General features: G+C 62.4%; 196 protein-coding genes, 6 tRNA genes, 2 pseudogenes and 1 riboswitch (1 of these 205 only partly in view). Of the genes and pseudogenes, 142 read left to right on the forward strand and 62 right to left on the reverse strand.

What is annotated here, in order from left to right; translation table 11 throughout:
• Positions 1-75: 75 nt before the first annotated feature.
• From atpB to AC6I21_RS05535, 9 genes are all read left to right on the forward strand, one after another.
• On the forward strand, positions 76-888 hold the full coding sequence (atpB, locus tag AC6I21_RS05495; protein WP_054821306.1) for a F0F1 ATP synthase subunit A: 813 nt from the start codon (positions 76-78) through the stop codon (positions 886-888).
• A gap of 100 nt (positions 889-988) precedes the next feature.
• Positions 989-1,198, forward strand: a complete 210-nt coding sequence (locus AC6I21_RS05500) for an ATP synthase subunit C-like protein (RefSeq protein WP_054821307.1) — start codon at positions 989-991, stop codon at positions 1,196-1,198.
• An 81-nt stretch (positions 1,199-1,279) separates the two neighbouring features.
• Entirely contained in the window at positions 1,280-1,834 is a 555-nt protein-coding gene (locus AC6I21_RS05505) for a F0F1 ATP synthase subunit B (RefSeq protein ID WP_138173018.1), read from the forward strand.
• The gene (locus AC6I21_RS05510) at positions 1,834-2,646 is read left to right on the forward strand and encodes a F0F1 ATP synthase subunit delta (protein ID WP_138173020.1); all 813 of its coding nucleotides are present in this window, start codon (positions 1,834-1,836) and stop codon (positions 2,644-2,646) included. Before AC6I21_RS05505 ends, AC6I21_RS05510 begins: the two co-directional genes overlap by 1 nt.
• Positions 2,647-2,755: 109 nt before the next feature.
• Positions 2,756-4,393 carry a F0F1 ATP synthase subunit alpha gene (gene atpA / locus AC6I21_RS05515; protein ID WP_138925959.1) on the forward strand — a complete coding sequence of 546 codons (1,638 nt, stop codon included), beginning with the start codon at positions 2,756-2,758 and terminating at the stop codon, positions 4,391-4,393.
• A 73-nt stretch (positions 4,394-4,466) separates the two neighbouring features.
• Positions 4,467-5,360, forward strand: a complete 894-nt coding sequence (locus AC6I21_RS05520) for a F0F1 ATP synthase subunit gamma (RefSeq protein WP_054821356.1) — start codon at positions 4,467-4,469, stop codon at positions 5,358-5,360.
• 36 nt (positions 5,361-5,396) lie between these two features.
• Positions 5,397-6,845, forward strand: a complete 1,449-nt coding sequence (atpD, locus tag AC6I21_RS05525) for a F0F1 ATP synthase subunit beta (protein ID WP_138925960.1) — start codon at positions 5,397-5,399, stop codon at positions 6,843-6,845.
• Position 6,846: 1 nt separating this feature from the next.
• The gene (locus tag AC6I21_RS05530; protein ID WP_054821357.1) at positions 6,847-7,113 is read left to right on the forward strand and encodes a F0F1 ATP synthase subunit epsilon; all 267 of its coding nucleotides are present in this window, start codon (positions 6,847-6,849) and stop codon (positions 7,111-7,113) included.
• A gap of 6 nt (positions 7,114-7,119) precedes the next feature.
• Positions 7,120-7,548, forward strand: a complete 429-nt coding sequence (locus AC6I21_RS05535) for a DUF2550 domain-containing protein (RefSeq protein WP_346921724.1) — start codon at positions 7,120-7,122, stop codon at positions 7,546-7,548.
• Positions 7,549-7,660: 112 nt separating this feature from the next.
• Here AC6I21_RS05535 and AC6I21_RS05540 read toward each other — a convergent pair whose 3' ends face one another.
• Positions 7,661-8,881: an N-acetylglucosamine-6-phosphate deacetylase gene (locus AC6I21_RS05540; RefSeq protein ID WP_497763159.1), complete on the reverse strand. Its 1,221-nt coding sequence runs from the start codon at positions 8,879-8,881 to the stop codon at positions 7,661-7,663.
• A gap of 201 nt (positions 8,882-9,082) precedes the next feature.
• On the opposite strand from AC6I21_RS05540, the gene AC6I21_RS05545 reads away from it, so the two are divergent.
• Positions 9,083-9,484, forward strand: coding sequence for a hypothetical protein (locus AC6I21_RS05545; RefSeq protein WP_497763160.1), 402 nt, complete (start codon positions 9,083-9,085; stop codon positions 9,482-9,484).
• 18 nt (positions 9,485-9,502) lie between these two features.
• On the opposite strand, the gene nucS is transcribed toward AC6I21_RS05545, so the two are convergent.
• Entirely contained in the window at positions 9,503-10,198 is a 696-nt protein-coding gene (nucS, locus tag AC6I21_RS05550) for an endonuclease NucS (protein ID WP_138173032.1), read from the reverse strand.
• Positions 10,199-10,324: 126 nt separating this feature from the next.
• Between nucS and AC6I21_RS05555 the strand changes: the two genes are divergently transcribed.
• The 3 genes from AC6I21_RS05555 (at position 10,325) to crcB (ending at position 11,803) form a co-directional block, all read left to right on the forward strand.
• Entirely contained in the window at positions 10,325-10,666 is a 342-nt protein-coding gene (locus AC6I21_RS05555) for an Rv1322 family protein (RefSeq protein WP_138173034.1), read from the forward strand.
• Between the two features lie 257 nt (positions 10,667-10,923).
• The gene (locus tag AC6I21_RS05560; protein WP_138173036.1) at positions 10,924-11,424 is read left to right on the forward strand and encodes a fluoride efflux transporter FluC; all 501 of its coding nucleotides are present in this window, start codon (positions 10,924-10,926) and stop codon (positions 11,422-11,424) included.
• A 1-nt stretch (position 11,425) separates the two neighbouring features.
• Positions 11,426-11,803, forward strand: coding sequence for a fluoride efflux transporter CrcB (crcB, locus tag AC6I21_RS05565; RefSeq protein WP_138173038.1), 378 nt, complete (start codon positions 11,426-11,428; stop codon positions 11,801-11,803).
• Between the two features lie 4 nt (positions 11,804-11,807).
• Here the strand turns inward: crcB and AC6I21_RS05570 are convergent, their stop codons facing one another.
• Positions 11,808-13,049, reverse strand: a complete 1,242-nt coding sequence (locus AC6I21_RS05570) for an AI-2E family transporter (RefSeq protein WP_138173040.1) — start codon at positions 13,047-13,049, stop codon at positions 11,808-11,810.
• A 164-nt stretch (positions 13,050-13,213) separates the two neighbouring features.
• Here AC6I21_RS05570 and AC6I21_RS05575 point away from each other — a divergent pair, with 164 nt between their 5' ends.
• Both AC6I21_RS05575 and AC6I21_RS05580 read left to right on the forward strand, forming a co-directional pair.
• Positions 13,214-14,920 carry a DUF8094 domain-containing protein gene (locus tag AC6I21_RS05575; protein ID WP_497763161.1) on the forward strand — a complete coding sequence of 569 codons (1,707 nt, stop codon included), beginning with the start codon at positions 13,214-13,216 and terminating at the stop codon, positions 14,918-14,920.
• Complete coding sequence (locus AC6I21_RS05580; RefSeq protein WP_138173044.1) at positions 14,920-15,828, forward strand: tetratricopeptide repeat protein; 909 nt, start codon at positions 14,920-14,922, stop codon at positions 15,826-15,828. Before AC6I21_RS05575 ends, AC6I21_RS05580 begins: the two co-directional genes overlap by 1 nt.
• Positions 15,829-16,006: 178 nt before the next feature.
• Here the strand turns inward: AC6I21_RS05580 and AC6I21_RS05585 are convergent, their stop codons facing one another.
• The 3 genes from AC6I21_RS05585 to AC6I21_RS05595 are packed head-to-tail and all read right to left on the reverse strand — an operon-like array spanning position 16,007 to position 20,179.
• Positions 16,007-16,957 carry a CobW family GTP-binding protein gene (locus tag AC6I21_RS05585; protein WP_138173046.1) on the reverse strand — a complete coding sequence of 317 codons (951 nt, stop codon included), beginning with the start codon at positions 16,955-16,957 and terminating at the stop codon, positions 16,007-16,009.
• Positions 16,954-18,633 carry an amidohydrolase gene (locus tag AC6I21_RS05590; RefSeq protein WP_138173048.1) on the reverse strand — a complete coding sequence of 560 codons (1,680 nt, stop codon included), beginning with the start codon at positions 18,631-18,633 and terminating at the stop codon, positions 16,954-16,956. The genes AC6I21_RS05585 and AC6I21_RS05590 overlap by 4 nt, the downstream gene beginning before the upstream one ends.
• Positions 18,634-18,685: 52 nt before the next feature.
• Positions 18,686-20,179, reverse strand: coding sequence for a sodium:solute symporter family protein (locus AC6I21_RS05595; RefSeq protein WP_212743846.1), 1,494 nt, complete (start codon positions 20,177-20,179; stop codon positions 18,686-18,688).
• Between the two features lie 466 nt (positions 20,180-20,645).
• Between AC6I21_RS05595 and AC6I21_RS05600 the strand changes: the two genes are divergently transcribed.
• The 4 genes from AC6I21_RS05600 to AC6I21_RS05615 all read left to right on the forward strand — a co-directional run bounded on the left by AC6I21_RS05600 (position 20,646) and on the right by AC6I21_RS05615 (position 25,304).
• The gene (locus tag AC6I21_RS05600) at positions 20,646-21,410 is read left to right on the forward strand and encodes an ABC transporter ATP-binding protein (RefSeq protein WP_138173052.1); all 765 of its coding nucleotides are present in this window, start codon (positions 20,646-20,648) and stop codon (positions 21,408-21,410) included.
• Positions 21,386-22,948 carry a transporter gene (locus AC6I21_RS05605; RefSeq protein WP_497763162.1) on the forward strand — a complete coding sequence of 521 codons (1,563 nt, stop codon included), beginning with the start codon at positions 21,386-21,388 and terminating at the stop codon, positions 22,946-22,948. The genes AC6I21_RS05600 and AC6I21_RS05605 overlap by 25 nt, the downstream gene beginning before the upstream one ends.
• Before the next feature lie 260 nt (positions 22,949-23,208).
• Entirely contained in the window at positions 23,209-23,463 is a 255-nt protein-coding gene (locus AC6I21_RS05610) for a DUF3039 domain-containing protein (protein ID WP_054821750.1), read from the forward strand.
• Positions 23,464-23,537: 74 nt separating this feature from the next.
• A complete protein-coding gene (locus AC6I21_RS05615) occupies positions 23,538-25,304 on the forward strand; it encodes a DEAD/DEAH box helicase (RefSeq protein WP_497763163.1) in 1,767 nt (588 codons plus the stop codon).
• Between the two features lie 113 nt (positions 25,305-25,417).
• On the opposite strand, the gene AC6I21_RS05620 is transcribed toward AC6I21_RS05615, so the two are convergent.
• Both AC6I21_RS05620 and AC6I21_RS05625 read right to left on the reverse strand, forming a co-directional pair.
• Positions 25,418-26,011: an isochorismatase family protein gene (locus AC6I21_RS05620; protein WP_497763164.1), complete on the reverse strand. Its 594-nt coding sequence runs from the start codon at positions 26,009-26,011 to the stop codon at positions 25,418-25,420.
• Between the two features lie 8 nt (positions 26,012-26,019).
• On the reverse strand, positions 26,020-27,318 hold the full coding sequence (locus AC6I21_RS05625; protein WP_497763165.1) for a nicotinate phosphoribosyltransferase: 1,299 nt from the start codon (positions 27,316-27,318) through the stop codon (positions 26,020-26,022).
• A gap of 431 nt (positions 27,319-27,749) precedes the next feature.
• Between AC6I21_RS05625 and AC6I21_RS05630 the strand changes: the two genes are divergently transcribed.
• The 9 genes from AC6I21_RS05630 (at position 27,750) to rdgB (ending at position 33,955) form a co-directional block, all read left to right on the forward strand.
• A complete protein-coding gene (locus AC6I21_RS05630; protein WP_497763166.1) occupies positions 27,750-28,778 on the forward strand; it encodes a sensor domain-containing diguanylate cyclase in 1,029 nt (342 codons plus the stop codon).
• Positions 28,779-28,889: 111 nt separating this feature from the next.
• Positions 28,890-29,165, forward strand: a complete 276-nt coding sequence (clpS, locus tag AC6I21_RS05635) for an ATP-dependent Clp protease adapter ClpS (protein WP_425459798.1) — start codon at positions 28,890-28,892, stop codon at positions 29,163-29,165.
• A gap of 4 nt (positions 29,166-29,169) precedes the next feature.
• Positions 29,170-29,754 (forward strand): DUF2017 domain-containing protein, encoded by a 585-nt coding sequence (locus AC6I21_RS05640; protein WP_138173062.1) that lies wholly within the window; start codon positions 29,170-29,172, stop codon positions 29,752-29,754.
• A 5-nt stretch (positions 29,755-29,759) separates the two neighbouring features.
• A complete protein-coding gene (murI, locus tag AC6I21_RS05645; protein WP_138925975.1) occupies positions 29,760-30,677 on the forward strand; it encodes a glutamate racemase in 918 nt (305 codons plus the stop codon).
• 3 nt (positions 30,678-30,680) lie between these two features.
• On the forward strand, positions 30,681-31,589 hold the full coding sequence (locus tag AC6I21_RS05650; RefSeq protein WP_343833758.1) for an MBL fold metallo-hydrolase: 909 nt from the start codon (positions 30,681-30,683) through the stop codon (positions 31,587-31,589).
• A 46-nt stretch (positions 31,590-31,635) separates the two neighbouring features.
• Positions 31,636-32,073 (forward strand): carboxymuconolactone decarboxylase family protein, encoded by a 438-nt coding sequence (locus AC6I21_RS05655; protein WP_497763167.1) that lies wholly within the window; start codon positions 31,636-31,638, stop codon positions 32,071-32,073.
• A gap of 25 nt (positions 32,074-32,098) precedes the next feature.
• Positions 32,099-32,431 carry an MGMT family protein gene (locus AC6I21_RS05660; RefSeq protein WP_497763168.1) on the forward strand — a complete coding sequence of 111 codons (333 nt, stop codon included), beginning with the start codon at positions 32,099-32,101 and terminating at the stop codon, positions 32,429-32,431.
• A 157-nt stretch (positions 32,432-32,588) separates the two neighbouring features.
• On the forward strand, positions 32,589-33,323 hold the full coding sequence (rph, locus tag AC6I21_RS05665) for a ribonuclease PH (protein ID WP_497763169.1): 735 nt from the start codon (positions 32,589-32,591) through the stop codon (positions 33,321-33,323).
• Entirely contained in the window at positions 33,320-33,955 is a 636-nt protein-coding gene (gene rdgB, locus AC6I21_RS05670) for an RdgB/HAM1 family non-canonical purine NTP pyrophosphatase (protein WP_343833752.1), read from the forward strand. The genes rph and rdgB overlap by 4 nt, the downstream gene beginning before the upstream one ends.
• A gap of 193 nt (positions 33,956-34,148) precedes the next feature.
• On the opposite strand, the gene AC6I21_RS05675 is transcribed toward rdgB, so the two are convergent.
• Entirely contained in the window at positions 34,149-34,427 is a 279-nt protein-coding gene (locus AC6I21_RS05675) for a hypothetical protein (RefSeq protein WP_138925981.1), read from the reverse strand.
• Between the two features lie 430 nt (positions 34,428-34,857).
• Between AC6I21_RS05675 and AC6I21_RS05680 the strand changes: the two genes are divergently transcribed.
• The 8 genes from AC6I21_RS05680 (at position 34,858) to AC6I21_RS05715 (ending at position 42,503) form a co-directional block, all read left to right on the forward strand.
• Positions 34,858-35,235, forward strand: a complete 378-nt coding sequence (locus AC6I21_RS05680) for a GntR family transcriptional regulator (RefSeq protein ID WP_138178203.1) — start codon at positions 34,858-34,860, stop codon at positions 35,233-35,235.
• Between the two features lie 3 nt (positions 35,236-35,238).
• Positions 35,239-36,156, forward strand: a complete 918-nt coding sequence (locus AC6I21_RS05685) for an ABC transporter ATP-binding protein (protein ID WP_138178201.1) — start codon at positions 35,239-35,241, stop codon at positions 36,154-36,156.
• Entirely contained in the window at positions 36,153-36,851 is a 699-nt protein-coding gene (locus AC6I21_RS05690) for a hypothetical protein (protein ID WP_497763170.1), read from the forward strand. Before AC6I21_RS05685 ends, AC6I21_RS05690 begins: the two co-directional genes overlap by 4 nt.
• Positions 36,852-37,156: 305 nt before the next feature.
• Positions 37,157-38,155: a 3'-5' exonuclease gene (locus AC6I21_RS05695; protein ID WP_346921736.1), complete on the forward strand. Its 999-nt coding sequence runs from the start codon at positions 37,157-37,159 to the stop codon at positions 38,153-38,155.
• Positions 38,156-38,229: 74 nt separating this feature from the next.
• Complete coding sequence (locus tag AC6I21_RS05700) at positions 38,230-39,603, forward strand: plasmid pRiA4b ORF-3 family protein (RefSeq protein ID WP_497763171.1); 1,374 nt, start codon at positions 38,230-38,232, stop codon at positions 39,601-39,603.
• Positions 39,604-39,877: 274 nt separating this feature from the next.
• Positions 39,878-39,967: riboswitch (SAM riboswitch) on the forward strand.
• 74 nt (positions 39,968-40,041) lie between these two features.
• Complete coding sequence (locus tag AC6I21_RS05705) at positions 40,042-40,851, forward strand: methionine ABC transporter ATP-binding protein (protein ID WP_497763172.1); 810 nt, start codon at positions 40,042-40,044, stop codon at positions 40,849-40,851.
• 8 nt (positions 40,852-40,859) lie between these two features.
• On the forward strand, positions 40,860-41,585 hold the full coding sequence (locus AC6I21_RS05710; RefSeq protein ID WP_360027936.1) for a methionine ABC transporter permease: 726 nt from the start codon (positions 40,860-40,862) through the stop codon (positions 41,583-41,585).
• A gap of 42 nt (positions 41,586-41,627) precedes the next feature.
• Positions 41,628-42,503, forward strand: a complete 876-nt coding sequence (locus AC6I21_RS05715; protein ID WP_497763173.1) for a MetQ/NlpA family ABC transporter substrate-binding protein — start codon at positions 41,628-41,630, stop codon at positions 42,501-42,503.
• A 170-nt stretch (positions 42,504-42,673) separates the two neighbouring features.
• Here AC6I21_RS05715 and AC6I21_RS05720 read toward each other — a convergent pair whose 3' ends face one another.
• Together AC6I21_RS05720 and AC6I21_RS05725 are read right to left on the reverse strand one after the other, a co-directional pair.
• Entirely contained in the window at positions 42,674-43,582 is a 909-nt protein-coding gene (locus tag AC6I21_RS05720) for an ADP-ribosylglycohydrolase family protein (RefSeq protein WP_497763174.1), read from the reverse strand.
• A gap of 61 nt (positions 43,583-43,643) precedes the next feature.
• Positions 43,644-44,567, reverse strand: coding sequence for a LysR family transcriptional regulator (locus AC6I21_RS05725; RefSeq protein WP_497763175.1), 924 nt, complete (start codon positions 44,565-44,567; stop codon positions 43,644-43,646).
• Positions 44,568-44,638: 71 nt separating this feature from the next.
• Here AC6I21_RS05725 and AC6I21_RS05730 point away from each other — a divergent pair, with 71 nt between their 5' ends.
• The 4 genes from AC6I21_RS05730 to AC6I21_RS05745 all read left to right on the forward strand — a co-directional run bounded on the left by AC6I21_RS05730 (position 44,639) and on the right by AC6I21_RS05745 (position 51,436).
• Positions 44,639-45,688: a YeiH family protein gene (locus AC6I21_RS05730; protein WP_497763176.1), complete on the forward strand. Its 1,050-nt coding sequence runs from the start codon at positions 44,639-44,641 to the stop codon at positions 45,686-45,688.
• 165 nt (positions 45,689-45,853) lie between these two features.
• A complete protein-coding gene (locus AC6I21_RS05735; RefSeq protein ID WP_138178184.1) occupies positions 45,854-47,020 on the forward strand; it encodes an exonuclease SbcCD subunit D in 1,167 nt (388 codons plus the stop codon).
• Positions 47,017-50,058: an AAA family ATPase gene (locus AC6I21_RS05740; RefSeq protein ID WP_497763177.1), complete on the forward strand. Its 3,042-nt coding sequence runs from the start codon at positions 47,017-47,019 to the stop codon at positions 50,056-50,058. The genes AC6I21_RS05735 and AC6I21_RS05740 overlap by 4 nt, the downstream gene beginning before the upstream one ends.
• A gap of 187 nt (positions 50,059-50,245) precedes the next feature.
• Entirely contained in the window at positions 50,246-51,436 is a 1,191-nt protein-coding gene (locus AC6I21_RS05745) for an MFS transporter (RefSeq protein ID WP_497763178.1), read from the forward strand.
• Positions 51,437-51,538: 102 nt separating this feature from the next.
• Here the strand turns inward: AC6I21_RS05745 and AC6I21_RS05750 are convergent, their stop codons facing one another.
• Positions 51,539-52,252 carry a VIT1/CCC1 transporter family protein gene (locus AC6I21_RS05750; protein WP_138178207.1) on the reverse strand — a complete coding sequence of 238 codons (714 nt, stop codon included), beginning with the start codon at positions 52,250-52,252 and terminating at the stop codon, positions 51,539-51,541.
• Between the two features lie 213 nt (positions 52,253-52,465).
• Positions 52,466-53,158 (reverse strand): IclR family transcriptional regulator, encoded by a 693-nt coding sequence (locus AC6I21_RS05755; protein WP_138925994.1) that lies wholly within the window; start codon positions 53,156-53,158, stop codon positions 52,466-52,468.
• 317 nt (positions 53,159-53,475) lie between these two features.
• On the opposite strand from AC6I21_RS05755, the gene AC6I21_RS05760 reads away from it, so the two are divergent.
• From AC6I21_RS05760 to AC6I21_RS05780, 5 genes are all read left to right on the forward strand, one after another.
• Positions 53,476-53,976: an SRPBCC family protein gene (locus AC6I21_RS05760; protein ID WP_138925995.1), complete on the forward strand. Its 501-nt coding sequence runs from the start codon at positions 53,476-53,478 to the stop codon at positions 53,974-53,976.
• 155 nt (positions 53,977-54,131) lie between these two features.
• A complete protein-coding gene (locus AC6I21_RS05765; protein ID WP_138925996.1) occupies positions 54,132-55,478 on the forward strand; it encodes an MFS transporter in 1,347 nt (448 codons plus the stop codon).
• 185 nt (positions 55,479-55,663) lie between these two features.
• The gene (locus AC6I21_RS05770) at positions 55,664-56,653 is read left to right on the forward strand and encodes an HAAS signaling domain-containing protein (protein WP_497763179.1); all 990 of its coding nucleotides are present in this window, start codon (positions 55,664-55,666) and stop codon (positions 56,651-56,653) included.
• A 313-nt stretch (positions 56,654-56,966) separates the two neighbouring features.
• Positions 56,967-58,100, forward strand: a complete 1,134-nt coding sequence (locus AC6I21_RS05775; protein WP_346922860.1) for a ferrochelatase — start codon at positions 56,967-56,969, stop codon at positions 58,098-58,100.
• Positions 58,101-58,412: 312 nt separating this feature from the next.
• Entirely contained in the window at positions 58,413-59,915 is a 1,503-nt protein-coding gene (locus AC6I21_RS05780; RefSeq protein ID WP_497763180.1) for an MFS transporter, read from the forward strand.
• A 54-nt stretch (positions 59,916-59,969) separates the two neighbouring features.
• On the opposite strand, the gene AC6I21_RS05785 is transcribed toward AC6I21_RS05780, so the two are convergent.
• Positions 59,970-60,632 carry a phosphoribosyltransferase gene (locus AC6I21_RS05785; RefSeq protein ID WP_497763181.1) on the reverse strand — a complete coding sequence of 221 codons (663 nt, stop codon included), beginning with the start codon at positions 60,630-60,632 and terminating at the stop codon, positions 59,970-59,972.
• Between the two features lie 207 nt (positions 60,633-60,839).
• Complete coding sequence (locus tag AC6I21_RS05790) at positions 60,840-61,946, reverse strand: fatty acid desaturase family protein (RefSeq protein ID WP_246049793.1); 1,107 nt, start codon at positions 61,944-61,946, stop codon at positions 60,840-60,842.
• Between the two features lie 264 nt (positions 61,947-62,210).
• On the opposite strand from AC6I21_RS05790, the gene AC6I21_RS05795 reads away from it, so the two are divergent.
• Entirely contained in the window at positions 62,211-62,522 is a 312-nt protein-coding gene (locus AC6I21_RS05795; protein WP_497763182.1) for a hypothetical protein, read from the forward strand.
• Between the two features lie 425 nt (positions 62,523-62,947).
• A complete protein-coding gene (locus AC6I21_RS05800; RefSeq protein WP_138178168.1) occupies positions 62,948-63,151 on the forward strand; it encodes a cold-shock protein in 204 nt (67 codons plus the stop codon).
• A 293-nt stretch (positions 63,152-63,444) separates the two neighbouring features.
• On the opposite strand, the gene AC6I21_RS05805 is transcribed toward AC6I21_RS05800, so the two are convergent.
• Entirely contained in the window at positions 63,445-64,881 is a 1,437-nt protein-coding gene (locus AC6I21_RS05805) for an IS1380 family transposase (RefSeq protein ID WP_497762876.1), read from the reverse strand.
• A 396-nt stretch (positions 64,882-65,277) separates the two neighbouring features.
• Between AC6I21_RS05805 and AC6I21_RS05810 the strand changes: the two genes are divergently transcribed.
• On the forward strand, positions 65,278-65,607 hold the full coding sequence (locus AC6I21_RS05810; protein ID WP_497763183.1) for an META domain-containing protein: 330 nt from the start codon (positions 65,278-65,280) through the stop codon (positions 65,605-65,607).
• A gap of 1 nt (position 65,608) precedes the next feature.
• On the opposite strand, the gene AC6I21_RS05815 is transcribed toward AC6I21_RS05810, so the two are convergent.
• Together AC6I21_RS05815 and AC6I21_RS05820 are read right to left on the reverse strand one after the other, a co-directional pair.
• Positions 65,609-66,622, reverse strand: a complete 1,014-nt coding sequence (locus AC6I21_RS05815; protein ID WP_138178165.1) for a LacI family DNA-binding transcriptional regulator — start codon at positions 66,620-66,622, stop codon at positions 65,609-65,611.
• A gap of 112 nt (positions 66,623-66,734) precedes the next feature.
• Positions 66,735-68,414: a glycoside hydrolase family 13 protein gene (locus tag AC6I21_RS05820; RefSeq protein ID WP_446753513.1), complete on the reverse strand. Its 1,680-nt coding sequence runs from the start codon at positions 68,412-68,414 to the stop codon at positions 66,735-66,737.
• Between the two features lie 266 nt (positions 68,415-68,680).
• On the opposite strand from AC6I21_RS05820, the gene AC6I21_RS05825 reads away from it, so the two are divergent.
• The 3 genes from AC6I21_RS05825 (at position 68,681) to AC6I21_RS05835 (ending at position 72,567) form a co-directional block, all read left to right on the forward strand.
• Positions 68,681-69,943: a sugar ABC transporter substrate-binding protein gene (locus AC6I21_RS05825; protein ID WP_497763184.1), complete on the forward strand. Its 1,263-nt coding sequence runs from the start codon at positions 68,681-68,683 to the stop codon at positions 69,941-69,943.
• Between the two features lie 138 nt (positions 69,944-70,081).
• Positions 70,082-71,677, forward strand: a complete 1,596-nt coding sequence (locus AC6I21_RS05830) for an ABC transporter permease subunit (protein ID WP_138926005.1) — start codon at positions 70,082-70,084, stop codon at positions 71,675-71,677.
• Positions 71,677-72,567 carry a sugar ABC transporter permease gene (locus AC6I21_RS05835; protein WP_497763185.1) on the forward strand — a complete coding sequence of 297 codons (891 nt, stop codon included), beginning with the start codon at positions 71,677-71,679 and terminating at the stop codon, positions 72,565-72,567. Before AC6I21_RS05830 ends, AC6I21_RS05835 begins: the two co-directional genes overlap by 1 nt.
• Before the next feature lie 192 nt (positions 72,568-72,759).
• On the opposite strand, the gene hpaD is transcribed toward AC6I21_RS05835, so the two are convergent.
• The 5 genes from hpaD to AC6I21_RS05860 all read right to left on the reverse strand — a co-directional run bounded on the left by hpaD (position 72,760) and on the right by AC6I21_RS05860 (position 78,799).
• Entirely contained in the window at positions 72,760-73,857 is a 1,098-nt protein-coding gene (hpaD, locus tag AC6I21_RS05840) for a 3,4-dihydroxyphenylacetate 2,3-dioxygenase (protein ID WP_138926006.1), read from the reverse strand.
• A 33-nt stretch (positions 73,858-73,890) separates the two neighbouring features.
• On the reverse strand, positions 73,891-75,420 hold the full coding sequence (hpaE, locus tag AC6I21_RS05845; RefSeq protein ID WP_138926007.1) for a 5-carboxymethyl-2-hydroxymuconate semialdehyde dehydrogenase: 1,530 nt from the start codon (positions 75,418-75,420) through the stop codon (positions 73,891-73,893).
• 77 nt (positions 75,421-75,497) lie between these two features.
• A complete protein-coding gene (locus tag AC6I21_RS05850; RefSeq protein ID WP_138926008.1) occupies positions 75,498-76,157 on the reverse strand; it encodes a GntR family transcriptional regulator in 660 nt (219 codons plus the stop codon).
• 2 nt (positions 76,158-76,159) lie between these two features.
• Entirely contained in the window at positions 76,160-77,662 is a 1,503-nt protein-coding gene (locus tag AC6I21_RS05855) for a fumarylacetoacetate hydrolase family protein (RefSeq protein ID WP_497763186.1), read from the reverse strand.
• Positions 77,663-77,797: 135 nt separating this feature from the next.
• Positions 77,798-78,799, reverse strand: coding sequence for an Lrp/AsnC family transcriptional regulator (locus tag AC6I21_RS05860; RefSeq protein WP_138178148.1), 1,002 nt, complete (start codon positions 78,797-78,799; stop codon positions 77,798-77,800).
• Between the two features lie 124 nt (positions 78,800-78,923).
• Here AC6I21_RS05860 and AC6I21_RS05865 point away from each other — a divergent pair, with 124 nt between their 5' ends.
• Together AC6I21_RS05865 and AC6I21_RS05870 are read left to right on the forward strand one after the other, a co-directional pair.
• A complete protein-coding gene (locus AC6I21_RS05865; protein WP_497763187.1) occupies positions 78,924-80,258 on the forward strand; it encodes an MFS transporter in 1,335 nt (444 codons plus the stop codon).
• On the forward strand, positions 80,255-81,763 hold the full coding sequence (locus AC6I21_RS05870) for a M81 family metallopeptidase (protein WP_138178144.1): 1,509 nt from the start codon (positions 80,255-80,257) through the stop codon (positions 81,761-81,763). The genes AC6I21_RS05865 and AC6I21_RS05870 overlap by 4 nt, the downstream gene beginning before the upstream one ends.
• 629 nt (positions 81,764-82,392) lie before the next feature.
• On the opposite strand, the gene AC6I21_RS05875 is transcribed toward AC6I21_RS05870, so the two are convergent.
• Entirely contained in the window at positions 82,393-83,139 is a 747-nt protein-coding gene (locus tag AC6I21_RS05875) for an alpha/beta fold hydrolase (RefSeq protein WP_138178142.1), read from the reverse strand.
• Between the two features lie 140 nt (positions 83,140-83,279).
• Here AC6I21_RS05875 and AC6I21_RS05880 point away from each other — a divergent pair, with 140 nt between their 5' ends.
• The 5 genes from AC6I21_RS05880 to AC6I21_RS05900 are packed head-to-tail and all read left to right on the forward strand — an operon-like array spanning position 83,280 to position 88,851.
• On the forward strand, positions 83,280-84,002 hold the full coding sequence (locus AC6I21_RS05880; protein WP_138926010.1) for an NUDIX hydrolase: 723 nt from the start codon (positions 83,280-83,282) through the stop codon (positions 84,000-84,002).
• Positions 83,995-85,257: a quinolinate synthase NadA gene (gene nadA, locus AC6I21_RS05885; protein ID WP_138926011.1), complete on the forward strand. Its 1,263-nt coding sequence runs from the start codon at positions 83,995-83,997 to the stop codon at positions 85,255-85,257. The genes AC6I21_RS05880 and nadA overlap by 8 nt, the downstream gene beginning before the upstream one ends.
• Positions 85,254-86,843 carry an L-aspartate oxidase gene (locus tag AC6I21_RS05890; RefSeq protein WP_138926012.1) on the forward strand — a complete coding sequence of 530 codons (1,590 nt, stop codon included), beginning with the start codon at positions 85,254-85,256 and terminating at the stop codon, positions 86,841-86,843. The genes nadA and AC6I21_RS05890 overlap by 4 nt, the downstream gene beginning before the upstream one ends.
• Entirely contained in the window at positions 86,843-87,706 is an 864-nt protein-coding gene (gene nadC, locus AC6I21_RS05895; RefSeq protein WP_497763188.1) for a carboxylating nicotinate-nucleotide diphosphorylase, read from the forward strand. Before AC6I21_RS05890 ends, nadC begins: the two co-directional genes overlap by 1 nt.
• Positions 87,703-88,851, forward strand: coding sequence for a cysteine desulfurase family protein (locus AC6I21_RS05900; protein ID WP_497763189.1), 1,149 nt, complete (start codon positions 87,703-87,705; stop codon positions 88,849-88,851). The genes nadC and AC6I21_RS05900 overlap by 4 nt, the downstream gene beginning before the upstream one ends.
• A gap of 138 nt (positions 88,852-88,989) precedes the next feature.
• On the opposite strand, the gene AC6I21_RS05905 is transcribed toward AC6I21_RS05900, so the two are convergent.
• Positions 88,990-90,198 (reverse strand): D-alanyl-D-alanine carboxypeptidase family protein, encoded by a 1,209-nt coding sequence (locus tag AC6I21_RS05905; protein ID WP_497763190.1) that lies wholly within the window; start codon positions 90,196-90,198, stop codon positions 88,990-88,992.
• A 280-nt stretch (positions 90,199-90,478) separates the two neighbouring features.
• Between AC6I21_RS05905 and AC6I21_RS05910 the strand changes: the two genes are divergently transcribed.
• The 6 genes from AC6I21_RS05910 (at position 90,479) to AC6I21_RS05935 (ending at position 95,756) form a co-directional block, all read left to right on the forward strand.
• Positions 90,479-90,991 (forward strand): GNAT family N-acetyltransferase, encoded by a 513-nt coding sequence (locus tag AC6I21_RS05910; RefSeq protein WP_343833689.1) that lies wholly within the window; start codon positions 90,479-90,481, stop codon positions 90,989-90,991.
• Between the two features lie 76 nt (positions 90,992-91,067).
• Positions 91,068-91,871 carry an alpha/beta fold hydrolase gene (locus AC6I21_RS05915; RefSeq protein WP_497763191.1) on the forward strand — a complete coding sequence of 268 codons (804 nt, stop codon included), beginning with the start codon at positions 91,068-91,070 and terminating at the stop codon, positions 91,869-91,871.
• A 116-nt stretch (positions 91,872-91,987) separates the two neighbouring features.
• Complete coding sequence (locus AC6I21_RS05920) at positions 91,988-92,464, forward strand: SRPBCC family protein (RefSeq protein WP_497763192.1); 477 nt, start codon at positions 91,988-91,990, stop codon at positions 92,462-92,464.
• A 111-nt stretch (positions 92,465-92,575) separates the two neighbouring features.
• Positions 92,576-93,583, forward strand: coding sequence for an SDR family NAD(P)-dependent oxidoreductase (locus AC6I21_RS05925; protein WP_497763193.1), 1,008 nt, complete (start codon positions 92,576-92,578; stop codon positions 93,581-93,583).
• 343 nt (positions 93,584-93,926) lie between these two features.
• On the forward strand, positions 93,927-94,904 hold the full coding sequence (locus tag AC6I21_RS05930) for a PRC and DUF2382 domain-containing protein (protein ID WP_497763194.1): 978 nt from the start codon (positions 93,927-93,929) through the stop codon (positions 94,902-94,904).
• Positions 94,905-94,961: 57 nt separating this feature from the next.
• Positions 94,962-95,756 carry a YrzE family protein gene (locus tag AC6I21_RS05935; protein WP_497763195.1) on the forward strand — a complete coding sequence of 265 codons (795 nt, stop codon included), beginning with the start codon at positions 94,962-94,964 and terminating at the stop codon, positions 95,754-95,756.
• A gap of 125 nt (positions 95,757-95,881) precedes the next feature.
• Here AC6I21_RS05935 and AC6I21_RS05940 read toward each other — a convergent pair whose 3' ends face one another.
• Entirely contained in the window at positions 95,882-96,364 is a 483-nt protein-coding gene (locus AC6I21_RS05940) for a MarR family winged helix-turn-helix transcriptional regulator (RefSeq protein WP_343833406.1), read from the reverse strand.
• 59 nt (positions 96,365-96,423) lie between these two features.
• Positions 96,424-97,545 carry an LLM class flavin-dependent oxidoreductase gene (locus AC6I21_RS05945; protein ID WP_054821117.1) on the reverse strand — a complete coding sequence of 374 codons (1,122 nt, stop codon included), beginning with the start codon at positions 97,543-97,545 and terminating at the stop codon, positions 96,424-96,426.
• Between the two features lie 187 nt (positions 97,546-97,732).
• Between AC6I21_RS05945 and AC6I21_RS05950 the strand changes: the two genes are divergently transcribed.
• Positions 97,733-98,476, forward strand: a complete 744-nt coding sequence (locus AC6I21_RS05950; RefSeq protein WP_497763196.1) for an ABC transporter permease — start codon at positions 97,733-97,735, stop codon at positions 98,474-98,476.
• Positions 98,477-98,674: 198 nt separating this feature from the next.
• Here AC6I21_RS05950 and AC6I21_RS05955 read toward each other — a convergent pair whose 3' ends face one another.
• The 5 genes from AC6I21_RS05955 to AC6I21_RS05975 form a co-directional block, all read right to left on the reverse strand.
• The gene (locus AC6I21_RS05955) at positions 98,675-101,065 is read right to left on the reverse strand and encodes a M28 family peptidase (RefSeq protein WP_497763197.1); all 2,391 of its coding nucleotides are present in this window, start codon (positions 101,063-101,065) and stop codon (positions 98,675-98,677) included.
• 405 nt (positions 101,066-101,470) lie between these two features.
• Positions 101,471-104,791 (reverse strand): efflux RND transporter permease subunit, encoded by a 3,321-nt coding sequence (locus AC6I21_RS05960; RefSeq protein ID WP_497763198.1) that lies wholly within the window; start codon positions 104,789-104,791, stop codon positions 101,471-101,473.
• Between the two features lie 358 nt (positions 104,792-105,149).
• A complete protein-coding gene (locus AC6I21_RS05965; protein ID WP_497763199.1) occupies positions 105,150-106,643 on the reverse strand; it encodes a malate:quinone oxidoreductase in 1,494 nt (497 codons plus the stop codon).
• Between the two features lie 60 nt (positions 106,644-106,703).
• Positions 106,704-108,524, reverse strand: coding sequence for an ABC transporter substrate-binding protein (locus tag AC6I21_RS05970; RefSeq protein WP_497763200.1), 1,821 nt, complete (start codon positions 108,522-108,524; stop codon positions 106,704-106,706).
• Positions 108,525-108,733: 209 nt separating this feature from the next.
• A complete protein-coding gene (locus AC6I21_RS05975) occupies positions 108,734-109,675 on the reverse strand; it encodes a 2-hydroxyacid dehydrogenase (RefSeq protein ID WP_497763201.1) in 942 nt (313 codons plus the stop codon).
• A 170-nt stretch (positions 109,676-109,845) separates the two neighbouring features.
• On the opposite strand from AC6I21_RS05975, the gene AC6I21_RS05980 reads away from it, so the two are divergent.
• Positions 109,846-109,917: transfer RNA gene (locus AC6I21_RS05980), tRNA-Lys, on the forward strand.
• An 81-nt stretch (positions 109,918-109,998) separates the two neighbouring features.
• On the opposite strand, the gene AC6I21_RS05985 is transcribed toward AC6I21_RS05980, so the two are convergent.
• Positions 109,999-110,811, reverse strand: a complete 813-nt coding sequence (locus tag AC6I21_RS05985) for an alpha/beta fold hydrolase (protein ID WP_497763202.1) — start codon at positions 110,809-110,811, stop codon at positions 109,999-110,001.
• 328 nt (positions 110,812-111,139) lie between these two features.
• On the opposite strand from AC6I21_RS05985, the gene AC6I21_RS05990 reads away from it, so the two are divergent.
• The 5 genes from AC6I21_RS05990 to AC6I21_RS06010 all read left to right on the forward strand — a co-directional run bounded on the left by AC6I21_RS05990 (position 111,140) and on the right by AC6I21_RS06010 (position 114,116).
• Positions 111,140-111,211 (forward strand) — tRNA-Lys (locus AC6I21_RS05990).
• A 68-nt stretch (positions 111,212-111,279) separates the two neighbouring features.
• Positions 111,280-111,771 (forward strand): thioredoxin-dependent thiol peroxidase, encoded by a 492-nt coding sequence (gene bcp, locus AC6I21_RS05995; RefSeq protein WP_346921169.1) that lies wholly within the window; start codon positions 111,280-111,282, stop codon positions 111,769-111,771.
• 87 nt (positions 111,772-111,858) lie between these two features.
• Positions 111,859-111,943, forward strand: a tRNA-Leu gene (locus tag AC6I21_RS06000).
• A gap of 133 nt (positions 111,944-112,076) precedes the next feature.
• Positions 112,077-112,649 (forward strand): MarR family winged helix-turn-helix transcriptional regulator, encoded by a 573-nt coding sequence (locus AC6I21_RS06005; RefSeq protein WP_497763203.1) that lies wholly within the window; start codon positions 112,077-112,079, stop codon positions 112,647-112,649.
• A gap of 48 nt (positions 112,650-112,697) precedes the next feature.
• Complete coding sequence (locus AC6I21_RS06010; RefSeq protein WP_497763204.1) at positions 112,698-114,116, forward strand: cryptochrome/photolyase family protein; 1,419 nt, start codon at positions 112,698-112,700, stop codon at positions 114,114-114,116.
• Between the two features lie 35 nt (positions 114,117-114,151).
• Here AC6I21_RS06010 and AC6I21_RS06015 read toward each other — a convergent pair whose 3' ends face one another.
• Both AC6I21_RS06015 and AC6I21_RS06020 read right to left on the reverse strand, forming a co-directional pair.
• Entirely contained in the window at positions 114,152-115,663 is a 1,512-nt protein-coding gene (locus AC6I21_RS06015) for an SDR family oxidoreductase (protein ID WP_497763205.1), read from the reverse strand.
• Complete coding sequence (locus AC6I21_RS06020) at positions 115,660-116,490, reverse strand: TspO-related membrane protein (protein ID WP_497763206.1); 831 nt, start codon at positions 116,488-116,490, stop codon at positions 115,660-115,662. The genes AC6I21_RS06015 and AC6I21_RS06020 overlap by 4 nt, the downstream gene beginning before the upstream one ends.
• Before the next feature lie 115 nt (positions 116,491-116,605).
• Between AC6I21_RS06020 and AC6I21_RS06025 the strand changes: the two genes are divergently transcribed.
• The 9 genes from AC6I21_RS06025 (at position 116,606) to pelF (ending at position 125,208) form a co-directional block, all read left to right on the forward strand.
• Positions 116,606-117,091, forward strand: a complete 486-nt coding sequence (locus AC6I21_RS06025) for a MarR family winged helix-turn-helix transcriptional regulator (protein WP_497763207.1) — start codon at positions 116,606-116,608, stop codon at positions 117,089-117,091.
• Entirely contained in the window at positions 117,088-118,179 is a 1,092-nt protein-coding gene (locus AC6I21_RS06030; RefSeq protein WP_497763208.1) for a polyprenyl synthetase family protein, read from the forward strand. The genes AC6I21_RS06025 and AC6I21_RS06030 overlap by 4 nt, the downstream gene beginning before the upstream one ends.
• Positions 118,179-119,081: a phytoene/squalene synthase family protein gene (locus AC6I21_RS06035; RefSeq protein ID WP_497763209.1), complete on the forward strand. Its 903-nt coding sequence runs from the start codon at positions 118,179-118,181 to the stop codon at positions 119,079-119,081. The genes AC6I21_RS06030 and AC6I21_RS06035 overlap by 1 nt, the downstream gene beginning before the upstream one ends.
• Positions 119,078-120,670 carry a phytoene desaturase family protein gene (gene crtI / locus AC6I21_RS06040; RefSeq protein ID WP_497763210.1) on the forward strand — a complete coding sequence of 531 codons (1,593 nt, stop codon included), beginning with the start codon at positions 119,078-119,080 and terminating at the stop codon, positions 120,668-120,670. Before AC6I21_RS06035 ends, crtI begins: the two co-directional genes overlap by 4 nt.
• The gene (locus AC6I21_RS06045; RefSeq protein WP_054821332.1) at positions 120,670-121,023 is read left to right on the forward strand and encodes a lycopene cyclase domain-containing protein; all 354 of its coding nucleotides are present in this window, start codon (positions 120,670-120,672) and stop codon (positions 121,021-121,023) included. The genes crtI and AC6I21_RS06045 overlap by 1 nt, the downstream gene beginning before the upstream one ends.
• Positions 121,020-121,370, forward strand: coding sequence for a lycopene cyclase domain-containing protein (locus AC6I21_RS06050; RefSeq protein ID WP_497763211.1), 351 nt, complete (start codon positions 121,020-121,022; stop codon positions 121,368-121,370). The genes AC6I21_RS06045 and AC6I21_RS06050 overlap by 4 nt, the downstream gene beginning before the upstream one ends.
• Entirely contained in the window at positions 121,367-122,344 is a 978-nt protein-coding gene (locus AC6I21_RS06055; protein WP_497763212.1) for a prenyltransferase, read from the forward strand. Before AC6I21_RS06050 ends, AC6I21_RS06055 begins: the two co-directional genes overlap by 4 nt.
• A 109-nt stretch (positions 122,345-122,453) precedes the next feature.
• Positions 122,454-122,981: an isopentenyl-diphosphate Delta-isomerase gene (gene idi / locus AC6I21_RS06060; RefSeq protein WP_360027807.1), complete on the forward strand. Its 528-nt coding sequence runs from the start codon at positions 122,454-122,456 to the stop codon at positions 122,979-122,981.
• Between the two features lie 691 nt (positions 122,982-123,672).
• A complete protein-coding gene (pelF, locus tag AC6I21_RS06065) occupies positions 123,673-125,208 on the forward strand; it encodes a GT4 family glycosyltransferase PelF (RefSeq protein ID WP_497763213.1) in 1,536 nt (511 codons plus the stop codon).
• Positions 125,209-125,342: 134 nt separating this feature from the next.
• Here the strand turns inward: pelF and AC6I21_RS06070 are convergent, their stop codons facing one another.
• Entirely contained in the window at positions 125,343-127,667 is a 2,325-nt protein-coding gene (locus AC6I21_RS06070; RefSeq protein WP_497763214.1) for a glycosyltransferase family 2 protein, read from the reverse strand.
• A 262-nt stretch (positions 127,668-127,929) separates the two neighbouring features.
• Here AC6I21_RS06070 and AC6I21_RS06075 point away from each other — a divergent pair, with 262 nt between their 5' ends.
• Both AC6I21_RS06075 and AC6I21_RS06080 read left to right on the forward strand, forming a co-directional pair.
• Entirely contained in the window at positions 127,930-128,424 is a 495-nt protein-coding gene (locus AC6I21_RS06075) for a hypothetical protein (protein ID WP_497763215.1), read from the forward strand.
• A 934-nt stretch (positions 128,425-129,358) separates the two neighbouring features.
• Positions 129,359-129,517, forward strand: a complete 159-nt coding sequence (locus AC6I21_RS06080) for a hypothetical protein (RefSeq protein WP_497763402.1) — start codon at positions 129,359-129,361, stop codon at positions 129,515-129,517.
• An 85-nt stretch (positions 129,518-129,602) separates the two neighbouring features.
• Here the strand turns inward: AC6I21_RS06080 and AC6I21_RS06085 are convergent, their stop codons facing one another.
• From AC6I21_RS06085 to AC6I21_RS06095, 3 genes are all read right to left on the reverse strand, one after another.
• Positions 129,603-129,986 carry a hypothetical protein gene (locus tag AC6I21_RS06085; RefSeq protein WP_138178393.1) on the reverse strand — a complete coding sequence of 128 codons (384 nt, stop codon included), beginning with the start codon at positions 129,984-129,986 and terminating at the stop codon, positions 129,603-129,605.
• Between the two features lie 141 nt (positions 129,987-130,127).
• A complete protein-coding gene (locus AC6I21_RS06090; protein WP_497763216.1) occupies positions 130,128-131,624 on the reverse strand; it encodes a putative bifunctional diguanylate cyclase/phosphodiesterase in 1,497 nt (498 codons plus the stop codon).
• Positions 131,621-132,598 (reverse strand): hypothetical protein, encoded by a 978-nt coding sequence (locus AC6I21_RS06095; RefSeq protein ID WP_497763217.1) that lies wholly within the window; start codon positions 132,596-132,598, stop codon positions 131,621-131,623. The genes AC6I21_RS06090 and AC6I21_RS06095 overlap by 4 nt, the downstream gene beginning before the upstream one ends.
• Positions 132,599-132,738: 140 nt before the next feature.
• On the opposite strand from AC6I21_RS06095, the gene AC6I21_RS06100 reads away from it, so the two are divergent.
• Entirely contained in the window at positions 132,739-132,900 is a 162-nt protein-coding gene (locus AC6I21_RS06100; RefSeq protein ID WP_171021268.1) for a hypothetical protein, read from the forward strand.
• Positions 132,901-133,256: 356 nt separating this feature from the next.
• On the opposite strand, the gene AC6I21_RS06105 is transcribed toward AC6I21_RS06100, so the two are convergent.
• Positions 133,257-133,718, reverse strand: coding sequence for a hypothetical protein (locus tag AC6I21_RS06105; protein ID WP_054821021.1), 462 nt, complete (start codon positions 133,716-133,718; stop codon positions 133,257-133,259).
• Between the two features lie 117 nt (positions 133,719-133,835).
• On the opposite strand from AC6I21_RS06105, the gene ilvD reads away from it, so the two are divergent.
• From ilvD to ilvC, 4 genes are all read left to right on the forward strand, one after another.
• Positions 133,836-135,539 (forward strand): dihydroxy-acid dehydratase, encoded by a 1,704-nt coding sequence (gene ilvD / locus AC6I21_RS06110; protein WP_343833442.1) that lies wholly within the window; start codon positions 133,836-133,838, stop codon positions 135,537-135,539.
• A gap of 290 nt (positions 135,540-135,829) precedes the next feature.
• Positions 135,830-137,710 carry an acetolactate synthase large subunit gene (locus AC6I21_RS06115; RefSeq protein WP_138178219.1) on the forward strand — a complete coding sequence of 627 codons (1,881 nt, stop codon included), beginning with the start codon at positions 135,830-135,832 and terminating at the stop codon, positions 137,708-137,710.
• Positions 137,711-137,715: 5 nt separating this feature from the next.
• Complete coding sequence (gene ilvN, locus AC6I21_RS06120; protein ID WP_497763218.1) at positions 137,716-138,234, forward strand: acetolactate synthase small subunit; 519 nt, start codon at positions 137,716-137,718, stop codon at positions 138,232-138,234.
• 127 nt (positions 138,235-138,361) lie between these two features.
• Complete coding sequence (ilvC, locus tag AC6I21_RS06125) at positions 138,362-139,387, forward strand: ketol-acid reductoisomerase (protein WP_138926048.1); 1,026 nt, start codon at positions 138,362-138,364, stop codon at positions 139,385-139,387.
• Between the two features lie 96 nt (positions 139,388-139,483).
• Here the strand turns inward: ilvC and AC6I21_RS06130 are convergent, their stop codons facing one another.
• On the reverse strand, positions 139,484-140,053 hold the full coding sequence (locus AC6I21_RS06130) for a LysR substrate-binding domain-containing protein (RefSeq protein WP_497763403.1): 570 nt from the start codon (positions 140,051-140,053) through the stop codon (positions 139,484-139,486).
• 3 nt (positions 140,054-140,056) lie between these two features.
• The gene (locus AC6I21_RS06135; RefSeq protein ID WP_497763219.1) at positions 140,057-140,380 is read right to left on the reverse strand and encodes a LysR family transcriptional regulator; all 324 of its coding nucleotides are present in this window, start codon (positions 140,378-140,380) and stop codon (positions 140,057-140,059) included.
• 70 nt (positions 140,381-140,450) lie between these two features.
• Here AC6I21_RS06135 and AC6I21_RS06140 point away from each other — a divergent pair, with 70 nt between their 5' ends.
• Positions 140,451-141,359 (forward strand): YeiH family protein, encoded by a 909-nt coding sequence (locus AC6I21_RS06140; RefSeq protein WP_497763220.1) that lies wholly within the window; start codon positions 140,451-140,453, stop codon positions 141,357-141,359.
• A 30-nt stretch (positions 141,360-141,389) separates the two neighbouring features.
• Here AC6I21_RS06140 and AC6I21_RS06145 read toward each other — a convergent pair.
• A protein-coding gene (locus AC6I21_RS06145) for an IS3 family transposase (protein WP_497763221.1) occupies positions 141,390-142,600 on the reverse strand; the annotation gives its coding sequence in 2 pieces (ribosomal slippage) (positions 141,390-142,348 and positions 142,348-142,600; 1,212 coding nt in all).
• A 39-nt stretch (positions 142,601-142,639) separates the two neighbouring features.
• On the opposite strand from AC6I21_RS06145, the gene AC6I21_RS06150 reads away from it, so the two are divergent.
• Both AC6I21_RS06150 and AC6I21_RS06155 read left to right on the forward strand, forming a co-directional pair.
• Positions 142,640-142,786: a hypothetical protein gene (locus tag AC6I21_RS06150; RefSeq protein WP_497763222.1), complete on the forward strand. Its 147-nt coding sequence runs from the start codon at positions 142,640-142,642 to the stop codon at positions 142,784-142,786.
• A 124-nt stretch (positions 142,787-142,910) separates the two neighbouring features.
• Positions 142,911-143,618 (forward strand): DsbA family protein, encoded by a 708-nt coding sequence (locus AC6I21_RS06155; protein ID WP_497763223.1) that lies wholly within the window; start codon positions 142,911-142,913, stop codon positions 143,616-143,618.
• Positions 143,619-143,737: 119 nt separating this feature from the next.
• Here the strand turns inward: AC6I21_RS06155 and AC6I21_RS06160 are convergent, their stop codons facing one another.
• Positions 143,738-144,346 (reverse strand): sunset domain-containing protein, encoded by a 609-nt coding sequence (locus AC6I21_RS06160; RefSeq protein WP_497763224.1) that lies wholly within the window; start codon positions 144,344-144,346, stop codon positions 143,738-143,740.
• A 112-nt stretch (positions 144,347-144,458) separates the two neighbouring features.
• Positions 144,459-145,598 carry an acyltransferase family protein gene (locus AC6I21_RS06165; protein WP_497763225.1) on the reverse strand — a complete coding sequence of 380 codons (1,140 nt, stop codon included), beginning with the start codon at positions 145,596-145,598 and terminating at the stop codon, positions 144,459-144,461.
• 268 nt (positions 145,599-145,866) lie between these two features.
• On the opposite strand from AC6I21_RS06165, the gene AC6I21_RS06170 reads away from it, so the two are divergent.
• From AC6I21_RS06170 to AC6I21_RS06180, 3 genes are all read left to right on the forward strand, one after another.
• Positions 145,867-148,371 (forward strand): helix-turn-helix transcriptional regulator, encoded by a 2,505-nt coding sequence (locus AC6I21_RS06170; protein ID WP_497763226.1) that lies wholly within the window; start codon positions 145,867-145,869, stop codon positions 148,369-148,371.
• Between the two features lie 2 nt (positions 148,372-148,373).
• Positions 148,374-150,920: a helix-turn-helix transcriptional regulator gene (locus tag AC6I21_RS06175; RefSeq protein ID WP_497763227.1), complete on the forward strand. Its 2,547-nt coding sequence runs from the start codon at positions 148,374-148,376 to the stop codon at positions 150,918-150,920.
• Between the two features lie 374 nt (positions 150,921-151,294).
• On the forward strand, positions 151,295-152,977 hold the full coding sequence (locus AC6I21_RS06180; protein ID WP_497763228.1) for a sugar transferase: 1,683 nt from the start codon (positions 151,295-151,297) through the stop codon (positions 152,975-152,977).
• A gap of 712 nt (positions 152,978-153,689) precedes the next feature.
• On the opposite strand, the gene AC6I21_RS06185 is transcribed toward AC6I21_RS06180, so the two are convergent.
• Entirely contained in the window at positions 153,690-154,748 is a 1,059-nt protein-coding gene (locus tag AC6I21_RS06185; protein WP_497763229.1) for a sulfotransferase, read from the reverse strand.
• Between the two features lie 224 nt (positions 154,749-154,972).
• Here AC6I21_RS06185 and AC6I21_RS06190 point away from each other — a divergent pair, with 224 nt between their 5' ends.
• From AC6I21_RS06190 to AC6I21_RS06220, 7 genes are all read left to right on the forward strand, one after another.
• A complete protein-coding gene (locus AC6I21_RS06190) occupies positions 154,973-156,538 on the forward strand; it encodes a P-loop NTPase family protein (RefSeq protein ID WP_497763230.1) in 1,566 nt (521 codons plus the stop codon).
• Entirely contained in the window at positions 156,525-158,057 is a 1,533-nt protein-coding gene (locus tag AC6I21_RS06195) for an oligosaccharide flippase family protein (RefSeq protein ID WP_497763231.1), read from the forward strand. Before AC6I21_RS06190 ends, AC6I21_RS06195 begins: the two co-directional genes overlap by 14 nt.
• Before the next feature lie 203 nt (positions 158,058-158,260).
• The gene (locus AC6I21_RS06200; protein WP_497763232.1) at positions 158,261-159,850 is read left to right on the forward strand and encodes a CBM96 family carbohydrate-binding protein; all 1,590 of its coding nucleotides are present in this window, start codon (positions 158,261-158,263) and stop codon (positions 159,848-159,850) included.
• Positions 159,851-160,084: 234 nt separating this feature from the next.
• On the forward strand, positions 160,085-160,735 hold the full coding sequence (locus AC6I21_RS06205; protein ID WP_421015330.1) for a hypothetical protein: 651 nt from the start codon (positions 160,085-160,087) through the stop codon (positions 160,733-160,735).
• A 109-nt stretch (positions 160,736-160,844) separates the two neighbouring features.
• Positions 160,845-161,294 (forward strand): PssD/Cps14F family polysaccharide biosynthesis glycosyltransferase, encoded by a 450-nt coding sequence (gene pssD / locus AC6I21_RS06210; RefSeq protein ID WP_138178249.1) that lies wholly within the window; start codon positions 160,845-160,847, stop codon positions 161,292-161,294.
• Positions 161,291-161,866: a glycosyltransferase gene (locus tag AC6I21_RS06215; protein ID WP_497763233.1), complete on the forward strand. Its 576-nt coding sequence runs from the start codon at positions 161,291-161,293 to the stop codon at positions 161,864-161,866. Before pssD ends, AC6I21_RS06215 begins: the two co-directional genes overlap by 4 nt.
• Positions 161,867-162,067: 201 nt before the next feature.
• Positions 162,068-163,111 (forward strand): acyltransferase family protein, encoded by a 1,044-nt coding sequence (locus AC6I21_RS06220; protein WP_497763234.1) that lies wholly within the window; start codon positions 162,068-162,070, stop codon positions 163,109-163,111.
• Between the two features lie 126 nt (positions 163,112-163,237).
• On the opposite strand, the gene AC6I21_RS06225 is transcribed toward AC6I21_RS06220, so the two are convergent.
• From AC6I21_RS06225 to AC6I21_RS06245, 5 genes are read right to left on the reverse strand one after another with little or no spacing between them, the layout of a single operon-like run.
• Complete coding sequence (locus AC6I21_RS06225) at positions 163,238-164,176, reverse strand: glycosyltransferase family 2 protein (RefSeq protein ID WP_497763235.1); 939 nt, start codon at positions 164,174-164,176, stop codon at positions 163,238-163,240.
• A complete protein-coding gene (locus tag AC6I21_RS06230) occupies positions 164,169-165,026 on the reverse strand; it encodes a hypothetical protein (protein WP_497763236.1) in 858 nt (285 codons plus the stop codon). The genes AC6I21_RS06225 and AC6I21_RS06230 overlap by 8 nt, the downstream gene beginning before the upstream one ends.
• Positions 165,023-165,892 (reverse strand): sulfotransferase family protein, encoded by an 870-nt coding sequence (locus tag AC6I21_RS06235; protein ID WP_138926062.1) that lies wholly within the window; start codon positions 165,890-165,892, stop codon positions 165,023-165,025. The genes AC6I21_RS06230 and AC6I21_RS06235 overlap by 4 nt, the downstream gene beginning before the upstream one ends.
• Positions 165,893-165,895: 3 nt before the next feature.
• A complete protein-coding gene (locus tag AC6I21_RS06240; protein ID WP_497763237.1) occupies positions 165,896-167,116 on the reverse strand; it encodes a phosphotransferase in 1,221 nt (406 codons plus the stop codon).
• A complete protein-coding gene (locus AC6I21_RS06245) occupies positions 167,097-168,515 on the reverse strand; it encodes an O-antigen ligase family protein (protein ID WP_497763238.1) in 1,419 nt (472 codons plus the stop codon). The genes AC6I21_RS06240 and AC6I21_RS06245 overlap by 20 nt, the downstream gene beginning before the upstream one ends.
• A 438-nt stretch (positions 168,516-168,953) precedes the next feature.
• Between AC6I21_RS06245 and AC6I21_RS06250 the strand changes: the two genes are divergently transcribed.
• Entirely contained in the window at positions 168,954-173,915 is a 4,962-nt protein-coding gene (locus AC6I21_RS06250; RefSeq protein WP_497763239.1) for a PKD domain-containing protein, read from the forward strand.
• A 316-nt stretch (positions 173,916-174,231) separates the two neighbouring features.
• Positions 174,232-175,995: an SLC13 family permease gene (locus tag AC6I21_RS06255; protein ID WP_497763240.1), complete on the forward strand. Its 1,764-nt coding sequence runs from the start codon at positions 174,232-174,234 to the stop codon at positions 175,993-175,995.
• A gap of 72 nt (positions 175,996-176,067) precedes the next feature.
• Here AC6I21_RS06255 and cysC read toward each other — a convergent pair whose 3' ends face one another.
• Complete coding sequence (gene cysC, locus AC6I21_RS06260) at positions 176,068-177,258, reverse strand: adenylyl-sulfate kinase (protein ID WP_497763241.1); 1,191 nt, start codon at positions 177,256-177,258, stop codon at positions 176,068-176,070.
• Positions 177,259-177,401: 143 nt separating this feature from the next.
• Between cysC and AC6I21_RS06265 the strand changes: the two genes are divergently transcribed.
• From AC6I21_RS06265 to serA, 4 genes are all read left to right on the forward strand, one after another.
• Positions 177,402-178,196 carry a 3'(2'),5'-bisphosphate nucleotidase CysQ gene (locus tag AC6I21_RS06265; protein ID WP_497763242.1) on the forward strand — a complete coding sequence of 265 codons (795 nt, stop codon included), beginning with the start codon at positions 177,402-177,404 and terminating at the stop codon, positions 178,194-178,196.
• A 45-nt stretch (positions 178,197-178,241) separates the two neighbouring features.
• Positions 178,242-179,165, forward strand: coding sequence for a sulfate adenylyltransferase subunit CysD (gene cysD, locus AC6I21_RS06270; protein WP_497763243.1), 924 nt, complete (start codon positions 178,242-178,244; stop codon positions 179,163-179,165).
• Between the two features lie 2 nt (positions 179,166-179,167).
• Positions 179,168-180,418 carry a sulfate adenylyltransferase subunit CysN gene (gene cysN, locus AC6I21_RS06275; protein ID WP_343833486.1) on the forward strand — a complete coding sequence of 417 codons (1,251 nt, stop codon included), beginning with the start codon at positions 179,168-179,170 and terminating at the stop codon, positions 180,416-180,418.
• A gap of 290 nt (positions 180,419-180,708) precedes the next feature.
• Complete coding sequence (gene serA, locus AC6I21_RS06280) at positions 180,709-182,307, forward strand: phosphoglycerate dehydrogenase (protein WP_497763244.1); 1,599 nt, start codon at positions 180,709-180,711, stop codon at positions 182,305-182,307.
• 526 nt (positions 182,308-182,833) lie between these two features.
• Here serA and AC6I21_RS06285 read toward each other — a convergent pair.
• Positions 182,834-184,141 carry an ISL3 family transposase gene (locus tag AC6I21_RS06285; RefSeq protein WP_497762827.1) on the reverse strand — a complete coding sequence of 436 codons (1,308 nt, stop codon included), beginning with the start codon at positions 184,139-184,141 and terminating at the stop codon, positions 182,834-182,836.
• 43 nt (positions 184,142-184,184) lie between these two features.
• On the opposite strand from AC6I21_RS06285, the gene AC6I21_RS06290 reads away from it, so the two are divergent.
• From AC6I21_RS06290 to metG, 4 genes are all read left to right on the forward strand, one after another.
• Positions 184,185-185,621: a glycosyltransferase gene (locus AC6I21_RS06290; protein ID WP_497763245.1), complete on the forward strand. Its 1,437-nt coding sequence runs from the start codon at positions 184,185-184,187 to the stop codon at positions 185,619-185,621.
• A 50-nt stretch (positions 185,622-185,671) separates the two neighbouring features.
• The gene (locus AC6I21_RS06295; protein ID WP_497763246.1) at positions 185,672-188,515 is read left to right on the forward strand and encodes a bifunctional glycosyltransferase/CDP-glycerol:glycerophosphate glycerophosphotransferase; all 2,844 of its coding nucleotides are present in this window, start codon (positions 185,672-185,674) and stop codon (positions 188,513-188,515) included.
• An 89-nt stretch (positions 188,516-188,604) separates the two neighbouring features.
• On the forward strand, positions 188,605-189,618 hold the full coding sequence (locus AC6I21_RS06300) for an NYN domain-containing protein (RefSeq protein ID WP_497763247.1): 1,014 nt from the start codon (positions 188,605-188,607) through the stop codon (positions 189,616-189,618).
• A 57-nt stretch (positions 189,619-189,675) separates the two neighbouring features.
• Positions 189,676-191,226 (forward strand): methionine--tRNA ligase, encoded by a 1,551-nt coding sequence (gene metG, locus AC6I21_RS06305; protein WP_497763248.1) that lies wholly within the window; start codon positions 189,676-189,678, stop codon positions 191,224-191,226.
• A gap of 88 nt (positions 191,227-191,314) precedes the next feature.
• Here the strand turns inward: metG and AC6I21_RS06310 are convergent, their stop codons facing one another.
• Positions 191,315-192,004, reverse strand: coding sequence for a response regulator (locus AC6I21_RS06310; protein ID WP_497763249.1), 690 nt, complete (start codon positions 192,002-192,004; stop codon positions 191,315-191,317).
• Positions 192,005-192,010: 6 nt separating this feature from the next.
• Positions 192,011-193,210 (reverse strand): sensor histidine kinase, encoded by a 1,200-nt coding sequence (locus AC6I21_RS06315; protein WP_497763250.1) that lies wholly within the window; start codon positions 193,208-193,210, stop codon positions 192,011-192,013.
• Between the two features lie 162 nt (positions 193,211-193,372).
• On the opposite strand from AC6I21_RS06315, the gene AC6I21_RS06320 reads away from it, so the two are divergent.
• The 5 genes from AC6I21_RS06320 (at position 193,373) to gltX (ending at position 199,261) form a co-directional block, all read left to right on the forward strand.
• Entirely contained in the window at positions 193,373-194,431 is a 1,059-nt protein-coding gene (locus tag AC6I21_RS06320; protein WP_497763251.1) for a 3-isopropylmalate dehydrogenase, read from the forward strand.
• A 124-nt stretch (positions 194,432-194,555) separates the two neighbouring features.
• Positions 194,556-195,650 (forward strand): branched-chain amino acid aminotransferase, encoded by a 1,095-nt coding sequence (locus tag AC6I21_RS06325; protein ID WP_138178307.1) that lies wholly within the window; start codon positions 194,556-194,558, stop codon positions 195,648-195,650.
• Between the two features lie 79 nt (positions 195,651-195,729).
• Positions 195,730-196,836 carry a UDP-glucose 4-epimerase GalE gene (galE, locus tag AC6I21_RS06330; RefSeq protein WP_138178309.1) on the forward strand — a complete coding sequence of 369 codons (1,107 nt, stop codon included), beginning with the start codon at positions 195,730-195,732 and terminating at the stop codon, positions 196,834-196,836.
• An 8-nt stretch (positions 196,837-196,844) separates the two neighbouring features.
• Positions 196,845-197,609 carry a fumarylacetoacetate hydrolase family protein gene (locus AC6I21_RS06335; protein WP_396278371.1) on the forward strand — a complete coding sequence of 255 codons (765 nt, stop codon included), beginning with the start codon at positions 196,845-196,847 and terminating at the stop codon, positions 197,607-197,609.
• Between the two features lie 146 nt (positions 197,610-197,755).
• Positions 197,756-199,261, forward strand: coding sequence for a glutamate--tRNA ligase (gene gltX / locus AC6I21_RS06340; protein ID WP_497763252.1), 1,506 nt, complete (start codon positions 197,756-197,758; stop codon positions 199,259-199,261).
• Here the strand turns inward: gltX and AC6I21_RS06345 are convergent.
• Positions 199,258-199,410, reverse strand: coding sequence for a hypothetical protein (locus AC6I21_RS06345; protein WP_396278373.1), 153 nt, complete (start codon positions 199,408-199,410; stop codon positions 199,258-199,260). The two genes, gltX and AC6I21_RS06345, sit on opposite strands and share 4 nt — an antisense overlap.
• Positions 199,411-199,621: 211 nt before the next feature.
• Between AC6I21_RS06345 and AC6I21_RS06350 the strand changes: the two are divergent.
• From AC6I21_RS06350 to thiL, 7 genes and pseudogenes are all read left to right on the forward strand, one after another.
• A pseudogene (locus tag AC6I21_RS06350) lies at positions 199,622-200,089 on the forward strand (HAD family hydrolase); the annotation flags it as partial.
• A 69-nt stretch (positions 200,090-200,158) separates the two neighbouring features.
• Positions 200,159-200,230, forward strand: a tRNA-Gln gene (locus AC6I21_RS06355).
• Between the two features lie 48 nt (positions 200,231-200,278).
• Positions 200,279-200,351: transfer RNA gene (locus tag AC6I21_RS06360), tRNA-Glu, on the forward strand.
• A gap of 44 nt (positions 200,352-200,395) precedes the next feature.
• Positions 200,396-200,468 (forward strand) — tRNA-Glu (locus AC6I21_RS06365).
• A gap of 3 nt (positions 200,469-200,471) precedes the next feature.
• The gene (locus tag AC6I21_RS06370; RefSeq protein WP_396278374.1) at positions 200,472-202,331 is read left to right on the forward strand and encodes a dynamin family protein; all 1,860 of its coding nucleotides are present in this window, start codon (positions 200,472-200,474) and stop codon (positions 202,329-202,331) included.
• On the forward strand, positions 202,328-203,971 hold the full coding sequence (locus AC6I21_RS06375) for a GTPase (RefSeq protein ID WP_396278375.1): 1,644 nt from the start codon (positions 202,328-202,330) through the stop codon (positions 203,969-203,971). Before AC6I21_RS06370 ends, AC6I21_RS06375 begins: the two co-directional genes overlap by 4 nt.
• A gap of 7 nt (positions 203,972-203,978) precedes the next feature.
• A complete protein-coding gene (gene thiL / locus AC6I21_RS06380) occupies positions 203,979-204,995 on the forward strand; it encodes a thiamine-phosphate kinase (RefSeq protein ID WP_396278376.1) in 1,017 nt (338 codons plus the stop codon).
• A 58-nt stretch (positions 204,996-205,053) separates the two neighbouring features.
• Here the strand turns inward: thiL and AC6I21_RS06385 are convergent, their stop codons facing one another.
• Positions 205,054-205,785, reverse strand: a complete 732-nt coding sequence (locus AC6I21_RS06385) for an IclR family transcriptional regulator (protein WP_138178322.1) — start codon at positions 205,783-205,785, stop codon at positions 205,054-205,056.
• Between the two features lie 114 nt (positions 205,786-205,899).
• Here AC6I21_RS06385 and leuC point away from each other — a divergent pair, with 114 nt between their 5' ends.
• The 6 genes from leuC to AC6I21_RS06415 all read left to right on the forward strand — a co-directional run bounded on the left by leuC (position 205,900) and on the right by AC6I21_RS06415 (position 212,524).
• Positions 205,900-207,348 (forward strand): 3-isopropylmalate dehydratase large subunit, encoded by a 1,449-nt coding sequence (leuC, locus tag AC6I21_RS06390; protein ID WP_396278377.1) that lies wholly within the window; start codon positions 205,900-205,902, stop codon positions 207,346-207,348.
• Between the two features lie 14 nt (positions 207,349-207,362).
• A complete protein-coding gene (leuD, locus tag AC6I21_RS06395) occupies positions 207,363-207,968 on the forward strand; it encodes a 3-isopropylmalate dehydratase small subunit (RefSeq protein ID WP_343833526.1) in 606 nt (201 codons plus the stop codon).
• Between the two features lie 266 nt (positions 207,969-208,234).
• Positions 208,235-209,575 carry a UDP-N-acetylglucosamine 1-carboxyvinyltransferase gene (murA, locus tag AC6I21_RS06400; RefSeq protein WP_497763253.1) on the forward strand — a complete coding sequence of 447 codons (1,341 nt, stop codon included), beginning with the start codon at positions 208,235-208,237 and terminating at the stop codon, positions 209,573-209,575.
• A 73-nt stretch (positions 209,576-209,648) separates the two neighbouring features.
• Positions 209,649-210,365 (forward strand): lysophospholipid acyltransferase family protein, encoded by a 717-nt coding sequence (locus tag AC6I21_RS06405; RefSeq protein WP_497763254.1) that lies wholly within the window; start codon positions 209,649-209,651, stop codon positions 210,363-210,365.
• Between the two features lie 3 nt (positions 210,366-210,368).
• The gene (locus AC6I21_RS06410) at positions 210,369-211,406 is read left to right on the forward strand and encodes an NAD(P)H-dependent glycerol-3-phosphate dehydrogenase (protein WP_279402109.1); all 1,038 of its coding nucleotides are present in this window, start codon (positions 210,369-210,371) and stop codon (positions 211,404-211,406) included.
• Complete coding sequence (locus tag AC6I21_RS06415; RefSeq protein WP_497763255.1) at positions 211,403-212,524, forward strand: D-alanine--D-alanine ligase family protein; 1,122 nt, start codon at positions 211,403-211,405, stop codon at positions 212,522-212,524. The genes AC6I21_RS06410 and AC6I21_RS06415 overlap by 4 nt, the downstream gene beginning before the upstream one ends.
• 63 nt (positions 212,525-212,587) lie before the next feature.
• On the opposite strand, the gene AC6I21_RS06420 is transcribed toward AC6I21_RS06415, so the two are convergent.
• Entirely contained in the window at positions 212,588-213,178 is a 591-nt protein-coding gene (locus AC6I21_RS06420) for a DUF3515 domain-containing protein (protein ID WP_342773593.1), read from the reverse strand.
• Here AC6I21_RS06420 and AC6I21_RS06425 point away from each other — a divergent pair, their 5' ends adjacent.
• The 4 genes from AC6I21_RS06425 to rsmD are packed head-to-tail and all read left to right on the forward strand — an operon-like array spanning position 213,179 to position 218,017.
• Positions 213,179-214,234 (forward strand): LCP family protein, encoded by a 1,056-nt coding sequence (locus AC6I21_RS06425; RefSeq protein ID WP_497763256.1) that lies wholly within the window; start codon positions 213,179-213,181, stop codon positions 214,232-214,234.
• Between the two features lie 20 nt (positions 214,235-214,254).
• Positions 214,255-215,217 (forward strand): DAK2 domain-containing protein, encoded by a 963-nt coding sequence (locus AC6I21_RS06430; protein WP_171021276.1) that lies wholly within the window; start codon positions 214,255-214,257, stop codon positions 215,215-215,217.
• Entirely contained in the window at positions 215,210-217,396 is a 2,187-nt protein-coding gene (locus AC6I21_RS06435) for an ATP-dependent DNA helicase RecG (RefSeq protein WP_497763257.1), read from the forward strand. The genes AC6I21_RS06430 and AC6I21_RS06435 overlap by 8 nt, the downstream gene beginning before the upstream one ends.
• Before the next feature lie 36 nt (positions 217,397-217,432).
• Entirely contained in the window at positions 217,433-218,017 is a 585-nt protein-coding gene (gene rsmD / locus AC6I21_RS06440) for a 16S rRNA (guanine(966)-N(2))-methyltransferase RsmD (protein ID WP_054820467.1), read from the forward strand.
• Here rsmD and AC6I21_RS06445 read toward each other — a convergent pair.
• The gene (locus tag AC6I21_RS06445; RefSeq protein ID WP_497763258.1) at positions 217,994-218,776 is read right to left on the reverse strand and encodes a spermidine synthase; all 783 of its coding nucleotides are present in this window, start codon (positions 218,774-218,776) and stop codon (positions 217,994-217,996) included. The genes rsmD and AC6I21_RS06445 overlap by 24 nt on opposite strands.
• Positions 218,777-218,779: 3 nt before the next feature.
• Positions 218,780-219,985, reverse strand: a complete 1,206-nt coding sequence (locus tag AC6I21_RS06450) for an aminotransferase class I/II-fold pyridoxal phosphate-dependent enzyme (protein WP_497763259.1) — start codon at positions 219,983-219,985, stop codon at positions 218,780-218,782.
• Between the two features lie 115 nt (positions 219,986-220,100).
• Here AC6I21_RS06450 and coaD point away from each other — a divergent pair, with 115 nt between their 5' ends.
• From coaD to AC6I21_RS06500, 10 genes are all read left to right on the forward strand, one after another.
• Positions 220,101-220,571 carry a pantetheine-phosphate adenylyltransferase gene (coaD, locus tag AC6I21_RS06455; protein ID WP_497763260.1) on the forward strand — a complete coding sequence of 157 codons (471 nt, stop codon included), beginning with the start codon at positions 220,101-220,103 and terminating at the stop codon, positions 220,569-220,571.
• Between the two features lie 84 nt (positions 220,572-220,655).
• A complete protein-coding gene (galU, locus tag AC6I21_RS06460) occupies positions 220,656-221,558 on the forward strand; it encodes a UTP--glucose-1-phosphate uridylyltransferase GalU (protein WP_054820471.1) in 903 nt (300 codons plus the stop codon).
• Between the two features lie 125 nt (positions 221,559-221,683).
• A complete protein-coding gene (locus AC6I21_RS06465; RefSeq protein WP_497763261.1) occupies positions 221,684-222,754 on the forward strand; it encodes an LCP family protein in 1,071 nt (356 codons plus the stop codon).
• Positions 222,755-222,896: 142 nt separating this feature from the next.
• Positions 222,897-223,745 (forward strand): ABC transporter permease, encoded by an 849-nt coding sequence (locus tag AC6I21_RS06470; RefSeq protein ID WP_054820473.1) that lies wholly within the window; start codon positions 222,897-222,899, stop codon positions 223,743-223,745.
• Complete coding sequence (locus AC6I21_RS06475) at positions 223,735-224,613, forward strand: ABC transporter ATP-binding protein (RefSeq protein ID WP_246049812.1); 879 nt, start codon at positions 223,735-223,737, stop codon at positions 224,611-224,613. Before AC6I21_RS06470 ends, AC6I21_RS06475 begins: the two co-directional genes overlap by 11 nt.
• Before the next feature lie 3 nt (positions 224,614-224,616).
• A complete protein-coding gene (locus AC6I21_RS06480) occupies positions 224,617-225,663 on the forward strand; it encodes a glycosyltransferase family 2 protein (protein ID WP_497763262.1) in 1,047 nt (348 codons plus the stop codon).
• Entirely contained in the window at positions 225,653-226,471 is an 819-nt protein-coding gene (locus AC6I21_RS06485; protein ID WP_497763263.1) for a CDP-alcohol phosphatidyltransferase family protein, read from the forward strand. The genes AC6I21_RS06480 and AC6I21_RS06485 overlap by 11 nt, the downstream gene beginning before the upstream one ends.
• 38 nt (positions 226,472-226,509) lie before the next feature.
• The gene (locus tag AC6I21_RS06490) at positions 226,510-227,394 is read left to right on the forward strand and encodes a glycosyltransferase family 2 protein (protein ID WP_497763264.1); all 885 of its coding nucleotides are present in this window, start codon (positions 226,510-226,512) and stop codon (positions 227,392-227,394) included.
• A 69-nt stretch (positions 227,395-227,463) separates the two neighbouring features.
• Positions 227,464-227,922 carry an FAD synthase family protein gene (locus AC6I21_RS06495; protein WP_421015374.1) on the forward strand — a complete coding sequence of 153 codons (459 nt, stop codon included), beginning with the start codon at positions 227,464-227,466 and terminating at the stop codon, positions 227,920-227,922.
• 77 nt (positions 227,923-227,999) lie between these two features.
• Positions 228,000-229,361, forward strand: coding sequence for a stealth conserved region 3 domain-containing protein (locus AC6I21_RS06500; protein WP_497763404.1), 1,362 nt, complete (start codon positions 228,000-228,002; stop codon positions 229,359-229,361).
• 677 nt (positions 229,362-230,038) lie between these two features.
• Here the strand turns inward: AC6I21_RS06500 and AC6I21_RS06505 are convergent.
• A pseudogene (locus AC6I21_RS06505) lies at positions 230,039-230,525 on the reverse strand (ATP-binding protein).
• A 100-nt stretch (positions 230,526-230,625) separates the two neighbouring features.
• Positions 230,626-230,686, reverse strand: partial view of a hypothetical protein gene (locus tag AC6I21_RS06510; RefSeq protein WP_497763265.1) — the 3' end only. It continues 266 nt past the right edge of the window; 61 of the gene's 327 nt are visible here — the last part of the coding sequence; its start codon lies off the right edge, out of view — the gene reads right to left on this strand; the stop codon is at positions 230,626-230,628.

Consider the following 230,686-nt stretch of genomic DNA (forward strand, 5'->3'; position numbering starts at 1 on the left):
TTTTCTACACGGTGAGAGGCAGTTACGCCAGTCACCGCCTTTGCCCGTGACCGCTACTGCAGAGAGGACAGCGCGTTGATCGCGTTTGCGCTCCCAATGGCCTCAAATGAGGGCGGATTCGTCCCGCCAACCGTGTCCGATACCCACCTGCCAGATATTTTCCCCTGGTTTGCTGAGTACGGCACCGGTGTCGGCAAGCAGATGATCATGATCGTGCTGTCGATCATCCTCATCACCTGGTTCTTCACCGCAGCCATCAGGAATCCGAAGCTGGTTCCCGGCAAGATGCAGTACCTGGCCGAGAGCGGCTACGCTTTCGTGCGCAACGGCATCAGCCGCGACATCATCGGCGAGAAGAACTTCCGTCCCTGGACCCCGTTGCTCTTTGCAACGTTCTTCTTCATCTTGCTGAACAACCTCTTCGGCGCGATCCCGTTCCTGCAGCTCCCGTCGTTCTCACACGCCGGTTCTGCATACGCGATGGCCATCATCATCTACGGCACCTGGATCGGGGTGGGCCTGAAGAACCACGGCCTGCGCTACTTCAAGCTGGCCGTAACCCCGGCGGGGGTCCCCGGTTGGATCCTGCCGCTGATGATTCCGCTGGAGATCATTTCGAACTTCATCGTCCGTCCGCTGACGCACTCGCTGCGTCTGATGGCGACGATGTTGGCAGGACACATCATTGTGATGCTGGCTGCTTCCGGTGCCCGTTACCTGATCACCGTCCAGGAAGGCCTGGCCTACAGCGGCCTGGGCGTTGCGGTGATCCTGGGTTCGGTTGCGATGTACTTCCTTGAACTGCTGATCATGGCCCTGCAGGCATTCGTGTTCGCCCTGCTGACCGCGATCTACGTCCAGGGCGCCATCGAAGCTGACGCGCACTAGGTCATTACTTCTAGAATCAAAAACAGATTTTCCCTCGCTCCCAAGGGAATACCTCACAACCTACCGATGACCAACTCGGTATCTTGAAAGGAATAAACAAATGCACGGCTCCTTGAATATGATCGGCTACGGCCTGGCTGCTATCGGTTCGGCAATCGGCGTGGGTCTGATCTTCGCCGCCTACATCAACGGTGTGGCCCGCCAGCCGGAAGCCCAGCGCATCCTGCAGCCGATCGCCCTGCTCGGCTTCGCGCTGACTGAAGCACTGGCCATCCTGGGCCTGGTTTTCGCTTTCGTAATCGGCGCCTAGTCTTTCCGCGATTTGTAGTGGCCCTGCCACTATCGCGGGGCCCATACACAAGCGGAAACTAGTAGATAAGGAAAAGTGAGAATGAACAGCACAGACTTCATCCTCGCTGCGGGCGAAGGTGCAAACCCGCTGCTGCCCAACCCGTGGGAGATTCTCGTCACGGGTGTCGGCTTCGCGGTTCTGCTCTTCATCGTCATCAAGGTCATTGCCCCGAAGTTTGAGCAGGCCTATGAAGACCGCGTGACCGCGATCGAAGGCGGACTGGAAAAGGCCGAGGCGGCCCAGAAGGAAGCAGAGGAGACCCTGGCCCAGTACCAGGCCCAGCTTCTGGAGGCTCGCACCGAAGCCAACCGCATTCGTGAGGAAGCACGTAGCGAAGGTGCCCAGATCCTTGCCGATCTGAAGGCCAAGGCCACCGATGAGGCCACCCGCATCACCGAGCAGGCTCAGCGTCAGATCGAGGCGGAGCGCAACTCCGCCCTGACCTCGCTGCGCAGCGACGTGGGAACGCTGGCCACCGAGCTGGCAAGCAAGATTGTTGACGAAGCGCTGCAGGACGATGCCCGTTCCCAGCGCGTGGTTGACCAGTTCCTGGCCGACTTGGAAAATCAGCAGAACGCAGGTGCATCGAACTAATGGCAAGTGTATCGAGCGAGTCATTGGCAAAGGCCTTGGAGGCCTTGGAGCCCAAGCTGGCCCTGGCGACCGTTGAGCTTCCCAAGGAACTGTTTGCGGTTCTTCAGGTGCTGGATACGAATTCCGGCCTTCGCCGCGCATTGACTGATCCGGCCCGTGAAGCCGCCGACAAGGCGGGGCTGCTGGCCTCGCTGCTGCGCGGGAAGGTCTCGGCCGACGCCGAGGACACCGTCAAGCAGCTGGCTTCCACCCGCTGGAGCTCGGAACGCGACATTAGCGATGCGTTGGAAACCCTGGCGGTCACCGCGGTGGCTGCCGTGGCAGAACAGCAGGCGAACGCTGCGGGATTGGACAAGCTGCAAAAGGACCTGTTCGACTTCACCGAAGTCGTGTCGGGCAACCACCAGCTGCAGGCCGCGCTGGACGACGCCCAGGCTCCGGCCGAGGCGAAGGCCAATCTGGCCCTGAAGCTGGTTCCGGGTGCCTGCTCGGCCGCGCAGCTGCTGCTGCGCCAGGCCGTGACCGCCCCGCGCGGGATGAAGCCGGTCCGCCTGGTGGAGCGTTTCATGGAGCTGGTGGCCAAGCGCCAGCAGCGCTGGATCGCCCACATCGTCAGCTCGCGGGCCCTGACCGACGTGCAGGTCCAGCGACTGGAAGCCAGCCTGAACAAGCTGTACGGCCGTGCGCTGAAGATCAACGTCTCGGTCGATCCGACTTTGGTCGGCGGCCTGGTGATCAAGGTGGGCGACGACATCGTCGACGCCTCCGTGGCATCGCGCGTGGCCGAACTGCGCCGCGCCCTGGCAGGGTAGGACTTCACCACCAGGTGGAGTCCTGCCGGCCAGGACCACTTCAGACTTCAAACACATTCGATCCGTTGCCCAGCCTTCGGATCACAAATTAGGAGAGCAGGGACTGCAGATGGCCGATTTGACCATCAACGCTGATGACGTCCGCAATGCCCTAAACGAGTTCGCAGCGTCCTACGAACCGGGCAAGGCAGAGCGTACCGAAGTCGGACGCGTCATTACAGCAAGCGACGGCATTGCCAAGGTGGAGGGTCTTCCCTCCGTCATGGCCAACGAGCTGCTTCGTTTCGAAGACGGCACCCTGGGCCTGGCCCAGAACCTCGACACCCGTGAAATCGGCGTGGTCGTGCTCGGTGACTTCACCGGGATCGAAGAAGGCCAGAAGGTCGAGCGCACCGGGGAGATCCTCTCGGTTCCGGTGGGCGACGCCTTCCTGGGCCGCGTGGTGGACCCGCTGGGCGAGCCGCTGGACAACCTGGGCCTGATCGCGGCCGAGGGCCGCCGCGCCCTGGAGCTGCAGGCCCCGGGCGTGACCCAGCGCAAGAGCGTTGACGAGCCGCTGCAGACCGGCATGAAGGCCATCGACGCGATGATCCCGATCGGCCGCGGACAGCGCCAGCTGATCATTGGTGACCGCCAGACCGGCAAGACCGCCATCGCCGTGGACACCATCCTGAACCAGAAGGCCAACTGGGCCAGTGGCGATGCGACCAAGCAGGTGCGCTGCATCTACGTGGCCGTGGGCCAGAAGGCCTCGACCATCGCAGCCGTGCGCCAGACCCTGGAAGAGCAGGGCGCTCTGGAGTACACCACCATCGTGGCCTCCCCGGCCTCGGACCCGGCTGGCTTCAAGTACCTGGCACCCTACGCCGGCTCGGCCATCGGCCAGCACTGGATGTACGGTGGCAAGCACGTTCTGATCATCTTCGATGACCTGTCCAAGCAGGCCGAAGCCTACCGCGCCGTGTCGCTGCTGCTGCGCCGCCCGCCGGGACGCGAAGCCTACCCGGGCGACGTGTTCTACCTGCACTCCCGCCTGCTGGAGCGTTGCGCGAAGCTCTCCGACGAGCTCGGCGGCGGTTCGATGACCGGTCTGCCGATCATCGAGACCAAGGCCAACGACGTTTCGGCGTACATCCCGACCAACGTCATCTCGATCACCGACGGCCAGATCTTCCTGCAGTCGGACCTGTTCAACGCCAACCAGCGTCCGGCCGTCGACGTGGGCATCTCGGTGTCCCGCGTGGGTGGTGCCGCGCAGGTCAAGGCCATGAAGAAGGTCTCCGGTACCCTGAAGCTGGAACTGGCCCAGTACCGCGACATGCAGGCCTTCGCCATGTTCGCCTCGGACCTGGATGCCGCCTCCAAGCAGCAGCTGACCCGTGGTGCGCGCCTGATGGAACTGCTCAAGCAGGGCCAGTACACCCCGTACCCGGTCGCCGACCAGGTCGTGTCCATCTGGGCCGGCACCAACGGCCACCTGGACGATGTGCCGGTCGCCGATGTGCGCCGCTTCGAGCAGGAGTTCATCGACTACCTGCGTCACCGCACCGAGGTGCTGAACGTGATCGCCCAGACCGGCAAGCTGGAGGACGAGACCGTCGAGGCCATGAAGGCCGCCGTGGCGGACTTCAAGGCCGGCTTCTTCGGGGATGGCGCGGACCGCCTGGTCAACGCCGGCCACGAAGAGCACGACGCCCTGGATTCCGAGGCCGTCGACCAGGAACAGATCGTCAAGCAGAAGCGCTGACAATCTCCTTGGGTAGGTGGGGCGCCGCGCAGGCGGCGCCCCACCCCACCCAGGGGATAAGGAAAGGACACACATGGGAGCCCAGATTCGGGTCTACCGCCAGAAGATCGCATCGACCTCGTCGATGGCCAAGATCTTCAAGGCGATGGAACTGATCGCTACATCCCGCATCGGCAAGGCACGCAGCCGTGTCGCGGCCTCGCTGCCGTACGCCAATGCGATCACCCGTGCAGTTACCGCCGTCGCGTCGCAGTCCGACATCGATCACCCGCTGACCACCGAGCCGACGCAGGTGCGCCGGGCCGCGGTGCTGGTGATGACCTCGGACCGTGGACTCGCCGGGTCCTACTCCGCCAGCGTTCTGAAGCAGGCTGAGCATCTGATGGAACTCCTGCGGGAGGAAGGCAAGGAAGTCAAGACCTACCTGGTCGGGCGCAAGGCCCAGGCTTACTTCGACTTCCGCTCGCGCGAGTACGCCAAGGTATGGACCGGGGGAACTGACGCCCCGCTGTTTGACACCGCACGTGAGCTGCGCGAAGTCCTGCTTGAGGATTTCGCCAATGACTTCGAACAGGACGGCGTGGATGAGATCCACGTGGTCTACACCCAGTTCAAGTCGATGGTCACGCAGGAACCGACGGTTATCCGTCTGCTGCCGTTGGAGGTTGTCGAGGGTGACTCCGAGACTCCCGCCGACGAGTTGCTGCCGCTGTACGAATTCGAGCCGACCGCTGAGGAAGTGCTCGATGCACTGCTGCCGCGGTACATCGAATCGCGCATCTTCAACTGCCAGTTGCAAGCCGCCGCTTCCGAGCTCGCTGCCCGCCAGCGCGCCATGAAGTCCGCCGGCGACAACGCCCAGGAGCTGATCAAGAAGTACACGCGACTGCGTAACAACGCCCGTCAGGCTGAAATCACCCAGGAACTCACGGAAATTATCGGCGGCGCAGACGCGCTGAGCAGCTAAGTCCGCAAAGTTCCTACCAGACAAGAAGTGAGAAAGATGACTGCCCAACTCAACGAGCAGGTTACCGCAGGGGCCACCGGTCGCATTGCCCGCGTGACTGGCCCGGTCGTGGACGTCGAGTTCCCAGCCGATGCACTGCCTGCAATCTACAACGCACTGACCGCTGATCTGACGATCAACGGCGAAACCAAGAAGATCACCTTCGAAACCAGCCAGCACCTGGGCGACAACATGGTTCGCGCCATCTCGCTGCAGGCCACCGACGGCCTGGTGCGCGGCGCGCGGGTCACCGACACCGGGGCACCGATTTCCGTGCCCGTCGGCGACGGCGTGAAGGGCCACATCTTCAACGTGCTGGGCGACGCCCTGGACGTTGACAACTCGGAGATCCAGGTCACCGAGCGCTGGCCGATCCACCGCAAGGCCCCGAAGTTCTCGGACCTCGAAGGCTCCACCGAGATGCTGGAAACCGGCATCAAGTCGATCGACCTGCTCACCCCGTACATCCAGGGCGGCAAGATCGGCCTGTTCGGCGGTGCCGGCGTGGGCAAGACCGTGCTGATCCAGGAAATGATCACCCGTGTGGCCCGCAACTTCGGCGGTACCTCGGTGTTTGCCGGCGTGGGTGAGCGCACCCGCGAAGGCAACGACCTGTGGGTCGAAATGGAAGAAGCCAACGTGCTGAAGGACACCGCCCTGGTGTTCGGCCAGATGGACGAGCCGCCAGGCACCCGTCTGCGCGTGGCCCTCTCGGCCCTGACCATGGCGGAGTACTTCCGCGATGTGCAGAACCAGGACGTGCTGCTGTTCATCGACAACATCTTCCGTTTCACCCAGGCCGGTTCCGAGGTGTCGACCCTGCTGGGCCGCATGCCTTCGGCCGTGGGCTACCAGCCGAACCTGGCTGACGAAATGGGTCTGCTGCAGGAACGCATCACCTCCACCAAGGGCCACTCGATCACCTCGATGCAGGCGATCTACGTGCCGGCCGATGACTACACCGACCCGGCCCCGGCGACCACCTTCGCCCACCTGGATGCGACCACCGAACTGTCCCGTGAGATTGCCTCGCGCGGCCTGTACCCGGCGATCGACCCGCTGACCTCGACCTCGCGCATCCTGGACCCGCAGTACGTGGGCCAGAAGCACTACGATGTGGCGATCCGCGTGAAGTCGATCCTGCAGAAGAACAAGGAACTGCAGGACATCATCGCGATCCTGGGTGTGGACGAACTGTCCGAAGAGGACAAGATCGTCGTGGCCCGTGCCCGCCGTATCCAGCAGTTCCTGTCGCAGAACACCTACACCGCGAAGCAGTTCACCGGTGTCGAGGGTTCGACCGTGGCGCTGAAGGACACCATCGAGGGCTTCGAGGCCATCTGCAACGGCGACCTGGACCACATCGCAGAACAGGCGTTCTTCAACGTCGGTGGTCTGGACGACGTCGAGCGCCAGTGGGCCGAGATCCAGAAGGCCAGCAAGTAGCATGGCCGAGCTTCAGGTCGAAATCGTGGCGGCCGACCACTTCGTGTGGGCCGGCCCCGCGAAGCTGGTCAAGGCGCGTTCGGTGGACGGTGAGATCGGAGTTCTGCCCGGTCACGTGCCGACCCTGACCGTGCTTGCCGCAGGGGATCTGGAAATCGACCCGGTTTCCGAGGCCCGCTTCTCGGTGCGCATCGATGGGGGATTCTTCTCCGTCGACCACGACCGGGTGGTTATCGTCGCCGACAACGCAGTGGTTAACGCAGCGTAGGCGCCATTGATCGAGATTAGCGCACCAGTTCTGATCGCCTTGCTGGTCTTGGCCGGCATCGTGGCGTTCTTTGGTGCCATGGGCGTGCGCCGCTTCCAGTTGCGGCGCACGCTCGGAACCTTCGATGCCTCCTACCACACGCCCGCGGGCAAGTGGGTGATGTGCATTGGACGCTACGGCACGGCCCATGTGGACCTGCTGCGGTTCTTCTCGGTCTCGCCGATCCCGGCGTTCGTGCTGGAACGCCGCGGCCTGGACATTTCCGGGTGGCGGCGGCCCAAGGACGATGAACGGGGCAAGATCCCGCCGGGGTTCATCATCGTAAGCCTCAAGCGCGGCGATGAACTGATCGAGATGGCGATGGACTACCGGGACTACACCGGGTTCTCCGCCTGGCTCGAAGCCGGCCCGATCGCCGGCTCCTGGCAAATCTAGTCGACACCGTCTCCTGGCTGAGACAACAGCTGACCCCCAACCCTTCACGGGTTGGGGGTCAGCTGTTTAACATCAAGATTGTTGAGGGAAGATCCGAACCCGGTCAGCGGGCTCAGTCCAGCAGCTGCCCGCTGCGGAACACCTGGCGCAGCTCCAGATTCGGGCCGAGCACCAGCACGTTCGCGACGAAGCCCTGGTGCAGCCGTCCGGCCTCATCGGCCAGTCCGATCAGGTAGGCCGGCACCTTGGTGGCGGAGATGATCGCGCGCACCAGCGGCACTCCGGCAGCCACGGTGCGGCGCACCACCTCCAGCAGGGTGCAGGTGCCCCCGGCCAGGCGCTGCCGATCGCCCTCGGCCAGGTGCGCCTCGCCGTCCTCGACCCGCACCTTGGCCGGGCCCACCGTGTATTCGCCGTCGGTCAGCCCGGTGGCGGCCATCGAATCGGTGACCAGTGCAATGGACTTGGCTCCCACCAGTGCGAACACCATGCGCACGGTGTCGGGGGACAGGTGCACGCCATCGGCGATCAGTTCCAGCACCGCATTGCCCTTGGCCGCCATTTCCAGCGCGGCGGCGGCCGGGCCGGGATCACGGTGGTGAATCGGCGGCATCGCATTGAACAGGTGGGTGACCAACGGGCGCTCGGTGAACCCGTCCACCCCTGCGCTTTCCAGCTGCTCGGCGATCTCCTGCAGGGCCTTGCGGGTCACCGACGCGCTGGCGGCGGTGTGCCCGATGGCCGGGACGATACCCTGGGAGACCAGCGCCTCGATCAAATCTTCGGTGCCCTCCAGTTCCGGGGCGAAGGTCATGGTGCGCAGCTGCCCGTGGCTGGCCATCACCAGATCCGCGACGAAGTCCGGATCCGGGTCGGTGAGGAATCCCGGATACTGTGCCCCGCGGCGTTCGGCGGAGAGGAACGGTCCCTCGGCGTGGATGCCGGCAATCAGCCCGGCTTCGGCGAACTCCGCCAGCAGCTCGGTGGCGTTGAGCATCTGTTCGTGGTCGGAGGAGACCAGTGAGGCGATCACCGTGGTGGTGCCCGAGCGGTGCAAAAAGTCGATGGCGTCTCTGACCCCGGCGTGCTCCGGATCGGAGAAGTCGGCGCCGTTCGCCCCGTGGCAGTGGATGTCGATCAGCCCGGGCACAAGGGTGGTGTCCTCGGCCAGGAAATGCTCGGTGAAGGTGTCTGCGTCCTCGGTGGCCAGGAAGTCATCGCGGTTGCCCGCGAAGACGATCCGGTCGCCCTCGATGGCAAGCGCGCCATCGGTAACCTGCAGGCCGTCGGAGACCAGCCGGGCGAACATTACGGTGCGCTGTTCGGTGCTCATGACCCCAGCTTAGGCGCATTCGCACGAGCTTGTCTCAAATTCGTGCATAATCCCTGCACGCGGTACCACAGCGATGAACCCGAGATTGCTGGGTACGCTGGCTACCGTGCGCCAGTTTCGATGGCTGGAGCGCAGCGGTTTATCGCTGTGGTCCATCGCGGGATAGCTGGAGCGTTCTTTCACCAAGGATTGGAGCGGGTAGTGACCGTAAACCACCCCGAATGGGTATACGCCAGACTGATGCAGTACGAACGCCAGAAGAAGATCTGCACGAGCCTGATCAGTCTTTCTGGTGGCTTGTTGGTGGTTCTGGGGTTGGGCGGGACACGCTTGTCGCACGCTCCGTGGCAGGTGACATCGCTGTCCATTACGTCTGTCGTCCTTGCCGTGCTGGGCCTTGGATGTGCCTATCTCATGGCCCAGGAAGCCGATGAGGATCTTCGAATGACCATGCGAAGGGTCGAGCAAACCGAGGCAAGCTTTCAAATAATTGATCCGCGCCGTGACCGCAGATCGCTGGCGATGCTCTTCGCTGCCGGGCTGGCATGTCTGGGAATTGCCGTTGTGGCAATGGTTGCCGGGCTTTGGTGGCCGGGCGGGTAGACGGGACTTGCCTTGAACCTAGAACAGCCGCCCGGCCGAGTCGTCCACGCCGCGCATCGCGTCGTAGTCGAGCACCAGGCAGCGGATGCCCCGGTCCTCGGCCAACGTGCGGGCCTGCGGCTTGATCTGTTGGGCGGCGAAAATGCCGGTGACCGGCTTGAGCAGCGGGTCGCGGTTGAGCAGTTCCAGGTAGCGGGTGAGCTGTTCGACCCCGTCGATGTCCCCGCGGCGCTTGAGCTCCACGGCCACCGTGGCCCCGGCGCCGTCGCGCGCCAGGATGTCCACCGGGCCGATCGCGGTCATGTACTCGCGGCGGATCAGGGTGTGCCCGTCGCCGAGCAGGTCGATCTGTTCGGCCAGCAGGCGCTGCAGGTCGGCTTCCACCCCGTCCTTGATCAGGCCCGGGTCGGTGCCCAGCTCGTGGGCCGAGTCGTGCTCGATCTGGTGGAAGTGGATGGTCAGCGTGTCATCGCTCTTCGCCGCGGCCAGGCGCCACACCTCGGTGACGCCTTCCTCGGCCAGTTCGGGGGCCGGCTCCTGCACGTGCATGGTCAGCGGCGGGTTCATCCAGTTCAGCGGCTTGTAGCTGCCGCCGTCCGAGTGGATCAACACCGATCCGTCGGCCTTGACCATGATCAGGCGCTTGGCCAGGGGCAGGTGGGCACGCAGACGCCCGGCATAATCCACGGAACACTTTGCAACAACTAAACGCACCCACACAACACTACCTGCTGGCCGCGCCGGATGCAGGCAGCGTGTGACGCAGGTATCCGGTGGTGTCCGCCGGTGGTGTGAGCGCTCGGCTGGAACCGGCTTGCTGCCATGCGGCATGATGGAGCCATGCCCCGTTCTAACCGTCCCCGCCGCAATGGAAGGTCGCGCAACACCACGTCGCGCCAGCCTTCCGGGCCGCCGCAGTATGAGGAGGACTGGGTCGAACGGGCCCGCTACGGGGTGGTGCGCCTGCAGGATGCCCCGGATGGGCAGTGGCATGTGCGCAAGATCAGCCCGCTGTCCGCGTCCAAGACCTACACCTGCCCGGGCTGCCACCGCGTGATCGGCGTGGGGGTCTCGCACCTGGTGGCCTGGCGAGCCGATCACTGGTCCGGTGACGAGGCCTCGGCGGCGGCGCGGCGGCACTGGCATGAACGGTGCTGGGAGATCCGCTCCTACCGTTACTGATGGTGTTAGTGGAGTTCCTGCGCACCATGGCCTTGTGCCAGAATGAAAGCGATGCCCGGCATCACGGCGGTGGGGCCCGCCGTACCCAACCTCGCACCCGTTGCGACAACGGTCCCTACCTCAGCAGCACCACTGTGCCCGAAAGGTAGGAGATCCACGATGAGCGTCACACTTTGCAGCCCCGAATGTGCCACGGCTGCCGGGTGGCGGTTATCCGCGCGCCATGCACCGTGCGTCCACCCAGTGGGGGAGAAGGCATGAATTCCACGACGCCGAAGCCTGTACGTACACCACACTCGGCCCGCCTGGTCCCGCTGTTGTTGGTTTTTCTTGGCGGGGCGCTCGGTACCGCCAGCCGGCAGGGCCTTGCCCTGCTCTTCCCGCCGGTGGATTCGGTGCCGTACACCATCCTTGCCATCAACGTGCTCGGCGCCTTCCTGCTCGGGTTGCTGCTTGAGTTCCTCGCGCAGCACAGCAGCGAACAACGCCGGCACCGGGTCTGGCGGCTGCTGGTGGGAACCGGCTTCATGGGCGGGTTCACAACCTACAGTGCCCTGGCCGTGGACACGGCCCTGCTGCTGGGCGGTAACAGCCCGCTGGCCGGTCTGGCCTACGCGCTGGGCTCCGTGGTGCTCGGCTTCCTGGCGGCGGCCGCCGGGATCATCCTTTCCGCCACGATCCGCCGCTCCAGCACCCGGCATGGACGATCGGCCAGTGGGGAACCGGACGGGGCCGCCGATCCGGAACGGGGGCAGTGAGATGGATGTGATCCAGTTTGTGCTCTTGGCCCTGGCCGGGGGACTGGGGGCGGTCAGCCGCTTTGTGCTGGTGGAGTGGATCGCCGTGCGCTGGCGCGGCACGCTGCCGTGGGGCACGATCCTGATTAATCTGAGCGGATCCCTGGTGCTGGGCCTCATCACCGGGCTGGCAATGGGCCACCTGCTGCCCGAGACCTGGCGGCTGATCCTGGGCACCGGGTTCCTTGGCGGCTATACGACTTTCTCCACCGCCAGCGTGGAAACGGTGCGCCTGCTGCGTCAGGGCCGAGTGCTGGCCACGCTTGGCAACGCGTTGGGCACGCTGCTGGCCACGGTGCTCGCGGCCGGACTCGGATTGTGGCTGGGCCTGGCGCTCTAGAGTTTTAAAGCCTGTCCTGGCGCGCGATGAACACCTCGCGCAGCAGGATCATGGCCGCCGCGGCGGTGGGAATGGCCATCAGCGCGCCGGTGATCCCGGCCAGTGAACCGCCGGCGATCACCGAGATCACCGCCACCGCGCCGGGCACCGCCACCGCCTTGTGCATGATGCGCGGGGAGACGATGTACGCCTCGATCTGCAGGTAGCCGAAGTAGCAGATGCCGTAGATCAACGCGCTCTGCCAGCCCAGGGTGAGGGTCAGTGTGGTGACCAGCACCCCAGCGATGACGGCCCCGACCAGCGGGATGAACGCCAGCATCGCCACCACGAGGGTCAGCAACGCGGCGAAGGGCACACCCAGGATGGTCATCAGGGTCAGCGCCACCAGCGAGTTCAGGATCGCCACCGAGGCTTGGCCGATCACGTAATTGCCGACGCTGCGGGTGATCCGGTTCATCAGCTCGCCCACCCTCTGGCGCTTGGAGCGTGGGGCCAGGCGCAGGGAGAAGGCCATGATCCCGGGCATGGAGGCCAGGAAGTAGACGGCCAGCACGAGCACGATTAGGATCCCGAACATGGACTGGGCCACGGTTTGGGAAACGCCGAGCACCCCACCGAAGACGTTGGTTACCGCCCCGGAATCCCCGAAGAACTTGTCCACCTCATCGTTGATTCGCTCCGTGACCTGGTACTGCCGGTCCAGCTGGGAGACCAAGTCACTGTTCAGAAAATCATCGATGATCTGTGGTGCACTTTCGATGAACTGCGTGATCTGGGTGACCAGGGTCGGGATGATCACCGCCATGAAGCCGCCAAAGACCGCAAAGATCCCCACCATGGTGCTCAGCACCGCCAGCGGGCGGGTGAAGCCGTGGCGCACCAGGAAACGGACGATAGGATCCAGGCCCAGTGCGATGAACATCGCGATCACGATCCAGGTGATCAGCGAACCCACGTTGGTCAGCAGGTAGTATCCCAGCAGCGCCAACCCCACACCGAGGGTGGCTAGGAAGCCAAGGGCAACCGGATGCATGACCTCCAGCGATTCGCTTTGCTGCTCGCCGTCCACGTCGGGTTCGTCACCCAACGCGGGATTGCGTGCCGGGGCGCTGAGCAATTGGGTGATTCGGCGGCCAAAGTGGCGCATCCGGCTGCCGCCGGCGACGACCTCGCGGGCAGACACCTCGGTGGCCGGACGCGGCGCCGGCTCGTCCTGGTGCGGCTCGGAATCAGGCTGCGGGTTCATGGCTTTGAGCTTACCCCCAGCCGGGGCGGTCAGGATGGATGTTGCGGGTCCGAGCCCGCACGCGGTTTGAGCATCCTCACAATCCGCGTCAGGAACCAAGTCCACGATCCACTCGTTAGACTTGAGTCGAAGACCTTGTGACCGTGATGCGAATGGGTGAAGCCGTGCGAAAAATACTACCGGTGATCGCGATGCTGATCGGGGCCGTGGCCCTGTTCATCGGCATCGGACAGAAGACGTTTTGGGCGCCGCCCGAAACGGTGACTGCCTCCATGCCCGAATTCGACGGCAGCGCGCCGTTGACGGTGATCGAGCCGTCGATCAACGACGCGGACATCGCCCCGGTGGAGCTGCAGATCGAATCCGAGGGGGAGTTCACCGCCTCGCTGGGCCGCAGCTATGACGTGGAGGCCTGGGTGGGCGATGCCAAACACGTCTCACTGACCGGCATCGACCGGGTGAACCACCGCCTGCAGGCCGAGCTGGTCGACGGCAAGGCCGAGGTGCCCAACCCGGCCGGCGGGGACATCTTCTTTGACTCCCAGCAGGCCGACGGGAAGATGACCTACCGCTGGACCGCGCCGGATAGCGGCTCCTGGTCGCTGCTGCTGGCCGCCGACGGCAAGCAGGCCGCCCCGGCGAAGATCTCGGTCACCTACGCGAACACCGCCACCATGCCCTGGGCGCTGCCGCTGATCATCATCGGTTCGCTGCTGATCGTGGTGGGCCTGGCCTTCCTGCTGGTGCGCCCCGCCGCCAAGCGCCCGGCGCGCCGGGTGAACACCCACAACTCGCTGGCCCTGGTTGCCGCCCTGTCCCTGGGCCTGTCCGGGGTGCTGATCCCGGCCGCCCCGAGCGATGAGTCCGCCAGCCCCCAGGACGCCGAAAGCGCAACCCCCAGCGAACAGGCCAGCGACGCGGCCGCCGAGCAGTCCGCCTCGGCCACGCCCGAGGAGCAGACCGCCACCACCTTCCCCGTGGTCACCGAGGAACAGCTGAACCGCATCCTGGAGGATGTGAAGAAGCAGGTCGGCAAGGCCGATGACTCGCACAACGCCAAGGATCTGGACGCCCGCACCGCCGGGGCCTTCAAGTCCATCCGCTCCAGCCGCTACGAGATCCTGAAGAAGGACGTGAAGGTCGCCGAGCCGACGAAGCTGGCCACCGACGTCATCCGCTCCGCCGCGGTGCCCAACACCTCCGAGGCCAAGTTCCCGCGCGTGATCAACGTGGTCACCGCCAAGGACCAGGACCCGAACACGCTGCCGATCGCCATCACCCTGCGCCAGGAGAACGCGCGGGATAACTACAAGGTCGTCTTCGCCTCGCAGATGCTGCCCGGCGCCTCCTTCCCGGGCATCGCGGTGGGCGACCCGTCGGTGAAGCAGCTGGGCGCGGACGCCGAGGGGCTGAACACCAAGCCGCAGGACGCCATGAACCAGCTGGCCGACGTGCTGACCAACCCGAAGTCCAAGCAGGCCGGGAAGTTCGCCGAATCCGAGTTCATCAAGGCGGTGCACGCCGGACAGAAGTCGGAGAAGGACAAGGCCAACGAGGCCGACGTGAAGTACGAGCGCAAGCCCAGCGCCAAGGACACCATGGTGCTCTCCACCCCGGACGGCGGGGCGATCGTGACCGGGCTGATCAACTCGACCACCACGTTCAAGCGCACCGAGGACAGCGACCCGCTCAAGGGCGCCGATGAGCTGACCCGCAAGCTGCTGGGCAGCAGCTCCAGCACCGGGGACGTGCAGATCCGCTACGCTGAACCCGTGATGTTCTACATTCCTGCCGGGGATTCGAAGGACAAGATTTCCCTGATCGCCGGCGAAGTCGTACTGCTGGATGTCAAGCAGGTGAAGGAGAGCTAATGAGCGAACAGAATATCCCCTCGGCCCGCGGGGCCGTGGATTTGACCGACCTGGCCGCTGCGGCCCAGCAGGCCGAGCAGATCCCGGCCGCCGCCGCCGGCAGCTGGACCACCCAGCTCGATGAGGCCGGGTTCCAGCAGTTCGTGGGCCTGTCCCAGCAGGTCCCGGCGCTGGTGTCGCTGGGCGCCGCGCGCCTGGCCGCCTCGGTGGAGCTGGACAAGATCCTGGGCACCCTGGTCGACCGCCAGGGCGGGAAGATGGTGCTGGGCGTGGTGGATGCGGAGGCGCACCCGCAGATCGCCCAGGCCTTCCAGGTCCAGCAGATCCCGATGGTGGTCGCGCTGGTCAAGGGCCAGCCGGTCCCGCTGTTCCAGGGCACCGCCCCGGCCGAGCAGATCGAGCAGGTCCTGGCCCAGCTGCTGGAGCTGGCCGCGCAGCAGGGGATGGGCGGGACCGTGCCGCCGTTTGGCGCCGCGGGCACAGAGGAGCCGGCGCTGCCGCCGCTGCACCAGAAGGCCATGGACGCGATCGATGCGGGGGACTTCGCCGCCGCGGAGGCCGCCTACACCCAGGCGCTGAACGAGAAGCCCAACGACCACGAGGCGCAGGTGGGTTTGTACCAGGTGCGCCTGCTCTCGCGCACCCAGGGCAAGGACCTGAACCAGGTGCGCCAGGCCGCGGCCCAGTCCCCGGATGACATCAACGCCCAGCTGGAGGTGGCGGACATGGATGTGGCCGGCGGGCACGTGGAGGACGCCTTCTCCCGGCTGGTGAACCTGATCTCCCGGCTGCATGACGAGGACCGCGAACGGGTCCGGCGCCGGCTGATCGAGCTGTACGCCGTGGTGGGCAACAGCGACCCGCGGGTCGCCGCCTCCCGCCAGAAGCTGGCCCGCGTGCTCTTCTAAACCACCTCGTCGGCAAAGTAAGAACCGCGAGTGCGACATCTGCACTCGCGGTTCTTGCTTTCCGTAAGCGATGGAACCAGACACTCACCACTAATGCTTGTTTTGGTCACGCGAGAACGCTCCCAGAAGTCGAAGCATTGGTCTAGAGGCTGGCAATCCCAACTAGAAGTAGCTGCCACTATCTGTTAAGTTGTTTCAGCTCTGCCTCGGCTTCGTGCACTATCCCCTCGGCGTTCGGTCCTGCAGCGATCATCACCATCGCCGAGGATTCTGGCCGTCGCTTCTGTGAGCCATGTGGCCTCACTGTAACTTGGCGCCCGGCTAATTGGACTTCCTGCCAGCTGCCCGCCTTGTCGAGGGCAATCCCTTTAGCCCGCATAAGGAGCGCGGACTGTGATGACAAAAAGCTGACTAGAACATCAATGTCGAGGGGCTTCGGGAGATCGACAGTGACAGAAGCATGTCGTGTTTGATGGGCTAAGGCCTCAGCACCCTTGTTTTGCTTCGGGCTTTCGTCCGTGTAGCGGGCAGAGGCGTCATTCTGTGCAGGACCAAATACCTCGAGTGCCGTTTTCCCAGGATCAGTACTTTCCTGTATGAAAATAAGCGCGTTGGGTGCAGCTCGACGACAGGCTTCCTCCGTCTTGCTGATGTCACGGGGCAGAGCGACATCCGTCTTGGTGATCAAGACCGTTTCGGCGCGCGCAAGCTGCCGTGAGACCGTATCGCCGACGTATTCGTTTTTCAATAAGCGCGGGAGAGCCGTGGCGTCTGCGCAGACGACGAGAGGCCCGCGTGTGAAGCCGGGAAAGGTGCGCCATTGGGCAATTTGCCTAGGGTCACCGACACCGCTGACTTCGCACAGAACGTTGTCAAGATCCGCGCGTTCAGCAAGTTTGGACATAACGCGCGAAGCATCGTCATTTATCTGGCAACAGATGCAGCCGTTCGTTAGCTCAATCGTGTCCTCGTCCGCGGACGAAATGAGATCGGCATCGATATTGATTGAACCAAAATCGTTTACTACGACGGCAGTACGCCCGGGCAGAACACCGCCTAACAAGCGATTCACGAGCGTCGATTTTCCAGATCCTAGATAACCACTGATGATCGCCAACTTTGCCGTCATGGTGCCAGTGCTTCTGCCGGTGCTGCAACCTTCGTCTTGAAGTGTTGCCCACCGACTACAGTTCCCAGGACCCGGATGTCACCTATGCGTTCCGCCTCAACATCAAAGGGATCCTCCGCCAAGACCGCTAGATCCGCAAACTTACCGGATTCAATGGAACCTACTTCGTGGTCCATCTTCAGCATGTAGGCGCCACCGATGGTCACGGCTTCGAGTGCTTCTTGCACTCCGATCTTCTCGAATTCGCCCATTACACGTCCCGAGACGGTTTTTCGTGTAACGGCATGTTTTACGGCTTGCAGTGGTCCCAAAGGCGTTACTGGTGTATCCGAATGCAAGGAAATCGGCACCCCGGTTCGCAGCGCGGTCGCTGCTGCATTCATTCGTGCCGCTCTGTCGGGACCAACAGTCACATCAATATGCTGATCACCCCACGCCCAGATGTGATTGGCAAAGATGTTCGCGCAGGCTCCAAGCGCTGCCATCCGCCGATACTGCGCCGCCGTGGTCATCTGAGAATGGGTGCAGGTATGACGATGGTCGGGCCGCGGGTAGCTCGTGAGAATCTCTTCGAGTATGTCAAGGAACAGCTGAGTTGTCTGGTCGCCGTTGCAGTGAACGTGAACCAGCAGGCCTGCGCGGTGGAATGTCTCGAACGCTGCCTTGAATTCTTCCGGGCTAATGTTCCAGATCCCGTTAGGCTGATCTCGATAGTAGCCAGGCGCGAGTAGCCGTGCAGTGAAACCTTGAATGGATCCGTCCAGCATGAGTTTGACGTTTCCGAAGCGAAGTTTTCCTGTCGATTCGTCGCGAAGATGCACAAGCCGGTCCGCAGCCTCCTGCAAAGAGAGGGTAGGTTGACCGATTCCGGCGCCAAAGTGGAAGACATTGAGCCTTGCAGGGTAATCGTCGCGAACTACCGACTCATACAGGTCGACACCCTCATCGTCCATTAGCGCTGTCGTGCCCAGGTCTGTGAGCGTCGTCGTTCCGGTGTTCACCCCTTCCTGCGCGAATCGGATTAGTGCCTCAGTGTTGGTATTGAGAACGCCGCGACCCTCAGTTAATTCTGCAACGAGACCCATCGCTGCGAACTCTTGCAGTTCGCCTGTCGGATCACCATTCTCATTCTTGACCACGCCATCAACCCTCGTCGACTGATTTATGCCGAAACGTTCGAGGACTACGCTATTGACCGCGCAGACGTGCCCGTTTGTGTGAGAAACGTAAATAGGCCGGTTGGATGACACCATATCGAGTTGTTCAGCCGCCAGCGGCTGGTCCGGGAAGTAAATGGGGTCGAGTCCCCAAGCCATGAGTAATTCGTCGGGAGCGTGCAATTCTGCCTCGGCCTCTCTAAGCCGTTCTAGAATCTCATCGACGGTCCGACACCCGGGCCAGCGTCGTCCATCAGGGTCGATCCGATCCATGTATCCCACGTAGGTGTTGGCCCAGACGTTTCCCGAGCCCGCGTGACTATGCGCCTCCACAAAGCCAGGTAGGAGAGCCGAATCTGAGTAACGTTCATCTACGACGGCCCCGGGGTACTCTTTCAGTTCTGTCACTGTTCCCACTGCACGAATTCGGTCGCCACGTATAGCGACAGCTTCGGCTACTGGCCGTGCGGGGTCCATAGTACGGACGATTCGAGCTGGGTAGATTACTGTACGTTCCATTGTGTTCCTTTCCGGTGGGGAACTGATCGGGATTGCTACTTCGTAGTCTGGTTCATCGCTCGTTCAACTTTGATGGCGACTTGGCCGGGGAATCATGAGTCGGGTCGGAGTTCAGGGAACCTGAGGTGCCGCTCTCTGTAGGATCCATAGCATGGGACTGCTCGCTTTCGCTGAGTATCGCCTCTGCAGCTGAAGTCACTTCACCCTTGACGGGAGTCTTGCTGCTCAGTGGGAGTCCGCGTCGGAACGCTTGGAAGTAAGCAATAACGGTCTCATCCTCAGAGTGTTTAGTCATCAGGCTGACAACAATCAGCAGCGTCCCAGATGCCAGAAGGCCGGGCGCGATTTCGTGGAGTCCAAATGGCGTACCTGCTATTCGCCATGCCAAGGAAACTACCAGCGCCCCAATGGTGCTGGCCATGACGCCCGCCTTGGTCGCGCGCTTCCAAAACATGGCAGCGAGCACCGGTGCTACGAGAGCCGAGGCAGTGAAAGACAGTGCGACCTGGTAAATGCCGATTACGTCCTTCACCCAAAGAGCTATCACGAGCCCGAGCACCGCCATGAAAGCTACGGATAGCCTGGAGACCTTCAAGATCTGAGCGTCGCCAGCCTTAGGGTTGACCCAACCCTCGTAGATGTCCTTGGAGACGTTGATTGCGCCGCTGAGCAGGAATGAAGTCGCACCGGTCAAGAGTGCGGCAAGCAAGGAGACCATGAGTAGGCCGCCGATAGAGCCAGGGAACAGCTGCGCGATGAACGAGGTGTAGATCGCGTCTGGATCAGTTCCCTCCGGGAAGACCTGTACCGCAGTGATCCCGATGAAAATTGCGACGAGACCGATCAATGCGGAAATAACAAAACCGATCACGACACCCGAAATCCCGACTTTTGTGGATTTTGCAGCCGTCAAGCGCTGCCAGGTGGTCTGCCAGACTATGTAGAAGGGCCCGAAAACCAAGAACCAGTTCATCAGTTCTATGCCGCCGATGCTACCGAAACTGAGCAATTTTTCCGGGGCTTCGCGCACGACGACTGATGGACCGCCAGCGTATGAAACACCGACTACGAGAGTGATGACGACACCCGCCAATATGACGATGGTCTGGATCGCGTCGGTCCACGCGACACTGGGCATACCACCGATGAGGGTGAACACGAGGGTCACGGCAAAGCCGATAATGATTCCCCAGAATGCGGGCAGGTCAGTGATGGAGCTCAAAATTGAACTCATGCCGACAAGCTGCATGCCGAACGTTGGAGTCATGTAGAGGAAACCGATGATCAGCGCAGGGATCAGCGCGGCGAGCTTACCGAAACGCCGAGCGAACAGCTCGGGGATGGTGTACAGGCGAAGTTTTCGGATCACCGGGCCAAGCGCGAGCATCGCTACCACAGTAAAAAGCATCATGCTGATGCTTGTGATGAAGTAAGAGACTCCCATCTCGAACCCTTTACCCGAGCCGCCAATCAGCGCTGCTGAACCCGTAACTGTCGCGATAACAGAGCCGCAGATTGGGAAGAAGCCAAGCTTGAAGTCCGCCATCGCATAGTCGTCGGCTGTCTTTACCGTCTTTGAAGATCTGATGCTGACAGCGAATAGGAGGACCAAAAAACCTATGATCCATACTAGGTACCAGTTCAAGGTCGTACCGCCGTTCTAAATGGGTCGAAACTTTTCAAATATGTGCACCTGGTACATAAGCCCTTTAGAGCTACTGAGGTCTTGAGCCTTTTGGAGTGCTTTACACTCCTGACCTCAGGTGTGCTTTACATCACCATTACTGGGTTTTGAATTGATGCAAAGAGCCAGTCAGGAGGGCTTTTTTGGGGGCCAGTAAGTCCCAGCGATGGAAAACCGGCCTGCTCTGTAAGTCAATTTCGGGTGGAAGCCAACGGGAAAGGCGGGATGGGTTTAAAGATCAAATCTCGTTTTCACTTGGGAATTGGGGCGCAAGTTTAACTCCAAAGGATGATCCGCCCGGGGTGGGGCCATTGATAATCTCGGGTACATGAGTATCCCCGCACTGAGCATCAGATCGCTGGCCAAGCAGTTTGGCCCCAAGGTGGCGGTCAACGACGTCAGCCTGGACGTCCCGGCCGGTTCCTTCTTTGGCCTGGTCGGCCCGAACGGCGCCGGCAAGACCACCATGCTGTCCATGGCCACCGGGCTGCTGCGCCCTGATGCCGGCAGCGCGGCCGTGCACGGGGTGGACGTGTGGGCCCAACCGCGCGAGGCGAAGTCGATGATGGGGGTGCTGGCCGACGGGGTGCGCCAATTCGACCGGCTCACCGGACGCCAGCTGGTCACCTACTCGGGGCTGCTGCGCGGGATGGAGCGCGAGGAGGTCACCACCCGCACCGAGGACCTGCTGCGGGTCATGGATCTGGTCAATGACGGGGACAAGCTGGTGGTGGACTACTCCGCGGGGATGACCAAGAAGATCTCGCTGGCCACCGCGATGATCCACTCTCCGAAGCTGCTGGTGCTCGATGAGCCCTTCGAGGCGGTGGACCCGGTCTCGGCGGCAAACATCCGGGACATCCTGAACGAGTACGTGAAGTTCGGCGGCACCGTGATCGTCTCCTCCCACGTGATGGACCTGGTGCAGCGCATGTGCTCGCACGTGGCCGTGATCGCCGACGGGGTGCTGCGCGCCTCGGGCACCGTGGATGAGGTGCGCGGCGGGATGAGCCTGGAGGAGCGCTTCGTGGACCTGGTCGGCGGACGGGCACAGGGCGGAGGGCTGTCGTGGTTGCGCACATCCTCAAACTAAAGCTGACCCTGCTGCGCAACGGTTTCCGGCGCAGCACCTGGCAGCTGGTCGGGGTGATCATCGGTACGCTCTACGCCCTGGGCGTGGTGGCGATGCTGATCCTGGCCGCCTGGTTCTCCGCGGACCTGCAGTGGCTGAGCTACATTTCCATCCTGGCCAGCTCGCTGGTGGTGATCGGCTGGGCGATTGTTCCGCCGCTGCTGACCGGCGTGGACCTGACCCTGGAGCCGCAGCGCTTCGTGCACTTCGGCATTGAGCCCAAGACGCTGGGCAGGGCGCTGGTGCTGGCCGGATTCGTCTCCATCCCGGCGCTGATCACGGTGCTGGCGATGGCCGGGTTCAGCGTGCTGTGGCGCCTGGATCCGGGCGTGCTGCTGCTGGCGCTGGTGGCGAACCTGGGCACCGCGGTGCTGGCGGTGTTCGGCTGCCAGTACCTGACCATCCAGGCCACCGCGTTGCGCTCCAAGCGCCGTTTCCGCGAGGCCACGTTCCTGATCTTCTTCCTGCTGCTGGTGAGCCTGGGGCCGATCATCGGGATGCTCACCGAGGCGGCGACCAGCGCCCTTGACTGGATCGACCCGGTCGCCACGGTGTTGGCCTACACCCCGTTCGGCACCCTGGGCGCGGTCGCCCCGGCGGCCGCCGAGGGCGCGTGGCTGGCCGCGATCGGCCACCTGCTCTACGGCCTGGTGTGCCTGGCGGTCCTCTACTGGCTGCTGCTGCGGGCCACTGCGAACGCCGTGGTCACCGCGCCGGCCCCGCAACGCGCCGCCTCGGCCAAGGGGCTGGGCCCCTTCAAGTGGATGCCGCCCACCCCGTGGGGTGCGGTCGCCGCCCGGGCGCTGGTGTATTGGCTGAAGGACCCGCGCTACGCGATTGGCGTGCTGATGGTCCCGGTTCTGCCGGTGATCTTCTACTTCGCCGGCTCCCAGTCCGGCAGCTACGCGATGATGTTCCTGCTCGGCCCGATCTTCGGGATCCTGATGGGCTTTTCCATCTCCGCCGACGTCTCCTACGACAACACCGCGTTCTCCCTGCACGTGCTCACCGGGGTGCGGGGCCGCGATGACCGGATCGGGCGCATGCTCGCCTGCCTGCTGGTGGGCCTGGTGCCGGTGCTGCTCGGGGCGATCCTGCCCGGGGCGCTGACCAACCAGTACTGGCGCATCCCGGCCGATGTGGGCCTCTCGCTCGGTGCGCTGCTGGTGGCCCTGGCGATCTCCTCGGTGGTCTCGGCCCGCTACACCTACGCGGTCCCGCTGCCGGGGGAGAACCCGATGAAGACCCCGCCGGGCAACGGGGTGCGCGTGGCGTTGACCCAGCTGCTGACCTTTGGCGGGATGGGGCTGCTCTTGCTGCCGCTGGTGATCCCATACCTGTTTGCGATCTTCGGCGGCATCCAGCCGCTGGGCTGGGTGACCCTGGCCGGCGCATTCGTCTACGGCGGGATCCTGCTGTTGATCGGTGTGCGGGTGGGCGGCAAGTGGATGGATGCCCGCCTACCGGAGCTGATGCAGGCGGTGCTGCTGAACAAGTAGCGGCCTCGACGGCCATGGCGCCCCACCCAAGCCCCGGTGCGCCGGTGCTGGATCACCTCCAGCATCGGCTACCGGGGCTTTGCCATGTCCGCAACCCCCTGCAGGTGCCCGGAACTTCACACGGTGTTCAAAGCCATGCGCGGTGTCCGGAAAGTCGGCAGGTCAAACCGCTAATCGGGCGGATTTCCGGGGCTGCGGAGGACCAGTTGGACGTGCTGTGGGGGCTTGGGCGGAGCGCGAAAAGTACTAGACTGGATGCCATGGTTGAAGAGTCACAAGAAACCCGCGGCGGAACAGCAACAATCGAGCGGACCGAGACGCAGCAGAACGTTGAGGCCGGCGATCACGAGCGCTTCGCACACTATGTGCGCAAGGAAAAGATCATGGAATCGGCCCTGTCCGGGGAACCGGTGATCGCCCTGTGCGGCAAGGTCTGGACTCCCGGCCGCGACCCCAAGAAGTTCCCGGTCTGCCCGGAGTGCAAGGAAATCTACGAATCCATGCAGGGCGACTAACCGACCTTGCCTTCACGCCCGGCAGCCGCACGGCTGCTGGGCATAGATTCGTGGTCCGCGCCGGGAGAGGATAGATGACCGACACACTTTTCGACATTGGTGACAAGCTTCCGCTGGAAGACAAGCTGCCGGTGGCATATCCGGAACGCGCGGCCTGGGGCACCGGGCCGAAGCTGCGTGCCTGGCAGGCCGAGGCGCTCGCCCTCTACTTCGACACCGAACCCAGGGACTTCCTGGCGGTGGCGACCCCCGGCGCCGGTAAGACCACGTTCGCGCTGCGCCTGGCCAAGGTGCTGGTGGACTCCAAGAAGATCAACCGGATGATCGTGGTCGCGCCCACCGACCACCTGAAGAAGCAGTGGGCCGACGCGGCCGGCCGTGTCGGGCTGGCGCTGGACCCGAACTACAAGAACTCCGATGGCCGCCACGGCGATCACTACCTCGGGGTCGTGGTCACCTATGCGCAGGTCGCCCAGAAGCCGGCCGTGCACCGGGCCAAGACCGAGGACGCGCGCACCTTGGTGATCATGGACGAGGTCCACCACGCCGGTGACGCCCTGTCCTGGGGCGATGGCATCCGCGAGGCCTTCGAGCCGGCCACCCGCCGACTGGCGCTGACCGGTACCCCGTTCCGTTCGGACACCGCCCCGATCCCGTTCGTGCAGTACACGGACGAGGGGGACGGGATCCGCCGCTCCAAGGCCGACTACACCTACGGCTACGGCAACGCCCTGACCGACCACGTGGTGCGCCCGGTGCTGTTCATGGCCTACTCGGGCAACATGCGCTGGCGCACCGCCGCCGGCGAGGAAATGGAGGCCCAGCTCGGTGCCGGGGCCACCAAGGACATCACCGCCCACGCCTGGCGCACGGCGCTGGACCCGGCGGGGGACTGGATCCCCTCGGTGCTGCGCGCCGCCGACCGCCGCCTGTCCGAGGTGCGGCGCACCGTGAAGGACGCCGGCGGGCTGGTGATCGCCACCGACATCGATGACGCCAAGGCCTACGCCCAGCAGCTGGAGGCAATCTGCGGGCAGAAGGTCACCACGATCCTCTCCGATGACCCCACCGCCTCGCAGAAGATCGATGAGTTCTCCGAAGGAGATTCACGCTGGATGGTGGCGGTGCGCATGGTGTCCGAGGGCGTGGACGTGCCCCGGCTGTGCGTGGGCGTGTACGCCACCTCGACCTCGACCCCGCTGTTCTTCGCCCAGGCCGTCGGCCGCTTCGTGCGAAGCCGCAAGCGCGGTGAAGTGGCCAGCGTGTTCCTGCCCTCCGTGCCGATCCTGATGGCCCTGGCCAACGAGATGGAGGTCGAACGCGACCACGCGCTGGACCGCGAAGGCTCCAAGGTGGAGGACGGGCTGGATGACGCGGCCCTGGAGGAAGCCAACCGTGAGGAGAAGGCCAGCGACGAGCTGGTGCGCAACAAGTTTGAGGCGCTGAACTCCCAGGCCTCATTCGACCGCGTGCTCTTTGACGGCGGCGAGTTCGGCACCGGCGCGGACATTGGCAGCGATGAGGAGCTCGGCTTCCTGGGGATCCCCGGGCTGCTGGAGCCCGAACAGGTCTCGGCGCTGCTGCGCGAACAGCAGAGCAAGCAGATCAAGGGCGGAGCCTCCAAACCCGCCCCGGTTTCCGACCACCGCCAGCTGATGGACCTGCGCAGTCAGCTGTCCAAGAACGTTTCGGCGTGGGCGGCGCGCACCGGCACCCCGCACGCGCAGATCCACACGAAGCTGCGCAGCGTCTGCGGTGGCCCGGCCGTGCCGCAGGCCAACGCGGACCAGCTGCGCGCCCGCATTGAGAAGCTGCAGGACTGGTTCGTCGGGCGCAAGTAGCCAGCGGTGACCGCAGTCCCGGCAGGAGCGGAACACCGCACCCAAACCAAAGAGGAAGAGGCCGCCACGGCGGCCTCTTCCTCTTTGTCAATGTTCGTGTTCCGATCCGGTTTCTAGCCCAGGGTCAGTACGGTGACCCCGGATTCACGCAGTTCGCTGTAAAGGCTCGGCAGGTTCTCGGGGGAGACCGCCGCGGTCAGCGGGGTGATCACGGTGGTGGCGAAGCCGGCCTTGGCCGCATCCAGCGCGGTGGCGCGCACGCAGTGGTCGGTGGCGATGCCCACCACGTCCACCGCGGTCACCTGCCGCTGCTTCAGCCAGTCCTGCAGCAGCGGACCGGATTCGTCCTCCAGGTCCGCGGCCGGATTCAGCAGCCGGGCCTCGAAGCCCGAATAGCCATCCGAATACCGGCCCTTGGCGAAGTGGCCGTCCACCTCCAGGTCGGCGATCTGCGGATGCAGGGCGGCTCCGGGAGTCCCGGCCACGCAGTGCACCGGCCAGGTGTCCACGTAGTTCGGGTTCTTAGAGAAATGCCGGCCCGGATCGATGTGCCAGTCCTGGGTGGTGGCGATCGCCGTGTAGGAGTCGCGGCGTTCGGCCACATCCGCGGCAATGGCCGAGGCAACGGCATTGCCGCCCTTCACGCCCAGCGGGCCGCCTTCGCAGAAGTCCGGTTGTACGTCAATGATCAGCAGTGCGCGGGACATAGTGCTTCCTATTCATTCACGAGGATCGTGGGGATCACCGGTTCACCGCGCTGCAGTTTGCGGGCGATGCCTGGCATCTCCTGGATCGAGGCGTGGTGCCGCTGGCGGGCCAGCTGCACGCCGGAGGCTGAGACATACTTTTCGTCAATCTCACCATGCGTGACCAGCGGGACGGTTAGCAAGCGTTCCGGGCCTTCGGTGGTGTGTTCACCCAGTACAACGATCTCGTTGACCGCACGGTTCCGCTCATTGAGCTGACGCACGCCGCTCTTGCGTCCGCCGGTGCTGGCCTTGTTGGTGGCGGCCTTGGCCACCGGGATCCATTCGCCGCAGGTGTCCTGGCGGGCCACCAGCTTGTAGACCATGGAGGCGGTGGGGTGCCCGGAACCCGTGACCAGTGCGGTGCCCACCCCGTAGGAGTCCACCGGGGCGCTGGCCAGGGCGGCGATCGCGTACTCGTCCAGGTCGCTGGTGACGGTGATCTTGGTGTTCCAGTTGCCCAGGTCATCGAGCAGCTCGCGCACCCAGGTGGCCTGCTGGACCAGGTCCCCGGAGTCCAGCCGGACCGCACCCAGTTCGGCGCCGGCGACCTCCACCGCGGTGCGCACGCCCTGCTCAACGTCGTAGGTGTCCACCAGCAGCGTGGTGTCCACGCCCAGGGCATCGACCTGTGCCTGGAACGCCTCGCGTTCGCTTTCATGCAGCAGTGTGAAGGAGTGGGCGCTGGTGCCCACGGTCGGGATGTCGTAGCGGGCCCCGGCCTCCAGGTTGGAGGTGGAGTCAAACCCGGCGATGGCGGCGGCGCGGGCCGCGGCCACGGCGGCCTCCTCGTGGGTGCGCCGCGAGCCCATCTCGATGCAGGGGCGCTCGCCGGCGGCGGCGATCATGCGAGAGGCGGCGGAGGCGATGGCCGAATCGTGGTTCAGCGTGGAGAGCACGAAGGTCTCGATGACGCAGGCCTCGGCGAACGTGGACTCCACGGTCAGCAGCGGCGAGTTGGGGAAATAGAGCTCACCTTCGGCGTAGCCGGTGATGTTGCCGGTGAACTTGAAGTTCTCCAGGTAGTCCAGGGTCTCCTTGTTCACGACCTTGTTGTCGGAAAGGAACTTCAGCTGTTCGTCTTCGAAGCGGAAGTTCGCCAGCCCCTCCAGCAGCCGGCCGGTGCCGGCGACCACTCCGTAGCGACGTCCATCCGGCAGGCGGCGGGCGAAGGCCTCGAACACGCTGGGACGGTGCGCGGCCCCGGACGCCAGTGAGGCCTGCAGCATGGTCAGCTCATAGTGGTCGGTAAAGAGGCTGGTGAGCATGCGGTGCTCCTGTGTAGTCGGGGACAAACCAAGACTTACTGTATCCCGCTTCAAACCGTGGTGAGACATCACCCCGGTGCCTGGTGCCGGCGAGTCCCGGACACGCCGGCGCATTGCCCTGCACTGGATCCGCCTGCGTCGGTTCCGTTGCCGGGTTCCAGCACGAGAGGCACGGAAATGGGAGTCGAGTGGGCCAGCACCAGCGCTTATGGGGCTGGGGCCGGCCCGGGGACGGCGGAGCCGTAGAGCCTGCTGTTCGGGCTTGAAGTCGCCATGTCGCGCTGGTATTTTCAGCAAAAAGCGGGGTTCGGATGATGCGGACCGGTGAAGCGGCCGGGAGCTGTACGCGGTGCGCGTCTGCGGCGCGGGCACCAACCGTGCGGATCCGGCATCTCAGGGGCACCCCTGAGACGATCGACAACGAGAAACGAGTGGCAAGCGTGTACGAATCTGGCACCGGTGAAGGCTCCCTGTCACAGGACGCACTCCTTGGAAATGCGAAGGGTGCACCGCGGCTGGCCACGCAGCGCAAGGAGGTCAACGGTGCCCACAGTTTCTCCCAGGCCGCGCAGCGCGTGGTGGACTACCTGAACCACCACACCCCTTTAACTGATTGGTCGGTCTCGCGGATCACCGACGGGTACCAGGTGCACCTGCACGTTCACCATGATCACCTGATCAACGTGGGGGACCGGATGGACTGGGGCGAAACCTTTTGTCGGCGCATGGCGGCGGGCGCCGCACACGTGGTCCCCGACGCCAAGACCCACCCGCAGTATGCGGATTTGCAGGTTGCCCGCAAGATCGGGGCGTATGCCGGCTATACGATCGGTGATGACAATGGACAGCCCTTCGGCGTGCTGTGCGGGGTGCGCAGCCAACCGCTGGAGGCTGACGAGTCCGTGGACGAGGAACTGCTCAAGGTCTTCAGTGACCTGCTTTCCTCCCAGCTGGAACTCTCCCGCGGCTTTGACCGGGACCGGCGGGCCCTGGAAATCGCGAAGGCACAGGCACACCGCGATGCCCTGACCGACTTGCTGAACCGTCGCGGCTGGGACGCGATTCTTGCCGACGCCCAGGCACGGGTCAACGCCTTTGGGGATCTGGTCGCCGTGGCCGTGCTCGACATTGACGGATTGAAGGCCCTGAACGATTCGCAGGGTCACACGGCGGGGGATCAGTTGATCCAACGCGCGGCTCGGGCCCTGCGCGACGCCTCCTCGCGCTCCCACCGGATTGCGCGCTACGGGGGAGATGAGTTCGTCATCCTGGCCAACGGGATCCCTTCCGCGCGGCTGGAGCAGCATTTCGCCGTGTTCCGCCAGGCTTTGGAAACGGCCGGGGTTGCGGCGTCGCTTGGCTACGCCGCCTCGGTGCCCGGGGATTGCTCGGTGCAGCAGGCATTCATGGAAGCCGACCGGCAAATGTACCTGGACAAGCAGCGCCGCCGGGCCCGATAACCCCCGCACCCATCCCGCCCGATGCGTTCGCACCAGCGCACTGGATCAATGTTGTTATCACCGCGAGCCCGGGAAGCGCGATAAGGGCGTAAAATGGTGGGCATGACCGTCATGCCCGATATCTTCGAAGAGATTAGTGAGCAGGTTCTCCACGATAAGAAGTGGCGCCTGATCGTGTGGAACGATCCGGTGAACCTGATGAGCTATGTCAGCTATGTCTTCCGCAGCCATTTTGGCTTTACCGCAGAGAAGGCCGAGAAGCTGATGATGCAGGTGCACTACGATGGCTTTTCGGTGATCCTGAACGGGTCGCGCGAGAAGATCGAGGGGCACGTGCAGGCGATGCACGGTTATGGCCTGAACGCCACCATGTCCCAGGAGGCCTAACTTCGTGGCCAAGGCCTTCAAGCGCACCGCCCGCGGCATTGCCGGTGCCCTGCACGAACCGGAACGCAAGCTGCTGCGCGAACTGTTCGACGACGTGATCTCCCTGCTGGAGGAACGCGACGAGATCCACCAGGTCGACCCGAGCGAGGAACTGGATCCGCTTTACGCGCTGACCGGGATGAGCCCGGACCGCGGACCGCTGCCCGAACCCTCCGACCCGGCCGTGGCCCGTCTGCTGCCGGTTGCCAGCGATGACCCCGAGGTGGCAAACGACTTCCGCCGCTTTGGCGAACACGACCTGATCCTGTCCAAAATCGGGCGGCTGCGCGAGGCGAAGTTCCTGATGGAAAACACCCGGATCGTGCTCGATGACGCCGCCGCCTCCCGCTTCGCCCAGGCCCTGAACGACGTGCGCCTGGTGCTCTCCGAACGGCTGGGGATCCGCGATGAAGAGGACTCGGCGCGGATCGCGAGGATCGATGATGCGCGCAAGGTCAAGAACCCGGACGACTACATGGCGCTGATGTACAACCTGATTTCCTGGATCCAGGACACGGTGATGCGCGCGCTGCTGGATGCGGAGTACTAACTTTCATGCCCTCCTTCTTCACCACCGGCCCGCAGAGCTCCCCGGATGCCAACACCCCAATCGGGATCTTCGACTCCGGGGTGGGCGGGCTGACTGTGGCCCGCGCGGTGATTGACCAGTTGCCCGGTGAATCCCTGATCTACGTGGGGGACACCAAGAATTCCCCGTACGGCCCGCTGCCCATCGCCCAGGTGCGTGCCAATGCGCTGGGCGTCATGGACGAATTGGTTGAGTCCGGCGTGAAGCTGCTGGTGATCGCCTGCAACTCGGCCTCCTCCGCGGTGCTGCGCGACGCCCGCGAACGCTACACCGCCCAGTACGGCATCCCGGTGGTGGAAGTCATCCAGCCGGCGGTGCGCCGCGCTGTGGCCGCCACCAAGAACGGGAAGATCGGGCTGATCGGCACCCAGGCGACCGTTGGTTCACGGGCCTACGAGGACGCGTTCGCCGCCGCCCCGAACCTGGAGATCACCTCCGTGGCCTGCCCGCGGTTCGTGGAGTTCGTGGAATCCGGTATCACCGCCGGGCCCGAGCTGCTGGAAATTGCCGAGCAGTACCTGGCCCCGCTGCAGGCCGCCGGGGTGGACACCCTGATCCTGGGATGCACCCACTACCCGCTGCTGACCGGCGTGATCTCCTATGTCATGGGCGATTCGGTCTCCCTGGTCTCCAGTGCGGAGGAAACCGCGAAGGACACCTTCCGGGCACTGACCAGCCACGGACTGCTGCGCAACGACGCTGATCAAGCGCGTCACGAATTCCTTGCCACCGGCAACGCTGATAGTTTTGGTGTACTGGCGCGACGTTTCCTGGGTCCGGAAGTGCTCACGGTACGTCATGTCGAAAACGTAGCAGCCCACTATCCGACCGGTTCGATTGCCCGCATTACCCCGCAGATGATCGCAGCGTCGAAAAGCGAGTGAGACATGAAGCTGACCATCATCGGGTGCACCGGCTCCTTTCCCGGTCCCGGATCTCCGGCCTCCTGTTACCTGGTCACCGCCTTTGACGGCACCCGGGACTGGAAGATCCTGCTCGATCTTGGGTCCGGCGCCCTGGGGGTGCTGCAGCGCTACACCGACATCAAGGACATTGACGGGATCGCGATCTCGCACCTGCACCCGGACCACTGCATGGATCTATGCGGATTGCACGTGGCCATCCGCTGGGACCCCAATGGCTGGAACCGCGAGAAGATGCTGGTCTGGGGACCGGAAGCCACCGCGGAGCGGATCGAAACCGCCTACGGGCTGCCCGAGGGCGACACCATGCACCAGGACTATGACTTCAACATCTGGCAGGAACTGCAGCCGGTGAACATCGGTCCGTTCACCATCACCCCCTACCCGGTGCGCCACCCGATCGAGGAAGCCTACGCGCTGCGCGTGGAGGCGCATGAGCCGGGCCCGGACGGGGAGATCCTGACCAGCGTGCTGACCTACTCGGGGGACACCGACACCTGTGACGGGCTGGTTGAGGCCGCCCGCGGGGCGGACATGTTCCTGTGCGAGGCCGCCTTCGAGGAGGGCCGGGATGACGCGATCGACGGGGTGCACCTGACCGGCAAGCGGGCCGGGCAGATGGCCACCGACGCCGCGGTCGAGCGGCTGCTGCTGACCCACATCCCGGTGTGGACCTCCATCAACAAAGTCGTGGACGAAGCGAAGGAAACCTACAGCGGCGGGATTGCCGTGGCCGTCTCCGGAGTGACCTACGGGGTCTACTCCGGGAGTCAGCTGGGCACCCCGAAGTCGTTGCCCACCGCACCGGTTTCCATCATCCGCCCATCCAAGGTGCGCGCCTGGAAGGGGACGCGGGCCATCCGCAAAAAATAGCGGCCCCGGCGGTGAACCGGGACCTTGAAGGGAAGGGACGAGCCTCATGAGCACCGTCAATCTCGGAAAACAACACCCGGACCTGTACAAGAGCATGCTCGCGTTCAGCCAGCAGGCCGACGCCGCGGTCGCCGCCAGTGGTCTGGATCCCAAACTTGGGGAACTGGTCAAAATCCGGGTCTCACAGGTCAACGGCTGCGCCTTCTGCCTGCGCATGCACACCCGTGATGCCATCAAGCTGGGGGAGAGCAGCGACCGGCTGGCCGTGGTGGCCGCCTGGTGGGAATCCCAGTACTTCAGCGACATTGAATCCGCCGCCCTGGCCCTGGCCGAGGAAGTCACCGAACTGCCGGTGCCGGCCCGCGGCAGCTGGGACACGGGAGTGCTCAGCGCGGAGCAGGTCTCGGCAATCAGCTGGCTGGCCGTGGTGATGAACGGCTGGAACCGCATCGCCATCCGCAGCCACTACCCGGTCGCGCCCTAGCTGCGCACGTAGGCATGAACCCAGCATGAATGATGCGGAAGAACGTGTACGCGAAATCGCCAACCAGGTCCCTGCCGGGGAAGTCATCAGCTATGGACAGATCGGCAGGATCGCTGGGCTGAACCCGCGGATGGTGGGCCGGATCGTTGCGCGGATCTCCGAGTCCATTCCGTGGTGGCGGGTGGTGCGTGCCGACGGCACCCCGCCCGCCTGCCACGGCGGCACTGCGGGGGCATTGCTGGAAGAGGAGCATATTCCCTTCAGGAACGGGAAGATCGACTGGTCGCGACTGGAGCGGCGTGAAACCGGTAGACCGGAAGCGGCCCTGCCACCGGGCAACAAGGATGCAGCGCAGTAGGCTTCGCTCCACGGGGCCGGCTGCATGGTCCCCGGGGTCGTTTTGCCCAGATGACGGGCTGCCCCGGCAATCCGTCATACCCGTGCCACTTGGGTGTTTCGCGCCCGCCCACAGCGTTCTGTCAGTGGGTGGGGTGTGGTTTCGTTAGGATGGAACCATGACTTTACGTGCTGACGGCCGCAGTGCCGCGCAACTTCGAGACATCACCATCACCCGCGGCTGGTCCGCACAGGCCGAAGGCTCTGCGCTGATCGAGTTCGGCGAAACCCGTGTTCTGTGCACCGCCTCCTTCACCGAAGGGGTGCCGCGCTGGCTCAAGGGCCAGGGCACCGGCTGGGTGACCGCCGAATACGCGATGCTGCCTCGAGCCACCAATACCCGTAACTCCCGTGAATCGGTCAGGGGCAAGCTTTCGGGCCGCACCCATGAAATCTCCCGGCTGATCGGCCGCTCCCTGCGTGCCATCATCGACACCGGCGCCCTGGGCGAAAACACCATCGTGCTGGACTGCGACGTGCTGCAGGCCGACGGCGGCACCCGCACCGCCGCCATCACCGGCGCCTACGTCGCCCTGGCCGAGGCCATTGAATGGGCCCGGCGTGAAGGCATCATCGCCAAGAACACCAAGGTGCTCACCGACTCGGTCGCCGCGATCTCCGTGGGCATCATCGGCGGCACCCCGATGCTGGACCTGCCGTACGAGGAAGACGTGCGCGCCGAAACCGACATGAACGTCGTGGTCACCGGTTCCGGTGACTTCGTTGAGGTGCAGGGCACCGCCGAAGGCGTGCCGTTCAAGCGAGCCGAACTGGACGCCCTGCTGGACCTGGCCCTGATCGGCACCACCGAGCTGGCCCAGATCCAGGCCGACACCCTGAAGGTGAACGCGTGAGCGCCCCGGTGCTGGTGCTGGCCAGCTCCAACCAGGGCAAGCTGCGCGAACTGCGGGAGCTGCTGCGTGGCAAGATCGAGGGCCTGGATGTGGATACCCAGGTCATTGACGCCGCGACCGCCGGTGCCGGCGACGTGGTCGAGGATGCGGTGACCTTCCAGGGCAACGCCCTGAAGAAGGCCCGCGAGATTGCCGCGGCCACCGGGCTGGTGGCGCTGGCCGATGACTCGGGCATCTCCGTGGACGTGCTGGGCGGGGCGCCGGGGATCTTCTCGGCCCGCTGGTCCGGACGCCACGGCGATGACGAGGCGAACATCGACCTGCTGTTGGCCCAGTTGGGCGACATTGCCGATGAGCATCGTTCGGCCGCGTTCGTCTGCGCCGCCGCCGTAGCCACCCCGGACGGCACCGCGCACGTGGAGCTGGGAACCATGCCGGGCAAGCTGCGCACCGAACGCAGCGGAAGCAACGGCTTTGGCTACGACCCGATCTTCGAGCCTTCCGGCTCGGGCCGCTCACTGGCGGAGTTCTCCGCGGAGGAGAAGAACGCGGTCTCGCACCGCGCCAAGGCGTTCGAGGCCCTGCTGCCGCAGGTCATCGAGAAGGTCAACGAGGTACTCTCCCAGCGCTGACGCCCCACGGCGCGGTCGCTGCTGACCCTAAGCCCGGTGCCAGCCGGGGAACCTGAATCGTTGTTCCCCTGGCGGTGCCGGGTTTTTTCCTGCCTGGAATCGGTCACACAGAGGAGAGGAAAAGGTCGGGGTCACCAGCACGTGCTGGTGACCCCGACCTTTACTGCTTCCTTGCTTCAACTCCGATCGGCGGCTAGGCCGAGGCGTTGTCCTCGTCCTCCGATTCATCCTGGCTGCGGGTCAGCTGCTTGGGGGTGGTGTGGCCAAGGACCTGGCCGCTGGCCGGGGTCTGGGCGGCGCTTTGCACCGTGCCTTGCGCGTTGGGCGCCACCGCGCCGGCGGAATTCACTGCGCTCAGGCTCAAGCCCAGGGTCAGCATGGATACCGAGGCAAGCATGGTGGTGAAGCGGCTGCGGTTATTGGCCCGCTGTTGGGCTTCGGAGGGGCCATCGAAATTCGGGGAGTACATCACTGTCGGAAGGTTCCTGATTCTGTCGTCGGGGATCCGTTTGGACCCGGTCGGCATGGTTCAACACGCGTTGCTCAGGGCCGGCGTGATGCGCAAGCAGGCGAAGGTAGTGCCTTGGTCATCAGTGTCCTCCTCATCTGTGGTGGATTGATTCCATCCTTTCTGTTCAAACTTTGTGTTAGCTGAGTTACTGACCCGGAACAGCTGAAATCCCACCGAAATCCGCGTCTTTACAGGTCAGCGCGTTCACGAACCGCGAACAGTTAAGAAACCTTAACTTTGGATCCCTGCTGCACCGACGCGGGATCAACTTTTCCGACTGCAGGGTCTTGTCGGATCTCGAGGCTGGTTATATGGTTAGTTACATGAGTAATGAACCGAGTAACAGGACGAGGGGAACCGCTGTTGTTCGGACACATAGAGGAGGCGTTCAGTGATCGACGACTCGAAGCCGATCTTCCTGCAGATAGCCGAGCTGATCGAAAATGACATCGTCTCCGGGGTGCTGGCCGAGGAGGCCCAGGTGCCCTCCACCAACGAATTCGCCGCGTTCTACCGGATCAACCCGGCCACCGCGGCCAAGGGCGTCAACCGGCTCGTGGAAAACGGGCTGCTGTACAAGAAACGGGGAATCGGCATGTTTGTTGCCCACGGAGCCCGCGACCGGCTGATCGAAGCCCGGCGCCAGCACTTCAGCAAGCAATACATCCAACCCCTGGCCGCCGAAGCCCAGAAGCTGGGCATCGGCACCCAGGAACTGATCGACATGATCCAGGCCGCCCACGGCCAACTATCGGGCAAGGAAGTGTAAGCCATGACCAACGCACCGGCGATCCAAGCCACCCACCTGACCAAGAAGTTCAAGGACGTGCGGGCCCTGGATGATGTGAGCCTCTCGCTGGAGGCGGGACGGATCTACGGCCTGCTCGGCCGCAACGGGGCCGGCAAGACGACACTGATGTCCATCCTCACCGGCCAGGGCTTTGCCACCGACGGCTCGGTGAAGATCTTCGGGCATGACCCGTTCGAGCACGATCCGACGCTGGCCCGCACGTGCTTCATCCGGGAATCACAGAAGTACCCGGATGACTTCAAGCCCTGGCAGGCCTTCAAGGCCGCGTCCCTGTTCTACGAAAACTGGGACGAGGACCTGGCCCAGGATCTGGTCGCGGCGTTCAAGCTGCCGCTCAAGCGCCGCATCAAGAAGCTCTCGCGCGGACAGCTCTCCGCGGTGGGCGTGATCATCGGCCTGGCCTCCCGGGCGGAGATCACCTTCTTCGACGAACCCTACCTGGGTCTGGATGCGGTGGCCCGGCAGATCTTCTACGACCGGCTGGTCGAGGACTTCGCTGAGTTCCCGCGCACCATCGTGCTCTCCAGCCATCTGATCGATGAGGTCGCGAACCTGCTGGAGCACGTGGTGGTCATCGACGGCGGAAAGATCATCGTCGATGAGGAGGCCGACGCGCTGCGCGGGGCGGCGGTGACCGTGACCGGCAACGCCGAGGCGGTCACCCAATTCATCGGCGGTTACCCGGTGATCCACCGGGACGCGCTGGGGTCCCTGGCCAGCATCAGCATCCGGGCAACACTCTCCGAGGCCGAACGCCAGCAGGCCAGGCAGCTGGGACTGGAGCTGACCCCGGTCTCCCTGCAGCAGCTGGTGGTCCGCAGCGCCATGGGCGCCATGGGCGAGGGTACGAGCAAGCAGAATGTTGAGGCAATGAAATGAACCGGGTCATCCAAGTTGCACGCATGCAGCTGATCAACAAGTGGACGTTTATCGGCATCCCGCTGCTGATTTTGGGCGCATCGTTCATGTTCACCATGGCGATCTTCTGGCTGGTGCGCCAGGCCGGCGGGCAGAGCGAAGTGACCTACAGTGGTGGTGCCCAGGCCCCGATGTGGTACTTCCTGGCCCTGGGCATCCAGTCGCTGACGATGACCTTCCCGTTCTCCCAGGCCATGAGCGTCTCGCGGCGCAGCTTCTACCTGGGCACCCTGGCCCTGTTCGGGCTGTGCGCGCTGGTGCTCTCCAGCTTCTACTACCTGATGGGCCTGGTGGAGCAGGCCACGAACGGGTGGTGGCTGAACGGGCGGTTCTTCGCCCTGGAGTGGGTGGCGGAGAACAACTGGTTCATCCAGATCATGTTCTACTTCGCGCTGATGGTGCTGTTGTTCATGATCGGCTTCTGGGTATCCACCATCTACCTGCGCTGGCGCACCACGGGGCTGCTGGTGTTCTTCATCGGCCTGGGCGTGCTGGTGCTGGGCACGGTGTTCTACATGACGCTGGGCGAGCGGTGGGGCCAGTTCTGGAGCTGGGCCGTCACCTGGACCGCCGGGGGAGTGGTGCTTGGCGCCGGCGCGGTCGCCGTGCTGATGGCCGGGGCCTCCTACCTCACCCTGCGCAGGGCCAGCGCCTAAAACCACCGGCCCCACCCGGGCCCCGCACCCCGCGAAGGCGTGCGGGGCCCGGCGCCGTCCGGACCCAGGAATGCCCCGGAGGTTGCCGACGGCGTGCAGACTGTGAGATCGTGCCGGGGCGCTGGCTGCGGCACAGAGCGGGCACGGGTCATGCTCCCAAGCGCGCGGCCCCAATAAATCCGCAAGTCACCGCGGAGGATTTACCCTGAGCACGTACCTGGTAACGGTGATCTTGGACCGCTTCCGCGGGCCCGTGGGTGTCCGGCCTGAACCGTTCGGTCGGGAAAGCGGAGTACAGTGAATATGTGGCTTTGGACTTCACCGCAGTTGATTTTGAGACGGCAAATGGATTCATCGGGTCGGCCTGTTCGGTCGGGCTGATCAAGGTGCGTGGCGGGCGCATCGTGGAAACCGAGCAGTGGCTGCTCAAGCCGCCGGCCGGTTTCGACCACTTCGACCCGCGCAACGTCTCGATCCACCACATCACCGAGGACATGGTGGCCACCGCCCCGCGCATTGGCGAGAAGCTGACCGACCTGCTGCAGTTCGTCGGGGAAGACGTGCTGGTCGCGCACAACTCGGCGTTCGACTCCGGGGTAATCCGGGCCGCGGCCGAGGCCAGCGAACTGTCGGTCCCGCAGATCCAGCACCTGTGCACCGTTAAGCTCTCCCGCAAGGCCTATGACCTTCCCAGCTATTCGCTGCCGTTCGTGGCCGAGGAAGCCGGGCACCCGATCGAAAACCACCACGAGGCGCTCGCCGACGCCGAAGCCTGCGCCTGGGCCATGATCGATATCGCCGAACGCGGCCAAACCCCCACCGTGCACAACACTGCCGAACACTACTCGGTGCCGCTGGGCCTGACCCGCCCCTGGCAGCCGGGCGATGAGATCTCCCGGGCCATGCGTGACGCGCAGGGTTGGCTGGCCCGCGGTAACGCCATGCCCCCGCGCGACGCGTTCGCGTTCTGGCCGCAGGAGGGGGACAACCCGGCGCCGAACCTGGAGGCCGATGCCAGCCACCCGTTGTTCGGGCAAACCGTGGTGTTCACCGGGAACCTGGGCGTGCCGCGGCCCCAGGCCAAGGAATGGGCCGCCGCCCGCGGCGCACAGACCGCCTCGCGGGTCACCCGCGCCACGACCGCGCTGGTGGTCGGGGACGGCTTTGTCCCCGAGGACCTGTCCAACGGCCGGCTGACCAACAAGGCCAAGCACGTGCTGCGCCTGCGTGCCGCCGGGCAGAAGGTGGAGATCATTTCCGAGGGCGAATTCATGCAGCTGGTCGAAGGCTTCGCCCTGCAGTAATCTGCCGCGGGACGCGGCGCGACTTATCCTCCCGCAGTCTTCGTTCCAAGCCGCTGATCTGCAACGATGGGTCTATGACTTCTCGCGACCTGCTGACGCTGCGCATTGAATTGATGGAATCCCAACCGCTGATCTGGCGGCGCATCCAGATTCCGGCCGACCTGGACCTGGCCGCTGCCGGTGACATCATCCAGATCGCCATGGGCTGGGACAACAGCCACCTGCAGTCCTTCCACAGCGCGGACCCCACCCAGGGATGGGGCAAGCCACAGACCGGAACCAGCTGGTATGACCAGCTTGCCCTGGACGAGGAGCTGGAGGGCCAGCCGCAGGAGGGCACCACACTCGGCCAGGCCCTGGCGGTCAACCCGGGAACCTTGTTCTACGTGTACGACTTCGGGGACAACTGGACGCACCGTCTGACCCTCGAATCATCAACCCCCTGCCCGGACGAGCAGTGCGCCGCCCGGGTGCTCGAGGGGGAAATGCGGGCGCCGGTGGAAGACAGCGGAGGATTATCGGGCTGGTACGACAAGCTGGAGGAGTTCAACGCCGAGCAGCCCACCGAGGAGCAGCAGGAAACCATCGACTGGCTGCGCTGGCGCTCCGGCGATGAGCTCGACTTCGACCCGATGACCTACAACCAGCAGGCGGCGAACCGCGAGCTGGAACTGTACTTCAGCCTCCTCGCGGGAAACTCGGTCTTTGGCCAGTGGCTGCGCGGCAAGCCCTCGGGGGTACGGCGCTACGCGCTGATCCTAGCCAGCGAGGCCGGAATCACCGACGCCGCGGCAGGCGCGCGGATCCCCGAATGGTTCTTCACGGAGATAGTTCGGCCTTTCCAGGTGCTCATTGAGCTGGCCCAGGGCGAAGGCATCAAGCTCACCCCCGCCAGCTGGATGAACCCGAAGGCCGTGGCGGAACTGGTGGAGCGCCTGCAGTGGGAGGGCATTGACTACGAATCCTCCTCGCGCAAGCGTGAACACACGATGCCCACGGTGGCCCAATTGCGTGAGGTGGCGCGCATGGCCGGACTGGTGCGGGTCTACCGCGGGCGTGTGCTCGCCACGAAAAAGGGCAGTGAACTGGCCGGGGATGAACCGCGCCTCGCCCGTTATCTGCTCAACGCCATCAACACGGCGGAAAAGGACGAGGGCCTGCGCGATGGCACCATCGCCTACTGGTTGTGCCGGGCCGCCGGGATCGAGGCGCTGAGCGACGCGGCGTCCGACTACATTACCGAGGTCATGAACTTGCTGGGTTACCGGATGGGGCCGCTGGGTCAGCCGCTGGGGCGCCATGCGGTCGTGCACCGCAGCACTCTAGCCCTCCTGTTTGAGGAGCTCGCCCGGTGGCACCGACGGGACTCCGGCGGCTACTTCTCAAAGCCTGCCCAGGAACACGTGGACGAATTCGCGCGGATGGTGCTGCAGGCTCCCGTGTCCTGAGCCGGGCCGCACCGGTGTGCGGGGCGAACCGGTCCACCGCCTGCCAGCGCTGTTGGCCTGCGGGCCCCAAGAGGCCATGCATTATGGCTTTGGTGTGCCCACAATCTGCAATCCGCCTCACCCGTCGATTCACATGTCGTCACAACAGCGGAAGATGACGGGATGTGACGCCCGAAATGTCGCCATAAGACTGATCATTGCAGCTTGTGACCAGCCCTTTGAGCCGTTCTCCATCCCTGCGCCAGACTGGTGGACAACGAAGGCGATGACCTTCAAACCATCCAGAGCGGCCGAGAGATCTGGCTCTACGACGTCGCGGCAACCACCCCCTGGGGCACGGTGCTACTGCCAGAAACGATGGAGAATTTCCTGGCTGACCCCTCCTCAGTGAGGCTGCGCGGCCGGGACGCTTCGTCGCGGTAAAGACGAGGAGTACACATGATCAGCCTGCGCAACGTATCGACAAGCTTCGGCACCGGCAACGACGCTTTCACGGCCGTGGACAACGTGTCCCTGGACATTCCCCGGGGCTCGATCCAAGGAATTATCGGTTTCTCGGGAGCGGGAAAATCGACCCTGATCCGCAACATCAATCTCCTGCAGCGCCCGGACAGTGGTTCGGTCCAGGTTGGCGGCGTGGACTTGACAGAACTTTCAGAGGAAGAGCTGCGGCGCGAACGCCATCAAATCGGCATGATCTTCCAGCACTTCAACCTGCTCAATAACCGCACTGCCGCCCAAAATGTGGAGCTCTCGCTCAAGTTTGCCGGGGTTCCCGCCCGCCAACGGAGAGCGAAGGCCCAGGAGGCGTTGGCCATTGTGGACCTGGCCGACAAGATCCATTCCTATCCGGCCCAGCTCTCCGGCGGCCAAAAGCAGCGCGTGGCCATCGCCCGCGCCCTGGCCACGGAGCCCAAGGTGCTTTTGTGCGACGAACCCACAAGCGCCGTTGACCCGCGCACCACCGCCTCGGTGCTCCAATACCTGCTGGACATTAACGCCAACCTGGGAATTACCACCGTGATCGTCACCCACGAAATGAACGTGGTCAAGGCCATCGCCGACAACGTGGCGGTAATGGAGGACGGGCGGCTGGTTGAACAGTTTGACCTGGCCGAGTTGAAGCAACCGGGTTTCAGCCCGCATACCGCGATCGGACGCTACCTGATCAGTGACGAGATCGTCCTGCAGCGCCCCACCGGCCAGGAAGAACACCGCACCCCGCAGCTGTCGGCTGCCGCATCCTAGGAGACGTCTTGAGCACAATCTATCTTCCGCTTGCGGCCGCTGCGAGCAGCAACGGCGCAGTGGCCACGTTCAGCATTGACCGCCTGCTGGAACTGGGACCCGAGATCGGAGTTGCGATCGGCCAGACCCTGGCGATGCTGCTGGTCTCCATTCCCCTGGCGATCCTGATCGGTACCCCCTTGGGAATCTGGCTCTATTCCATGTCACCGCAGGGCCTGCGGCCCCGACCGCGGCTGCACCGCATTGTCGATGGTGCAGTGAACACCATCCGCTCCTTCCCGTTCCTGATCCTGCTGATCGCGATCATCCCGGTCACCCGGTTCATCGTCGGAACAACGGTGGGTACCGCCGCGGTGATTGTCCCGCTGACCATCAACGCGATTCCCTATTTTGCCCGCTTCGTGGAACAGAACATCACCCAGCTGGGGTCGGGCGTCGTTGAAGCCGCCAATGCCATGGGCGCCACCCGCGGGCAGATCATCCGCGACGTCCTGCTGGTGGAGGCCCGACCGGCGCTGTTTGGCTCGATCACCATCATGACCGTCTCCTTCATCTCCTACTCGGCCATGGCAGGACTGGTTGGCGGCGGAGGGATCGGCGACTTCGCCATCCGCTACGGCTACTACCGCTACGAGACCGGTGTCATGCTCCTGGCCATCGTGCTGATGATCGCGCTGGTGCACCTGGTGCAGGTCTCCGGCACTGCGCTGGCCCGGCGCTACGACAAACGATAGCCAGCACCCGTTACTTCACCTTCACTACTTCAAAGGAACACCATGTCACTGACTCGTCGCAGGATCATCACCTCAGCAGCCGCCTTGGCCGTCACCGGTCTGCTGGCTTCATGCGGTTTGACCGGCAATGTCAATGCCGGGAACGACAAGACCATCAAGCTGATCGTCACCGAATCGGCGCCCACCCAGGAGCCCACGAAGATCGCCGAGCGCATCCTGGAGGAACAGGGATGGGATGTGCAGGCGACCTACGTCACCGACATTGTCCAGCCCAACCACGTGGTGGCGAACGGTGAATATGACGCGAATTTCTTCCAGCACGCAGCCTACCTGGAGCAGTTCACGGCGGATCAGAACATCGAGGTGGACCCGGCCTTCTACATGTACGGTTCACCGGCCGGGCTGTACTCGACCAAGCACAAGTCGGCGGAGGAACTGCCCGATGGGGCCAAGATCGCCATCCCGGTGGATCCCTCGAACAACGGCCGGGCCCTGGCCCTGCTGGCCACGGAAGGGCTGCTGAAGATCACCGAGGGCAAGAGCGTCATCCACCTTTCGCAGAACGACATCCTGGAGAACCCCAAGAACTTCTCCTTCGTTGAGGTGGACCAGCAGTCGCTGTCCAAGACCCTGCCCGACGTGGATGCCGGCTTCCTGTTCGTGAGGCTCGGCGGGGAGATCGGGCTGACCCCGCAGGATGCGCTGCTGTTTGAGGAAGAGGAGGACGCCCTTCCCTACAACAACCTGGTGGCGGCAAAACCCGGTTTCATGGATACCGAGAAGGGCAAGGCCCTGGAAGCCGCCTACCATTCCGATGAGGTGCGCGAATGGTACGAAGACTACCTCGACGGTGCACTGCCCACCCCCTGGGATCGTGACCCGGCAGCGGACATCGCCACCTGGAACACCCAGAACTAACGAACACATCTAAAACGCCTGCGAGGGACAAGCCACCGGCTTGTCCCTCGCAGGCTGTTTACGTTGCCGGGTCATGGCCCACCGCTCGTGCCCAATAACCCGTTCTCGTGAACGGGTGGGCAGGAGCGCGTCACCCCGACGGGCCAGCGGCCCGGGGACCAACCTTTCGGTCAGCCGACCAGGCCCATCCAGCGCTCATGCAGTTCGGAAATGATGTCATCAAGCACCGAGGCGGGGCGTTCGGCGATCAGGTCGGTGCCGTACACCGCCGCCAGCAGGGCGACGGCGTACGCGTCGGCTTCCGGATCCCGGGGCTGCTCGGCCTGCGGATCCTCGTCTTCGTTCTCATCAGCCCCGCCAAAGTAAACGGCATAGGCTTCGGCGGCGGGACGGTCCAGCGAAGCGGCAACGGTGTCCACGATCCCGCGCAGGGCCTCGGCCGCGCTGCCTTCCAGTCCCTCCAGGTGCCCCTGCCAGTCCCCGGCTGCGGCGGTGGACTTCTCCAGGGCCGAACGCAGGATCAGTGCGGCGGCGGCGGCGGTGTTCGCCGCCGGTTCCCCGTGGCTGAGGAACGCGGCCGACTTGGCCAGCGCCTTCGTGTTGGCCTGCGGTACCCGGGAGACCAGTGCAGTGACCGCGGCGCGCGGCAGCACCCCGGTGCTGTCGTTCTGGGCGCCGGTGGGACGTGCCGCATAGCCCATGTCCGCGCTGTCCAGCCCGCCCAGGTTCGCCGGGTCCCCGGCCGCGATGCCCTCGGGGCGCTCCACGGCGGCGAATTCGGTGTCGATCCAACGCTCCAGCGGCTGCGGCGCGGATTCCGGGAAGGAACCGGTCAGCTGCTTGTACGCGCGCAGGGAGGCCAGCCACATGCAGGCTGCCTCATCGCTGGCGACCCCGCTGTTCGCCCACTCCAGGGCTTCGAGCAGACCATCGGCCACGTACAGGGCCAGCAGTTCGGTGGCCCCGGGTTCGTGTCCCTCCCGGGCGTGGGTCGCGCCGTCGGCCAGGCCAAGCAGGACCGCGAAAACCTTGTCGGAGTAGTCGTCGGGCAAAACTTCAAAATCACCGGTTTGAGTCACGCCTCCCATTCTAGCCACGCCCCGGCCGCGCGCAGGTGCCCGGCCCCGGCCGGGTGCGGACCTAGGGGTCGGGGGAGGTGCAGATCTCCATGAAGCGGGCCACGGCCGCGGACATCGGACGGCTGGCCTCCCAGATCGCCCGCAGCGGCCGGTTCAGGGCGGTGCCGGCAATGGGCAGCTGCACGAACCCGGGGTGGGCGGCGCTGCCTTCGATGGCCAGCCGGGAAATCACCGCCGGTCCCAGCCCGGCGGCCACCGCATGGGTGATGGCCGAGTTGGAGTTGAACTCCACGATCGGGGTAACCCGTTCGGTGCCCACATAGCTGTCCAGGAAGGCGCGGGTGCCCGAACCGGCCTCGCGCTCCACCAGCGCGGTCGCGGCCAGTTCGGCCAGGGTGACCGGAGTGCCGCGCTCCACCCACGGGTGGTGTTCGGGGGTGATGAGCACCAGCTGGTCGGTGTAGACGGTCAGGGCCACCAGCCCCTCGGGCACCTGTGGGGTTTCCACGAATCCCAGCGCGGTGTCGCGCTGCTGCACCGCGCTGATCACCTGGTCAGAGTTCATCACCCGCATCCTGGTGCGCACCGCCTGATCGGCCTGGCGCAGCCTGCGGATCCAGGTGGGGGCCAGGTGCTCGGCAATGGTCATGGAGGCGGCGAAGCTGAACTCCTCGTCCGCCGAGGTGGCCAGCGCCTGCGCCCCGGTCCAGAGGTTCTCCATGCTGCCCAGTACCTCGCGCGCCCACTGCACGGTGAGCTTGCCCTCGCTGGTCAGCTTCGAGCCGGTGCTGGCCCGCGCCACCAGCTGGTAGCCCAGGCGCCGCTCGAGGGTGCGCAGCGCCCGGCTGGCGTTGGGCTGGGCCATGCCCACCGCCCGCGCCCCGGCGCTGAGGCTGCCCCGGTCCTCGATGGCCACCAGCAGGGCCAGGGCCGCGGGCTGCAGCCAGTGTTCTATCCTTGGAGACTGGTTCGGCGATTCGTCCATATCAAAATCATATGACAGTGATAGCCAGCGCGTGGCTACCGGCCCCACGCCAGGCATGAAAAGTTCGAGGTATGCAGAAAAATCAGCTCACCGCCCCCGCTAAGTCCACGTCAAGCCCCGCTGCCGCCAGCCGCTCCGGGACGTGGCGGGTGCTGGGACCGGGGCTCGCGGCCTGCCTGGTCGGCGGGGCGATCTCCCTGCTGACCGCCCAGGTGCTGCCGGTTAGCGCCCTGCTGATCGCGATCCTGCTCGGCGCACTGTGGCGCAACCTGTTCCCGGTGCCCGACGTGCTGGCCCCCGGGGTGGCCGTGGCCTCTAAGCGGCTGCTGCGCATTGGCATTGTGCTGCTGGGCCTGCAGCTGTCGCTGTCCACGATCCTCGGCTTGGGACCCGGAGTGCTGGCCGTGGTGGTGGCCAGCGTGGCCATCACCTTCTTCGCGAGCCTGCTGATAGGCAAATGGCTGGGCCTGGAGCTGCCGCAACGGCTGCTGATCGCCGCCGGCTTCTCCATCTGCGGGGCCGCGGCCGTGGCCGCCACCGAAGGCACCGTGAAGGCCAAGCAGGAGCAGGTAGCCACCGCGATCGGCCTGGTGGTGCTCTTTGGCACGCTGATGATCCCGCTGGCGCCGGCGCTGGGCGCCCTGGTGGGCTTTGACGAGGAAGCCACCGGGATGTTCATTGGCGCCTCCACCCATGAGGTGGCCCAGGTGGTGGCCGCCGGCGGCGCGGTGGGCACCTCGGCGCTGGCCGTGGCGGTGACCGTGAAGCTGGCCCGCGTGCTGATGCTGGCCCCGGTGATGGCCGGGGTGGGGCTGTACATGCGCCGCAAGCACTCGGTGACCGCCGACACCAAGCCGCCGGTGGTGCCGCTGTTCGTGGCCGGGTTCATCGTGGCCATGCTGGTGCGCACCGTGGGGATCCTGCCCGAGCCGGTGCTCGATGTCGCCGCGCTGATCCAGACCTTCCTGCTAGCCACCGCCATGTTCGGGCTGGGCCTGGGCGTGCACCTGCGCACCATCTTCAAGACCGGCGGCCGCTCGCTGGTGCTGGCCGCCGCCGCAACCGTGGTGATCATCCTGGTCGCCCTGGCCGGAACCTTCATCTTCCCGCCCGCCGGCTAGACGCACACGGCGAAACCTGACGACAAGGCCTCCCCGACAGCTGGACGCTCCAGGCGATGGGGAGGTTTTGTCGTGCACGGCACCAGTCAGCGAACCGGGCGCTGTTCACGCACAGCGCGCTCGCCGGTGGATCAAAGCGTCGCAGGGATTGCATAAGGTGAAGGTATGCGTTTGCTTCATACCTCGGACTGGCATCTGGGCCGGTCCTTCCACGGTGCTTCCCTGCTTGAGAACCAGCGGGCGGTGCTCGAAGAGCTGGTCCGCCTGGTGGAAGAGCGCCACATTGACGTGGTGCTGATCTCCGGGGACGTCTATGACCGCGCCCTGCCGCAGGTGGATGCGGTGAAACTGTGCAACTCCATTCTCGGGCAGCTGCGGGGCGCCGGGGCGAAGGTCATCATCACCAGCGGCAACCACGACTCGGCCGCCCGGCTGGGCTTTGCCGCCGAACTGATTGACGCTGCCGGGGTGCATATCATTGCCGATACCACCAGGATGAGCGCCCCGGTGATGGTGCAGGGTGAAGACCACCAGATCGCGGTGTACGGCATCCCGTACCTGGAGCCGCGCATGGTGATGGCCGAGCTGGAGGCCGAGAAGCTCTCCCATGAATCGGTCGTCGCCGCCGCGGTCACCCGCATCCAGCAGGACCTGGCGGCCCGCCGGGCCGCGGCCGACACCCCGGTGCTCGCCTTCTCCATGGCGCATCTGTTCGCCGCCGGTGGCGTGGGCAGTGACTCCGAACGGGAACTGAGCGTGGGCAACCTCGACGTGGTGCCGGTGGAGCTCTTCGGTCCCTTCGACTACTCGGCGCTGGGGCACCTGCACGGCCGGCAGCGGCTGAGCGATACCGTGCGCTATTCCGGCTCGCCCCTGGCCTACTCATTCTCCGAGGCGAACCAGCGCAAGGCCGTGTGGATCATTGACACCGACGCCAGTGGCGTAAAGGAAATCGAAGCAGTGGAGATGCCGGTTCCCAAGAAGCTGGCCGTCCTGAGCGGCAAGCTGCAGGACCTGCTGGAGGACCCGGAGCTGGCCTGGGCCGAGGAAGCCTGGTGCCAGGTGACACTGACCGACACCGACCGCCCGGCCGAGGCGATGACCCGGATCCGCACCCGCTTCCCGGACACCGTGGTGCTGCTCTTCGCCCCGGAAGCCTCCACCCGCAACACCCGGGAAAGCTACGCCCAGCGCCTGGCCCGGGCGAAGTCCACCGAGGAAGTGTGCACCGACTTCATTGACCATGTGCGCCACCGCCCGGCCGATGAACATGAGCAGGAACTGGTGGCTTCGGTCATCCGCAGTGTGCGTGAAGCAGGAAGTGAAAAATGAGGATCCACCAGCTGACCATCCAGGCCTTCGGGCCGTTCGCCGGCATCGAGCACATTGACTTTGACGAATTGGGCGCCGCCGGGCTGTTCCTGCTGGACGGGCCGACCGGCGCCGGAAAATCCAGCATCCTGGACGCCATCTGCTATGCCATCTATGGTGCGCTGCCCGGCAACCGGCAGGGCAACCGGCAGATTCGTTCGGACCACGCCGCCGCGGGCCTCGCCCCGGAAGTGGCCTGCGAACTGTCGGTGGGAACCCGGCGCTTTGAGGTGACCCGCTCCCCGGCATGGATGCGTCCCTCCAAACGGGCCAAGAGCGGCTTCACCGAGGAGAAGGCCAAGAGCGCGCTGCGTGAATACGTTGACGGGGAATGGCAGGCGCTGTCCACCCGCAACGACGAAGTCGGTCAAACCCTGGGCGCGGTGCTGGGCCTGGACAGGGAACAGTTCACCAAGGTGGTGATGCTGCCGCAGGGCGGATTCGCCGACTTCCTGCGCGCCAAGGACACCGAACGTGAAAAGCTGTTGGCCCGGCTCTTCGACACTAGTGACTACGTCAAGATCGAGGAGGAGTTCGCCGCCCGCCTGCAACAGGAACGCAAGCGCACCGAGACGATCGAAGCCGAACTGGCCGCCCTGGAAAACCAGGTGCGTTCGGACGCAACCGGGGCACTGCAGGCCGCCGCGGTCGAGCTGCCCGGCGCCGACGAACCAGACCTGGACTTTGACGGGCTTCAAGAACGTCTGGAAACCCTGCGCCAGCAGCGGGCCGAAACGGCAAAGGCCCGCCGCGCCGATCAGGCCACGGCCTCACGGCGCCACCAGCAGCTACAGGAACGGCAACGGATCTTCGGGCGGCTGGCCGAACTGCGGCAGCTGGAAAACGCGCACGCCGCCAACGACGAAGCCGCGACGGCCGCCGAGGAACGCCTGCACTTGGACGCGAAGGCAACCCAGATCAGCGCCTACCAGCGGCAACAACGCGATGCACAGCAGAACGCATCCGCGGCCCGTCAGCAGCTTGAATCCCGTGCCGCTAACTTCACCGAGCGATTCCCGGAACGCGAGATCCAGTACACGCAGCAGACCCTGCAGTCCTTGGCGACTGAAGCCAATGAACTTGGCGAGCAGCTTGGCAGCATCCGTTCGGCCCTGCCCGCCGAGGAGCAGCGCGAACAGTTGGCCCGTGAGCTGCTTCGCCAGCAGGAGCTGACCGGCAAGGAACAGGAAAAGTCCGAACGGGCCGAGGCAATGATTGCCACGTTGGCCCAGGAGCGAGACGAACTGCAGGCCAAGGACCTGGATGAGATTGCCGCGGCCGCCACCGTGCAGCAGGCCGAGCAGGCCCTGGAAAAGGCGACCGAGCAGGTGACCGCGGTGAAGCGGCGCGAGGAGCTGCGGGACGCCAAAAACAAAGCACAGGTTTTGTATGACGAGGAAGCCAGTCGGCTCCGGGACCGGCAGAGCAGCCTCCTGGAAGCGCAGCAGACCCTGCTGAATCAAAGTGCCGCGCGCCTGGCCACGGGCTTGGTCGAGGGCGAGCCATGCCTGGTCTGTGGGGCCACCGAACACCCTGAGCCTGCCGTGGCCGAAGCCGGCGAGGACCTGGTTGATGAGGATGCGGTGGAGCATCTGCGCGAGCAGGTCGAAGCCCAGCGTGAAAAGACCCGCCAGGTGGAAGCAAAGCTGCATGCGGCCACCACCCGCTATGAGGAAGCCGCCGCGGTGGCTGGGCAGACCACTCGTGATGAGGCCCAGCAGCAGGTCGCTCAACACCAGGAAGCGCTGAAAGAGGCCCAAAACGTTCGGGCCGGTGTCGCCAAGCTGGTGGCCCATCTGGCGAAGGTTCAGCGTGAGAGCGAGAAGCAAGCACAGGCCGCCGCGGCCGCGAAACTCGCCCATGGTGTTGCGGTGGAGAAGACCGAGGCGCTGGGCCGGGAACTCAAACAGCTTGATGCCCGGCTGTCCGAGCTGCGGGGCGGGTACGGCTCATTGGGGGAGAAGCTGGCAGCACTGAGTGCCGGCCACTCGGTGCTCAGTGCGCTGCACCAGGCGCTCTCCAAGTCCCTGGACGCCACCGCGCACCTGGAGGATTGCTCCCGGCGCTGGGAAGAAGAACGGACCGCGGTCGGTTTCGCCGATGACGCGGCCCAGGCCCAGGCGCTGCTGGAACCCGGTGTCCGCCAAGAACTGGAGCAGCTGCGCACCACCCACCAAAAACGTGCTGCGGCTATCGAGACCCTGTCCGCTTCAGAAGATGTCATTCAAGCCCGGCAACTGGAAGCCGAGGGGGAAACGGCGCCTGACACCGGTCAGCTGGAACGGGACGCTGCAGCGCTGCAGGAAGCCGAGGAAACCTACGAGCAGGCCCGCCAGGCCGAAGTCGTTGCCGCTGCTTCCCTGCAACGCCTGCAGGAAGGACGGGACAGGCTCGCCCGACGCATCAGCGATACCGGCCCGGTCATTGAGTCCTACCGGCGGCTCAAGGCGCTGGCTGAGGTGGTCCGCGGCGGCGGGGAGAACCGGCTGAAGATGACCCTGGGCACCTATGTGCTGGCCGCCCGGCTCGAAGAAGTCACCGCCGCCGCTACCGAACGGTTGCAGGTGATGAGTTCGCAGCGCTATTCACTGGAACATGACGACACGGCCCGGGGCAACGCCAAGTCGGGACTCGGCATCCGGGTGCATGACTCGTGGACCGGGAAGTACCGCGAAACCCAGACCCTCTCCGGGGGAGAGACCTTCATGGCCTCCCTGTCCCTGGCCCTCGGGCTGGCGGATGTCATCTCCCACCATTCCGGGGCCGTGGACATGCAGACGCTCTTCGTCGATGAGGGCTTTGGCTCCCTGGACACCGAGACCCTGGAACAGGTCATGGAGGCGCTGGAGTCACTGCGGTCCGGCGGACGCGTCATCGGGGTGGTCTCCCACGTCAGCGAGATGAAACAGCGCATCACCAACCGGTTGACCGTTACCAAGGCCAGGGAGGGATCCACCATCAGCACCAATGCGGAGCGGAGCTTGCTCACATTGAGCTAGACACCGGGGAAACTGGCACGTATCTTGAAAAGAGCGCCCAATGGCGTGTTTGGGTTTTCTGTGCGTTGAGGGGCGAGGGACAACGCACGCTTTAGTTATTGGAGAAAAGTTGACCCAAAAGTCTTTGTCCCAGGCCTCGGCCGCGGACAATTCGAGTTCTTCTGGATACTCTTCTTTGGTCCCGCTCGTGGGACGCGGCTACCTACCGTTGGCGTTCTTTGCACGCCTTCCGTTGGCCATGCTGACCATCGGGTCGATGACCCTGTTCACCGCGAGCACCGGCTCCTATGCCCTGGGTGGGCTTTCGGCCGCCATGGTGGGGCTCGGCTCCGCCGTGGGCGGACCAACGATCGGCTACGTGGCCGACCGGATTGGGCAGCGCAAGGTGCTGCTGACCGCGGCCCTGCTGCACACCCTGATGCTGGCGGTTCTGACCTGGTATGGCAGCCGCGGTGACGCCGTCACGGTGGCAGCGCTGGTGGCCGTTAGCCTGCTCACCGGGGCGACCGGCCCCCAAGTGGGTCCCATGTCCCGTGTCCGCTGGATCTCCATGACCCGGGCGCGCGGACTGCGGCCCAAGGTGCTCGGCGCGGCGCTGGGTCTTGAATCAATGCTTGACGAGCTGGGCTTCGTGCTGGGGCCGGTGGCCGTGGGCTTCCTGGCCTCGGCGCTGAACCCGGCGTTGCCGCTGATCATTGCCGCGGTGCTCACCATCATCCTGGTCCCGATCTTTGGCCTGCATTCCACCGAGCGTTCGGTGATTCCCAGCCCGAAGGATTCGCGGCACGCCAAGGCCACAAAGGTTCAGGTGGCCGCCATCAGCGCCATGGTGCTGGGCATGATCGGCCTGGGCACCGTGTTCGGTTCCTCCGCCGCCGGCACCCTGGCCTTCGCCGGCGCCATGGGTGACTCCAACCGCGGCGGCATGCTCTATGGTGCCGTGGGCCTGTCCAGTGCCATCGCCGCGATCTCCGTGGCCATGTGGCCCGCCGCGTTCCGGCATACCTCCCGCTGGATCGCCTCCGCCTCCTTCCTGGCGTTGACCAGCCTGCTGCTGCAGCTGCCCCAGTCCACCGGATTCATGCTCGCCATGCTGTTCCTGGTCGGCTTCGGCGTGGGACCGATCATCGTGGTGGTGATGACCCTGGGCGGCGAGGTGGCGCCGGCCGGACGGCTGTCCACGGTGATGACCATGCTCTCGGCCGGCATCGTCGTTGGAACCGCCATCGGCAACGGTCTGGCCGGCCTGCTTGCCGAATCCATGGGTTACTCCGGGGCCTTCTGGGTGTGCACCGGTGCCGCCGTTGTGATCGCCCTGGCCGCCATGTTCATGAAGATGCTGGTGGCCCGCTCCGAACAGCTGGCCAACGTTCGCTAGCACCGGCCCTGGATGGGAAGCAACAGCGGCCCAGGACGTATCGTGTCCTGGGCCGCTGTTGCCGTTGAAACCCGGTTTGCGGGCTGGAAGCGGTGTTCGTGCTTAGTTGATCGCCACGCCGAAGAGCAGACCGATGATGTAGGTCGCCGCCATGGTGGCGCTGCCCATCACGACGTTGCGCAGGATGGCCCGCAAGCGCGGGGCGCCACCCAAGGCGGCGCTGATCCAGCCGGTCAGCAGCAGACCGATGACGACGGCCACCGCGGCGACGATGATCCGCGCCGATTCCGGCGGCAGCAGGATCATGATCAGTGGAATCAGGGAACCGACGGTGAAGGCGATAAAGGAGGAGAATGCGGCAGCCCAGGGGCTGGTGTACTCCTCGGGATCAATGCCCAATTCCACTTCGGCATGGGCAGCGAGCGCGTCATGGGCGGTCAGCTCCGCTGCCACCTGATGCGCCAGCTTCGGGCTCAGGCCCCGGGCCTCGTACATTCCGGCCAGTTCCTGCAGTTCTTCCTCCGGCATCTCGGCCAGCTCACGCTTCTCCTTGGCAATCAGCGCCTGCTCGGTGTCGCGCTGAGTGCTGACCGAGACATACTCGCCGCCGGCCATGGAGAACGCGCCGGCGACCAGAGCCGCGATGCCAGCCGTGGCAATCGCTCCCAGATTTCCAGGGGTGGCGGCTGCAACGCCGACGACCACACCCGCGGTGGAAACGATCCCGTCATTGGCTCCAAGAACCCCGGCCCGCAGCCAGTTCAGCTTCTGGCCGATACGGTTGTCGTGAGGTTCGTTGGGGTGGGTGTGTGGCATTGACCCATCCGGGGTGTGGCTCTCGGACGTGGACACGATGACCTCCAGATTCTGATCTGGCCGCGCGAAGCAGCCAGTACCGTGATTCAACCGGCCGCCATCCGGCGGCCAGCCGATGCTCCTTGTTGTCACTCACCGATATTGCCTGAAGACCTCATTGTCCGTTGATGAGTGGGTCTTGTGGGTGGATCTGCTTTCGGTGTTCCAGTCTTCCTAGGAAAGATCCTCGCTGATAACCAGCGCTGATTCCTTTAACGCCCGGACGATCTTCTCGTGTTCCTGCACGGTGCTGGTTGCGAAGACGACGGCCAGCGCGGCTGGCAGCGTGTTGGAGGTGTGCAGGGGCACGGCCAGGGACGTCACGCCGCGGATGACCTCATCCACGCTGCTGGCATACCCATTGATCTTCGCGTCGCGCACCTGCTCGCGGTAGTCCACCCCGGTGTTCATGGCATCCCATTGGCTGCGGGTGTAGTTGGATTGAATCGCGATGGGCGGGGCGCCCACGTCCATGCCGTGCCGGGTTCCGGGACGGTGCACAATGGCCCGGTGGGAGTGGGCCGGCTCCACCGACACCAAGGTGGTGCACAGGTCATGCTCCCACACCGCAACGAACGCAGTCATGGACAAAGTGTTCGCCAGCTTTGTCAGTTCCGGCAGCGCCGTGTTCTGCAGATCCCGCTGCACCGAGCGGGCCAGGGTGGCCAGGCCCGAGGCGGGTCGGATCCGCCCGGCCTCGTCGCGGGCCAGCAGGCGGTGATCCTCCAGGGTGCGCAGAATCCGGTAGGCGATGGAGCGGTGGACTTCCATCTTCTCGGCGATCTCGGCGATGCTCAGGTTCGTGGGGGAGTCCGCCACGATTTCGAGCATCCGTACACCGCGGGAGAGAGTCTGGGAAGCTGACATGATCCTTGTCCTGCCGAGGGGCGGTGGCCCGCCCAAAAGAATGGGTGCAGGGCCTGGCGCCCAAGGCGTGGCCCTACCTGCATCCTAATCATTCTGTAATCGAACAGCCAGTTCGATTTTTGAACTGCTGACTGCTTTCGTTCACATATTCTCAGCCGGGTTCACGTTCCCGCGCCGGTCGCCGGGAATGGCAACAGAGGCCTCTGCTCGCCCCTATGGAAACGAACGGTGTTTTGTTAGCCTACAAGCCACGATCGCGAGCATCATCCGCCGGCGGGTCGACATCGGCCGGTCAGGAAGAACAGGGGAGTGGGATCATGACGGCGACGCCGACTGGAAGCAAAACCGAGGATGGGGCACTGCGCCTGCTGCGGGTCTTCCCCATTGACCAACAGGAGCTCTGGAAATTACTGACCGAACCTGCCGAAACCGACCGGTGGATCGGACCGTGGTCCGGGGATCCGGCCAGCGGGAGCGTAGAGCTGACGCTGAATGCCGAGGAGGGAAGGCCCGCAATGGAAATGCGCCTCATTGACTGTGATGCCTCCACCCATCGTCTCGTGGTTGAATCCTCCCCGCAGGACGGGGAGGTGTGGAGACTGCAGCTCCAGGTACTGAGCGACCCGGAGGGAAGCCTGCTGGAGTTCGTGATGCCGAACCTGGAGCCCACCCAGGCTGGCTCCATTGGCCCGGGGTGGGAGTTGTATCTGGACCGCCTGCTGGCCGCGGCCGCAGGCCAGGATCCAGAGGCGATTCGCTTTGATCCCGATTACTACCCGGCGCTCCGCGATTATTACGAACTGCTGTTCAAGCCCTGATCCGTGCGGCAAAACCACTCGTCAAGAGTCCGTTCTCGGAGTGTAGAAAAATCTTGTTGTGAGCAGGCTCACCCGTGGCCTATGATTGTGATCTGAGTTACCGTCTGAACGGTCGGTAATCAGATTTTCGGAATCTCGCAAACTCAAGGGCACTCATGACTACCTCGCTTGTTACCCGCAGACAGGAAGAACGGCGCGTTCTAGCCGGCACCCTGGTGGGCACCACCATCGAGTGGTACGACTTCTTCATCTTCGCGCAGCTGACCGCGACCCTGCTCACCCCGCTGTTCCTCGCCCCGTTGGGTGAGTCGAACCCGGGCATCGCGCAGATCCTCTCGTTCGCGATGATCGGCATTTCCTTCTTCTTCCGTCCGCTGGGCGCCGTGATCGCCGGGCACCTCGGTGACCGGTTCGGACGCAAGCGGATCCTGGTGATGACCCTGATCCTGATGGGCATCGCCACCTCCCTGATCGGCCTGCTGCCCACCTACGCGCAGATCGGTGTTGCCGCACCGATCCTGCTGGTGCTGCTGCGTGTGCTGCAGGGCTTCTCCGCCGGCGGCGAATGGGGCGGCGCGGCGTTGATGAGTGTGGAGCACGCACCGAAGGGCCGCCGCGGCTACTTCGGCGCCTTCCCGCAGATCGGTGTTCCGATCGGCATGATCCTGGCCACCGGCATTCTGTACGTGCTGCGCGTGTCGATGACCCCCGAACAGTTCATGGCCTGGGGCTGGCGTATTCCGTTCCTGCTCTCGGTGGTGCTGATCCTGGTCGGTCACCTGATCCGCCGCGCACTGGAGGAATCCCCGGTCTTCAAGGAGATGGCCGAGCGTAAGAGCGAGGAGCACACCCCGCTGAAGGACTTGATGAAGACCAACTCCAAGCAGGTCATCCAGGCCGCGCTGATCTTCATCTCGAACAACGCCGCCGGCTATCTGGTCATCGCGTTCTTCATCGCCTACACCACCAAGGTGCTGGGCCTGGAGATGGCCCCGGTGCTGCTGGCCACCACCATCGGCTCCTTCGGCTGGCTAATCTTCACCCTGGTCGGCGGCTGGCTCTCGGATAAGATCGGGCGCCGCAACACCTTCGTCATCGGCTACGCCATCGTCTTCGTGTGGATGATCCCGATGTTCATGCTGATCGACACCGGCTCGATCGTGCTGTACACCGTGGCGATCTTCGTGCTGACCATCGGCCTGGGCCTGTCCTACGGACCGCAGTCGGCCATGTACGCCGAGATGTTCCCGGCGCACATCCGCTACTCGGGCATCTCGATCGGCTACGCCATCGGCGCGATCCTCGGCGGCGCCTTCGCGGCCACCGTGGCCCAGGTGCTGCTGGAGACCACCGGCTGGTCCGGCTCGATCGCCATCTACATCATGGTGCTGACCGTCATCTCCACCGCGGCCGTGCTGTGGGTGGGCGAGACCCGTCACCGCTCGCTGGGTGTGGAGGGCTTCCACGCGGACGGCACCGCCAAGATCCCGAGCGTGCACTAGGCAAGGACTACCGGCGGCGCGCTGGCGCCGCCGCCGGCACCGGGCCGGGTGGGACGGGGAGCAGATCCCCGAACCCACCCGGCCCGGTGCCTTAGTGTCCGGGAATCAAGGCGGCAAACCGCTGGATTGCGTCGGCGATATGACACGATAAGAAAAACCCGCCTTCCACCACCGCAGGAGCATTAATGGCCGCCCGCTTGCCCAAAGCCGCCCGGCAGTACCTCGACGAATTGCGCCAGGCCCTTTCCGGACTGAGCGCCGCCGAACGCGAGGACGTGCTGGCCCACACCCGGGCCCAGCTGGTTAGGCTGCCGCGCCGGGGGCGGCACAAGCAGGACATCCTGGACAGCCTCGGCCCGGTGCAGCGGATCGCCGCGGGCTTCGAGCGGGTCGAACCGCAGGAGCTGAAGGTCTCCAGCGGGTTTGAGTTCCTCACCCGGATCCTGGCGTGGCCCACGTTCGCGTTCTCGCTTCTGACCGCCGCGGTGCTGCTCTTCGCCCCGCAGGCGCCGATGAGTGTGGACGTGGCCGGCGCCCTCGGCCTGGGCTTCGAGGGGGAAGTCAGCTTTGGGTACATTGAGGCACGGCAGGCCGGAACCTGGTTCAACGCCGAGCTGTTGCCGGCCGCGCTGGTTGCCCTGGTCCCCGCCTTGTTCAGCCTCACCCCGCTGATCCTGCGCGACAAGGCTGCGATCTGGCTGCAGCTGCTCGGGGCCGTGGTGATGAGCGTCGTCTCCATCTTGGCCGGGCTGGGTATTGGCATGTTTTATTGGCCGGTGACGGTCCTGCTCTACTCCCAGGCGATCGTCCCGTGGGTGCTGCTGCGCTCGGCGATGGGCCGGGCGGGGTGGATCTGGCGAACCATTGGCGCGGTGCTGCTCTTGGCGACCCTGCTGCTGCATGGCCACGCGGTCTTCACGCTGTATCACCAGCTGTGGCTGCTGGTGTTCCCGGCGATCCTGCTCCTGCCGGTCTTCGGTCATTTCCTGCGCTGGTGGTGGGCCGATATCGCGCTGATCGCCGTGGGGCTCGGGGTGATTATCTACGCCTCGCTGGCCTGGCCGGTCATGATTTACGGCTTCATCGCCGGCGGCCTGTTCTTCATTGTGGGGCACTTGGGCCTGGCGGGGAACATGTGGCATCGCCGTTCACGGGATCTGCTGGCTCTGCTCTAGGGGCCATCATTGGCCCCAGGCAACGGTGAGGGTACGGGCCAACCTGCTTCGAGTCGGCGGCTCGGTGATGTTTTTCGTTTCCCGGATTTGCGCTTCCGTTCCTTCTCGCCAAGAATATAGCTAGCTAAGCTAGTGAATATCGAGGTTCTCCTTCGCCAGACCCTATGGCAGGGGCACCTCAACTTTCTGCTGGATCTATCGCGCACCCGAAGACTGGACCATTGGCGACACCCGATGATCGTTATCGCTTTCCATTTCTGAAGAAAGGACGGGCCGACTGCCCGCTGTGCACGGGCCAGGCCAACAAACCAACATGAGCAATGCCAGCCTTGAACCCTTTGACGCATTGATTCTGGTGTCCTTCGGCGGGCCGGAAAAGCCGGAGGATGTCTTGCCCTTCCTGCAAAATGTCACCCGGGGCCGCGGCATCCCCGACGAGCGGCTCGTGGAAGTGGGCGAGCACTACTACAACTTCGGCGGCCGCTCACCCATCAACGAGCAAAACCGGAATCTGCTCGATGCCCTCAACCAGGAGCTGCAGCGGCGCGATATCCGGATCCCGCTGCTGTGGGGGAACCGGAACTGGGATCCCTACCTCACCGATGAAGTGCGAAAGCATGCCCAGCAAACCGGAGCCACCCGATTCCTGGCCATCACCACCTCTGCCTATTCAAGCTACTCCTCCTGCCGCCAGTATCGTGAAGACTTCGGCGGGACGGTTCAGGCACTGGCCGAGGACGGCATTGAGGTGTCCTTCGACAAGGTCCGCCAGTACTACAACCATCCCGGCTTCGCTGACGCAGAACTGCAGTGCGTGCGCCGTGCCTTGTGCGAATTCCAGCAGAATGTGGGGGAGCTGGACCCCGGCACGCACCGGGTCCTGTATGTCACCCACTCCATTCCCGCGACCATGCAAGACGCCTCGCAGCGGTATACCGCCGGCTACCAGGCCGAGCACGAACAGCTCATCCAGTGGGTTGAGGGCCAGCTGCCCGAAGAGCAGAGGCTGCCTTCGGAATTGGTTTACTGCTCACGCTCGGGATCCCCGCATACCCCGTGGCTCGAACCGGACGTCAATGACCGCATGCGCGAATTGGCTGCGGAGGGCATCGATGGCGTCGTCGTGGTTCCGCTGGGATTCGTCTCGGATCACATGGAAGTTAAATACGATTTGGATACGGAAGCCGCCGCCACGGCCGAGGAACTGCAGCTGCAGTTCGTGCGGGCGGACACCGTGGGTACTTCCGCATCCTTCGTGAGCGGGCTGGTGGACCTCGCCCTGGAGCGGGCGGCGCAGGTTCGCGGGGAATCGCCGGAGCTGCCAGCCGTGACGCCCGGCGGTCCGCTCGCTGCGGGCAGTGGAGCGTGCTCGCTGAACTGCTGCCTCGGGGCCACGCTGAAGCCGACCGCACCACAGTGGCCGGCCGAGGGGAGCGCGACCGTTTAGACAGTCCGGCAGGGCGGGGACCAGTTACCCGCCCTGCCGGTCTCATTTCCTGCGGCGGTTCATGACTGGTTGGCAGGTCAGGGAATAATTTGCCGACGCAACGGAGTTGAGCAGTACGAGGCTAGGCCCCAACGCGACCACCAGGTTCATTTTCCTCCCGACGCCCGTTTCCCACATTGAGGAACGTGGCATCGTCTGGGCTCAATGTGTCGGCTAGTTCGACCCCGTTCGTGGCGGCACGGAGCATCTCAGATAGCCTTCCTATGGAAGTAATCCCGGCGTTGAGCCGGCAGGTGGTCGTGAAGGGATGGAATGGCTGAGAATCGTGCTGCCGGTGAGGCACCCATGGATGAGGCAACCCGCTGGCGGGTGCTGATGGTCCTCTTGGCCACCATGTTCATGTCCCTGGTCGGAGTGAGCATTGTCAATGTCGTCCTGCCCGCCATCCAGAACACCCTGGGCGCCAGCGAATCGGATATCCAGTGGGTGCTCTCCGGCTACGCGCTGACCTTCGGCGTGGTGCTGGTGGCCGCTGGCCGCGCCGGGGACGTCTTTGGGCGAGGCGCCATCTTCCTCAGCGGCCTGGTCATCTTCACGCTCTCCTCGATCCTGGCCGGATTGGCCCCCGATGCCACCAGCCTGAACATTGCCCGCTTCATCCAGGGCCTGGGCTCGGGCCTGCTGAACCCGCAGGTGCTGGGCATGATTCAGCAATACTTCCACGGGCCAGAACGAGGCCGTGCCTACGGCGCTCTTGGCACCGTGGTCGGTTTCTCGGTTGCCATTGGTCCGGTACTTGGCGGCTTCCTGGTGCAGGGACTGGGGGAGGACCTGGGGTGGCGCTCCACCTTCCTGGTCAACGTGCCGATTGGCCTGCTGGCCATTGTCTTGGCGCTGCGCTGGCTGCCGCGGCCGCTATTCCGCAAGCTTCAGGTTCCCGCCAGCGACCCCTCGGACGCCGCAGCTGCGGCCGTGGTGAAGCGTAGGCATGGGGTGGACCTCGACCCGGTGGGCAGCATCATGCTTGGCCTGTCGATCCTGGCCCTGATGCTTCCCTTCGTTCAGGGCCGGGAAACCCCCTGGACCTGGTGGCTGCTGCCCGCCGCCTTTGCGCTGCTGGGTGGTTGGATTCTCTGGGAGAAGAACTACAAGCGGCGTGGCCGCGAACCCATGGTGGACCTGCAGCTGTTCAAGATCCGCTCCTTCACTCTGGGCAACATCATTGCCGGGCTCTACTTCATGGGCGTGACCAGCGTCTGGGTTTTGGTGGCGGTGTACGTCCAGCAGGGCCAGGGACTGACCGCGCTGCAGGCGGGCATGGTCGGTCTTCCGGCCGCTTTGGCCTCCGCAGCCAGCTCCCATATTGCAGGCAAGTACGTGGTCCAGTTCGGGCGGCGACTGGTGATCTGGGGCATCCTCAGTGCACTGGTCGGCCTGGTGTCCACCATTGCGATTGTGGAGCTCAACGCCCAGGACCAGGTGAGCATCTGGTGGCTGCTGCTGACGCTGAGCTTTATCGGCGTGGCACAGGGTTCGATCATTTCCCCGAACCAGGCGCTGACCCTCATGGATGTTCCGGTGGAGAACTCGGGCAGTGCGGGCGGTCTGATGCAGACGTCCCAGCGCATCGGTACCGCGGTGGGGATCGCGGTGATCACCGCAATCTTCTACGGCACCCAGCACCTGACCGGCGAATGGAACACCGCCATGACCGTGGGCTTCATCGCCATCACGGTAATGGTCGTGCTGACCCTGGTGGTCGCCATCATTGACCAGCGCAAGGGGCACGGGATCGCCACCGTGGTGGGGCACTAGGACCCGCCTGCTGGCATAGCGTCTTAGAACCATCCAGGACCGATGACCGGTGGCTCACGCCTTGCTGTGCAGCAGCGCGAGCACCTGGTCCCGCTCCACCGGCTGAAACTGCTCATAGTAGGCTCCCACGGCGGTGAAACCCCCTGGCTTCAGCAAGGCGACGACTTCGTCGGCGACCTGCGACAACTCGTTGAGCACCTCCGGGGGTGCCACCGGTGCGGCAATGATGATCCGCTCGGGTTCCAGCTGCTGGACCAGTTCGACCGCCGCCTTGACGGTGGCTCCGGTGGCCAACCCGTCATCGCAGATCACCACGATCCGCCCGGCCAGGTCCGGTGAATACTCCTGGAACACCTCGGCCAGCTCGGACAGCGCCTGTTCGGTTTCGGCCTCCACCCGGTCCAGCTGGGCGCTGCCGAAGCCTTCCTTGGCACGACGGTGGATTCCCTCATTGAGGTAGCGTCCGGAGAAACCGCGGTAGGAGGCCATCGCACCGTAGGCCAGCTCCGGGTTGCTGGGCACCCCGAGCTTGCGTACGGCCAGCGCGCCTAGTTCCGCGCCCAGCGCCCTGGCCACTTCCGCGGCGATGGGCACGCCCCCGCGCAGCAGCCCCAGCACGACGTACTCGCCGGCCTCCAGCCGAGTTGCCAACGCCAGCCCCAGAGAAGTGCCGGCCTGTTCCCGATTCTCGAATCTTTGGTTCGCCCGTTGTGTCATGGTTCCAGTCTTGCCCAGATCAGTCGATTGCAACAGACCTCACAGAAAATATCCTGACTAGTCACTATGGGCTCGACGGTCGGTCAAAGAGGCCGAGCGCGCCCAGCAATATGCGCCGGGTGTTTCAGACATACCGCTGCTCTCGAACGCAACTGCGCACATTGCCGGCAACAAGCCGCCCGAAGCTTTCCCGCCCGGGGGTTCGGACTAGAACTGCCGGTAGGCGGACACCATGGGGCAGTCGAAGGGATCGCGGGCCGAGAGTCCAACCTTGTTCAGGTATCGGATCACCTGCGCGTAAGACTGGCGCACCGAGGCCACCGTGTAGGTGATCTGGTGTTCGGCACAGTAGGCGCGCACAATCCGGGAGACCTCGGCCAGGTTGGCTCGCGGCATCGAGGGGAACAGATGGTGTTCGACCTGGTAGTTCAGCCCGCCGTAAATGATGGAGAGCAGTTCGTTGCCCCACCGGCTCTTGGCCATGACGTTGCGGCTGGTGAGTACCTGCCGGGAGAAGAAGTCAATGCGCATGTTGTTCGGGACCATGGGCATGCCCTTGTGGTTGGGGGCAAAGGAGCCGCCCATGTAGATGCCGAAAACCGCGAGTTGCACGCCGATGAAGGCGAACGCCATGCCGATCGGAAGGAAGGCGAAGATCAAGGCCAGATAGATGGCCACGCGCAAGACAATCACGGTGATTTCGCGGCTGCGGTTTTTCACTCGCTTGGCCACGAACAGGTACTTGATGGACTGAAAATGCAGGTTCAGCCCTTCCAGGGTCAGCAGCGGAAAGAACAAATACCCCTGGCGTTCGGTGATCCACTTCAGCAGACCCTTTTGCCGCTGTGCGTCGGCCGGCTGGAAGGAGATGGTGTCCCATTCAATGTCCGGGTCCTTGCCCACCGTATTCGGCGTGGCGTGATGCTTGTTGTGCTTGTTCATCCACCACTGGTAGCTGATGCCGACCACGCCGTTGGCCAGCAGGCGTCCGAGTTTGTCATTGGTCTTGGCGGAGGAGAGGATCTGGCGGTGTGCGGCCTCGTGGGCCAGGAACGCGAACTGGGTAAGCAGGATTCCCAGCGCCCCGGCCATCAGCAGCTGCAACCAGCTGTCACCAAGCAGGATGAACCCGGTGATGGTCCCACCGAGCAGACCCAGCAGGACCAGGCCCATGCCTAGGTAGTGGCCGCGGCGCCGTCCATTGAGTCCCGCGTCGCTGACCAGGGCCTTGACGTGGAAGAAGCTTTTGGGATCCCCGGGCCGCACTGAAGTGGCCGGTGGAGGGGTGGGCAGGGTGGAAGTGATGCTACTCAAGTGCAGAGTCCTTGGGTGGTAGCGGCGACTTTTCAGTCGAAAGAACTGAAAGTCTCAACTCCTATAGCTTCAGTCTATCTACGCTGGATGTGAGTTGCCAGAGTAATGTGCTGGCATCCCCTGTGACCACAATCGAGAGAGTCGGCGTGGGGCTTCGAAGTACCCAAACAACGGACAATGACGTGCAGGTGATGGAACCACTGATTGAGGTCTACATCTGCCTCCAATTACTTCCGCTCGATAGTATCGGGCAAGCAAACTGATATGCTCAAAACGCTGCTAACTTTACGCCGCGAGTACCGAAGTATCATCCAAATTCATCGTCAACGACGGGAACACTTCATGAGTAACAGCTCGGAAGCAGCACTAGGAATCGCTTTACTCACCTCTCTAGTTCGCCAGGACAGAGAAGCTTTTCTCCTCATCGCATCTGAGCTCGAGGGCGGTAATGCGCAAGCTGTGGCGATACTGGCTCGACTAGGGGAAACAATGGTCAGTATGATCGCAAGCCTCTTGCAACTCAGTAGCGAGGAAGCGTTAACGCGCGTGGCGGCTGCGATTGCGCTCAGCGAATAACCGACAGGTTCGACTGTAAAGCGGAAAAAGAACGACGCGGAGTCCGCTTCGTGTGATACCGTAGTAGTAATTAGTCTCCTCGAGATGAAATATCATCCATCTCGTTTCAGATCTTTCTTGAATTTTTCATAAACGTCTTTGCGCTGGTATTCCCGGCAAAAAGGGAATAGCGTTACCTGAAATAATTGTCCCTATATCTTAAATAGGGCAGTCGGTAGAGGGCTTTCGGTCTCAGAACTCTAGCTCGGTCGACAATCTATCTCTCGGATAAAATTTTTGAGCTCGTGAACTCAGTATTCGATGTTCACCCGGCCTCTGGGCCTGCTCAAGCTTTGCATTATCACGGGATTCATCAGAACTCTTGCTGTGTAGCCGATGTGGCGTACACGCGTACTGCCGTTATCTACGGCTCGATAGGAATTTACATGACCACCGGCATCGTAAAATGGTTTAACTCCGAAAAGGGCTTCGGATTCATTGCTCCGTCCGACGGATCCGCTGACGTCTTTGCTCACTACAGCGCGATCCAAAGCTTTGGATTCAAAAACCTTGAAGAGGGCCAGACTGTGGAGTACAAGCTTGAAGCTGGGCCTAAGGGTCCTCAAGCAACTGAGATCCAGGTGCGCTAGCTACTTTTCATAATTAACAAAGGGCGGGACAAGAAGAATCTTGTCCCGCCCTTTGTCGGCTCTTAAAACTTCAGCGTGGTGCTGACAGTGGGCACCAAGCTACACTTCTAGCCCAGATGTTTCATCACGCCTTACACGGCCACCGAAATCCATTACCGAGTGATTCCCGGTGGCCGTTTCCGGTTGCGCGCACGACCAAGAGCGCCTGAACCACCAGCGCTGGGTGCCAGGCTCCACCAACCTGGACTGAAATGACCTTTCGAAACCAAAGAAATAACAGGACAACCGCCAGTTCAGGCAGCGAGCTCGCCGTGCCGCCACCGCTGGAACAGCAACCTAATATTCTGCTGAAGCTGGAATAGCAGCTGAGCTTCCGGCGCATTTTTGGGGATCAGCAGCCGGCGTTGCCGGCCGCCAGAGACAATTTTGCCGGCCATTGAAAACAGCCGGTACCGCCACCGCTTCAAATCCCAGCAGCCTGCCTCATGGCCACCAGGCAACACCGCCAGCTGCAGCCAGGACACCAGATTCACTGCGAACATTGCCAGATCAGCCCATGCCTGGTTCGCGGTAAAAGACCAATAAGGCAGTTTGCCCAACCCCGTGCTCTTCAGCGTTTTGATCCTGTTCTCGCACCGGCCACGCGCCCGGTGCCGGGCATCGAGGAACGCCACGTTGAACCGCGGGCTATTGGTCAAGAACGCGGTCACCCGGTTCCCGTCCGTATCGAACAAAGTCGCTTTCGCCCCGGGATGCAACGGCTCAGCCCGCAAATAAATCCTTGTTCCTGGTGGGTAGTCATTCAGCTCGATCACCTTGCTCGCGTCGATCACCCACGCATCATCACGCTGCTCCCCGCCAGCGGTCAGGGCCGGTTCCCAGTACTTCTTCTCATCGATCCACCGGATGAACCGCTCCTTGAGCACCGGCAACGAATACGAAGTGGAGAACTGAATCCCCAGCGACTGCAGGTGGTGCAAGAACTCACGGGACGAGCCGGCACTATCGGTGCGGACCAGAATCTTCTCTCCATGCAGGTTTCCGTGCTCGTCATAGAAATCATCAGGCAGCTGCGCCAACGCCTGGTTGAGGACTCCAATATGGGATTTCGCGGAATTTGCGCCCCGGTTTCCCGGACGCAACTGCACGGCCAACACTTCGCCGGTTCCATTCGTCTTGCCGTAGTCGGCCATGGCGATCATGGGTGAGAATCCGTACCCGCCTTTATACGTGCCGGCACTGTTCTCTTTGTCGGAGTGCACGTGTACTAGCGAGGCATCGATGTCGATGATCAGCGGGTTGGCTGACGTGGCCAGCCGGGCAGGATTCCGTGACCCGGCTGCAGCCCAAGCTTTGGAGCGCAGGCTGCGGGTCATGGTGGCGAAGCCATACTCGAAAGCTTCTGGCTGGTCCTTGATGCGGCCCATGAACCTGCTGACTGTGGCATCGGACGCTATCGGGCCGAAGAGCCCTGGAGCGACACGTAGCTGGTCGATATCAGCGGCCTGCTCGCCACCGGCGGCCAACGACAACGCCAATGTTCCGAGGATCTTTCCTGGCCGGTGTGTTGCGGTGGCTGGCACGAACTGGCTGAACCGGTCTTCGCAAAGCTGGCGGAAGCCCAGGGCGTTCAGGAAGCTGGTGAGCACCGACAACCCAGCATGGGAGACGAGGGCTTGGCTGGTGCGTTGGGTCGGGAGGGCAGGGAAAACGTGGGTAGAATGGTTCACTGAAAAGGTGATCCTTTGATCTGGTGATTTAGAGCTTCAACAACTCCTATTTTTCCAGTTCAGGTCACCTTTTCTTCTTTTAAGTCAGTTAATGACTGCCGTTGCCATGGAATACCCGGGCTAGGCGGCATTGACCGGGGCGCCTAGTAGCCAGTCCCGCGTGAAAGACGCCGGGTGGCCCGTGATTTCTCTCCGCGGGGTGGGAAAGGCCCGGTAGACTTGATCACCAAAAAGTGATCCTCGAACCGGTGAATGTGGAGCTTAGATGCCATTATTTTCGCACTCTAAGATCAGCTTTTCGTCTTGGCCACCCTTAACGACGATCTCGCCATGAAAATCGTCGAGCTGGTGTGGGGTATGAGACGCATTCCATTTTTTCGTTCGTGGGCCATATTCATGATGCTGGCCAGTTCCTGCGCCATATCCGGCGGGAAGTCGCAGGATCCCACGGGATTGTGGGGACAACAGGAGCAGGGCCAGCCCTGGCTGAAACTGTTCAAGGAGGGCAAGGCAGCGGGAAGCGATGGCTGCAACAACCTGATGTCCACCTGGAGCCAGGAGGCCGAGAAGATCAGCTTCAGCGCGATGGCCAGCACGATGATGTACTGCCATGGCGTGGACACCTGGCTGAGCACCGCCGACCACGCAACCATCCAGGACGGCTCCCTGCTGGTCTTCGATGCGAATGATCAGCAGATCGGTACCCTGCAGCGCGGGGAACGTTAGCTCAGGCGTCGGTGGCCGGGCGGCTGGTTGAGCTGCGCACGATGAGCTGGTGCTCAAGGTGGTGGGCCCGTGCCGGCGCCTCGCCGCGGATGGCCTTCAGCAGCATGGCCACGGCAAATTCGCCCTGCTGGTGCGGCTGCTGGCGGATGGTCGTCAGCCCGAAGAGTTCGGCCAGTTCATGGTCATCCACGCCGACCACCGACAGGTCCTGCGGCAGCTGCAGGCCCAGGTCGCGGGCTGCGAGGATCGCCCCGATGGCCATTTCATCGCTGGCGGCGAAGATGGCGGTGGGCCGGGTCGCCGGGTTGCCCAGCAGCTGCTTGCCCACCGTGTAGCCCTGGCCCATCGTGAAATCCGCGCTGACGCACAGCTGCTCATCGACGTCGATCCCCGCCTCGGCCAGGGCACGCTCGTAGCCGATGCGCCGATGGGAGGGTACGCGGAAGTCGAGGTCGGTTTCCGAGGATCCACCGATGTAGCCGACCCGGACATGGCCCAGGGACAGCAGGTGGTTGGTGCCCAGGGCGGAGACCGCCTCATCATCCACGTGCAGGGTGGGTACGCCGGGCAGGGGTCCGCCCACCCCGACCAGGGGCTTGTTCAGTGCGTGCAACGCCACCAGTTCCTGCTCGCTGAGCTCCACGTTCACGGCGATCACCGCATCCACCCGTTGGCGCTGCAGGAAATCGGAAAAGATCTGGTGGCGCTGGCCCGGATCCTTGGTGAGTTGGTAGAGCGTGGTGTCATAGCCCTCGCGCATCAGGGCCGTGCAGATCCCCTCCAGCACGCTGGCGTAGAACCAGTGGTTGATCACCGGAACCAGGACGCCGATATTCCGGGTGCGCCCCGAAGCCAGTCCCGAGGCACTGGAGGAGACGACGTAGCCCAGCTCGCTCGCGGCGCGCTGCACCGCGGCCTGTGCCGCGGCCGAGACATTGCCCCGACCGGAGAGCGCGCGCGAGACGGTCGCCACCGAGACGCCCGCGGCCCGAGCTACGTCCTTGATGCTGGCCACGTGGTTCCTTCCGACGCAGTTGTGGGGGCAAGTGAGGGCAATGGGGCGGCAGGGCGCGACGGGACGGCTGGGGCCCGCGGCGGCCACGGCACCAGATTACCCGGGAGCCTGATCAGGCGCGGAACCATATGGTCGATTCCGCGGCGATGCGCCGTCCCGCGGGCTGCTGCGCGCTGGTGGCGGCAACGGCCAGCCCGGTGGTCTGTGGGGGCAGTTCCAGATCGGTGCCCGCGAAGTTGGACACCACCAGCACATCACGGTTGGCAAAGGCCAGCAGATCCGGGTTGCCGGTTTCCAGCCAGCTGAGCGAGCCGGTGCCCAGTTCATGCTCCCGGCGTACGCGCAGCAGTGTGTAATACAGGTTCAGGGTCGAGTCCGGATCCGCACGCTGCACGTCGCGCGCGTAGTCCTGCCAGCCCTCGGGCTGCGGCAGCCAGCTGCTGCCGCTGGGGGAGAACCCGGCGGCGGGGGAGCCGGCTTCCCACGGCAGCGGGACCCGGCAGCCGTCGCGGCCGTAGCGTTCGCCGTTGGTGCGGAACCAGGTGGGGTCCTGCCGCGCCTCATCGGGCAGGTCCACCGCCTCGGGCAGCCCCAGCTCCTCGCCCTGGTACAGGTAGGCGCCGCCGGGCAGCGCAAGCATCAGGGCACTGGCCGCACGCGCCCGCCGCAGGCCCACGGCCGGATCCGGCAGGTTCGGGGTCAGCGGGCCGATGCCCTCACCCTGCGGGTTCTCCTCGGTCAGCGCCAGCCGGGTGGCGTGGCGCACCACATCGTGGTTCGACAGCACCCAGGTGCTTGGCGCGCCGACCGCCCCGAACTCCCGCAGCGACTCGTCGATCGTGGCGCGGATCTGCCCGGCGTTGAAATGGCAGGACAGGTACGGGAAATTGAACGCCTGGTGCATCTCATCCGGACGCACCCATTTGGCCATCAGGGACAGCGGGCTGACCCAGGCCTCGGCGCACAGCACGCGCTCGCCGCCGTACTCGTCCAACACGGTGCGCCAGTCGCGGTAGATCTCGTGCACGGCCTCCTGACCCCACCAGGGGGCGAGTTCCTCGGTGCCGCCCATGGAGGCGGCCGCGGGGTCCACAACGTAATCCGGCAGCCCGTCGGCCTTGATCAGGCCATGGGCGACATCCACCCGGAAACCGTCGGTTCCCCGATCCAGCCAGAAGCGCAGCACATTGCGGAACATTTCCCGAACCTCGGGGTTGTGCCAATTGAAATCCGGTTGCGAGGAATCAAAGACGTGCAGGTAGTACTGTCCCGGTGTGCCGTCCGGGTTGGTGGTCTGCGTCCACATGGGACCGCCGAAGACCGATTCCCAGTTGTTGGGAAGGCCGCCGGGCACCGCGTCGCGGAAGATGAACCGATCCCGCTCCGGGGAGCCTGGCGCGGCGGCCAGGGCCTGCTGGAACCAAGGGTGCTGATCCGAGCAGTGGTTCGGCACCAGGTCAACGATGACGCGCAGGTCCAGTTCGTGGGCGCGGGCGACCATGGCGTCGTAGTCGGCGAGCGTACCGAAGCGCGGATCCACATCGCAGTAATCGCTCACATCGTAGCCGGCGTCCTTCTGCGGGGAGGTGAAGAAGGGGGAGAGCCAGATGGCGTCGACCCCGAGGTCTGCCAGGGACTGCAGCCGCGCAGTGATGCCGGGCAAATCCCCCATGCCGTCGCCGTTCGCGTCGGAGAAGGAACGAGGATAAATCTGGTAGATCACCGAGGAGCGCCACCATTGGGCGCCGGCCTCGGTCCTCCGGGAATCAGCGAGGGAACGGATTTGAGTCATGACGGTAACCATAAACGAATTCCCAGGTGTTGTAAACGCTTTCAGTTTGGACGCCACCAGCCACCTTGGAATGCGCTTCCCTTATCGCCAGTACGACGGATTGAAGTGATTTTCACGATGTTCTTGTCATCGTTCATGATCTATGCCACTCTGGAAACGCTTACAATCGTGGTGGCACACGCACCTCGAACGAACCGACCGGCCACACCGCGCAGCATCGCAGTCAAACCGGTTCTTTGGACAAAGTTGTCACGAAAGGACACCCCATGATGGTGAACAAGCGCTCCCTGCTGCTGGGCGGGGCGATGACCGCGATTGCCGCGCTGTCCCTGACGGCCTGCAGTGGTACGAACCCCTCGTCCACGCAGCCTTCCGAAACCGCCGCGCAGTCCTCCTCGGCCCCGGCCGAGGCTGGCTCGCTGAGCGTGTGGGTCGACGCGAACCGCGAGCCGGTCCTGAAGGAGGCGGCCGCCGACTTCCAGGCGAAGTCCGGGGTGAAGGTCGACCTGGTGATCAAGGACTTCTCCAAGATCCAGGAGGACTTCCTCAAGCAGGTTCCCACCGGCAAGGGGCCGGACATCACCATCGGCGCCCACGACTGGCTGGGCAACCTGGTCACCAACGGTGTGGTCCAGCCGGTCGAGCTGGGCGAGAAGAGCTCCGAGTTCCAGGATGTGGCCATCGACGCGATGCGCTACGAGGGCAACACCTATGGCGTTCCGTATGCCACGGAGAACCTCGCGCTGCTGCGCAACAAGGACCTGGTCGACAAGGCCCCGGCGACCTTCGATGAGATGATCGCCGAAGGCAAGAAGGCCGGCACCGACTTCCCGTTCCTGGTCCAGGTCACCGAGGTGGGCGACCCGTTCCACGCCTACCCGTTCCAGACCTCCTTCGACGCGCCGGTGTTCGGCACCGACGACACCGGGGCCTACAACGCCAATGACCTGCAGATCGGCAACGCGGGCGGGCTGGAGTTCGCCCAGTGGCTGGCTGAGCAGGGCGAGGCCGGCACGCTGAAGACCTCCGTGGACGCCGACATCGCCAAGGAGAAGTTCATCTCCGGCGACTCCCCGTTCCTGTTGACCGGCCCGTGGAACGTGGACGCGGTCCAGGAGGCCAAGATCGATCTGGCGATCGACCCGATCCCGAGCGCCGGCGGTGAAGAGGCCCAGCCGTTCGTGGCCGTCCAGGGCTTCTTTGTCTCCTCGAAGACCGAGAACCTGCTGGCCGCCACCGAGTTCCTGACCAACTACATCGGCACCGAAGAAATCCAGACCAAGCTCTACGAGGTTGGCAAGCGTCCGCCGGCGAACAAGGAGGCGTTCGAGGCGGCCAAGTCCGATGAGACCATCGCGTCCTTCGGCGCGGTGGGCGAGAACGGTGTGCCGATGCCCAGCATCCCGGAGATGGCTGCCGTCTGGGAGTACTGGGGTGTGGCCGAAGCCGAGATCATCTCCGGCAAGGCCGATCCGGTCAAGCGCTGGAAGCAGATGACCGCGGACATCGAAAAGGCCATCGCCAAGTAGCGCCGCAGGCCGGCACCGGGCCTGGCCGGCGCAGCGGGCGCCGGGGCAGCAGGACGCTGCCTCGGCACCGCGCGCCGGCCGCCAGGCCTGCTTCTTGAACCAGCACCCGCCGCCATTCGACCCAGAAACCAGCCAAAGATGTCATTGACCCATCACAAGCCGCCGCCCGCCGGCGACGCCGCCCAGCAGGCCAAGCTCTCGCCGGCCGCATCCCGCTTTGCCGCCGCGTCCTCCACCTCCACCGGGGCGATGCTGGCCAAGATCGCCATGATCGCCATCGTGGACGCCACCGCCGTGTTCGCGCTGTTCACCGCGATCGGCCGTGAAGCCTGGGCCATCGCCGCGGTGCTCGCGGTGATCACCCTGGCCATCAACGTGGTGTACTTCAAGCGGGGCTGGCTGCCGGCCAAGTACCTGCTGCCGGGCACCATCTTCCTGCTGATCTTCCAGGTCTTCGTGATCGGCTACACCGGCTACATCGCCTTCACGAACTACGGCTCGGGCCACAACTCGGACAAGGACGACGCCGTCATGGCGCTGCTGCAGTCCAACCAGAGCCGTGTGCCGGACTCCCCGGCGTTCCCGGTGACGGTGCTTGATGACGGCCAGGAGCTGTCGCTGCTGGTCCAGCGCGACGGCGTGCAGCAGGTGGGGTCCGCCGATCAGCCGCTCGAGCCCACCAGCCCGGAGCAGCTGGAGGGCTACACACAGCTGGGCTTCGCCGATCTGCTCGGACGCCAGTCGGAAGTGACCTCGCTGGCCGTGCCGATCAGCCAGGACCCGGCCGAGGGCTCGCTGCGCACCTCGGACGGGCGCACCGCCTACCAGTACACCTCCAACCTGGTGTACGACCAGGCCGCGGGCACCATGACGGACTCCACCACCTCGGTGGTCTACCGGGATACCGGGGTGGGCGCCTTCACCGCCGAGGACGGCACCCAGCTGATGCCCGGCTGGTCGATCAACGTCGGGTTCGAGAACTTCACCCGCGCGTTCAGCGACCCCTCCATCCGCACCGCGCTGTCCTCGGTGACGCTGTGGACCTTCGCCTTTGCCCTGCTCTCGGTGGCCACCACGTTCTTCATGGGCCTGTTCCTGGCGCTGGTCTTCAACGACCTGCGGATGAAGGGGCGCAAGATCTACCGGGTGATCTCCATCCTTCCCTACGCGTTCCCGGCATTCCTCGGTGGCCTGGTCTGGGCCGGCATGCTCAACAAGGACTTCGGGTTCGTGAACCAGGTGCTCTTCGGCGGGGCGCAGATCCCGTGGTTGACCGACCCGTGGCTTGCGAAGTTCTCCGTGCTCTGGGTCAACCTGTGGCTCGGCTTCCCGTACATGTTCCTGGTGTGCACCGGCGCGCTGCAGTCCATCCCCGACGAGCTGGCCGAGGCGGCCAAGATTGACGGGGCCAAACCGTTCCAGGTGTTCCGCCTGATCAAGCTGCCGCTGCTGCTGGTCTCGGTGGCCCCGCTGTTGATCAGTTCGTTCGCCTTCAACTTCAACAACTTCAATGTCATCTACATGCTCACCGAGGGCGGCCCACGCCTGGAGGGAGCGGGGCTGAACGTGGGTGCCACCGACATCCTGATCTCGATGGTCTACAAGGTCGCCTTCGTCGGTTCGCAACGCGACTACGGTTTGGCCAGTGCGTTCTCCATCATCATCTTCGTGCTGGTCTCCATCATCGCGGTGATCAGCTTCAAGCAGACCAAGGCCCTGGAGGAGCTGAACTAATGTCGACGCCAACTCCCGTGCGCCCCGCCGCCCGCCGCGGCTTTGGAAAGTGGTTCGCCGCCACCGGCTGGCGCCACCTGATCGGCGTGGCCCTGTGCATCTATGCGGCGTTCCCGCTGCTTTATGTGCTGTCGGCCTCACTGAACCCCAACGGAACGCTGCTCTTATCCAACGGACTGTTCACCGAAGTGGGGCTGCGCAGCTACATCGACCTGTTCCGCAATGAGCAGCGGCCCTTCGCCGCCTGGTTCGGCAACACCCTGGTGATCGGGTTGACCACGGCCGCGGCCTCGGTCTTCCTCGGGGCGCTGGCCGCCTACAGCTTCTCGCGCATGCGCTTCACCGGACGGCGCTTCGGCCTGATGAGCCTGCTGGTGGTCCAGATCTTCCCGCAGCTGCTGGCCGTCGTGGCCATTTTCATCCTGCTGACCTCGCTGGGCGAGGTCTACCCCATGCTGGGCATCGACAACCAGGTCGCGCTGATCATGGTGTACCTGGGCGGCGCGCTGGGCGTAAATACCTACCTGATGTACGGGTTCTTCAACACCGTCCCGGTGGAGATCGACGAGGCAGCCAAGATCGACGGGGCCGGGCATGCACGGATCTTCTTCACCATGATCCTGCGTCTGGTGGCACCGATCCTGGCGGTGGTGGGACTGCTGTCCTTCATCGCGAGCACCTCGGACTTCGTGATCGCCTCGGTGGTGCTGGTCTCGCCGGAGAACCAGACGCTGGCCGTGGGGCTGTATTCCTACGTTTCGGAGGAATTCAGCTCCAACTGGTCCGTCTTTGCCGCCGGTGCGGTGCTGGCCGCGCTGCCGGTGATGGCGCTGTTCCTCTTCCTGCAGAAATACATCGTCGGCGGCCTGACCGCCGGTGCGGGGAAGTAGCAGGCCCCGGCAAAGCGGCCGGCGGAGCGCATCCCGGACCGCAGCGCTGTGTGGCGGATGAAAAGCTATCGGGATGCACCTGCAAAAGCAGGGCGCGGCCCCGGAAAGCGCAAAAAAAGGACCTGCGGAACGCACTGTGTGCGTTCCGCAGGTCCTGCTGGCAGTCCAGGAGTTGCCCCGGCGTGGGGGTGCCTAGAGCTGGTTGCCCAGCTTGAAGCCCTTGGAGGCTTCGCCCACGTAGGTGCCCTCGTCATCCCCGGCACGGGTGTAGGAGAACCCGTCGGCGCCGATGGTGACCTCCAGTTCGGAGTCATCGGTGCGCTCAACGATTTCCTGCACGTTGCCGTCCAGGTCCAGGACCTTGGAGGCCTCGGTGTACCAGGATGGGACGACCGGGTTGCCCCACCAGTCACGGCGCTGGTTGTCGTGCACGTTCCAGGTGATGGTCGGGTTGTCCGGGTCCCCGGTGTAGTAGTCCTGGGTGTAGATCTCGATGCGGTGGTCATCCGGGTCCAGGATGTACAGGTAGAACGCGTTGGACACGCCGTGGCGGCCCGGGCCGCGTTCGATGCGGTCCGAGATGCGCAGGGCACCCATCTTGTCGCAGATCTGGATGATGTTGTGCTTCTCGTGGGTGGAGAAGGCCACGTGGTGCAGGCGCGGGCCGTTGCCGCCGGTCAGGGCGGTGTCGTGCACGGTGCCCTTGCGGTGCATCCAGGCGGCGTAGGTGGTGCCCTCGTCATCCTGGATGTCCTCGGTGACGTGGAAGCCCAGGTCCTCCAGGTACTTGCGTCCGCGCGGCACGTCCGGGGTCACCTGGTTGAAGTGGTCCAGGCGCACCAGCTCGCCGGCCGAGTACAGGTCGTAGCGCATGTGCAGGCGCTCGACGTGGGTGGTCTCGAAGAAGAACTCGTACGGGAAGCCCAGCGGGTCCTCCACGCGCACCGCGTCCCCGATGCCCTTGACGAAGCCGTCCTTGCGGCGCTCGATACGGCAGCCCAGCTCCTTGTAGTAGGCCTCGGCCGCATCCACGTCCTCGTTCGAGCGCACGCGGAAGGCCATGGCCTTCAGTGCGGCGACCGGGCCCTGGGTGAGCACCAGGTTGTGGTGGATGAACTCCTCGAAGGACCGAAGGTAGACCTGGTTCTCGTCCTCGTAGCTCACGTGCAGGCCCAGCACGTCCACGTAGAACTCGCGGGACTTGGCCAGGTCGGTGACGACCAGTTCGGCGTACGCGCAGCGCAGGATGTCCGGGGCCGGGACCGAGGGCTTGGGGATCTCGTTGCTCATGTTCTTGCTCCTTTGCAAATAATTCTTGGGGTACTAGCCGTCGATCTTGGCTGCGTCGGCGGCACCGAACTTCGGGGTGTGCACCTCGCCCAGGGTGATGTGCACGGCCTGCTGGTCGGTGTAGAAGTCGATCGAGCGGTAGCCGCCCTCGTGGCCCAGGCCCGAGGCCTTCACGCCGCCGAACGGCGAACGCAGGTCGCGCACGTTGTGGGAGTTCAGCCACACCATGCCGGCCTCGATGTTCTGGGCGAAGTTGTGGGCCCGCTGCAGGTCGTTGGTCCACAGGTAGGCGGCCAGGCCGTACTTGGTGTTGTTGGCCAGCTGCAGGGCCTCTTCCTCGGTGTCGAACGGGGTGATCGCCACGACCGGGCCGAAGATTTCCTCCTGGAAGATCCGGGCATCGGGCTTCACGTCCACGAACACGGTCGGTGCCACGTAGGAGCCGTTCTCCTGGCCCTCGGGCAGGTTCTCCGGGCGTCCTCCGCCGGCGACCAGGCGGCCCTCGGACTTGCCGATTTCCACGTAGCTCATGACCTTGTCGTAGTGCTCGGGGTGCACCAGCGCGCCGACCTGGGTGTCCGGGTCGTGCGGGTCGCCGACCTTGATGTTCTTGGCGCGCTCGGCGTAGGCCTGGATGAACTTCTCGTAGATGCCGCGCTGGACCAGGATGCGCGACCCGGCGGTGCAGCGCTCACCATTCAGTGAGAACACGCCGAACAGGGTGGAGTCGATGGCCGCATCGAAGTCGGCGTCCTCGAACACGATGGCCGGGGACTTGCCGCCCAGCTCCATGCTCATGCCCTTCAGGTTCTCCGCGCAGTTGCGGAAGATCAGCTGGCCGGTGGAGGATTCGCCGGTGAAGGAGATCAGCGGCACGTCCGGGTGCTTGACCAGCGCGTCGCCGGCTTCCTCACCGATGCCGTTGACCAGGTTGAACACGCCCTTGGGCAGCCCGGCGTCCTCAAAGATCTTGGCCCACAGGGAGGCCGAGAGCGGAGTGAACTCCGCCGGCTTGAGCACCACGGTGCAGCCCGAGGCGATCGAGGGGGCCAGCTTCCAGGATTCGAGCATGAACGGGGTGTTCCACGGGGTGATCAGCCCGGCCACACCGATCGGCTTGCGGTTCACGTAGTTCAGCTGGGAGCCCGGGACCTTCAGCGCGGTGTCGTGCTGGGCCACGATCAGGTCGGCGAAGAAGCGGAAGTTCTCCGCTGCGCGGCGGGCCTGGCCGCGGGCCTGGGTGATCGGCAGGCCGGTGTCGAAGGTCTCCATCTCGGCCAGGCGGTCCTCCTGGGCCACCACGGCGTCGGCGATCTTGTACAGCACGTTGGCGCGCTCGCGCGGCTTCATGCGCGGCCACGGGCCGTTCTTGAAGGCCTCGGTGGCGGCGGCGACGGCGGCGTCGATGTCCTCCTTCTGCCCTGCGGCGGCGTTCACGTACGGCTTGTTGGTCACCGGGTCCAGCACCTCGAAGGTCTTGCCGCCGATGGAATCGACGAACTCACCGTTGATGTAGTGCTGGATCTTGCTGGGCAGGTTCTCCGGAACGAAGTGCTTGCTCATGGCTGTGTCCTTTCGCGTTGCGTTGCAAAGACGGTCAAAAAACTTGTGGTCGAAAATCTTAGGTGCTGCTGGTTTGCCTAGATGGGGGAGGGCTCCATGCCCGCCGCCCTGAGGTAGGCGTTCAGCGTGTTGGTGCGGTGCCGCCGGGCCGCCTGCTCGATCTGCTCGGCGGACGCCCCGTCCTCCAGCAGGTCCAGCAGGTGCTCGTGCTCCTGGACCGACTGCAGTGCCCGGTGCGGGATGTGCGAGAAGGAGGAGGAGCGCATCGCCGCCAGGCGCCGCCACCCGCGCTGGACCAGGTCCAGGATGTGCGGGTTCGGGCACTGGCAGTACAGCAGCTTGTGGAATTCGGTATTCAGTTGGGTGAAGGCCACCGGGTCGAAGCTGTCCAGGCACTCGCGCATCTTCTGGTTCACCTCACGCGCCGCCTGGCGCAGGGACTGATCCATCAGCGGTGCGGCCAGCGCGGTGGCGGCCGGCTCGATCACCGACAGGGTCTGCATGGTGTGCAGGTAGAGGGTGGAATCGATTTGCGCCACCGTGGCCCCCACGTTGCGCGTGAAGTTCACCAGCCCCTCGGCCTCCAGCCGCCGGATCGCCTCGCGCACCGGAACCACCGAGCAGCCCAGCTCCTCGGCGATGGTTCCCAGCACCAGGCGGTATCCGGGGGAGTAGGCCCCGTTGTTGATCCGCTCGGAGATGGTGGCGTAGGCCGCTTCGGACTTCGAGGGGGTCATGGCTAGAGTTCCCAGCTGTCCAGGTCCGGGCTGCCAGCCTGCTGCCAGGCCTGGTACTTGGCCTTCCAGTCCGCGTTCATCGGGAACAACCCGTCGATGACGTGCCCGCGCTGGACCATGGCGAAGATGAACTCATCGGACTTCTCGGTGGCCAGCGCCGCATCGGCGACCTCGGCGACCAGGTGCGGCGGGATGACCACGATGCCATCCGAATCGGCCACGATCACATCCCCGGGCTGCACGGTAACCCCACCGCAGGCCACGGTGATGTCCTTGTCCCAGGCCACGTGGCGCCGGCCCAGCACGGCCGGGTGGGCGCCGTTGTAGAACACCGGAATATCCAGTCCGGTGACCGCGTCCAGGTCGCGCACGCCGCCGTCGGTGATGATGCCGGCCGCGCCCAGGGTCTGGCTGCGCAGGGCCAGGATGTCGCCCAGGGTGGCGGCCCCGGTTTCCCCACGCGCCTCCATGATCAGCACCTCGCCGTCGCCCAGCGAATCGATGGACTGCTTCTGGGTGTTGTAGCCGGCCCCGTGCTTCTTGAACAGATCCTCGCGGTTGGGCACGTAGCGCAGCGTGCGGGCGGTGCCGATGACCCGCTGCATGCCCTTGGTGGCGCCGGGCACCTGGATGTTCACGTTGTTCAGCCCCAGCTTGCGCAGGGTGGCGGACAGGGTGGCGGTGGCCACGGCCTCCAGCTTGGCGCGCACCTCATCGGTGAGCACGTCCTTGCCGGTGATGATCGGCTCCAGTCCGGCGGCGGCGCGGTCACCGTAGGCGTCTTCCTTGTCCTTCTCGGTGACCTTGGGCTGGTTGCCAAAGGCGGCGAAGGCATCGGTGCCCTCCACGGCGGTGGTCTTCAGCTTGCCGGTGCTGGCCCCGGAGACCAGGTCGGTGACCTCAACCTCGACGACATCGCCGGGGAAGAAGACGGTGGAGCCGGCAGGGGTGCCGGTGAGGATGACGTCCCCAGGCAGCAGGGTCATCTGCTGGGAGAGGTCGGCAATGATCTGGGCGAAGGAGAAGAGCAGCTCGGAGGTGTCGGCATCCTGGGCGAGTTCACCGTTGACCCAGGTCTGCACGCGCAGCTTGGCCGGATCAATGCTTGCCGCCTCTAAAGCGTTCGGGCCCATCGGGGTGTAGCCGTCCCCGGACTTGGAGCGGATGTTCGAGCCCTTGTCGGCGTACTTCATGTCATGCACGCCCAGGTCGTTGGCGGCGGTGACCTGGCCAACGTGGCCCCAGGCGTCCTCGACGGAAACGCGGCGGGCGGCCTTGCCGATGATCAGGGCGATCTCACCCTCGAAGGCCAGCAGCTCGGTGCCGGCCGGGCGCTCGACGGTCGAGCCGGAAACTGCCAACGAGGAGGAGGCCTTCATGAAGTAGCTGGGGTACTTCGGGGTGCGTCCGCGCTGGGCGGCCCGCGAAGCGTAGGACAGGTGCACGGCCAGCACCTTCCCTGCCCGCGCGAAGGTCGACTCGTTGACCGAAACCGAGGTGCTCATTGATTCTCCCACTTCTTCGTACATCAAATCGTATACGATCAGTGTGCGCTGAATCTCTTAGGGTGTCAAGCGGGAAAAATTCGACGGTCGATACGCGACGAAAATCGGCGGGTACAGGGGAATGGCCTTGCGCGGCTAGTCTTCCCATGGGTCAAATGGAACGCATCCTCGTGACTTTCCAGTTGTATCGAGCAAGCGCCCGTATATTTTCGTCATTCGAGTGATAACTCGCTGATCGGCCACCTCAATCTCGGGAAAGGTAGTTGTTAGACGATCAATCATTGTCCCGACGTCTGGGAGATCGTGAAGACCTGCGATCCAGACTATGTTTGTACTACTTACTACTGCTGCGCAAAAACGAGTTTCCTTCCAAGCGCCTAAGTCGCGTGCTATACGCTCGCTATCTAGAGAAGGCGTCCTAACCAAGACGAATAAGCCGAGTGGCAGATCAAACGACGGCCTCGCTACATCGCATCTATAAGTGATCTCGTTGGAAGCCTGCAGTTGAAAGAGGCGCCGACGTACAATTTCTGTCGATAAGGACAGCTCCGCAGCTAAATCGGCCAACGGTTTTCGGGCGTCTCTTGCGAGAGCGAGGAACAACCGTCTGTCTTTTTTGCTAAGAGGTGGAAACCTGCGCGTCGTATGCCCCTCTGAATGGACTCTAAGGTGCGATTCATCGCCAGCGGGCAAGATTCCTTGCCGCCAGTCCACCCCACCTGTGATTTGCCAAAAGATGCTGAATTTCACTTGGGATGTCTTCGTCAGGTCTGGAAGTCGCTCATGAATAGTGTGTATGACACCGTTGACATTTGTGGACCCAATTATGCAGAACAGATTGTATTCGCCTGTAGTTTGACCCACTGTAAAGATCTGTGGGTGCTGGTTCAGCTGATTAAGCAGGTGCTCTAAACGATCTAGCTCGCATCGAATCTCAACTACGACCCCATAACTTTGCGAGGGATGAAGCGCAATGCTCGTCCAAGCTAACCCAAGCGTATGTAGCCTGTTCCATCTTCGCGCAACGGTGACTTCTGAGAGACCAAGAGCTTTTCCGACTGACGCCCATGTAGCTCTCGGAGATGCTTGAAGCGCATCCACGATCTCCAAATCCGTTGCATGAACCTTATAGCTCATCCTTTAAGTCTCCAGACAGAGAGTGTCGAATCCGTCTTTATCATCCACTTCTGAACGATTTTCCTTCAATTTTTAAAATGGTGTGATTCACATCCTAGTGTGGCTGTAGTCAGAGAGGACATTCATGAAACGACTATCGTCACCCCGTTCCGCGGTAGCTTCGAGCCGATCGTCGGCAGAAGAAAGCGTCTATCGAAAAATCAATAGAAGGCTACTCCCGTTCCTGCTGCTCTGTTATACATTCGCGTACCTCGATCGCGTGAACATCGGTTTCGCAAAATTGCACATGCAAGAGGACATCCCGGCTATCACTGAAGCGGTCTTCGGTATCGGTGCCGGACTGTTTTTCTTGGCCTACGCGATCCTAGAAATCCCCAGCAACATGGTCATGCACAGAATTGGAGCTCGCAAGACCATTACACGCATCATGGTTCTGTGGGGAATTGTCTCCGCCTCGATGCTCTTCGTTCGCGACGAATTTAGTTTTTACGCTTTGCGGATCTTACTGGGAATATTTGAGGCCGGATTTGCTCCAGGTATCATCCTGTATCTCACGTATTGGTTCCCTGCTAAAAGAATGGCAGCAGCGATGGGAATCTACATGCTGGCTGGTCCAATTGGTTCTATTCTCGGGTCGGGAGTATCAGCCGCGATTATTTCTGCCATGGATGATCTACTTGGCATGGCCGGTTGGCAGTGGATGTTCCTTGTCCAGGGTATCCCGTGTCTCTTGCTTGGGTACCTATTTTGGAAACTCATGTACGATCGACCAGATGACGCGCCTTGGCTCACTGCTGCCGAAAAGGCCATAGTCCGTCGTGTCATAACCGAAACGGATGCTGCCCGCATTGACCATAGTTTCGTAGATGTTCTCAAAAACCCAGCAGTCTATGTGATGGCGGTTGCGTATTTCGGTATCATGTGCGGAATCTATGCCGTCAGTTTTTGGCTACCGACAATTCTTAGTGACAACGGAATTAGAAATAATTTAACTGTTGGTTTATTGGCGGCAATACCTTACGTACTTACTATCCCTACGATGATTTTTTTGAGTAAGAGTTCGGACAGGACGCAAGATAGGCACTGGCACACCATCTTCCCAACCATCCTCGCCGCAGTCGGCTTGACATTAGCTGCATTCACCAGTTCAAACTTCTTATTTTCGTTCACGGCACTTTGCGTCGCCATCTGTAGCGCGTGGGGTGCTTACACAGTCTTTTGGGCGGTTCCGAGTCAGCACTTTGGTGGAACTGCAGCTGCTGGGGGAATTGCTCTGATTAACACCGTAGGAATCTTGGGCGGCTTTGTCGCACCTACGCTCTTGGGCTTTGTCAAACAGGCGACTGGCTCTACCCAGGGCGGGTTGCTCGCCATGGTTGGACTCTTGGGCCTTTCCGCCCTTGCGTTGTTCCTTCTCCCCAAATCGTTGAAGCTCAAAAGAAATGAGGTTTTAAATTGAAACGTATTATAATTGCCGGGTTCCTTCACGAGACTAATACCTTTGCGCGATCCGTAGCGGATTGGGCAAACTTTGAGAATGGCGAGGGATTTCCTCGAATGCATAGAGGAGGGGAAGTTCTTGAACTTAGAAAAGTAAATGTCCCTATAGGTGGTTTCATATCAGCAGCAAACGACGATTGGAGTCTCCTTCCTGTCATTTGGTGTGCTGCTTCACCTTCGGGGCCAGTGACTAATACCGCTTATGAACGGATCGTACGTTTAATAACTGACGCCTGCGAAGAATCTCGTCCTGATGGTGTATATCTTGATTTGCATGGTGCCATGGTGACTGAGAAATACAATGACGGTGACGGAGAGCTTATTCGGCGGGTAAGAGCGGTCGTTGGTCCAAATATCCCCATAGTTGTTAGCTTGGATCTTCACGCGAATATAAGTGACGGAATGCTCAACCACGCTGACGCCATGGTGGCCTACAGAACGTACCCCCACATCGACATGGCAGAAACAGGAATTGCAGCCGCGCGCTTGCTTGGCCGTTGCCTGGCGGGCGAACGATTGGTGATGGCGCGAGAGCGCATCGACTTCCTTATACCTACTATTTCCGGCAGTACCATGTCTACTCCAGCGAGGGACATCTTCTCGGCTCTGTGTGCTTCGGAAGGGGAAAGCGTTTTATCAGTAGCGATGGCCTTTCCGGCCACAGATGTTCCAGATTGCCAGCCTTGCGTTTTTGGATACGGCTCGGACGAAACCCTGCTAAAGGCAAGAATCCACGAACTGGCAGAGACAATCCGAAACCTAGAAGCGGATTTTGCCTTGCGCGCCCTACCGACGGCAGAAGCCCTGGATGCGGCCGAGGCTGCCGTCGCGGCAGGTCGTGCCCCTGTCGTTATTGCGGATACTCAAGATAATCCGGGCGCTGGAGGCGATGGAAACACGAACGGTCTACTAGCGGAACTACTTCTCAGAGACGTTCCGAAAAGCGCTGTTTGTTCCATTTTTGATCCTCACGTCGTTGCTACGGCTATTGAAGCGGGCGAAAACGAGACTGTGACAATTAAGCTGAAAGGATCCCAGATTGAAGGAGACCCCGAAATAGAGGGGATTTTCACGGTGGAGAGGATCACTGCCGGGTTCGTGCGTTTTGAAGGACCAATGATGAATGGCAACGAACTGTCCGTCGGGCCCTCGGTGCTACTTCGCAAGGGGAATATACGAATCATTGTTAACAGCCACAAGGCGCAAACTATGGACAGGAACCAATTCCGCGCACCAGGGGTAGAGCCCGAGACTCAAAACATTCTAGTAGTTAAGAGCTCAGTTCACTTCAGGGGCGATTTTGAGGATATCGCTGGGCAGGTGATTGTCGCCCTCTCGCCTGGCCCGTTCCCCGCCGATCCAGCCAAGTTGCCATGGAAGAACCTGAAAAATGGGGTCCGTCTCGGACCGAAGGGGCCCGCTTTTGCGTCCAGTACGGGTGCGGGGCGAAACCAAAAGCCATAAGAGTTGCCCGGGAATTGCGGTCCTTCAGCAGCTGAGACATTCCACATTGAGAGATTGTTACATGCACGCGCATGGATTGTGACAGGATCTACCAGCAACGATTCTGGGAATCTTCTACTAAGAAATTGAGTCAAAGGTACTTCTTCTCTCGTAGTCTTTTTCACCGGGGGAGATAAGTCAGCCAAATGTGTGTAACCGGTATCCGTGCATTGACTACCAGTACATGACGGATAAGCGTACGGCAAAACAGTTATTGGGGTGCAGGCGTGTTCAAGCCGTTGGATTGAGTAGGGTTGCTGCCTTAAGAAAGCACGCGGTGAAACAGCGTTTTTCCTGAGACTTCGGATTTTGGAAACTTGGGGGTTCCCCTATCATTATGAGTATTGGTCGGGCGAAGTTCACCGCAACCGGATATGCCTACTAGGCCCATGGGGATGGGGTACCGAGTTGGCAGACGCATTGGGGAATGCCTTCCGGGCGCGTTATGCGAGACTTCGCCCGACCCAAGCTCTTAAGCCGTCGCTCGCTCATAGGGCGCAGGCACAAAACAGGCTGGCTGTAGTTTTCAGGGACTACAGCCAGCCTGTTTTTCGTCCGACCGAACTCATTGGAATTCGGAAGCTGGAGGACTATGCGTCGAGGAACTTCAGTGCCGCGGTCTTGAACTCGCGACTGGTTACTGCGCTGGCGTGATTCCGCCCGGCCAGCCATACGACTTCGGTGTCCGCTCCGGCTTCACGAAGCAGGCGCCGCAGGTACGGCATGGTGGTGGCCAAGTCGTCCTGGTCCCCGGCGACGAGCAGGGTCGGCGTGGTCGGCACCGCTTCGGCCGGATCGTAGGGTTCGGTCTTGATGCCGTCGATCAGCTTGAACAGCGCATTGAAATCGTTGGCTTTCTCGTTGATCGCAATCGACATCACCTTTGCCGTGTATTCATCAGCGATTGACTCACCGGTGGCCACGAAATTGCGCGCCTCATTCAAGGCGAAGGCGGCCAGCGGGTCCAGGCTGCCGGGGCCTCCGATGATCAGGCGGCGGACGAGCTCGGGATGCTTGGCGGCCAGCTCCCAGCCCAGGCGCGCGCCCAGGGAGTAGCCCAATACGTCAACCGGGCCACCCAGGGATTCGACCACCTTGGCCAGGGCAAGGTGGATGCGGCTCGGGGCCCAGCTGCCGTCGTTGCGGTTCGGGTCCTCTCCGTGGCCGGGCAGATCCACCAGCGCCACATTGCGCCCATTTTCGGTGAAGTGCCGAACCCATCCGGAGCGTTCCCAGTTTAGGTCTGCGGAGGAGGCGAAGCCGTGGATCAGCAGCACGGTTGGTGCACTGGCCTCGGTGTTCGCGGGGATAACTCGAAGATTAAGATCCAAGGTCATGCTCAAAACTATATGTCACTGCGGTCACAAATCGTTCTTCGGGTGGAAGCCTCGGAGAGTTAATGTCAGAATGACTCTAACCAAATTCCAATCGGCCGGTCATCACCCTAAACAAGCAGCCGGCAAATCAGGAGGCCTTGATGAGCATCCCGCTGGGATCAGCCAACGTGGCAGAACGGCGCAACATGCCACCGGCGTTGGCCGTTTCCACGGTGATCTTCGGTATCCGGCCCATCGACGGCGGCCGAGCACAATTGTGGCTACCGCTGGTGCGCCGCGTTCGCCAACCCCACGCCGGACAGTGGGCCCTGCCCGGTGGCCCCGTGGGACCCCGCGAGTCCCTTGGCACCGCCGCCAGCCGCACCCTGGCTAGCACCACCGGGCTGCGGCCGAGCTACCTGGAACAGCTCTACACCTTCGGTGACCCGGACCGTTCACCCAGCCAGCGATTGGTGACCATCGCGTATTTCGCGCTGGTCACCGAGGCCCAGGTGGGCGCCACTGTGGAGGACGAGAACGTGGCCTGGTTCGCGCTGGATGATCCCGTCCTGGAGAACCTGGCATTCGACCACCGGCAGATCATCGACTACGCGCTGTGGCGGCTGCGCAACAAGGTCGAGTACGGGCAAATCGCCCACCGGCTGCTCGGCGAGCGCTTCACCCTGGCCCAGCTGCGGGCGGTGTACGAGGCCATGCTGGGCAAGGAACTTGACCCAGCCAACTTCCGCCGCCAACTCAAAGCCACCCAGAGCATTGTGGCCACCGACGAATACCTCGCCGGCGGCCAGCACCGACCACCCCGGCTCTACCGCTACGCGGGCAGCGGCCATGACCCACTGGAAGTAGATACCAACCATGAGTAGCCCTACCTTTTCCTCGACCATCACCCGGCTGACCCTCAACGCACCGGGCTCCACCTGCTCATCCGAACTCTCGGCCAACCCCTGGGACACCCCATCCGGTTACGGCCCCGGAGCTTCCCAGGGGGATCAGGCCCCGGCGAACTTCCCGCGGCAGCAGAAGTTGCCCCAGCAGTACCTCAGCGCCAGCGAGGAGGAACTTGATGCCCGCATCCGTGCGGCGAAGGAGACCCTGGGCGATGACGTGGTGCTGCTGGGCCACTTCTACCAGCGTGACGAGGTGGTCAAGTACGCCGACTTCGTGGGGGATTCCTTCCAGCTGGCCAATGCGGCACTGACCCGTGATGAGGCCAAGTACATTGTTTTTTGTGGTGTGCACTTCATGGCCGAAACCGCCGATGTGCTCTCCCGGGATGACCAGGCGGTGATCCTGCCGAACCTTTCGGCCGGATGCTCCATGGCGGACATGGCCGATGCCCCCAGCGTCCAGCAGTGCTGGGATGAGCTGATGGAGTTGTACCGGGACGAGGAGGATGACGGGCGCGCCGCGGTGATCCCGGTGACCTACATGAATTCCTCCGCGGCGTTGAAGGCGTTCGTGGGCCGCAACGGGGGATTGGTGTGCACCTCCTCGAACGCGAAGACCGTGCTGGAGTGGGCGTTCGAACGCGGCCGGCGGGTGCTGTTCTTCCCGGACCAGCACCTGGGCCGCAATACGGCCAAGGCGATGGGGATCCCCCTGGAACAGATGCCGCTGTGGACCCCACGCCGGGAACTGGGCGGCAACGATGCCGACACCCTGAACGCCGCCAAGGTGATCTTGTGGCACGGCTTCTGCTCCGTGCACAAGCGCTTCACCACCGCGCAGATTGACAAGGCGCGGGCCGAGCACGAGAACCTGCGGGTCATCGTGCACCCCGAATGCCCCATGGAGGTGGTGGACGCGGCGGACGAATCGGGTTCCACCGATTACATCTTCAAGGCCATCGCCGGGGCCACCGAACCGACCACCTTCGCCATTGGCACGGAGATCAACATGGTCAACCGGCTGGCCGAGCAGTACCCGCAGCACACGATCTTTTGCCTGGATCCGGTGATCTGCCCCTGCTCCACCATGTACCGGATCCACCCCGGCTACCTGGCCTGGGTGTTGGAGGAACTGGTGGCCGGGCGCATTGTGAACCGCATTGAGGTGCCGCAGGCCGAGCAGGCCGACGCCAAGACCGCCCTGGAGCGGATGCTGGCTGCCCGGCCATGACCCGGACCATCATTGTCGGCTCCGGGGCCGCCGGGCTGCTGTCCGCCTTGAGCGCGGTAGGCCGCGGCGTGCACCCGGTGCTGCTGACCAAGGACGGGCTGGGCACCGGCAACACCGAATGGGCCCAGGGCGGCATCAGCGCCCTGACCTCCCAGGGGCAAGCGGCCGGGGACACCGTGGCCAGCCACGTCGCCGATACCCTGGCCGCAGGGAACGGGCACGGCTCGGTCCAGGCCGTACAGACCCTGTGCGCCGCGGCGCCGGAAATCATTGACCAGCTCGAACAGCACGGGGTGGCCTTTGACCGCAGTGGGGACGGTGCCTACCAGCTGGGGCTGGAGGCCGCGCACAGCGCCCACCGGATCCTGCACATCAACGGGGACGCCACCGGCCAGGGGCTGAGCCGCGCTCTGGTCGCCGCCTGCCGGAGAGCAGAGCAGGCCGGAAACCTCAGCGTAATCGAGCACGCGCTGGTCACCGCCCTTGAACGCCGGCAGGATTCCGGGCACGCCGTGCGCTATCTGCGACACGGCAGCGAGCACACGCTGGCCGGGGACCGGGTGCTGCTGACCACCGGCGGCATTGGCGGGCTCTACCGGCACACCACCAACCCGGTGGGCGCGACCGGGGACGGCATCGCGCTCGCCGCCCGGGCCGGGGCAATAATCAGCGACATGGAATTCGTGCAGTTCCACCCCACCATGGTGGACACCGAAGCCCACCCGGGCGCGGGGATGATCAGCGAGGCGGTCCGCGGGGAAGGCGCCGTGCTGGTCACCGGCACCGGCGAGCGCTTCATGCCCGGGATTGATCCACGGGCCGAACTGGCGCCACGCGATGTGATTGCCCGGGCTATCCACGCGCAGAACATGGCCGGGCACCCGGTCTACCTGGATGCCCGGGCAGTGGAGCAGAACCAGGGCCGAGGTTTCCTTTCCCGTCGGTTCCCCTCCATTACCCGACGCCTACAGGCCTGTGGGCTGAACCTGGCACACGACCTGATCCCGGTGCGTCCGGCCCAGCACTATCTCATGGGAGGGATCTTCACCGACCTGGACGGACGCACCACCGTGCCCGGGCTCTATGCGGCCGGCGAGTGCGCGAACACCGCTGTGCATGGGGCCAATCGGCTGGCGAGCAACTCCCTGCTCGAAGCCCTGGTTTTCGCCCGCCGTGCCGTGAACGCCATGCTCACTGACCCGCCGCTGGCCCGGGCGGAGACGGCGGCGCTCGCCGTCCATCCACTGCCCGAAACCGAACCAGGCCAGGGGATGAGCCTTGGGCAGCTGCAGCAGCTGGCCACCGACCAGCTGGCAGTGCACCGCGACGGTCCCGGCCTGCGGGAAGCCATCACCCGGCTGCGGCAGGCCCAACCGGTGGCCGCAAGCCCCCGCGCCCGTCACGAGCTGGAGAACCTGCTGCTCATTGCCCGCCTGAGCGCCCACGCCGCCCAGGAACGCACCCACAGCCTGGGGGCGCATTATCGGACCGATCACCCCGAGCCGCACCCGGCAGCACGCACCTGCTGGCAGCTTCCGCTCAGCGAACAGACCACCACCAACACCTTCGAGGAAATCTACGCCTGATGAGTTCCATCCACCCTGTCCCGCGCTCCGTCATTGATGCCATTGTTTCGCTCGCCCTGCTGGAGGATTGCCCCCGCGGGGACATCACCGCCACCACCGTATTGGACGCGGCGGTCACCGCCCGCGCCGCCGTGGTGGCGCGCCAACCTGGCGTGCTTTCCGGCAGCGGCGTGTTCGAACGGGTCATGCAGCAGGTGGATCAAGACATCCAGGTCACGGCCCACCTCGCTGACGGGCAGCGCTTCGAGGTGGGGGACGAGCTGATCACCGTGAACGGGCCGGCCGCCAGCATCCTCACCGCCGAACGGGTGGGGCTGAACCTGCTGCAGCGGATGAGTGCCGTTGCCACCGCCACCGCCGAACTGGTGGGGAAGGTGGCGCACACCAAGGCGCGCATCGCCGACACCCGCAAGACCACTCCCGGCCTGCGGGCCTTGGAACGCTATGCGGTGCGCTGCGGCGGGGGAGTGAACCACAGGGACAACCTCTCCGAGGCGTTCATGGCCAAGGACAATCACCTGGCCCTGCTAGGGGACGGCAAGCAGCTGACCAGTGCGCTGCGCCAGGTGCGGTCCCGGCTCGGGCACACCACCGCCATGGAGGTGGAAGTCGATGACATCAGCCAGATCCCCGCGGTGTTGGCCGCCGGGGTGGATGTGATCATGCTGGACAACTTTGCCCTGGCGGACATTCCGGCCGCCCTGGAACTCATTGACGGCCAGGCCATCGTTGAGGCCAGCGGAAACGTCAACGCCACCACGGCCGCCGAGATCGCCGAAACCGGGGTGGACATCATTTCCTCCGGCGCCATCACCCATTCGGTGGTGGCCATCGATCTGGGATTGGATATGGTGATCGGATGATCTACATGGATGCCGCGGCGACCGCGCCCGCCCACCAGCAGGTGCTGGACACCATCAGTCCCTTGCTGACCCATGACTTTGGCAACCCGTCCTCCCGCCATGAGCTGGGGCGCAACGCCGAACGGGCGGTCAGCTGGGCCCGCAACACCGTGGCCAATGAGCTGGGGGTGGGGGAGCATGAAATCTACTTCACCTCCGGCGGCACCGAGGCCGACAACCTTGCCGTCATCGGTGCGGCCCTGGCAGCCCCACGGGGACGGAAGATCATCACCAGCGCCATCGAGCATCCCGCGGTGCAGGACGCGGCCGCGTTCCTGGCCGAACACCACGGTTTCACCCATGAACTGATCCCCGTGGACCACGAGGGCGTGGTGGACCTGGCGGCCGCCGAGCGGCTGATCGATACGAAGACCGCGGTGGTCTCGGTGATGGCCGTGAACAACGAGGTCGGTACCATCCAGCCCATTGCGGAGCTCGGACGCCTGGCCCGCGCGGCCGGCGCGTTCATGCACACCGACGCGGTGCAGGCCGCCGGATGGCTGGATTTGAGTGACTTGACCCCGCACGTGGATGCGCTGAGCATCTCCGGTCACAAGATTGGGGCGCTGAAGGGCACCGGGGTGCTCTACTACGCTGCCAACCACCCGCTCTTGCCGCTGCTGCACGGCGGCGGCCAGCAGCGCGGGGTGCGTTCGGGGACCGAAAACCCGGCCGGCGCCGTCGGGATCGCCCGGGCCCTGCAAATCGTGCGCGAACAACGCGAGGCCGGGGCCGGGGAGGGCTACGGCCCCTACCTGATTGAGCGGATCACCGGCCAACTCAACGAGCAGTTCCCAGGATCGGTGGCGCTTACCGGGCACCCGACCCAACGCATCGGCGGGATCGTGTCCCTGGTCTTCCCGCGCACCGCCGGGGAGACCGTGCTGATTGAGCTGGAACGCCACGGGGTGCTGTGCTCCTCCGGCTCGGCCTGTGCCGCCGGCTCCACCGATCCCTCCCCGGTGCTCAGCGCCATGGGGTACGAGCCGGAACTGGCGCATACCGCCCTCCGGCTCTCCTTTACGCGTGGAATGAAGGAAAACGAGATCAGCCAGGTGGCTTCGGCGGTGATCAGCGTGATGCGCGGGCTGCTCGGCAAACGCTAGGCATCATCCGCAAAGCTGGCCGATCGGCCGAGGCGTTAACCAGGCAAGGGGTGGGACGAATCGACTTCGTCCCACCCCTTGCCTGCTGTTTTGCTTGAGGTACCCCGGTTGCCGCCCTCGCCGGAGCGGCAGCACCGGTCAGCGCAGGTACTTGCCCGAAACCCAACCGGTCTTGGAGGAGTACTTCACCTGGTACCAGCCCTTGGAGGTCTTGCCGGTCAGGCTGACCTTCTTGCCCTTCGGGATGGTCAGCAGGATCTTGTGGCCCGTGCGCGCCTTGGTGCGCAGGTTCAGGTTCGCCGTGGTCTTCTTGGTCTTTGCCGAGCTCTTCGGCTTTGACGGGGAAGTCTTGGTCTTGGGCTTGCTGCCGGAGAAGCTGCCCAGGTAGGTGCCCGAAACCCAGCCGGTCTTGGAGGCGTACTTCACCTGGTACCAGCCCTTGGAGGTCTTGCCGGTCAGGCTGACCTTCTTGCCCTTCGGGATGGTAAGCAGGACCTGGTGCTTGGTGCCGACCCCGCTGCGCAGGTTCAGGTTCGCCTTCGTCTTGGCGCTCGAAGCGCCCTTGGGAGCCTGGGTCTTGGGCTTCTCCGCCTTCGGCTTGGCCTTGGCCACCCCGTAGTAGTGCTCCAGGGTCTTGGCCCCGGACTGGGTGTAGCTCTTGGCCAGGGACGTGCCCACATAGCGGAAGTGCCATGGTTCGTGAGCGTATCCGGTCACTGACTCGTAGCCCTTGGGGTAGCGCAGAATGAAGCCGTACTTGTGGGCGTTCTTGGCCATCCAGCGCCCCACCTTGGTGGATTCGAAGCAGGCCTGCAGGCCGCACTGGTGGTTGGTGTTGCCCACGTCCACGGCCAGGCCGGTCTGGTGTTCACTGGTGCCGGGTTTCGCGGAGATCCGCTGGGCATACTTTGACCCGTACTGCTGGGTGTACTGCCGGAACAGCTGGGCCTGCCGGTCGTAGGAGCGGTAGCCGCTGACCAGGGCAATGTTCACGCCCGACTTCTTCGCCGCCGTCTTCATCTTCAGGTAGGCGTCAGCCGCTTCTGGCCGCAGCCGGATGGAGGTGCCCCTTACCGTCTTGGTTTTGGGGACATAGCGGGCCGGTGAGAGCGGATAGCTTTTGCTGACAAAGACATCAATGCGGCTGGCACCGCGCTGCAGCTTCCGGGCCGTCGGGACGAACGAGGCCACGTCGGTGCTCGGGGCGGCCGCGGTGGTGATGCCCGGGGACTGCACCTGGGCCGGGGCGGCCGGCTCGAAGGCGGTGGCCGGGGCAAGCGAGGTCGCCACCAACGAAGCGGTGAACACGGTCGCCAGCGCGAGGCGGCTCGTGCGTTTCTTGGTCATGGGTTTTTCCTCACGAGTGATGAATGAGCTTCCCTTATTCCAGCATCAAGAACCCGCCCGGGCATGGTTCTTCTAGAAAATGGCGCAAAGTTTCGCAGATAAGTCTGCCCCGGCAAATGGGGATAAACCCCTTGTTCCCCTCTCGTTCAACACTGCGAAACATTCGCTCTGGGCATGAGTTTCCAGCATCGGGAGGTGACCAGTAGTTTTGCGTTTCGCTCCGGGTCTGAAGGGCTTCATCCCGGTGGAGCGCCCAGCTGAGTTTGGTAGGTTAGCGACCATGCAAGTTCGGCAGGAAACCTTCGACGACAGGGCAGGGGTCTACGCAGTGGCCCATGCGGCATTCGCCAACTCCGACCCCTCGATTGAGCCGGCGGAGGTCGGCCTGCTGCAAGAGCTCTTCGACTGCCCCGCCTACGATCCGGTCTTCTCGATCGTGGCCCTGGATGAGACCGCCGTCATTGGGCACGTGATCGCCAGCTGGGGGAGTGTGGACGGGCAATACCCGCTGCTGGGGCTCGGGCCGCTGGCGGTCGCCCCCGAATACCAGCACCGCGGGGTGGGCTCGATCCTGATGCAGGACATCCACGACCGTGCGCAGCAGCGCAACCTGGCGGGAATCGTGCTGCTCGGCCACGTGGACTACTACCGGCGCTTCGGCTACGAACCGGCTTCCGATCACGGAATCATCCCCTCCGATGCCGCCTGGGGCGAGAACTTCATGGTCAAGGTGCTCGACCCCCACCGTCTGCCCGCAGGCAACTACCGCTACGCCGCCCCGTTCGGCTGCTAGGACAGTTGCCCACCTCACTGCTCTGCGGGGGTTCCGCCGCCTGTCAAGGGCGTAAATTTGCTAATCTATTGGGATCATGTCGAACCACTTGTTGCCCGTGAAGATTGACCGGGGCCAGGGCATGCCCGTGGTCCTGCTGCACGGCTTGGGGAACAACCACCACAGTTGGCATTTCGTCCTCGATGACCTGGATTACTCCCGGGTGCGGATCATTGCCGTGGACCTGCTCGGATTTGGGGATGCGCCGAAACCGGATGTTGAATACACCCTGCGGGACCACTCCTCGGCGGTCGCCGCGACCCTGAAGGACCTGGGGATTCAAAAGGCCGTCATTGCCGGCCACTCCATGGGCTGCAATATTGCCCTGGACCTGGCGGAGAAGGAGCCGGACATGGTTGAGCGCCTGGTGCTCTTCGGCGCTCCGCTCTACCGGCGCAAGCCGCGCGGCGGCAAGCTGCGCAAGATCTTCCGTGCTGAGGGCCTGTACTTCTCGCTATTCGAACTGGTCTCCCGTTCCCCGGACGCGGTCCAAACCGGCGGAGGGCTGGCCGAGGAATACGTCCCGTTCATCAAGGGCATGGAAATCACCGAGGAAACCTGGCCGGCCTACCGCAAGAGCCTGCAAAACTCGATCATGCAATACGAGTCCTACCGGCAGGCCACCCGGCTGAAGCTGCCCATGCTGTTTGTCAACGGGGTGCTGGACTTCTTCATCATCCGCGGCAACACCACCCGGGCGTTCATGGCCAACCGCCGCTTTGTGCGCATCCGCCGCAGCCGCGGACCGCATGAACTGACCCCGACCCAGGGAAAGCTCGCCGCGCGGATCATCAACCGGATGGCCAACCAGGCCAAGACCGGGCAGCGGGCCATCGACTAACAGCACAGTTCTCCCCGCCTGGCACCCGCTGTCCTGCTCCTCCCGATGTGCCGGTGCGCCGGTTCCTCGGCGTGCAAACCCTTGTGCCGGTGCCACGGGTACGGTAGACATCTACCATGGACGCACACCAGCTCCCGCGCGAGCTCTCCTTCACCGTCGCCGGGCACGTTGCCAAGCCGGTCGAGCAGGTCTACGAGGTGGTCGCGGATCCCGAGCAGCTTTCGCGCTACTTCACCACCGGCGGGGCCCGCGGCCGGCTTGAGGCCGGTAACACGGTCACCTGGGATTTCCACGACTTCCCCGGCGCCTTCCCAGTGCAGGTGCTGCAAGCCGAGGTCCCGCGGCGCATTGTGCTGCGGTGGGCAGGTGAGCACCTGGTGGCCGCGGACGGCATGAGCCGGGTGCAGTTCGACTTCGAGCCGGTCGATGAGGGCGCCCGCACCAAGGTGCAGATCAGCGAATCCGGCTGGCAGCCCAGCGAGGCGGGGATCCAGCGAGCCTTTGACAACTGCGAAGGCTGGACCTCGATGCTGGCGGCATTAAAGGCCTGGGTGGAGCACGGCATCAATTTGCGCGAAGGATTCTACAAGTAACCTGAACGCCACCTGCGCCAACACCGCTCCGGTTCAGGATTGGCTGGGAGCTGACCGGGTAATTGCCATGGCCTGTGTCACAGCGGCCCTTCACCTGCCTAGGGTGAGGCCATGCCAACACCTCAGGAAACAACGAACGGGCAAGTCGCACTGGTCGCCGGTGCCTCACGGGGTCTGGGCCTGCTTGTGGCCCGGGAACTGGGACGGCGCGGCTACCGGGTAGTGATTTGTGCTCGCGAGGCGGAGGAACTGGACGCGGCCCGGGCAAAGCTGCATGCCGAAGGCCTCATGGTCGAATCCATGGTGTGCGATGTGGCGGACAACGGTGAGGTCACCAGCATGGTCTCGCGCATCGAAGCAACCCTGGGGCCCATCGAGGTGCTGGTCACCGTGGCCGGGGTCATCCAGGTCGGACCGCTGCAGTCCCTGGAGCGTGAACACTTCGAACAGGCCGTGAACATCATGCTGTGGGGCCCGGTCAACCTGGCTTTGGCCGTGGTGGATTCCATGCGTGAACGCGGACGCGGGCACATTGCCACCGTCTCCTCCATAGGCGGGATGATCAGCGTGCCGCACCTGCTGCCCTACGGCACCGCCAAGTTCGGCGCGGTCGGCTTCTCCCAGGGGCTGCGCGCGGAAATGTCCGGCACCGGGGTCAAGGTCACCACCGTGGTGCCCGGGCTGATGCGCACCGGCTCCCACCTGCGCGCCGAGTTCACCGGCAACCAGCCGGCCGAATACGGCTGGTTCTCGGTCGGTGCCTCCTTCCCGCTGGTGTCCATTGACGCCGAGCGGGCCGCCCGCCAGATCGTGCGCCGGGTATTGGAGGGCAAGGCGCTGGTGGTGCTCACCCCGCTGGCCAAGCTGGCCATCCGGGTCCACGGCCTGGCCCCGGCCACCACCGCGAACCTGCTGGGAGTTCTCGGGCGGATGCTGCCCGGGGCGCCGGGCAGTGAACAGGGCACCGTGACCGGGCACGAGGCCCGCGACCGGCTGCCGGGCCCCGCCCAGAAGGTGCTCGATGCGATTACGGTGCTTGGCTGCCGGGCCGCCGGGCGCTTCAACGAGGTGGGCGAAAAGGACGGGGCCGCACCCATGCCGGGGGACGGGGGCGCTTAATATGGCACCTCTACAGCGCCAATGGCAGAACATTTCAGGTTTCCCAGTTAGCCCCAAGGCTGCGTCCATGCAGGCACTAGGCACTGGACACGGCGGCGGGAGCAGATGGGATATTCAAGGTACCGGGGGACACCAACAGAGAGGAAACCCAATCTGCAAACAGCATCACGAATGCCTTCAGCATTGAGCTTCCAAGTTTCGGCAGACCGGCACACACCCGCCGGCACTGACCCGAACGGCTCGTAGGACGTCACGCCCACCAGGGGCGCAGCACCCTTCGGACACCACACTTGGTTTCCGGACGGTTTCACAACACTGAACACCGACGCAAAGGAAAGAAACCATGATCAACAAGAACCAGATTGATGAACTGCTGAACACCGGCGGCACCGTGGTCGGCAGCGACGGCGAGAAGATCGGCAAGTTCGGACAGGTCTTCCTTGATGACCAGACCGGCGAACCGCAGTGGGTCACCGTGCGCACCGGATTGTTTGGAATGTCCGAAAGCTTCGTTCCGCTGGATGAAGCCAGCGTGCATGGGGACACCGTTACCGTGCCGTTCGACAAGCAGATCGTCAAGGATGCCCCGCGCATCGACGATGAGGACGGGCACCTGAGCCCGGCCGATGAGCAGGAGCTCTACCGCTACTACAACCGCTCCTACGACCGGCAGCAGAGCGTGGAACAGCGCACCGGCCACGATTCAGCGGGCCAGCTGCCCGCGGACCCGAACGACACCGCCCTGGCCGGGGGCGTGGGCAATGACCGGCTGGAGGATGACCGCCTGGCCGGCGACCGCCTGGGCGATGACCGCCTGGATGACCGGGTTGGCACCGACCGCACGGCCGACGCCGGGGTCGCGTTCGATGACCGCGACACCGCCGGCACCGTGGGCCGGGATCGGGACGCCGGTGAGGGCATGACCCGCTCGGAGGAGCAGCTGCGCGTGGGCACCGAGAACGTGGAAACCGGTCGGGCCCGGCTGCGCAAGTACGTGGTGACCGAGAACGTGACCACCACCGTTCCGGTCAGCCATGAAGAGGTGCGCGTGGAGCGCGAACCGATCACCGACGCCGATGCCGCCGGCACCGTGCGCGGCGGCGAGCTGGGCGAGGAGGAGCAGGAAGTGACCCTGCACGCCGAACGCCCGGTCGTTGACAAGGAAGCGGTCCCGGTGGAGAAGGTCCGCCTGGACACCGAGACCGTCACCGACGAGGAAAAGGTCACCGAGCAGGTCCGCAAGGAGCGGATCGAGGCCGAGGGCGATGGGGAGACCATCGACCCGGAAACCGGTGAACGCACCCGTCGCACGGACCGCTAGGCAGTGCCGCCCGCGCCGCGGGCGGCACCATGGTCCGAATCCGAGAAGGAGGGGAACATGAGTACCAGTGCAGATAAGTCACCGCACGACGACCGTGACTCGGGGCTGACCCGCGGTGAGCGGCTGAATAACGAACGCGACCTGAACCGGGAGGCCGAGCTGAACCGCGAAGGCGAGCTGCGCCGGGACCGGAACCAGGGCCGGGACGCCGTCCCGGACGGGGAGGCCAGCGCCGAGCGCGCCCAGCACCGGGCGGACACGCCGTCCGACCGGGTGGCCGAACGGGACCGGGAAAGCGTCGTGGCACGGGAGAAGCACATCTACGGCGGGATGAAGATCGGCTCAGCGTTCTTCGGCTGGCTGACCGCCACCGGCATGGGCGTGGTGCTCACCGCCCTGGTGGCCGCCGCCGGCACCGCCGTGGGGCTGAGCACCGGGGTCAACCCGGATGAGGTCGCCCAGAGCCTGAATCAGGACCCGCAGACGGTGGGCATGGTCGGGATCATCGTGCTGGGCGTCATCGTGCTCATCGCCTACTACTGCGGCGGCTACGTCGCCGGGCGCATGGCCCGGTTCGACGGCATGAAGCAGGGCCTGGCCGTGTGGCTGTGGGCCCTGGTGGTCGCCATCGTGGTGGCGCTGCTGGGCTGGATTGGCGGCAGCCAGTTCAACGTCCTGGCCCAGGTCAACAGCTTCCCACGGATCCCCGTGAACGAAGGGGACCTGAGTACCGCCGGCATCATCGCCGCGGTCGTGGTCGCCGTGGTGGCCCTGGTTGGGGCGCTTCTCGGCGGCCTGGCCGGGATGCGCTTCCACCGCAAGGTCGACAAGGCCGGGCTGGATGTGGTCTAGCGGGCCGACTAGGTGCCGCCAGCCGGTGAGAAGGACTTCTTACTTGGGCTAGCGGTCAGGGAAAAGCCGAGGCAGGTGCGTCGTGATGACGTACCTGCCTCGGCTTTCCTGTGCCGTCGTGCGTCCTAGTCGATCCCGGCGCGCAGCTTCATGCTCAGGTGCTTGAGCTGGTCAAACTCCTCTTCGCTCAGCGCATGCCCCATCAGCTCGTGCAGGTGCTTGACGTGCTCGCGCCCAATGTCGCGCTGCACCTCCAGGCCCTTCTCGGTCAGGGACAGGATCATCGCCCGCTGATCGGTGGGATCCGGGCTGCGGGAGATCAGGCCGCGTTCCTCAAGCCGCACGATCATCCGGCTCAGCGACGGCTGGGAGATCAGCAGGAACTTGTTCAGGTCCACCAGCCGCGCCTTGCCTTCGGGACAATTGCGCAGATTGAACAACACGTCGTATTCACGCACCGAGAGCCGATTGAATTCGGGCATCGAGATCAGGTGGCGCATCACCGCCACCTGCGTGCGGAAGAGTGCCTCCCAGGCCTCGACCGTGTTCTTTAGCGGGGCCGGGGCGGTGGTGGCCTCACCGGCCACCATTTGCTCACTGTGTGTCACTGCACTCCTATGCTTGCAGCCCTGTGGCTGGCATCCTTACCCCTTGATCTTATCCCCGGTTAAGCGTCCTGTCCCTTGTCGGGGTGAGAATTCTTGGCTTCTTCCCTGGCCTTCTTGGCGGCCACCAGTCCGGCGTGGGTGGGAGCCGGGGTCAGGTCGGCCGGGGCGCGGGATTCCATTTCCTTGCGCAGCTCGGGCAGCACGTGCTCGCCGAACATGTCCAGCTGGTTCAGCACGGTCTTCAGCGGCAGCCCGGCGTGGTCCACCAGGAACAGCTGGCGCTGGTAGTTGCCGAAGTACTCCTGGAAGGTCAGGGTCTTCTCCAGCACCTCCTGCGGGGAACCAACGGTCAGCGGGGTCTGGGAGGTGAAGTCCTCCAGGGACGGGCCGTGGCCGTAGACCGGGGCGTTGTCGAAGTAGGGGCGGAATTCCTTGACCGCCTGCTGGCTGGTCTTGCCCATGTAGAACTGGCCGCCCAGGCCCACGATCGCCTGATCTGCCCGGCCGTGGCCGTAGTGCTCGTAGCGCTCCCGGTACAGGCCGATCAGCTGCTGGTAGTGCTCCTTGGGCCAGAAGATGTTGTTGGCGAAGAAGCCGTCGCCGTAGTAGGCGGCGATTTCGGCGATCTGCGGGGTGCGGATCGAGCCGTGCCACACGAACGGGGGCACATCATCCAGCGGACGTGGGGTGGAGGTGAAGTTCTGCAGCGGGGTGCGGTAGCGCCCCTCCCAGTTCACCACGTCCTCGTCCCACAGCCGGCGCAGCAGGTTGTAGTTCTCGATGGTCAGGTTCACCGAGTCCTGGATGTTCTTGCCGAACCACGGATAGACCGGGGCGGTGTTGCCGCGCCCGAGCACCAGGTCGGTGCGCCCGTTGGACAGGTGCTGGAGCATGGCGAAGTCCTCGGCGATCTTCACCGGATCATTGGTGGTGATCAGCGTGGTGCCGGTGGACAGGATGATCCGCTCGGTCTGCGCGGCAATGTAGGCCAGCGTGGTGGTGGGGGAGGAGGAGAAGAACGGACGGTTGTGGTGCTCGCCGATGGAGAAGACATCCATCCCGATCTCTTCGACCTTCTTGGCGATGGCCACGATCGCGTCGATGCGTTCCTTCTCGGTGGGGATGGTGCCGTTGGTGGGGTCGCGGGTGATGTCACTGACGGTAAAGACACCGAACTGCATGGCGGGACTCCTTGTCCTGTTCGTGGTTCCGCTGGGCTTCAGCGACCAACCTATATGCGTATGAATGTAATAACAAGTTGATCCGTCAATTATTCCCGTATTGCAGTCATCCTGCAAGAGACCTCCAGCCTAAGCACGACCCCGCCAGCGCAGTTGCCGTCCATGGGGTTCCTGCTGGCAAGGTACGGTGTCGGCCCCGGCGATAGCGGCCGAACGGATCAAGTTCTTCTCGCTGCGACCCCTCACCTGGATGTTGTGGCTGGGCATTATTGGCATGGTCTGCACCGCCTGGCTGCTTGGCGCCAGCGCCAAGGCCAGCGGCGACAACGGCTTTGACACCTATACCCCGGCACCTGAACTGGTGTTCTCGACCCTCCAGCTGGCCCAGCTGTTTCTCGCCACCGTGGCGGCGCTGTGCCTCACCACCGAGTACTCCTCAGGCACCACCACCTCCAGCTTGCACGCCGTCCCGCGCCGCGGCGTGCTCTACGCTGCCAAGGCGGTGTTCCTGTTTGTCACAGGAACGGTAATGGGAATCGTGGGGGTGGGACTTGGCACCGTTCCGGCGGCCCTCTCCGCCGGAGAGTACGAAGTCTTTGACACCGTGGACCTGATCCGCGCGCTCGCCGGAACCGGAGTGTACCTGGGGCTGATGATGCTCATGGTGCTGGGGATCGCGGCGCTGTGCCGCAACTCGGTCGGCACCATTGTTGCTGCCTTGGTCCTGCTGATCGGTATGCCCCAGCTGCTGGGCCTGGTAAATGTGGAGTGGATTTCCACGGCCGTGGACTATCTGCCCACTGCGGCCACGGTGCTGGTAACCGGGGCCGCTGGACCCTACGGCAGCGCGATGGCCCTGAGAGTCCTGCTGCTTTGGGCGGCCGGGCTGCTGGTCGTTGGATGGGTTTCGCTGAAGTACCGGGACGCCTAGCTACACCGGGATTATGCACAGACCGGATCCGCGGGTCCGAAGGCTCGCGGGGAACTGGAAAAGACCCGGCCGCACACTATTGGTGCGGCCGGGTCCTTCACGCCCGTGAGTTGGACGCGAACAGCCCCGCAGAACACACAGTGTGGTTCTGCGGGGCTGGGTTGGTTCGGCGACTCCGGGGAGCCCCGGGACAACGAGTTAGCCGCGTCGGCTTGTGGAACGCCGGCGGCGAACCACGAAGAGCGCACTGCCCGCGCCCAAGAGCAGCAGCGCCAGCGCTGCGAAAGTGATCAGCTCGGCACCGGTGCGCGCCAGGTCCTTCTCGGTATTGGGCGTCGGATCCTCTGGGGCTGGCGTCGAATCCTCCGGGACTGGCTTGGCATCCCCGGGGGTTGGCGAGGGCTGCGTGTCATCCTGCGCGGTTGGGATCTGCACCGAGACCGGTGCGGTGATGTTGCCAGCTACGTCGCTGGCACGTAGTTCAACCAGCGCGCCCTCCTGACCCACCTCGACCTCACCTAGCAATGCACCCTGAACATCCTCTTCAGTATCCAGGGTGCTCCACTGCTGTTGGGCGTCCAGGCGGTACTCGATGACACCGACCCCGGAGGTCACATCTGAGACTTCAAGGCGCAGCTGTCCGCGGTTCTGGGCTACCGCGCTGGCTTCCAGGTCCGGGGCCTTGGTATCGAGCTTTACCAGTTCCTGAGTAGAGTCTCGATTGCCAGCCCCATCAGTGGCCCGAGCATGCAGGGTGTGTTCACCGTCCTCAGCGATGCTGATCGGTGCTGTGTAGGGCTCCCATCGCTGTCCATCACGGGATACCTCGATTGCTGGCGCGTCGTCGGTCTCGTCGGTGGCGGTGACGTTAACGGTGACCGGTGCGGAGGTGAACCAGCCGCTGGCCCCGGCCGGGTTCTTGGTGTCAATGGCAACTTCCGGCTTGTTCTCATCCAGGATCAGTTCGACCTCAACCGTGGTGTCCCCGGCGATTGCCTGGTCCAGGCTCGCACCGATCGCACCGTCGGCGCCGACGGCAGCGAAATCGCAGGTAGTGTGCGGGGCCAAGGTCTCCGCGGTACCTTGCTGCGAAGTCTGCGGCACCTCGCGCCAGCCGGTGTCACCCTCGCACGACATGGCCAGCTGCGCTCCGTCAGCCGGCGCGCCGGTTTCGTCGGTAACGTTGAGGGTCACCGGGTTCAACGCCGCGCGGAAAGCCGACCCACCTATGATCTGCGCGCTGAAGCCCATGCGGTCCGCAGATACGAACTCGATGGTGTCCGAGGGCAGGTGGTAATCCGGTTCGAGCACGATCGAGGAGTCAGCGGACCAGAACATCCAGCTAAAGACGGCGGCATTGATCCCCACATCGTGGAAGGACTGGTGGTCGCTGCGGCCGACATAGCCGATGTTCAGCGGCTCCTGCTCCAGGTCACTGTGCACGTCGCTGGCGAAGCTCAGTACGGTGTTGGACTCGTTGTCTGGGTTCACGCTCAAACCCCAGAAGCCAAAGGGCTGTTCGTTGGTTCCCTTCTCCGCGGTGCCGGCCATGTCCATGTTCCAGGCACCGATCGTGCGCTGGATTTCATCCTCGCTCAAGCTCTGGGCGTGGTGGGCAGAGCCCAGGATACCGATTTCCTCGCCGCCCCAGGAACCGACGCGGATTTCGGTGTCCAGCGAGTAGTTGCTGATCAGCTTGGCGGTTTCGAGCATGATGCCGATGCCGGAGGCGTTGTCGCTGGCCCCGGGACTGCCCACGACCGAGTCGACGTGTGCGCCGACGTAAACAATCGGTGCGGTTCCGTCATCGTTGGCGGCCGGGCGCACGCCGATGACGTTGGAGCTGTCATCTCGGGTCTGCTCGGTGGTGATGCTCAGGCTTAGAGCGTCGCCGGGGGCTGCCGCCAGCTCGCGCAGACGGACAGCCTGCACGCCTCCGGCGGTAACTACCACCAGATCGGCCACCGATTCTGGCACCTCACGGAGGTTGGGAATGGATCCCTTGGGGTTGGTCTGGGCGAGGATGATGCCAGCGGCACCGGCGGCGGCAAGCTGCTCCAGCAGCGCCGTACGGGCCTCGGCATTGGCATTCCAGTCGATGATCACCAGGGCATCGGTGACCTCGGTGGTCGCCAGTCCGCTGCCATCGCCCAGGTCGATGACCGGTGCCTTGAGCGGTGCCGAAGGGCCTGTGATCTTGGCGCCCTGGGCCGAGCGGTACTGCCAGCTGGCAATGCCGGGCAGGTCGCGGCTGGGCACGACGTTGGCGACAAACTGTGTGCGTCCGTCGAACACCTCGCGTGAGGTCTGGAAGCCGTACTCCTGCAGATGGTGCTCGACATAATCCTGTGCCGCGTCCTCCGCCGCGGTGCCTGCAACGCGTGGGCCGATCCCCACTGAAAGCTCCTGCACGTGGGAATACACCCGGTCCTGTTTGACCAGGTCCACGAACTCCTGTTGGAAGCCGGGAGTCAGCTTGCCAGTTTCGATCGCTTCCAAGGCATCATCCGGGGCATAGGGCGCCGCATGTGCGACATTGGGGACCAATGCGAGGGAAGTGGACAGGGTCACGACCGACAGTGTCAGCAACGCCCTCCTTCGAATGCCTCGATGATGCGGGGGATGGGCTTGCTGCAACATGCGGAAGGGTTCCTCTCCAGGAAAAGTGCGCGCGAACGCTCGCGACCCGTACTGGAATCATCGGCCCGGGGCCAGGTCGGTGGAGCGAAGCGGAGTCTGGAAGGGCGAGCCCATTGGGCACGGGACTCGCCCTTCGACGGTGCAGAATTGATGGTGTGGCGCGGAAGTGCGACCGTGATATACGTTACATCAAGGAACTGCGGTGCACCAGAGGAAATCGCTTCTGAGTTGGGATGTTTGTCCTGCATCGGGGTGCCGGGCGTGGCATTTACAATGCCCCAGAATCAAGCAGGCTCCACCGCCTACCCCTGCGGGCGGCGGTGGAGCCTGCTTGGCACTGTCACCGGACGGACGCTAGTCGCGCGGCTTCTCCTTCTTCAGCATTTCCTCGACCTCGCGGCGTTCCTTGCGGGTCACCGGGATCTGACCGGTCTTCGGGTTGATTAGATCCGCATCCGAGGACTGGACCCGCTGGGCGGTTTTGCGGGCCTTGGACAACAGGGTGTCGGACTCCGCATCCACCGCAGCAGACTCACCGTCGGCCGGAACCGGGGCGTGGGCGCCCACCGCGGCGGCGGTGCCGTACTTCGCCTCGCGCTTGGCCTGGCGGCGGGCCGCGCTCCGCTCCTTGCGCCCCTCCACCAGACGGTAGAGCACCGGCACCAGGATCAGGGTCAGCAGGGTGGAGGTGACCAGGCCGCCAATGACCACCACGGCCAGCGGCTGGGAGATGAACCCGGAGTGACCGGTCAGGCCCAAGGCCATGGGCAGCAGCGCGAAGATCGTGGCGGCACTGGTCATCAGGATGGGGCGCAGACGCTGGCGGGCACCATGGGTGATGGCATCATCCAGGCTCATGGCCGCCCGCTCCGGGGTGTCCAGCCGGTATTGGTTGATCAAGTCGATCAGCACGATCGCGTTGGTCACCACGATCCCCACCAGCATCAGCATGCCGATCAGGGAGGGCAGGCCCAGCGGGGTGCCGGTCAACAGCAGCAGGCCAATCGAACCGGTGGCCGCGAACGGGATGGAGACCAGCAGGATCAGCGGCTGGATCAGCGACTTGAACGTGGCCACCATGATCACGTAGACGATCGCCACGGCGGCAATCAGCGCCAGGTACAGCTGCTGGAAGGACTCGGCCTGCTCGGTGGCGGCACCGCCGAGCTTCACGCTGGCACCCTCTGGCAGGTCCATGGAATCCAGTTTGTTGGTGACCTCCGTGGAGACGGCACCCAGGGCGTTCTCTTCCGGGGTCAGGCTGACCGTGGCGATGCGCTCGTTGTTCGAGGTGGTCACCACCTGCTCAACCTTCTCGATCTTCACCTCGGCCAGGTCGGAGAGCTGCTTGACGCCGGTGGCGGTGGGGATCTTCAGTTCCTCCAGCTGCTTCTGGCTGGTCAGCTCATCGGGTTCACCGATGTGGATCTGCAGGTCGGTGAAGTCGATGCGCAGCGTTCCGGCCGGGATGGGGGAGAGCTGGGAGGCGACAATCCCGGCCAGCTGGGATTCGGTCATCCCGGCCTCGGCGGCCTTTCTCGCGTCGATGTCCACGGTCACCTGTTCGCGCTTCTCCGAGAGATTGTCGGTGATGCCGGTGACCTGGCCGATGCCGGAGAGCTGCTCGCGCACGGAGGTGGTGGCCTCGGAGAGGATTCCCTCGTCCGGGGCGCTGACCTCCACGGTCACATCCGAGCTCATCATGCTGCCCGAACCGGCGGCCACGGTGATCTCCTGGTCCTTGGGCAGGTTCAGGTCCTGGATGTCGCTGCGCACCCGGTCGGCCAGCTCCTCCTGGTCCAGGTCCGCATCGGTGATGACGGTGAAGCTGGCGGTATCCGAGCCGGCGGCCCCCATCATGGCGCTGAGCATGTCCCCGGAACTGCCCACGGTTAGCTGCACGTCCTCGATGCCCTCGGTGTCCTGCAGCAGGTTTTCGACCTTTTCGGCCTGTTCCAAGGTGGTGTCCAGTGCGGTGCCGGTCGGCATCTTCTGGGTGATCTGCAGGGAGTTCTCCCCGGTGCCACCGAGCAGGTTGGTGTTCAGCAGCGGGGTCATGGCCACGGTGCCGCCCAGGATCAGCACCGAGACCAGCAGGGTGATCACCGGGTGCTTCTGGGTGCCGCGCAGCACCGGAGCGTAGCTGCGCTGCATCGCACCCTTGTTCTCGGCCGTGTGGGCGGTCTTCGCCTGGCCGGTGCCCGGGCGGTGCGGCAGGAACCAGTAGGCCAGCACCGGCACAATGGTCAGCGACACCAGCAGCGAAGCCAGCAGGGCAATGGTCATGGTCAGCGCGAACGGGCGGAACAGCTCCCCGGCCATGCCGGCCACCAGCGCCACCGGCAGGAACACTGCCACGGTGGTCAGGGTCGCCGAGGTGATCGCCCCGGCGACCTCGCGCACCGCCAGCAGGATCGCCTGGCGCTTCTCCTGGCCGTAGGACAGGTGGCGCTTGATGTTCTCAATGACCACAATCGAGTCATCCACCACGCGGCCAATGGAGATGGTCAGCGCGCCCAGGGTGAGCATGTTCAGGGTGTAGCCGAACACGTTCATCCCAATGAAGGTGACCATCAGCGACAGAGGAATGGAGATCGCGGTGACCAGGGTGGAGCGGATAGAGAACAGGAAGATCAGGATCACCAGCACCGCGAAGACCAGGCCGAGCAGGCCCTCGGTCGCCAGCGAGTTGATGGACTGTTCAATGAAGGGGGCCTGGTCGAAGACCGTGGTGATCGTTGCCCCGTTGCCCAGTTCGGATTCCAGCTGGCCAATGATGTCCTGCACCGCGTGGGAGATTCCCACGGTGTCCCCGTCCGGGGTCTTGGTGATGGAGACCGACAGGGTTTCGGCGCCGTTGGTGCGGGTGATGCTGGTGGCCTCATCGGCTTCGATGGAGACCTTGGAGACGTCCTTGAGCAGCACCGGGCCGCTGTCGGAGGTGATGGGGATTTCGCGGATTTTTTCCAGCGTATCGGGGGCCGAACCGGCGATCACCGGCAGCTCCAGGCCCTCGGTGTCCAGCGAGCCCACCGGCATCGGGGAGCCCGCGTTTTCGATCGCGTCCTTGATGTCCGAGGTGTTCAGGCCCTTGGCGGCCAGCTTCTGCTCATCGGGCAGCACCAGGATGTGCTGGGCGGCGCCACCGGAAACCGAGGCCTCGCGTACTCCGTCGATCTTGCGCAGCTTGGGCAGCGCGATGCGCTCCACATCATCATGCAGTTTTTCCAGGGACTCATCCGAAGCCACGGCCAGGTAGGCGACCGGCAGGTCGGAGACCGAGCCGGCGAAGGAGGAGGGTTCCACGTCCTCCGGCAACTGGTTCTTCGCGTTGGAGATCGCGCGCTCCACCTGCGAACGGGCCCGGTCCATGTCCGTGCCGTACTCGAACATCAGGGAGATCGAGGCGAAGCCGGTGCGTGAGGTGGCCGAGGAGGACTCCAGGCCCTCCACCGCCTGCATCGCGGTTTCCAGCGGGCGGGCCACCTGCTCGTCCACCACTTCGGGGCTGGCCCCCGGCTGGGAGGCCATCACGGCGATCTGTGGGAACTCCAGGGAAGGAATCAATTCCTGCTTCAGGGAGCCCATCGAGATCAAACCGAAGATGGCCGAGAATACCGTGATCAGTGCGATCAAGGCACGGTTCTTCAAAGACAGATTGGCCAAGCGCTGCATGCGGATGCGGTCCTATGCGTTGAAAGATGAAAAGAGCTTGGTTTAACTTTAGTTCGTTGGCAGACGACAACAGAATCTGGAGCGGGATTCCGAGAAAATCATCCCTAAGGATGAAGGCTGAAGGAAACGTCGTCGGTCGCGTTCCGGGGCGGGGTACCTGCGCCTTCGAGTACGTGCTCACCGGATTTTGCGCGAAGTCGGGTTACCGCAGCGCGGCGACTGTTGGACGCCTTCAGCGGGACTTTTCCCGGCCGGCCCCACGGTATCCCGGCACCGTGAAGGTGCGCGGGCTTTAAAGACAGAAGACCCTGGCCACGAGCAATTTCGCACTTCTCGTGGCCAGGGTTCTGCAGGGCGCCTACTTCAGCTTCAGCACCTTGTTGGTTTCGGCAGTCACTTCATCAAGCAGCTGCGGGTTCTCATTCAGCTTCACACCGTAGGACGGGATGATGTCCTTCAGCTTCGCTTCCCAGCCGGCGAACTGCTTCGGGAAGCAGCGTGAAAGCAGGCCGATCATGATCGGGGTTGCGGTCGAGGCGCCCGGGGAGGCACCCAGCAGGCCGGAGATGGAGCCGTCCGAGGAGGTGATGACCTCGGTGCCGAACTGCAGCACGCCGCCCTTCTTCTTGTCCTTCTTGATGACCTGAACGCGCTGGCCAGCGTGGATCAGTTCCCACTTCGAGCCATCGGCCTCCGGGTAGTACTCGTTGAGCGACGCGTCCTTCTTGGAGCGCGACTTCAGTACTTCCTTGATCAGGTAGGTGGTCAGGGACATGTTGTCCTTCGCCACGGCCAGCATCGGGATGATGTTGTGCGGGCGGATGGACAGCGGCAGGTCCAGCTGACCGGTGGACTTCAGGAAGTTCATCGAGAAGCCGGCGTACGGGCCGAACATCAGCGAACGCTTGCCGCCCACGAAACGGGTGTCCAGGTGAGGCACGCTCATTGGCGGGGCGCCGACCGAGGCCTGGCCGTAGACCTTCGCGTTGTGCTGTTCGCTGATCGAGTCATCGGTGCAGCGCAGGAACTGGCCGGAGACCGGGAAGCCGCCGTAGCCCTTGATTTCGTCAATGCCCGACTTCTGCAGCAGCGGCAGCGCGCCGCCGCCGGCGCCGACGAACACGAACTTGGCGTTGACCTTGAAGCTGGCGCCGCTGGCGTTGTTCTTCACGGTCAGCTGCCAGCCGGCGCCCTCACGCTTCAGGCCGGTGACCTTGTGGCCGTAGCTGACCTCGGCGCCGGAAGTGGCCAGCGAACCGGTCAGGTCCTTGGTCAGGCGGCCGAAGTCCACGTCGGTGCCGCCAACCACGCGGGAAGCGGCGACCTTCTGGGAGGCGTCACGGCCGCGGGCGACCAGCGGGGTCCATTCGTTGATGGTGTCCAGGTCCTCGGTGAACTCCATCTCGGAGAACAGCGGCTGGGCGCGCATGGCGTCGTAGCGGGTCTTGAGGTACTTGGAGTGGTCCTGGCCGATCACGAAGGACATGTGCGGCAGGGCGTGGATGAAGTTCTCCGGCGCGCTGGCGTGCTGGTTGCGCACGGCCCAGGAGAAGAACTGGCGGGAAATCTGGTACTGCTCGTTGATGCCAATGGCCTTGGTCGGATCCACCGATCCGTCCGGCTGGGCGGGGGAGTAGTTCAGCTCACACAGGGCCGAGTGGCCGGTGCCGGCGTTGTTCCATGGAGAGGAGGACTCTTCGCCTGCCTGGTCCAGGTTCTCGAACAGGGCGATCGACCAGTTCGGTTCCAGCTGGTTGATGAGGGTACCCAGGGTGGCGCTCATAATGCCAGCACCAATGAGTACGACGTCAAAATTCTTGGTTGACGTTTCAGAAGGCACGAGGATCTCCATCGACAGTGATACTTTGCTCTTAGGTCAGACTAGACCCATTACGTGAGGGGCAAGAAATTCTCAACCCGTCAACTTGCCGTTCGGCGAGAGTTTGACGTCCACGTACACCTCGTCCAGCACCGGCGAGGACGGGTAGTAGTTGACCACCGAATCCAGGGCGAGCGCCGAGATCGGGAACACCAGCGGCACAATGGGCAGGTCATGGCTCAAAGTGGTCAGGATGTTGCGGTAGGCGGCGGTGCGCAGCTCGCCCACGGCGATGGAACGGGCGGCCAGCACCTGGGCGTCGAGCAGCGGCGAGGTGTAACCAAACTCATATTGCTTTGCGGCCAGGATTCCGGAAATGAAGTCATCCTCGTTGCGGTACGCCCCGGAGAAGCCCAGCAGGTGCAGGCCCTTGAACCCGTCGTGGCGGACCCTTTGCACGTACTTGCCGTGGGACCAGTCCACCGGCACCGGCTTGACCTTGATGCCCACCTTGGCCAGGTCCTCGGCGATCAGCGCGAAGCAGCGCTCGGGCAGGGTCAGGTAGTTGCGGGCCACGTTGCGCGGGTAGGCGAACGGAATCGAGGAACCGTCGTAGTCGATTTCCTCCAACAGCTTCTTGGCGTCATCGGGGGAGTAGAACAACACGTTCTCCGGGTTCTCCACCCCGAACGTGGGCGGCAGCAGCGTGGAGGCCGCCTTCGAGCCGCTGATGAACAACTCGCGCACCAGCCGGCCCTTGTCGATGGCCATGGCCAGCGCGCGGCGGAAGGCCGGCTTCTCCAGCCACGGGGCGTCATGGTGCAGCCCCAGGTAGAGCACGGAGAACGGGTCCCGGTTCACCACCATGCGCGCGTTGCGCACGAGGGTGCGCAGCACCTCCACCGAAACCATGTCAAAGGCATCAATGTCCCCGGCCAGCAGCTCGGTCTGGCGGTTGTGGGCCGAGGCGACCGCGGAGATCTCCACCCGCTGCGGGTGCTGCGGGTTGGCGTTCAGCCGCTGCTGGTTCCAGTACTCCTTGTTCACCTCCAGCAGCACATGTTCTTCGGTGCGCTTGGCAAAACGGTAGGGGCCGGTGCCGACGGGGTGCTCGGTGAGCTTCTCGGCCGGGTTGTCCTTCGGTCCGCCCTTCAGCGCCGAGGGGGCCGCGATGGCCAGGCCCGGCAGCGTGAACGCCTCAATGACCCCGGTCAGCCGGCGGCGCAGCTTCAGTTCCAGCGTGTACTCATCCAGGGCGCTGACTGAGGCGAAGTAGCTGGCCGAGCCGCCCTCGGACTTGCCGCTGAACAAGTCCTCCTCCAGCAGGGTGCGCATGGCTTCCAGCTGTGCCTTCTGCTGGGCCATCACCGGGGCCAGGTCCTGCTTGTCCCCGGCCTTGGTGTCATTCGGTGCCTGGGCCTGCTCATCATCCTTGGGTAGCTTCGGGATCTGCGAGGTGTGGTGGAAGACCTGGGTGAAGCCCTGCAGGGAGCGTGAGCGTAGCTCGCTGTTCATGCCCAGCCAGCGCTTGAAGTTTGCCAGCACCGCTTCGGCGTTAAACGCGGTGCCGTCATGGAACTTCACGCCCTGACGCAGCGTGAAGGTGTAACGCAGCCCGTCTTCGCTTTCGGTCCAGGACTCGGCCAGCCCCGCTACCGGGCCACCGGTCTGCGGGTCAATGGAAATCAGGGTCTCATAGATCTGCCGGGTGACGCGGAAGGAGTCATTGTCCCCGGCCACCGCCGGATCCAAGGAGAGCGGTGGGGCCGCCGCGGCAATCCTGAAGGTGCGCGGGTTGGCGTTGCCGGCCGCGGCGCCGGTGCTGGCAGCGGGTTGCGGTACCGTGTCGGTGCAGGCGGTCAGGCCCAGCAGGACGGCCGCCAGCGACCCGGACAGTACGGCTCGACGCGTCACGGGCTGGCGCTCAATCGGTGGCACGGTGGCGGCTCGGCTTCCTGGTTCAGGGATCTGTGGAGTTATCGCATCCAACCCGGCGCCGGGCCGCGGTAGACCGCTGCCAGGACGCCGGAGGATAGTTTCCAAGATAGCGCACCGATCCGTGAGGATTCGGTGCATTCACCGCTGCCACGCCCGGATAAGCCCAAAATGTGGCCGAAAGGTTATCAGACCTGACGCTGGTGCACGATGTTTTCCCCGTCCTCACCGCGTGACCAGGCCTGCACCTGGCGTTTGAGCAACGCCACCATGCGGGGGAAGAACGCCTCGGTGTTCCCGCCGTTGTGCGGCAGGATCAGCGCGTTGGGCTGGCGCCACAGTTCGTGGTCCAGCGGCAGGGGTTCGGGATCAAAGACATCCGAGGCCACGAACAACCGGCCGGAGGCCACTTCCCGGGTCAACGCCTCGGTGTCCACCACCGGCCCGCGAGCCACGTTGATGATGCGCGCCCCATCAGGCAGGGCGGCCAGGAGCTCGGTGTCCACCAGGTGGTGGGTGGCGTCATTGAGCGGCACGATCAGGATCAGCACCTCGATCTGCCCGGCCAGGGAGGCCAGCTCGTCAATGCCGTGCACCGTCCCGTGCTCGTCGGTGCGGGCGCTGGAGGCAAAACGCAGCAGGTTCACCTCAAACGGCTCCAGGCGTCGGCGGATCTCCTCACCGATTCCGCCCACTCCCACCAGGCCCACGGTGCGGTCGGCCAGTCCCGGCCAGCGCTGCGGCGCCCAGTTGCCCGCTTCCTGGTTGCGCACCGCATCGGGGAAACCACGCAGGGAGGCGATGGCCAGCCCCAATGCCATTTCCGCGGTGGCCGCGGCATGCACGCCGCCCGCGGTGGCCACGCTGACCTTGCTGCCGACCAGATCGATGATCCCGTCATAACCGGTGGTCTGGGTTTGGACCAGGGAAACGTTCGTGGCCTGCTTGATGCTCTGCAGCCGGGAGAACTCGGCCATATACGGGAACACCGCAATATCGATCTCATTCGGCTCGACACCCTCCGGGGCGCTGTCCAGGTCCCACAGCACCGGTTTCAGGTTGGCGGGAAGCTCACCGACCGCCTGGAGCAGCTCGGCCGAGGGGAAGGAGACGATACGTTGTTGGCTCATAACCCCACACTAATCAGTGGAGCCCAAAAGCGAACAGAATCCCATGTCATGACGTGTAATCCAATTCACGTACCGAGCGGTGGCATCGAATTTGCGCGAGGGATGAAAGCTGGTAGAGTTACATCTCGTTGCGAAAGCGCGAAACGAAAGTTTCTAGACCATCGCAACGGGCACCTCTAGCTCAATGGTAGAGCATCTGACTCTTAATCAGCAGGTTCCGGGTTCGAGTCCCGGGGGGTGCACAAGCAAGCAAAGGCTCCGTTCCCAACTGATTGGAGACGGAGCCTTTCACGTACCCGGGAAGACTAATCACAGCTGGCTGGTCACGGCTCCGGGCCGTGGGCCGGTGCAGGGGCGAGCGCGCAGCGTTCGAGCCAATCGCCGAGCAGGCCCCGGATCAGCGCGGGCTGCTCATGAATCAGCGCGTGCCCCGCATTCTCGATCACGCACAAGGTGGCGTGCGGGTAGTGCTTCGGCAATTCCAGGGCATCCACGTACGCCACGACCGAATCGTGCCGGGCGGCCACCACCAGGCTCGGCCCGTCGTAGGTTCCGCTTCCCACATCCACGCTCCAGCGGGAGAAGATCCGTCCCAGCGCAGCCTCGTCCACCGATAGCGTCCCGGGCCGGATGTCTTCACGGTACCGTCGGGCGGAATCCCGGGTCTGCAACACAAAATAATCGGCGAACCCCTGGCGCTCGTCGGCCGACAATTCCTCTTCGGTTCCCGGCTCCCGGAACAGGACCTGCTGGGGCGGAGCCTGGCTGGTGCTCTCGCCAATCGGGGCGAACAGCACCATGCCGCCAATCAGTTCGGGATACCTGCCGGCCAGGCCCCGAGCGAGGTACGCCCCATAGGAGTGCCCGAGCAAAAGGGTGGGAGCGCCCGCCACCTGGCGGATGAAGTTGGCCAGCAGGTCAACCACCTCGTCATTGCCGGCCAGCGTGCCGCTGCCGGAGCGGCCCATCCCCGGCAGGTCCGGGATGATGAGCCGATAGTGATCCTCCGGAACAAGATCCCCCAGCGCGCTGTACAGCTCATGGTGGTCCACTCCGGCCCCATGCAGGGCAATCAGGGTCGGTCCGTTGCCCGTATCGGAGTAGTGCAGCGTGATGCCATCAATTTCGCAGTCCATGACCGTCCCCTGTGACAGGCGCTAAAACCGGTATTGTTGCCCCAGCGCGGAATAACCCGAAGGTTTGCCTAGAGAATACTCCTGCCGGGCAGGAGACAACAGGGCGCAGTGCGAAGCTGCGCAACCGATGGCGGCGAGGTTGATGTGATCTATTGCATTGACGGAAATTCGTCCGCTACTCAACTCGTCTGTTCGAGAAAAGCAATTTGACTAGGGTTTTTGAAGGAGCCGGGACGCTTTTTGCGGATTTTTGTTTTCCCTGTGTTTCTGCGTATGATTATATGCGTCGCAAGGACGAGTGCGGAAACGAACTAGTCAGCGGCGGTAAGCACCTCTAGCTCAATGGTAGAGCATCTGACTCTTAATCAGCAGGTTCCGGGTTCGAGTCCCGGGGGGTGCACAGTGATCCGATCTGATTTCTCAGGTCGGATTTTTTGTATACCGCAAGCACGATGAGGGGAACTACGCATGAGCACCGATACCGCAGCGAAACGACTTTCCGTAGGGGACACCGCCCCGGCCTTTACCCTGAACGACGCCAAGGGCAACGCCGTTTCCCTCCAGGACTTCAGCGGCAAGAAGACCATCGTCTACTTCTACCCGGCCGCCTCCACTCCGGGCTGCACCAAGCAGGCCTGCGACTTCCGCGATTCCCTGGAATCCCTGAAGTCCCTGGGCTATGCGGTCATCGGCATTTCCCCGGACGCCCCGGCCAAGCTGGAGAAGTTCATCTCCAAGGAAGAGCTGAACTTCCCGCTGCTTTCCGACGAGGACCACCAGGTGGCCGAGGCCTACGGCGCATGGGGTGAAAAGAAGAACTACGGCAAGGTGTACGAGGGTTTGATCCGCTCCACCATCGTCGTGGACGAAGACGGAAAGGTGCAGCTGGCACAGTACAACGTGCGGGCCACCGGGCACGTGGCGAAGCTGCGCCGCGACCTGGGAATCGACCCCAAATAAGGCCCCGGAGTCGATTTCGAATCGGTATTCCGATCCGCTACACTGAGTGAGGTCACTTTGGCCTGTTCAGTTCAAGGTGTAGCGCGAGCGAGTGTGGCGGAATTGGTAGACGCGCTGGATTTAGGTTCCAGTGTCTTCGGACGTGAGAGTTCAAGTCTCTCCACTCGCACCAGCCGAAACCTCCCCGACGCGGGAGGTTTTTTGCTTTTCTCGAACCCTCAGGCGGCACCCAGTACGCCAGTGGAGCCGGGGATTTATGATGAAGGCGCGGCAGAGAAACTGCACGCAGGTGGAACGGACGGAACATGGACCGAGAGAAGCTTCCAACGATCTTCAGCCTCGCTGCCAGCGACCCCCAGAGCCAGCTGATCCAGCGCGGTGACCTCCAAGAGCAGGACCTGGCCCAGATTGACGCCATCATGGCGCAGATGGGCCGGCTGCGCGCGGTGGAGCGCAAGATTTCCCGGGCCTCCCAGCAGTACATGAAGCTCAACGAGACCGATATGCGGGCCATTCGGATGTTGATTGCCGCCAGGCATCGCGAGGAAGTGGTCACTCCCGGGCAGCTGGCCAAGCATCTGGGCATCAGCACCGCCTCGGTCACCAAGATGCTGGACCGCCTGGAGGCCGGAGGGCACATTACCCGCCAGGCCCATCCCACCGACCGCCGCTCCCAGGCCGTGGAGGTCACCCCGGAAACCCATGTGGCCGCCCGCGAGCAGGTGGGCCGCCATCACGCCGCCCGTTTCGAAGCCGCCCGGCGCCTGACGCCCGAGGAGCGCGAAGTCGTCATCCGCTTCCTTGGCGGCACCGCCGATGACCTTGAGACCAGCATTACCCCGCCGGACTCCGACGTCGCAGCCAACGGGCAGCCCTAACCCGGCCCGCCGCTCGCTCGAAGCCATCACCACCGAAAGGGTGCGTCCATGAACGATCGGCAGGAACCAAACACCCCGCGGGATTTGGCCGCGGTTCAGGCCGTGAACCTGGTGTGGTTCCGCGATGATCTGCGCACCGAAGACCATCCGGCGCTCAGCGCCGCCATGGGCCAGGGCCCCACCGTGGGCATCTACATCCTGGATGAACAAACCTCGGGGATCCGCCCCCTGGGCGGGGCCGCCAAATGGTGGCTGCACCACGCGCTGCTGGATCTGCACGCATCCCTCGAAGCGCTGGGAGTGCCGCTGCTGGTGTTCCGGGGCGAGCCCTCGCGCGTCTTCGAGGACCTGGCCTCCCAATTGGTGGTGAACCAGGTGCACTGGAACCGCCGCTACGCCCTGGCCGAACGGGAGCTGGATACCCGCATCAAGTCATGGCTGGGTGAGCAGGGAATCGAAGCCACCAGCCATGCCGCCTGGCTGCTGGCCGAACCCTGGCAGATCCTGAACAATCAGGGTGGCGCCTACCAGGTTTTTGCCGCCTTCTACCGGCGCATCCAGGAAGCGCAGCTGCGTGTTCCGTTGCCGGTCCCCGGCGTCCAGGCGCCGATCACCCCGCCCTCCGGGCTGGCAGATTGCCCGGTTGCCGAACTGGACCTGTTGCCCACCCACCCCGATTGGGGCGGGAAGCTGGCCGGGGCATGGCAGCCGGGGGAGCGCTCGGCCCAGCAGCGCCTGGACTACGTCATCAGCGAGATTGCCGCGGACTACGAGGATGGCCATGATCGGCCGGATGTGGACGGCACATCAAGGCTCTCGCCCTTATTGCGCTGGGGCCACCTTAGTGCCCAGCAACTGTTCTCCGCGCTGCAGCCGCTGCTGGAGGACGCCGGGGCGCACGCCGGAGCCGCGGCCATGCTGCGCCAGCTGGCGTGGCGCGACTTCTGCTGGCACCTGCTCTACCACTATCCGCACCTGTCAACGGAAAACTTCCGGCGCGAATACGACGCCATGGGGTGGGCGTGGCCCAACGAGCAGGAACAGACCATGGCCGAATGGCGGGCCTGGACCCGCGGCGAAACCGGCTACCGGCTGGTGGATGCCGGCATGCGGCAGCTGTGGCAGACCGGGTGGATGCACAACAGGGTGCGCATGGTGGTGGCCAGCTTCCTGGTCAAGAACCTGCAGATCCATTGGCGGGCGGGCGAGGAATGGTTCTGGGACACCCTGGTGGACGCGGACCCGGCCAGCAACGCGGTCAACTGGCAGTGGGTGGCCGGCAGCGGCACCGACGCGTCCCCCTTCTTCCGGGTCTTCAACCCCGAGCTGCAGGCCAAAAAATTTGACCCGCAGGGCAGCTACGCCGCCGAGTTCGCGCCGCTCGCGCACGAGCCGTTGGTGGACCTGAAGGAAACCCGTGCCCGGGCGCTGCAGGCCTACGCGGACATGAGACAGGCCCGGGAGTAGCCGCGTACTCCCGGGCCTGTCCGGTCGCCTTGCGGTTAGTCGCGCGGCGGATCGGTGGGTGCGGCCGCTGCGGGCGACGCGCTCTGCTCGATGGGAAGGCGTTCGGCGTCACGGGTGATGCTGCGGGCCATGGAGGTGAAGATGATGCCGTGGAAGGGCACCAGTGACCACCAGTACAGGCGCCCGGCCAGGGAGCGGGGGAAGAAGATCGCACGCTGCACGTAGAGCAGGTGATCCCCGCGCGGTTCGAAGCTGAACTCCAGCCAGGCCCGACCCGGAACCTTCATCTCGGCTCGCAGACGCAGCATCCGCTGCTCATCCAGCGCCTCCACCCGCCACCAGTCCACCACGTCTCCCAGGGCCAGGCGGCTGCGGCTGCGCCGGCCGCGGTTCAGGCCCACCCCGCCAACCAGCTTGTCCATGACCCCGCGCAGCTTCCACGCCAACGGCAACGAGTAGTAGCCGTTCTCCCCGCCCAGGCTGGAGATCACCGTGAACAGCTGGCGTGGGGTGGCGGTGGTTTCCCGTTCCCGCCGGTCCACGTACACCCGCCGTCCGGCCCACTGCGGGTCCGAGGGCAGGGATTCACCCGGGGCGGAGACCGGGTGGGCGCCGGCCCAACTGGTTTCCACCGCGTCCGCCTTGATCTTGTCCAGCGCCAGGTGCACGGCCTGCGGGTAGCTGGTCAGCCCCGCGGACGGGGGAGGGATCAATTTATCGATTCTCCGGGAGCGCACCACGCAGTCGTGCTGCAGGGATTCGACCAGCGGTATGGCCAGGCTGCGCGGGATCGGAGTCACCAGGTTCACCCACTGGGCGGCCAGCCAGGGGGTGAGCACCGGCAGGGCAATGATCTTCGGGCGGCGGATCCCGGCTGCCTGGGCATAGAGCTGCATCAGCTCGGCGTAGCTGTGCGCCTGCGGCCCGCCAATGTCATAGCGTCCGCCCGCCGGTTCGGGCAGTTCCGCGGCCCGGGAGAGGTAGTGCAGCGCATCGCGCACCGCGATCGGCTGCACCATGTTGCGCACCCAGCGCGGGGCCGGCATTACCGGCAGCACATCGGTCAGGTGCCGCACCATTTCAAAGCTGGCCGAACCCGAACCGATCACCAGCCCGGCCTGCAGTGTCAGGGTGGGCACGCCACTGGATTCCAGGATGCGCCCCACGTTGACCCGGGAGGATAAATGCCGGCTCAGCTCCCCGTCCGGGTGCAGCCCCGACAGGTAGACCAGCTGGCCCACGCCCGCGTCCCGGGCCGCCCGGGCCATCACCTGGGCGCAGCGCTGCTCCACCTCGGCGAAGTTGGAGGTGGCGGCCATGGAATGCACCAGGTAGTAGCAGGTGTCGGTTCCGGCGCACAGTTCGGCGGCGGCCTGCGGGTCGGTCAGGTCCCCCTGCACGACCTGCACCTGCGAACGCCAGGGCACGTCCCGCAATGATTCGGGATGCCGGGTGAGCACCTTGACCTGGTGCCCGCGCTCCAGCAGCAGCGGCACCAGCCGCCCGCCCAGGTAGCCGCTGGCCCCGGTCACCGCGATGCGGCTCATGACTCGGCCCCCTGCGCACGGGCTGGGATCGGCTGGCGGTTGCGATTGCGGCGCAGCACCCAGGCCAGCAGCACGGAACCAATCACAATGATTCCGCAGGCGGTGTAGGCGGCGATGGCCACCGGCTGGTTGTAGTTGCCCGGCTCCAGCCGGCTGACCCCGATCCATCCCACGCCCCAGGCCATGGCCAAAGGCATTCCCAGGTGACCGCCGCTGTACCAGGTGGTGCCCAGGGCAATGACGGCCGCGACCGCCAGCAGGGCGATGGCCACCGGCACCGGCCAGTCGGCCCCTTCACCCACGCCCCAGGAGCCGAGCAGGGCCGCGGTGTTCGCGACGGTGGCCACGCTGACCCAGCCCAGGTAGACGCCGAAGAGAACCCAGAGGATCCAGCGTTCGGCGGTGCTCTCGGGCGGGGTGGTGATCAGCAGCAAAAGGATCCGGATCAGCACCAGCAGCAACACCACGATCACCACCAGGCTCACCGGCAGCCAGCCGAACTGCACCACGCCGATCCACAACGCGTTCAGCAGGGCCGAGGCGCTGATCCAGGCCCGGGCCCGGTACTGCAGCCGGGACGCGCGGGCGGCCGGGAAGAATTGCCAAATGGCATAGACCACCAGACCAACGTAGACAAGGGTCCAGATCCCGAAGGCAGGCCCCGCCGGGGCCAGCAGGGTCGAATCGGTGTCCAGCCAGCCGTCGGAGGCGTGTTGGATGGGCGTGCCGCCCAGGGCGCCGCTGCCGGCGAACGCCCCGAAAATCGCGACCGCCATCGCAAAGGCGGTGGCGAGGGGAACCGCAATTCCCACTGAGTGTTTCCGCATGATTCTGCCTCCTTGTTGATTCCCGGCAATTTGGGATGTGGACTGGACAACCGAACCCATCTCCTCCATGATGTAGCTAACTTAGCTAACAATCAAGATAGTGAGAGACTCACTCATGGAACTTTCAGGTAATGCGGCCACGGACGCGCTGCGCATCTTCCACGAACTGGTGGAGCACTGCGACGCGGCCGACGCCCTGGGCCGGGAACGTCTGGGGCTGAACTTCACCGACTTCCGTGGCCTGAAGATCCTTAGCGAGCACCCCGGATCCGGTCCCGGCGAGCTGGCCCGCAGGCTGGGCATCAGCAGCGCAGCGGCCACCGCAGTGCAGGACCGGCTGGCCGCCCACGGCTACATCACCCTCACCGTCCATCCACGCGACCGCCGCCGCAACGCCATCCACGTCAACGACGCGGTCATCGACCAGGCGTTCTACCTGACCCGCCAACTGATGGGCGAAGTCCGCACCGTCATTGAACAGCTGCCCGCACCAGTGAGCGACGAACTGGTGCAGGGTCTGCTGCAGGTCAGCGAACGCATGCGCGCGGCACTGAACTCCCTACCCACACCCACCTACCAGCAGCAAAGAGATGAGCCATGACCACCACGCATCCCCACCGCGCCGGTACCCGCAGTGCACCGACCGGCCCGGCCGACAGCGCACTGGACACCCAGATCAGTGCGGAGCTGGACCGGGTGGTGGCCCGCCAGCGAGACCGCACCGCCAGCTACTCCAGCGCCGGCGCCCAACTGTGGGACCACATTGCCCGCAGCCTGCACGGCGGCAAGCGCACCCGCCCCAAGCTGGTGGACCTGGGCTACCGGGCGTTCGGGGGAACCGACCGGCAGCGCAGCGTGAGCCTGGGGTGCGCCTTCGAACTGCTGCACACGGCGCTGCTGATCCACGATGACGTGATTGACCGGGACTTCGTCCGCCGCGGCCAACCCACCCTCAGCGCCCACTACCGCGACCAGGCCGCCGCCCGTGGGCTGCCGGACCTGCAGGCACAGCATGTGGGAGGTTCGGCGGCCATCATTGCCGGGGACCTGCTGCTGACCGCCGCGATCCGCCAAACCACCCACGCGACCGCCGGACTGCCGGCGGCCGCGGCGGTGGAGGAGGCCTTCGAACTGGGCATCGCCCAGGCCGGGGCCGGGGAACTGGAGGACCTGCTCTACTCGATGCACATGATCCCGGCCGACACCGTCCAGGTGCTGCGCATGGAGGAACTGAAAACCGCCGGATACTCCTTCCAGCTGCCGCTGCAGTGCGGGGCGCTGCTGGCCGGGGCCAGCCAGCAGGAGGCCGCCGGGCTCGGGGAAATCGGTTGCCGCTTCGGGGTGGCCTACCAGGTCATTGACGACATCCTCGGCTGCTTCGGGGACCCGCGGGCCACCGGCAAATCCGTGGAATCCGACCTGCGCGAGGGCAAGAGCACCGTGTTGACCGCCCTGGCCAGCGAAGACGCCGACTTTGGCCGCGCCCTGGCCGAATACCGGCAGGGGAACAGTGGCATTGAAGAGGTCCGCCAGGCGCTGCGGGCAAGCGGGGCGGAACAGGTGGCCCGCCGCCTGGCCGCGGATCTGTGCTCCGGGGCCCTGGCCTCCACCCACTTCGCCGCGCTGCCAGAAACCATCCAGGACGAGCTGCGCGCCTACCCGTCCCTGATCCTGGAACGGAGCCTGTAATGGCCCTCAAACCCAGCGCACTGCAGCTGTATACCCGCACCGCCTCACGCAGCGCCCAAACCGTGATTGGGCAGTACTCCACCTCCTTCTCCCTGGCCTGCCGACTGCTGGACCGGCAGAGCCGGGAACACATTGCCAACATCTATGCGCTGGTCCGACTCGCCGATGAGGTGGTGGACGGGGTCGCCGTGGAGGCCGGGCTGCCGGCCAGCGAGGTGGCCCGGACCCTGGATGAGCTGGAGAAGGACACCGAGGCGGCACTGGCCTGCGGCTACAGCACGAACCTGGTGGTTCACGCCTTCGCCTGCAGCGCCCGGCGCCACGGCATCGGGGTGGAGCTGACCCGCCCGTTCTTTGCCTCCATGCGCCAGGACCTGGTGCGCCCCACCCACGATGAACTCTCCCTGCAGGACTACATCTACGGTTCGGCCGAGGTGGTGGGCCTGATGTGCCTGAAGGTCTTCCAGGCCATGCCCGGCAGCAAACCGGACCCGGACGGACGAGCGCTGAGCGCGGCCCGGCGGCTGGGCGCGGCCTTCCAGAAGGTCAACTTCCTGCGGGACCTGGCCGCCGACAGTCAGGAGCTGGGACGCCAGTACCTGCCCGGAACCCGGCACAGCGAACTGGATGAACCCCGCAAGCAGGCGCTGGTCCAGGACATCGCCGCTGACTTGGCCGCGGCCAACGAAGGACTTGCCTACCTGGCGCCCCGGGCCGCCCAGGCGGTGCGCATGGCCCACGGGCTGTTCAGCGAACTGAACGCCCGCATTGCCCGCACCCCGGCCAATGAACTGCTGGAGCGCCGGATCTCGGTGCCCGCCGGGCGCAAGGCGCTGATCGCCGCGCGCACCTTCCTTCCCGCCCGTCCCCTCATCCCTACCCGCACCAGGAGCATCGCATGAATCGGCAGCCAATGGACGTGACAGTGATCGGCGGGGGCTTTGCCGGGTTGGCCAGCGCCGGGCTGCTGGCCCGCACCGGGCACCGGGTCACCCTGCTGGAACAGGGGCAGCAGCTGGGAGGCCGGGCCGGGCGGCTGCAGCGCGAGGGCTTCAGCTTTGACACCGGACCCTCCTGGTACCTGATGCCCGAGGTCTTCGAGCACTGGTTCGAGCTCATGGGCAGCAGCACCTCCCAGGCCCTGGATCTGCGCACCCTGAAAACCTCCTACCGGGTGTTCTTCGAGGACCATGAACCAGAGGACCTGGCCCCGGACACGGCGGGCGACGTGTTCGAACGCCTTGAACCGGGGGCCGGGGAACGCCTGGCCTCCTACCTGCGCCAGGCCTGCGAAAGCTACGACCTGGCTCTGGAGCACTTCCTCTATGATGACTTCGCCCGGGCCAGCAGCCTGCTGGCTACCCCGATCCTCCGTCGCGGCGGCACCCTGCTGCCGCTGCTGGCCCGTTCCCTGAAAACCCACACCGCCAAGGCGTTCACCGACCACCGGCTGCGCCAAATCCTGGGCTACCCCGCGGTGTTCCTGGGCAGCAGCCCGCAGCGCACCCCAGCGCTCTATCACCTGATGAGCCACCTGGATCTCACCCAGGGGGTGCAGTACCCCATGGGCGGGTTCAGCGCACTGGTGGACGCCATGGAGCAGCTGGTGCGAACGGCCGGGGTCACCATCATCACCGGCGCCCGCGCCACCGGCATCCACACCGAGGAAGCCGGCGGGGCGGTCAGCGCCGTGCAGTGGGTGGACGCTGCGGGTGCAACGCACCAAAGTCGGGCGCAGGCCGTGGTGGGAGCCGCGGATTTGCACCACCTGGAAAGCGAGCTGCTGCCGCCGAGCCTGCGCAGCCGCACTCAGCGGCACTGGCGCAAGGCCGACCCGGGGCCCGGGGTGGTGCTCGCCTGCCTGGGAGTGCGCGGCAAACTGCCGCAGCTGGAGCACCACAACCTGCTGTTCACCCGCGACTGGGATGAGAACTTCGCCCGCATCCATGCCGGGGAACAACTGCAAACCGAAACCAGCATCTACGCCTGCATGCCCAGCGCCACGGATCCTGGTGTGGCGCCGGAAGGGGACGAGAACCTGTTCCTGCTTATTCCGGCCCCGGCACGCGTGGACTGGGGCCGCGGGGGAGCTGACGGCGAAGGCTCGGTGATGGTGGAGCGGATCGCGGACGCGGCCATTGACCAGCTGGCCAGCTGGGCTGGGATCCAGGGGCTGCGCGAACGCATCGTGGTGCGCCAAACCTATGGGCCAGCCGATTTCGAGGCCACCGTGGGCGCCTGGCGCGGCGGGGCGTTGGGTCTGGCCCACACCCTGGGACAAAGCGCCTTCCTGCGCCCGGCCAACCGCAACCCCAAGGTGCCCGGGCTCTACTACGCCGGCAGCTCGGTGCGCCCCGGCATTGGCATCCCCATGTGCCTGATCAGCGGTGAGCTGGCAGCCAAGGCGGTCAACCGGGTCAACGCCCCGGGCCCCTTGGGCATGGGGCACCTGCACGGCACGGGGGCGCTGGGTGACAAGGTGGGTGGCTGATGGTTTACCTGCTGATTCTGTTGGCCCTCATTGGGTGCATGGCGCTGATCGATGCACGCTTCAAGCTGTTTATCTGCTGCCGTCCCGGCCCCGCGCTGGTCTCCCTGGTGGTGGGCACCGCGATCTTCCTGCTCTGGGATGTGCTGGCCATTGACCAGGGGATCTTCCTGCACCTGGAATCGAAGTGGATGAGCGGGGTGATGGTGGGTGACCAGCTGCCACTGGAGGAAGTCTTCTTCCTGTTCTTCCTGTGCTACCAGGTGATGATCCTGGTCAACGGCTGGCTGCGGTGGCGGGCCCATGCACGCAAGAAGCAACCGGAACCGGTGACGACGGGGGATTATCGGTCATGACTTTTCTGCAAATGGGCTTGTGCTTCGTGGCCGGTTCGCTAGTGTTGTTGATCGGCTCCATGCTGCTGCGCCGCATCCCGGTGCGGCGGATCGCTCCGGCGCTGCTGGTGGCATTGGCGGCGCTGTTCGTGCTCACCGCGATCTTTGACAATGTCATGATCGCCGCCGGCCTCTTCGACTATGGGCAGCACTCCCTGGTCGGGGTGCGCATCGGGCGGGCCCCGCTAGAAGACTTCCTGTACCCGCTCAGCGCGGTGTTCTTCATGCCGGCGCTGTGGTGGCTCACCGGCGGCACGGCGCCCACCGCCAAACAGGTCCACACGCCACGACGGGGGATTGAACAATGACATCCAAACCTCGGACTACCGCAGCGTCAGGGGCACCAGCCCGGCCCGGAACAACTCCCGGATCACCGGCGGCGGGGGAACCAGCAAGTGCTCAACCAAGAACCCGAAACCTCGCCAACACCCTGAAGGGGCTTGTTGCCACTTCCCGGCCCCTGTCCTGGATCAACACGGCCTACCCGTTCGCCATCGCCTACCTGCTGGCCGGAGGCGGCTTCGACTGGCGCTGGTGGGTGGGTGCCATCTTCTTCCTGATTCCCTACAACCTGGTGATGTACGGGATCAATGACGTCTTTGACTATGAATCCGACATCCGCAACCCGCGCAAGGGAGGCGTCGAAGGTGCGGTGTTGGACCGTTCCCTGCACGCCACCGTGTTATGGGCGTGTGCCCTGACGGCCTTGCCCTTCCTGGTGGCCCTGGTGCTTGGCGGCGGTGCCCGGGCCAACCTGGTGCTGGGCATATCCATGGCAGCGGTGCTGGCCTACAGTGCCCCGTACCTACGCTTCAAGGAACGCCCCTTCCTGGATTCACTGACCAGCGCCGTCCATTTTGTCTCCCCGGGCGTTTACGGCTGGGTGCTGGCCGAGGCGTCCATGGACCTCCAACCCCTGGCGGCTTTCGGAGCATTCCTGCTGTGGGGGATGGCCTCCCATGCGCTGGGCGCCATCCAGGACATTGAGCCGGACCGGCAGGCCGGGCTCTCATCGATTGCCACGGTGCTCGGGGCGCGCTGGACCGCCCGGCTGGTGGTCGGGTGGTACGTGCTGGCCGGCCTGTTGCTGCTGGTGCTGCCCGGCCCAGCGAAGCTCGCCGGCCTGCTTGCGGTGCCCTATGCGTTGAACGCGCTGCCCTACCTGAACTTGGCGGATCAGGACTCAGCGACCGCCCGCTCCGCCTGGCGAAGGTTCCTGTGGCTGAATTACCTGTGCGGGTTCCTGCTGAGCATGCTGCTGATTTACCTCGTTTGGTTCTAGCAGTAAGGCGCTCGCCGGACGCGCCATGGGGAAGAGGACGTGATGCGATCCGGCCGCTGTGCCCCGCTGCGGCAAGACGGATATGGTGGTGTTTCCAATGATGAAGAGAATGGTGGAAAAGTTCATGGACGTAGTCCTGCTCTCCGAGAGCGGTCAGAGCATTGGTACGGCAGACAAGGCATCGGTGCACACCACCGAGACGCCCCTGCATCTGGCTTTTTCCTGCCACCTGTTCAACTCCGAAGGCCAGGTCCTGGTCACTCGGCGTGCCCTGTCGAAGCTGACCTGGCCCGGCGTTTGGACCAATTCCTTCTGCGGTCACCCGCAACCTGCAGAGGACCCATTCGACGCTATTCGCCGGCATGCCCGCCACGAGTTGGGCTGCGATATTGCGGACCTGACGGTGACGCTGCCCGATTTCCGCTACCGGGCCACCGACGCTTCGGGTGTCGTGGAAAACGAAATCTGCCCCGTGCATACTGCACGCATCGACAGCGAACTGTCTCCGAATCCGGAAGAGGTCATGGACTGGCAGTGGGTGGACCCTGCCCAATTGGCTGTTGCGGTGCGTGCAACCCCCTGGGCTTTCAGTCCGTGGCTCGTGATGCAGCTGCCGCAACTGCGAGCCTACTCCTAAACGGGGGCAGACCGAGATCGGGAGCCGACTTCCGAACCAAAAATAAACTCAAAAGTTCCTGCACGTCATAAACCCTTTTGCGGGCAGATCGGGTGCTCGAACCCGGGGCTCGTGGTCGGCGCGAGAAGTAATGAACCTTTACCGGCGCGCCCGTGGAGCCTAGAGATTACGCAAGATTTGACAATATTTCGTCCACACCCACGACTAACAATTCACCGATCGTCATGTGTCAACGTGCGTGTTATCTCAGCTTTGGGCTATGTTGCATCGAAAAGTTAAGCTGAATCTGCGCAATTGGAGATCTCAACGGCACAGCCATTGCCTAATATTCATTGTGGGGGCTGTCCGTAGTGGACAGATCATTTCCGCACGACGGAGTTCGCTCCGGGAGGCGGAAAGCTAAACGCACGTGGAAACCACCCTGATCGCTTTGACGTTCATCGTGGTTTCCTCCTACAAATAAATTCTTGGGGAATTTCATGGGGATACATCCTGTACTTTTGAGCGCCTTAAATCGAGGCGCCCAATACCGCGCGGTGCTGAACGGCGAGCACCAGCCCGAGCGGAATCTGCGTCCGGCGATGACGGGGTCACTGACCGGCCCAGTGCTGTGGGTCGCGCCATGACCACTGCGCAGACCAATCAGAAGGAAAACTCCGCTGCTGCACCAAAGGCCGGTGCAAAGATCCGCGTGGCATTAATCGGGGAAGATACCTGCCCGGTCGCAATGGGCGCGTCGAACACCTGGAATGAGCAGCTGGTCAACGGGCTGCCGGATTACCACTTTGAGATCGTGAAGCTGGTCGGGGACCAGTCCATCCCGGTGAACCTCTCCAAGAGCCCGGCGCGCGTGAGCACGATCCCGGTAGGGGATCCACCATCCCGCGCCCGACTGACCGGACGCAAGGTTGAAGAGCAGCGGGTCAAGACCGCTCTGAACGAATTGTGGAACGCTGCCCTGCCGAAACAGGATCCGGAACAGTCCCACATTATGCAGGCCACCAGCGCGCTGAAGGAATTGGCCCGAGGCACCCGCCACCAGCTTGCGGCGACCCTGCACCGGATCAATAGCGCCGCACTGGTTGCCGAAGCGTGGAGCCGCCACCGCAGTAGCCGTCCGGAACTGCCGCACCTGACCACGGCACAGGCCGAACAGGTGGCGCATTACGCAAACCAGTTCCTGGCGGTGCTGGATGTCTCCTGGCCGCAGGTGGATATCTGCCACGTGACCTCGAACGGTCCGGCAGTCTTGGTTGGCCTGGCCCGCTACTGGCGCGACGGCAGCCCGTTGCTGCTGACCGAGCATGGAGTATGCCTGCGCGAACGCTACCAGGGGCTGGAAGATCTTGGCCTGGCGCACCCGGTGCGCACCGCACTGCTGGGGCTGTCCCGGGTGGTCTGCCAGGTGGCCTACGCCGAGGCTGCCAAGCTGCTTCCGGTCAATGAATTCTTGGCCAAGTGGGCCCGGCAGCTCGGGGCGGACAAGCAGCGCATGCACACCGTGCATTACGGGGTGGATGCCGAGGCCTTCCCGGAGATCAGCACCGAGCCGGAAGTGCCCACCGTTTCCTTCGTGGGGCCAATTCACCCCTCCATGGACCTGGCCACCATGATCCGCGCCTTTGCCACCGTCACGCAGCGGATCCCGGAGGCCAAGCTGCGGATCTTTGGAAAGATTCCCAAGCAGAAGCGGGAGTACTACCAGCAGCTGACCGCACTGGTGGAGGAACTGAAGCTGGGTAACGCAGTGAGCTTCGAGGACAAGGAGCCGAACACCCGCGAAGCGGCTGAGGCAGGGCACCTGGTGGCGCTGTCCTCGGTGTCGGAACGAGTGCCGTTCAGCGTGCTGGAGGCGATGGCCTGCGCCCGCGCCACGATCTCGACCGATGTGGGCGGAACCAGGGAAATCACCGGCCACGACGGACTCTCCGGTGCGCTGGTGCCGCGGCGCAGCCCGGAAGCGCTGGCCAAGGAAATCACCCGGTTGCTGCTCGATGGGCCGGCCCGGCGCCGCATGGGCTTTCGGGCCCGCGAACGGGCCATGGAGAAGTTCCCGCTGGAGTTGTTCCTCAATCGCATGCGTGATGAGTACCGTCAGGTGCTTGCCCCGGCGCCGGTGTCGGCCGCCGCGGTGCTGCAGGGCGGGACGCAGCAAGCCACGAAGGAGTGCCCGTCGATGACCCAGCACGTGCTGCCGGCCTTGAAGACCGCCGCCCGGCAAGCATAGGGCTCGCCGAGGCAGAGACCCGCACCTCCGGACAGCTGCCGGAGGCGCGGGTCGTCCCCTCAGTGGCCTAGCGGCGCTGCGCTAAGTGAGTTTCTTCAGCACGTTCAGGGCAGGTAGGCGGCTCATAGGCCCACTTAGCGAATGCCTATGCGTTTGCGCCGGTCTTCCGAGCCCCGCAGGTCCCGGTTCAGGCGGCGGTCGCCCTGATACAGGATGGTGGCCCAGTCCGTGGTCTCCGGTGTTGCCTGGGGGTGAATCGGCGCGGGCTGCGCCTTGGGCTTGGGTGCAACAAAAAGCCAGGAGATAAGGCCCAGACCCATGTCCGCCACCGAGTTCTTGATTCCGACATAGGCGCGGATGGCGTAGGCGGCCAGGGTGGCATTGATCGCCGCGAACACCACGTTGCCCCAGTTCTGGTGCTGCAGATCCCGCCACAGGGTGAACAGTGAGAAGATCACGATCAGGTAGGGGACCAGCACGTGCAGGGCCGGTGCCGCGGTTCGGTCACGGACCTTGGGGGTGCGGGCGAACGGGATTTTTTCACCGGTGAATGCCTGCTGGATGGATTTCAGGACCCCGGCGAGGTTTACCGGCAGCAACACCAGGTTGAAGCCATAGATGCGGAAAATATCGCCGAAGCGGTGACCGCAGTCGCGCAGGTCGCTGCCCATGCACAAGAAGTAGGGGATCGCGGCGGCGAAGATCAGGGGGCTGAGCAGGCGGCTGTCATACGGGTAGGCCAGGAGGAAGACCAGGCCGAAGCTGGCCCACGCGATGGAGGACATGTAGTTCACCCGCAACAGCACCTCCCGCAATCCCATGGGACGCCGTTCACGGCGTCGCTCCCGGGCCTGGGTCCAGAGCTTGGGCATGATCAGCAATCCGCCATTGGCCCAGCGGCGGCGCTGCACCACCAGGGAACCAAAGTCAGGGGGAGTGGCGCTGTAGCTCAGGCGTTCCGGGTAGTTTGACAAGCCCCAACCGTGGGTTCCCAGGTCGATGCTGGACTCGGTGTCCTCGATGACGGTGCGGTCCTGGATGTACGTATAGATCTCATAGCCGCCCACGGTGTTGACCTGGGCAATATCCTGCAGGGCGCGCTTGCGGATCACCGCGTTGGCTCCCACCCAGAAGGTGGCGTTGTACTGGGTCATGCCCTGATGCAGGATGTGCTGGATATCGGTGGTCGCCCCGGCGATGCGTTCAATACGGGTCGGGGCTCCGCGGAAGGAAGAGTACGGAGTCTGGGTGACGGCGATGCGCGAGTTCTCCTCGGATTCCAGGAAGTACACCAGGCGCAGGCAGTAATCACGAAGCAGCAGGGAATCGGCATCCAACGTCAGCAGGTAGGTGCTGTCCGGGACGTGCAGCAGGTTATCGGAAGAGTGCTCCGTTGCCTCGGCGTGCGGTGTCGCCTGCTCCACCAGCACCAGCGCGTCCCCACGCTGTTCTTGACGCCAGGTCTTGCCCATGAGGCTGATGTACGAGTTCAGGTTCATGGCCTTGTTGGCCTCCTGGGAGAGGCTGGCGTAACGCTTGCGCTCGAAGTTGTCCATCTGTGCGGAGAAGATCCGCACCAGGCGCAAGTGCAGCTCTTCCATGCGTTCAAGGTCCGGTGCCGAGTGTTGTGCCGCAGCGGCCTCCAGGGCGAGCAACGTCAAGCGCAGTTCACGGGACAGGCCCATGAGCACCGAATCAACGAAGAACTCCTCGACATGGTCGGTGACGGCCTCATTGGCGGCCATGGAGTCCAGCCACTCGGCGGACCAACGGTAGGTGGCAATCAGCGCCGGCAACAGTGCTTCGGGGCTGGCGTCCTGGGCACGGGCGGAACGAAACGCCTGCAATTCCCTGCGGGTGTGGGCGGCCGGCTCGGCCAACGCGGTGGCGATTTGCCCGCTCAGCGCCCGCGTGGCGTCCAGGCGTTCTCGTACCGCGGGATCGGTGGGGTGCGGATTGTCGTCAATCAGCAGCACAACCCGCAGCTGCGGGAATTCCTGCAGGGCCGCGGACCAGAGCGTGGCACGTACGACCGCCGGTTCCTCGGCATAGCTGGGCACCAGGACCGTAATCCCCTCGGTGTGCTCCCTAAAGTGCCGGTCCAGCTCTCCGCGCGGAACCCGCTGGTGGGTGGCGAACCGGTTCAGGGCTCCCTGGCGTGCCGTGAGGTACATCAGGGCAGAGAAGGTCAGGAACGTCACCACAATCAGATACAGCACCGCTTCGAACTGGAACCGGAAGCCGGCCCCGGGATTGTTCGCCAGCTGGCGCAGGATGGTGGTGATGACATAGGCAACCCAGGACAGCACGGTCACCACAATGGCCACGCGTCCCCATGCCAGCTTCGCGTTGGAGGGGGTCGGATGGACGATGGACAAGGGCTCGGAGCGTTTCTCCGACCCCCATTGCCGTCGCCGGCTTTCGGTCACTTGACCGGTGGTGTGCTTGCCTGCGCCCATGCAGGTTTCCTCCCAGAAGATGCAGTACGACCGGACGCTGCCGCACCGCCGCGGAGGCGGAAAAATCTGCGGGAAAAGCCGGTCCTAGAAGCGGGATGCCCCGGGGCATCCAATTAGCATAATTCTAAACTACAGCCTTAAGATGTCCTTAAGGCCGTGTATTGTCAGTGGTCATCCAGGAAGCTGGTCTGGCCAGTGGTGCCGCGGTTTTGCGCCTCATCTTGATCTCTCTTCACCTCCTGTGATTCCTAAAGGGGAACCCATGGCAATTCAGTTCCAGGGCCGCCGGCTTTCCGTGTTTCGCCTGCTGATCGTGCTGCTCGTGATTGCCGGGCTGGTGGCCGGTTCCCTGGCGCTGTGGTTCCGGGCCAAGGACCGTGCCGCGGCGGCGGGCAGCGACCAGTGGTTCGGAGCGTACGTGGACTCCACGTCCACCCCGTTCTATGACATCGCGGGAACCGTGGCTCAGGGGGAACGCGTCGTGCTGGGATTCATCGTCGCCGATCCGGATGAAGCGTGCGCCCCTTCCTGGGGAGGCTTCTACTCAATGGACGAGGCCGCGGACACTTTTGACCTGGACCGCAAGGTGGCGCGGTGTGAAGGACTCCGGCGGAGAAGTGGTGATTTCCACCGGCGGTTTGCTCAACGACGAACTGGCCAGCGCATGTCAGGACGAGGGGAAGATTACTTCCGCCTACAAGTCGCTGTTGGAACGCTACGAATCCACCACCCTGGATTTGGACATCGAAGCCGATGACCTGACCAATGTTGCGGGCGGGAAGCGACGGGCAGCGGCGGTGGCGCAGCTGCAGCAGCAAATCCAGGTCGAGGTGTGGTTGACCCTTCCCGCCGCCACGTTCGGCCTTGCCCCCGAGGGCCTGGCCGAGGTGAACCGGATGCTGAACGCCGGCGTCGATCTTGCTGGCGTCAATCTAATGACCATGAACTTCGGGCAGACCCGCCAGGAGGGGGACTCCATGGCGCAGGCCTCGATTCAGGCGGCCGAAAGCGCGCGCGGCCAGCTGTCTGCCGCCTACCGCGAGCATGGCCAGCAGCTGGGGGAGCAGAGCCTGTGGCGCAAAATCGGTGTTACCCCGATGATTGGCCAGAATGACCTGCTCGGGGAGGTCTTCGACCTGCAGGATGCCAAGGACCTGAACGATTTCGTCAAGGAAAAAGGCCTGGGGCGTGTTTCCTTCTGGTCCGCCAACCGTGATTACTCCTGCGGGGACAACTTTCCGGATCCGACCCGGGTATCAAACAACTGCAGCGGTGTGACGCAGGAGGACCGGCAGTTCACCAAGCTCCTCTCCGACGGGCTGGGACACGGAGCGGACTCGGCACCGGCCCCGGAGGCTGCACCAAGCCCGGAACCGGCCCCGGTGGAAACCGCGATCACCGATGACCCGGCCACCAGCCCGTACCCGATCTGGAATGAGAGCGCCGCCTACGTCGAGGGCGATCGCACCGTGTGGCGCAAAAACGTGTACGAGGCCAAGTGGTGGACGCAGGGCACAGCGCCTGACGCCCCCGCCGCCGAGGGGCAGCCTTCGCCATGGCAATTGGTCGGTCCGGTCCTGCCCGGTGACAAGCCGGCTCCGGTGGTCACTGCCCCCAAGGGCCTCTATCCAGAGTGGGCTGCCGACGCGGTCTACACCAAGGGTGACCGCGTGCTATTCGAAGGGCGCGTCATGCAGGCCAAGTGGTGGAATTCAACCCAATCGCCGCAGGCCGCGCTAGAAGGCGCCGCGGAGTCGCCATGGGACGTGCTGGACAACGCGACGGTGCAGAAACTCATCCAGGAGCAAGGCACCAAGGAACAGGAGCCCAAGAAGCAGGAAAAGGGTTAGGAATCCGCGACGCCGTCGGCCAGCGCTTCTGCCTCGAAGTAGGGCAGCTTACCGGCGGTTGTGTTCCGCCTCCAGCGCTTGGCCCTCAGTACCCAAGATGGGCGAGCGCCTCGTCCATGGTGGTGACGTACTTGCCAATCGGCGAATCGCGTAAATCGGAGAGCATAAATCCCGAGAGCACCTGATCCACATGGTTTTGCCCCAGCAACGCCACACGGCTCGTGGGACGGGATTTGGCCACCTCGGTGGAAACATCGGGACACACGTCGGACAGTCCACCGATCACCGCGATCACCTTGATCTCATCGGCCGTGTGCAGCTTGCGGAGCTCTGCGGAGATTTCCGCCAGCATGGGAACCGTGAGGACCGAGCCCTCCTTAAAGGTCAGGACGTGATATCCCCGTTCCTCCCAGTTTAAATCCCAGTGTTCATGGCTGGATTCAGGTAGGACTGCAGTCTCAGTGATCATCGTTCCCCCGACATTCTGATCAGTAATCCCTGCGGTCACCTCGATGCGAGTGGGGTGAGCGGAGGGCAACAAAAGCTGTTCTCAACGCGAGTCTACCTAAAGATAACGTAAATGCTAGCTTGCGAAGCTAGGGATTTAGGATTAGATCGAAGGGTACGGTCCCGGACGGCCAAACAGGAATCCCTGAAGGCAGTGGGCTCCCAGGGTGCGCAGCACCGCGGCTTCGGCCTCGGTTTCCACGCCCTCCACGATGCACTCCAAGCCACACGCCACCGCCAGGTCCAACACCGCCTGCATGACGGCCCGCTGCTTGGGGTTGCTGTCCACTCCGATGGTGATGGAACGGTCGACTTTCACGCCGGCCACCGGCAATTTGCTGAGATAGCCGAAGGACGAATAGCCCGCACCGAAGTCATCAATGAAGACCCGAACCCCCAGCTCTCGAAGGGCCCGCAGTGAATACAGCTCCGGGCGATCCCCAGAGATGTAGCGTTCCTCGGTCACCTCGATGACCAGGCACTCGGGCGGGATTTCGTATTCACGCAACTTCTGGGTGACCTTGTCCGAGAAGGCAAGATCCGTCAGCTCCGAGGGGGTCACGTTGACTTGGACACGGAAGTCCTCGGAGACCCGCTGCCCTCGCCGCCACTGTCCCAGGTCGGCCAGGGCACAATCCAGCAGCCGGGTGGTGAGCTGGCTGAGCAAGCCTGATTCGGCCGCCAGCGGCAGGAAGTCCGCCGGGGAGAGCTCGCCCAATTCGGGGTGTTCCCACCGGGCCAGGGCTTCGACCCCGACTTCGGCGCCGTCCTCCACCGAGATCACCGTTTGGTAGGCCGGGTGGATTTGCCCGCTGGCCAGGGCCGTGCGCAGCTCCGTGCTCAGCAAGGCCTTGCGGTGCCGTTCGTAGAGCATGAAGTCCTCGAACTGCTGGACCTTTTCCTTCGGATCCCGTTTGGCGACGTACATGGCGGTGTCAGCGCACTCCAGCCATTGTTCCGCGGTGAGTGATTCGTGGCCCACGCAGAACCCGATGCTGCCGCCCGGAGTGATGTTTGCCGGGCCGACTTCCACCGGTTCACGCAGTACCTGAAGCAGGCGCTGACCCATCGTCTTGGCTGCCGAGGCATCCACGCGGGCCAGGATGGCGAATTCGTCTCCACCCAGCCGGGTCGCCAAATCTCCTGGACGCACGCTCTGACGCAGCCGGGTTGCCACTTCCTGCAGCACCCGGTCTCCGGCGTTGTGTCCGTGGATGTCGTTGATGGGCTTGAAGTCATCCAGGTCAATCAGGAACAACGTGCTGACCGGTTCGGCGCGATGTGCCGCATCCAGCTGTGAGGCGAGTTCGCGCATCAGGGCGGCCCGGTTGGCCAGGGACGTGAGCGGATCGGTGTAGGCCAGCACCTCCATTTTGTCCCTCGCGGACTCCAGCAGGTGGGTCCGCTGGCGCACCCGCTGCTCCAGCTCCTCATAGGTGCCCGAGAGGCGATTGGCCATGGCCTTGATCCCCACCATGATCGCGTCGATGTCATCACGCTGTTGGCTGGGTCGCAGGGAGACAGCGAAGTCTCCACCGGCAATTTTCAGGATCGAGTCAACGATGTCCTGGATCCGCGGATCCATTTCGGCGTGCGTCACGAACCGTCCTTTCCTGCCTGTTGCGCCTGGTGGCGTTTGTGCTGCGCTGCCTTCGGCTCCCCGGCCTGCTCCAGCAGCTGCGCCCACCAGGAGAAAAGGGGAACCAAATGCTCAGGTGCACCACTATAACGGGAGGTGAAATCCTCCAGAATGGCCATGGCGCGGGCAGGGTCGCCCTGGACCGCGGCGGCGCGAGAACGTGTCAGACACAGGCCGGCGTGGTCCAGGTCGCCGGCCTCGATGAGTCCAAAGGCCAGCTCGGCCCGCTGCAGGCAATCCTGGACTTGTTCGTTTAGGATCCCGGCCTGAAGTCGTAGTTCGGCGGTGGCCCGGTTGAAGCGCGCCCAGAGGACCATGTCCTGGGCCGGGACCAATAGTTCCGCGGCGCGCTGGTGGTAGTGCACTCCCAAATCCGGTTCGCGGACCATGAAGGCCAAGTTGCCCAGCGTCCAATACGCCTTGCCTTGCTCCTGTCCGTCGGCAACAAGATGCAGCGAGCCTGCCAGGTGCTGGTGCAGTTGCCACGCTTCATCTGGGTGCCCGGCTTCTACCAGTGCGGCCAACAGCACCTGGTAGAGCTGGACCCGTACCGGGGACTCATCGTCCAGTTCACGCACCAGGCATTGGGCCTGGCGGGCAAGGGACAATGCGTTGGCGTCATCACCCACGCAGCGCCGTGCGGTTGACTGGGCCAGCAGCGCCTTGATGGTCAGGTCGGTGCGGTTCAACTGCCCGGCTGTTTGTTTCATCTGATCCGCTACCCGGCACATGAGTTCGTAGTCATCCACGGCATGGGCGGCCGAACACAGGGCCTCCTGCACCAGCCAATAGGTTGACGCTTCGGTCTTCGGATCTAATTGGGCCAGTACCTGGGGGCCTTGGAGGGTGACCTTCTCATGTTCGCCATCGCGTGCGGCACGCAGTACCTCGGCGACCTTTAGTTGGGCGGCTGAGCCGTGACGAAAATGATCCACTGCATCAGTATCGCATCAGATGCGTTTAATTGTGCAGATTCCTTGTTCTCATTCTCAGGCTTCACTAGGCTTTACCTTGGCTCGTTGCGCTTCGGCAGGAGCCGCGGCACGAGCCGCGTATTTCGAGAAGGGTACTGCCCGTGAAGAACGTCAAGAAACTCATCGCACTGGCCGCCGCGGCCATGGCCCTGGTAGTCGGTGTCAGCGTCAGTTCCGCCTCCCAAGGGGATACCACCGCCGGTGGTCTGTGGCCGTACAGCCACGGGATCAGCACCCCGGCAGGCGGCCTCTGGCCCTACTAATAACGACGACGGTAGATACTGTGGAATACGCCATATTCCGATGGATCGCCGACCAACTGTCGACCGGCCGCTGAGTTCCAACCCCGGAACTTGGCGGCCGGTTCCGGTTTGGAGCCAAACACCATCGCACGCCGAACGAGTCAGCAGGTGTTGCATAAGACTTGCCGGCGGTTAGTCGGCGAGAGAAAGTAAAAAAGTGGGCTGCGACCCGGGCCTGCGGCGAGCGGATACGCAAAACTCCCTGCTCCTCGGGATCACCGGCGGGTCAGGGAGTTTTGCAGGAAAGTAGGGGAGCCGATGGCAGGTGTTGATTCACCGCCGCCGACTTTTCTTTGGCTGAGTGATGAGCCGGTGGCTTACACGAAGTTCTCGGTGCCCTCGATGGTGTTCATGAAATGGTGCATGAACTCGGCGAAGTCCGCCGCGTCCGATTCCTGATCCAACTCCACGCTCTGCACCACGGCATCATCCAGATGCAGGTCCACGTTCGGGTGTGCATCCACATTGAAGCGGAACACCCGGCCGGTGGAGGTGGCGATCTCATAGCCTCCGTCATTGACCAGCGCGAGCTGGTTGACGTTCGTGTTGTTGATCGTGATCGCGTCCTCGGCGGCCCTCAGGTCTGCCGGATCGATGGGGGCGAGCACCAATTCTGCCGGTTGGCGCCGATACCCGATGACCTTCAATCCGCCGCTGCCGGCCAGTCCCACCGCCGCGACCAGGTTGTAGCTGGCGAAGTTGGGGATCTGTGCATCAAACGCCTCATGCAGCAGGCGCTTGACGGTGTCGGTCGGATTCTCGTCTGGGCGTGTGTCCATGACTCACACTCTACTAAGAATGCTGAACAAAATGATCAATGAGCGCTTTTGGCGAAATGTGTCATTGTCGCGTCACGGGTTGTCCAATTGGTCATATTGACTTCTAGAATCTTTTTCATGAGCCAGGAAACGACCCCAGATATCAAACCACGCTCCCGCGCGGTGACCGATGGTATCCATGCCGCTCCCGCCCGGGGCATGCTCCGCGCCGTGGGCATGGGTGATGAGGACTTTGCCAAGCCCCAGATCGGTATCGCCAGCTCGTGGAACGAAATTACCCCGTGCAACCTTTCGCTGAACCGTTTGGCCCAGGGTGCCAAGGAAGGCGTCCACGCCGGTGGCGGCTTCCCGATGCAGTTCGGCACCATCTCCGTCTCGGACGGCATCTCCATGGGACACGAGGGAATGCACTTCTCGCTGGTCTCGCGTGAAGTGATTGCCGACTCGGTGGAAACCGTGATGATGGCCGAGCGCCTGGACGGCTCGGTCCTGCTGGCCGGTTGTGACAAGTCCCTGCCCGGCATGCTGATGGCCGCGGCCCGCCTGAACCTGGCTTCCGTATTCCTTTACGCTGGCTCCATCATGCCCGGCTGGGTGAAGCTGGAAGACGGTACGGAGAAGGACGTCACCCTGATTGACGCGTTCGAGGCCGTTGGCGCCTGCGCGGCAGGGAAGATGAGCGAAAAGGACCTGGACGCCATCGAACGGGCCATCTGCCCGGGCGAAGGCGCGTGCGGCGGCATGTACACCGCCAACACCATGGCCTCCATCGGTGAGGCCCTGGGCATGTCCCTGCCCGGTTCCGCCGCCCCGCCGTCGGCGGACCGCCGCCGCGATATGTTCGCCCACCGCTCCGGTGAGGCCGTCGTGGAGATGCTGCGCAAGGGCATCCGCGCCCGCGACATCCTGACCAAGGAGGCCTTCGAGAACGCGATCGCCGTGACCATGGCGTTCGGCGGCTCCACCAACGCGGTGCTGCACCTGCTGGCCATCGCCCGCGAGGCCGAAGTGGATCTGACCCTGGATGACTTCAACCGGATCGGTGACAAGGTTCCGCACCTGGCCGACCTGAAGCCCTTCGGCCGCTACGTGATGAACGACCTGGACCGCATCGGCGGTGTCCCGGTGGTCATGAAGGCGCTGCTGGATGCCGGGCTGCTGCACGGGGACTGCCTGACCGTCACCGGCAAGACCGTGGCCGAGAACCTGGCTCACATCGCCCCGCCGGATCCGGACGGCAAGATCCTGCGCGCCATGGACAACCCGATCCACAAGACCGGTGGGGTGACCATCCTGCACGGTTCGCTGGCTCCCGAGGGTGCGGTGGTGAAGTCCGCCGGCTTCGACGCCGACGTCTTCGAGGGCACCGCCCGCGTCTTCGAACGCGAACAGGGCGCCCTGGACGCCCTGGACAAGGGTGAGCTGAAGGCCGGGGATGTGGTGGTCATCCGCTACGAGGGCCCCAAGGGCGGACCAGGCATGCGCGAGATGCTGGCCATCACCGGCGCCATCAAGGGCGCCGGGCTGGGCAAGGACGTGCTGCTGTTGACCGATGGGCGCTTCTCCGGGGGCACCACCGGGCTGTGCATCGGCCACGTGGCCCCCGAGGCCGTGGACGGCGGACCGATTGCGTTCGTCAAGGACGGGGACAAGATCCGCGTGGACATCGAGGCCCGCAGCTTCGACCTGCTGGTGGATCCGCAGGAGCTTGAGGCCCGCAAGGTCGGCTGGGAGCCGCTGCCGGCCAAGTTCACCACCGGTGTGCTGGCCAAGTACGCCAAGCTGGTCAACTCGGCCTCCACCGGCGCATTCTGCGGCTGAAACACTTCGGTGTGAAGCGGTGGGTGGGCACCCGCAGTGTCCACCCACCGAACATCCGTCTCATATATTGAGATCGACGGAGAGTCGTGTTGATCTTTCAGATGAGTTGGACAAAACTGGGTATATGCAAACAACCACCAGTGTTCTACTAGTTATCAGGCGCGGAGCCTGAAACTTGATCTGTCCTAGACAGATCACCTGGTGACGCGCACAGCCCCCTTTCGTCAGTTGCTGACGGCCGCGGGGCGTTTTTTATGCGCAGATGAAGAGATAGATCAGGAAGGATCCCGATGAGCAACGGAAAACCTGCCAATCCGGCTACGGTTGCCAAGTCATTGAACCGCAGCAAGGATGCCACCGCTGTCTCTTCCGTCGTGGAGGCTTCGAACCCGGTCCAGGGTCCGAACAACATTGTCGCTCCCACGCAGATGACGGGCTCACAAGCCATCGTCCGCTCATTGGAAGAACTGGGCGTCAAGGACGTCTTCGGATTACCCGGTGGGGCCATCCTTCCCACCTATGATCCGCTCATGGACTCAACCAAGCTCAACCACATCTTGGTCCGCCATGAACAGGGTGCCGGCCATGCCGCACAGGGTTACGCCATGGTCACCGGGGAAGTGGGCGTATGCATCGCCACCTCCGGCCCGGGCGCAACCAACCTCGTCACCGCACTGGCCGATGCCAACATGGACTCGGTCCCGATGGTGGCAATCACCGGACAGGTGAACAGCGCCTTCATTGGCTCTGACGCGTTCCAGGAAGCCGACATTGTCGGCATCACGATGCCCATCACCAAGCACGCCTTCTTGGTGACCAAGGCCGAGGACATCCCGCAGGTGCTGGCCAGCGCCTTCTACCTGGCCCAGAGCGGACGCCCGGGCCCGGTGCTGGTGGACATCACCAAGGACGCGCAGACCGCGCAGACCGAGTTCTCCTGGCCGCCCAAGATCGACCTGCCCGGCTACCGGGTGGTCACCAAGGGCCACAACAAGCAGCTGCGCGAGGCCGCCAAGCTGATCGCCGCGGCCACCCGTCCGGTGCTCTACGTGGGCGGCGGGGTCATCAAGGCCGACGCCCACCAGGAACTGAAGGAATTCGCCGAGTACATCGGTGCTCCGGTGGTCACCACCCTGACCGCCCGCGGCGCCTTCCCGGACTCGCATGAACAGCATGTGGGCATGCCCGGCATGCACGGGGCCGTTTCGGCGGTCACCGCGCTGCAGCAGTCCGACCTGCTGATCACCCTGGGTGCGCGCTTCGATGACCGGGTCACCGGGGTGCTGCACACCTTCGCCCCGTACGCGAAGGTGATCCACGCCGACATCGATCCGGCCGAGATCTCCAAGAACCGCACCGCGGACGTGCCGATTGTCGGTTCGCTGGATGAGATCATCCCGCAGCTGCATGCCGCCTGCCGCACCCGGTTTGAGACCGACCCGCAGCAGGACTTGAAGCCCTGGTGGGACCTGCTCAACCGCCTGCGCGACACCTACCCGATCGGTTGGACCGAAACCCATGACGGGCTCACCGCCCCGCAGAAGGTCATCGAGCGCATCGGGGCCCTGACCGGCCCGGAGGGCGTGTTCGTGGCCGGGGTGGGCCAGCACCAGATGTGGGCCGCCCAGTTCGTGAAGTACGAGCGCCCGCGCTCCTGGCTGAACTCGGCCGGACTGGGCACCATGGGCTACTCGGTGCCTGCCGCCATGGGCGCCAAGGTGGCCCAGCCCGAGCGTGTGGTCTGGGCGATTGACGGGGACGGCTGCTTCCAGATGACAAATCAGGAATTGGCCACCTGCGTGATCAACCAGATCCCGATCAAGGTCGCGGTGATCAACAACTCCTCGCTGGGCATGGTCCGCCAGTGGCAGACCCTGTTCTACGATGCGCGGTATTCGAACACGGACTTGAACACCGGCCACGGCACCGCCCGGATCCCGGACTTCGTGAAGCTGGCGGACGCCTACGGCTGTGTGGGCCTGCGCTGCGAACGCGATGAGGACATTGACGCGACCATCCAGAAGGCGTTGGAAATCAATGACCGCCCGGTGGTCATCGACTTTGTGGTCTCCGCCGACTCCATGGTCTGGCCGATGGTGCCGTCCGGGGTCAGCAACGACCAGATCCAGATTGCCCGGGGCATGACCCCGGAATGGGAAGAGGAGGACTAGGAAAGATGGCAAAGCATACGCTGTCGGTGCTGGTCGAGGACGTCCCCGGTGTGCTGACCAGGGTTGCCGGACTCTTCGCCCGCCGTGCCTTCAACATCCACTCGCTGGCCGTGGGACCCACGGAAATCGAGGGAATCAGCCGCATCACCGTGGTGGTGGACGCCGAGGGGGACTCCCTGGAGCAGGTGACCAAGCAGCTGAACAAGCTGATCAACGTCATCAAGATCGTTGAGCTGCTGCCCGATGCCTCGGTGCAGCGCGACCACATCATGGTCAAGGTGCGCGCCGACGCCGCAACCCGGCTGCAGGTCACCCAGGCCGCGGAACTCTTCCGCGCCTCGGTCATCGACGTGGGACCCGAGTCCCTGGTCATCGAGGCCACCGGCAACGCCTCAAAGATCGAGGCCCTGCTGGCGGTGCTCGAACCATTCGGGATCCGCGAAATCGTGCAGGCTGGCACCCTGGCCGTGGGCCGCGGCGCCAAGTCGATGAGCGACCGGGCCCTGAAGTCCCTGAGCGCCTAGCGACGGCACCGGGCACCGCACACCACAGAACAACAACATTGAACACCCCCACGGCGGGGCAGCCGCAGGCCGGCCGAACACCGTGGAACCAAGCTTCTGAAACGAAGAACACCTAAGGAGAAATACAGTGGCTGATTTGTACTACGAGGACGACGCGGATCTGTCGATCATCCAGGGCCGCAAGGTAGCGATCATCGGTTACGGTTCGCAGGGCCACGCCCACGCACTGAACCTGCGTGACTCCGGCGTTGAGGTCATGGTCGGCCTGTCCGAGGGCTCCAAGTCCCGTGCCAAGGCCGAGGCCGAGGGCCTGAAGGTCGCCACCGTTGCCGAGGCCGCCGCCTGGGGTGACGTCATCATGATCCTGACCCCGGACCAGGTCCAGGCCAAGGTCTACAGCGAGTCCATCGAGAAGAACCTGAACGAGGGCGACGCCCTGTTCTTCGGCCACGGCTTCAACATCCGCTTTGGCTTCATCCAGCCGCCGGCCAACGTGGACGTGGCCCTGGTGGCCCCGAAGGCTCCGGGGCACACCGTGCGCCGCGAATTCGAGGCCGGACGCGGCATCCCGGATCTGATCGCCGTGGAGCAGGACCACACCGGCAAGGCCAAGGACCTGGCCCTGTCCTACGCAGCAGGCATCGGCGGCACCCGCGCCGGCGTCATTGAGACCACCTTCACCGAGGAAACCGAAACCGACCTGTTCGGTGAGCAGGCCGTGCTGTGCGGCGGCACCTCCCAGCTGGTCCAGTACGGCTTCGAGGTGCTGACCGAGGCCGGCTACAAGCCGGAGATCGCCTACTTCGAGGTGCTGCACGAGCTGAAGCTGATCGTGGACCTGATGTGGGAAGGCGGCATCGCCAAGCAGCGCTGGAGCATCTCGGACACCGCCGAGTACGGCGACTACGTCTCCGGCCCGCGCGTGATCACCCCGGAGGTGAAGGAAAACATGAAGGCAGTGCTGGCCGACATCCAGGACGGCTCCTTCGCCAAGCGCTTCATGGATGACCAGGCCAACGGTGCCAAGGAATTCAAGGAACTGCGCAAGAAGGGCGAGGACCACCCGATCGAGTCCACCGGCCGCGAACTGCGCCAGCTCTTCAGCTGGGTCGCCGCCGATGACGACTACACCGAGGGTTCGGTAGCCCGCTAAGCGCGGCACCGCCGCCTAGGCAGCAGCGCCTGTGGCGCAGTGAGGGGAGCTCATCCCCAAGACTGCGCCGCAGGCGCTTTGTCGTGTTCGGGGTTTTCAGGACTGCGCGCGGGCAATGTCCACCAGCTGCGCGGCCAGGCCGTTCAACCGGCGCGGCCCACTCCATACGGCGCTCAGCGGCCGGGCCACCCCCTGGCCCTGGAACGGGACGCTGAGCAGCTCCCCGCTGGCCAACTGGGCGTGTACCGCCAACTCGCTAAGCGCCGCGGGTCCGGCCCCCGAGGCCGCGGCCACCCGCACGGCCGAATTGCTGGAGAGCACCTGGGCCGGCTCCGCCAGCGGCCAACCGGCCAAGAGTTCGGTCAGGGCCTCGCGGGTCCCGGAACCGGATTCACGCAGCACCAGCGGTGTCGCGGCCAGCTCCGCCAGGCTCACCGGCGTGCTGCGCTCGGCCCACGGGTGGTGGGGGCCGACCACGATCCGCAAGGCGTCCTGCTGCACGAGCAGTGTGTTCAGTTGCTGGGGCAGGTGCGGTGTCTCCACGAAACCTAACTGCAGCGCACCTTGCTGGACCTGTTGCAGGATTTCCTCCGAGTTGCCCACCCTCACGTCCACGCGCACCCGCGGAACGAGCGTGCGCAAACGTGAGAGCCAGGCGGGCAGCAGGGTTTAGGCGATGGTCATGCTCGCTCCCACCTGCAGTTCCTCCACCTGGCGCCCAACGCCGCTCTGCTCCCAGGCGCTGAAGCGTTGGGCGGCATCCAGCAGGATGCGGGCCTGTTCGGCCAGCTGGACCCCGACTTCGGTGGGCGCCGAACCGCGTGGGGTGCGGTGCAACAGGGACGTCTTGAGCCTGGCTTCCAACAGGGCCACGGCCCGGCTGGCATTGGGCTGGGCCATTCCCACCTTCCGGGCCCCGGCGCCGAGGCTGCCGGAATCCACCACGGCCACGAAGAGTTCCAGGACATCCAAATCGGGCCAAGAATTACTCATATCAGGAGTATATGTCCTGATGTCAAAGTGCCGTCTACTGCGTTCGGCCCCGTGTTGAAACCATGGAAACATGGCAATTCAAACAGATCAGGTCAAACAGCCTGCGACCCACAAGGCCACAGGAATCATTCGCCCATACCTGCCGGGACTGCTGCTGTGCGCGGTCGCCGTAGTCATCTCCATGGGCATCAACAAGCTGCTGCCGGGCGTCAGTGCGCTGATCGTGGCGATCGTGTTGGGCATTACGCTCACCAACGTCATCCGGCTTCCCGAAAGCACCATGCCCGGCATCACTTTCGCCTCCAAGAAGCTGCTGCGCCTGGGCATTGTCTTCCTGGGATTGCAGCTGGTGCTCTCGGACATCATCTCGCTGGGGGCACCGATGCTGCTGGTGATCGTATGCATCGTCGGCGGCGGGATCTTCTCCACCCTTCTGATTGGCCGGCTGATGAAGATGCGCGCCGCCCAGGTGCTGCTGATCGCCTGCGGCTTCTCCATCTGCGGAGCCGCGGCGGTGCCCGGAGTGGAAGGGGTCACCGACTCGGATGAGGAAGATGTGGTCACCGCGGTGGCCCTGGTGGTCGTCTTCGGTACCCTGATGATCCCGGCGGTACCCTTCCTGGGCCAGCTGCTGGGCATGAGCCCGGAACTGAACGGCATGTGGGCCGGAGCCTCGATTCACGAAATCGCCCAGGTGGTCTCCGCCGGCGGCATCATCGGCGGGGGAGCGCTGGCCGCCGCGGTCATCGCCAAGCTGGCCCGCATCCTGATGCTCGCCCCCGTGGTGGCGGTCCTCAGCGTACGCCAGCGGCGCCGCGGCAACCTGAACCCGGAAGCCAAGCGCCCACCGATCGTGCCACTGTTCATCATCGGCTTCCTGGCCATGATCCTCATCCGCTCCTTCTGCAACCTTCCGCAGGGAGTCATCGACGCCGGTTCCATGATCCAAACCGCGCTGCTGAGCTGGTCAACTTTATGAGACACAATCTTTGATTTTTTCTAAATATCCTCAAGCCGCGAAAGCCTGAGAAATCCTTTGCTCATACGAGTCCAGAACAGCCTGAGGGCTCAACCCTCCATTGGCCGTATGCGGCCGTTTTCTGTTGTACCAAACCTCGATGTATTCCATCACCGCGGTCCGGGCCGCCATGCGGCTGGTAAACGCCCGGTGGTGGAACATTTCGTTCTTGATCGTTGAAAAGGTCGACTCGGCGACGGCATTATCCCAACACACCCCGGTGCGGCCCATGGACTGCCGCACCCCTTGCGCAGCGCACCACGTCTGGAACGCGTCCGAGGTGTACTGCGTGCCTCGATCCGAGTGGAACACGCTCCCCGGGCGGAGGAAGTCGCGCGAGGCGGCAAGCTGCATCGCGTCAATGACCAGCTGCGTCTGCATGTTCTCGCCCATCGACCAGCCCACGATCTGTCGTGAGTACACATCGATCACCGTCGCCAGATACAGCCAGCCTTCACCGGTGCGCAGGTACGTAATATCGCCAACCAGTTTCGCCCCAGGCCGCGAGGAGCGAAAGTCCCGCCGGCCGAGCTTGTCGACCATATGGTTTTTGATATGCGCCGTCCGCGCCTGGGGATCACGCGCGGTCGTGGTCTTGAAAGCGCTCATCCGCTTGGCGCGGATTCCCAGCTCATTCATGATCGACAGGACCGTGGATTTCGGGATCTCTTCCTCATGGTTGTTACGGATCAAATCCACTAATTGGCCAGCGCCGGCGACCTTGTTGGAGGCCTCGTACTCGTCCTGGACCAGTTTCGTCCGGTGTGCTCGCAGGGCTCTGGCTTCGCTCAGCTCCTCGCGAGGGTTCAGCCACCGGTAGTAGGTGGCCCTGGAAACCTGCAGTTTCTGGCACATCCAGTTCACCGGGTATTGGCCTGTGTGGGCTTTGATGAAGTTGAAGATTGCGCTTATTTCTTGCTGTTCGAGGCGAAATAGGCGCTGACATCTTTGAAAAAGTCGTTTTCCCGTTTCACCTCCAGCAGTTCCTGACGCAGCTTCTCGTACTGGGCCCATTCCACCGGGCCTCGTTCTTCGGATTCCGCTTCGGGATGCTCGGCGCGGTAGGCACGGACCCAGTTGCCCAGGGTTCCTTCGTTGATGCCCAGCGATGCTGCGACTTCGATCAGGCTTTTTTGGGATGAGATCACCAGTTCAACCGCTTCCGCACGGAATTCCGGGGTGAACTTCTGACATGCACTCATTCTCCTACAAACGCGTGTCTCACAACATCATGACAGCTCATGCTCTCGGCGGCCATGTTCGGCCTGGGCTGCGGGGTGAAGATCCGCAATCTGATGAACGTGGGCGTTCGTCCCTTTATCCTGGCCGCCATCTCCACCCTCATCGTGGCCGGCATCGCCTACACCGGAATCATCCTGGTTCACTAACCACGGAATCAAACAATCATTCCCACGAAAGCGGAGCACATTCGTTGCTGCGCTTGAAGTGCATCCGACCCGCGCCGAGTCGCACCTCCATCACCTCCACATCAGACCCTGCACCGGAAAGAACATGAACCGAGATCCCCGTACCCCACTGATTGCCATGGCCCTGCTCAGCACCCTCCTGCTCGGAGCCTGCTCCAGTGGAGCCGCCCCGGCCAACCACACGACGCCCAGCCCTGAAGCCAGCGCCGAAAGCAGCGAAGCCGTGCGCACACCGGCGGCTCCCTCGGCTGAGGTCGCCCGGCTGCTCGCACCGCAGGATGCCCGCACCATCAGCGCGCCGAAAGCAGCATCCGGCACGCTGGTGCTCTTCACCGATTACCAGTGCCCGTTTTGTGCTGGGATGGATTCTGTGGTGCGCCGAGCCAAGGACGACTACGGAGATGAGCTGCGCATCATCATCCGCAACTTCCCGCTGCCCATCCATGAGAACGCACCAGCGGCGGCCCGCGCGGTGGAAGCGGCCGCGGAACAAGGCGCACTGGAGAAGATGTCGGAAACCGTCTTTGAGCATCAAGATCAATGGAGCCAGAGCACTTCGGTGGACGAACAGTTCCTGGCCTATGCAAGGGACTTGGGCCTGGACACCGAGAAGTTCCTGCGCGACTACGAATCCGAAGCGATAGCGGAACGGGTGGAGCGCGATTCCCAGGACGGCATGGAGTTGGGCCTACAGGGAACTCCCACCCTGATTTTGCAAGACACCGTGCTGGCCGTTGATGTATCCAACTACGAGACACTCTCTGCACCGCTTGATGACTTCCTGAACCGCTAGCATCCGCGATGGCTCGGCATGCACCACCGCAGACGAGGCAGGGGCTGCCATTCACCAGCACATCTGGTGAATGGCAGCCCCTGCCAGCTGCATCATGACGCCCCGGTTAGGGCGACCGCTTATACCTTGGAGGCGCGGTAGCCGGCCTTCCGGGCATCAGCAGCGGTCTTGAAGCACTCTTCTGGCTTGGTGCTCTTGTAGAAACGCTGACCCGGAACGTGGTACTTCCATTCCTTGTTGCTGCCGGTGCGATTGCCCTTGACTGGGAACCCTGCCGGGCAGTTGATGGTCTTGCCGTTCATCTTCACCACGGTCTTCTTCACGGCGGCCTTCTTCACCACCAGCTGCTGCTTCTTGCTCACCGTGGAAGTCTTGCCCTTGTACTGGTACTTCATGGCGGTGGTGACCTCGTAGGTGCCCGCTGCCAGTGCGACCGACTTCTTGTTCTTGGCGATCGTCTTCTTGCCCTTTTTGACAGTCAAGACTGCCGACTTGATCTTGACGTTCTTCGCCTTCTTGTAACTTGGCTTCACGGTGGCTTTGGCATTGCCCTTGACCGTCTTGGTGCCGATCTTGTTGATCGTCACTGCCGGGGTCCTCTTGGCGGCGGCGACCGAGACCGTAGTGTGCGCCGTTGTTGGCTGCAGGGCGGTAGCTGCGGTGGTGCCCGAAAGCATCAGTGCCAGGGCTGCCCCGGCGGCTGTGACCCCACGGATGATTTTGTTCATTCTTGTACCCTGAAAAGTAGTGATGACAGCGAATTCCCCGATCCGCCTGAGGAGTAGTTTATCCTCAATCTGAGACAAATATCCGCCCCAACAAGCTCAAATTCTCCTCAGGCTAGGTTCGCATCCGACGGCGGCGGCCCTTAACCGCAATAGTTGCGGTTTTGGCTGCCGGTACGGGCGCAGGATCGGGGTTGTGTCTGAATCGATTGGCATGACGCAAAATGGGGGATTCGAAGAATCGAAAGCTCACGTAGGCGGCCAGCGTGACCAATAGCGCGGCGCCGATGAAGATGTCGATCCCCACTTCGTGCCCGAGCACCCGTCGCACCACATTGGCCGCCAACATGTGCATCAAATACATGCCATAACTAATGGCTCCGATAAAGGTGAGCAGACGCAGCTGTAATAGGGGATGCAGAACCGTTTCTTCCCTGATGCACAATGTAACGACCAGCAGGACCATCAGGGTGTGAATCAGGAGACCGGGTGCGTCGGCCGCGATCACTGCAAGGAGAAGGATGGCCAGGGGCAACGCTGTCCATCGTCCGCCGAGCAGACGGTAGGTGATACGAAACGCAGCCGGTTGATGCACGATGATTGCCGCAGCCGAAGCCATCATGATCGCCGGGGACAGGTTAATCAAAATCGTCAGCAACAGATTCTGCTCACCGACGAAGGAAGCTGCGATCTGCAGGAGCGTCAGCGCAATCGCCGCGTAGATCCCTGCAGTGACGCGCAGGAACAGTGTAATGAGCAGGATCAGCAAGGGCGGCCACAGTAAGTAGAACTGTTCCTCGGTAGCCAGCGACCAGGCAAAGTAGAAAGTGACTCCTTCCTCGCCTTTGGTCAGGTCCACGAACCAGTTAGAGGTATAGGTAAGAAACGCCGGCAGGTTGTCCCAGAAGGCCTGTCCCTTGGTTGTGCCGCTTAGGGTGAGGGCAACGAGCAGACAATACATCGCCAGTACCGAGTAATAGAGTGGAAAAATTCGCAGTGAGCGGCGAATGTAGAAATTCTTGAGCGAGATTTGCCCCGTGCGGCTTCTTTCCCGTATCAACAGGGAGGTAATGAGGAAACCACTGATGGCAAAAAACAGGTCTACACCGCGGAACCCCTGATCCAGTTGTGGAATGTAGTTCATTCCCGAAACGTGGTGCCAGATGACCGCCACGACGCTAAAGGCACGCAGACCATCTAGGGCTCCGAAACGCTTCTTCCGGATGAAATCCTCGTAGAAATTCTCCTGCTGCATAACGTACCCCAAGATCGATGCTGAGCAGATGTCCCTATTATGGCATCAAGGTCAAGCCCTCAGCCCGACGTTGATGTTCGCTTTACTAGGCCTTAATAAGCAGACTTATTGGATCCGCGCTGACGGGATGCGCCGGGGAAGCGACACGTCACGCAGTGTCGTAACCCTCGTTTTCGCATTTGCTAACGAGTAACATGTCCTCCAAGACCTACCGGGCCCTTTTGGGGAGGGCCTGGATTTTATCCAGATCTTTGGGGGGATAGGGTAAATGGGTGTCATTGTCGCATCTTCGCAGTGGTTAAATCACTGGGATGGCATTCCGACACAGTGCTGGCACGCCACCGGTGAGCGAAGCGTGGAACGAAAACGCGTTCTTATGTTGCTTGCCGGATTGGGCGAAGAGACGGACCGCGGGGGCTATGTCCTGCGCGGTGCTATTGGAACCGGTAAGCGCGAGCTGCTAAGGACTGCCTTCAATCAACGCAGCAGCGGCACCGGACCGTTGTGGGTGTCCGGGAGCCGCTATGGAAGTGAAATTCCCTACGGGGCAATCCACTTCCTTCTTACACGCCTGGAGCACGAGCAGCTGCAGTCGCCTCTGGCCGTTTACGGACACCTTCGACAGCACTTTACTGGCTTGGGAACACGGCCGGTCATCGTCCTTGAGCATGTTGACCTCATCGACACTCTTACCAGCGCCGTGCTGGCGCAACTTGTCAGCACGGGTGTCATCAAGCTGGTGATCATCGATGACATCCTGACGGAACTGTCTCAGGACATTTCGGCCCTGATCCGTAACGGCGTGCTGGAGGTGTTGAACCTGGGCGCGCTGAGGCTGCGCGAGGCCCGGCTACAGGTCGCGGAATCTGCAGAGGGTGACGTCTCTTTCTTGACGGCTGCCCACCTCTGGATGCATACTTCCGGCTGCTCGGAGGCGCTGGATGCCGTGCTGCTTGACTGCCGACAGGCGAACAGTTTTGAGTTTGGTGCAGATGTCGTGGCACTTCGGAAGGGAGCGATTCCCCACCTGACCAACGTTGAGCAGCACATGGTGGCGCGACTGGGACGCTTGAACCGACGCGAACGACAGTTTCTGGATTTCGTCGCCCAGCGTGGGGCGGTACCGTTCGGGCATGACCTCTGGGTGCACGACGTAGATGTGGACCATCTAGTGGCCTCCGGGCTGCTTACTGAGCAGGAGGGCAGTTTTGCGATCGCCAGCCCTGCCATTGCGCGAAGTCTTTCCGGTTCGGTGCCGGGATATTCGCCGCTTCAGCCAGCAGGTTCCTCTGGCGCGGGGGCACGCCCGGATCACTTGGTGCAAACCCATACATCCGAATTGCACCAAGCATGGCGCGCGTCGAAGTCCGAAGCGCAGCGATCCAGTGCCGAGGCAAAATGGTCACGCGCCATCGACAGCGTCAAGAGCTTCCGCCAGGGCCACCAAGACAGGACGATGACGGAGGGCCAGCGGGAGCAGACAGACCTGAATGAGTCGACGCTGATGCTGCTGCGCCTGCTGTTGGCGGCCAGCCGCCTGGAGGAAGCAGCGGCGCTCATCGATGAACTACAGCCCGAGGCGTCACATGGAGTGTGGATCGCACTGGATCCGTGCCAGAAACACGAGGCACTCGCGCTGGTCGCCGAATACCATTCCAGGATCAATGACTTCGAGATCGCCAATGAGCTGATCGACAGCTTGTGGCGACACCTTGATGTCCAGCACGCAGGAAACGCCACCGGCTACAGGCTCGCCCCGTGCATGGCCGAAACCATCCGGGCAATGCTGAACTGCAGTCTGGCTTTGGGACGTTGGGAACAATCTCGCCACCTCATCGAGCTGATTCTTGACGGGGCACTACCGGACCTTGAGCTCATCGCCTATGCGGAAGCCATGCAGGCCATCATCTTTGCCCTGGCAGGAAACCTGACCCAGGCGCAAAAAGCGATAGTTCCGCTGCAACAGCAGCTGCGCGAAAGCGGGACCGAACTTGAACGACTGTATGTCGACGCGGTTTCCCAATACATCAGCGGGCGCAGCGGCCGCGAAACCCTGGGGGCCGGCGCTCAGTGGAAGACCATTAATATGGATCTCGGTGCAGCCAGCGCCTTCGACTGCCTCTGGCAGTGCCTGCATGCGGTTCAGGCCGTACAACCGGGGCAGGCATCCCATGGAATTGAAGCCGTCCAAGCCTGGGCCCGGCGGGCGGAAGCCCAAGGGGAAATACTGCTGGCCTCCCACCTGTTGGGGTTGCTGATTCGCAACGGTCAATTTGAGGTTGCCGACCGCCTGCTTGATCTTCAACACGGGCAACGGCACCAGCTGGCCGAGTCGTTCAGGCTGCTGGCGCAGGGGGCACAGAACCGTGACGCTCAGCTGCTGGCCGCTGCCGTCGGTGCATTGGCGGCCTTGGGGTTCGTCTCCTACGCGACCGATGACGGTGCCGAAATTTTCCGGCACATGAATGCCTCCCAACGCCGGCAGGCTGCCCGAAAAGCCCACAAGTTCATGCTCTCGCTGCAGGCCGAGCGCATCAGCCCCAAGGCGTTTGCGAACCTGGGCAGCCTGACCGTGCTCACCGAGCGGGAAAAGTTTGTGGCCTCCGCGGCGGCCAGCGGGCTGTCGAATCTGGAAATTGCCGAACAGGCCAGCGTCTCCGTGCGCACCGTGGAGGGCCATCTGTACCAGGTGTACTCGAAACTGGGAATCCGCAAACGCACCGATCTCCACGCACTGACCGAGCTGAAACACGACCTCAATGCTGCCGGGTAGCGATGAATAATCGCCAAGAACGGAATCGCAGGGAATATGCCCTGGTGGTGCGTGCGCTGAAATCGCCCGGGAATGCCGGAGTGCTGCTCAGCGGCGAGTTCGGCACTGGCAAATCCCAACTCGTGCGCCGGCTGGTCACCTCCAAGGAGCTGCACTTGCCGATGATCCGGCTGATCTGCAGTGCCGCGTTGACCGACTCCTCCTACGGGGCGCTGGCCCCTCTGTTGTCCGGTGCCCAACAGCCAATCAATGACGTATCGGCCATTCGTGCTGCCCTCGCGGCAGTGGAAGAACTGCTGCAGTTGGAGCACGGCGCAGAGCACGTCCTGATCACGATCGAGGAAGCCCAGAGCATCGATTCGGCCAGTGCCTTCGTTTTGGGGCAAATGGTCCGCTCGGGGAAGGTCAAGCTCCTGGTGGTAAGCAACGAACAACACGAGGACCCGCTGTCGCTGGATGCACTGATGTCGGTGGCGCGGTTGACGCGCGTCGTTGTCGAACCACTGACACCGGATGAGATCGTAGACTTCTCTGGCACGGTGCTTGGTTATCCGGTCAGCCGTGGGTCGGCGAAAATCATCCACCAACTGACTTCGGGTTTCCAGAGCTTGGTCCAGGACTACCTGGAACTGGCGGTGCGCTTGGGCATCCTGCTTGAAGTCGAGCAACTCGGCGCATTGCGCGAATCCAGCCTGGCCATTGACCATGGCACCGCGGGACGCATTGCAGCCCTGGCTCACCGTCACCCGCCACAGGTGCAGCAGCTGTTTGAAATTCTGTGTATAACCGGCCCACTGTCCATCGAACAAGTTGATCGGCTCGGTCTGCGTGAGGCCCTGCAGCAGCATCCCACCGCCTTGATCGAGCTGCGCGACGGTTGGACGTATCTGAGTAGCGAATTCTTCGAGGAAGGCCTTCGCGCCAGTATGTCCGCCGGGCGCAGTGCCGGGGTGTACCGGGAAGTGCTCGCGCACCTGGGGGAGGATCTACCGGTAGGTCCCGACTTCGTGGGATTCCGGCTGATCTTCGGGGACACCGTGAGCCGTGAAGAGCTGCTCGCTGCCGCCCGACGGGCGCAACGCAGTCATCGCTACCAGCAGGCGTTGGAGCTATTGGAAAAGGTGGAGGAACCCGACCGCGAAGCGGAGGCCATTCGTCTGTTGGCCCATCTGGGGGCAGGGCAATTCCAGGCCGCCCGGACGTTGCTTTCCACCTCGGCGGGCAAGCTCGGTGACGAGGAAGGCTCACTGGCACAAGATGTCGGCTGTGCCCTGAATTGGCTGCACCCCGCCGTGACGGAGCCCGGCGGGGACCTGACCCAGCGCTTCTGGGGAACCTCGGCTTCCGACGGCGGCCATTCGGACGGGTACAGGGGTGGGGATTGTGCGTTAGTTGAAGGCATTGAACGCGTCAGGTCCCTGTATTGGCTTGGTCAGCCTTCCACTGCGCTCCACCTTTCCGAACAGAGCACGGTAGGCGGTACCGCGGTGCCATCCTGCCGTTACCGCCTGGCCCTGCTCGTGGTGGCAGTACGCTCGGCGGTGGCCACCGGAAGCTATGAACAGGCCAGCAGGTTGGTTGACGGATTCGTGATGGGCAGTTCTTATGAGCTGCTGATGGAACACGGAACGGTGCAGGCGCTTCGAGCACTGATCGATGCACGCCGCGGACAAGTCAGCAATGCGCAGCTGTACCTCCGTCAAGCCCGGGCGGAATTGGCGCTAAATGACCCAGAAGGATTATTGGCCCTATGTTCCTCGCTTGACCTACTCATAGAGCAGTCCTCGAATGGGGAAGCACTAAGCGAGGACGGGGCGCAGAGAAACGACAAGGCAGAACAATTCGGGCAGTGTAATGCCGGCCGGCCGGAACCGGGCGCGCTCGCCGCAAACGCCTGGTGGGCAGCGGATCAATTGGAATGTGATCTGCTGGCCGAGCTGCAGCGGACGAAGCCCTCTGCAGGAGTCATTGACAGAATTCTGCGCTCCGCCCAGCAGAACGGTGTATTTCTCTATGGAATCTTGACTTACCAGGTCTGGAACTTGTCGCGCAATGAACAATTGGCCTCAAGAGCTGCCGAGATATTGGGCGGGTTGGAAGTACCGGAGGAATGTGCCGCATTGCAACGACGACAACGCGCCGTCCAAGTGGTCCAGGACTCCGACGTGAAAGCAATGCAAGGCTTCGCGCAGGAACTGCATGACGAGGGCGACCGTGTTCTGGCCTTGGAAATGATCACCAGGGTCGTGGATTACTGGTCTGCTGAAGACAACCCCCGCAATCGCGGGTTCGCCATCCGTCAGATTCATGAATGGCTGCACCAGATGGGACAAAAACCTTGGGGACGCATGGCTCGGAGTTTGGAGGAAAGTGGGCTGACCGCGCGCGAGAATGAAATTGTCGAGTTGGTCCGGCAGGGGCTGAGTAACCGCGAAATCGCCCGCCTTTTGACCGTCTCACAGCGCACCGTGGAAGGGCACTTGTACCGCATCTTCGCCAAGCTGGGCATTACCCAGCGCTCCGACCTGAACTTCGGTGGGCGTCACTAGCGCCCGGAATTACCTGCACCCGCTTCAAAGCTCAGCGGTTGGCGCACTCGCGGGGTAGCTCACTGCACTCGTTCGCCTCTCAAGGGACCGCGCGCACTGCTGCTCAGCGGGTGCCGGGTCCGTGCCCGCAACCAGTTGCGTACCGGCATCTGTAAGTGGCCAAGTCGCCGGGTGTATTTAGCTTCCAGAGGTTGGCTCATCTCTTGCCGATGTCGATTCGCTGTGCCCGAAAACCCTGGGCTGAGTGTGGACTACTTGGACTATCTGCGTAGAGCGAGTGGCCAATGCCAAGAAATGGCAAACAAGCGCTTCAACTCGGGTGTGAGCTTACGCGTGAGTACTTCTTAGTTGGTTCATAGAATTTCCACTGTGCAGTGAGCCATGATCCCTCAGGGACGGTGCCGCTGCCTGAATTACAGATGAACACTTGGGGAAAATCTAGGCAAAATGGGGAGCCGAAGATTCTCGTGAAGCCCGTGCCTGAGCAACACGTTAAGCCTCGCACAGCACTTCTTCACGGTATCGGCATCGCCAACAAGGGGGACGGCGTGTCGCAAGCTTATGAATCCTTAGGGAATCGTGGCCTTGTCGGAAATTGGGGAAACGGTTTAACCGACCTTTCCGGTCACACACTTAAGGATCAGCAACTCCTGCCTGCCAGCGGCTTCTCGGCTAGCAGGTGGAGACAAAAATACACTCGCATTTTGCTGCTATCCGATATGGCCACCTTGGTGCTGCTCAGCGGCATCGTGGTGCACCTGTACTCGCAGGCCGCAGGACCAAACTACTGGTTCGCCGGTGCATCGGTGGGCGTCTGGGCGGTATACCTATGGCTTTCGCGCACCAGGGCCGCGCAGGTAATCGGCGTCGGCGTTCGGGAGTACAAAAGAGTTGTTGATTCCAGCGCACTAGCCGCGGGGACCATGGCGCTAGCCGTTTTGGTCTTTGACCTTGAGGGAGTGCGCGAACAACTCATTGTCACCTTCCCGGCGGGGATGGCGCTGCTCTTAGCCAGCCGCTGGCTGTGGCGGCGCTGGTTGCTGGCGAAATCGGAAGCCGGGTACGCGCTGTCCCAGGTCGTTGTGCTCGGCCAGGGTTCCGACGTGGACTACGTCGTCAGGCAGCTGCAGAAGAACGCAGGACCGGCCTACAAGATCTGCGGGTTGCTGATTGACGGGGCGGGGGAGGAGCATCGCTATGAGGATTCCGTGCCGACGTTCCAGGGCCTGGAAAACCTTGAAGAAGCGGTGCAGCTCGTCGGAGCGGACTCAGTCATCGTTGCCGGCTCGCTGCGCGGCGGGAGCGATGCGCTCAAGGACGTAAGCTGGCGCCTGGAAAAGACGCGCACCAATGTCATCGTCGTGTCTTCACTGACCAATGTCGCCGGTCCACGCATCAGCATGCGTCCGGTGGAGGGTTTGCCGCTCATGCATGTGGACGTACCCAGTTTTGCGGGCGGTCACCATGTGGTGAAGCGGGGGATCGACATTGTCCTTTCCGGCCTGGCCCTGGTGCTCTTGGCTCCGCTCTTCTTGCTCATCGGTCTTTTGGTGCGCAAGGACAGCTCGGGTCCCGCGTTCTTCAGCCAGGAGCGGGTGGGACGCAATGGCCGGACCTTCCGGATGTACAAGTTCCGCTCGATGGTGGTCAACGCCGAAGCTGAGCTGGAGAAACTCAAGGAACACAATGAGGGCAGCGGTCCGCTGTTCAAGCTGAAGCAGGATCCCCGGGTGACCAAGGTGGGCAGCTGGCTGCGCAAGTACTCGCTGGATGAGTTGCCGCAGATTTACAACGTGTTGCGGGGGGACATGTCCCTGGTTGGGCCCCGACCGCCGCTGCCCGCCGAAGTAGCCAGTTACGAGGGACATACCGGACGGCGGTTGTTCATCAAGCCCGGCCTAACCGGTCTATGGCAGGTCAATGGGCGCTCCGACCTGGACTGGGAGGAGAGCGTCAGACTGGATCTCTACTACGTGGAGAACTGGTCGTTGACCGGTGACCTGATGATCATGTGGCGCACCTTCAAGGTCATGGTGCAGCCGGAGGGCGCCTACTAAACACGGTTGACCGTGATTACGGCAAAGGCAGGGCAGCGGAGGCTGCCCTGCCTTTGCCGTGTTTTAAAGTAACCACAAATGACAGTAGTCGCAGGAACGGTGAGTTGTCATCGGGCCTCGCCTTGGCAATGACAACGCCGCGGAAGCCTTCGGAGCGCTGGACCCGGCGGGCCGGCGGCAAGCACCAGGGCGGCCACCGGTGATCTACGGGCAGCGGTAGAGCGTGCGTGTGGTAAGAGCGAGAGTGAACCACTTGTTGCAAAGGTCGGGATTAAGTATTGACTACGCGTGTGAGGGCGGTCACCGGTTTGTAGCTTGGATGTAGGCGGAGGGATGGATCTTCCTGCCTGAGCGATCGTGCATGACGTCATGGCCGGGCTCGGGTGGGAAGTTCAATAATCAGCAGCGTTCCCCAGACGCGATTCATTTCTGCGCCTCATGGACGGGACCGGCGACGAAGACTCCCGGCAATTCGGGAGCTCATCCCCCCAGCCGTCGTCGGTCCCTTTCCATCGTTGTGTTCTTCGGCGTATTCCGCCAATCCCGGGCGGGACAGGGGCACGCGGCTAAGGCCCACCGCAGGTGCACCGCGTTTCTTCGGGGCGGCCGCGGCAAGCGGGCCGGGAGGAGCGCGGATGCACCGGCAAGCCCAGGAGCAGGTCCGGGGGCTCCCGGACCTGTCGAAGGCCTGATGGTGTGCTAGATCAGATCCCTAGCGCTGGTTGAACCGGTAGAACAAGCGCAGGGGTGCGCTCAGCGTGGTGGCCAGGCGGCGGTCCAAGTCCTTCATCTGGGTGGTCCATGCATTGTCGAACTTCAACTTGATCTGCCCCACCTTGAAACGCATCGGATTCCCGGCCACGGTATGGTGCGCATCGAGCGTGATGTGCCCGTCGGCAAACTCCGGTACGCGGGCCTGGGTTGGCTCCAAGCCGGCGAAGCGGATGACCTCCTCGAGTGTGCGCGTCGGGTCAGTCATGAATTCCTCGTAGTGGACGGTCAGCACCGGAATGCGCAACAGTGTCAGGGCGTGAAACAGCAGGCTGTACGTCGTCCAGTTGAAAATTGAGGCCGGCACGGAATAGCGAGGCATGTCTTCGGCGCGACTGCCGGTTTCCGGCCTGGTGACCACCTTTGACCACGAGTAGGCAACGCCGCGTGGATCACGGACAACCAGCACACAGCGCAGGTCAATGGGCAGCGAGCGCAGGAAGTACGCGTAGGCCGGGTGTTTGCTGGAATCCACCAGTACCTTGCCGTCGGCCACGGTGTCGGCGGCACGGTACAGCTTGGACAGGTTTGACAGCAGTCGCTGCCGTGCTTGGCGCCGTTGCCCGAACCCACGCTGCAGGATCAGTTCTGGCAGGAACCGGTTGCGGATCACCGTCCGCCGGTCGGCTATGGCTTGATCGGTGTCAATCCGCCCCCAGCGGCCATAGGCCTGGACCCCGATCTGCTGCCAGACCGGGCATTCATGGAAAGCTAGGCCACAACCGCACAGTTCGTTGTCACGCAGGCCGCGTTCCCACAGGTGCAGCAGCTCACCCAGCCCCATGAAGTCTTCACATTGGGCCAGACACCGCTCCAGCAGGGTGGAACCGCTGCGCCCAAAGCCACCGAGCATGACAACGCGTGGTCGGCGTGGTGGCCCGTCGGCCGATTCACGCCGCGCGGGCTGTGGGTCCGGATCCAGCCCCGCGGCTGTTGCTGGCGCTTCCCCCGATGCGTCCTGCGCTGTTTTAACTTCTTTGATATCCCCCAAGGAATCCACGTGCCCTCCGTTGAGCGTTCTGCGTCATAGTCCCCAGACGACGCAAAAGGTGAATAGTTTCAGCTTTGAGTCTGCCATTGCGACGCAACATTTTGTAGAGGAACCGCCTAAATTGCGTCGAAGCGAGGAAATGTTGGCATGCCCCCTGCCCATGTTCGGTGTCTTATGCCACAATTACTCAAATGGGGAAGAATTATCTTGGGGACCCCAAGCTGGGGGAAATTATGTCTTTTGACAATTCACAGGGGAATGAGTTTTTTAAGCGTGCAGTCACCCGCCGTTGGCGGTGGATTGCCTGGTTCAGCATCGTGGGGGTGCTGCTGGCCGGAGTCACCTTCATGCTCTCGCCGCGGGAGTACACCTCGACCGCTAACGTGTTCTTGAATCCATTGGTCGGCAGTCCTTTCTCGCCGACCACGCCTACCTCGCGCACAGAGCAGCTGGCGGCCATGAATACCGAGGCCGGCGTGGTGCTCACCGACGAGGTGCTGGATCAGGCGCTGCAGAAGGCGGAGATTGCCGGGGCTTCGCGACAGTCCCTGCGTGAACAAACCGTGGCCTCGGTTCCATCGAACTCGCAGGTCATGAACATCAGGTTCACCAGTGCCGACCCGCAGGAGGCCCAACGCGGGGCCCAGGCCGTCACCGACGCGTTCATGAACTTCCGTTCGGAGCGGGCGCAGAGCGTCATCGATGCGCAGAGCAAACTGCTGCAAAGCCGTGAGGAGTCCCTCGCAGGGCTGCTGAAGAGCGCGAACCAGGCCTATGACGCGGCCAAGAAGGCCGGCAGCGACAGTGCCGGGGTCATCGAGCTCGAACAGCAGGTGCGGCTCTACGCCCAGGAACTGGCCAACGTGAAGGTGGACCGCACCACCACCGAAACCTCATCCATTGACCCGGGCACCGTGGTGGGCCCGGCGAACCTGCCGCAGGCGCCGGAGGGGATCAACCCGCTGCTGCTGGCAGCGGCGGTCCTGCTGGGGTTCGTGGCCCTGGGCTTCGTGGCCACGCTGATCGTGGAACACGGGGATAAGCGCGTGTGGGACGAAGGCGACTTGGAGCGCCGCCAGGCACCCTCGGTGCTGGCCGTGCTGGGAGATGCACGCCAGAAGAAGGACAATGCCGCTGAGGGTGTGATTGAAAAGTATCTGCGGGTCACCCCGGTGATCAGCGGGCACGTCAACACTCCTGGGACACTGGCGCTGATTGGCAACCAGTCCAGGGAGGAAGTGCACACCATCGCCGCGGGACTGGCGGCCGCGTTCGCCACGACCGGACGTCGGGTGTGCGTGATCAGCACGACCCGGTTGCCGGGGGACTCCGAGACGCAGCTGGGCTTCAGCGACGTGCTGGAAGACGGGGTGGCGCTGCGTGAGGCAATCCATGTGAAGAAGTTCGGTGAGGGGCGTCTGGCGGTCATGTCCGCTGGCACCCAGTCGGAGAAGCTGCCCGGCCTGGTGCAGGCCGATTCGCTGAAGAATCTGATCAACCTGCTGGGAGCGGGCCATGACCTGCTGATCTTCGTGGTTCACCAGGGGGCGTCGGCAGTGGCCAGTGCCATTAGCGGGGTCTGTGACCACAGCGTGCTCACGGTCTCCGGGGGCAAGGACACGGTCACCTCCGTGTTCTCCACCGCCAACTACCTGCAAATGCGCGGTGCCACGATTTCCGGGGCGCTGCTCTACTCCTCGGCCTGGGTGCAGGCCAGCGAGAAGGAGCTGGCCCAGGAGCTGCAGGGCGCGTTCGAACAGCTGCACCACGGCCTGGATCCGCGACGTGTCAGCTCATGATCCGAAGGCGTCGAAGCACACCGCGGTGGAGGGGGAGGACCGCGCCCTAAAGCGGATCGCCCGCAGTGGAGCGGCAAACGTGGGTGCGGCAGCGGTCGGCTCGGCATCGAATTTTCTGCTGATTGTGCTGATCACCCGCTTCTGGGCATCCGAGGATGCCGGCCTGCTCTTCGCGGCCACCTCTTTCTTCATCATTGCCGTGGCCCTGGCCCACCTCGGGGCGGACCAGGGCCTGGTGCGCTTCATTGCCTGGAACGTGGGACGCGGCGCCGGGCACAGCAACCGGGCCACCGTGCTGGCCGGCGTGCTGCCATCGTTGACCATGACCCTGGTGGTGGCCGTCCTCGGCTACGCGGCTGCGCCCTGGCTGGCCGGGCTGCTCGGCGCGCAGTCCGGTGCCGAAGGCGCCCTGATCATCCGGGTGCTGGTGGTGACCCTGCCGTTCGCTGTGCTCTATGAGCAGCTCCTGGCGGTCTGCCGCGGGTATGCGGTCATGAAACCGACCATCGTGTTGGAGCGGGCCCTGCGCCCAACCTTGCAGATGCTCCTGATTCTCGCGGCCGGTCTGGCCCAGAGCGGGGTGGTCGTCCTGACCCTGGCTTGGACACTGCCCTACGCGCTGTGCTTCCTGCTGGCTGGCGTGGCCGCCGTGCGCACGCTGCGCCGGCATCGGGATGACTGGCACGGTGCCGGGCCGATCGGGGAGGACCTGCGCTCGGAGTTCTGGCGCTTCACCGCGCCGCGCGGCCTGGCCCGGATGGCGCAGGTGATGATCCAGCGGGCGGATATCGTGATTGTCACGGTGATGCTCGGACCGGCTCCGGCTGCCATTTATACCGCCGCCACACGTTTCCTGGTGCTGGGCCAGGTAGCCACCAGTGCCCTGCAGCAGGTGAGCGAACCGCAACTGGCGCGATTGCTGGCCCGCAAACGCAAGGACACGGTATCCCTGGTAATCAGGCAAATGACCCTGTGGTCAGTGGCGCTGGTGTGGCCGGTCTACCTGGTCTTCGCGGTGCATGCTTCCGCCCTGATGGCCCTGGTGTTTGGACCCGGCTATGAGGCCGGTGGGATTGTGCTGCAGCTGTTGGCCACCGCCATGCTGGTGGCTACCGCGGTCGGTCCGCTGGATGTGCTGCTGCTGATGGCAGGCAGGAGCTCGTTGTCGCTGCTGAACATTTCGGTGGCCCTGGTCGTGGATCTGGCCTTGTGCGTGCTGCTGATCCCGCAGCTGGGGATCCTTGGGGCGGGAATCGCCTGGGCAGCGGCGATCATCGCCAAGAACCTGCTGTGCCTGTGGCAGGTGCGAAAGCACCTGGGGATCAGCGTTTTCAGCCGGGAACTGGTAATGTGGCTAATCTCACTATTGGGTCTCTTTGGACTACTGGGACTCCTTGGTAGCCTCCCGCCCGCGCAACCCTGGGTGGGGTTGGGCATTTCAGCTTTGACTGGCATTTTCTACCTCGGGTATCTGTGGTCCAAGCGAACCCTCTTGATGCCTAAAAAGGTGGTGGCGTAGGGGGCGAAATCAGCGGGAATCCGGGCTTTTAGCGGCATTTGGACTTTTTATTCAAGAACCTTCAGATTACAGTTTGGTAACGATCAAGCGGATCCCCGCTGTTGAATCTGCAGGCTGGGTGCAGAGTCACATCCCAACTCTTGGAGACTGAACATATGGCTGACGCCAAACTATTTTCATTCCCCCGCCGCAAGGGGGCCAACGTGGCAGCCTGCGCCGTAATGACCGGTGCACTGCTGGCCACGAGCCTTGCTGGCGCCGGTTCGCTAGCTGCACCCGCACAAGCCGCTCCGACCGACGGAGCGATTACCGCCGACACCTACAGCGTTTCCACCCGCGCTAATCACAGCAACGGCGATAGCTCGAAGATCGCCGTGGGCGAGAACACCGGCGCCAACCGCGAAGCCTTCCTGCGCTTCCATACCGAAACCAAGGTAACCAAGGACTCGCAGGTCGAGCTGAAGCTGCACATCAACGGCGGCACTCCTGGCCAGCTGCGGATTCTGCAGGGCCCTTCGGACTGGTCAGAAGACTCACTGACCGCCTCCAACGCACCGCAGGCCGGTGCTTTGCTCAAGACCGTTTCGGTCAGCGGCACGGACCAGACCCTGAGCATTGCGCTGACCGGTTTGGTCTCGGCCGACAACGGCCTGAACATCGTCCTGCAGCGCACCGATGGCGGCATCACCCGCATCGATTCGCGTGAGAAGAGTGACGGGCAGGCCCCGGCGGTTGCCATCAGCGGGGAAAACGCCCCGAGCACCGGAGGCCCGGAGGAAGTCGAAAAGCCGGGGGACAACCAGGGCAATGGCCACGACTCGGTGGAGAACTGCACCGTCTCCGAGATCCTGGTGCCCAGCTGCGGCATCTGGTTCGGGGCAGCGGCCAACCCGCTGAAGGGTGAATCGTGGGATCAGGCGCTGCTGAACTTTGAGAAGACCTCCGAGCGCAAGATGGACATCGCCCACTACTACAAGCGTGGCCAGTCCGCGATGTTCCCCAACACGACCGAACTGAAGCGTCAGGACGAGTCCGGGGCGAACCGGATCCTGTTCTACAACTGGAAGCCCACCGGCATGACCTGGAAGCAGGTTGCCGAGGGCAAGGCCGACAGCTACCTGAAGTCGCTGGCCCAGCACATGAAGAAAAACGCATCGAAGAAGTTCTTCCTCTCGCTGAACGCGGAAATGGAAGACGAGGTCAACGAGAACGCTGGCTCGGGGCAGACCGCCAAGGACTACGCGAACTTCTACCGCCATGTGGTGCAGGTGCTGCGCGCGAACGGGGCCGACAACATGGTCACCGTCATGAACTACACCGGCATCCAGAAGTGGGGCGAGAAGTCGTGGTTCGATCAGCTCTACCCGGGCAACGACGTGGTGGACTGGATTGCCCAGGACCCCTACGCCTTCGGCAAGCCGCCGGTGTGGCTGACCGACATGGAGGGGATGGTCAACCGCACCACCAACTCCAAGACCTGGCCCGGCTTCTACAACTGGGCAGCCTCCAAGTACCCGAGCAAGCCGCAGATGCTGGCCGAGTGGGGCGTGGACGAAGATGGTTCCTACCCGAAGTACAAGAGCGACTTCTGGAAGACCGCCAACGAGCAGCTCCAGGACCTGCCCAAGCTTAAGGCCCTGGTCTACTGGGACAGCATGGGGTATACCCCCAGTGGTTCCAAGCTCAGCGTGGGCATCACCCGCGTTGACTCCAAGCAGGACTCGTTGACCGCCTACCGCAACTTCCTGGACGAGGAGTTCATGAACGCGGCGCGCGAGTCCTACCTGGACTAAATTGCCACACCGCCATCAGGTTGCGGCCGCAAGGACCGCACGGTGGCGGACATTGAAGGAGTGCCTGGCATGGGGATGATCCTGTGCCGGGCACTCCTTTTTCCTTGCGCCTGCCTTCCTGCGCAACCTCACCGGTTTTCTGTCCGTAACACTGTTCAGTAGCCAGCACACGGGCTAAGCTCGAGGCACCGAGTATTTGGGGATCTCGGTTCATCAGTCTTTGGGGAGGCTCACTTGAAGAAGACCGTCTATGCGCTGGCGGCATTGGCCCTGGCAATCACGGCATCCGGTTGTACATCCGCCGCGGATGAGGAAGCTGCGCCATCCGCAGCTGAGGCCACGCAGAACGAGGGCACGTCAATAGACCCACTCGGTGGCACGCCTTCGGCGGCACCGACCGAAAAAGACGTGGACTTCCTTGAGGACCTCGGCGTGAACGACCGCGGCAATGTGACGGTGGAAGAGAACGAACAGGCGGTCTTCAAGGATCCCAAGGGGGATGCCGAGTTCGCCGAATTCACGGCCACCAACGTCACCACGAATTTCAAATGCACCGCCAAGGACGCCCAGCCGAGCATCAACGGCCAATACGTGGCGCTGGACTTTGACGTCAATGCCAACGAGGACCTGGCCGAGTCCGGGTTCCCGTACTTCTACCTGAGTGTGCACGAGTTCCGTGCCTGGGATGCCAAGGGTGAACCAATTCCGGATCCGGTGGGCAACGCCGAATCGTGCATTACCGACAAGGAGCGGGTGCCCTCACCCATTGACCCGGGCGACAGTGAGAAGGGCCTGGTCGTCCTGGACGTGCCCAAGGGGGCCGGCACCGCAAGCTTCACGCTCGGTGGGTTCCAAGGCTCATACGGCTGGGAATGGAGCTGGTGAGCGTCCGGGGCAGCACTTGAGGAGTAAAGCCACAGCAAGTTGAACGGGCAATGCCGGTGTGTCCGTGAGTAAACACGTCAACCGGGATGACCTTTTGGGGGAGGACATCATGAAGGTACTTTTTGTTACATCGCCGGGGGGACACCTGGCCCAGCTGCTGCCGCTGCGGGAGTGGTGGGAACAACACCAACGCAGCTGGGTGACGTTCCGGCGTCCGGAAGTGGAGCAGGCGCTGGAGGGGGAAAACGTCACGTGGTGCTATTGGCCCACCACCCGCAACATTCCCAACGCCATCCGCAACTTCTTCCTGGCCATTCGCACGCTGCGCCGGGAGCGGCCCGATGTGGTCATGTCGGTGGGGGCCGGGGCCAGCGTTCCCTTTTTCCTGATTGCCTACGTCATGGGCATCAAGACCGTGTACCTGGAATGCTTTGACCGCATCACCATGCCGACGCTGAGCGGACGCATCTGCTACCCGCTGACCGACCTGTTCTGCGTGCAGTGGGATGAACAGAAGAAATACTATCCGGAGGCCGTGAACATTGGGGCCGTGCTGTGAGCGGGGCAGAGCAGCATTACGATTTGGTGGTCTCCGTCGGCACCGACCACCACCTCTTTGATCGGCTGATTGACTGGGTGGATGACTGGATGGACCGGCAGGCAAAGGCACCAAACCTGTTTGTGCAGCACGGTGCGAGCCGGCGACCGCGGCATGGAACGGGCGTGGAGCGCCTGCCCCGCGGGGAACTGTTGAAAATTTACGAACGCGCCCAGGTGGTGGTGGTGCAGGGCGGGCCCGGCTCGATCCTGGACGTGCGCGAAATCGGGGTGATTCCCCTGGCCGTGCCACGGGTTCCTGAACTGAAGGAAGTCGTGGACGGGCACCAGATCGAATTCACCCGGGTCATGGCCGAACACGGTGACGCCATTTACGTGGACCAGCGCCAGGAGCTGCACCGCCAACTGGACAAGGCGTTTGCCAACCCGCTGGCCTTGCGCACCGAGCCACGGCGGGCTGATCCGGGGGCTGCGGGGCAACGTCTTGCCGCGCAGCTGGGGCAGCCTTTGTTCGGTTCGCGGCGTTCGGTGGGAAGGATGCTGCGCCGCGTCGGTCAGCTGGTGCGGCGCTAAGACATTGGTGAAGGCAATTCCATTCCGCGTTGGCGCCGGCCATCGGGTGGAGAGGTAAAGACTACTGGGAGCAGCACCGTTCTGAAAGGTGTGCGCGGATGCAGAAGAACATATACGAGTAACAAGCCGCCAAACGGACCGGCCGGCAGCCAGGCGGGCAACATAGCTTTCCGCGGCCGGTCCTTTGGCATGGGGGAGTACATGGTCACCACGACGAACTCACGCGTTGGGCAACGCAAGAATCAGAACATCGAGACCCTGCGGGGCATTGCGATCATCGCCTTGGTCGCCTTCCACGTCATCGGGGTCAGCGGCTCCGCCGGATTAAATGTTCCGCCCGACAGCGTGTGGCGCTGGTTTGCCGATTCCCTGGGCTTCATCCGCATGCCGTTGTTTACGTTCCTTTCCGGGGTCGTCTACGCCGCCTACGCACCCATGCGCAGCGGGATGGGCAGGTTCGTGCGTTCCAAGGCCCGTCGCCTGTTGCTTCCCATGGTTTGCGTCGGGGCGATCTTCCTGACCGTGCAGTCATTGGCCCCGGGCACGAACCGCGACCTGCTCGGTGAAGAGCCCTGGTTCATGTGGCTGATCCTGCCCGTGGCGCACTTTTGGTTCCTGCCGGCCCTCTTCTGGATCTTTGTGCTGTTCGCGTTGCTCGATGTCCGCCAGCTGATGGACTCGGCCCGTAACCTGTGGACCCTGCTGGGCCTCACGGTAGCCGCCTCGGTGCTGATCGGGCCGCTCTTTGACCGGAACTGGCTGGGATTTGAGGGCAGCCTCTACCTGCTGCCGTTCTTCACCTTTGGCGTCATCTGCGCCCGCCTGGGCTGGCAACGGCAGGCGCTGAAGTGGCGGTTGCTATCCGTGGCCGCCCTGGCGGTGGCCTTCACCTGGATCCAACTGGGCCTGCTGGGAGTGGTTCCGGCCGTCGCCGAACGTCACGAGCTGGGCGGGATTCTGGCCAGTTTCGCAGCCCTTCTGGCGGTCTTTGGCTTTCCCTTCCAGCTGCGGGCGCTGGCCTGGCTCGGCCAGTTCGCCTACCCGATCTTCCTCTTCCACGTATTCGGTTCGGCCGGGGCCCGGATCGTGCTGCTGCGCCTGGGCGTTGAGGCCACCTGGATTCACTTCCTGGCCGGCGTCCTGCTGGCCCTGGCCTTGGGAATCGTGGCGGACAAGATGTTCTGCCGGTTCAACGCCACCAACGTGGTGCTGTTGGGGAACAAGCCCCGTCCACGCCATCGGTAGCCCGCCTTCCGGCCAAGAAGCCGCCGGGGAGCGCGTACCGCCACGCCAGCAGCAGTTTATGGCCGTAGACGCCCTTGGCCCCCGGCAACAGCCGGGGGCCAAGGCGTTGGGGAGGGCCGGGACTGGTCAGATGCCGCGGCCCTTCTCGTTCAGGCGGTCCACCACCCAGCCGGGGCTCAACGCCCCGCTGGCCACCGCCAAGGCGAGGTAGCCGCGCGGCTGACGCGGGTTGAGCCGAATTGACTGCGCGGCAACCTGCACCCCCTCACGGCGGCGCTCCTTGAGCGATGCCAGGGCGAACGCCCGCTGCCCATGCAGCCAGGAGGCCGTGCGCTTCGAAGCGGTCAGTTCCGGGTGCTTGCCGATCAGGAAACTGATTCCGGCTTCCATGGCCTCCCACCGGCGGGAGAACTTCGAACCGCCCTTGTGCCACAGCACGTCAACGGCCGCCTGCGGCAGGACGCTGATTCTTCCCGCGGCCGCGGCCCGGATCAGCAGGTCGTAGTCTTCCCCATAGCCGTAGGGAATGGTTTCATCGACCAACCCCACCTCCTCGATGAGGAACACCCGGTCAAAGAGGTAACTGGAGGGGTGGGCCCCGGTGAGCCGGTCCTGGGTGATGGCACCGGTGTCAACGGTGGCAAGCTGCGGAATCCTGACCATCCGCTTCTGGCCGTAACTGATCTCAATGCCGGTGACGCACCCCGAGGCGTTCTCCTGGCGCATCAGGGCGACCTGCCGGGTCAGCTTGCTGGGCTTCCAGGCATCATCATCATCGCAGAACGCCACCAACTCGGTGTCGGCGTGCAGGATGCCCGAGTTGCGGGCTCCGGCCAACCCGGGTGTCCGGGTGTTGGTGATGACCTTCACCTGGCGGTTGCCCTCGCGGCGGGCAAGCTCTGGATGCGGTGCGCGGTTGTCGTAGACGACCGTGATGGTGATGGACCCCTGGTAGTCCTGGTTCCAGGCGGCCTCGATGGCCTGCTGCAGCAGGTGCATGCGGTCCTGCGTGGCGATCACCACCGTTACCGATGGTGCCGGCGATGGACTGTGGATCTCAGACATTGATACCCCCAAGTAGCTGTGGTCGAGATGCTCTGGCGGCAAACCGGGCATCGGACAGGGCCGAACGACGGTTGGGCGCCACAATAAAGGACAGGACGATGGCCAGGGCCAGCGAAGAGGTGAAGTAGACGGTCACTGGTGGACGTGCGGCCGTATCCGGTACGGCGGCCTGCCGGGAAATAAAGCCCGGGTCCGGTGGGATGGTATCGATGGCCGAGAGCGCAAACTCCAGTTCACTGATTCGCTCCGAGGATTCGGCCAGCGCCTCACGGCGTTCGCTGATCGGGATGTCCTCGATCTGCTGCTCCTGGGCTTCGGTGCGCAGCACCTTGATGTGTGCCTGCAGTTCCTCGCGCCGGCTTTCCTCCAGGCTCTCCAGGCGGGTGAGGCGCTCCTGAAGGAAGTTGGCCGAAAGCAGCTTCACGGCCCGGTAGGCCAGCTGTGGATCCGTGTTGGACACGTAGAGGCGCAGGATGCGGGAGTTGATGATTGGTGAAATGGTCAGCTCCCGCAGCAGGCCGGAGGAGCGCCCCGGATACTCCAGCTCGCGGGCGGTCTTTCCCACCACCGCGTCCGAATACAGGATCTGCACCGCGGAGTCGATGGACACGTCCCGGTCGGCGGCAACCTGCGACGAACTGGTCACCGCAACGACCACCACGTCCACCTGGGCCGAATACTTTGCTGGCTGCATCAGGTAGAACGCGCTGCCCAGGCAGAAGACGATGATGAAGCACAGCAGGGTGCGTCCCGGGTTGCGCAACGGCATCGAAAAGACCTCGGCCAGCGTTTCCGCGTCGCTGCGTCGCTCGGCGTGGCGGCTCTTGAGGCTGGCAACCTTGGCGATCATTGCAGCCAGCTTGGCGTGTAGCCCAGGAACCGGATGAGTTCATCGTTCTCGCCGGCGAACTCCCGGTCCAGCAGCTGGCGCAGCTGCGGGGCCATCTCGGCGCTGGGCCGGGAATTGGAATGGATGATCTCCTCCGGACGCCAGGGGTCCAGCCCGATGCTGTTCAGCAGCTGATCCCAGCCCTCCAGGCCGGGTCGGAAGAACGCATCGGCGTCCAGGATCGTCAGCTTCCCCGGGGCCAGTGCGTTTTTGGCCCGGCGCAGCTGAGCCGTGTAGCGGCCCCGGGCCACATAGCCGTAATGCTGGTGGGCGAAGGACTGGTAGTTCGGGTCGGCGATGATCTTTTCTTCCTCCCCGGCCAGGCGCTCGGGTTCGCGATCCAGGGCCTCTTCGAAGGACAGGGTTTCAAATCCCCGCCCCTTCTCCTGCTTGTAGGCCGAAAAGGCGCGCTGGGCGGGGTCGCGTAGCAGTACGATGACCTGGGCCTGTGGTGCCACCTCGGCGATGCGCTGCATGGCCAGGGGATGGAAGAGGTAGTAGGGGCTGGCCTCCCCACTGATCCGGTCAGACCCCCAGGGGCGGCGCAACGGGAAATGACCGGCATAGAAGTTCGGGCCCCGGCTGAAGCGCTCGGCCGTGTCAAAGAAATGGATGCCCTTGTTCAGCATCGGCGGGCGCACCTGCGGATGGCGCGCGAGCATCCGGAAAAGACTGGTGGTGGCGCAGCGCTGCGCGCCGGCGATAATGAAGCCCGGCTGCATGCGCAGGCTCGCGGTCATTTGCCCGAAACCCACCAGCGTGGTCCGCGCGAATTGGCGTGCCGAATGCTGGATGGTGTCTTCCACGACGAATTCTTGTTTAGTCATTACTTACCCCCATTGAGTGTCTTTGATCAGTTCCTGCATCACGTCGGTGTACCAGCGCCCCAGCGCAAAGGTCGCCTCGACCTGGTGCCGATGCCCGTCCCCAAGGAACCTGGCCGCCAGGGTGGCCAGGTAGAGCAGCCGGAGCATCGCCTGAATGGCGTGGCGGGGTGCCCGGGTCCCACATTGCACCTGCAGTCCCGCGACGTTCGCATTCAGTTCCGGATCGTGCAGCGCCTTAAGTGCCGCACCCATGTTCCCCATCTCGCGCAACCTCTCGTGGGCCGCGAAGTGGAATAGGTCATTGCCCACCGGCTGACCGGTGTCGTAGCGCTCCCAGTCCCAGACCATTGGCGCGGATTTGGTGCGCGCCATGTTCCACGGGCCAAAATCCCCGTGCCACGCCCCGAACGCCAGGCTCTCTTCGGGCAGCAGGCGCGGTAGCTGGCGAACCATGTCGGCCAGTCGTCCGGCTTCGGGAACCGCTGCCAGAGCCTCCAAGTCACGCAGCAGGCCCCGGAACCAGGTGGAATCGGCCAGCAGGCGTTGCTCCACCGGCGCGCTGGCCAACAGCCCGATGACCGCGCCGACCGGCAACGGCAGGGGACGCTGAAGCGCATTGGGGCGCAGTGCGCTCATCACCAGCACGGGCTTGCTGTCAAAGAAGTCATAGGAAATCACCTGCGGTACCTGCAGCGCTGAGGCTGAGCTTGACTGCAGGGCCAGCAGCGCCCGGTGTTCATTGGCCACCAACTCGTGGGCCAGCTCGGACAGCCCGATCTTCGCAAACCCCAGTTCACGCCCGCGTCGGTCAAAGATCCCCAGCACCGGTTTGCGGTTGGCGCGCGCCGACCCGGTCATCAGCCCGAAGCAGACCGGCTGGTTGAAAATGTTCTCCAGATGGGTGGTGATGGAGCCGGAGGCGTCACCGACGGTGATCCCGGCGGGCATCAACCGTGCGCCTGCCGGTGAACGCAGCGCCGCGGCCAGGGCGTAGCGGCGGGCCTTGTGCTTGAGACCGTCGCTGGCGCAGGGGCGGATCGCACTCCACATCGCGGCGGCGGGAACGTTGGCCGGGACCGCCAGGCGCGGGTTGGTGCGCGAGGGCACCAGCCGCCAGCCATCCTGCCCGGGGACAAGGTCCTGCACTTCGACGGTTCCGTGCGGGAAGAGCTCACCGAGCGTTTCACACAGTGAGCCGAGTCGTTCACCGGTAGCGCTGTTCATCAATGACCAGTCCTTCCGCTAATGGGTCTAGTTCCTGTTTTTCCCTGAACCAGCGCCAGGAAAGACCGGTGGCGATCATCAGGATGAACAGGGAAGTGGTGATGGTGTCATAGGTCGGCAGCACGCAGGCGAAGAACAGTGCCGGGTAGACCATGGCCCACTGGCGTGAGTCCTTGCTCTTGAGTATCGGGAAATAGCGGCGCACGAAGAACGCCAGGAACAGGAGCGTGCCGATGATGCCGGTGCAGAAGATCAGGTACCACAGCGTGCCCTGGGTCCCCAGCTGCGGGGGCGAGCACTGGTGGCAGTCCGCGGTGGCGCCGGCGGCAATGGAGAAGAAGTTCCCCTGCCGGGTGCGGGTGGAGCCGAAACCGATGAATGGGGAATGCTCCACCGTGGTCTTGAGCGTGTAGCTGGCCAGGTTGGCGCGTCCGGTGTTGCTGTGCGGATTATCCAGGCGCGACTGGATGACGTCCCACAGGGGGGTGCTGATCAGCAGCACCGCCGCCACCAGGAACGCCGTGCAGAAGGCGGCCAGGGCAATGAAGTAGCCGTTGAGCGTCAACCGGACCAAGAGCAGCAGCCCGAGCACGACCAGACCGACCCACATGGCGCGATTCAGCGAGAGGATGGCCGGCGGGATCGCGGCCAGCAACCCGACCCACATCAGCACCCGCACCCACTTGCGGGCCACATATTTGATGGCCAGCAGGTAGAACGGCAGCAGCAGGCCGTAGTTGGCGCCCCAGGAGTTGGCGTACTGGTAGGGCGCCTTCGGACGCGGACTGGAATAGCCCAGGATGTCCTGCATCTGCGTCAGCCCGGGATGGATCTGTGAATTCACAAACGTGTTGGAGGTGATGGCGTGCGGCAGCACGGCCTCCAAGACGGACGGGAAGTCAAGGAAGCTCAGGTACACCCCGGCATAACCGCCCAGTACGGTGACCCCGAAGAGCATGGCCAGCAGGATGATAATCGTGCGGTCCGCGAGCGTCTTTTGCGAACAGTTGCCGATGAAGAGCATGACCGCCGTGCCGGCCAATACCCAGGCGAAGCGGTAGGCCCAGCTCAACACGCGGGCCGCACCGCTTTCGGGCATCAGGCCGGGTACCGGCACCCAGAGCACGAACACGCCCAGGGCCACGATGATCAAGAACAGTCCCCACAGCCAGAATCCCGGCGGCACCTGGATCCGCGGCTGCTTCAGCAGCTGGTAGCCCAGCAGGGCGCCGACAATCAGGAAGCCCAGGTTGCCCAGTCCCAGCAGCCACCACAGCGGAAAGAAGCCGAGAAAGGCGACCAGCGGCCACGCAGGATTGCGCTCGAACCAAGTGTTCGAGCGCAGGCGCCATTCATGGCGCGGTGCAGTATTAAATCCCCCAAGTACAGGTGGCTTCATCGGTTTACATCCCCAGTTAGAAACCGAACCCGCCCGCCACGTGGTGACGCCGAGTATGAAACTGACGCCAGCCTACCGACAAAGCGTTGAAGAAGGGAAGGGGATGACGCGCCAGGAGCGCCGTGCCGCGGCGGATTGCAGTAGCCCATCACGAATCGAGTACCAAGCGAGTAGTGAATCCAAGTAGTTCGGAGTAGTTAACGAGTATGGGGTCGCGGTTACCACTATTCCTGTGTCCCGGATTGCTACCCATAATTAGGTCAGTTGTCGTCCTTTCGGCGGCGCTATGTCACTGGCATTGCCAACTTGGGGTTGGTTTGGGGGAACATCATGAGGGTCAAAAGATTCTTTGCGGCCGTGGCTGGCCTGGCAATGATCTTGGGGTTAACAGGGATTAATGCGATACCGGCCTCCGCGTCGGATCAGGAATACAACTCCGTGGTATCTGCCACGCCACGGAACAACACACCCCACGTACTGGATGGAATCGTCTTTTCCATCGCCGAAGTGGGAAACATGATCGTGCTGGGCGGATCCTTCACCCAGGTCCAGGCGGCCAGCGGCGGCCCGGTCCTGACAAGGAACCGCCTGGTTGCGTTTAACAAGGACACCGGGGCGATCAGCACCAGCTTCGCTCCGAACCTGAACAGCACCGTGCGTTCGGTCATCGCCGCACCGGATGGCAATTCGGTGTACGTCGGTGGACAGTTCGGCACGCTCAATGGCCAATCGGCTCCCAAGGTGCTGAGGCTGAATGTGGGCAACGGGCAACGGATCACCCAATTCAACCCGGGACAGATCAACGCCGTGGTGCATGACATGAACCTGGTGGGGGACCGGCTCTTCTTCGGCGGCGAATTCACCGCCGTGCGCGGGCAGGAACGCCTGGGCCTGGCCGAGGTGAACGCCACCAGCGGGGCGCTGTCCGAGCGCACCAAGGTCGCCTTCACCGATACCCACCGCGGCGGGAACACCTTCGTGCACAAGTTCGACGTGGATGCCGCCGGCAAGAAGCTGGTGGCCACCGGCAACTTCCGCTACATCGACGGGCAGGACCGCGTGCAGGTGGGCGTGCTGGACATCTCCGGCTCGCAGACCAACGTGGCCGACTGGCAGACCGAGCGCTGGAAGCCGAACTGCTACCCGTCCTTCGCCTACTACCTCAATGACCTGGACTTCGCCCCCGACGGCAGCTACTTCGTGCTCTCGTCCATGGGCGGCTACGGCAGCGGCCCGCCCACCTTGTGTGACACCATCTCCCGTTGGCAGAGCGGTGCCAGCGGCGCCGGGGTCAACCCGGTGTGGGTGGACTACACCGGTGGTGACAGCGTCTACGCCGTGGAGGCCACCCAGCACACCATCTACTTCGGTGGGCACATGCGCTGGGTCAACAACCCCTTCCGCGCCGACGCCGCCGGACAGGGCGCCGTGGGCCGTGAAGGCATTGGCGCGCTGAACGCCACCAACGGCATGCCCATCGAATGGAACCCGGGACGTGACCGCGGCCGCGGCGTCTTTGACCTGCTGGCCACCACCGACGGGGTCTGGGTGGGTTCTGACACCGACCGGATCGCCCGCTACCTCTACCGCGGACGCATCGCGCTGTTCCCGCTGGCCGGAGGCACCGGAATCCCGTCGGCCGAACCGCCGGCGCTGCCGGTGGACGTCGTGCAGGCCGGAGCCCTGTCCACCACCCAGGACGCCAGGTACCTGTACCGCATCAACTCCGGGGGCGACACGGTCCCGGCCGTGGATGGCGGGATGGACTGGCTGGGGGACAACACCGCCCCGGGCAGCAACTACCGCAGCAGCGGGAACAACAGCGCAGGCTATGACACCGTGGGTTCGCTGAGCGACAAGGTGCCCGAATCCACCCCGCGCGGAATCTACTCCAGTGAACGCTGGGATCCGGCCGGCGGGGAGAAGCTGCAATACAACTTCCCGGTGGACTCCGGGAAGAACGTTGAGGTGCGCGTGTACCTGGCCGACCGGTGCGACTGCACCACCGCCCCGGGCTCGCGGGTCTACAATCTGGACATCGAGGGCAGCCGTGCGTACAGCAACATTGACCTGAACGCGGATCCGGGCCACAACATCGGCACCATGCTCAGCAAGCGGGTGGTCAGTGACGGGAACATCAGTCTCTCCTTTGACCACGTGACCGAGAACCCGTCCGTCAGCGGCGTGGAGATCGTGGACCTGGATGCCCAGGCCCCGGACCCAGGGGCCGCCGGACAGGTGAACGAAACCTACTTCAACGGCACCAGCGCCGCGTCCAAGGGGGCCACCAAGCTCACCGGAAACGTGAACTGGGAAGCGGTGCGGGGCGGTTTCGTGGCCGATGGGCGGATGTACTTCGCCATGGCCGACGGCACCTTCGCCAGCCGCACGCTGAACGGCAACACGCTGGGCAACGCGGCCACCCACGACCTGTATGGGCTGACCAACTTCTCCAGCGAGGCGCAGCAGATGACCGGCCTGTTCTTCAAGAACGACCGGATCTACTTCACCCTCAGCGGGCAGAACGCCCTGTTCATGCGCTACCTGGACCTGGACAGCGGGATCATCGGGGCCGAACGCTTCACGGTGGCCACCGCCTCCGCCCAGGTGCCGTGGAACGAGGTGCGCGGCATGTTCCTGGCCGGGGACAAGCTCTACCTGGCCAACCCGGCCGGTGAGCTGCTGGCCGCGAACTGGAAGCAGTCCGTCACCGACGGCACGGCCGAGGGACCCACCCAGGTGGTTTCCGGGCCGGACAAGGACGGGGTGAACTGGGCCAGTCGGGCGCTGATCTCGATGACCAGTGACGGGGCCCCGCCGCTGCCGAACCAGCCGCCCACCGCGGCCTTCGGCTCGGAGTGCACCTATTTGGGTTGTGCCTTTGACGCCTCGGCATCCGCGGATTCCGATGGCGAGATCAAGGCCTACGCCTGGAGCTTCGGGGACGGCAAGACCGGCACCGGCAAACAGGTCGAGCACCAGTACGCCGAGGCCGGGGACTATGAGGTCACCCTCACGGTCACCGACGATGACGGGGCGACGGCGACCAAGACCGCCACGGTCACGGTCACCGCGCCCGAGAACCAGGCACCGACCGCCCAGATCACCCAAACCTGTGATCAGCTGGCGTGCGAGTTCTCCGGTGCGGACTCCAGTGACCCGGACGGTGAAATCGCCTCCTACGCCTGGAGCACCTCCGATGGCGGCAGCGGTGAAGGAGCCACCTTCAGCCACGAATTCGCCGAAGCCGGAACGTACACGGTGAGCCTGACCGTCACCGACGACCAGGGCAAGAGCGATACGAAGCAGGTCGAGCTCGAGGTGAGCACCACCCCGAACTCGGCACCGGAAGCCAAGATCCTGACCACCTGCAACCAGTTGGAGTGCACCTTCAACGGCGGCGGGTCCACGGATCAGGAGGGCGAGATTGCCTCGTACAAGTGGAGCACGTCCGATGGCGGCAGCGGGGATGCGGTGGAATTCGTGCACGAATTCCCGGCCGGCGGCAAGTACACGGTGAGCCTGACGGTCACCGACGAGTCCGGGGCCACCAACACCGTGGAGGAGGAGGTGCAGGTCAGCGCGGCAGCCAACCAGGTGCCGAAGGCTTCCTTCACCCAGGACTGCGTGTTCCTCTCCTGCACGTTTGACGGCACACTCTCCGCCGACCCGGACGGGGAGATCACCGGCTACGTGTGGAGCGTGAACGGCACCGAGGTCGCCGAGGGCATGGTCGCAACCCACGCCTTCGAACAGCCTGGCACCTACCAGGTCACCTTGACGGTCACCGACGACGCTAACGAGACCGGCTCGGTGACCCAGCCGGTGAGCGTGGTGCAGGACCCGGGCCCACAGCCCGGAAACAACGTCTCGTTCGTCGCCTCGACGGCCAACGACGGCGCCACCACCAGCACCAGCCATACGGTGACGGTGCCCTCCGCGGTGAAGGAAGGCGACCTGATGGTGGCGGTCCTGTCCACCAACTCGGGCAGCACCACGCTCAGCGCACCGGCCGGCTGGGAAACGCGGGCCGATGCCTCCACCACCAGCATGAGCGGGGCGATCTACTCCAAGATCGCTTCGGCCTCCGATGCCGGCAGCAGGGTGAGCGTGGGCAGCAGCGGGTATGTCAGGGGATCACTGGTGCTCTCGGCCTACCGGGACGCCACCGTTGACGGGGCCTCGTTCGCGATGCGCCCGGAGACCACCTCCGGCGCGGTGCACACCACCCCGGTGCTCAACGCCCAATCGAACAGCTGGCTGCTGTCCTACTGGGCGGACAAGACCGCATCGACCACCACCTGGCAGCTGCCCGGCGGCACCGTGGCCCGGGAAACCGGATCCGGCAGCGGGGCTGGACACCTGTCCTGGATGCTGGCCGACTCCAACGGGGCAGTCTCCTCCGGGGACGCCGGCGGGCTGAAGGCCACCGCCAACTCCACGACTGCCAACGCGGTCATGGCCTCGGTGGTCCTGGCCGGGGCACCCGGGCAGGGCGGCAACGCCAAGCCGGTGGCCGGCTTCGAGTGGGACTGTGACTTCCTGGCCTGCATCTTCGACGGCACCGGGTCCTCGGACCCCGAAGGTGCGCTGCTGGACTACACCTGGTCCGTCAACGGCGAAGAAAAGGCCAATGGGGAAAGCTTCAGCCACGCCTTTAGCGAAGCCGGGACCTATCAGGTCAGCCTGAAGGTCACCGACCCGCAGGGAGCCAGCGGCACCAAGACGGCCTCGGTGAGTGTTGAAGCGGACACCGCACCGGAACCCGAATCCGAGGTGGAGTTCGTGGCCTCGGCCGCCAACTCCGGGACCGCGAATGCGATCAACCACTCGGTGAAGCTGCCCTCGGGCATCCAGGCCGGAGACGTGCTGGTCGGGGTGTTTGTCACCAACCAGTACACCTCGGCCCCCAGCATCCCGGCCTCCTGGGAGCAACGGGCCCAGGTCGCCACCGCCTCGATGCAGGGAGCGATGTTCTCCAAGGTGGCCACGGCCTCCGACGCCGGGACCACGGTGAGTGTCTCGGTCGGCGGATATGCGCGCGGCTCACTGTTGGTGGCGGTCTACCGCAACGCCACGGTGAACTCGGCCTCCTTCGTGATGGAACCCGAGGTGGGTGCGAAGGCCCAACACCAGACACCTGAGGCCACCGCGGCCAACGGGGACTGGGTGTTGTCCTACTGGGCGGACAAGACCGCCTCCACCACCAAGTGGTCCATCCCCTCGGCGCTGTCGACCCGACAGACCGGGGCGGGCACCGGGGCCGGGCACCTGTCCTGGATGCTGGCTGACTCCGGCGGACCGGTCAGCGCCGGCGCCGTGGGCGGGCTGACCGGCACCGCGGACAGCAGCACCTCCAACGCCGTCATGGGAACGGTGGTGCTCGGCGCCGAGGACTAGCCGCCCGGTGCGCCACAACGACGGTGGCCTGCAATCCAGCGCTGGATTGCAGGCCACCGTCGTGTTGTGCACAGATCCACACGGTAGGCCGCGGCAGGAATTGTTGCCCGGCCGGTTGCGCCGCAACGCGCGACATGCCGGGATCGGTGCGGTGGTGGCATGGACTGATGGGCCGGGCTCTGCAAAGATGAGTTCTGTAAACGCTGCATCACATCATGAACCTGGGCGCTAGATGAAATGGTCTGCGCCAGGGTGAGGTCACTGAGCGGCGCTGACCCATGTGGGGTGGGTTTCATGGCAATACAGGGGGAGTATTGTGGGCATTGATGCCATATTGACGCTGGTCGTTGTGCTGTGCGTCCTGGGGCTGCTGGCCGCCACACGGCTGGCCGCGGACCTGATTCTGATGGGAGCGGCACTGTGCCTGATGCTCCTGGGCATCCTGACGCCCCAGGAGGCGCTCGCGGGGTTCTCCAACACCGGGGTCATCACGGTCGCCGTGCTCTATGTGGTGGCCGCCGGGCTGAGCGAGACCGGGGCCGTGCAGTGGATCACCCAGAACCTTTTGGGCCGGCCCTCCAGCGTGCGCGGCGCGTACGCGCGCATGCTGCTGCCGGTCGGGGGACTGAGCGCCTTTTTGAACAACACCACCGTGGTGGCGATGCTGCTGCCCGGCATCCAGGAATGGGCGGCCCGGCTGCGCATTCCGGCCTCGAAACTTCTGATCCCGCTCAGCTACATGGCGATCATCGGCGGGACCATGACGTTGATTGGCACCAGCACCAACCTGGTGGTCAACGGGCTGCTGCAGTCCGAGCTGGGGATCTCGCTGCGGATGTTCGACATCGCGGCCGTCGGACTGCCGCTGACCGTGTGCGGGGCCCTGTTCCTGACCCTGTTTGGCAACCGCCTGCTGCCCAACCGGCAGGACGCGGTCGAGCAGATGCAGTCGGCCCGCGAGTATGCGGTGGAGTTCCGGGTCCAGCCCAATGGCCCGATTGCCGGCAAGTCCGTGGCCGCCGCCGGGCTGCGAAGCCTGACCCATGGGTTCTTGACCAGGGTGGAACGTGATGAGCACCTGGTGGTGGAGGTGACCCCGGAACTGATCCTGGATCCGGAGGACATCCTGATCTTTGTCGGGGCACCGGAGTGTGCCAGCGAACTGCGCCACATCCGGGGACTGGAACCCAGCGCCGGAGATGTCTCCAAGCTGGGGATCCGCCACTCCCAGCGCCGGCTGGTGGAGGCGGTAGTGGGACCGGATTTCACCGGGATTGGCCAAAGCGTCAGGGAAAGCCGCTTCCGCTCCCACTATCAGGCGGTGATCCTGTCCATCTCCCGGTCCGGGGAAATGCTGCGCGGAAAAATCGGGGACGTGAAACTGCGGGTAGGGGACACCCTGCTGCTGGAGACCGGAACCGACTTCGTGCGCCACTACCGTTTCCGCCGGGATTTCATGCTGGTCAGCAACGTCAGCGACATCGCCCCGGCTAACTTCCGCAAGGCCCCGTGGGCGATTGCCATCCTGATCGGAATGGTCGCCCTGAACGCCCTGGGGGTCCTGGAAGTCATCCAGGCGGCCCTGCTGGCCGCGCTGGCCATGCTGGTGACCGGGTGCCTGTCCATGGGCAACGTGCGCCGGCATATCGACCTGCAGGTCATCATTGTCATTGCCGCCTCGTTCGCGCTCGGGGCGGCGATGGTGAAAACCGGAGCGGCGGCCACCATCGCCAACACGCTGCTGCTGGCTGGCACCGGGCCCTGGGGAGCCTTGGCGCTGGTGTTCCTGCTGACGCTGTGCTTTACCGAGCTGCTGACCAACAACGCCGCGGCAATCCTGGTCTTTCCCATTGCCATGGCCGTCGCCGAACGGGTGGAGGCAAACTTCATGCCCTTCGCCATCACGGTCATGATCGCCGCCTCGGCCAGCTTCATCATCCCCATCGGCTACCAGACAAATCTGATGGTGATGGGGCCGGGCGGGTACCGGGTCATCGACTTTGTCAGGATCGGGATCCCAATGAGTTTGGTGACGGCCGCCGTCACCCTGAGCGTGGTTCCCCTCATCTGGCCGCTTTAGCCCGCACCACCCGGCACAACGAAGGCGGGCGGCCGTGCGCCGTGTGCGCCCTTCAGCGGCCGCGCCGAAACCCTAGTGGACGTGTACGGCTTTCGGCGTGTGGGCCGCCAGCAGCTCAAAGACCCGTTCGGTGGCGGTATTCAAATCCACGACCGATAGATCCAGGGTGAGCTCGGCATCCTCGGGGACCTCGTAGGGGGAATCAATTCCCGTGAAGTCCTTGACCTCTCCCGCCCGGGCCTTGGCATACAGTCCCTTCCGGTCCCGCTGCTCGCATACCTCCAGCGGGGTGCTCACGTGCACCAGCAGGAACCGTCCGTGCGGCGCGACCAGCTCACGCACCGCCTGACGGGTTTGGGCAAACGGCGCGATGGGGGCGCACAAGGCCAGACCACCGACCTCGGCGATGCGGGCGGCAATCCACCCAATGCGTTCCACATTGGTCTCGCGGTCTTCACGTGAGAAACCCAGTCCCTTGGAGATGAAGCGGCGGATGTCATCCCCATCCAGCAGCACGGCCGGGCGTCCCAGTTGCTCATGGATGCGCTGCTGTACCGCGCGGGCCAACGTGGATTTGCCGGACCCCGATAAACCACTAAACATCACCACCGTGCCCGAGGCCGCCTCGGGCTGCTGGTGCCGCGCGGAGCGGAAATCGGCGAGCACATTCCCGGAAAGACGCTGGATCAGTGCCGCTGCGTCCACCGATGGCGGAACTACCAGATGCCCCGCGGTGCTGCCGGAGAAAAGGCCGGCCGCCGCCCGCAATTGCTTGATGGCTTCGGCATGCCCGGGGCCCGAAGACCGGTCGCTGGGGCTGAGCAGCACAAAACAGGTGCCCTTGGGCAACGGCTGCAGCTGCTGCAGCCGTTGCAGGTCCACAGCCGACGGTGCCTGGTCAAAAAGCACCACGGCGCGTGTACCGAGCGGCGAAGTCAGGCGCAGTTCGCGAAACGGCCCGTGTTCGGCATCGGCCAGTTTCTGTACCTTTCCCACCGTTACGGAAGCCTGCCCCGGATCCGACTGCCGGGTGTAGGAGACCCGCACCAGCGGTGTGCCATCGGGATCGGCCAGCTGAATGTGTCCCCTCTGGCCGGGATCGGCCAAGGCAGCGTCCGGGAGCTGCGACCATTGCGGAAGGTTTTCCAGATCCAACCCCTGGTAATCGAGCAGACCGCCCACGATGAGTTCCACGATGTCGAGCTGGGCAATATCCAGCTGCACGATCGGATCCCGATACGGGATCGACCCCATGTTTTCCATACTTTCCCCCAAGAAGTATTCCCTGGAATCCACCCTAGAGAGCGAAAGCCGTTTCGGCTAGAGCCAGGTAACGGACACGAGTAGCGTGTAACCCCTTTCATCTGAACCCCAAACATGGATAGGATGGCGAACAACCGAGTGTCTTGGGGAAGACCTTGGATTTGTTTTGGGAGCAAAAGGGGGATGCTTCATTGGGGGATTTGCAATGCGCTATCGACCTGGCCGAAGGTGCCGGGAAGAAGCTTCTTCAACTTCGTGACCGGGCCGGCGAACTAGGCCTGGAGGGTAGGGAACTCAAGGCCGCTGGGGACAGAACAGCCCAGGAATTTCTCGCGCAATCCTTGCACCAGCTCCATCCGCAGGACGCCGTCCTCTCCGAGGAGGCCGTGGATGACAAGTGCCGCCTCGATAGCCGACGGGTCTGGATCATTGATCCGCTGGATGGCACGCGGGAGTATTCAGAATTCCGGGATGACTGGGCCGTGCACGTCGCCCTGTGGGAAGACGGAGAGTTGTCGGCAGGTGCCGTTGCGTTGCCGGGGCTTGGTCTTGTCTTGGACAGCGCCGAACAGGGCATGCCGATGGCCGTTGGCCCGGCCCGCCCGTGGCGCATTGCCGTCTCGCGCAGTCGCCCTCCGCAGATCGTGCACCAGCTGGCACAGAACGCGGATGTTGAACTGGTGCCCATGGGCTCGGCCGGCTACAAGGTCTGCGCGGTGGTCAGGGGAGAGGTGGACGCCTACGTTCACGCCGGCGGCCAATACGAATGGGACTCGGCAGCGCCGGTGGCGGTCGCCCAGGGCAAGGGCCTGCACACCAGCCGGATCGATGGAAGCCCGCTGGAGTACAACCGCGCCGATCCCTACCTACCGGACCTGGTGGTCTGCCATCCGGCGCTGAAGCGTGAACTGTTTGAAGCCGTACACGCCTTCGCCTAGACACCTACAACAAACGTTCATTCACTGAATTTGGGGGTTTACTCGATGAAACTAAAAACTGCCACGAGTATGCGGTATCAGCTGGATCAGCTGACCGCGCTGGAGGCTGAATCAATATTTATCATCCGTGAGGTCGTCGCGGAACTGGAGCGCCCGGGATTGCTGTTCTCCGGAGGCAAGGATTCGGCGGTGCTGCTGCACCTGGCGGCCAAGGCCTTCGCGCCGGCAGCCATCCCGTTCCCGGTGGTCCATATCGACACCGGGCACAATTTCCAGGAGGTGCTGGATTTCCGGGACGCCGAGGTGGCACGGCGCCGAGTCCGCCTCATCGTCGGGTCCGTGCAGAAAGCCATCGACGCCGGTCAGGTGGTCGAGGAACGCAACGGCTCACGCAACCGGATCCAAACCCCGGTGCTGCTGGACACCATTGAAAAGCATCAGCTAAATGCGCTGATGGGCGGAGCCCGCCGGGATGAGGAGAAGGCCCGCGCCAAGGAACGGGTCTTTTCCTTCCGCGACGAATTCGGGCAATGGGATCCGAAGAACCAGCGTCCCGAGCTGTGGAGCCTGTACAACACCCGGCTCAATCTGGGGGAGAGCATCCGGGTGTTCCCGTTGTCCAACTGGACCGAACTGGATATCTGGAACTACATCGAACGTGAAAACGTTCAGTTGCCCTCCATCTACTTCGCCCATCAGCGTCAGGTGTTCGACCGCAACGGGATGCTCTTTGCCGTGCACCCGTTCTGTCAGCCGCGGGAAGACGAGCCGGTGCGCAACCAGATGGTTCGCTATCGGACCGTGGGGGACGCCAGTCTCACCGCGGCCGTGGCATCAACCGCGATGACCGCGGCGGAAATTGTGGAGGAGGTGGCCACCACCACGATCACCGAGCGTGGGGCCACCCGCGGAGATGACCAAGTGAGCGAGGCGGCGATGGAAGACCGCAAGAAGGAAGGGTACTTCTAGACATGGACCTGCTACGCATAGCCACCGCCGGCTCCGTTGACGACGGAAAGAGCACGCTCATTGGCCGTCTGCTCTTTGACTCCAAAGCGATCTTCGCCGACCAGCTGGATTCGGTCGAAAAAACCAGCCAGGAACGCGGCTCCGAATACACGGACCTGGCGCTGCTCACTGACGGATTGCGCGCAGAGCGCGAACAGGGCATCACCATCGATGTGGCCTACCGGTATTTCGCCACCCCGAACCGCAAGTTCATCGTGGCCGATACCCCAGGGCACATCCAATACACCCGAAACATGGTCACCGGCGCCTCCACCTCCGATCTGTCCATTGTGCTGGTTGACGCCCGCAAGGGGATGGTGGAGCAGTCCCGGCGCCATGCCTTCCTCGTTTCCCTGCTGCAGGTACCGCACCTGGTGGTGGCGGTGAACAAGATGGATCTGGTCGACTGGTCCCAGGAGGTCTTTGAAGACATCCGCCGAGAATTCGTGGACTACGCGGCTCGCCTGAACATTGCCGACATCCAGGTGATACCGGTTTCGGCGCTCACCGGCGACAACGTGGTCACCCGTAGCCAGAACATGCCCTGGTACGAGGGGGCTTCGCTCATGCACCACCTGGAGAACGTGCAAACCGCCAGCGACTCGAACATGGTGGATGTGCGCTTCCCCGTTCAGTATGTGATTCGTCCGCACAACAACGACTACCACGACTTCCGGGGGTACGCCGGCCAGGTAGCCAGTGGAGTGATGAAGGCGGGGGACAAGGTCGTGGTACTTCCCAGCGGGCTGCCATCGACGATTAAGGAAATCAGCACCGCCGATGGGCCGGTGGAACTGGCCTACCCACCAATGTCGGTCACGGTGCGGCTCGAAGATGAAGTCGATATCTCCCGCGGTGACATGATCGTGCGCCCCAACAACCAGCCAAAGGTGGCCCAGAATTTCGAGGCCATGATCTGCTGGATGAGTGACAAGCCCATGAAAGTGGGGCAGAAGCTGGCGATCAAACAGACCACCAAGACCGCCAGGGCCCTGGTCAAGGAACTGCGTTACGGCCTGAACATCAACACGCTCCATCGGGACGAAGAGGCTACCGGACTCGCGCTGAACGAGATTGGCAGGATTTCCATGCGGACTACCCAGCCGTTGTTGGCCGATGAATACCATAAGAACCGCACGACCGGGGGCTTCATCCTGATTGATGAAATCACCAACAATACTGTTGCTGCAGGAATGATTATCGAAGCGGCCTAAACCGGCGAATAACGTGAGGCGCTGAGCGATGTAAGAGGACACCGCTCAGCGCCTTATGCTGTGGGGAGAAGCACGAGCAGAACGCCTGGCAGAGTGACCTGCTACACCCATGAGGCAACAATGTAGAGACTAAGTGAAACTTTTCACAAAGTAGGCCAACCGGTGCGTAACATCTGAAAAATCAAGGAAATCGGGGCATCCGAGGCACTACTGTGGATTGCGGAGCCGGTCGCTGTTGACCGTATCCGCGTAAGCATCCAGCCCAATGAAATCGCAAAGGTGCCACCCTCGTGTCTGACAACAAGCCCGTAGTACTTCTGGCCGAACAGCTCTCTCCCGCAACTGTTGCCGCTCTCGGCCCAGACTTTGAAATTCGTCAGACAGACGGGGCGGATCGTGCCCAGCTGCTGGACGCGATAAAGGACGTCGACGCGATCATGGTTCGCTCCGCGACCCAGGTGGACGCCGAAGCCCTGGCCGCAGCCAAGAACCTGAAGGTGGTGGCTCGTGCCGGCGTGGGGTTGGATAACGTGGACATCAAGGCCGCGACCCAGGCTGGCGTGATGGTGGTTAACGCGCCCACTTCCAATATCATTTCCGCTGCTGAACTCACCGTGGGACACATCGTATCGCTGGCGCGCCGGATTCCTGCGGCCAACGCGTCCCTGAAGGGCGGTGCGTGGAAGCGCAGTTCCTTCACAGGGGTGGAGCTTTTCGAGAAGAAGGCTGGCATTATCGGCCTGGGGCGCATTGGTGCCCTGGTGGCGCAGCGCCTGCAGGGTTTCGGCATGGACATCGTTGCTTATGACCCCTACATCACGCCTACGCGAGCCCAGCAACTGGGCGTAACACTGTTGAGCTTGGACGAGCTGCTGGAACAGGCGGACTTCATCACCATCCACATGCCTCGTACTCCGGAAACGATTGGCATGCTCGGCAAAGAAGCCTTCGCCAAGATGAAGAAGAGTGCCTATGTAGTGAATGTCGCCCGCGGTGGACTCGTGGATGAGGATGCACTGTACGAGGCTCTGAAGAACGAGCAGATTGCCGGTGCCGGCATTGACGTCTTCGTCAAGGAACCGAGCACCGACCTGCCGTTCTTTGAGTTTGATAATGTCACCGTCACTCCGCACCTTGGTGCTTCCACCGATGAAGCGCAGGAAAAGGCCGGCGTATCCGTGGCAAAGTCGGTGCGACTGGCCCTTGCCGGAGAATTGGTACCGGATGCGGTTAACGTCGCCGGGGGAGTGATCGACGAAAACGTTCGTCCAGGTATCCCGCTGATTGAGAAGCTTGGACGCATCTTCAACGCTCTCGCCGTTGGCTCTCTCACCAGCATCGATGTTGAGGTTGCTGGAGAAATCGCCTCCCTCGATGTGAAGGCTCTGGAGCTCTCAGCATTGAAGGGCGTGTTCATGGATGTCGTTTCTGAGCAGGTCTCCTATGTCAACGCACCGGTGCTCGCTGAACAGCGCGGCGTAGCAACCCGGCTGATCACGACGGCGGATTCACCAGAATACCGGAACCAGCTGACGATCAAGGGTGCCACCAACGAAGGAGTGCAGCTTTCGGTGTCCGGTACGCTTACTGGCCCGAAGCAGATTGAAAAGCTGGTTGGCATCAACGGGTACGAAATAGAGATCCCTATTTCCGACCACATGATCGTGTTGCGCTACAACGACCGACCTGGAGTAGTACGCAGTCTCGGTAATGTCTTGGGCGAACTGAATATAAACATTGCTGGAATGCAGGTCTCCCGTGACGAAGAACTCGGAGAGGCTTTGGCCGTGATTAATGTTGATTCGAGCCTACCCTCTAAAGCTCTGGATGATATCAGATTAACAATTCAGGCCAGTATCTCTCGCGAAATAGATCTGACGTCCTTGTAGAAAAGGACTTCGCGTGGCTCTGGAGTAACTATTACGTTTTGAACGATAGCTCGGAACCGAGAGACAGTTTTTGGACAAGTATTGATGCCGGATATGGGGTTTCGGCATGGAGAGAGGTGTTACGTGATTTCGACAAGCTAAAGCAGCCTGATGGCTCCGCTGGAGATGTCCGGAGCTTCTTGGATACGCAAAATACGCATCATCCTGTAACATATCAGGGTCGGCGACGGATAGAGGACGTGGACACCACTTGCGGGAGCGAATTGGAATCGCTTGCGGCGTGGACAGGTAACCACAACGGCAACAGCATTGGATCTGAGCGAGGTACACAACCGGATGACACATATCTTTGTTCCTCTCCTTGGAACGTTTAGACCTAACGGAGGCATGACACGCTCAGCTTTGCACAAAGCAGCAAAACTGAGTGAGGCTGGCTTTAAAGTAACCATCGTCACTTTCCGTCATCGGATTGATCAGGAAGAACATATCAAGAGCCTACGAAGTTCTCGGAGAGTTCACCGGCTCTTCACAATCCAGGGTGTAAAACGGGTCTGAACCCGCCGGATTCCAAAAGTGAACGAGCAATATAATTCGCTAGGCTCCGGAACCCCAGAGCACTACCGCGCAGGTGTTCCAACCTGCCGTTGATCGCTTCGGTGGGCCCGTTCGAGGTGCCTGCCCGGTCAAAGTAAGCCAGGATATCCCCGGCCCGGCGTTTCAGGGTGCGGCCCAGGGACGCCAGTTCGGGCAGCCCGGTAGGAATTTTTGCTTTGATCAGCTCTATGACCTGCTCCATCGACCACTTGCCGATACTCTTCTCCTTTTGCCGGTACGCGTCCACGATGCGCTGATAGATGTTCCAGGTGAATTGCACTGGCTCATGCTGCTGATCATCAAATAAGGCATCAAGCCGTTCAATCTGCTTCTCAGTAAGCAAACCATCCCCGGTCAATAGCGTGCGACGCGCCGCATAGAGCGGATCACCCTTGCGGCCGCGGTGACCACGGGTGTCTTGCTGCACCCGTTGACGGCACTTATCCAACGCTTCGGCAGCAAGGCGCACCACATGGAAGGGATCCATCACTTCTACCGCGTCCGGGAGTTCCTCGGCAGCTGCGGTTTTGAAGCCACTGAACCCGTCCATGGCCACCACTTCAATCCCGTCCCGCCATTCTTGGGGCCGGTTCGCGAGCCAGGACTTGAACACGGCCTTGGAGCGGCCTTGCACCATATCCAACAGCCGGGCCGGGCCAGCACCTTCGGTGACCGGAGTCAGGTCAATAATCACGGTGACGTACTTGCCTCCAGCACGGGTGTGGCGCCATACGTGCTCATCCACCCCAATGACTTTCACCCCGTTGAACCGTTCAGGCTTGTTGATCAGCACCCGTTGCCCCTGACCCAACACCGCGTCATTAGCGGTATTCCAGGACACGCCCAACCCCTCAGCAACCCGGGCCATGGACAAGTGCTGACACACGATCCCGGCCAGCGCCCAACCCAACCCGCCACGAGAAATCTTCGCCCGGGGCTCGGCAGCCTGGCTAGTGTCCTGACGCCACACAGTACCGCAGTCAGCACACCGGTACCGGCGCACCCGGATCACCAGCGTGGTCGGCCGCCAGCCGACTGGCTCATGCGCCAGCCGGCGCACCACGGTGCCACGAGACGTTCCCGGCTGCCCGCAGTTACGGCACCACGGATCCGCCTCGGTGACCTTGCACAGGATCTCGGCACGTTCAGGCAACAACCGCTGACCGCAGGCTGTCAGGCCCAGCTCGTCCAGGCGGCAGAACGTGGTCAGATCCGGGGCGGTAAAGGTAGTATGGGACAACGTCGAGGTCTTTCAAGAAGGTTGTGTAGGAACTTCCATTCTTGTGAAGACCTCGACTTTTTACTGCCCTGCGACACGCCCAGAAATCAGATCAACGGCAATGCTGCCCTACACCCTCGATTGCGAAGAGCCAGTTCACCCGAGTACAGAATTCATTAACTTCTACGATGATCTTGAGCAGAAAATGAATGACCTCGTAAGTTCAGAACAACTAACAACTATTCGAGTTCCAGATGCCGACTTGCTTGTTCAAAAGGCCAATAATAGGCTAACAAGATTCTTCAACGCAGATGGTTCCCTGGCTTTTACAGAGCTTATATCTGACAATACGAAAATACCGCATAAATGGCGCCGTTTTTATGATGAAGATCTCAACCTGCTTCGTCTGGAGGAAATTACCGAGGCCAAGAATACCTTTCGTGTCCAGAGATACTATCCGGGTAGGACAGAGCCGTCATCGCGATCAATGATTTCAAGCTTGGGATGCGCCTACATCACGTCCTGGTATGACGCACACGGGGTAGAAAAGACGGTAATTGATCACACCGTGTCTGAAGAATCAAAACAAAGCGCGTATAAATCTACCCAAGAACTCCAATCTTCTTGGTTCAAAGATCTGATCCAACGATACACGAACCCAGTAGTTCTTCTAGATGACCCTTATGTCTTTAATGTCGTTAAACCTGGACTTGAGCTAAATCCACGAAATGTTCTTACCGTACATAATAACACTTTTACCGATCCCGCAAATGAATTAAGTGAAATAAATGCAGAGCATCTTAGCCTTCTGAAAAACGCGAACTTGTTTTCCAAAATCGTAGTATCTACTAACCAGCAAGCGGAAGACCTAAGGACTGTACTGAAAGGAAGGGAAATTCAAGTAATACCGCAACCGGTAGCACCACCACCTTTGGATATTAAAACTAAACACAGTTATCAGTCATTAAGTTTCGTTGGAAGATTGGAACCACAAAAACAAATTCTTGAATTAGTTAACCATTTTCCTCAAGTGTTAGACGTTTATCCTGAGGTCACTCTGAATATTTACGGTCAAGGATCGCAACGCGAAGCGATTGAGGAAACGATTTCTGATTTGCAGCTAGAGAACAATGTGTTTATGCATGGACAAGCTGTTAACGTGGAAGAAATTTTCGCTTCAAGTTACCTTACGCTCTTCCCTTCAAAATTTGAAGGCTTTGGTCTTTCTCTCGCGGAGTCGATGCTGATGCGTACACCAGTAGTGTCTTTTAATTGCAAGTATGGGCCATGCGAAATGATTGATAGTGGAATCAATGGCTATCTAGTCCCTCAAGGCGATTTTGAGGCTTTCAATGCACAATTGATTAAATGCCTAGAGAATCCTGACGAGGTGGAGGAACTAAGAGGACCGGCACGGAATAAGATTAAGAAACTGTGCGACCCGGAAACAATAGCAACCGCTTGGGAACTACTAATTAAAGACGTGGCAACTAGTTCTTGAATGATCTGCTAGTCGTATAATTTTGAAGTTAATTCCGTTTTAAATTCCAGATGTCAGCTGAAGGGGCTGCAGCTGGCCTCTTTTTGACTATCATCCGCTTTCGCTATAGTCTAATTTGTCTTATTTGTAAATTATCGATTTTCAGGGAGAGCAATTCGATGGCTCCGGTTCTCAGCGTCATTGTGGCGGTTTATAATGTTGAACAATTTGTCAGCGCAACGCTCAAATCCTTCGATCGCCAAACTGTTGAACAGTCTCTGATTGAATATGTGTTCGTGGACGATGGCTCGACTGATCGAAGCTTAGATCTAATTACAACCTGGGCTAAAAAACGTGGTAACGTGCGAATACTCCAGCAGGAAAATCAAGGAGCTGGAGCTGCAAGAAAGAGTGCTCTGGAAGTAGTAAGTGGGGATTGGGTAACTGTTGTCGATCCTGACGACATCATCGATCGTCGGTATTTTTCCTCTATCCTTCAGTTTATTGATCGAGACGTCGACCAAGTCGCAGATATGTTGGTGACGAAAGTGCTGGTGCTGAATGGAACGACAGGCCGCGCTTATGATACTCATCCTCTGAGGCATAGATTCAAGAGGGGCACCCGCTTAGTCTCTCTGAGAGAAGAGCCTACATGTATCCAACTAGGTGCGACCGCAGTTTTGCGAGTCTCCCGGCTCAGGCAACATCAGCTTACATATGACACGCGAATCGAACCTACTTTTGAAGACGCTCACCTGTTAGGACGGTATCTTTCCAAGAGCGAGGACCCAATAATCGGAATCGTAGCTGATGCCAAATACTTTTATCGCAAGCGTGCAGATCAGTCGTCGTTAGTGCAGTCCAGCTGGTCGCTGGAGAGTAGGTATTCCACCGTCCTTGAACACGGATATCTCGGCATGCTTTCGAGCGTCAAAGATAATCTTGGTTATGTTCCAACGTGGGCTCAAAATATGGTTTTATACGATCTAATCTGGTACTTCAAAGAGGAAACTAAGCAGCATTCTAAGACTGCTTGGATATCTGGCGAGCTACGTGATAATTTTCTTCGATTGCTATCAGAAGTATTCGACTTGATCGAGATACCGACGATCGAAACGTTTTCCATCAATCCTATTTGGTGGTCCATGCGCCAAACGATTTTAGGGTTCTTCAAGGGAGCATATTCCTCAGCCGATCGTATTATCCAGTGGGGTCCGCATAAATCCGACGGATCAAACCAGTACTGTGTGCTATTCTTTGGAGAAGAGCTCAACGTAGAAGTCCTTGTTGACGGAAAGCGTGTCTTTCCAGCTAATGAGAATTTCACGGTACATTCTTACTTTGGGATTCCTATGATGACCGAGTGGAATTTTGCTGTAGGTGTCCCTGGAACGGTCGAAATTTACGTTAATAGTCTTCCTGCAAAGATTGAAAGGGCGGTCACGAGAGTAGACCCACCAAGGCTGTCAGGGACTTCACGAACGTTAGTAGGCTCGCCGAGCAGAAGCAGTATCGTGAGGAGGCGGGCGGCCTCTCTCGCTCGACGAGGACGTTTAAATCGTATTTATAAGCTAACAGGGGCCGTGTTCCGCAAGGTCAAGCATTTTGAGACTAGACTGGAGGTAGAGGCACTAGCTCTTTCGCAGAGGAAGGCCAAGGTGGTAGTCCGCGCTTCGAAGAGTTTGGTTTCTAAATTGTCGGACGCGAGGTCTGAGGCTAGGGCTAAAGAATACGCGAATACTTTGAGAGAAAAAGCTCTAAGCGCTGCTGCTAGGGAAATATACAGTGATTCTTGGGTAATCATGGATCGCCCATTACGTGCAGATGACAATGGTGAGCATTTATACCGCTACCTCAAAAACGAGCGCAAAGACATTAATGCGTTCTTTCTGCTGAAGCGCGAATCTCCCGATTGGGAGCGTCTGAGTAAGGAGGGATTTCGCCTCGTTGAATATGGCTCGGACGAATCGGTCCTACTTCTGTTGAACGCCCGATATAGAATGTCGTCAGACGCTGTTGCTGAAGTCATGTATCCTATTTCACGGAAATATTTTGATCTCAGTTCTTCTAAGTTCATTTTCCTTCAGCATGGAGTAACTAAAGATGATTTGTCACGTTGGCTTAACCCTAAAAGGTTAGACGGAATAGTATGTTCAACTGTAGGTGAATACGAGTCAATAGTCGGCAAGGAATCACCCTACACTATAAAAAAGGAACAGGTCTTTCTGACGGGGTTCCCTCGGTTTGATCGATTGCACCAGTTAGTTGCTGAACGCTCTGAGGAACCAGATCTGATTCTTGTGATGCCAACTTGGCGGCAATACTTGAGAGATGCTCTTCATAAGTGCGAAGGACCGCAAGATCGAGGAGAACTATTCAACACTTCGGTGTTTGGACTTAATTGGCTGGAATTTCTTCGTTCTACCAAATTACAGGCAGTTGCTAATAAGCACCGTAAAAGGATCGGTTTCATTCCACATCCTGCATTTTCATCTTTTATTCAATACCTAGATGTACCTGAGCACGTGGAAATTTTAGATCCCGCTGTACATGGATTTCAGAATTTATTAGTCCGTTCTGCTATGTTTGTAACTGATTATTCTTCAGTTGCTTTTGACGCTGCTAATATTGATATTCCCATCGTTTATTTTCAATTCGATCCTGAGTCTATGTTCGGTGGAGGGCATAATTTCCGTCGAGGTTATTTTGATTATGAACGCGATGGATTTGGTCCAGTGCGAGATGATGGGATTGAAGTTGTGGAATGCATCTCCGCCGCTCTTAGCCCGGAGCGGTCCTTAGAACAGAATGTTTATCGGCAGCGAGCAAGGGACGCGTTTCCATTTGCGGATGCAAATAACAGTGCCCGTCTGGTCGATACTTTGCTGGGTTCCTCTAACGTGTCCGTCGTGTAGATCAGTGGGGGAGCTGCTGATCGGGTTCATTACTGATATGAAAATATCTGATTTCATTTTGTCCGCGGATTTGTAGGCAGGGTTTATAAATGATGAGTCAGTCGGCTATCTTTATTGATGCAGGTTTTCTTCTCTCGCTAGGGGGACACCGCGCGGCGGGTACCACTCTACGATCCGCATTTACTATTCATTACGAAGCCCTAATCAAGGGGATAGTCCAGACTGTCAAAAAAAATACTGGCCTTAATAATCTGCGCGTCTATTGGTACGACGCATCGAAGGACGGACTGTTTACGGAGCAGCACAAACGCATTGGATTTATTCCCGGTGTAAAGGTTCGCCTAGGCCGTATCTCCTATAACGGCGAGCAAAAGGGCGTGGATCTGCGTCTGGCGCTGGACCTTGTCGGCGTTGCGCGTCATGGCGCCGCATCCGTTGCATATCTGGTTTCAGGAGACGACGATCTCGCCGAAGCGGTAGAAGAGGCCCAGGACCTTGGTATGAAGGTCGTCCTTTTAGGTGTACGGCGTGACGAGAGCCGGTTGGGAGTGGCCTCAGTCGCGGAGCACCTAGCACTAACTGCAGATGCCATTGAGACAATTCCTGACCAACTGTTGGACAGTTCCTTTACGAAGGTTATTGAGTGGGACGATCACCACGCTTCCGAGTCCGCGACCATTGCGGCCGCCCCCACCGAGATCGTCGCATCAGAGCCGAAACCTGCTGCCCCCACCCCGGCGATTATGGCGCAGAGACTGAAGAACGTCAGCCAGGAGCAAGAACGGGAGCAGGTAGGGGAGTCGGAAGTCATCTACTCCAGCGGCGGTGCAAAGTCTGGTTTCCAAGGCAAAGCTGCGTATGAGCAAGAAGAAATGACTGTCGCCCAAGAAATTGGCGCAAACGTCGCTAATTCCTGGCTCGCCAGCACCACGCAACTTGAATTGGTGGAGCTCATGGCCGACCGTCCCCAGCTGCCGCCCGAGATCGATCGGACGCTACTCAAGGACTGTGCCCAGGTTATCGGTGAATGGAAAACCGACCAACAGCAGATCCGCCGTGTCCTGCGCGGAGCATTCTGGAGTTCGCTGGACAAGTACACCTAAGAGCTAGACAACGTCTCTGACTCCTGAACTACCATGCAACTAAGGTAAATTACTAACGTGACTTCGCAGCAGAAACCCTATTACATCACCACCGCAATTTCGTATCCCAACGGCATTCCTCATATTGGTCATGCCTATGAAGTAGTGGCCACCGATGCCATGGCGCGTTTCAAGCGTCTGGATGGATATGACGTCTTCTTCATGACCGGCACCGATGAGCACGGCCAGAAGATGATGCAGACGGCTGAGCGTGAAGGCATCTCACCAGCTCAACTGGCCCAGCGTAATTCCGATGCCTTCCAGGCGATGAATGATGAGCTGGGAATCAGTTACGACCGATTCATCCGCACCTCCGATGCGGATCATCACGCTGCAGCGCAGGAGCTCTGGCGCCGTATGGAAGCCAATGGAGATATCTACCTCGATGCCTACGCGGGTTGGTACTCGGTACGTGATGAAGCCTTTTACACCGAGGAACAAACCGAACTACGTGAAGACGGGGTTCGCTATGCCATTGAAACCGATACCGAGGTCACCTGGACCGAGGAGGAGTCCTACTTCTTCCGCCTCTCCAAATACCAAGATAAGTTGCTCAAGCTTTACGCGGAGCAGGAAGAATTCGGTGCTCCCAAGTCTCGCTTCAATGAAGTGATCCGCTTTGTTGAAGGTGGGCTGACCGACCTTTCGATCTCACGTACAACTTTCGATTGGGGCATCCCGGTTCCCGGTAATGACAAGCACGTCATGTACGTCTGGGTGGATGCGCTGACCAACTACTTGACCGGTGCCGGGTTCCCCGATTTGGATTCCGCGTCATTCAAGAAGTTCTGGCCGGCGGATGTCCATGTCATTGGCAAGGACATTTCTCGCTTCCACGCTATCTACTGGCCTGCTTTTCTGATGTCCGCGAAGCTGGAGTTGCCGAAGCGCATCATGATCCATGGCTTCCTGCACAACAACGGTGTGAAGATGTCAAAGTCACTGGGTAATACCGTCTCCCCGGATGACTTTGTCCAGCAGTACGGGCTCGATCAAGTACGCTACTTCTTCCTACGTGAAGTCCCGTTCGGTGCCGACGGCAGCTACAACCACGAAACGATCGTTGCGAGAATCAACAGCGATCTGGCCAACAACTTCGGAAATCTGGCACAGCGTTCACTGTCCATGGTGGCCAAGAATTGTGGGGGAGCGGTACCGAATCCAGGGGTGTTCAGCGATGCTGACCGAGCCGAATTGGAAGCCGCCGCGGCGCTCTTGGAGGCCACTCGTGACTACTTCGCACGGCAGGAGTTCAGCCGCGCTCTGGAAGCGATCTGGCATGTTCTGGGCGATACCAACGCCTACTTCGCGGAACAAGAACCGTGGAAGCTGAAGAAGACCGACCCGGCGCGCATGGGGACGGTGCTTTACGTGACCCTCGAAGTGGTCCGCCAGGTGGCAATCCTTCTGCAGCCGGTACTGCCCCAAACCATGACGGCCATGCTAGATCTCTTGGCTGTGGGTAGTGGATCTGCCCGCACCTTTGAGAACTTCGACAAGGCGCTCGTTCCGGGGACCGAGTTGCCGGCACCGAGCCCGGTGTTCCCGAGGTACGAAGAGCCCAAGTAAACTCCGCATGCTAAAGATCCAGCCCTGGCACATGTGCCAGGGCTGGATCTTTAGGGACTGCGATTTACATAGCCACGAACCACCACCGTCAGGGAGTAGCCACGCCGGTTTGGTAGGCGAGGACGACAGCTTGAACCCGATCACGCGCTCCGAGCTTAGAGAGAATGTGTCCTACATGGGTCTTCACGGTCGCTTCAGATAGGAAGAGATCTTGCGCGATTTCAGGATTCGATCGTCCGGCGGCGATCATTTCGAAAACTTCGCGCTCGCGTCGGGTTAAGGAATCAACGAGAGCCTGCAAGTTGGCATTCGGCTGCGAATTGCGTTTCAGAATCGGTGCCATGTGGTTTAGCAAGCGTCGGGTGGTGGATGGTGCGATCACGGCATCACCTCGATTCACAGTCCGAATGGACTCCAGAAGTTCTTCCGGAGGGGCATCTTTGAGCAGGAACCCACTGGCGCCGGCCTGAATGGCATTGAGTGCGTACTCGTCCATATCGAAAGTCGTCAGCACGATGACTTTCGGAGCTGCTCCCGGGTACTTTTCTCCGTGGAGCAGGTGTTCTGTGGTCTCTATGCCGTCCATCTCCGGCATTCGTACATCCATGAGGATCACGTCAGCGGTGGGCAACAGCGTTGAGGCCAAGGCTTCCCGGCCATTGGCGGCCTCCGCGATCACTTCCATGTCGTCTTGGGAGTTGATCAGCATTCGAAAGCCGCTACGCACGAGCAGCTGGTCATCAACCAATGCGACTTTGATTTGCTCTGTATCGCCCACGTGTTTTTAGTCCTCCGAGTAAGGGATGAAAACTGAGACCTTGAAACCTCCACCCGGTTTCGGGCCGGCCGCGCATTCCCCATCGTATAGGGCAACCCGCTCGGCCATACCTCGTAACCCCTGTCCGGTACCTTCACTGGATAGGGCTCCGGCACCTCGTCCATCATCTTCAACGCTGATATCCAGGCCTCGTGTTCCCCAGGAGAGGGAAACTTCGGCGCTCGCGCTGGCGCCAGCGTGCTTGACTACGTTCGTCAGAGCCTCCTGCACACAGCGATACCCGGTGAGCTCTGCGCCAGCGGGAAGGGAGCGTCGCGGCGTTCCCTGCAACGCCAAATCCACTTCCAAGCCCGTGCGCCTGACGGTGCCAACCAGGTCAGGGATATCTGCCAGCGTGGGCAGTGGCCGGTTGTCTGCTCCGTGGCCCGTTCGGAGTACTCCGAGCAGACGCCGCATCTCCCGCAACGACGAACGCCCCGTGTCGGCGACGGTTTTCAACGTGTCGATGGCGACCTGCGGATCCTTCGCGGCGGCATAACGTGCGCCATCGGCCTGGGTGATGATGACCGACAGTGAGTGGGCCACGATGTCATGCATTTCACGCGCAATATGGTTTCGTTCATCGGAGGCCGCCAAGTCACGTTCGTACTGGCGTTCCAGTTCCAGCCGCTTGGCGTGGTCGCGCAGGGCATCCATTGTCAGTCTGCGTGTCCTTGCCAAGTCACCAAACGTCCAGGAGACCAGGACAATCAAGGAGAGCCCCACGAAGGATACGAAGGTGTCAAAGGAGAGGGGCTGAGCATAGGGCAGATTGGAGAACATCCGCACAGTTGCTGCCAGCGCGCCGAAGATCCCTATGCCCAGAGTGGTCAGCGACTGCCAGCGCTTGCCGTATTTGGCCATGGTGTAGACGAGGATTGGCACTGAAAATTGCGAGGGCAAAAAGTAGTTGCCGTGCAACAGCTGCAAAAGGTGGCCGACAACGACAACTACGGTGGCTGGCCAGGGAAAACGTCGTCTGACAATCAGCGGCGCCGACTGTAGGAACGCAATCAGAACAACAACGGATGTTCCCACTCCGTAGACCAGGCCGAAGCTGCCGACTACGCAGAAGAGTGTGTAGAAGGACCCGGCAATGGCATCCACGCGATACGGGTTGTCCCGCACCCACTGATCGATGCGCCGGTGAAGACTTAAGAGTTCCAAGAAAAGGTGCCCACTCGTGATTTTCCTACTGTTCCTCTCAGGGTACTGAACAGAAGCAGAACAAACCTCATGCCCAGGGTTGAAAATGAGAGGAGATTACAAATGAGTTCATATGATGAGATAACTTCTCACATGTTGGATTCCTCCGGCTAGGATCTAAACATGGGAAACGTATTGAATATTGCAGTCATACCCGGGGACGGCATCGGGCCCGAGGTCGTGGCCGAAGCCGTTAAGGTTCTGAAGGTTGCCACCAACGCCAGCGCCACGCGAGTTGAGCTCACGGACTACGCACTGGGAGCCGAGCACTGGCTGGCCACGGGGGAAAGCCTGAGCTCGGAAACCCTGGAGTCAATCAAGAAGCACGACGCTATCCTCTTCGGAGCCGTCGGTGCCGCGCCGGGGGATACCCGCATCCCTTCCGGGCTTATTGAACGTGAACTGCTGCTCAAGCTGCGCTTTTCCCTCGATCACTTTGTGAACTTGCGGCCAGCCAAGCTGTACCCGGGAATTGAGAGCCCTCTGGCCAACCCTGGCGACATCGACTTCATCGTGGTGCGGGAAGGCACCGAGGGACCGTATGTCGGCAACGGGGGATCGGTACGAACGAATACGGCCCACGAAATCGCCACCGAAGTCTCGGTCAACACCGCCTATGGCGTGGAGCGCGTGGTGCGTGATGCCTTCACCCGAGCTGCGGCACGCCCTCGCAAGCACGTAACGCTGGTGCATAAGCACAATGTCCTCGTACATGCCGGACATTTATGGCGTCGTACGGTCGAGGCCGTGGCAGCGGACTTCCCGGAGGTGACCCACGATTATCTGCACGTGGATGCCGCCACCATCTTCCTGACCACCGACCCTTCGCGGTTCGATGTCATTGTCACCGACAATCTTTTCGGCGACATCCTTACCGATCAGGCCGGTGCCATCACCGGGGGCATTGGCTTGGCCGCCAGCGGCAACATCAACATGGACCGGACCTATCCGTCCATGTTCGAGCCGGTGCATGGCTCTGCGCCGGATATCGCCGGGCAGCAGAAAGCCGATCCCACGGCAGCGATCCTGTCCGTGTCGTTGATGCTTGACCACCTGGGATTATCCAAGGAAGCCGCCGCGGTTGAGCAGGCTGTCGAAAAAGAGATCACCTCACGGCAGGAATTGACCGATCAGCGCACCACGGCCGAAATCGGCGATGCAATTGTGTCACTGCTGGCATAAGCTACACATAGAAGCCCAGCTGGCGAAGTGAATCTTCCCTGATGGGCGCAACCACGAACGGGTGTTCCGCTTTAGGCGTGGGCACCCGTTTTTCGTCACCGAAGTAAGGAAGTCCTAGGTCGATATGGAATTCACCGAACATCTCTCAACGAATCGCGCCACCGACGAAGAGCGCGCCCGCATCTTGGCGAACCCGGGTTTCGGTGACTTCTTTACGGATCACACCGCCGTGATTGACTGGACCTCCAACGAAAATGGCGAGGGCGGCAACTGGCATGATGCACGAATTGAACCCTACGGGCCCATTGCCCTGGATCCGGCCGCCTCGGTGCTGCATTATGGGCAGGAAATTTTCGAAGGCCTGAAGGCCTACCGCCATGCAGATGGCACCGTCTGGACCTTCCGGCCCGACAAGAACGCCGCGCGTCTCAACCGCTCCGCGGCCCGTCTGGCCCTTCCGCAGCTCGACGAGGAGCTGTTTGTGGAGTCCCTGCGCAGGCTCGTGAAGGCAGATGTTCAGTGGGTTCCTTCCGAAGAAGGCGAGTCGCTGTACATTCGCCCGTTCATGATCGCCACCGAGGCCTTCCTTGGGGTGCGGGCAGCACGCGAAGTGTCCTACCGCGTGATCTGCTCGCCAGCCGGAAACTACTTCGGCGGCGAGCTGAAGCCGGTGTCCATCTGGGTCTCCACCAAGTACGCCCGCGCCGGTCGCGGCGGCACCGGCAATGCCAAGTGCGGCGGCAACTACGCTGCCTCCCTGGTCGCCCAGATGGAAGCCGAGGCCAACGGATGCAAGCAGGTACTCTTCCTGGATCCGTTTAACAACAATGCCGTCGAAGAGCTTGGCGGAATGAACGTGTTCTTTGTCATGAAGGATGGAACGCTGGTCACCCCGGCTCTCACCGGAACCATTTTGGAGGGCGTAACCCGTGAATCGGTGCTGCAGCTCGCCAAGGACCGCGGGATGAAGGTCGAGGAACGAACCATCACCCTGGATGAATGGCGTGAAGGAGTCAACAGTGGTGACATCAGCGAAGTCTTCGCCTGCGGAACCGCGGCCGTGATCACCCCGATCGGTGTTCTGAAGAATGGGGACGAGATCATTGGGGACCCCCAGGCCGCTGCCGGGGAAGTCACCATGGCCATTCGTGAGGAACTGCTTGGCATCCAGCTGGGAACGGTGGAAGACCGTCACGGCTGGTTGGAGCAGCTGGCCTAACGAGCAAGCAATATCGATAGAATGGCTCGGGCTTTTCCTTGAAGTCCGAGCCATTCGCCCGCGAAGCTAAAGGAATACGATGCGCGTACTTGTCACCGGTGGAGCTGGGTACATCGGCTCCCACACCGTTCTGTTGTTGCTCGAGGAAGGGCACGAGGTGTTCGTTGTCGACAACTTCAGCAATTCCTCGCCTGAATCGTTGCGTCGTGTCTCTGCCCTCACCGGTCGGGCTCCTCGCTTCTTCAACGTTGATTTGCTGGACGCTGATCGCCTAAACGAGGTTGTCATTGAAGCAGCTCCCGATGCAGTAATACATTTTGCCGGACTGAAGGCCGTCGGTGAGTCGGTCTCAAAGCCACTGATGTACTATCGCAACAACGTCACCGGCACCTTGAATCTGTTGGACGCCATGGAACTTTCCGGATGCCGTCAGCTGGTCTTCAGTTCGTCGGCCACGGTGTACGGCGAGTCGACGGAGCTTCCCCTGGTGGAGTCCACCCCGCGCAGCGCCACCAACCCGTATGGGCGCACCAAGCTTCACATCGAGGAGATGCTTGAAGAGCTTGCGGCGGCAGATGAGCGTTGGTCCATTGCCGCCCTGCGCTACTTCAACCCGGTAGGCGCCCACGAGTCGGGTCGTATCGGGGAAGATCCCCAGGGAATCCCGAACAACCTCATGCCCTACGTGGCACAGGTAGCGATCGGGCGCCGTGAGCAGGTCAACGTCTTCGGCGGTGACTATCCAACGGTGGACGGTACCGGCGTGCGCGACTACATCCACGTCGTCGACCTGGCGTCCGGACACCTGGCCGCCCTGGACTATCTTTCAGACCGCACCGGATCTTTTGTTTGGAACTTGGGGACGGGTGAAGGCTCCAGCGTGCTGGAGGTGATCGAGGCCTTTGGGCGGGCAGCGGAGAAAGACATTCCCTATCAAATCGTTGAGCGTCGGCCCGGGGATGTCGCCGAAAACTATGCTGATCCAGTTAAGGCGCGGCTCGAGCTGGGCTGGAAATCCGAGCGTGGATTGGAGCAGATGGTCCGCGACATGTGGCGCTGGCAGGAGAACAATCCCACCGGTTTCCCGGAAGAAGACTCTTCGGCTACCGATGAGCAGCTTAATAACGAGCTGCTTCAGGCGGCGCGACGCGCCTCAGATCCCAAGAACGCCAAAGAAAGTAACTAGGTAAAGCAATGCGCATTGCACGATTCGTAGTAGACGCTGACCCTCTGTACGGCGTGGTCGAAGAGCAAAAAGTCCACACGCTGGCGGGGGACCCCTTCTTTCAAGGGATCAAACCGACCGGACAAAGCCACGAGCTCGAGGATGTCCGCCTGGTGGCCCCCATCATTCCTCGCTCAAAGGTGGTGGCCTTCGGACGCACTTATCGCAAACACGCTGAAGAGCTGGGCAATGAGGTACCCCCGGAGCCGATCATGTTCCTCAAGCCCAACACCTCCGTGGTGGGACACAACGAACCGGTCACGCTTCCTTCGTTTTCCGACGAAGTCTCCTTCGAGGGGGAGTTGGCCGTGGTGATCGGACGCATTTGCAAAGACGTTCCCGTGGAAAAAGTGCCCGAAGTCATCTTCGGCTACACGGCGGCCAACGATCTGACCGCCCGGGATGCCCAGCGCAGCGACCTGCAGTGGGCTCGCGCCAAGGGCTTTGATGGTTCATGCCCCCTGGGCCCATGGATCGAGACCGAGCTGGATAATCCCGACGACATTGGGATTGTCACCAGGGTCAATGGCGAGGTGAAGCAGGACGGCTCCACGAGCGAACTGATTTGGTCTGTTCACGAGCTTGTTGCCCGAGCTTCTGAAGCCTTCACGCTGTTGCCGGGCGATGTGATATTGACCGGCACCCCTGCAGGTGTGGGCGAGGTGCGTGAGGGGGACCGCGTCGAGGTCGACGTCGAAGAGATCGGTAGTCTTGGCAACATTTTCCGTCGCTGAGAATTGAGGCTTTCAGCGCTTTACCACGCTAAGTGAAAAGTTTGAGCAGGACCTTTAGGTGGATAACCAGAGGTCCTGCTTCTCTTTGCGCCCTTTCTAGCGCGGAATGGAGCGGCCCGTAGAAGTGGGCATAGAATGAAGTCATCATGATTGATCTATCGCTGATTCCCGCAGTAACCGATGACACTCCCGTCCGGGTTCGCTTTTGCCCCTCGCCAACCGGCACTCCGCACGTAGGCTTGATCCGCACCGCGCTGTTCAACTGGGCCTACGCCCGGCACACCGGTGGCAAGATGATCTTCCGTGTCGAAGACACCGACGCCAACCGCGACTCCGAAGAAAGCTACAACCAGCTGCTGGACGCGCTGGACTGGATGGGCATCGACTGGGATGAAGGGGTGAACGTCGGTGGCCCGCACGAGCCGTACCGTCAGTCCCAGCGTAGCGACATCTACCAGGACGTCATTGCCAAGTTGCGTGCTGCCGGTCATCTGTACGAGTCCTACTCCACCCCGGAGGAGATTGAGGCCCGCCACCGAGCCGCCGGCCGTGACCCCAAGCTCGGCTACGACAACTTTGACCGCGAGCTGACCGATGAGCAGGTTGCCGCGTTCAAGGCAGAAGGCCGCGAGCCGGTGTTGCGCGTTCGCATGCCCGACACCGACCTGAGCTTCACTGACCTGGTCCGCGGGGAAATCACCTTCAAGGCTGGTTCGGTCCCGGACTTCGTGGTGGTGCGCGCCAATGGGAAGCCGCTCTACACCCTGGTGAACCCGGTGGACGACGCGCTGATGGGGATCACCCACGTCTTGCGTGGCGAGGATATCCTTTCATCCACCCCGCGCCAGATAGCCCTCTACGCGTTGCTGCATGACATTGGCGTCGCCAAGTACATGCCTCGCTTCGGTCACCTGCCCTACGTCATGGGCCAGGGCAACAAGAAGCTGTCCAAGCGTGATCCGGAATCCAGCCTCTTCCTGCACCGGGAGCGCGGCTTTATCCCCGAGGGGCTGCTGAACTACCTGGCACTGCTGGGCTGGTCGCTGAGCGCGGATGAAGACATCTTCACCCGGGAGCAGCTGATCGAGGCCTTTGACGTGAAGGACGTGCTCTCCAACCCGGCACGCTTCGACCAGAAGAAGGCTGAAGCAATCAATGGCACCCATGTGCGCATGTTGGAGCCGCAGGACTTCAGGGACCGGCTTGTTCCCTACCTGCAGGCCGCAGGCCTGGTTGGTGAGGAGCTGAGCGAGCGGGAGGCGCAGATCCTGGATGCTGCAGCACCACTGGTCCAGGAGCGCGTGGGCCTGCTGGGAGAAGCAGCCGACATGATGGCCTTCCTCTTCCTGGCCGACGAGCAGATTACCGTGGATGAGAAGGCATTGAAGGGCATGCCGACCAACCTTGGCGAGGTTGTCCAGGCCTCCATCCAGGCACTGGAGCCGCTCACCGAGTGGAGTGCAGCGGCAATCCAGGAAGCCCTGCGGGCAAAGCTCGTCGAGGAGATGGAGCTGAAGCCGCGTCACGCCTTCGGTCCGGCCCGCGTCGCGGTCTCCGGCAAGAAGGTCTCACCGCCGCTGTTTGAATCCATGGAGATCCTGGGCAGGGAATCAAGCCTCAATCGGCTTCGGGCCTTTGGTGAAGGCCGCTAGAAACGGTTATCGCCGCTGCGGCTGAAACAGCTGACGCCCTCGACACTCTCGTTCTTTCGGGAGTCGTCGAGGGCGTTCTTTTCGATATTGACGATACACTCGTCGATTTGCGCCATGCTGCGGTCGACGGGTTCCTGGCCATCGTTCACGACAATTTCTCCGTCGTGGACCACGCGCTGCGGTTACAGATTGCTGGCGACTTTGCCGATGGCGGGGCCCACGCCTATGAACGTTGCATGGCTGGCGAACTGACGTTTATTGAACAACGTCTTCTGCGTGTTCAGCGGGCGTATGGCCTCGCTTCAGTTCCGGCGCCAGATGCCTTGGCGCTGACAGGCTGGGGGGCAAAGGTACGAATCCCGGGTTCGAAGCGCCTGGAAGCCCTTTTCAGACGTTCTCGAGCACCTTGGGGCGCTGTCGGCCCAAGGGATCCCGTTCGGTGCCGTGAGTAACAATGTTGCGGCATATCAGCGTGAGAAGCTGAGGCTTGCTGGACTCGACATGTTCGAAGTGGTTATTGGTTCGGGTACCGCCGGTGCCCCGAAGCCTGATGCAGCTCCCTTCCTGGCCGGTTGTGAGCAATTGGGAACCGATCCGGGCAGGACCCTTTACGTGGGCGACAACCCCATAAACAATGTGGTGGGGGCAAAGAATGCCGGACTGCCGGCAGTCTTGCTGGATCGTGGGGCACGTCACAAGAATTCCGAATCGGCGCGAGTGGAAAATCTGACCGAGCTAACCCCTGAAATCCGCGAGAATTCAAGGGATTTGGCGGCTCGGACAGCGGGAGCACTCTCGATTTGTTTCTTCCCGAAAACGCCGGTATAGTTATATCTCGTGCTGAGGCGAACAGGAAAGTTCGAAAAGCTGAGCTTTCCGAAAAGCCGCAGGTCACAATGGGATATGGTGTAATTGGCAACACAACGGTTTCTGGTTCCGTCATTCTAGGTTCGAGTCCTGGTATCCCAGCGCTTCACCAAATTTATTTGGTGAGCTAAGAAGAAGTTCTTAGCGTGCGGCCCCATCGTATAGCGGCCTAGTACGCCGCCCTCTCACGGCGGTAACGCGGGTTCGAATCCCGCTGGGGTCACAAGTTTTCTTCATCTTAGGTTCCCCGAGTCATCGGGGTTTTGCGGCCCCATCGTATAGCGGCCTAGTACGCCGCCCTCTCACGGCGGTAACGCGGGTTCGAATCCCGCTGGGGTCACGCATGAACAAAAGCCACGGGAAACCGTGGCTTTTGTTGCACCCGCTGCGTGTGCCCTCTTGCCCTGACTTCACTTTCGGGCAAGATGGGCATATGGATCCGATATCTTCCACTGGCCCGAACCCAGAGCCGCAGCCGAACAGCACTGAAGGACAAGCCAGTGCGCTGGAGCGGACTTTGGTGGGGCTGGAGGACATCCTGGCTCGGCTGATGTTCGTGCACGGCTATCGGTGGGAAACCGGGGATCCCGGGGAACTGAAAACCATGATCAGGAACCAGATCAGCGATTATCTCCTGCCTCGGGCCCGCAATGCCCACGCGCCACTGCTGGGCGTGGTCGGTGGTTCCACTGGGGCTGGCAAGTCGACTCTGGTCAATTCACTGCTTCAGCATGTCGTTACCCGTACCGGGGCCGTGCGTCCCACGACCCGCACGCCGGTGCTGGTGCATCACCCAGATGACCACCAGTGGTTCACCGGCTCAAGAATCCTGCCCTCCCTGACCCGGCTGACCGGCAGCGGGTACCAGAACGCCTCAAGTCTGCAGCGTTCAGATGCACTGCTCCTATTGGCCGACCAACAAATTCCATCGGGGCTGGCGCTACTGGATGCTCCCGACATTGATTCCGTTGCAGATGAGAATCGTGAATTGGCCGGCCAGCTGTTAAACGCGGCGGACCTCTGGATCTTTGTCACCACCGCGAACCGCTACGCGGACGCCGTCCCCTGGCAGCTGCTGCAATCCGCCGGGCGCCGCTCGGTGACGGTTTCGGTGATCCTAAACCGGGTGCCGCATGGAGCGGAGTCACAAATTGTGCCCGAGCTGGCAGCCCTGCTGGAGGCCCACGGGATTGACCCGGAGCTGTTGCAGGTGATCGATGAAGCGGAGCTAACCGAAGAAGGACTGATCCCCTATGAAGAAGTCCAGCAGCTTGGGGCTTGGCTGCAGTCCTTGGCCGCCGACGCGGCCGAACGCCGGAGGATAGCGGCCCAAACCCTACGCGGTGCCTTGGAGCAGTTGGCGGAGGATCTCGACACCCTGGTGGCCGCAGCCAATGAGCAGGATAGGGAAGTAGGCGAGCTTCAGGAGTATGTCAGGGAACGCTTTGCCTTGGCCCTGGAGCGAACCCAGGACTCGCTGCACGATGGTTCCCTGCTACGTGGCGAAATCCTGGCCAGATGGCAGGACTTTGTCGGTGCGGGGGAGCTGATGCGCGGTCTTGAGGGAACCGTAGGTCGGGTCCGAGACCGTGTTGCCGGCTTCTTTACGGGAAGACCACCGACCCCCAAGAAGGTGGAGAGCGCCATTGAGACCGGACTCCACCTGGTGCTGGTCAATGAAATCACCAAGGCATGCCAGGACGTGGATCGACGGTGGGTTGCCTCCGCACCGGGCACCGAACTGCTGCTGGGTATTGATTCTCCCCGTCCGTCGGCGGATCTTCCCGAGGATGCTGCGCAAACGATCCGGGACTGGCAACGTGATGTGCTGGATATGATCCGCAAGGAAGGCGCCGGCAAGCGCAAGACCGCGCGTATCGCCGCCTTCGGGGTCAACGGGCTGGCGGTAGCGCTCATGGTGGTGGTCTTCGCCTCCACCGCCGGCCTGACCGGGTTGGAAGTGGGAATCGCCGGAGGTTCGGCAGTCGTTGGGCAAAAGCTGCTGGAGGCGATCTTCGGCGAAGACGCTGTGCGCCGCATGTCGCAGCGGGCGAGCGTCCTGCTCCAGGAACATTGCCGCGCCTTGATAGAACGTTACGAGGGGAACTACACGCGCGCCACGGAGCATGTCCTAGAGCAAAGTGTTGCCAGTGAGCTGGCCAAACAAATCGGCGTGCTGGGGCGGGACGGAGGAAATTCTTGAGCGAGCGCAAACGGCAGCGTGCCGCATCAAATCTGACCGAACAGATCAATGCTTTGAACCAGGCGCTGGAACTCGGTGGCGACTTTATGGATCCAGTCCACTACCAGGAGAGCCAGGCTGTGCTGGACAAGGCAGCGGCACGGCGGGAACTGTCGGCTGAGCACACGGTCATCGGGCTCTTCGGGGCCACCGGCAGCGGCAAGTCCAGCTTGTTCAATGCCCTGGTAGGGAAGGACATCGCGTTGACCGGCGTGGTGCGTCCCACCACCCGCGCTGCGGTGGCCGCCGTATGGAAGCCGGAGAACGCGGCGGAACTGCTCGATTGGCTGCAAGTTCCAGAACGCCACAGTATGAGTGAACCGTTGCAGGGAGCGGCCTCCAGCCGCAAGGCGGCGCACACCAGCGGATTACTGCTGTTGGATTTGCCGGACATGGATTCCACTTCCGTTGAACATCACCAGATCGCCGCACGACTTGCCGGGCAGGTGGACTTTCTCATTTGGGTGCTGGATCCGCAAAAGTACGCTGATGCCAGCATCCACCACGGCTATTTGTCCAGCCTGGGTGCCCAAGCAGGCAACCTGATGGTGGTGCTGAACCAAATCGACACCCTCTCACCATCCGACCGGGAGGACGTCCTTGTCTCACTGAAGAACCTGCTGAAGGACCAGGGGCTGAAGGACGTGCCAGTCGTGGTGGCTTCAACATTGACCGGGGAAGGCGTAGAGGAAGTGCGAAGCCAGATTGTCACCGTCATGCGACGGCATGAACTGGCAACGCAGCGGATTCGCAACGATGTTGACGCCATTGCCCGGCAGTTGGAGGAGGAGCTTCCCGCCTCCCGGGTTTCCCTACCGGGAAAATTATCTCAACAACAGCTGGAGCGAAGCGTGGCTGCGGCCCACGGAACCGAGCGAATCGCTGACGCGGTGGGCACGTCCTACCGGTTGCGGGCCGCCAAGAGTACTGGCTGGCCGTTGACGTCCTGGCTCACCCGTTTGCGAAACGACCCGTTGCAGCGAATGAATCTGGGCCGAAACGAGAAACCCAGCGACCTGTCCCTGACCTCGCGGCCAGAACTGTCCGCGGGGGAGGTGGCCGCGGTTGACCGGGCAGTGGAAGGCTATGTTCACCAGGCCACCGAGCCGATGCCGCCAAGCTGGCGCCAACCGTTGCTGGATGACATGTCGGAGGCCGGAGAGCGGATGGAAGGGCCAATCGACCTGGCGATTGCCTCGACGCCGCTGGGAGTGGAAAAAGGTTCCTGGTGGTGGCCGCTGATCAAAATCCTGCAATGGGTAAGCGTTGTGTTTGCCGCCGCAGGTGCCCTGTGGCTCGGCGCGCTGGCTGCCGCCCAGTTCATGCAGTTCTCCTTGCCCGAACCACCACGAATTGAGGGAATTGCGATTCCCACCCTGCTGCTGCTCGGCGGTATCCTAGTAGGTATTGTGCTTGGCCTTGGCGGCTCGATTTTCAATCGGCTACTCGCTAGGATCAAGCGCAAGAAAGCCTTGGGGAACTTGAACAAGTCAGTAGCGCAGGTCGTGCGGCAGGAAGTCGTGGATCCAACAGGGGAACACGTGGATCGATACAACAGCTTCGCCGGAATGATTCGCCAAGCAGCAAAGAGAGTGCAATAGGTTTAGAGTGACTGATCACGTACAGACTTCCGAACGCACCGTGGCAAACATCGGCGAAAGCGGAATTCTTCAAGTCATCCTCCCCATCTTCAAATCCCAGGGTGTCGTGCTCGGCCCCGGGGATGACGCCGGCGTCTTGCAGATCGGCACCGGTGAAGTCCTGGTGACCGTGGACACCATCGTCGAGGACCAGGATTTCCGGCTGAAATGGCCCAGCGGCGCGGTGCATGAGGCCTTTGACATTGGATGGAAGTCTGCCGCCCAGAACCTCTCAGACATCAATGCCATGGGTGGCCAACCCACCGGCGTGGTCATTTCCCTATCGCTGCCCGGCGAGACGAGCATCGGTTGGGTTGAGGATTTCGCCCGCGGGTTCGCCCAGGCACTGCATGAGCTGAGCGAACACCCGATCGCCGTACTCGGTGGAGACCTGGGGCTGTCCAAGGAAATCTCCGTCACCACCACCGCGCTCGGAGAGACCAGCAAGGGACGGGTGCTGCGCAGCGGCGCGAAGCCGGGGGACCTCGTGGCGGTGGCCGGCCGGGTTGGTATGGCCTCGGCGGGCCTGGCGCTGCTGGACAAACCCGATTCCGAGCACTCGTGGAGCCGTGCTCTGCGCCGCGTGGTGCAGGGCCAATGCCGCCCGGTGCCACCGTTGGAATCCGGTCCGCGGGCAGCCGAAGCCGGTGCCACCGCGATGCTTGACCTTTCCGACGGCCTGATGATTGATGCCCAACGTCTGGCAACCGCCAGCGAGGTGACACTCGCATTGGATTCCCAGCCACTGGCCGACTTCGCCCGCCGGCTGCAGCCAGCGGCCGACTTCCTGGGTGAGGAAGCCATGCAGTGGGTTTTGTATGGGGGAGAGGACTTCGGATTGCTGGCGACCTTCCCCAAGGATGCCACCATTCCAGAGGAATTCAGCATCATCGGAAAGGTCGCAACGACGGGCAGCAAGGGGACCGCCATCACCATTGATGGGGAGCAAATGTCCACCAGCGAAGGGTTTGACCACTTTTCCTGACCGGTCACAGCGCCAGGTATAACCGCTGGCTTGCCCCGAATGCTGCTGCCGGGTGCTGCTAGTAGGCAGGTGCGTCCTCCTGGACGCGCAACAGCTCCGAGAGTTCGTCGGCCGTCTGCACGACCGCCTCGTGGTGGATCTTGCCTGGCTGACGGGTCAGACGCTCAATGGGGCCGGACATGGACAGGGCGGCGATCACCCTTCCGGACTGTCCGCGAACCGGCGCCGAAACCGAGGCGACACCCGGTTCGCGTTCGCCCAGCGACTGCGCCCAACCGCGGCGGCGCACCCCGGCAAGAATGGTGGGAGTGAAACGGGCGCTGCGCAACCCGTCGACCAGACGCTCGTTGTCTTCCCAGGCCAACAACACCTGGGCCGCTGAACCTGCCTTCATGGATAATTGCGTACCGACGGGGATGGTGTCCCGAAGTCCCACCGGACGCTCCGCACTGGCAATGCATACGCGGTACTCCCCCTGCCTGCGGAAGACCTGGGTGCTTTCGCCGGTCTGGTCACGTAATCGAACCAACAGCGGGCCGGCGGCCGTGACCAATCGATCTTCACCCGCTGCCCCAGCCAATTCAACCAGTCGGTTACCGAGTTCAAAACGACCGTGCATGTCCCGCCCAACCAAGCCATGATGAGCCAGCGACTGGGCGATTCGGTGAACCGTGGGACGGGAGATGCCGGTAGCGTCCACGAGTTGGGCCAGGGAGAAGGGGCCCTGTTCCAGGGCGTTGAGTATCGCGACGGCCTTATCCAGCACGCCGACACCGCTGCTAGTTGTCATGAAAGATATCCTCCCATCTCAATATTTGAGATTCAAGTCCGCATATTGGAAAACTCTGCCCTGGAGCTGGCACACTGGAAACTGTAGGAAGAACAAGTTGAAGGAGTGTGTCGTATGTCTGCGCAGCAGTCACCCATGACACTGGCCGAGAAGGTCTGGAACGCCCACGTTGTGCGTCGCGGAGAAGGCGAAGGAGCCGCGCGTCAGCCCGATCTGATCTTCATTGACCTTCACCTACTGCATGAGGTCACCAGCCCGCAGGCCTTTGAGGGGCTGCGCCTGGCCGGTCGAAAGCTGCGTCGCCCGGATCTGACCATCGCGACCGAAGACCACAACACTCCCACGCTTGACATTGACAAGCCCATCGCGGACCTGACCAGCCGTACCCAGATCCACACCCTGCGGGATAACTGCAAGGAATTCGGGGTGCGCCTGCACTCCCTGGGCGACAAGGAACAGGGAATCGTGCACGTGGTCGGGCCCCAGCTGGGTCTGACCCAGCCGGGCATGACCGTGGTGTGCGGTGACTCCCATACCTCCACCCACGGAGCCTTCGGTGCTTTGGCCTTCGGGATTGGCACCTCCGAGGTGGAACACGTCATGGCCACCCAGTCCCTGAGTCTGAAGCCGTTCAAGACCATGGCCATCAATGTGGAGGGAACACTCAAGCCCGGTGTCACCTCCAAGGACATCATCCTGGCCGTGATTGCCAAGATCGGCACCGGCGGGGGACAGGGCTACGTCCTGGAATACCGGGGCTCGGCCATCCGATCCCTGTCCATGGATGCACGCATGACCATCTGCAACATGTCCATCGAAGCCGGAGCCCGCGCCGGCATGATCGCACCGGATGAGACCACTTTCGAATACGTCAAGGGACGCCCACACGCGCCGGAAGGCGAAGACTGGGATGCCGCAGTCGAGTACTGGAAGACCCTGCACACGGACGAAGGCGCCGAATTCGACGCAGAAGTCTTCCTGAACGCGGACGAACTCGAGCCTTTCGTTACCTGGGGAACGAACCCGGGCCAGGGTGTGTCACTGTCTGACTCGGTGCCAAGTCCCGAGGACTTCGAGGACGAAAATGACCGTCAGGCGTGCGAACGCGCCCTGAAGTACATGGGGCTGGAAGCCGGAACCCCCATGAAGGACATTCGGGTGGACACCGTGTTCCTGGGCTCCTGCACGAACTCGCGTATGGAGGATCTGCGCGCCGCCGCAGAGATCATTCAGGGACGGGAAAAGGACCCGGACGTACGCATGATCGTGGTCCCCGGCTCGGCCCGTGTCCGCCTGGAGGCAGAAGCCGAGGGCCTGGACAAGGTCTTCAAGGACTTCGGGGCCGAGTGGCGTTTCGCAGGGTGCTCCATGTGCCTGGGCATGAACCCGGACCAGCTCTCGGAAGGCGAGCGCTGCGCATCAACCTCGAACCGCAACTTTGAGGGGCGCCAGGGCAAGGGTGGGCGAACCCACCTGGTGTCACCACTGGTCGCCGCGTCCACGGCCATTCGCGGAACCTTGTCCTCACCCTCGGATGTCGCCCAGACTCCGGTTGCCGTCTAGAAAGGAACACTTCCATGGAAAAGTTCATCTCCCATACCGGAATCGGTGTTCCCCTGCGCTCGAGCAACGTGGACACCGACCAGATCATCCCGGCCGTCTACCTCAAGCGCATTACTCGTACCGGTTTCGAGGACGCGCTGTTCGCCGGCTGGCGCAAGGATGAGAATTTCATCCTGAACCAGGAGCCCTACTCCTCAGGCAGCGTGTTGGTGGCGGGTCCCGACTTCGGTACCGGCTCCTCCCGTGAACACGCCGTGTGGGCGTTGAAGGACTACGGGTTCAAGGCAGTGCTCTCCTCAAGGTTTGCCGACATCTTCCGGGGCAACTCCGGCAAGCAGGGCTTGGTGGCGGCCCAGCTGGCTCAAGATGACATTGAGTTGATCTGGAAGGAATTGGACAACAATCCAGGTACGCAGATCACTGTGGACCTGGACTCCCGGACCGTCACCTGTGGTTCCCTCGTTGCCCCGTTCGATATTGATGACTACACCCGCTGGCGCCTGATGGAGGGGCTGGATGACATTGGCTTGACGCTGCAGCACGAGGACGCCATCACCGAATACGAACAGGCGCGGCCTTCCTTCAAGCCGAAGACCCTGCCAGCACGCACCGCCAGCTGACTCCTGCTATTCGGTCACATCATGCTGTGGGCGGCACCACCCGATTTCTCATTGGAAAGACGGCGGTGCCGCCTTTATTGCCTTCCAGCGCAGTGCTTTCCCAAGATGTGGTGTGAATTGCCTGATAAGACGGAAATAATGTGGACGGCTCGCAACGTTGGAACCAAGAGGACACAGGGCCAGGCGGTATGCTGGCTTAGTCCTATCCACTTTCGGAATCCGAAGGCAGTGGACAGTTTCAACTACGTGATGAGGGTAATTCATTCATGGGCAAGATCCTGACAATCCATGGTGGTGTGCCACTGAAAGGCACCGTAAGAGTTGGCGGAGCCAAGAACTTGGTCCCCAAGGCCATGGTTGCCTCTCTGCTCGGCAATACGCCCTCGGTCCTGCGCAACGTCCCGGAAATCAAGGACGTTTCAGTGGTGCGCAGCTTGCTGGAACTGCACGGGGTCAATGTCACACAGGATCCGCAGACCGGGGACCTGACGATGGATCCCACCGACGCGAAGTCCGCCTCCAACCGCGCGATTGACGCCCATGCTGGTGACTCGCGCATCCCGATTCTTTTCTGTGGCCCGCTGATTCATTCGCTCGGCCAGGCCTTTATCCCGGACCTGGGTGGCTGCCGGATTGGTGACCGACCCATCGATTTCCACCTGGATGTTCTGCGCGAATTCGGCGCCGTGGTTCACAAGGGTGAAGACGGCATCCGGATCTCCGCGCCCCAGGGTCTGTCCGGCGCCAAGCTCGATCTGCCCTACCCGTCGGTGGGCACCACCGAACAGGTACTGCTCTCGGCTGTTCGCGCCCGAGGCGTGACGGAGGTGCGCAACGCCGCTATTGAACCGGAAATCCTGGACCTGATCGCGCTGCTGCAGAAGATGGGCGCGATCATCTCCGTGCACCGCGATCGGATCATCCGGATCCAGGGTGTGGATGAGCTCCAGGGCTATGACCACACTGCCCTTCCGGACCGCAATGAGGCTGCATCATGGGCTTCGGCCGCACTGGTGACCAAGGGTGATATCTTCGTCGAGGATGCCCAGCAGCGGGACCTGACCGCCTTCCTGCACGTATACCGTCAGATCGGCGGCGAGTTCGATGTCAAGCACAATGGCATCCGCTTCTACCACCCCGGTGGCGAGCTGAACCCGCTGATCCTGGAAACCGACGTCCACCCGGGGTTCATGACCGATTGGCAGCAGCCGTTGGTGGTGGCCTTGACCCAGGCCAGCGGGGTATCGGTGATCCATGAAACCGTGTACGAAAACCGTTTCGGCTTCACCGAGGCGCTGCAGCGAATGGGCGCAACCGTCCAGGTTCACGTGGACTGCCTTGGCTCCACCCCCTGCCGCTTCGGCCACCGCAACTTCAAGCACTCGGCGGTTGTCATGGGCCCAGTCGACCTGCGCGGTACCGACGTGGATATCCCGGATCTGCGTGGCGGGTTCTCCCACTTGATCGCGGCCCTGGCCGCCGAAGGCACCAGCACCGTAACTGGAATTGAAATCATCAACCGCGGTTATGAGCACTTCACTGAAAAGCTCATCTCCCTGGGCGCCAATGTAGAGCTCCACGAAGCGGGAGTGAAGGTTGGCAGCTGACAGCACGGTGAGCAAGGAACCACTGAAGTCCAGGCTGATCTTTGCAGGCCTGGCCGGCGCCGTTCGGCCGGTGATGAATGCCTTGATCGGCAAGACCTGGAAGGGCTTTGACTCACTTCCGCAGGGCGGGTTCATCCTCTGCGTCAATCACGTTACCAAGATCGACCCGCTCGTGATTGGCCATGCCATGTACAGCAATGGCCGATTGCCGCGTTGGCTTGCCAAGGAATCATTGTTCACAGCCCCCGTGCTGGGTTGGATCATGAAAGCCTCAGGGCAGGTGCCCGTGGCGCGCAAGAGCAGCGCGGCCGGCGACTCACTGGTGGTGGCCAAGCAGGTGCTGGACGCGGGTGGGGTAATCATCATTTACCCAGAGGGAACGCTGACCCGCGACCCGAACCTGTGGCCAATGCGGGGGCACACCGGTGCGGCACGTCTGGCCCTGCAGACCGGTGCCCCGGTTGTGCCCATGGCGCACTGGGGCGACCAGGAACTGCTGCCACGCTACAGCAAGAAACTGAACCTGTTTCCGCGCAAGCACGTGGTGGTCTCAGCCGGACCCGCGGTGGACCTGGATGATTTGCGCAATGGTCCGAGGACCCGCAGCGTCCTGCAGGAGGCCACGGACCGCATTATGCGTGAGGTGACCCGTTTGCAGGCCGAGCTGCGCGGTGAAGAGCCGCCAGCCAAGCTATGGGATCCCAGCGAGCACGGCCAGGCGGCCACCGGTTCCAGCTATGAAGCATCAACTTCTGTCACCGAAAAGAACAAGCCAGCCGTAGAGGACTGAAAAGTGCCGAAAACCTTGCCACGTAAGATCGCCGTCATGGGAGCCGGAAGCTGGGGGACCACCTTCGCCAAGGTGCTGGCAGACACGGTGGAGCATCATGACATTCCCGTGATGATCTGGGCGCGGCGTAGCGAAGCAGCGGCTGAGATCAACGAGCGGCACACGAACTCGCGGTACCTGCGCGAAACCAAACTGCCAGCGAATATCAGCGCCTCAAGTGACAAGGCCGAAGTACTTGCCCAAGCCGATCTGGTGGTTCTGGCCATTCCTTCGCAGTCCTTGCGCAGCGAGCTCGCTGAGTTCAAACAGTACCTGGAGACCGGGGCGGTGCTGCTGTCCTTGATGAAGGGCCTGGAGCGCGGTACCGATCTTCGCATGAGTGAAGTGATCGCCGAAGTAACTGCTCTGCCACAGGACAAGGTCGCGGTGCTGTCCGGCCCGAACCTCGCCATGGAAATCGCCCGGGAGCAGCCAACGGCATCCGTCGTGGCGTGCACCGACCCGGAAGTCGCCAGCTGGATTGCCGAACTCTGCTCGGCTCCATACTTCCGTCCCTACACAAATGATGACGTGCTGGGTGTTGAGCTCGGCGGAATTGTCAAGAACATAATCGCGCTGGCCGTGGGAATGTGCGATGGCATGGGCTACGGAGACAACACCAAGTCCAGCGTCATTACCCGAGGTCTTGCCGAAACCACCCGCCTAGTTCTCTCCCTGGGCGGACGCATGGACACCCTGGCCGGACTTTCCGGGCTAGGGGACCTGGTGGCCACCTGCTCCTCGGCGTTATCACGCAACAATACAGCCGGCCGCCTGTTGGGCCAGGGCTTGTTCCTGGAAGAAGTCAACGACCGCATGTCGCAGACGGCTGAAGGCATCAAATCAGCACGGGCCGTTTTTGACCTTGCCACGGCACATGGAGTGGATATGCCCATCACCGAGGCCGTCACCATGGTTTTGGAGGGGAACTTGAGCGTGGAAAATATGGCCCAGCGCTTGCTGGCACGTGACCTTAAATCCGAAGGAGAGCCGCAGTCATGAGTGAGGCCAAGGAAACCAAACCGCGAGTCCTGCTTCTGATGGGCGGCCAGTCCTCCGAACACCCGGTCTCCTGTGTCACGGCTGCCGGCGTCATACATGCCATTGATGCGGAGCAGTTCGAGGTCATTCCGGTGGGAATCACCCGCAAGGGTGCCTGGACACTCGTCGAAGAGGATCCGCGCGACTGGTCGCTGAGCGGCAGCGACCTGCCCGAGATCACCAGTGTGAGCACCGCCGTGGCGCTTTCGAGCAACGGCGTAGAAACCAGGCTGATCGCCCGGAACGGGGACACGGTCGAGGATCTGGGCAAGGTCGACGTGGTCTTCCCACTCCTGCATGGACCTTTTGGCGAGGACGGCTCCATTCAGGGCCTGCTGGAAATCAGCGGAGTGCCCTATGTCGGTTCCGGCATCGCAGCCAGCGCTGTCGGCATGGATAAGCACTTCATGAAGGTCATTTTCGAGGCAGCAGGGTTTAACGTGGGGCCCTACGTTGTCATTGGTAACAAGGAATGGCAGCGCGAGCCACAGGCTTGCCTCGATAAGTGTGATGTCCTGGACTACCCGTTATTCGTCAAACCCGCTCGTGCTGGTTCCTCTGTTGGTATCACGAAGGTTGATTCCAAGGATGGACTGGCGGCCGCGATTGACTTTGCTCGCGCCGAGGACCCCAAGGTCATCGTTGAGCAGGGCATTGAAGGTCGTGAAATCGAGTGTGGCGTGCTGGAGGGCAACGGCGCTAACGTTGCACGTGCTTCACTGCCCGGCGAGATTGCGGTGGAAAGCCCGGATAACGCCTTCTATGATTTCCAAGCCAAATACGTCAACGGCGCTGCGGCAAAACTGACCTGCCCGGCGGTGCTCAGCGATGAAGCCACTGCCGCCATTCGTGACCTGGCGGTCAAGGCATTCGACGCCGTCAACGCGGAAGGACTCTCTCGAGTTGACTTCTTCTACACCCCGGAAGGGGAGTGGATCATCAATGAAATCAACACCATGCCCGGATTTACTCCGTCGAGTATGTACCCACACATGTGGCAAAAGACCGGCATTGAGTACCCGGAGTTGATTCATCGACTGATTGATCTGGCGTTGGAACGTACGACTGGACTGCGCTAAGGCGTGATTTACTGCCAATAGGCAGCGCCCGGTATGCCGGGTGCTGCCTATTGGTTCGTGTTCCTACATGTTGTCTAGGGCCTTGTCGTACGAGACGCATTTACGCTCGGCAGGGATCTTGCTTGCAGCATCAGCCAGAGAAGCCGTGACAGTGCTCGAGGGAATTTCTTGAGGATCTAAGAGAATCTCCGTGGCCGGGCTCCGTCCATAGGTGGTCAATGTCCACACCCCGTCGTCTCCCTCCCGAGCAATCCAGTCAACCCCGTTGACCGAGACGCAGGGGTCCGGAGTGGGGCCGGGCACCTGGACGCCGCACCGTAGCACCACTTGAGCAGGATCTCCCCACGCCGCAGTAGCCTGAGAACTGGTCGGGCGCTTTTCAACGTCACCCATGACTTCCGGGAGGACTACCATCATGTCGGCGCAGCGAGGATTCGCGGCATCTGGTGCGGCTTCAACGTTCAGCACAGCTTGGCACCCCGTCAAAAGTGTGACGGCGGCCATGGAGCCAGCAACCAAGCCTGCGCGTTTACTGAATCTTGAGACTCGACTTGATAACGGTTTGCGAAGAAAACTCATTTTGGCCACCTTATTAGCGTACCTGTCATTTCTGATAGCTAAGATGTAGTGAGTTAAAAGTGTGAAAGGTTGCATATGTCTGAACCAACTGCAGCGGTGGAAGAGACTAAACGTCCACGGCGAAAGAAACGTCGGGGACTAGGTGTCCTCATTACTGTCTTGGCACTTGTTGTCATAGCGGCAATCGTCGCCGGTCTCTATGTTTGGAACTTGGGACGCACTTTCGACGAAAACTCGCAGCGTCTGCCCGACGCATTTCCGGCAGAGCAAACGCGCCCGGAGGTGAAAGAGGAATCCAAGGACGCAGTAAATATTCTGCTTTTGGGCAGCGACACTCGCGAACAACGCGCTGACGGGGATGATGACGAGGGGTTCGGCACTCTGCCCAACGGTGGTCGGTCTGACACCATGATGTTGGTCCACATTCCGGAGAACCGTGAAAATGTGTATGTCACCTCCATCATGCGCGATACGTGGCTGGACATTCCCGGCGTTGGAACCGCCAAGATCAACCGTGCGTTTGCCAGCGGGGGAGTTCCCAAGGCCGTCGAAACGCTGGAAAACCTCTTCGGGGTGAGAATCAACCATGTTGCTTCGATCGACTTTGAAGGATTCAAGGGGTTGACCGACGCTCTGGGCGGCGTCACTATCAACAACCCGATCGCCTTCCGTCAGTCGATCACCAACGGGATGTATTTCCCGGCAGGAACCCAGACACTGGATGGCGAACAGGCCCTCGCATTCGTCCGGGAACGCAAGTCGTTCCCTGGCAGCGATTATCAACGCGTGAAAAATCAGCAGCTGTTCGTGAAGGCGATGTTGGGACAAATCATGTCACGGGAGACGCTGACGAATCCCGGAAAGGTTTCGGATGTTATTTCAGAGATCTCTCCCTTCATTGCGGTCGATGACTCGCTGAATTCTGCGGCCGTGGCTAAGCTTTCGACCGGTATGCTGGATGTGCGTCCCTCCGATATGACCTTCTTTACGCTTCCGAATAAGGGACCGGGACGGTCGGCAGACGGGCAATCCATTGTCATTCCTGACATGGAGGTCATCGACAAGTTCGGTAAGGCGTTACAAGACGATAAGGTCGATGAATTCGTGGCGTCCACAGACTTGTCACGATGATGCAGAAAGATTGATTCCCCATGAGCCAAAAACTCGATACCTCCGGACGAGCCATCACCCAATGGCTGGAACGGAGTGTCAAGAGTCTAGGCAATCACTCGGATCGGCTCAACGCGATTAACGTCTTTCCTGTCGCGGACGGTGATACAGGCAGCAACCTGTATCTCACCGCCCGCGCCGGACATGACGCCGTGAGTGAGTTGGACAGCCCGGACGTGGGTGGATATCTGGAAATAGCCGCCCGCGCCGCCATGGAGTCCGCGCGTGGCAACTCCGGAACATTGCTTGCCGTCTTCCTCAGCGGTTTGGCTGAACCGCTGATCGGCGCTGACCGTCTCACCGCGCCCGGGTTGGCGGCAGGCCTGGAACGGGCAAAGGTGCGGGCATGGTCCGCTCTCAGCGACCCAGTAGACGGAACCATGCTTTCGGTAATCAACGCTGCCGCCTTGGCGGCGAGCAGCACCGTAATGCACCTGAAGCATGACCCGGAAAGCCGCGCAGCCCTGGACGAACTGCTGACACAAGTCGCTCAGGCTTCTCGGCTGGCTGTCCAGGGAACAGAAAATGAACTGCCGAGCCTGGCGGAAGCCGGCGTAGTGGATGCCGGCGCTGTGGGCATGTTGATCATCATTGATGAATTGTGCGCCGCAGTGCGCGGCACTGACGCGCAGTTTGAATTCTATGAGACCTTCCACGGATACAACATCCAAGACCCGCACGTCCACCTTTCGGTGGACAACGCCGAGGGGGTAGAGGTGATGTGCACCGTCACCTTGGATGCACTCGGTGCCGCTACTTTGCGCGGGCAATTGGATTCCATTGGTGATTCGGTGATCATGTCGCCGGTGAACCAGCGGGGCAAAGCATTCCGCTGGCGCGTACACGTGCACGTCCCCGAACCCGAAGAGGCGTTGGCCCTGATCCGCCAGCATGCCGAACCGGTCAACCTTAGTATCACCGACCTATGCCACCACGATGCCTGAAATGACGCGCAGCTCCCTGCTTGAAGCTCCTTTGGCTACGGTTGTTGGGGGCAACAATGCCAAACAGCTGCAGAAGGCCTTCGGCTACGAAACAGTCGGTGAGTTTTTAGCACACTTTCCACGACGCTATGTCGAAGTAGGGGAACTGACCCCGATTTCGGAGCTTCCCTACGACGAACACGTCACCATCGTTGCCCGCGTGGTAAACACCAGCCAGCGCAAAATGCACTCCCGACGGGGATTCATCTTTGAGGTGACCGTCAGCGATGAGCTCGACGCCAACGGTCAGCAACTGCGGATGACATTCTTCAACGGATATCAGGCCCGCAACGAACTCCAGCACGATACCGTGGCAATGTTCTCCGGCAAGGTCAGCTGGTATCAGGACCACCTGCAGCTCAGCCAGCCGGAGTACGCGATCCTAGATGAGGCGGCCGAAGCCGACCCACGACCCATCCCGATCTACCCGGCATCAGCCAAAATGCCGAATAAGAAGATCCGCGATCTGATGCAGCTCGTACTTGACCGTCTATCGCCCGAGGATGTCCCCGAATTCATCCCACAGAACCTATTGGCGTCCCGCGGCTACGTCAACCGCTTCCAAGCCCTGCTGGAACGGCATCAGCCCCAGGAGATCCGTGACGGGTACCGGGCACGCAACCGCTTCGCTTATGAGGAAGCGCTGCTCTTGCTGTTGTCCTTAGCCGAACGCAGCAGCGAGGTCAGCCAGCAGCGGGCCACACCCCGTCCACCCAAAGTCGCAGGAATCGCGGCACGCTTTGATGCGAACCTGCCCTTCCAACTGACCGACGAGCAGATCACCGTGGGGAGGGAAATCAGCGACGACCTGCAAAAAGCGCACCCCATGCACCGACTGCTGCAGGGCGAAGTTGGCTCCGGAAAGACCTTGGTGGCCCTGCGAGCCATCCTCCAGGTCATTGATGCCGGGGGACAGGCAGCACTGCTGGCCCCGACCGAAGTCTTGGCGACCCAGCATTACGAATCAATCCGCAGCATGCTCGGACCCCTGGCTGATCCTGGCCTCTTCGGTCAGGGTGAAGGCACCGGTGTTGCCCTACTGACCGGCTCGGCCAAAACTGCGCAACGCCGACAGGCTCTGCTGGGGATTGCCAGTGGTGAAACCGGGCTCATCATCGGTACCCACGCCTTGCTGGGAGAGCAGGTTCAGTTCGCTGACCTCGGGCTGGTCGTAGTTGATGAGCAACACCGCTTCGGGGTTGAGCAGCGGGACACGCTGCGTGCCAAGGGCAACGACTCGGTCCCGCATACGCTGGTAATGACCGCGACCCCGATACCACGAACTGTCGCCATGACCGTGTTCGGTGATTTGGAAATCTCCACCATCCGGCGAATGCCCTTTGGCCGGGCTCCCATCACCACGCACCTGGTACCGCTGCAGCTGCCCGGGTATCAGCAGCGCATGTTTCACCGGATCGCCGAGGAAGTGTCCAAGGGGCACCAGGTGTATGTAGTATGCCCTCGTATTTCCGACACTCGCGGTGAGAGCGGCGTGCCCGCTGTATCTGCGACTGCGGGCGGCAGGGAACCAATGAGCGTCGAGGCCATGCATGAGCTGATGCACTCCATCCCGCTTTTCAACCAGGTGCGCGTGGAGTCGCTCCATTCCCAATTGCACGCCGAGGACAAGCACGCAATCATGGAAGAATTTGCTGCCGGGGAGATTGATGTGCTGATTTCCACGACGGTCATTGAAGTCGGTGTTGACGTTCATAACGCGACGTTGATGGTCATCGTTGATGCAGAAAATTTTGGTATTTCCCAGCTCCACCAGCTGCGCGGTCGAGTAGGCCGCGGTGGCTTGCCCGGCACCTGTTTGCTCACCACCTGGTTGGACGCGGATCACCCCTCGGTGAACCGGCTGCGCACCGTGGTGGGAAGCATTGACGGGTTCGAACTTGCCGAAGCGGATCTGGCCGAACGCAAGGAAGGCAACATCCTCGGAGTCCAGCAGTCGGGCAGCCGTTCATCGCTAAAAGTGCTCAGTGTGATGAAGGACCGGAACATCATCGAGAGGGCACGCGATGACGTGGCGCTATTGACGAGATCAGGGACATGGAAGACTGATTTTCCACGTCTTGCCACGACCCTTGCTTCCTGGGTGGATGACTCCACCCGCGAATTCCTAGAGAAGAACTAAAGTGACGTTTTTGAGCGATTCAGGGAAGGGCACATCATGAGCCGCATCATTGCAGGGGCCGCCGGTGGAATCAGTCTCAAGTCTGTTCCCGGGAACGCCACCCGGCCCACAACCGACCGGGTTAAGGAGGCCCTGTTCTCTCGGCTGGAAAGCTGGGGTGTCTTGCAGTCCGCGCGCGTATTGGATCTGTTTGCCGGCTCCGGGGCACTGGGCTGCGAGGCCGCTAGCCGCGGAGCTCGCAACGTCCTCCTGGTTGAAAAAGCGCCCAAGGCAGCGGCGGTGTGTCAGCAAAACGCCGGCACCATTAACCGCGTCCTAAAAGCCGAAACCATCCACGTGCACCGAGGCAGTGTCGATACGGTGCTGGAAGGTTTCTTTGATAACCAAACCGGGAATCCTGGCCGCACCTTTGACGTAGTGTTCTTGGACCCACCCTATCCCTTGACGGATGACGAATTGGCGAAGACCTTGCAGAAAATCACCCGAGTTTTGGCTGATGATGCAACCGTAGTGGTAGAGCGATCGAGCCGTTCTTCTGCGCCCCGGTGGCCCGAGGCGCTAGCGCCCTTGGCCGATAAAAAATACGGGGAGACCCATCTATGGTTTGCCGAACCGATCTAGGTCGGTTCCACTGAGCACTTCCGAAGGATGAGGCCCCGCAGCCTTCCATTCTGCGACGGTGGAGGAATTCACCGACCGATTCGTGGCGGTAAGTACGAGGTTTCCCGGATATCTCCGGCTGAACATTTCGGTCGGGGCGCTGACGGCAACGAAGTTGAAATTGGCCCGCGCGGCCGCAGCCTGAGTGTCCGTGAAGCGCAGCGGTGGGTCATCTCCGATGTTGACGAACAGTACGCCCTCGGGGGAGAGCCGGGAAGCCAACAGCCCATAGTAGTCCGGGGTGGTGAGATGCTCGGGGGCATCCGGTCCACTGAAGATGTCCAGGACGATGACATCGTAGATCTCGTTAGCCAACTCTGAAGTCAACACGCTGCGCGCATCTGCAGTGATCGTGTTTAGATGTGTTCCTGCCGGCAGGGGCAATTCTCGAAGGACGAAGTCGACAAGTTCTCGTTCGAGGTCCACGGCGACTTGTGTGCTGCCCGGGTATTGTTGCCCCGCCCACCGTGCCAGAGTCAGGGCGCCCGCTCCCAAATGCAACAAACGGAGAGGCTCGGCTGTTGGATAGAGGACTTTCATGTGGTTGGCAATACGAGCCAGGTACTCGTAGGCGATCTCGCTCGGGTGATCCATATTGACATGAGACTGCGGGGCATCTCCGATGGAGAGCACCTTGGCGCCGGCAATCAATGGATCCGTCTCGATAACGGCATGGGCTTGACGGATGCTCAGCCATTGGGAGGGATGATGTTCTGCCACAGCTCAACCCAGTTTTGTTTGCAGCGAATTCAAGCGCTCAATAGCCAACTGAAGCACTTCAGGACGTTTGCAGAACGCGAAGCGCAACAACGTCGAGCTACGTTTATCTTGCGTGTCCTTGCAGAACACCGAGAGTGGAATGGCAGCCACGCCCGCTCTCTCCGGCAGGAGACGGGCGGTATTTACCGCGTCCGTTAGCCCAAGCGGTGCAATATCCGCTACGAGGAAGTAGGTGCCGCGAGGACGCAGGACCGTCATACCCGCTGCTTCCAGGCCAACTGCCAGCTGCTCCATCCGAGCAGCTAGACCTGAAGCGAAATCAGCGAAGTAGCTGGCGGGCAGTTGCAAGGCTTGGGCAACCGCGTGCTGAAATGCTGGCCCTGAAGAGTATGTCAAAAATTGTTTAACTGTCCTGACAGCATCGATGAGGTGCTCAGGGCCGGTGGCCCAGCCCACCTTCCAACCCGTGAAGGAGAAGGTCTTGCCTGCCGAGGAAATGGTGATGCTTCGTTCAAATCCTGCGGGCAGGGAAGCAATGGGGGTATGGGTGACCCCAAAGGTCAAGTGTTCATAGACTTCATCCGAAATGATCAGACAGTCATGCCGGTGGGCCAACTCGATAATGCGTTGTAGAACGTTGGGACTGAAGACGGCGCCGGTTGGATTGTGGGGGTTATTTAGGATGATCAATCGTGTGCGGTCGTTGATCACTGAAGCTAGCTCATCCAGATCGGGTTGGAAATCAGGTTGGCGCAGCGGCACGACCCGGTGAACCCCATTAGCCAACCCAATCGCGGCACCGTACGAGTCATAGAAGGGCTCAAAAGTGACCACTTCGTCACGAGGTTCCGTAAAGGCAAGGACGGAAGCCGCGATGGCTTCCGTCGCGCCAGTAGTTATTACCACCTGGCTTCCGGGATCCACCGTGAGACCGTAGAACCGGTGCTGGTGCTCGGCAACTGCTTCACGCAATGCTGGAACACCGCCGCCCGGAGCGTACTGATTCGCACCCTCCACGATTGCTTGGATGGCGATGTCGCGGATTTCTTGCGGGCCCTCGGTGTCGGGGAAACCCTGACCGAGGTTAACCGCCCCATGTCTGGATGCAAGCGCGGTGATCTCTTCAAAAATGGTGCGGCCCGTCTGGCCACGGGCATCAACCAGATTTGCGCCAAGAGCGGTTCGCAACCATGGGCTAGGTGTCGTCATGGGAACCATTATGCGCGGCTCTGGGACGGAATTCACACTTGTCGCGTCTTGTCTTGTTACACGCCACTAACTGAAGCTTCGGCGATGCCTGCCGGATTCTTGATAGATTCAGACTATGCGTCGAGCCGTCTGCCCCGGATCTTTTGATCCCATCCATAATGGTCATGTAGAGATCATCGCGCGTGCCGCGAGCCTTTTTGATGAGGTCATTGTTGCCGTCTCGACGAACTATTCTAAAAAATACCTATTCAGTGAGGAAGAACGCGCGGCCATGGTCGACGAGACTCTCGGTGGCCTGAGAGGGGTATCTGCGATGCCTATGGGCAATGGCTTGCTTGCCGATTTCTGTAAAGAACAGGGAGCGGAGGCCATTGTCAAAGGTCTGCGCAGCACTGTTGACTACGCGTACGAGATCCCGATGGCAACGATGAACCGGCACCTGACCGGAGTTGAAACGGTCTTCCTGCAGGCGGACACCCGGTATACCCATTTATCTTCCTCATTGCTCAAGGAAGTCTCGGCGTTGGGTGGAAACGTTTCAGAGTATTTTCCCCGAGCAGTTATGAAGCGGATTGCAAAGCTCTGAGTCTCCCGCAGCGTCTGGGAGGGGCAAACGCACAGGCTGCTATATTGCAGTTTCATCAACTAACAGATTGGTAGGTCTCACAGTATGAATTCTCAGCGCCGGATAACTAAAGCGGTAATACCAGCGGCCGGATTAGGAACGCGTTTCCTGCCGGCAACTAAGGCCATGCCAAAGGAAATGCTCCCTGTGGTAGATCGCCCTGCTATCCAATATGTGGTGGCTGAAGCAGTGAACGCTGGATTGAATGATGTCTTGATGATTACCGGACGTAGCAAACGTGCTCTCGAGGATCACTTTGACCGTGTTCCGGCTCTGGAGCAGACGCTGGAAGACAAGGGAGACATAGCTAAGCTTCGCAGCGTTCAAGAAGCTACGGCACTGGGAGACATCCACTACGTGCGCCAAACCGATCCGAAGGGTCTTGGGCACGCAGTGCTATGCGCGAAGAAGCATGTTGGCAACGAACCATTCGCCGTTCTTCTGGGCGACGATCTCATCGATGAGCGCGATGAGGTTCTTAACACGATGATCGAGGTTCAAGAGCGTACTGGTGGCTCGGTTATCGCACTGATGGAAGTCGATCCAAAAAACATCAGCGCATACGGGTGCGCAGATGTCACCGAGATTGACGGGGAGAGCTACGTTAAGGTCAACGGACTGGTTGAAAAACCAGCAGTGGAGGAAGCGCCTAGCAATCTGGCTGTCATCGGGCGTTACCTCCTCCACCCGCGCGTTTTCGAGGTTCTGGAGCACACGCAACCAGGGCGTGGCAACGAGATTCAGCTGACTGATGCGCTCCAGGAACTTGCCGCCGCCGATGGTGATGGTGCAGGCGTGTACGCGGTGGTGTTCCGCGGTCGCCGTTACGACACGGGTGATAAGTTGAGCTACCTGCAGGCGATCATCTCTTTGGCTGTAGAGCACGACGAACTGGGCGACGGACTGAAGCCGTGGCTTCGGGAGTTCGCTGCGAATATGGAGAACTAGGATCTTGGAGGGGCTACTCAGCATAATCACATTTATGTTGAGTAGCCTTTTCATTTGCGGCAACGAGAGTGAAAAGTATAGTAGCTTCGCTGTGAGCAAGAAACAGCCGACAAGCGGAGTATTGGATGTCCCATAAGAGCAAGGGTGGATCTACGCAAGTTGCTTCACGTAGCGTCCGATTCGGCACCGCACGTCGTCGTCGGCGTAGAGTGCGGGCGATTGTTCTTTCTGTTGTGAGCCTGGTGCTGGTGGCGGCGCTCGGTGCAGGCTACTATCTGTTCAACCTCAGCCATAAGTTCAATTCGCAGAAAAGCACAGTTTCGATTGATTTCACGCCTGAGGAGGAAGAAGCTCGTCCAGTTAAGGATCCTGAGGACGGCTCAATGAATATTTTGCTGCTGGGCGTGGATCACAGTGACGAAGCCGACGCTGGCGCGAATTCTCTTACCGAAGCGGCCGGTCAACGCAGCGATTCAATGATGCTGGTGCATATCCCGGAAACCCGGGATGAAGTCTTCGTCATGTCATTGGTCCGCGATACTTGGATTGAGATTCCGGGCCACGGAATGAATAAGCTCAACTCTGCGATATCCCTGGGCGGTGTCCCACTACTCATGCAGACGCTGGAAGGAACTTTTGATACGAAGATCGATCACGTCGCGATGATCGATTTTGAGGGATTCAGGGAGCTGAGCACTGCGCTAGGCGGAGTCACCGTTGATAACGACATCGCATTTACCGCTAACGATACTGATTACTACTACCCTGAAGGTTCAATTACCCTAGAAGGGGATCGGGCTCTTAGGTTTGTGCGCGAACGCAAATCCTTCACCGATGGCGATTACCAACGTGTACGGAACCAAAGGAAGTTTATTTCGGCAGCGGTCGATCAGATGTTGGCACCCGGAGTACTGACCAATCCGGCCAAGGTGTATGACCTGGTGGACAAGGTTTCTCCGTATCTGACCTTTGATGAATCTTTTGACGCTGCGACAATGGTCGGCCTAGGCATGCAACTTAAGAATGTGGGTGCAGAAGATCTTAAAATGTTCACAATGCCCACCGCTGGAAGCTCAATCAGCCCTGATGGACAGTCAATAGAGTTAGCGAACGAGAAAGCAATCTCTCAGATCCGCGAGGCGCTACGAACCGATAAAATGAGCGAGTACCTGGCTAAGAACCCGCCCCCCGATTAATATCGAACGTTAGTGCGAGATGAGTCACTAACGGAACTCAGAGGTGATTGCGCGTCTAGATGGCGCTATCAACTAGACTTTGAGCTGTCCTAATTGACTTTACGATTAGATCTTTACGCGTTGCAAGAGGAATCGAACGAACATGACAGTTGCCGAGGTCGCCGAACAACATGGTTTGCACCGGGTAGGCGCTCGCCCATCGCTGGGCAACTATCTCAAGCAGACTTGGGAGCGGCGTACCTTTATTTATGAACTTGCGAAGGCACGCGTCCAATCCCAAAATGAGCGCAATCGTTTGGGTATGGTATGGGTTGTCCTCAAGCCAACCTTGAACGCTCTCATGTATGGATTCATTTTCGGAGTTCTGCAGGGAGGTAGTCGCCCTGCTGATTTCCCCATTTACGTAGTAATTGGCGTCTTCCTTTTCGAGTTCTTCAGCTCGTCTATGACCGGAGGAGCAAAGTCAATCACTGGCAACACTGCGCTCGTGCAGTCGCTTTCATTTCCTCGAATGTCGTTGCCCGTCGCGCAGGTTACTCAGAACTTCCTAACTCTGATGCCGATGCTCGTAGTAATGTTCCTGTATGCGGTGATTTTGGGATCGATGCCTAAGTGGAGCTGGTTCGCAATCGTCCCGATAGTTCTGCTCTTTACTGTCTTTAACATGGGTATTGCTTTCATCTGCGCGCGAATCACTGTTCACATTAGGGACTTCACCAATATCCTTCCACTGATCGGTCGCGTTCTCTTCTACACTTCTGGCGTTCTCTTCAGTGTTGATCGACTCCTGGGATCGTGGCCGTGGATGATCTCTGTCTTTGAGTATCACCCGATCTATCAGACGTTAACACTCGCCCGCTCGCTAATCATGGACAGCGTTCCGTATGAGCCCCGAGCATGGTTTGTTATCGCAGCGTGGGCGATCGGAACTCTAATATTTGGTCTCATCTTCTTCTGGAAAGCCGAGGAGCGTTACGGCCGTGTCAATTAGTTTCGATGACCTAATCAATCCGCAACTGCACCCCGAATATCAACCCGAACCTGTTTTCTCAGATGCCACGACGTTTGAGGCCAGTGAAGGGCAAGAAAAGGAGGAGCAGTCCTCCCTGGAGATCGATCCCAACCGAAACCCTGTCGTAATTGTAGACAACCTACACGTCAAGTATCAGGTCTACTCCAGCGGAAAGTCTGTGGGAAATGCCGGAGCACGTCGTCTTCTACAGACAAAGATGAGGGGACTGCGCACCGTTCACGCTCTAAAGGGGATATCGTTCGTCGCGTACGAGAACGAGTCGATCGGCATTATCGGGACCAACGGGTCTGGAAAGTCCACACTTCTGCGAGCTATTACAGGATTGACTCCGCCATCTTCAGGAGCGGTGTATGCGACGTCGCGGCCGAATCTGCTAGGTGTAGGTGCTGCGTTGATTCCCGACCTTTCAGGCGATAAGAACATCACCCTCGGTGGGCTGGCACTTGGTTATGACAGACCAAAAGTGGAAGAAATGCGTGAGGACATCACTAAGTTTGCAGAGCTAGAAGAATTCATCGATCTGCCAATGCGAACTTATTCGTCTGGCATGAGTGCGCGTCTGAAATTCGCCATTGCAGCTTCCAAACAGCACGATATTTTGATCGTTGATGAAGCATTAGCTGTAGGAGATGCCAAATTCCGCAAACGCAGTGAGGCCAAAATCCGGGAAATGCGCGAGAACGCAGGAACGATCTTTCTGGTTTCCCACTCGATGGGATCGATCCGGCAAACTTGCAATCGTGTGATCTGGATTGAAAAGGGCGTGCAGAAAATGGACGGTGACCCGAATACCGTCATCAAGGCGTACGAGAAATTCAAGAAGTAGCGTATGACTAATTTTCCAGGTGTTTCATACGTCATGCCTGTGCTCAATGAGGCCAATTATTTAGTAGATGCCGTTGGTTCAATTCTTGACCAGAGCTACCCAGGGGCAAAGGAACTGATTATTGCTCTAGGGCCAAGTGTGGACGGAACCAACGAGGTCGCTCAGCGCCTTGCGGAGACAGACGAGCGTATCGTTCTCGTGCAAAATCCGGAGGGGCGAACGCCAATTGCCTTGAATCTGGCGATACGAGCCTCGAGCTATCCGGTCATCATTCGCGTCGATGCCCACAGTGAGTTGCCGGAGCATTACACGCGTCGAGGGGTCGAGACACTATTCCGGGTCCAGGCACACGATGTAGGAGGGTTGATGGACGCTCGCGGCAGAGCCCCGCTACAACGCGCCATTGCGGCTGCCTATAATTCACGCTTTGGTTTTGGTGGGGCCGCGTACCATTCCGGTGCGCCCGAAGGTCCAGCCGAGTCTGCGTATCTCGGAATCTTTCGGCGCGAAGTTTTCGACGAAGTGGGTTTTTACGATGAGTCCATGTTACGAGCTCAAGATTGGGAGCTATGCCACCGGATCAGGGAAGCGGGCTACAGAGTTTGGTTCGACCCAGAGCTGAAGGTAGGTTACTACCCACGTGACACTTTCCGTGCTCTGGTTTCCCAGTCATTTGCCTCCGGTACCTGGAGAGCGGAAATCGCTCGCCGATACCGCGATGGAAAATCATTGCGTCATGTAATACCGCCGCTGATGGTACTCGGTGTAACTGCTGGCGTCGTCGCAAACTTAGTGCGGCCTTTGGTCAAAAGATCGGCGTCGCCCAGCGCGAAGCGATTTTTGAACTTGGTCTCTGCTGCTCCCTATGTTTACGGAGGACTAGCTGTATGTGAGGGAATGCGAGGCCAGGCCCCAAGAACGAGTGAAAGGCTTCTCACAGGGACGGTATTCCCGGCCATTCATTTTCCGTGGGCTCTTGGGTATGTGCGTGGGCTGCTTCTCGGTGCGGGAAAGACTGTTGATCGAGGCAGAGTGAACCATGGACGTTGAGCGACCAAAGAATCCGACGCTCGAGCAACTGCGCGAGGTTTGTCAGCCCCCTGAGGTTCGCTCGCGGCGGAATGCTGAGCATTGGACCGCCGAACTGTACCTTCGGCATGTCTCCATCTATCTCACCGCAGTTTTGGTGCGCACCAGAATTACGGCCAATGGAGTCACCGGCCTGATGATTCTCGCTGGGTGGAGCATGTCATTGGCTCTCCTGATCCCCGGCATATGGGGGCCGATTTTGGCACTCGTGCTCTCGCAGTTGCAGCTTTACTTTGATTGCTCGGATGGTGAGGTAGCCCGTTGGAGATCAAGCCAGTCTCCAAAAGGCATCTTTATCGACATGGTGGGCCACCATACTACTGAGGCATTGATTCCCCTTGCATTAGGGTATCGTGCATTCCGGGAGCTCTCTGCTAGCGGAACGACGATCTCCCAGGCATGGCCCACTCTATTTATGGCAGCGTGTTTGGCTGTGCTACTCGTATTGAATCGCTCTCAATCGTTGATGGTTCATGCTGCACGCGGAATGGCTGGGTTAGCCAAGCTGCCTGATACCGCTGATGCGCGCGCAGTACCGACAACTACTGTTATCGGTCGATTGCGCGCCCTTGCCAAATTTCTCCCGTTTCATAAGTTGCTGCACGCAGTGGAGCTTAGTTTATTAATACTCTTTAGCGCCGCGATGTCAGCCTTTCTCGGCGAACCTGGGGTGGGGGAGAAATGGATGATTTGGATCCTGCTGCCAGCTACATTCCTGGTGAACGTTGGGCACTTCATCTCCTCAATGGCGTCTTCACGCCTTAAGTAGAGAAGCCTAAAACAATCCAGGGTCGTAAGGGGAACGTGATGCATCAAATGCCATCGTCGATGGGAGTAGTTGTTTTGACTATGGGGAGAAGACCAGCCGAATTACAGCGTGCACTCAATTCACTCCTTGCCCAAAAGGGCGTGAATATCGATGCCGTGGTGGTGGGTAATGGATGGAACCCTGAACGAATCCCTGCCCCGATCAAGACCCTGTTCCTTCCGGAGAACCAGGGAATTCCAGCCGGTCGTAACGCCGGTGTTCCAATGGTTTCAGGCGAATTCCTATGCTTCCTTGATGATGATTCTTGGTTCCTTGAGGACGATTTTCTAGCTTCAGCTATTGAGCGATTCCGCCTCCATCCGGGCATGGGGCTACTACAGCCTAGAATCACTGACCCAGGACGTGACGATGATCCCACACGTTGGATCCCGCGCCTGAACAAGCGTTCTGCGGAAGTACCGAGCAAGGTATTCCACGTCGGAGAAACGTGCCTGGTTATGCCCCGCGAGGTTTTCGAAGAAACCGGTGGATGGGCGGGTGGATTCTGGTACGCTCACGAAGGCATCGAATTAGCATGGCGTGTTTGGGATACAGGTAGATACGCTTGGTACGCGGGCGATATGCGAATCGGGCATCCGGTGGTCGATCCTAGAAGACACGACGAATTTTACCGCTTGAACGCGCGTAACCGGGTTTGGCTGGCGCGTCGCAACCTGCCGTTGCCGTTTCGGTGGTTATACACAATGGACTGGGCGCTGGTGGAATGTCTACGGCTCCGGCGGAACAAGTCGGCCGTGCGCCAGTACCTCTCCGGCTGGATGGCCGGATGGAAGGGGAGCCCTTGGTACCAACAGCCACGTCGGAAAATCCGCTGGACCACGATCCTGCGCATGACCTTGGCCGGCCGCGCGCCGCTCATTTAATTTAGAGTTTGCGCCGGCACCGACTACATTGGGAAGAGTCAACCCGGATGTCTGAAAGGTGAGCCTAAAATGAAAACCGTATTAACTTACGGGACCTTCGACCTGTTTCACATCGGGCACCTGAACATGCTCAAGCGGCTCAAGGAAAAGGGCGACCGGCTCATTGTGGGGGTTTCCACCGACGAATTCAACGCTTTGAAAGGCAAGCGCCCGATCGTGCCATTCGAACAGCGTATCGAGATCGTGCGGTCTATCCGCTACGTCGACGAGGCCATTCCCGAGTCCACATGGGAGCAGAAGCGCAACGACATCTCCAAATACGGCGTCGACGTGTTCGGCATCGGCGAAGACTGGAAGGGCCGATTCGACGACTTAGAGGACCAAGTGGAGGTTGTCTATCTGTCGCGCACCTCGGGGATCTCCACCACGGAGATGAAACGCGTGCTTAGCGAGTTCGACGAACGCCACGTCGAATCGCTGAAAAACACCCTCGATACTCTCAGTCAGATCGTCAAGGAGCTGAGCTAGCCCTACTACGGGTGGCGGGCCTCGTTTACCCGGCGATGATCGCAGTCAGGCCCGACCAGAATAGACAGGTGTTCGAAATGCTAGCAGGATGGCGGGGAAAAATTGGGCGCAGGCTACCCGAACCGCTGGTACGCCGCATGCTTGGGGCAACGCTGAAGGGCCCTTCTGGGGACACGACGCAAACCGTCACTCAACTGCGGGAGGACGCCGAGCGTGCCTCGGCCCGCATCGCCGCAGGTCTCGGCATCGCGTACGACCGCGTGGGACCGGGCCTGCCGTTCACCATTCAAGCAGCGAATTGGGAACGTCTGCGCGACGCGCTGCAGTCAGCCGGACTGCGCGTTCAGCGGTTGCACGATGCCCACTCCAACGCCGCCGCGACGGCCTGGAGCGTGAGCTCCGAGACGACGCCAAGCGCGGGCATCGCCGATCTGCGAGGTTGCGGGGCCATCTGGCAGTTGTTCCCCGGCAGTCTGGAAGCGCTGGTTGACGCGCAGGATTTCGATGAGACGGTCGACGCGGTCTATACCTGGGTGGATGCTAACGATCCCGCCTGGTACAGCTCTTATCTGCAGCAGCTGCGAGCTGCGGGACGTCCAGCAGGCGACAGTGCAGTAAACCTGGCTCGCTTCGCCTCCCGCGACGAACTGCGTTATTCGCTGCGGTCCTTGGAGATGAATCTGCCATGGATAAATAAGATCTATCTAGTCACCGCCGGCCAACGCCCCGCCTGGCTGGCCGAGGAGAACCCCCGGATCACCGTAGTGGATCACCGAGAGATCTTTGACGACCCCGTCCAATGCCTGCCTACCTTCAATTCGCATGCCATCGAATCGCAACTGGCGAACATCCCAGGGCTTAGCGAGCACTTCCTCTACGTCAATGATGACGTATTCTTTGGGCGGTATCTGCACCCTAACATCTTCTTCGGTCCCGCGGGTCAGGCCAAGTACTGCCTCACCAAGGGACACTTCGCACAGGCCGAGGACTCCGGCCTGCCGATCAACCAGGCTGCGGCTAACAACAGGGAAGTCATCCTGACGCGATTCGGCCGCACCACATCCCGCAAGTTCCAGCACGTTGCACACCCGCAGCGCCTGGCGGTCCACCGACGTATCCATGAAGATCTCGGTCCGCGTGTTGCCGAGATCGCCATGCATCGTTTCCGTTCGGCCACCGATCTGTCCATCCCTTCTTCACTGGCACACCAGTACGCCGCACGGCTGGGCCTGGGTTACCCCACCTCGGTCAAATACCAGTACGTGGACATCGGGGCGGACACCTTCCACCTGGACATGGTGCGTCTGGCCCGCAACAGCATGCTGGACATGTTCTGTATTAACGAAGTTCTATCAGTTGCCGACGAAGTTCAACGCACACATGTCGTGAGTCAGTTTTTGCGAACCCGCTTCCCGCTCTCTTCATCGTTCGAGAAGTGAAAATGGCGCTATTTTTTGAGACGGTTTCTCGAATCGGTTCTGCCCCAATCTGGGATTGATGGCCAACAGGGACGCCGCTACGTCCGCGTTCGGTGCTGACCGTCTGCCGTGGCAATGACCTCAACATCGGTGACCAGCCGGGCTTGTAGTTCGCCCACGCCGTGAGCTTTGAAACCATTATGCCGCTCTTACTTGGTCTTCCGGACGCAACGAGCTTCAGGCTCCACCGTTGAAGTCATTCAGTCTGCCGTGACCTTCCCGGCGCTTTTCCATCGACATCTATACCGTTTGACTTCCCGTTTGGTTCCGCGTCGTGGACTGTTACCAATGCGAGTAACGCGTTTGTCTGACACTGCTTCGAGTCTTGTCCGGCACCTTCCTAGCGGGGAATAACCGAGATCGGTACTCAGCGTACATTATCGGATTCTCGTGTGCGACTGCGACCAGAGCCGGCGGTGTTACGTCAAATCAAAGTAGGCCATTAATGCGTTCAAAGGTGGGCGACTTCAGCCAGTTTGTGGTCCAATAAAACGTCATCACCCGGTAACGGGTACTGCCGGCTCATGATATCAGCGCTTTTTCACCCGGGACTGACCCCGGAACTGCAGCAGTCGTCCATGACGCACCAGCCGGTCAATTACCGCGGCCGCCATGTTCTCATTCCCGAACACCATGCCTCATCGTTTGAACTCCAGATTCGTCATGATAACCAGGCTACGTTTCTCATACCCATCCGCAATGACCTGGCACAACAAGCGGACGCCTTCCTCGTCAATGGGCAGGTACCCGAACTCGTCAATGACCAGCAGGTCATTCTTCGCGATCGATGCCAGCTCCTTATCCAGCTGGCCCTCGTCCTTGGCCCGACGCAACTGCAACACCAGGGGCCGTTGTGAAGAACTTCGCCGGGATGCCGCGGCTGCACGCCACAGCCTGGGCCGCGGCCAGGTGCGTCTTGCCGGTGCCCACGTCTGCGAACAGGATCAGATCCTGGGCCTGATTTAGGAAATCCAGGTCGAAGAACTGCGCACGCCCACAATCGGCCGGAAACCTGATCGCGGTGAAGCCATATCCTTGCAGAGTCGTCATCGCCGGCAACTTCGCGGCACGCAACAAGCGGGCTCTGCGTGATTCGGTGCGAGGAGCCTGCTCCGACAGGAGCAATTCATACAGGAACTCATGCTATTTCGGAGTGCCCTTGCGCGCGAATTCATCGATCAAGCTGCCGGTCAGGGACGCGGCACGCCCGTCCTGGAGCAGGTCGTCAAAAGCGTTCGTGCTCATACTGCCGGCACCGCTTCCACTGTAGCTGCAGCGCGCCCTGC

The organism is Glutamicibacter sp. St.4D3, assembly GCF_059728615.1.

Coding starts and splice junctions, on each gene's coding strand:
- AC6I21_RS05730 (WP_497763176.1), top strand. CDS start 44,639: ATGCAGAAAAATCAGCTCACCGCCCCCGCTAAGTCCACGTCAAGCCCC.
- AC6I21_RS06025 (WP_497763207.1), top strand. CDS start 116,606: ATGGAACTTTCAGGTAATGCGGCCACGGACGCGCTGCGCATCTTCCAC.
- cysD (WP_497763243.1), top strand. CDS start 178,242: ATGAAACTAAAAACTGCCACGAGTATGCGGTATCAGCTGGATCAGCTG.
- AC6I21_RS06320 (WP_497763251.1), top strand. CDS start 193,373: ATGGGAAACGTATTGAATATTGCAGTCATACCCGGGGACGGCATCGGG.
- galE (WP_138178309.1), top strand. CDS start 195,730: ATGCGCGTACTTGTCACCGGTGGAGCTGGGTACATCGGCTCCCACACC.
- AC6I21_RS06220 (WP_497763234.1), top strand. CDS start 162,068: ATGGTCACCACGACGAACTCACGCGTTGGGCAACGCAAGAATCAGAAC.
- AC6I21_RS05985 (WP_497763202.1), bottom strand. CDS start 110,811: ATGGACTGCGAAATTGATGGCATCACGCTGCACTACTCCGATACGGGC.
- AC6I21_RS05505 (WP_138173018.1), top strand. CDS start 1,280: ATGAACAGCACAGACTTCATCCTCGCTGCGGGCGAAGGTGCAAACCCG.
- AC6I21_RS06495 (WP_421015374.1), top strand. CDS start 227,464: ATGAAAACCGTATTAACTTACGGGACCTTCGACCTGTTTCACATCGGG.
- AC6I21_RS05595 (WP_212743846.1), bottom strand. CDS start 20,179: ATGGCGGACTTCAAGCTTGGCTTCTTCCCAATCTGCGGCTCTGTTATC.
- AC6I21_RS05880 (WP_138926010.1), top strand. CDS start 83,280: ATGAGCATCCCGCTGGGATCAGCCAACGTGGCAGAACGGCGCAACATG.
- crcB (WP_138173038.1), top strand. CDS start 11,426: ATGGATGTGATCCAGTTTGTGCTCTTGGCCCTGGCCGGGGGACTGGGG.
- AC6I21_RS05865 (WP_497763187.1), top strand. CDS start 78,924: ATGAAACGACTATCGTCACCCCGTTCCGCGGTAGCTTCGAGCCGATCG.
- AC6I21_RS06150 (WP_497763222.1), top strand. CDS start 142,640: ATGCTCTCGGCGGCCATGTTCGGCCTGGGCTGCGGGGTGAAGATCCGC.
- AC6I21_RS05930 (WP_497763194.1), top strand. CDS start 93,927: ATGATCAACAAGAACCAGATTGATGAACTGCTGAACACCGGCGGCACC.
- AC6I21_RS06385 (WP_138178322.1), bottom strand. CDS start 205,785: ATGACAACTAGCAGCGGTGTCGGCGTGCTGGATAAGGCCGTCGCGATA.
- bcp (WP_346921169.1), top strand. CDS start 111,280: ATGAGCACCGATACCGCAGCGAAACGACTTTCCGTAGGGGACACCGCC.
- AC6I21_RS05755 (WP_138925994.1), bottom strand. CDS start 53,158: ATGTCAGCTTCCCAGACTCTCTCCCGCGGTGTACGGATGCTCGAAATC.
- AC6I21_RS05825 (WP_497763184.1), top strand. CDS start 68,681: ATGATGGTGAACAAGCGCTCCCTGCTGCTGGGCGGGGCGATGACCGCG.
- leuC (WP_396278377.1), top strand. CDS start 205,900: ATGTCTGCGCAGCAGTCACCCATGACACTGGCCGAGAAGGTCTGGAAC.
- AC6I21_RS05705 (WP_497763172.1), top strand. CDS start 40,042: ATGATCAGCCTGCGCAACGTATCGACAAGCTTCGGCACCGGCAACGAC.
- AC6I21_RS06240 (WP_497763237.1), bottom strand. CDS start 167,116: ATGAACAGCGCTACCGGTGAACGACTCGGCTCACTGTGTGAAACGCTC.
- AC6I21_RS06450 (WP_497763259.1), bottom strand. CDS start 219,985: ATGACGACACCTAGCCCATGGTTGCGAACCGCTCTTGGCGCAAATCTG.
- murI (WP_138925975.1), top strand. CDS start 29,760: ATGCCCTCCTTCTTCACCACCGGCCCGCAGAGCTCCCCGGATGCCAAC.
- atpD (WP_138925960.1), top strand. CDS start 5,397: ATGACTGCCCAACTCAACGAGCAGGTTACCGCAGGGGCCACCGGTCGC.
- AC6I21_RS06045 (WP_054821332.1), top strand. CDS start 120,670: ATGGTTTACCTGCTGATTCTGTTGGCCCTCATTGGGTGCATGGCGCTG.
- AC6I21_RS05925 (WP_497763193.1), top strand. CDS start 92,576: ATGCCAACACCTCAGGAAACAACGAACGGGCAAGTCGCACTGGTCGCC.
- AC6I21_RS05540 (WP_497763159.1), bottom strand. CDS start 8,881: ATGAGCACCGAACAGCGCACCGTAATGTTCGCCCGGCTGGTCTCCGAC.
- AC6I21_RS05500 (WP_054821307.1), top strand. CDS start 989: ATGCACGGCTCCTTGAATATGATCGGCTACGGCCTGGCTGCTATCGGT.
- AC6I21_RS06465 (WP_497763261.1), top strand. CDS start 221,684: ATGTCCCATAAGAGCAAGGGTGGATCTACGCAAGTTGCTTCACGTAGC.
- AC6I21_RS06295 (WP_497763246.1), top strand. CDS start 185,672: ATGTCAGCTGAAGGGGCTGCAGCTGGCCTCTTTTTGACTATCATCCGC.
- AC6I21_RS06325 (WP_138178307.1), top strand. CDS start 194,556: ATGGAATTCACCGAACATCTCTCAACGAATCGCGCCACCGACGAAGAG.
- AC6I21_RS05785 (WP_497763181.1), bottom strand. CDS start 60,632: ATGACACAACGGGCGAACCAAAGATTCGAGAATCGGGAACAGGCCGGC.
- AC6I21_RS06190 (WP_497763230.1), top strand. CDS start 154,973: ATGTCTTTTGACAATTCACAGGGGAATGAGTTTTTTAAGCGTGCAGTC.
- AC6I21_RS05875 (WP_138178142.1), bottom strand. CDS start 83,139: ATGACCTTGGATCTTAATCTTCGAGTTATCCCCGCGAACACCGAGGCC.
- AC6I21_RS06485 (WP_497763263.1), top strand. CDS start 225,653: ATGGACGTTGAGCGACCAAAGAATCCGACGCTCGAGCAACTGCGCGAG.
- AC6I21_RS05910 (WP_343833689.1), top strand. CDS start 90,479: ATGCAAGTTCGGCAGGAAACCTTCGACGACAGGGCAGGGGTCTACGCA.
- AC6I21_RS05615 (WP_497763163.1), top strand. CDS start 23,538: ATGACCGACACACTTTTCGACATTGGTGACAAGCTTCCGCTGGAAGAC.
- AC6I21_RS05780 (WP_497763180.1), top strand. CDS start 58,413: ATGGCTGAGAATCGTGCTGCCGGTGAGGCACCCATGGATGAGGCAACC.
- AC6I21_RS05750 (WP_138178207.1), bottom strand. CDS start 52,252: ATGCCACACACCCACCCCAACGAACCTCACGACAACCGTATCGGCCAG.
- AC6I21_RS06170 (WP_497763226.1), top strand. CDS start 145,867: ATGGGTGTCATTGTCGCATCTTCGCAGTGGTTAAATCACTGGGATGGC.
- AC6I21_RS06005 (WP_497763203.1), top strand. CDS start 112,077: ATGGACCGAGAGAAGCTTCCAACGATCTTCAGCCTCGCTGCCAGCGAC.
- AC6I21_RS06165 (WP_497763225.1), bottom strand. CDS start 145,598: ATGCAGCAGGAGAATTTCTACGAGGATTTCATCCGGAAGAAGCGTTTC.
- AC6I21_RS05530 (WP_054821357.1), top strand. CDS start 6,847: ATGGCCGAGCTTCAGGTCGAAATCGTGGCGGCCGACCACTTCGTGTGG.
- AC6I21_RS06135 (WP_497763219.1), bottom strand. CDS start 140,380: ATGAGTAATTCTTGGCCCGATTTGGATGTCCTGGAACTCTTCGTGGCC.
- AC6I21_RS05655 (WP_497763167.1), top strand. CDS start 31,636: ATGAGCACCGTCAATCTCGGAAAACAACACCCGGACCTGTACAAGAGC.
- AC6I21_RS06055 (WP_497763212.1), top strand. CDS start 121,367: ATGACATCCAAACCTCGGACTACCGCAGCGTCAGGGGCACCAGCCCGG.
- AC6I21_RS05850 (WP_138926008.1), bottom strand. CDS start 76,157: ATGACCCCCTCGAAGTCCGAAGCGGCCTACGCCACCATCTCCGAGCGG.
- AC6I21_RS05735 (WP_138178184.1), top strand. CDS start 45,854: ATGCGTTTGCTTCATACCTCGGACTGGCATCTGGGCCGGTCCTTCCAC.
- AC6I21_RS06230 (WP_497763236.1), bottom strand. CDS start 165,026: ATGATCGCCAAGGTTGCCAGCCTCAAGAGCCGCCACGCCGAGCGACGC.
- AC6I21_RS06415 (WP_497763255.1), top strand. CDS start 211,403: ATGAGTGAGGCCAAGGAAACCAAACCGCGAGTCCTGCTTCTGATGGGC.
- AC6I21_RS05520 (WP_054821356.1), top strand. CDS start 4,467: ATGGGAGCCCAGATTCGGGTCTACCGCCAGAAGATCGCATCGACCTCG.
- AC6I21_RS05570 (WP_138173040.1), bottom strand. CDS start 13,049: ATGAACCCGCAGCCTGATTCCGAGCCGCACCAGGACGAGCCGGCGCCG.
- AC6I21_RS05830 (WP_138926005.1), top strand. CDS start 70,082: ATGTCATTGACCCATCACAAGCCGCCGCCCGCCGGCGACGCCGCCCAG.
- AC6I21_RS05760 (WP_138925995.1), top strand. CDS start 53,476: ATGACGGCGACGCCGACTGGAAGCAAAACCGAGGATGGGGCACTGCGC.
- AC6I21_RS06500 (WP_497763404.1), top strand. CDS start 228,000: ATGCTAGCAGGATGGCGGGGAAAAATTGGGCGCAGGCTACCCGAACCG.
- AC6I21_RS05580 (WP_138173044.1), top strand. CDS start 14,920: ATGAGCGAACAGAATATCCCCTCGGCCCGCGGGGCCGTGGATTTGACC.
- AC6I21_RS06470 (WP_054820473.1), top strand. CDS start 222,897: ATGACAGTTGCCGAGGTCGCCGAACAACATGGTTTGCACCGGGTAGGC.
- AC6I21_RS05725 (WP_497763175.1), bottom strand. CDS start 44,567: ATGGACGAATCGCCGAACCAGTCTCCAAGGATAGAACACTGGCTGCAG.
- coaD (WP_497763260.1), top strand. CDS start 220,101: ATGCGTCGAGCCGTCTGCCCCGGATCTTTTGATCCCATCCATAATGGT.
- crtI (WP_497763210.1), top strand. CDS start 119,078: ATGAATCGGCAGCCAATGGACGTGACAGTGATCGGCGGGGGCTTTGCC.
- rph (WP_497763169.1), top strand. CDS start 32,589: ATGACTTTACGTGCTGACGGCCGCAGTGCCGCGCAACTTCGAGACATC.
- AC6I21_RS05600 (WP_138173052.1), top strand. CDS start 20,646: ATGAGTATCCCCGCACTGAGCATCAGATCGCTGGCCAAGCAGTTTGGC.
- AC6I21_RS05510 (WP_138173020.1), top strand. CDS start 1,834: ATGGCAAGTGTATCGAGCGAGTCATTGGCAAAGGCCTTGGAGGCCTTG.
- AC6I21_RS06010 (WP_497763204.1), top strand. CDS start 112,698: ATGAACGATCGGCAGGAACCAAACACCCCGCGGGATTTGGCCGCGGTT.
- AC6I21_RS06430 (WP_171021276.1), top strand. CDS start 214,255: ATGAGCCAAAAACTCGATACCTCCGGACGAGCCATCACCCAATGGCTG.
- ilvN (WP_497763218.1), top strand. CDS start 137,716: ATGGCAAAGCATACGCTGTCGGTGCTGGTCGAGGACGTCCCCGGTGTG.
- AC6I21_RS05610 (WP_054821750.1), top strand. CDS start 23,209: ATGGTTGAAGAGTCACAAGAAACCCGCGGCGGAACAGCAACAATCGAG.
- AC6I21_RS05855 (WP_497763186.1), bottom strand. CDS start 77,662: ATGAGCACCTCGGTTTCGGTCAACGAGTCGACCTTCGCGCGGGCAGGG.
- AC6I21_RS06015 (WP_497763205.1), bottom strand. CDS start 115,663: ATGAGCCGCATCGCGGTGACCGGGGCCAGCGGCTACCTGGGCGGGCGG.
- AC6I21_RS06020 (WP_497763206.1), bottom strand. CDS start 116,490: ATGCGGAAACACTCAGTGGGAATTGCGGTTCCCCTCGCCACCGCCTTT.
- cysN (WP_343833486.1), top strand. CDS start 179,168: ATGGACCTGCTACGCATAGCCACCGCCGGCTCCGTTGACGACGGAAAG.
- AC6I21_RS05835 (WP_497763185.1), top strand. CDS start 71,677: ATGTCGACGCCAACTCCCGTGCGCCCCGCCGCCCGCCGCGGCTTTGGA.
- pssD (WP_138178249.1), top strand. CDS start 160,845: ATGAAGGTACTTTTTGTTACATCGCCGGGGGGACACCTGGCCCAGCTG.
- AC6I21_RS06080 (WP_497763402.1), top strand. CDS start 129,359: ATGCAGGCCAAGTGGTGGAATTCAACCCAATCGCCGCAGGCCGCGCTA.
- AC6I21_RS06105 (WP_054821021.1), bottom strand. CDS start 133,718: ATGGACACACGCCCAGACGAGAATCCGACCGACACCGTCAAGCGCCTG.
- AC6I21_RS06490 (WP_497763264.1), top strand. CDS start 226,510: ATGCATCAAATGCCATCGTCGATGGGAGTAGTTGTTTTGACTATGGGG.
- AC6I21_RS05585 (WP_138173046.1), bottom strand. CDS start 16,957: ATGACGGCAAAGTTGGCGATCATCAGTGGTTATCTAGGATCTGGAAAA.
- AC6I21_RS06070 (WP_497763214.1), bottom strand. CDS start 127,667: ATGGGCGCAGGCAAGCACACCACCGGTCAAGTGACCGAAAGCCGGCGA.
- AC6I21_RS05900 (WP_497763189.1), top strand. CDS start 87,703: ATGATCTACATGGATGCCGCGGCGACCGCGCCCGCCCACCAGCAGGTG.
- AC6I21_RS06160 (WP_497763224.1), bottom strand. CDS start 144,346: ATGAACAAAATCATCCGTGGGGTCACAGCCGCCGGGGCAGCCCTGGCA.
- AC6I21_RS05765 (WP_138925996.1), top strand. CDS start 54,132: ATGACTACCTCGCTTGTTACCCGCAGACAGGAAGAACGGCGCGTTCTA.
- AC6I21_RS06335 (WP_396278371.1), top strand. CDS start 196,845: ATGCGCATTGCACGATTCGTAGTAGACGCTGACCCTCTGTACGGCGTG.
- cysC (WP_497763241.1), bottom strand. CDS start 177,258: ATGGAAAACATGGGGTCGATCCCGTATCGGGATCCGATCGTGCAGCTG.
- AC6I21_RS06085 (WP_138178393.1), bottom strand. CDS start 129,986: ATGATCACTGAGACTGCAGTCCTACCTGAATCCAGCCATGAACACTGG.
- AC6I21_RS06435 (WP_497763257.1), top strand. CDS start 215,210: ATGCCTGAAATGACGCGCAGCTCCCTGCTTGAAGCTCCTTTGGCTACG.
- AC6I21_RS06140 (WP_497763220.1), top strand. CDS start 140,451: ATGGCAATTCAAACAGATCAGGTCAAACAGCCTGCGACCCACAAGGCC.
- AC6I21_RS05975 (WP_497763201.1), bottom strand. CDS start 109,675: ATGAGCCAACAACGTATCGTCTCCTTCCCCTCGGCCGAGCTGCTCCAG.
- rsmD (WP_054820467.1), top strand. CDS start 217,433: ATGAGCCGCATCATTGCAGGGGCCGCCGGTGGAATCAGTCTCAAGTCT.
- AC6I21_RS06050 (WP_497763211.1), top strand. CDS start 121,020: ATGACTTTTCTGCAAATGGGCTTGTGCTTCGTGGCCGGTTCGCTAGTG.
- AC6I21_RS05810 (WP_497763183.1), top strand. CDS start 65,278: ATGATGCTGGCCAGTTCCTGCGCCATATCCGGCGGGAAGTCGCAGGAT.
- AC6I21_RS05965 (WP_497763199.1), bottom strand. CDS start 106,643: ATGGAGATCCTCGTGCCTTCTGAAACGTCAACCAAGAATTTTGACGTC.
- gltX (WP_497763252.1), top strand. CDS start 197,756: ATGATTGATCTATCGCTGATTCCCGCAGTAACCGATGACACTCCCGTC.
- AC6I21_RS05960 (WP_497763198.1), bottom strand. CDS start 104,791: ATGCAGCGCTTGGCCAATCTGTCTTTGAAGAACCGTGCCTTGATCGCA.
- AC6I21_RS05620 (WP_497763164.1), bottom strand. CDS start 26,011: ATGTCCCGCGCACTGCTGATCATTGACGTACAACCGGACTTCTGCGAA.
- AC6I21_RS05700 (WP_497763171.1), top strand. CDS start 38,230: ATGACTTCTCGCGACCTGCTGACGCTGCGCATTGAATTGATGGAATCC.
- AC6I21_RS05685 (WP_138178201.1), top strand. CDS start 35,239: ATGACCAACGCACCGGCGATCCAAGCCACCCACCTGACCAAGAAGTTC.
- hpaD (WP_138926006.1), bottom strand. CDS start 73,857: ATGAGCAACGAGATCCCCAAGCCCTCGGTCCCGGCCCCGGACATCCTG.
- AC6I21_RS05820 (WP_446753513.1), bottom strand. CDS start 68,414: ATGACTCAAATCCGTTCCCTCGCTGATTCCCGGAGGACCGAGGCCGGC.
- AC6I21_RS06245 (WP_497763238.1), bottom strand. CDS start 168,515: ATGAAGCCACCTGTACTTGGGGGATTTAATACTGCACCGCGCCATGAA.
- AC6I21_RS06425 (WP_497763256.1), top strand. CDS start 213,179: ATGTCTGAACCAACTGCAGCGGTGGAAGAGACTAAACGTCCACGGCGA.
- ilvD (WP_343833442.1), top strand. CDS start 133,836: ATGAGCCAGGAAACGACCCCAGATATCAAACCACGCTCCCGCGCGGTG.
- hpaE (WP_138926007.1), bottom strand. CDS start 75,420: ATGAGCAAGCACTTCGTTCCGGAGAACCTGCCCAGCAAGATCCAGCAC.
- AC6I21_RS06035 (WP_497763209.1), top strand. CDS start 118,179: ATGGCCCTCAAACCCAGCGCACTGCAGCTGTATACCCGCACCGCCTCA.
- AC6I21_RS06235 (WP_138926062.1), bottom strand. CDS start 165,892: ATGACTAAACAAGAATTCGTCGTGGAAGACACCATCCAGCATTCGGCA.
- galU (WP_054820471.1), top strand. CDS start 220,656: ATGAATTCTCAGCGCCGGATAACTAAAGCGGTAATACCAGCGGCCGGA.
- AC6I21_RS05945 (WP_054821117.1), bottom strand. CDS start 97,545: ATGCAGTTCGGTGTCTTTACCGTCAGTGACATCACCCGCGACCCCACC.
- AC6I21_RS05915 (WP_497763191.1), top strand. CDS start 91,068: ATGTCGAACCACTTGTTGCCCGTGAAGATTGACCGGGGCCAGGGCATG.
- AC6I21_RS05590 (WP_138173048.1), bottom strand. CDS start 18,633: ATGGAACGTACAGTAATCTACCCAGCTCGAATCGTCCGTACTATGGAC.
- AC6I21_RS05740 (WP_497763177.1), top strand. CDS start 47,017: ATGAGGATCCACCAGCTGACCATCCAGGCCTTCGGGCCGTTCGCCGGC.
- clpS (WP_425459798.1), top strand. CDS start 28,890: ATGCCCGATATCTTCGAAGAGATTAGTGAGCAGGTTCTCCACGATAAG.
- AC6I21_RS05800 (WP_138178168.1), top strand. CDS start 62,948: ATGACCACCGGCATCGTAAAATGGTTTAACTCCGAAAAGGGCTTCGGA.
- AC6I21_RS06480 (WP_497763262.1), top strand. CDS start 224,617: ATGACTAATTTTCCAGGTGTTTCATACGTCATGCCTGTGCTCAATGAG.
- AC6I21_RS06420 (WP_342773593.1), bottom strand. CDS start 213,178: ATGCAACCTTTCACACTTTTAACTCACTACATCTTAGCTATCAGAAAT.
- AC6I21_RS05775 (WP_346922860.1), top strand. CDS start 56,967: ATGAGCAATGCCAGCCTTGAACCCTTTGACGCATTGATTCTGGTGTCC.
- AC6I21_RS06115 (WP_138178219.1), top strand. CDS start 135,830: ATGAGCAACGGAAAACCTGCCAATCCGGCTACGGTTGCCAAGTCATTG.
- AC6I21_RS05715 (WP_497763173.1), top strand. CDS start 41,628: ATGTCACTGACTCGTCGCAGGATCATCACCTCAGCAGCCGCCTTGGCC.
- AC6I21_RS06405 (WP_497763254.1), top strand. CDS start 209,649: ATGAATGCCTTGATCGGCAAGACCTGGAAGGGCTTTGACTCACTTCCG.
- AC6I21_RS05560 (WP_138173036.1), top strand. CDS start 10,924: ATGAATTCCACGACGCCGAAGCCTGTACGTACACCACACTCGGCCCGC.
- AC6I21_RS05555 (WP_138173034.1), top strand. CDS start 10,325: ATGCCCCGTTCTAACCGTCCCCGCCGCAATGGAAGGTCGCGCAACACC.
- AC6I21_RS05920 (WP_497763192.1), top strand. CDS start 91,988: ATGGACGCACACCAGCTCCCGCGCGAGCTCTCCTTCACCGTCGCCGGG.
- AC6I21_RS06175 (WP_497763227.1), top strand. CDS start 148,374: ATGAATAATCGCCAAGAACGGAATCGCAGGGAATATGCCCTGGTGGTG.
- AC6I21_RS06075 (WP_497763215.1), top strand. CDS start 127,930: ATGGCAATTCAGTTCCAGGGCCGCCGGCTTTCCGTGTTTCGCCTGCTG.
- AC6I21_RS06300 (WP_497763247.1), top strand. CDS start 188,605: ATGATGAGTCAGTCGGCTATCTTTATTGATGCAGGTTTTCTTCTCTCG.
- AC6I21_RS05905 (WP_497763190.1), bottom strand. CDS start 90,198: ATGACCAAGAAACGCACGAGCCGCCTCGCGCTGGCGACCGTGTTCACC.
- AC6I21_RS05650 (WP_343833758.1), top strand. CDS start 30,681: ATGAAGCTGACCATCATCGGGTGCACCGGCTCCTTTCCCGGTCCCGGA.
- idi (WP_360027807.1), top strand. CDS start 122,454: ATGGTGGAAAAGTTCATGGACGTAGTCCTGCTCTCCGAGAGCGGTCAG.
- AC6I21_RS05890 (WP_138926012.1), top strand. CDS start 85,254: ATGACCCGGACCATCATTGTCGGCTCCGGGGCCGCCGGGCTGCTGTCC.
- AC6I21_RS05770 (WP_497763179.1), top strand. CDS start 55,664: ATGGCCGCCCGCTTGCCCAAAGCCGCCCGGCAGTACCTCGACGAATTG.
- AC6I21_RS05660 (WP_497763168.1), top strand. CDS start 32,099: ATGAATGATGCGGAAGAACGTGTACGCGAAATCGCCAACCAGGTCCCT.
- AC6I21_RS05690 (WP_497763170.1), top strand. CDS start 36,153: ATGAACCGGGTCATCCAAGTTGCACGCATGCAGCTGATCAACAAGTGG.
- nadA (WP_138926011.1), top strand. CDS start 83,995: ATGAGTAGCCCTACCTTTTCCTCGACCATCACCCGGCTGACCCTCAAC.
- AC6I21_RS06370 (WP_396278374.1), top strand. CDS start 200,472: ATGAACAAAAGCCACGGGAAACCGTGGCTTTTGTTGCACCCGCTGCGT.
- leuD (WP_343833526.1), top strand. CDS start 207,363: ATGGAAAAGTTCATCTCCCATACCGGAATCGGTGTTCCCCTGCGCTCG.
- nadC (WP_497763188.1), top strand. CDS start 86,843: ATGAGTTCCATCCACCCTGTCCCGCGCTCCGTCATTGATGCCATTGTT.
- AC6I21_RS06030 (WP_497763208.1), top strand. CDS start 117,088: ATGACCACCACGCATCCCCACCGCGCCGGTACCCGCAGTGCACCGACC.
- AC6I21_RS06155 (WP_497763223.1), top strand. CDS start 142,911: ATGAACCGAGATCCCCGTACCCCACTGATTGCCATGGCCCTGCTCAGC.
- atpA (WP_138925959.1), top strand. CDS start 2,756: ATGGCCGATTTGACCATCAACGCTGATGACGTCCGCAATGCCCTAAAC.
- AC6I21_RS05935 (WP_497763195.1), top strand. CDS start 94,962: ATGAGTACCAGTGCAGATAAGTCACCGCACGACGACCGTGACTCGGGG.
- AC6I21_RS05625 (WP_497763165.1), bottom strand. CDS start 27,318: ATGCTCACCAGCCTCTTTACCGACCACTATGAGCTGACCATGCTGCAG.
- AC6I21_RS05795 (WP_497763182.1), top strand. CDS start 62,211: ATGCTCAAAACGCTGCTAACTTTACGCCGCGAGTACCGAAGTATCATC.
- AC6I21_RS06225 (WP_497763235.1), bottom strand. CDS start 164,176: ATGTCTGAGATCCACAGTCCATCGCCGGCACCATCGGTAACGGTGGTG.
- murA (WP_497763253.1), top strand. CDS start 208,235: ATGGGCAAGATCCTGACAATCCATGGTGGTGTGCCACTGAAAGGCACC.
- AC6I21_RS05860 (WP_138178148.1), bottom strand. CDS start 78,799: ATGAGCTATAAGGTTCATGCAACGGATTTGGAGATCGTGGATGCGCTT.